This is a genomic window from Fulvimarina pelagi HTCC2506 (assembly GCF_000153705.1).
Taxonomy (GTDB): Bacteria; Pseudomonadota; Alphaproteobacteria; order Rhizobiales; family Rhizobiaceae; genus Fulvimarina; species Fulvimarina pelagi.
Map to the genome: position 1 here is coordinate 937,839 of NZ_DS022272.1, position 225,290 is coordinate 1,163,128.

General features: G+C 61.5%; 225 protein-coding genes, 7 tRNA genes, 1 other RNA gene, 1 pseudogene and 1 riboswitch (1 of these 235 only partly in view). Of the genes and pseudogenes, 153 read left to right on the forward strand and 81 right to left on the reverse strand.

All coding sequences use genetic code 11. The features are described from left to right. The 5 genes and pseudogenes from FP2506_RS04295 to FP2506_RS04315 all read right to left on the reverse strand — a co-directional run. A pseudogene (locus FP2506_RS04295) lies at positions 1-534 on the reverse strand (MFS transporter); the annotation flags it as partial. A gap of 173 nt (positions 535-707) precedes the next feature. Then, the gene (gene grxD / locus FP2506_RS04300) at positions 708-1,055 is read right to left on the reverse strand and encodes a Grx4 family monothiol glutaredoxin (RefSeq protein ID WP_007066173.1); all 348 of its coding nucleotides are present in this window, start codon (positions 1,053-1,055) and stop codon (positions 708-710) included. A 98-nt stretch (positions 1,056-1,153) separates the two neighbouring features. After that, a complete protein-coding gene (locus FP2506_RS04305; RefSeq protein ID WP_007066174.1) occupies positions 1,154-1,390 on the reverse strand; it encodes a BolA/IbaG family iron-sulfur metabolism protein in 237 nt (78 codons plus the stop codon). A gap of 85 nt (positions 1,391-1,475) precedes the next feature. After that, positions 1,476-3,698, reverse strand: a complete 2,223-nt coding sequence (purL, locus tag FP2506_RS04310; protein WP_007066175.1) for a phosphoribosylformylglycinamidine synthase subunit PurL — start codon at positions 3,696-3,698, stop codon at positions 1,476-1,478. Between the two features lie 123 nt (positions 3,699-3,821). Beyond that, a complete protein-coding gene (locus tag FP2506_RS04315) occupies positions 3,822-4,238 on the reverse strand; it encodes a hypothetical protein (protein ID WP_007066176.1) in 417 nt (138 codons plus the stop codon). A 175-nt stretch (positions 4,239-4,413) separates the two neighbouring features. On the opposite strand from FP2506_RS04315, the gene recJ reads away from it, so the two are divergent. Next, entirely contained in the window at positions 4,414-6,198 is a 1,785-nt protein-coding gene (recJ, locus tag FP2506_RS04320; protein WP_040489395.1) for a single-stranded-DNA-specific exonuclease RecJ, read from the forward strand. 3 nt (positions 6,199-6,201) lie between these two features. On the opposite strand, the gene FP2506_RS04325 is transcribed toward recJ, so the two are convergent. From FP2506_RS04325 to FP2506_RS04340, 4 genes are all read right to left on the reverse strand, one after another. Beyond that, complete coding sequence (locus tag FP2506_RS04325; protein ID WP_007066178.1) at positions 6,202-7,164, reverse strand: ABC transporter ATP-binding protein; 963 nt, start codon at positions 7,162-7,164, stop codon at positions 6,202-6,204. Then, complete coding sequence (locus FP2506_RS04330; RefSeq protein ID WP_007066179.1) at positions 7,161-9,107, reverse strand: dipeptide/oligopeptide/nickel ABC transporter permease/ATP-binding protein; 1,947 nt, start codon at positions 9,105-9,107, stop codon at positions 7,161-7,163. Before FP2506_RS04330 ends, FP2506_RS04325 begins: the two co-directional genes overlap by 4 nt. Next, entirely contained in the window at positions 9,104-10,048 is a 945-nt protein-coding gene (locus FP2506_RS04335; RefSeq protein ID WP_007066180.1) for an ABC transporter permease, read from the reverse strand. The genes FP2506_RS04330 and FP2506_RS04335 overlap by 4 nt, the downstream gene beginning before the upstream one ends. A 202-nt stretch (positions 10,049-10,250) precedes the next feature. After that, a complete protein-coding gene (locus FP2506_RS04340; RefSeq protein WP_007066181.1) occupies positions 10,251-11,807 on the reverse strand; it encodes an ABC transporter substrate-binding protein in 1,557 nt (518 codons plus the stop codon). Between the two features lie 367 nt (positions 11,808-12,174). Between FP2506_RS04340 and FP2506_RS04345 the strand changes: the two genes are divergently transcribed. Beyond that, positions 12,175-13,086 (forward strand): class I fructose-bisphosphate aldolase, encoded by a 912-nt coding sequence (locus FP2506_RS04345; RefSeq protein WP_007066182.1) that lies wholly within the window; start codon positions 12,175-12,177, stop codon positions 13,084-13,086. A 142-nt stretch (positions 13,087-13,228) separates the two neighbouring features. Next, positions 13,229-13,603: a thioredoxin family protein gene (locus FP2506_RS04350; RefSeq protein ID WP_007066183.1), complete on the forward strand. Its 375-nt coding sequence runs from the start codon at positions 13,229-13,231 to the stop codon at positions 13,601-13,603. A 116-nt stretch (positions 13,604-13,719) separates the two neighbouring features. Here the strand turns inward: FP2506_RS04350 and FP2506_RS04355 are convergent, their stop codons facing one another. The 3 genes from FP2506_RS04355 to FP2506_RS04365 all read right to left on the reverse strand — a co-directional run bounded on the left by FP2506_RS04355 (position 13,720) and on the right by FP2506_RS04365 (position 16,088). Continuing rightward, positions 13,720-14,124: a c-type cytochrome gene (locus FP2506_RS04355; RefSeq protein WP_007066184.1), complete on the reverse strand. Its 405-nt coding sequence runs from the start codon at positions 14,122-14,124 to the stop codon at positions 13,720-13,722. Positions 14,125-14,259: 135 nt separating this feature from the next. After that, a complete protein-coding gene (locus tag FP2506_RS04360) occupies positions 14,260-15,207 on the reverse strand; it encodes a carbohydrate kinase family protein (protein WP_007066185.1) in 948 nt (315 codons plus the stop codon). Positions 15,208-15,347: 140 nt separating this feature from the next. Continuing rightward, entirely contained in the window at positions 15,348-16,088 is a 741-nt protein-coding gene (locus FP2506_RS04365; RefSeq protein ID WP_007066186.1) for a DUF3750 domain-containing protein, read from the reverse strand. A 204-nt stretch (positions 16,089-16,292) separates the two neighbouring features. Between FP2506_RS04365 and FP2506_RS04370 the strand changes: the two genes are divergently transcribed. Both FP2506_RS04370 and hisN read left to right on the forward strand, forming a co-directional pair. Continuing rightward, positions 16,293-17,297 carry an asparaginase gene (locus tag FP2506_RS04370; protein ID WP_007066187.1) on the forward strand — a complete coding sequence of 335 codons (1,005 nt, stop codon included), beginning with the start codon at positions 16,293-16,295 and terminating at the stop codon, positions 17,295-17,297. Positions 17,298-17,366: 69 nt separating this feature from the next. After that, the gene (gene hisN, locus FP2506_RS04375; protein ID WP_007066188.1) at positions 17,367-18,143 is read left to right on the forward strand and encodes a histidinol-phosphatase; all 777 of its coding nucleotides are present in this window, start codon (positions 17,367-17,369) and stop codon (positions 18,141-18,143) included. 268 nt (positions 18,144-18,411) lie between these two features. Here hisN and secA read toward each other — a convergent pair whose 3' ends face one another. Further along, positions 18,412-21,150 carry a preprotein translocase subunit SecA gene (gene secA / locus FP2506_RS04380; protein WP_007066189.1) on the reverse strand — a complete coding sequence of 913 codons (2,739 nt, stop codon included), beginning with the start codon at positions 21,148-21,150 and terminating at the stop codon, positions 18,412-18,414. Between the two features lie 311 nt (positions 21,151-21,461). Here secA and FP2506_RS04385 point away from each other — a divergent pair, with 311 nt between their 5' ends. The 6 genes from FP2506_RS04385 (at position 21,462) to FP2506_RS04410 (ending at position 25,638) form a co-directional block, all read left to right on the forward strand. Next, positions 21,462-22,349: a peptidylprolyl isomerase gene (locus FP2506_RS04385; RefSeq protein ID WP_007066190.1), complete on the forward strand. Its 888-nt coding sequence runs from the start codon at positions 21,462-21,464 to the stop codon at positions 22,347-22,349. A 118-nt stretch (positions 22,350-22,467) separates the two neighbouring features. Continuing rightward, positions 22,468-23,733, forward strand: coding sequence for a bifunctional glutamate N-acetyltransferase/amino-acid acetyltransferase ArgJ (argJ, locus tag FP2506_RS04390; protein ID WP_007066191.1), 1,266 nt, complete (start codon positions 22,468-22,470; stop codon positions 23,731-23,733). Next, entirely contained in the window at positions 23,714-24,502 is a 789-nt protein-coding gene (locus tag FP2506_RS04395; protein ID WP_007066192.1) for a GNAT family N-acetyltransferase, read from the forward strand. Before argJ ends, FP2506_RS04395 begins: the two co-directional genes overlap by 20 nt. Then, a complete protein-coding gene (locus tag FP2506_RS04400; RefSeq protein ID WP_007066193.1) occupies positions 24,499-24,918 on the forward strand; it encodes a (deoxy)nucleoside triphosphate pyrophosphohydrolase in 420 nt (139 codons plus the stop codon). Before FP2506_RS04395 ends, FP2506_RS04400 begins: the two co-directional genes overlap by 4 nt. A 169-nt stretch (positions 24,919-25,087) precedes the next feature. Continuing rightward, positions 25,088-25,414 carry a hypothetical protein gene (locus FP2506_RS04405; protein WP_148227465.1) on the forward strand — a complete coding sequence of 109 codons (327 nt, stop codon included), beginning with the start codon at positions 25,088-25,090 and terminating at the stop codon, positions 25,412-25,414. Further along, positions 25,414-25,638, forward strand: a complete 225-nt coding sequence (locus FP2506_RS04410) for a Flp family type IVb pilin (protein WP_040488902.1) — start codon at positions 25,414-25,416, stop codon at positions 25,636-25,638. The genes FP2506_RS04405 and FP2506_RS04410 overlap by 1 nt, the downstream gene beginning before the upstream one ends. Positions 25,639-25,683: 45 nt before the next feature. On the opposite strand, the gene FP2506_RS04415 is transcribed toward FP2506_RS04410, so the two are convergent. Next, positions 25,684-26,583: a methyltransferase domain-containing protein gene (locus tag FP2506_RS04415; RefSeq protein WP_007066196.1), complete on the reverse strand. Its 900-nt coding sequence runs from the start codon at positions 26,581-26,583 to the stop codon at positions 25,684-25,686. A gap of 127 nt (positions 26,584-26,710) precedes the next feature. On the opposite strand from FP2506_RS04415, the gene FP2506_RS04420 reads away from it, so the two are divergent. From FP2506_RS04420 to FP2506_RS04435, 4 genes are read left to right on the forward strand one after another with little or no spacing between them, the layout of a single operon-like run. After that, entirely contained in the window at positions 26,711-27,460 is a 750-nt protein-coding gene (locus tag FP2506_RS04420) for a ComF family protein (protein ID WP_007066197.1), read from the forward strand. A gap of 48 nt (positions 27,461-27,508) precedes the next feature. Further along, entirely contained in the window at positions 27,509-27,766 is a 258-nt protein-coding gene (gene grxC / locus FP2506_RS04425) for a glutaredoxin 3 (RefSeq protein WP_007066198.1), read from the forward strand. Between the two features lie 34 nt (positions 27,767-27,800). Continuing rightward, on the forward strand, positions 27,801-28,721 hold the full coding sequence (locus tag FP2506_RS04430; protein ID WP_050764983.1) for a carbon-nitrogen hydrolase family protein: 921 nt from the start codon (positions 27,801-27,803) through the stop codon (positions 28,719-28,721). After that, positions 28,718-29,212, forward strand: a complete 495-nt coding sequence (locus tag FP2506_RS04435) for a DUF1178 family protein (RefSeq protein ID WP_040488903.1) — start codon at positions 28,718-28,720, stop codon at positions 29,210-29,212. Before FP2506_RS04430 ends, FP2506_RS04435 begins: the two co-directional genes overlap by 4 nt. A 41-nt stretch (positions 29,213-29,253) precedes the next feature. Here the strand turns inward: FP2506_RS04435 and FP2506_RS04440 are convergent, their stop codons facing one another. Further along, positions 29,254-29,598, reverse strand: a complete 345-nt coding sequence (locus FP2506_RS04440; protein ID WP_007066201.1) for a hypothetical protein — start codon at positions 29,596-29,598, stop codon at positions 29,254-29,256. Between the two features lie 245 nt (positions 29,599-29,843). Continuing rightward, positions 29,844-30,593: a bifunctional 2-polyprenyl-6-hydroxyphenol methylase/3-demethylubiquinol 3-O-methyltransferase UbiG gene (gene ubiG, locus FP2506_RS04445; protein ID WP_040488904.1), complete on the reverse strand. Its 750-nt coding sequence runs from the start codon at positions 30,591-30,593 to the stop codon at positions 29,844-29,846. 286 nt (positions 30,594-30,879) lie between these two features. Between ubiG and FP2506_RS04450 the strand changes: the two genes are divergently transcribed. The 7 genes from FP2506_RS04450 (at position 30,880) to clpB (ending at position 41,533) form a co-directional block, all read left to right on the forward strand. Next, positions 30,880-32,133, forward strand: a complete 1,254-nt coding sequence (locus FP2506_RS04450; protein ID WP_007066203.1) for an aspartate kinase — start codon at positions 30,880-30,882, stop codon at positions 32,131-32,133. A gap of 350 nt (positions 32,134-32,483) precedes the next feature. Next, on the forward strand, positions 32,484-34,691 hold the full coding sequence (gene ptsP / locus FP2506_RS04455; protein WP_244404122.1) for a phosphoenolpyruvate--protein phosphotransferase: 2,208 nt from the start codon (positions 32,484-32,486) through the stop codon (positions 34,689-34,691). Between the two features lie 165 nt (positions 34,692-34,856). After that, on the forward strand, positions 34,857-35,936 hold the full coding sequence (gene prfA / locus FP2506_RS04460) for a peptide chain release factor 1 (RefSeq protein ID WP_007066205.1): 1,080 nt from the start codon (positions 34,857-34,859) through the stop codon (positions 35,934-35,936). Then, positions 35,929-36,825, forward strand: coding sequence for a peptide chain release factor N(5)-glutamine methyltransferase (prmC, locus tag FP2506_RS04465; RefSeq protein ID WP_007066206.1), 897 nt, complete (start codon positions 35,929-35,931; stop codon positions 36,823-36,825). Before prfA ends, prmC begins: the two co-directional genes overlap by 8 nt. Before the next feature lie 366 nt (positions 36,826-37,191). Further along, entirely contained in the window at positions 37,192-38,082 is an 891-nt protein-coding gene (locus FP2506_RS04470) for a DUF4167 domain-containing protein (RefSeq protein ID WP_007066207.1), read from the forward strand. A 249-nt stretch (positions 38,083-38,331) separates the two neighbouring features. Next, positions 38,332-38,709 (forward strand): hypothetical protein, encoded by a 378-nt coding sequence (locus FP2506_RS04475; protein ID WP_148227466.1) that lies wholly within the window; start codon positions 38,332-38,334, stop codon positions 38,707-38,709. Between the two features lie 205 nt (positions 38,710-38,914). After that, on the forward strand, positions 38,915-41,533 hold the full coding sequence (clpB, locus tag FP2506_RS04480; protein WP_007066209.1) for an ATP-dependent chaperone ClpB: 2,619 nt from the start codon (positions 38,915-38,917) through the stop codon (positions 41,531-41,533). A gap of 271 nt (positions 41,534-41,804) precedes the next feature. Here clpB and FP2506_RS04485 read toward each other — a convergent pair whose 3' ends face one another. Beyond that, positions 41,805-42,368 carry a CBS domain-containing protein gene (locus FP2506_RS04485; RefSeq protein ID WP_050764986.1) on the reverse strand — a complete coding sequence of 188 codons (564 nt, stop codon included), beginning with the start codon at positions 42,366-42,368 and terminating at the stop codon, positions 41,805-41,807. A 525-nt stretch (positions 42,369-42,893) separates the two neighbouring features. Between FP2506_RS04485 and FP2506_RS18915 the strand changes: the two genes are divergently transcribed. The 9 genes from FP2506_RS18915 to bluB all read left to right on the forward strand — a co-directional run bounded on the left by FP2506_RS18915 (position 42,894) and on the right by bluB (position 49,310). Further along, on the forward strand, positions 42,894-43,403 hold the full coding sequence (locus FP2506_RS18915; protein ID WP_007066212.1) for a YbjN domain-containing protein: 510 nt from the start codon (positions 42,894-42,896) through the stop codon (positions 43,401-43,403). Between the two features lie 37 nt (positions 43,404-43,440). Continuing rightward, complete coding sequence (locus tag FP2506_RS04495; RefSeq protein ID WP_007066213.1) at positions 43,441-44,184, forward strand: AzlC family ABC transporter permease; 744 nt, start codon at positions 43,441-43,443, stop codon at positions 44,182-44,184. Then, positions 44,181-44,474 carry an AzlD family protein gene (locus FP2506_RS04500; protein WP_007066214.1) on the forward strand — a complete coding sequence of 98 codons (294 nt, stop codon included), beginning with the start codon at positions 44,181-44,183 and terminating at the stop codon, positions 44,472-44,474. Before FP2506_RS04495 ends, FP2506_RS04500 begins: the two co-directional genes overlap by 4 nt. A gap of 320 nt (positions 44,475-44,794) precedes the next feature. After that, a complete protein-coding gene (petA, locus tag FP2506_RS04505) occupies positions 44,795-45,379 on the forward strand; it encodes a ubiquinol-cytochrome c reductase iron-sulfur subunit (protein WP_007066215.1) in 585 nt (194 codons plus the stop codon). Positions 45,380-45,404: 25 nt separating this feature from the next. Continuing rightward, entirely contained in the window at positions 45,405-46,709 is a 1,305-nt protein-coding gene (locus FP2506_RS04510) for a cytochrome b (RefSeq protein ID WP_007066216.1), read from the forward strand. A 25-nt stretch (positions 46,710-46,734) separates the two neighbouring features. Then, a complete protein-coding gene (locus FP2506_RS04515; protein WP_007066217.1) occupies positions 46,735-47,667 on the forward strand; it encodes a cytochrome c1 in 933 nt (310 codons plus the stop codon). 96 nt (positions 47,668-47,763) lie between these two features. After that, positions 47,764-48,084 carry a heme-degrading protein HmuQ gene (gene hmuQ / locus FP2506_RS04520; RefSeq protein WP_007066218.1) on the forward strand — a complete coding sequence of 107 codons (321 nt, stop codon included), beginning with the start codon at positions 47,764-47,766 and terminating at the stop codon, positions 48,082-48,084. A gap of 46 nt (positions 48,085-48,130) precedes the next feature. Further along, the gene (locus FP2506_RS04525; RefSeq protein ID WP_007066219.1) at positions 48,131-48,661 is read left to right on the forward strand and encodes an adenine phosphoribosyltransferase; all 531 of its coding nucleotides are present in this window, start codon (positions 48,131-48,133) and stop codon (positions 48,659-48,661) included. 7 nt (positions 48,662-48,668) lie between these two features. After that, positions 48,669-49,310, forward strand: a complete 642-nt coding sequence (bluB, locus tag FP2506_RS04530) for a 5,6-dimethylbenzimidazole synthase (RefSeq protein WP_007066220.1) — start codon at positions 48,669-48,671, stop codon at positions 49,308-49,310. A 10-nt stretch (positions 49,311-49,320) separates the two neighbouring features. On the opposite strand, the gene FP2506_RS04535 is transcribed toward bluB, so the two are convergent. The 4 genes from FP2506_RS04535 to FP2506_RS04555 all read right to left on the reverse strand — a co-directional run bounded on the left by FP2506_RS04535 (position 49,321) and on the right by FP2506_RS04555 (position 51,988). Then, positions 49,321-49,794 carry a MaoC family dehydratase gene (locus FP2506_RS04535; RefSeq protein ID WP_007066221.1) on the reverse strand — a complete coding sequence of 158 codons (474 nt, stop codon included), beginning with the start codon at positions 49,792-49,794 and terminating at the stop codon, positions 49,321-49,323. After that, complete coding sequence (locus FP2506_RS04540; RefSeq protein ID WP_007066222.1) at positions 49,791-50,261, reverse strand: MaoC family dehydratase; 471 nt, start codon at positions 50,259-50,261, stop codon at positions 49,791-49,793. Before FP2506_RS04540 ends, FP2506_RS04535 begins: the two co-directional genes overlap by 4 nt. 92 nt (positions 50,262-50,353) lie before the next feature. Continuing rightward, positions 50,354-51,001, reverse strand: a complete 648-nt coding sequence (locus FP2506_RS04545; protein WP_007066223.1) for a pyridoxamine 5'-phosphate oxidase family protein — start codon at positions 50,999-51,001, stop codon at positions 50,354-50,356. Between the two features lie 393 nt (positions 51,002-51,394). After that, positions 51,395-51,988, reverse strand: coding sequence for a LysE family translocator (locus tag FP2506_RS04555; protein ID WP_040489401.1), 594 nt, complete (start codon positions 51,986-51,988; stop codon positions 51,395-51,397). 100 nt (positions 51,989-52,088) lie between these two features. Between FP2506_RS04555 and FP2506_RS04560 the strand changes: the two genes are divergently transcribed. From FP2506_RS04560 to FP2506_RS04585, 6 genes are all read left to right on the forward strand, one after another. Next, on the forward strand, positions 52,089-52,544 hold the full coding sequence (locus tag FP2506_RS04560) for an Lrp/AsnC family transcriptional regulator (protein WP_040488908.1): 456 nt from the start codon (positions 52,089-52,091) through the stop codon (positions 52,542-52,544). 70 nt (positions 52,545-52,614) lie between these two features. After that, a riboswitch (TPP riboswitch) is annotated at positions 52,615-52,727 on the forward strand. A gap of 99 nt (positions 52,728-52,826) precedes the next feature. Then, positions 52,827-54,650 carry a phosphomethylpyrimidine synthase ThiC gene (gene thiC, locus FP2506_RS04565; protein ID WP_007066226.1) on the forward strand — a complete coding sequence of 608 codons (1,824 nt, stop codon included), beginning with the start codon at positions 52,827-52,829 and terminating at the stop codon, positions 54,648-54,650. Positions 54,651-54,654: 4 nt separating this feature from the next. Next, positions 54,655-55,635, forward strand: coding sequence for a glycine oxidase ThiO (gene thiO / locus FP2506_RS04570; protein ID WP_007066227.1), 981 nt, complete (start codon positions 54,655-54,657; stop codon positions 55,633-55,635). Beyond that, on the forward strand, positions 55,632-55,829 hold the full coding sequence (thiS, locus tag FP2506_RS04575) for a sulfur carrier protein ThiS (protein WP_007066228.1): 198 nt from the start codon (positions 55,632-55,634) through the stop codon (positions 55,827-55,829). The genes thiO and thiS overlap by 4 nt, the downstream gene beginning before the upstream one ends. 4 nt (positions 55,830-55,833) lie before the next feature. Continuing rightward, positions 55,834-56,604, forward strand: coding sequence for a thiazole synthase (locus tag FP2506_RS04580; RefSeq protein ID WP_007066229.1), 771 nt, complete (start codon positions 55,834-55,836; stop codon positions 56,602-56,604). Then, positions 56,604-57,209 (forward strand): thiamine phosphate synthase, encoded by a 606-nt coding sequence (locus FP2506_RS04585; protein WP_007066230.1) that lies wholly within the window; start codon positions 56,604-56,606, stop codon positions 57,207-57,209. The genes FP2506_RS04580 and FP2506_RS04585 overlap by 1 nt, the downstream gene beginning before the upstream one ends. A gap of 42 nt (positions 57,210-57,251) precedes the next feature. Here FP2506_RS04585 and FP2506_RS04590 read toward each other — a convergent pair whose 3' ends face one another. The 4 genes from FP2506_RS04590 to FP2506_RS04605 all read right to left on the reverse strand — a co-directional run bounded on the left by FP2506_RS04590 (position 57,252) and on the right by FP2506_RS04605 (position 59,591). Next, a complete protein-coding gene (locus FP2506_RS04590) occupies positions 57,252-57,614 on the reverse strand; it encodes a PIN domain-containing protein (RefSeq protein ID WP_007066231.1) in 363 nt (120 codons plus the stop codon). Beyond that, a complete protein-coding gene (ychF, locus tag FP2506_RS04595) occupies positions 57,611-58,714 on the reverse strand; it encodes a redox-regulated ATPase YchF (RefSeq protein ID WP_007066232.1) in 1,104 nt (367 codons plus the stop codon). Before ychF ends, FP2506_RS04590 begins: the two co-directional genes overlap by 4 nt. 126 nt (positions 58,715-58,840) lie before the next feature. Further along, the gene (locus FP2506_RS04600; RefSeq protein ID WP_007066233.1) at positions 58,841-59,104 is read right to left on the reverse strand and encodes a DUF2312 domain-containing protein; all 264 of its coding nucleotides are present in this window, start codon (positions 59,102-59,104) and stop codon (positions 58,841-58,843) included. 175 nt (positions 59,105-59,279) lie between these two features. Next, positions 59,280-59,591 carry a DUF1244 domain-containing protein gene (locus tag FP2506_RS04605; RefSeq protein WP_007066234.1) on the reverse strand — a complete coding sequence of 104 codons (312 nt, stop codon included), beginning with the start codon at positions 59,589-59,591 and terminating at the stop codon, positions 59,280-59,282. Positions 59,592-59,833: 242 nt separating this feature from the next. Here FP2506_RS04605 and FP2506_RS04610 point away from each other — a divergent pair, with 242 nt between their 5' ends. After that, on the forward strand, positions 59,834-60,289 hold the full coding sequence (locus FP2506_RS04610) for a DUF1036 domain-containing protein (protein ID WP_040489403.1): 456 nt from the start codon (positions 59,834-59,836) through the stop codon (positions 60,287-60,289). Next, positions 60,286-61,722 carry a pyruvate kinase gene (pyk, locus tag FP2506_RS04615; protein WP_007066237.1) on the forward strand — a complete coding sequence of 479 codons (1,437 nt, stop codon included), beginning with the start codon at positions 60,286-60,288 and terminating at the stop codon, positions 61,720-61,722. The genes FP2506_RS04610 and pyk overlap by 4 nt, the downstream gene beginning before the upstream one ends. Before the next feature lie 73 nt (positions 61,723-61,795). Here the strand turns inward: pyk and FP2506_RS04620 are convergent, their stop codons facing one another. Beyond that, positions 61,796-62,356: a polysaccharide biosynthesis/export family protein gene (locus FP2506_RS04620; RefSeq protein WP_040488909.1), complete on the reverse strand. Its 561-nt coding sequence runs from the start codon at positions 62,354-62,356 to the stop codon at positions 61,796-61,798. Positions 62,357-62,705: 349 nt separating this feature from the next. Here FP2506_RS04620 and FP2506_RS04625 point away from each other — a divergent pair, with 349 nt between their 5' ends. From FP2506_RS04625 to FP2506_RS04655, 7 genes are all read left to right on the forward strand, one after another. Then, positions 62,706-63,497, forward strand: coding sequence for a hypothetical protein (locus FP2506_RS04625; protein ID WP_007066240.1), 792 nt, complete (start codon positions 62,706-62,708; stop codon positions 63,495-63,497). A gap of 154 nt (positions 63,498-63,651) precedes the next feature. Beyond that, positions 63,652-63,840, forward strand: coding sequence for a twin transmembrane helix small protein (locus FP2506_RS04630; RefSeq protein WP_007066241.1), 189 nt, complete (start codon positions 63,652-63,654; stop codon positions 63,838-63,840). 47 nt (positions 63,841-63,887) lie between these two features. Beyond that, a complete protein-coding gene (locus tag FP2506_RS04635) occupies positions 63,888-64,454 on the forward strand; it encodes a cob(I)yrinic acid a,c-diamide adenosyltransferase (protein WP_007066242.1) in 567 nt (188 codons plus the stop codon). Between the two features lie 158 nt (positions 64,455-64,612). Beyond that, positions 64,613-65,362 (forward strand): electron transfer flavoprotein subunit beta/FixA family protein, encoded by a 750-nt coding sequence (locus FP2506_RS04640; protein WP_007066243.1) that lies wholly within the window; start codon positions 64,613-64,615, stop codon positions 65,360-65,362. Positions 65,363-65,381: 19 nt separating this feature from the next. Next, positions 65,382-66,314 carry an electron transfer flavoprotein subunit alpha/FixB family protein gene (locus FP2506_RS04645; RefSeq protein WP_007066244.1) on the forward strand — a complete coding sequence of 311 codons (933 nt, stop codon included), beginning with the start codon at positions 65,382-65,384 and terminating at the stop codon, positions 66,312-66,314. Positions 66,315-66,440: 126 nt separating this feature from the next. Then, positions 66,441-67,319 (forward strand): 3-hydroxybutyryl-CoA dehydrogenase, encoded by an 879-nt coding sequence (locus FP2506_RS04650; protein ID WP_007066245.1) that lies wholly within the window; start codon positions 66,441-66,443, stop codon positions 67,317-67,319. A 43-nt stretch (positions 67,320-67,362) separates the two neighbouring features. Next, positions 67,363-67,989: a glutathione S-transferase family protein gene (locus FP2506_RS04655; protein ID WP_007066246.1), complete on the forward strand. Its 627-nt coding sequence runs from the start codon at positions 67,363-67,365 to the stop codon at positions 67,987-67,989. Between the two features lie 9 nt (positions 67,990-67,998). Here the strand turns inward: FP2506_RS04655 and FP2506_RS04660 are convergent, their stop codons facing one another. The 6 genes from FP2506_RS04660 to FP2506_RS04685 form a co-directional block, all read right to left on the reverse strand. Beyond that, positions 67,999-68,952, reverse strand: a complete 954-nt coding sequence (locus FP2506_RS04660; RefSeq protein WP_007066247.1) for a Gfo/Idh/MocA family protein — start codon at positions 68,950-68,952, stop codon at positions 67,999-68,001. Positions 68,953-69,023: 71 nt separating this feature from the next. Further along, positions 69,024-69,794, reverse strand: coding sequence for a HesA/MoeB/ThiF family protein (locus tag FP2506_RS04665; RefSeq protein ID WP_007066248.1), 771 nt, complete (start codon positions 69,792-69,794; stop codon positions 69,024-69,026). Positions 69,795-69,798: 4 nt separating this feature from the next. Continuing rightward, the gene (gene recF, locus FP2506_RS04670) at positions 69,799-70,941 is read right to left on the reverse strand and encodes a DNA replication/repair protein RecF (protein WP_040489404.1); all 1,143 of its coding nucleotides are present in this window, start codon (positions 70,939-70,941) and stop codon (positions 69,799-69,801) included. Between the two features lie 46 nt (positions 70,942-70,987). Continuing rightward, entirely contained in the window at positions 70,988-72,112 is a 1,125-nt protein-coding gene (gene dnaN / locus FP2506_RS04675) for a DNA polymerase III subunit beta (RefSeq protein WP_007066250.1), read from the reverse strand. A 164-nt stretch (positions 72,113-72,276) separates the two neighbouring features. Beyond that, on the reverse strand, positions 72,277-73,791 hold the full coding sequence (gene dnaA / locus FP2506_RS04680; protein ID WP_007066251.1) for a chromosomal replication initiator protein DnaA: 1,515 nt from the start codon (positions 73,789-73,791) through the stop codon (positions 72,277-72,279). Between the two features lie 91 nt (positions 73,792-73,882). After that, the gene (locus FP2506_RS04685; RefSeq protein ID WP_007066252.1) at positions 73,883-74,317 is read right to left on the reverse strand and encodes a rhodanese-like domain-containing protein; all 435 of its coding nucleotides are present in this window, start codon (positions 74,315-74,317) and stop codon (positions 73,883-73,885) included. Positions 74,318-75,495: 1,178 nt separating this feature from the next. On the opposite strand from FP2506_RS04685, the gene FP2506_RS19485 reads away from it, so the two are divergent. The 5 genes from FP2506_RS19485 to FP2506_RS04715 all read left to right on the forward strand — a co-directional run bounded on the left by FP2506_RS19485 (position 75,496) and on the right by FP2506_RS04715 (position 80,785). After that, on the forward strand, positions 75,496-77,052 hold the full coding sequence (locus FP2506_RS19485; RefSeq protein WP_007066254.1) for a glycoside hydrolase family 25 protein: 1,557 nt from the start codon (positions 75,496-75,498) through the stop codon (positions 77,050-77,052). 105 nt (positions 77,053-77,157) lie between these two features. Further along, positions 77,158-77,451 carry a hypothetical protein gene (locus FP2506_RS04700; RefSeq protein WP_007066255.1) on the forward strand — a complete coding sequence of 98 codons (294 nt, stop codon included), beginning with the start codon at positions 77,158-77,160 and terminating at the stop codon, positions 77,449-77,451. A gap of 99 nt (positions 77,452-77,550) precedes the next feature. Further along, the gene (locus FP2506_RS04705) at positions 77,551-78,531 is read left to right on the forward strand and encodes an L-threonylcarbamoyladenylate synthase (protein ID WP_081448290.1); all 981 of its coding nucleotides are present in this window, start codon (positions 77,551-77,553) and stop codon (positions 78,529-78,531) included. An 82-nt stretch (positions 78,532-78,613) separates the two neighbouring features. Next, positions 78,614-80,035, forward strand: coding sequence for an FAD-binding oxidoreductase (locus FP2506_RS04710; protein WP_007066257.1), 1,422 nt, complete (start codon positions 78,614-78,616; stop codon positions 80,033-80,035). Between the two features lie 162 nt (positions 80,036-80,197). Continuing rightward, entirely contained in the window at positions 80,198-80,785 is a 588-nt protein-coding gene (locus tag FP2506_RS04715; RefSeq protein WP_007066258.1) for a DUF6101 family protein, read from the forward strand. Between the two features lie 100 nt (positions 80,786-80,885). Here FP2506_RS04715 and radC read toward each other — a convergent pair whose 3' ends face one another. The 3 genes from radC to sfsA are packed head-to-tail and all read right to left on the reverse strand — an operon-like array spanning position 80,886 to position 83,261. After that, complete coding sequence (gene radC, locus FP2506_RS04720; RefSeq protein WP_007066259.1) at positions 80,886-81,644, reverse strand: RadC family protein; 759 nt, start codon at positions 81,642-81,644, stop codon at positions 80,886-80,888. Positions 81,645-81,662: 18 nt separating this feature from the next. After that, entirely contained in the window at positions 81,663-82,511 is an 849-nt protein-coding gene (gene map, locus FP2506_RS04725; protein ID WP_007066260.1) for a type I methionyl aminopeptidase, read from the reverse strand. Between the two features lie 27 nt (positions 82,512-82,538). Next, complete coding sequence (gene sfsA / locus FP2506_RS04730) at positions 82,539-83,261, reverse strand: DNA/RNA nuclease SfsA (RefSeq protein WP_040489409.1); 723 nt, start codon at positions 83,259-83,261, stop codon at positions 82,539-82,541. Between the two features lie 208 nt (positions 83,262-83,469). Here sfsA and FP2506_RS04735 point away from each other — a divergent pair, with 208 nt between their 5' ends. Continuing rightward, positions 83,470-84,285: a quinoprotein dehydrogenase-associated SoxYZ-like carrier gene (locus FP2506_RS04735; protein WP_007066262.1), complete on the forward strand. Its 816-nt coding sequence runs from the start codon at positions 83,470-83,472 to the stop codon at positions 84,283-84,285. Positions 84,286-84,451: 166 nt separating this feature from the next. Here FP2506_RS04735 and rpsA read toward each other — a convergent pair whose 3' ends face one another. The 4 genes from rpsA to aroA all read right to left on the reverse strand — a co-directional run bounded on the left by rpsA (position 84,452) and on the right by aroA (position 88,916). Then, a complete protein-coding gene (gene rpsA, locus FP2506_RS04740; protein ID WP_007066263.1) occupies positions 84,452-86,161 on the reverse strand; it encodes a 30S ribosomal protein S1 in 1,710 nt (569 codons plus the stop codon). Positions 86,162-86,479: 318 nt separating this feature from the next. Further along, complete coding sequence (gene cmk, locus FP2506_RS04745; protein WP_007066264.1) at positions 86,480-87,118, reverse strand: (d)CMP kinase; 639 nt, start codon at positions 87,116-87,118, stop codon at positions 86,480-86,482. Further along, positions 87,118-87,558: a hypothetical protein gene (locus FP2506_RS04750; RefSeq protein WP_007066265.1), complete on the reverse strand. Its 441-nt coding sequence runs from the start codon at positions 87,556-87,558 to the stop codon at positions 87,118-87,120. Before FP2506_RS04750 ends, cmk begins: the two co-directional genes overlap by 1 nt. Continuing rightward, on the reverse strand, positions 87,555-88,916 hold the full coding sequence (gene aroA / locus FP2506_RS04755; RefSeq protein ID WP_040488910.1) for a 3-phosphoshikimate 1-carboxyvinyltransferase: 1,362 nt from the start codon (positions 88,914-88,916) through the stop codon (positions 87,555-87,557). Before aroA ends, FP2506_RS04750 begins: the two co-directional genes overlap by 4 nt. A gap of 271 nt (positions 88,917-89,187) precedes the next feature. On the opposite strand from aroA, the gene FP2506_RS04760 reads away from it, so the two are divergent. The 4 genes from FP2506_RS04760 to FP2506_RS04775 all read left to right on the forward strand — a co-directional run bounded on the left by FP2506_RS04760 (position 89,188) and on the right by FP2506_RS04775 (position 91,924). Further along, positions 89,188-89,589: a TIGR02300 family protein gene (locus tag FP2506_RS04760; RefSeq protein ID WP_007066268.1), complete on the forward strand. Its 402-nt coding sequence runs from the start codon at positions 89,188-89,190 to the stop codon at positions 89,587-89,589. Positions 89,590-89,766: 177 nt separating this feature from the next. Beyond that, positions 89,767-89,842 (forward strand) — tRNA-Ala (locus FP2506_RS04765). A 165-nt stretch (positions 89,843-90,007) separates the two neighbouring features. Beyond that, complete coding sequence (locus tag FP2506_RS04770; RefSeq protein WP_007066270.1) at positions 90,008-91,213, forward strand: hypothetical protein; 1,206 nt, start codon at positions 90,008-90,010, stop codon at positions 91,211-91,213. A gap of 42 nt (positions 91,214-91,255) precedes the next feature. Continuing rightward, positions 91,256-91,924, forward strand: a complete 669-nt coding sequence (locus FP2506_RS04775) for an endonuclease III domain-containing protein (RefSeq protein WP_007066271.1) — start codon at positions 91,256-91,258, stop codon at positions 91,922-91,924. Positions 91,925-91,939: 15 nt separating this feature from the next. On the opposite strand, the gene FP2506_RS04780 is transcribed toward FP2506_RS04775, so the two are convergent. The 9 genes from FP2506_RS04780 to FP2506_RS18655 all read right to left on the reverse strand — a co-directional run bounded on the left by FP2506_RS04780 (position 91,940) and on the right by FP2506_RS18655 (position 103,568). Further along, positions 91,940-92,593 (reverse strand): NUDIX domain-containing protein, encoded by a 654-nt coding sequence (locus tag FP2506_RS04780; RefSeq protein WP_007066272.1) that lies wholly within the window; start codon positions 92,591-92,593, stop codon positions 91,940-91,942. Then, a complete protein-coding gene (locus FP2506_RS04785) occupies positions 92,590-94,245 on the reverse strand; it encodes an ABC transporter ATP-binding protein (protein WP_007066273.1) in 1,656 nt (551 codons plus the stop codon). The genes FP2506_RS04780 and FP2506_RS04785 overlap by 4 nt, the downstream gene beginning before the upstream one ends. 33 nt (positions 94,246-94,278) lie before the next feature. Then, a complete protein-coding gene (locus tag FP2506_RS04790; RefSeq protein WP_007066274.1) occupies positions 94,279-95,283 on the reverse strand; it encodes a cation diffusion facilitator family transporter in 1,005 nt (334 codons plus the stop codon). Beyond that, positions 95,280-95,453: a hypothetical protein gene (locus FP2506_RS18920; protein ID WP_007066275.1), complete on the reverse strand. Its 174-nt coding sequence runs from the start codon at positions 95,451-95,453 to the stop codon at positions 95,280-95,282. The genes FP2506_RS04790 and FP2506_RS18920 overlap by 4 nt, the downstream gene beginning before the upstream one ends. Before the next feature lie 16 nt (positions 95,454-95,469). Continuing rightward, on the reverse strand, positions 95,470-96,594 hold the full coding sequence (locus tag FP2506_RS04795) for an ABC transporter permease (protein ID WP_040489412.1): 1,125 nt from the start codon (positions 96,592-96,594) through the stop codon (positions 95,470-95,472). 114 nt (positions 96,595-96,708) lie between these two features. Next, complete coding sequence (locus FP2506_RS04800) at positions 96,709-97,842, reverse strand: microcin C ABC transporter permease YejB (protein WP_007066277.1); 1,134 nt, start codon at positions 97,840-97,842, stop codon at positions 96,709-96,711. 172 nt (positions 97,843-98,014) lie between these two features. After that, positions 98,015-99,880 (reverse strand): extracellular solute-binding protein, encoded by a 1,866-nt coding sequence (locus FP2506_RS04805; protein WP_040489413.1) that lies wholly within the window; start codon positions 99,878-99,880, stop codon positions 98,015-98,017. Continuing rightward, the gene (locus tag FP2506_RS04810; RefSeq protein WP_148227468.1) at positions 99,880-101,871 is read right to left on the reverse strand and encodes an extracellular solute-binding protein; all 1,992 of its coding nucleotides are present in this window, start codon (positions 101,869-101,871) and stop codon (positions 99,880-99,882) included. Before FP2506_RS04810 ends, FP2506_RS04805 begins: the two co-directional genes overlap by 1 nt. A 281-nt stretch (positions 101,872-102,152) precedes the next feature. After that, positions 102,153-103,568 carry a c-type cytochrome gene (locus tag FP2506_RS18655; protein ID WP_007066280.1) on the reverse strand — a complete coding sequence of 472 codons (1,416 nt, stop codon included), beginning with the start codon at positions 103,566-103,568 and terminating at the stop codon, positions 102,153-102,155. A 206-nt stretch (positions 103,569-103,774) separates the two neighbouring features. On the opposite strand from FP2506_RS18655, the gene FP2506_RS04820 reads away from it, so the two are divergent. Then, entirely contained in the window at positions 103,775-104,509 is a 735-nt protein-coding gene (locus FP2506_RS04820) for a 3-deoxy-manno-octulosonate cytidylyltransferase (protein WP_007066281.1), read from the forward strand. Further along, a complete protein-coding gene (locus tag FP2506_RS04825) occupies positions 104,506-105,444 on the forward strand; it encodes a prephenate dehydratase (protein WP_007066282.1) in 939 nt (312 codons plus the stop codon). Before FP2506_RS04820 ends, FP2506_RS04825 begins: the two co-directional genes overlap by 4 nt. Before the next feature lie 13 nt (positions 105,445-105,457). Here FP2506_RS04825 and nudC read toward each other — a convergent pair whose 3' ends face one another. Together nudC and FP2506_RS04835 are read right to left on the reverse strand one after the other, a co-directional pair. Beyond that, entirely contained in the window at positions 105,458-106,405 is a 948-nt protein-coding gene (gene nudC / locus FP2506_RS04830; RefSeq protein WP_007066283.1) for an NAD(+) diphosphatase, read from the reverse strand. Beyond that, the gene (locus FP2506_RS04835) at positions 106,402-106,824 is read right to left on the reverse strand and encodes an HIT domain-containing protein (RefSeq protein ID WP_007066284.1); all 423 of its coding nucleotides are present in this window, start codon (positions 106,822-106,824) and stop codon (positions 106,402-106,404) included. The genes nudC and FP2506_RS04835 overlap by 4 nt, the downstream gene beginning before the upstream one ends. 75 nt (positions 106,825-106,899) lie before the next feature. Here FP2506_RS04835 and ffs point away from each other — a divergent pair. The 5 genes from ffs to FP2506_RS04855 all read left to right on the forward strand — a co-directional run bounded on the left by ffs (position 106,900) and on the right by FP2506_RS04855 (position 110,912). Next, an RNA gene (ffs, locus tag FP2506_RS18310) (signal recognition particle sRNA small type) lies at positions 106,900-106,997 on the forward strand. Between the two features lie 247 nt (positions 106,998-107,244). Further along, entirely contained in the window at positions 107,245-109,251 is a 2,007-nt protein-coding gene (locus FP2506_RS04840) for a DNA polymerase III subunit gamma/tau (RefSeq protein WP_007066285.1), read from the forward strand. A 6-nt stretch (positions 109,252-109,257) separates the two neighbouring features. Further along, positions 109,258-109,581: a YbaB/EbfC family nucleoid-associated protein gene (locus FP2506_RS04845; protein ID WP_007066286.1), complete on the forward strand. Its 324-nt coding sequence runs from the start codon at positions 109,258-109,260 to the stop codon at positions 109,579-109,581. A gap of 51 nt (positions 109,582-109,632) precedes the next feature. Continuing rightward, positions 109,633-110,238 carry a recombination mediator RecR gene (gene recR, locus FP2506_RS04850; RefSeq protein WP_007066287.1) on the forward strand — a complete coding sequence of 202 codons (606 nt, stop codon included), beginning with the start codon at positions 109,633-109,635 and terminating at the stop codon, positions 110,236-110,238. Between the two features lie 17 nt (positions 110,239-110,255). Continuing rightward, positions 110,256-110,912, forward strand: coding sequence for a nucleoside/nucleotide kinase family protein (locus FP2506_RS04855; protein ID WP_007066288.1), 657 nt, complete (start codon positions 110,256-110,258; stop codon positions 110,910-110,912). A gap of 75 nt (positions 110,913-110,987) precedes the next feature. On the opposite strand, the gene FP2506_RS04860 is transcribed toward FP2506_RS04855, so the two are convergent. Next, entirely contained in the window at positions 110,988-111,743 is a 756-nt protein-coding gene (locus FP2506_RS04860; protein WP_007066289.1) for an SDR family NAD(P)-dependent oxidoreductase, read from the reverse strand. 238 nt (positions 111,744-111,981) lie between these two features. On the opposite strand from FP2506_RS04860, the gene FP2506_RS04865 reads away from it, so the two are divergent. The 13 genes from FP2506_RS04865 to FP2506_RS04920 all read left to right on the forward strand — a co-directional run bounded on the left by FP2506_RS04865 (position 111,982) and on the right by FP2506_RS04920 (position 126,335). Beyond that, positions 111,982-113,196, forward strand: coding sequence for an ABC transporter substrate-binding protein (locus tag FP2506_RS04865; protein ID WP_040489416.1), 1,215 nt, complete (start codon positions 111,982-111,984; stop codon positions 113,194-113,196). Between the two features lie 593 nt (positions 113,197-113,789). Further along, positions 113,790-115,514 carry an ABC transporter permease gene (locus FP2506_RS04870; protein WP_007066293.1) on the forward strand — a complete coding sequence of 575 codons (1,725 nt, stop codon included), beginning with the start codon at positions 113,790-113,792 and terminating at the stop codon, positions 115,512-115,514. Continuing rightward, positions 115,511-116,176, forward strand: a complete 666-nt coding sequence (locus FP2506_RS04875; RefSeq protein ID WP_007066294.1) for an ATP-binding cassette domain-containing protein — start codon at positions 115,511-115,513, stop codon at positions 116,174-116,176. Before FP2506_RS04870 ends, FP2506_RS04875 begins: the two co-directional genes overlap by 4 nt. Positions 116,177-116,180: 4 nt before the next feature. Beyond that, a complete protein-coding gene (gene hrpB, locus FP2506_RS04880) occupies positions 116,181-118,643 on the forward strand; it encodes an ATP-dependent helicase HrpB (RefSeq protein ID WP_007066295.1) in 2,463 nt (820 codons plus the stop codon). Positions 118,644-118,729: 86 nt separating this feature from the next. Next, a complete protein-coding gene (locus FP2506_RS04885; protein ID WP_007066296.1) occupies positions 118,730-119,410 on the forward strand; it encodes a phosphoribosylanthranilate isomerase in 681 nt (226 codons plus the stop codon). A gap of 2 nt (positions 119,411-119,412) precedes the next feature. Then, entirely contained in the window at positions 119,413-120,633 is a 1,221-nt protein-coding gene (trpB, locus tag FP2506_RS04890; protein ID WP_007066297.1) for a tryptophan synthase subunit beta, read from the forward strand. A 106-nt stretch (positions 120,634-120,739) separates the two neighbouring features. Next, a complete protein-coding gene (cutA, locus tag FP2506_RS04895) occupies positions 120,740-121,063 on the forward strand; it encodes a divalent-cation tolerance protein CutA (RefSeq protein WP_007066298.1) in 324 nt (107 codons plus the stop codon). 149 nt (positions 121,064-121,212) lie between these two features. After that, positions 121,213-122,037: a tryptophan synthase subunit alpha gene (trpA, locus tag FP2506_RS04900; RefSeq protein ID WP_040488911.1), complete on the forward strand. Its 825-nt coding sequence runs from the start codon at positions 121,213-121,215 to the stop codon at positions 122,035-122,037. 64 nt (positions 122,038-122,101) lie between these two features. Then, on the forward strand, positions 122,102-123,058 hold the full coding sequence (accD, locus tag FP2506_RS04905; RefSeq protein ID WP_007066300.1) for an acetyl-CoA carboxylase, carboxyltransferase subunit beta: 957 nt from the start codon (positions 122,102-122,104) through the stop codon (positions 123,056-123,058). 132 nt (positions 123,059-123,190) lie between these two features. After that, entirely contained in the window at positions 123,191-124,519 is a 1,329-nt protein-coding gene (locus FP2506_RS04910; RefSeq protein WP_040488912.1) for a bifunctional folylpolyglutamate synthase/dihydrofolate synthase, read from the forward strand. A 10-nt stretch (positions 124,520-124,529) separates the two neighbouring features. Continuing rightward, positions 124,530-124,685, forward strand: coding sequence for a hypothetical protein (locus tag FP2506_RS18925; RefSeq protein ID WP_007066302.1), 156 nt, complete (start codon positions 124,530-124,532; stop codon positions 124,683-124,685). A 96-nt stretch (positions 124,686-124,781) separates the two neighbouring features. Further along, positions 124,782-126,071, forward strand: coding sequence for a UDP-N-acetylglucosamine 1-carboxyvinyltransferase (gene murA, locus FP2506_RS04915; RefSeq protein ID WP_007066303.1), 1,290 nt, complete (start codon positions 124,782-124,784; stop codon positions 126,069-126,071). Positions 126,072-126,258: 187 nt separating this feature from the next. Further along, positions 126,259-126,335: transfer RNA gene (locus tag FP2506_RS04920), tRNA-Pro, on the forward strand. Positions 126,336-126,378: 43 nt separating this feature from the next. Here FP2506_RS04920 and FP2506_RS04925 read toward each other — a convergent pair. Next, positions 126,379-126,795 carry a GlcG/HbpS family heme-binding protein gene (locus FP2506_RS04925; RefSeq protein WP_007066304.1) on the reverse strand — a complete coding sequence of 139 codons (417 nt, stop codon included), beginning with the start codon at positions 126,793-126,795 and terminating at the stop codon, positions 126,379-126,381. A 192-nt stretch (positions 126,796-126,987) separates the two neighbouring features. On the opposite strand from FP2506_RS04925, the gene FP2506_RS04930 reads away from it, so the two are divergent. Beyond that, complete coding sequence (locus FP2506_RS04930) at positions 126,988-127,608, forward strand: protein-L-isoaspartate(D-aspartate) O-methyltransferase (protein WP_007066305.1); 621 nt, start codon at positions 126,988-126,990, stop codon at positions 127,606-127,608. A gap of 18 nt (positions 127,609-127,626) precedes the next feature. Here the strand turns inward: FP2506_RS04930 and FP2506_RS04935 are convergent, their stop codons facing one another. The 7 genes from FP2506_RS04935 to FP2506_RS04965 form a co-directional block, all read right to left on the reverse strand. Next, entirely contained in the window at positions 127,627-128,202 is a 576-nt protein-coding gene (locus FP2506_RS04935; protein WP_148227470.1) for a hypothetical protein, read from the reverse strand. A gap of 105 nt (positions 128,203-128,307) precedes the next feature. Further along, on the reverse strand, positions 128,308-131,826 hold the full coding sequence (mfd, locus tag FP2506_RS04940; RefSeq protein WP_007066307.1) for a transcription-repair coupling factor: 3,519 nt from the start codon (positions 131,824-131,826) through the stop codon (positions 128,308-128,310). A 133-nt stretch (positions 131,827-131,959) separates the two neighbouring features. Then, positions 131,960-132,280 (reverse strand): FAD assembly factor SdhE, encoded by a 321-nt coding sequence (locus tag FP2506_RS04945; RefSeq protein ID WP_040489420.1) that lies wholly within the window; start codon positions 132,278-132,280, stop codon positions 131,960-131,962. Positions 132,281-133,420: 1,140 nt separating this feature from the next. Next, positions 133,421-133,825: an endonuclease domain-containing protein gene (locus FP2506_RS04955; protein ID WP_007066311.1), complete on the reverse strand. Its 405-nt coding sequence runs from the start codon at positions 133,823-133,825 to the stop codon at positions 133,421-133,423. A gap of 374 nt (positions 133,826-134,199) precedes the next feature. Beyond that, complete coding sequence (locus FP2506_RS04960; protein WP_007066312.1) at positions 134,200-134,556, reverse strand: hypothetical protein; 357 nt, start codon at positions 134,554-134,556, stop codon at positions 134,200-134,202. A gap of 492 nt (positions 134,557-135,048) precedes the next feature. Next, positions 135,049-135,288, reverse strand: a complete 240-nt coding sequence (locus tag FP2506_RS18315) for a DUF2188 domain-containing protein (RefSeq protein WP_007066313.1) — start codon at positions 135,286-135,288, stop codon at positions 135,049-135,051. Positions 135,289-135,371: 83 nt separating this feature from the next. Further along, positions 135,372-139,361, reverse strand: coding sequence for a vitamin B12-dependent ribonucleotide reductase (locus tag FP2506_RS04965; protein WP_040489421.1), 3,990 nt, complete (start codon positions 139,359-139,361; stop codon positions 135,372-135,374). Positions 139,362-139,862: 501 nt separating this feature from the next. Between FP2506_RS04965 and FP2506_RS04970 the strand changes: the two genes are divergently transcribed. Then, positions 139,863-141,059, forward strand: coding sequence for a sensor histidine kinase (locus tag FP2506_RS04970; RefSeq protein ID WP_007066315.1), 1,197 nt, complete (start codon positions 139,863-139,865; stop codon positions 141,057-141,059). Here the strand turns inward: FP2506_RS04970 and gpt are convergent. Beyond that, on the reverse strand, positions 141,056-141,553 hold the full coding sequence (gene gpt / locus FP2506_RS04975) for a xanthine phosphoribosyltransferase (RefSeq protein ID WP_007066316.1): 498 nt from the start codon (positions 141,551-141,553) through the stop codon (positions 141,056-141,058). The genes FP2506_RS04970 and gpt overlap by 4 nt on opposite strands. Before the next feature lie 104 nt (positions 141,554-141,657). After that, positions 141,658-142,593, reverse strand: a complete 936-nt coding sequence (locus FP2506_RS04980; protein WP_007066317.1) for a LysR family transcriptional regulator — start codon at positions 142,591-142,593, stop codon at positions 141,658-141,660. A 123-nt stretch (positions 142,594-142,716) separates the two neighbouring features. Here FP2506_RS04980 and FP2506_RS04985 point away from each other — a divergent pair, with 123 nt between their 5' ends. Together FP2506_RS04985 and FP2506_RS04990 are read left to right on the forward strand one after the other, a co-directional pair. Then, positions 142,717-143,637, forward strand: coding sequence for an alpha/beta hydrolase (locus FP2506_RS04985; protein WP_040489424.1), 921 nt, complete (start codon positions 142,717-142,719; stop codon positions 143,635-143,637). A gap of 68 nt (positions 143,638-143,705) precedes the next feature. Then, complete coding sequence (locus FP2506_RS04990; protein WP_007066319.1) at positions 143,706-144,641, forward strand: alpha/beta hydrolase; 936 nt, start codon at positions 143,706-143,708, stop codon at positions 144,639-144,641. A 177-nt stretch (positions 144,642-144,818) separates the two neighbouring features. On the opposite strand, the gene FP2506_RS04995 is transcribed toward FP2506_RS04990, so the two are convergent. Then, positions 144,819-145,556, reverse strand: a complete 738-nt coding sequence (locus tag FP2506_RS04995) for a competence/damage-inducible protein A (RefSeq protein ID WP_007066320.1) — start codon at positions 145,554-145,556, stop codon at positions 144,819-144,821. A 186-nt stretch (positions 145,557-145,742) separates the two neighbouring features. Here FP2506_RS04995 and wrbA point away from each other — a divergent pair, with 186 nt between their 5' ends. The 3 genes from wrbA to FP2506_RS05010 all read left to right on the forward strand — a co-directional run bounded on the left by wrbA (position 145,743) and on the right by FP2506_RS05010 (position 148,739). Continuing rightward, the gene (wrbA, locus tag FP2506_RS05000) at positions 145,743-146,342 is read left to right on the forward strand and encodes an NAD(P)H:quinone oxidoreductase (protein WP_007066321.1); all 600 of its coding nucleotides are present in this window, start codon (positions 145,743-145,745) and stop codon (positions 146,340-146,342) included. 175 nt (positions 146,343-146,517) lie between these two features. Further along, complete coding sequence (locus tag FP2506_RS05005; RefSeq protein WP_007066322.1) at positions 146,518-147,687, forward strand: pyridoxal phosphate-dependent aminotransferase; 1,170 nt, start codon at positions 146,518-146,520, stop codon at positions 147,685-147,687. Next, entirely contained in the window at positions 147,684-148,739 is a 1,056-nt protein-coding gene (locus FP2506_RS05010; RefSeq protein WP_007066323.1) for an AbrB family transcriptional regulator, read from the forward strand. Before FP2506_RS05005 ends, FP2506_RS05010 begins: the two co-directional genes overlap by 4 nt. Here FP2506_RS05010 and hemA read toward each other — a convergent pair. The 3 genes from hemA to FP2506_RS05020 form a co-directional block, all read right to left on the reverse strand. Next, positions 148,736-150,025, reverse strand: a complete 1,290-nt coding sequence (gene hemA, locus FP2506_RS05015) for a 5-aminolevulinate synthase (protein ID WP_040489425.1) — start codon at positions 150,023-150,025, stop codon at positions 148,736-148,738. The genes FP2506_RS05010 and hemA overlap by 4 nt on opposite strands. A 144-nt stretch (positions 150,026-150,169) precedes the next feature. Continuing rightward, entirely contained in the window at positions 150,170-150,358 is a 189-nt protein-coding gene (locus FP2506_RS17895) for a hypothetical protein (RefSeq protein ID WP_007066326.1), read from the reverse strand. A gap of 58 nt (positions 150,359-150,416) precedes the next feature. Then, positions 150,417-151,343 carry an NAD-dependent epimerase/dehydratase family protein gene (locus tag FP2506_RS05020; protein ID WP_187289021.1) on the reverse strand — a complete coding sequence of 309 codons (927 nt, stop codon included), beginning with the start codon at positions 151,341-151,343 and terminating at the stop codon, positions 150,417-150,419. Positions 151,344-151,437: 94 nt separating this feature from the next. Between FP2506_RS05020 and FP2506_RS05025 the strand changes: the two genes are divergently transcribed. The 4 genes from FP2506_RS05025 to FP2506_RS05040 all read left to right on the forward strand — a co-directional run bounded on the left by FP2506_RS05025 (position 151,438) and on the right by FP2506_RS05040 (position 154,909). Next, positions 151,438-152,073, forward strand: a complete 636-nt coding sequence (locus FP2506_RS05025; RefSeq protein WP_007066328.1) for a sugar transferase — start codon at positions 151,438-151,440, stop codon at positions 152,071-152,073. 35 nt (positions 152,074-152,108) lie between these two features. Further along, positions 152,109-153,443 carry an NAD(P)H-dependent oxidoreductase gene (locus tag FP2506_RS05030; protein WP_007066329.1) on the forward strand — a complete coding sequence of 445 codons (1,335 nt, stop codon included), beginning with the start codon at positions 152,109-152,111 and terminating at the stop codon, positions 153,441-153,443. Continuing rightward, entirely contained in the window at positions 153,430-154,176 is a 747-nt protein-coding gene (locus tag FP2506_RS05035) for an endonuclease/exonuclease/phosphatase family protein (protein ID WP_007066330.1), read from the forward strand. The genes FP2506_RS05030 and FP2506_RS05035 overlap by 14 nt, the downstream gene beginning before the upstream one ends. A gap of 136 nt (positions 154,177-154,312) precedes the next feature. After that, on the forward strand, positions 154,313-154,909 hold the full coding sequence (locus FP2506_RS05040; protein ID WP_007066331.1) for a pyridoxamine 5'-phosphate oxidase family protein: 597 nt from the start codon (positions 154,313-154,315) through the stop codon (positions 154,907-154,909). A 178-nt stretch (positions 154,910-155,087) separates the two neighbouring features. Here the strand turns inward: FP2506_RS05040 and FP2506_RS05045 are convergent. Further along, positions 155,088-155,164: transfer RNA gene (locus FP2506_RS05045), tRNA-Met, on the reverse strand. A 136-nt stretch (positions 155,165-155,300) separates the two neighbouring features. Beyond that, positions 155,301-155,525 (reverse strand): hypothetical protein, encoded by a 225-nt coding sequence (locus FP2506_RS05050; protein ID WP_007066332.1) that lies wholly within the window; start codon positions 155,523-155,525, stop codon positions 155,301-155,303. Between the two features lie 135 nt (positions 155,526-155,660). On the opposite strand from FP2506_RS05050, the gene FP2506_RS05055 reads away from it, so the two are divergent. Next, a complete protein-coding gene (locus FP2506_RS05055; protein WP_007066333.1) occupies positions 155,661-156,560 on the forward strand; it encodes a LysR substrate-binding domain-containing protein in 900 nt (299 codons plus the stop codon). Between the two features lie 38 nt (positions 156,561-156,598). Here the strand turns inward: FP2506_RS05055 and FP2506_RS17900 are convergent, their stop codons facing one another. After that, complete coding sequence (locus FP2506_RS17900; protein WP_007066334.1) at positions 156,599-157,774, reverse strand: extensin family protein; 1,176 nt, start codon at positions 157,772-157,774, stop codon at positions 156,599-156,601. Positions 157,775-157,855: 81 nt separating this feature from the next. Beyond that, positions 157,856-158,464 (reverse strand): CDP-alcohol phosphatidyltransferase family protein, encoded by a 609-nt coding sequence (locus FP2506_RS05065; protein ID WP_007066335.1) that lies wholly within the window; start codon positions 158,462-158,464, stop codon positions 157,856-157,858. 180 nt (positions 158,465-158,644) lie between these two features. Here FP2506_RS05065 and apaG point away from each other — a divergent pair, with 180 nt between their 5' ends. Then, a complete protein-coding gene (apaG, locus tag FP2506_RS05070; protein ID WP_007066336.1) occupies positions 158,645-159,040 on the forward strand; it encodes a Co2+/Mg2+ efflux protein ApaG in 396 nt (131 codons plus the stop codon). A 45-nt stretch (positions 159,041-159,085) separates the two neighbouring features. Here apaG and FP2506_RS05075 read toward each other — a convergent pair whose 3' ends face one another. The 3 genes from FP2506_RS05075 to FP2506_RS05085 are packed head-to-tail and all read right to left on the reverse strand — an operon-like array spanning position 159,086 to position 162,278. Next, entirely contained in the window at positions 159,086-160,096 is a 1,011-nt protein-coding gene (locus FP2506_RS05075) for an Hsp33 family molecular chaperone (RefSeq protein ID WP_007066337.1), read from the reverse strand. Between the two features lie 13 nt (positions 160,097-160,109). Continuing rightward, positions 160,110-161,045 carry an ornithine carbamoyltransferase gene (gene argF, locus FP2506_RS05080; RefSeq protein ID WP_040488915.1) on the reverse strand — a complete coding sequence of 312 codons (936 nt, stop codon included), beginning with the start codon at positions 161,043-161,045 and terminating at the stop codon, positions 160,110-160,112. An 18-nt stretch (positions 161,046-161,063) separates the two neighbouring features. Next, a complete protein-coding gene (locus FP2506_RS05085; RefSeq protein ID WP_007066339.1) occupies positions 161,064-162,278 on the reverse strand; it encodes an aspartate aminotransferase family protein in 1,215 nt (404 codons plus the stop codon). Between the two features lie 201 nt (positions 162,279-162,479). Between FP2506_RS05085 and FP2506_RS05090 the strand changes: the two genes are divergently transcribed. Beyond that, on the forward strand, positions 162,480-162,902 hold the full coding sequence (locus FP2506_RS05090; RefSeq protein WP_007066340.1) for a VOC family protein: 423 nt from the start codon (positions 162,480-162,482) through the stop codon (positions 162,900-162,902). A gap of 273 nt (positions 162,903-163,175) precedes the next feature. Next, positions 163,176-163,763, forward strand: a complete 588-nt coding sequence (locus FP2506_RS05095; RefSeq protein ID WP_040489429.1) for a GcrA family cell cycle regulator — start codon at positions 163,176-163,178, stop codon at positions 163,761-163,763. 57 nt (positions 163,764-163,820) lie between these two features. On the opposite strand, the gene rlmB is transcribed toward FP2506_RS05095, so the two are convergent. Continuing rightward, positions 163,821-164,636 carry a 23S rRNA (guanosine(2251)-2'-O)-methyltransferase RlmB gene (gene rlmB, locus FP2506_RS05100; protein WP_040488917.1) on the reverse strand — a complete coding sequence of 272 codons (816 nt, stop codon included), beginning with the start codon at positions 164,634-164,636 and terminating at the stop codon, positions 163,821-163,823. 197 nt (positions 164,637-164,833) lie between these two features. On the opposite strand from rlmB, the gene FP2506_RS05105 reads away from it, so the two are divergent. The 4 genes from FP2506_RS05105 (at position 164,834) to FP2506_RS05120 (ending at position 167,578) form a co-directional block, all read left to right on the forward strand. Continuing rightward, positions 164,834-164,918: transfer RNA gene (locus FP2506_RS05105), tRNA-Tyr, on the forward strand. A gap of 22 nt (positions 164,919-164,940) precedes the next feature. Beyond that, positions 164,941-165,014 (forward strand) — tRNA-Gly (locus FP2506_RS05110). A 349-nt stretch (positions 165,015-165,363) separates the two neighbouring features. Beyond that, positions 165,364-166,539, forward strand: coding sequence for an elongation factor Tu (tuf, locus tag FP2506_RS05115; RefSeq protein ID WP_007066343.1), 1,176 nt, complete (start codon positions 165,364-165,366; stop codon positions 166,537-166,539). A 304-nt stretch (positions 166,540-166,843) separates the two neighbouring features. Then, complete coding sequence (locus FP2506_RS05120; protein WP_187289022.1) at positions 166,844-167,578, forward strand: phosphocholine cytidylyltransferase family protein; 735 nt, start codon at positions 166,844-166,846, stop codon at positions 167,576-167,578. Here FP2506_RS05120 and FP2506_RS05125 read toward each other — a convergent pair. Beyond that, positions 167,540-168,811, reverse strand: coding sequence for a CDP-glycerol glycerophosphotransferase family protein (locus tag FP2506_RS05125; protein WP_007066345.1), 1,272 nt, complete (start codon positions 168,809-168,811; stop codon positions 167,540-167,542). The genes FP2506_RS05120 and FP2506_RS05125 overlap by 39 nt on opposite strands. 185 nt (positions 168,812-168,996) lie before the next feature. Between FP2506_RS05125 and FP2506_RS05130 the strand changes: the two genes are divergently transcribed. Then, entirely contained in the window at positions 168,997-169,857 is an 861-nt protein-coding gene (locus FP2506_RS05130) for a hypothetical protein (protein WP_007066346.1), read from the forward strand. Then, complete coding sequence (locus tag FP2506_RS17905; RefSeq protein ID WP_007066347.1) at positions 169,844-170,671, forward strand: hypothetical protein; 828 nt, start codon at positions 169,844-169,846, stop codon at positions 170,669-170,671. Before FP2506_RS05130 ends, FP2506_RS17905 begins: the two co-directional genes overlap by 14 nt. A 154-nt stretch (positions 170,672-170,825) precedes the next feature. Here the strand turns inward: FP2506_RS17905 and kdsB are convergent, their stop codons facing one another. Next, complete coding sequence (kdsB, locus tag FP2506_RS05145; RefSeq protein WP_007066348.1) at positions 170,826-171,557, reverse strand: 3-deoxy-manno-octulosonate cytidylyltransferase; 732 nt, start codon at positions 171,555-171,557, stop codon at positions 170,826-170,828. Between the two features lie 8 nt (positions 171,558-171,565). After that, positions 171,566-172,201 carry an HAD family hydrolase gene (locus FP2506_RS05150; protein ID WP_007066349.1) on the reverse strand — a complete coding sequence of 212 codons (636 nt, stop codon included), beginning with the start codon at positions 172,199-172,201 and terminating at the stop codon, positions 171,566-171,568. Between the two features lie 209 nt (positions 172,202-172,410). Between FP2506_RS05150 and FP2506_RS05160 the strand changes: the two genes are divergently transcribed. The 44 genes from FP2506_RS05160 (at position 172,411) to FP2506_RS18930 (ending at position 207,841) form a co-directional block, all read left to right on the forward strand. After that, positions 172,411-172,486: transfer RNA gene (locus FP2506_RS05160), tRNA-Trp, on the forward strand. A 188-nt stretch (positions 172,487-172,674) separates the two neighbouring features. Beyond that, positions 172,675-172,872, forward strand: coding sequence for a preprotein translocase subunit SecE (gene secE / locus FP2506_RS05165; protein ID WP_007066350.1), 198 nt, complete (start codon positions 172,675-172,677; stop codon positions 172,870-172,872). Between the two features lie 61 nt (positions 172,873-172,933). After that, positions 172,934-173,464, forward strand: coding sequence for a transcription termination/antitermination protein NusG (gene nusG, locus FP2506_RS05170; RefSeq protein ID WP_007066351.1), 531 nt, complete (start codon positions 172,934-172,936; stop codon positions 173,462-173,464). Positions 173,465-173,601: 137 nt separating this feature from the next. Next, positions 173,602-174,030, forward strand: a complete 429-nt coding sequence (gene rplK, locus FP2506_RS05175; protein ID WP_007066352.1) for a 50S ribosomal protein L11 — start codon at positions 173,602-173,604, stop codon at positions 174,028-174,030. Positions 174,031-174,034: 4 nt separating this feature from the next. Beyond that, the gene (gene rplA / locus FP2506_RS05180; protein WP_007066353.1) at positions 174,035-174,748 is read left to right on the forward strand and encodes a 50S ribosomal protein L1; all 714 of its coding nucleotides are present in this window, start codon (positions 174,035-174,037) and stop codon (positions 174,746-174,748) included. A gap of 406 nt (positions 174,749-175,154) precedes the next feature. After that, a complete protein-coding gene (rplJ, locus tag FP2506_RS05185; RefSeq protein ID WP_007066354.1) occupies positions 175,155-175,673 on the forward strand; it encodes a 50S ribosomal protein L10 in 519 nt (172 codons plus the stop codon). Between the two features lie 54 nt (positions 175,674-175,727). Next, positions 175,728-176,108 (forward strand): 50S ribosomal protein L7/L12, encoded by a 381-nt coding sequence (gene rplL / locus FP2506_RS05190; protein WP_007066355.1) that lies wholly within the window; start codon positions 175,728-175,730, stop codon positions 176,106-176,108. A 321-nt stretch (positions 176,109-176,429) separates the two neighbouring features. Beyond that, positions 176,430-180,572, forward strand: a complete 4,143-nt coding sequence (rpoB, locus tag FP2506_RS05195) for a DNA-directed RNA polymerase subunit beta (RefSeq protein WP_007066356.1) — start codon at positions 176,430-176,432, stop codon at positions 180,570-180,572. Positions 180,573-180,722: 150 nt separating this feature from the next. Next, positions 180,723-184,919, forward strand: coding sequence for a DNA-directed RNA polymerase subunit beta' (rpoC, locus tag FP2506_RS05200; protein WP_007066357.1), 4,197 nt, complete (start codon positions 180,723-180,725; stop codon positions 184,917-184,919). A gap of 253 nt (positions 184,920-185,172) precedes the next feature. Continuing rightward, on the forward strand, positions 185,173-186,282 hold the full coding sequence (locus tag FP2506_RS05205) for a hypothetical protein (protein ID WP_148227472.1): 1,110 nt from the start codon (positions 185,173-185,175) through the stop codon (positions 186,280-186,282). 671 nt (positions 186,283-186,953) lie between these two features. Beyond that, on the forward strand, positions 186,954-187,325 hold the full coding sequence (gene rpsL, locus FP2506_RS05210; RefSeq protein ID WP_007066359.1) for a 30S ribosomal protein S12: 372 nt from the start codon (positions 186,954-186,956) through the stop codon (positions 187,323-187,325). Between the two features lie 34 nt (positions 187,326-187,359). After that, complete coding sequence (gene rpsG, locus FP2506_RS05215; protein WP_007066360.1) at positions 187,360-187,830, forward strand: 30S ribosomal protein S7; 471 nt, start codon at positions 187,360-187,362, stop codon at positions 187,828-187,830. Between the two features lie 30 nt (positions 187,831-187,860). After that, the gene (gene fusA / locus FP2506_RS05220; RefSeq protein WP_007066361.1) at positions 187,861-189,951 is read left to right on the forward strand and encodes an elongation factor G; all 2,091 of its coding nucleotides are present in this window, start codon (positions 187,861-187,863) and stop codon (positions 189,949-189,951) included. A gap of 60 nt (positions 189,952-190,011) precedes the next feature. Then, positions 190,012-191,187, forward strand: coding sequence for an elongation factor Tu (gene tuf, locus FP2506_RS05225; protein ID WP_007066343.1), 1,176 nt, complete (start codon positions 190,012-190,014; stop codon positions 191,185-191,187). 164 nt (positions 191,188-191,351) lie between these two features. After that, on the forward strand, positions 191,352-191,660 hold the full coding sequence (rpsJ, locus tag FP2506_RS05230) for a 30S ribosomal protein S10 (protein WP_007066362.1): 309 nt from the start codon (positions 191,352-191,354) through the stop codon (positions 191,658-191,660). A 25-nt stretch (positions 191,661-191,685) separates the two neighbouring features. Beyond that, on the forward strand, positions 191,686-192,411 hold the full coding sequence (gene rplC / locus FP2506_RS05235) for a 50S ribosomal protein L3 (protein WP_007066363.1): 726 nt from the start codon (positions 191,686-191,688) through the stop codon (positions 192,409-192,411). Continuing rightward, complete coding sequence (gene rplD / locus FP2506_RS05240; RefSeq protein WP_007066364.1) at positions 192,411-193,031, forward strand: 50S ribosomal protein L4; 621 nt, start codon at positions 192,411-192,413, stop codon at positions 193,029-193,031. Before rplC ends, rplD begins: the two co-directional genes overlap by 1 nt. Further along, positions 193,028-193,321: a 50S ribosomal protein L23 gene (locus FP2506_RS05245; protein ID WP_007066365.1), complete on the forward strand. Its 294-nt coding sequence runs from the start codon at positions 193,028-193,030 to the stop codon at positions 193,319-193,321. The genes rplD and FP2506_RS05245 overlap by 4 nt, the downstream gene beginning before the upstream one ends. A gap of 27 nt (positions 193,322-193,348) precedes the next feature. Next, positions 193,349-194,185: a 50S ribosomal protein L2 gene (gene rplB, locus FP2506_RS05250; RefSeq protein WP_007066366.1), complete on the forward strand. Its 837-nt coding sequence runs from the start codon at positions 193,349-193,351 to the stop codon at positions 194,183-194,185. 12 nt (positions 194,186-194,197) lie between these two features. Then, positions 194,198-194,476, forward strand: coding sequence for a 30S ribosomal protein S19 (gene rpsS, locus FP2506_RS05255; protein ID WP_007066367.1), 279 nt, complete (start codon positions 194,198-194,200; stop codon positions 194,474-194,476). A gap of 3 nt (positions 194,477-194,479) precedes the next feature. After that, a complete protein-coding gene (gene rplV / locus FP2506_RS05260; protein WP_007066368.1) occupies positions 194,480-194,869 on the forward strand; it encodes a 50S ribosomal protein L22 in 390 nt (129 codons plus the stop codon). After that, on the forward strand, positions 194,869-195,576 hold the full coding sequence (rpsC, locus tag FP2506_RS05265) for a 30S ribosomal protein S3 (protein WP_007066369.1): 708 nt from the start codon (positions 194,869-194,871) through the stop codon (positions 195,574-195,576). The genes rplV and rpsC overlap by 1 nt, the downstream gene beginning before the upstream one ends. A gap of 26 nt (positions 195,577-195,602) precedes the next feature. After that, complete coding sequence (rplP, locus tag FP2506_RS05270; RefSeq protein ID WP_007066370.1) at positions 195,603-196,016, forward strand: 50S ribosomal protein L16; 414 nt, start codon at positions 195,603-195,605, stop codon at positions 196,014-196,016. A 12-nt stretch (positions 196,017-196,028) separates the two neighbouring features. Then, a complete protein-coding gene (gene rpmC, locus FP2506_RS05275) occupies positions 196,029-196,223 on the forward strand; it encodes a 50S ribosomal protein L29 (RefSeq protein ID WP_007066371.1) in 195 nt (64 codons plus the stop codon). A 16-nt stretch (positions 196,224-196,239) separates the two neighbouring features. Continuing rightward, the gene (rpsQ, locus tag FP2506_RS05280; RefSeq protein WP_007066372.1) at positions 196,240-196,488 is read left to right on the forward strand and encodes a 30S ribosomal protein S17; all 249 of its coding nucleotides are present in this window, start codon (positions 196,240-196,242) and stop codon (positions 196,486-196,488) included. A gap of 63 nt (positions 196,489-196,551) precedes the next feature. Beyond that, positions 196,552-196,920: a 50S ribosomal protein L14 gene (gene rplN, locus FP2506_RS05285; protein ID WP_007066373.1), complete on the forward strand. Its 369-nt coding sequence runs from the start codon at positions 196,552-196,554 to the stop codon at positions 196,918-196,920. A 12-nt stretch (positions 196,921-196,932) separates the two neighbouring features. Further along, the gene (gene rplX / locus FP2506_RS05290) at positions 196,933-197,247 is read left to right on the forward strand and encodes a 50S ribosomal protein L24 (protein WP_007066374.1); all 315 of its coding nucleotides are present in this window, start codon (positions 196,933-196,935) and stop codon (positions 197,245-197,247) included. Then, the gene (gene rplE, locus FP2506_RS05295; protein WP_007066375.1) at positions 197,240-197,803 is read left to right on the forward strand and encodes a 50S ribosomal protein L5; all 564 of its coding nucleotides are present in this window, start codon (positions 197,240-197,242) and stop codon (positions 197,801-197,803) included. Before rplX ends, rplE begins: the two co-directional genes overlap by 8 nt. Positions 197,804-197,827: 24 nt before the next feature. Beyond that, entirely contained in the window at positions 197,828-198,133 is a 306-nt protein-coding gene (gene rpsN, locus FP2506_RS05300; RefSeq protein ID WP_007066376.1) for a 30S ribosomal protein S14, read from the forward strand. Between the two features lie 13 nt (positions 198,134-198,146). Then, positions 198,147-198,545, forward strand: a complete 399-nt coding sequence (gene rpsH / locus FP2506_RS05305) for a 30S ribosomal protein S8 (protein WP_007066377.1) — start codon at positions 198,147-198,149, stop codon at positions 198,543-198,545. A gap of 48 nt (positions 198,546-198,593) precedes the next feature. Beyond that, positions 198,594-199,127, forward strand: coding sequence for a 50S ribosomal protein L6 (gene rplF, locus FP2506_RS05310; protein ID WP_007066378.1), 534 nt, complete (start codon positions 198,594-198,596; stop codon positions 199,125-199,127). A 3-nt stretch (positions 199,128-199,130) separates the two neighbouring features. Continuing rightward, positions 199,131-199,493 carry a 50S ribosomal protein L18 gene (gene rplR / locus FP2506_RS05315; protein WP_007066379.1) on the forward strand — a complete coding sequence of 121 codons (363 nt, stop codon included), beginning with the start codon at positions 199,131-199,133 and terminating at the stop codon, positions 199,491-199,493. A 119-nt stretch (positions 199,494-199,612) separates the two neighbouring features. Continuing rightward, complete coding sequence (gene rpsE, locus FP2506_RS05320) at positions 199,613-200,200, forward strand: 30S ribosomal protein S5 (RefSeq protein WP_007066380.1); 588 nt, start codon at positions 199,613-199,615, stop codon at positions 200,198-200,200. 40 nt (positions 200,201-200,240) lie between these two features. Further along, a complete protein-coding gene (gene rpmD, locus FP2506_RS05325) occupies positions 200,241-200,432 on the forward strand; it encodes a 50S ribosomal protein L30 (RefSeq protein ID WP_040489432.1) in 192 nt (63 codons plus the stop codon). Between the two features lie 108 nt (positions 200,433-200,540). Continuing rightward, positions 200,541-200,996, forward strand: coding sequence for a 50S ribosomal protein L15 (rplO, locus tag FP2506_RS05330; protein ID WP_007066382.1), 456 nt, complete (start codon positions 200,541-200,543; stop codon positions 200,994-200,996). 252 nt (positions 200,997-201,248) lie between these two features. Beyond that, positions 201,249-202,589, forward strand: a complete 1,341-nt coding sequence (secY, locus tag FP2506_RS05335; protein WP_007066383.1) for a preprotein translocase subunit SecY — start codon at positions 201,249-201,251, stop codon at positions 202,587-202,589. Next, positions 202,586-203,233 (forward strand): adenylate kinase, encoded by a 648-nt coding sequence (locus tag FP2506_RS05340; protein WP_007066384.1) that lies wholly within the window; start codon positions 202,586-202,588, stop codon positions 203,231-203,233. Before secY ends, FP2506_RS05340 begins: the two co-directional genes overlap by 4 nt. Before the next feature lie 209 nt (positions 203,234-203,442). Beyond that, positions 203,443-203,811 (forward strand): 30S ribosomal protein S13, encoded by a 369-nt coding sequence (rpsM, locus tag FP2506_RS05345; protein ID WP_007066385.1) that lies wholly within the window; start codon positions 203,443-203,445, stop codon positions 203,809-203,811. An 84-nt stretch (positions 203,812-203,895) separates the two neighbouring features. Beyond that, on the forward strand, positions 203,896-204,282 hold the full coding sequence (rpsK, locus tag FP2506_RS05350; protein WP_007066386.1) for a 30S ribosomal protein S11: 387 nt from the start codon (positions 203,896-203,898) through the stop codon (positions 204,280-204,282). Positions 204,283-204,424: 142 nt separating this feature from the next. Next, positions 204,425-205,477 (forward strand): DNA-directed RNA polymerase subunit alpha, encoded by a 1,053-nt coding sequence (locus FP2506_RS05355; protein WP_007066387.1) that lies wholly within the window; start codon positions 204,425-204,427, stop codon positions 205,475-205,477. Positions 205,478-205,680: 203 nt separating this feature from the next. After that, the gene (gene rplQ / locus FP2506_RS05360) at positions 205,681-206,109 is read left to right on the forward strand and encodes a 50S ribosomal protein L17 (protein ID WP_040488928.1); all 429 of its coding nucleotides are present in this window, start codon (positions 205,681-205,683) and stop codon (positions 206,107-206,109) included. Between the two features lie 122 nt (positions 206,110-206,231). Further along, positions 206,232-207,251, forward strand: a complete 1,020-nt coding sequence (locus tag FP2506_RS05365; RefSeq protein ID WP_007066389.1) for an NAD-dependent epimerase/dehydratase family protein — start codon at positions 206,232-206,234, stop codon at positions 207,249-207,251. A gap of 178 nt (positions 207,252-207,429) precedes the next feature. Beyond that, positions 207,430-207,519: transfer RNA gene (locus FP2506_RS05370), tRNA-Ser, on the forward strand. 184 nt (positions 207,520-207,703) lie between these two features. Further along, entirely contained in the window at positions 207,704-207,841 is a 138-nt protein-coding gene (locus FP2506_RS18930; protein ID WP_007066390.1) for a hypothetical protein, read from the forward strand. A 125-nt stretch (positions 207,842-207,966) separates the two neighbouring features. Here the strand turns inward: FP2506_RS18930 and FP2506_RS05375 are convergent, their stop codons facing one another. Beyond that, positions 207,967-209,472, reverse strand: coding sequence for a sulfatase-like hydrolase/transferase (locus tag FP2506_RS05375; protein ID WP_192841583.1), 1,506 nt, complete (start codon positions 209,470-209,472; stop codon positions 207,967-207,969). 321 nt (positions 209,473-209,793) lie between these two features. Between FP2506_RS05375 and FP2506_RS05380 the strand changes: the two genes are divergently transcribed. Beyond that, the gene (locus FP2506_RS05380) at positions 209,794-210,798 is read left to right on the forward strand and encodes a lysylphosphatidylglycerol synthase transmembrane domain-containing protein (protein WP_148227474.1); all 1,005 of its coding nucleotides are present in this window, start codon (positions 209,794-209,796) and stop codon (positions 210,796-210,798) included. On the opposite strand, the gene FP2506_RS05385 is transcribed toward FP2506_RS05380, so the two are convergent. The 3 genes from FP2506_RS05385 to ribA form a co-directional block, all read right to left on the reverse strand. Beyond that, the gene (locus tag FP2506_RS05385) at positions 210,753-211,523 is read right to left on the reverse strand and encodes an FkbM family methyltransferase (RefSeq protein WP_007066393.1); all 771 of its coding nucleotides are present in this window, start codon (positions 211,521-211,523) and stop codon (positions 210,753-210,755) included. The genes FP2506_RS05380 and FP2506_RS05385 overlap by 46 nt on opposite strands. Then, a complete protein-coding gene (locus FP2506_RS05390) occupies positions 211,520-212,233 on the reverse strand; it encodes a CDP-alcohol phosphatidyltransferase family protein (protein ID WP_210160425.1) in 714 nt (237 codons plus the stop codon). Before FP2506_RS05390 ends, FP2506_RS05385 begins: the two co-directional genes overlap by 4 nt. Positions 212,234-212,328: 95 nt before the next feature. Beyond that, positions 212,329-213,465: a GTP cyclohydrolase II RibA gene (gene ribA / locus FP2506_RS05395; protein WP_007066395.1), complete on the reverse strand. Its 1,137-nt coding sequence runs from the start codon at positions 213,463-213,465 to the stop codon at positions 212,329-212,331. Positions 213,466-213,662: 197 nt separating this feature from the next. On the opposite strand from ribA, the gene FP2506_RS05400 reads away from it, so the two are divergent. From FP2506_RS05400 to FP2506_RS05415, 4 genes are read left to right on the forward strand one after another with little or no spacing between them, the layout of a single operon-like run. Further along, a complete protein-coding gene (locus FP2506_RS05400; RefSeq protein ID WP_040489436.1) occupies positions 213,663-214,637 on the forward strand; it encodes a zinc-dependent alcohol dehydrogenase in 975 nt (324 codons plus the stop codon). A gap of 15 nt (positions 214,638-214,652) precedes the next feature. After that, the gene (locus FP2506_RS05405) at positions 214,653-215,051 is read left to right on the forward strand and encodes a 6-pyruvoyl trahydropterin synthase family protein (protein ID WP_007066397.1); all 399 of its coding nucleotides are present in this window, start codon (positions 214,653-214,655) and stop codon (positions 215,049-215,051) included. Continuing rightward, positions 215,048-216,094 carry a glycosyltransferase family 4 protein gene (locus tag FP2506_RS05410; RefSeq protein WP_007066398.1) on the forward strand — a complete coding sequence of 349 codons (1,047 nt, stop codon included), beginning with the start codon at positions 215,048-215,050 and terminating at the stop codon, positions 216,092-216,094. Before FP2506_RS05405 ends, FP2506_RS05410 begins: the two co-directional genes overlap by 4 nt. Further along, positions 216,091-216,882 (forward strand): class I SAM-dependent methyltransferase, encoded by a 792-nt coding sequence (locus tag FP2506_RS05415; RefSeq protein WP_007066399.1) that lies wholly within the window; start codon positions 216,091-216,093, stop codon positions 216,880-216,882. The genes FP2506_RS05410 and FP2506_RS05415 overlap by 4 nt, the downstream gene beginning before the upstream one ends. An 11-nt stretch (positions 216,883-216,893) precedes the next feature. On the opposite strand, the gene FP2506_RS05420 is transcribed toward FP2506_RS05415, so the two are convergent. Next, positions 216,894-217,457 carry a cytochrome b gene (locus FP2506_RS05420; RefSeq protein ID WP_007066400.1) on the reverse strand — a complete coding sequence of 188 codons (564 nt, stop codon included), beginning with the start codon at positions 217,455-217,457 and terminating at the stop codon, positions 216,894-216,896. Between the two features lie 456 nt (positions 217,458-217,913). Between FP2506_RS05420 and FP2506_RS05425 the strand changes: the two genes are divergently transcribed. From FP2506_RS05425 to FP2506_RS05455, 7 genes are all read left to right on the forward strand, one after another. Continuing rightward, positions 217,914-219,245, forward strand: a complete 1,332-nt coding sequence (locus FP2506_RS05425) for an ABC transporter substrate-binding protein (RefSeq protein ID WP_007066401.1) — start codon at positions 217,914-217,916, stop codon at positions 219,243-219,245. A gap of 277 nt (positions 219,246-219,522) precedes the next feature. Then, positions 219,523-220,395: a carbohydrate ABC transporter permease gene (locus FP2506_RS05430; protein WP_007066402.1), complete on the forward strand. Its 873-nt coding sequence runs from the start codon at positions 219,523-219,525 to the stop codon at positions 220,393-220,395. 16 nt (positions 220,396-220,411) lie between these two features. Further along, entirely contained in the window at positions 220,412-221,242 is an 831-nt protein-coding gene (locus FP2506_RS05435) for a carbohydrate ABC transporter permease (RefSeq protein WP_007066403.1), read from the forward strand. A gap of 12 nt (positions 221,243-221,254) precedes the next feature. Next, the gene (locus FP2506_RS05440; protein ID WP_007066404.1) at positions 221,255-222,259 is read left to right on the forward strand and encodes an ABC transporter ATP-binding protein; all 1,005 of its coding nucleotides are present in this window, start codon (positions 221,255-221,257) and stop codon (positions 222,257-222,259) included. Positions 222,260-222,462: 203 nt separating this feature from the next. Then, a complete protein-coding gene (locus FP2506_RS05445) occupies positions 222,463-223,848 on the forward strand; it encodes an aminotransferase family protein (RefSeq protein WP_274533395.1) in 1,386 nt (461 codons plus the stop codon). 131 nt (positions 223,849-223,979) lie between these two features. Next, positions 223,980-224,303 (forward strand): hypothetical protein, encoded by a 324-nt coding sequence (locus FP2506_RS17910; RefSeq protein WP_007066407.1) that lies wholly within the window; start codon positions 223,980-223,982, stop codon positions 224,301-224,303. A gap of 265 nt (positions 224,304-224,568) precedes the next feature. Then, positions 224,569-225,290: the 5' end (the start) of an anthranilate synthase gene (locus FP2506_RS05455; protein WP_007066408.1), read on the forward strand. Its footprint extends 1,471 nt past the window's final position; 722 of the gene's 2,193 nt are visible here — the first part of the coding sequence; the start codon lies at positions 224,569-224,571; its stop codon lies off the right edge, out of view.

Consider the following 225,290-nt stretch of genomic DNA (forward strand, 5'->3'; position numbering starts at 1 on the left):
GCGCGATGACGATGAAGATCTCGCGCCAAGATCCGAACAACATGATCCCTGACCGATGTTCGGCGCCACTACGGGGATCGCCATGAATACCATCATGACGAGCGACATGACGCTCGCCATCTTCCGGCCATCGAACGTGTCGCGCACAACGGAGATCGCGATGACGCGCGTTGCAGCCGCGCCGACGCCTTGCAAAGCACGTAGGCTGAGGAGGACCTCGAAAGTCGGCGTTGCAATCGCGACGAGCGACGCTGTGATGTAGAGTACGATCCCACCCAGCAAGATGGGCCGACGCCCAAAACGATCCGAGAGAGGTCCGAATATCAGCTGAGCGGCACCGAACCCCAAAAGATAAGCGGTGATGACGAGTTGTCGCTGATTTTCGTCAGGGACGCCGAGGGCCGAGCCGATGTCCTGAAGGGCAGGGATAAAGATGTCGATCGCTGCGGAGTTGAGCGCCATCAAACAGGCGATGAGCACCACGAGTTCCCAATAGGGGAGAGCTCGCGTATCGGCGTTCGACACGGCGGACATGATCGGGCTTTCGGATATTTTTTGACGCTAGATACTTGTGCAGCGCAAAAGGGTCTGCAAGGCCGAAAGACAGTTCGTTTCACGAATGACGCCGATTCAGCCTGGGCTAGACCTAAACGATGAGGGCCCGCCAGCCGGCGAGCCCAGGGTATCTATTGTCGGCTTTTATAGCTTTAGCCTGCAGCTGGCTGGGGCGCAGTGGTCGCGATGCCATTGTCTTCGAAGAACTGCTTGAGTTCGCCCGCCTGAAACATTTCGCGGACGATGTCGCAGCCGCCAACGAATTCGCCTTTCACGTAGAGCTGCGGAATCGTCGGCCAGTCGCTGTATGCCTTGATGCCTTGGCGCAGGTCGTCCGAGGTCAGGACGTTCACGCCTTTATACTCGACACCCATGTAGTCCATGATCTGAACAACCTGTCCTGAGAACCCGCACTGCGGAAAAGATGGCGTACCCTTCATGAAGACGACGATGTCGTTCGATTTGACTTCGTTGTCGATCCACTCATTCATGCTGCTCATTTCATCGTCCTATCGTCTTCGGGTTCAAAGCCCGAGGTGGAAACTTGGTAGTCGGCAGACATGATGGAAGGTGGGTTCCACCCTGCCGGTCCGCTCGACTAATCCTTCGGCGCACTGGTTTGCAATGCGAGGGCGTGAAGCTCGTCCCCAAGCTTGCCCTTGAGCGCCCGGTTGACGGCCTGATGCTGCTGAACACGCGTCTTGCCGCGAAAGCTTTCCGAGACGATTTCCGCCGCATAGTGGTCGCCATCTCCAGCGAGATCGCGAATGGTGACGGTCGCGTCTGGGATCGCCTCCTTGATCATGCGTTCGATGTCACCGGCGTTCATCGGCATCGGCGGTTTCCTCGCTCATTTCGTCTCGTTGGAGCAAAGGTAAGCCTCAAGCGCCCGCCCTTCAATCGCTCCACGGTGTGATCGCTCAGGCGGCGGCCGGTTCGAAGATCTCGCCGGACATGAAGTCCGGGAACCAGCTTTCGTGGGCGACCGTCATCTCGCCGACGTCAAGCTCTAGCCGATCCTCGATCTTCAGGCGCGTCCCGCCGGCAACGCCCAGGCGGCGGACCGGCAAGCCGGCGATCTCGGCTTCCTTCGCGATCCGCTCGACCTCTTTCGGCTTCACGGCGATAACGTACCGCGCCTGATCCTCGCCGAAGAGCAGCGCATGGCCGAAGCCCTGTCCTGCATCGATCCGCATGCCGCGCGATGACTGCATGCACATCTCGGCAAGCGCGATCGCGAGCCCGCCGTCAGAGATATCGTGGCAGGCCTTGGCGATTCCGCCAATGATGAGCTTGCGCACGAAGTCGCCATGGCGGCGCTCGGCATCAAAATCGACCGGCGGCGGGGCGCCTTCCTCCCGGCCTTCGATCTCGCGCAGATAGATCGAGGCACCAAGATGGCTGCCGTCGCCGCCGATGAGGAAGAGGACGTCGTCGTCCTCCATCGCGCCGATGGCAGCCGTCTTCGTGCGGTCCTCGATCAGGCCGACGCCGCCGATCGTCGGGGTCGGCAGGATCGCCTGACCGAAGGTCTCGTTGTAGAGCGAGACATTGCCCGACACGATGGGGAAAGCCAGCGCCTCGCAGGCTGCGCCGATACCCTCGACGGCCTTGACGAAGACACCCATCAGCTCGGGCTTTTCCGGATTGCCGAAGTTGAGATTGTCCGTCGCGGCAAGCGGCGTCGCGCCGACCGCCGTAAGGTTGCGCCAGCATTCCGCGACCGCCTGCGCGCCGCCGCGATAGGGATCGGCTTCGCAATAGCGCGGAGTCACGTCGGAAGAGAAAGCGAGCGCCTTGGTCGGATGCTCGTCGACGCGCACGACGCCGGCATCACCGCCCGGTCGCTGCAGCGTGTTGCCCTGAATCAGCGTATCGTACTGCTCGTAGACCCAGCGGCGCGAGCAAAGATCCGACGAGCCGAGAAGCTTCAGCAGCACTGCCCCGTAATCGGCTGGCTCGGCGATATCGCCGGCCGAAATCTCCGCGCGCGGCTTCGGCTCCACCCACGGGCGGTCATATTCCGGTGCCTCGTCGCCCAGCTCCTTGATCGGGAGATCCGCCACTTCCTTGCCGTCGAACATGATGCGGAAGCGCTTGTCGTCCGTCGTCTTGCCGACGATGGCGAAATCGAGATCCCACTTCCTGAAGATCGCCTCGGCGACCTCTCGCTTCTCGGGCCGCAGCACCATGAGCATGCGCTCCTGGCTCTCCGAAAGCATCATCTCGTAGGGGCTCATCGAGGTTTCGCGCACCGGCACGGCGTTGAGGTCGAGCTCAATGCCAAGATCACCCTTCGCGCCCATCTCCACCGCCGAGCAGGTCAGCCCAGCCGCGCCCATATCCTGGATCGCGATGACGGCACCGGTCTGCATGAGTTCGAGGCAGGCTTCGAGCAGGCATTTCTCGGTGAACGGGTCGCCCACCTGAACAGTGGGACGCTTCTCCTCGATCGTTTCGTCAAACTCGGCCGAGGCCATGGTCGCGCCGCCGACGCCGTCTCGTCCGGTCTTCGCGCCAAGATAGACGACCGGAAGCCCGATGCCCTCCGCCTTGGAATAGAAGATCGCGTCCGTCTTCGCGAGGCCCGCCGCGAAGGCGTTGACGAGGCAGTTGCCGTTGTAGCGGGCGTGAAAATTCACCTCCCCGCCGACGGTCGGGACGCCGAAGGAATTGCCGTAGCCGCCGACACCTGCGACGACGCCGGCCACGAGATGGCGCGTCTTCGGATGGTTCGGTTCGCCGAAGCGGAGCGCATTCATCGCCGCGATCGGCCGCGCGCCCATGGTGAAGACATCGCGGAGAATGCCGCCGACACCGGTCGCCGCACCCTGATAGGGTTCAATGAAGGAGGGGTGATTGTGGCTTTCCATCTTGAAGACCACGCAGAGCCCGTCGCCGATATCGACCACGCCGGCATTTTCGCCCGGCCCTTGGATCACCCGCTCGCCCTTCGTCGGCAGCGTACGCAGCCATTTCTTTGAAGACTTGTAGGAACAGTGCTCGTTCCACATGGCCGAGAAGATCCCGAGCTCGGTGATCGTCGGATCGCGGCCGATGAGCCCGCGGGCGCGCTCGTATTCGTCGGGTTTCAGGCCGTGAGCTGCGACGAGTTCAGGCGTGATGGAGATGTCGGTGTCCATGGCGTCTTTCGTGGCGAAGGCATCGGAGTTCCTGCCCGCGCTGTTACAGCATCGTGCGTCGCACACAAAGTGCCGATCAGGCGTTCGGCAGCGTTCTCATGAACCTTTCTACCCGTTCCGCCGTCAGCCGCCGGAACCCGGCGCGCCGGGCGGCGGAACGAGACCGATCGTCTTGAGAACCAGCGCCATGATCAACATCGCTCCAAACCAGTGCGCGCAGTGAAGCGCTATCCGACCGGCCGGAACACCGCGATATCCGAGCGTGACGACGAGGGCGGGCACGACGAAGCCGATCCAGATCACGACCGCGCTGCCGAGCGCCATCGTCCATTCACCAGCTTCGGGTGGGGCGAGAATGAGCGCGCCGGCGAGGATCGAGCAGAGCCAGAATTCGGCGAGAAACACGGTCGCGATGAAGCCGATGGAGCGGCGTCCTGCGACGCCGGAGGAGGGCACCGCCTTCGAAACGGCGGCACCGAAGAAGAGGCTTGCTATGGTTGCCGCTAGGATCGGAACGATGTTTAAGACGATGTAAATCAATGCAATTCCGTCCTTCCATCGCTCTGACACGCAAAGGCTATTGCTCGACCCGTGTGATTCAAGGCTGTGCGGCAACCTGCTGTTTATCTGCGCTCCAACTCGATCGTGTTCACGCGGACGATTGCGCCGGGAAACGACCCTCCCGCTCGGCGTTTGCATCGTCTATGACGGCGCCATGGCGAGGACAGGACAAGCATTCCTAGGGGTCGAACGATCGCTGAGTGGGCGCAGATGGCGCGCGGCGCTGGACGCGCGTGGCGAGGGGTTGGCGCTCGCCATGAGCCAGAAGCAGGGGATTGACGAGATCGTCGCCCGCGTGCTCGCCGCGCGGGGCGTGCCGGGGGAGGAGGCCCATCGTTTCCTCGCGCCGCGGCTGCGCGATCTGATGCCCGACCCGTCCGTTCTGACCGATATGGACGCTGCGGCGGACCGTATCGCGAGCGCCATACAGAAGCGCGAGCGCGTCGCGATCTTCGGCGATTACGATGTCGACGGCGCCTCCTCGTCCGCGCTCATGTGGCGGTATCTCGATCATTTCGGCATCGGCGCGCGCATCTACATCCCGGACCGCGTGACCGAAGGGTACGGGCCGAGCGTTGTCGCCATGCGCGAGCTCGCTTCCGAGGCGAGCCTCATCATCACCGTCGACTGCGGCACGGCAAGCTTCGATCCGATCGAGGCCGCGAAGGCCGCTGGCGCGGATGTTGTCGTCCTCGACCATCATCAGACCGGGCCGGACATCCCCTCGGCAACCGCTCTCGTCAATCCGAACCGCCAGGACGACGTCGCCGGCCTTGGTCATCTCTGCGCGGCCGGCGTCGTCTTCATGACGCTCGTCGCAATCAACCGTGCTCTGAGAAAGCGCGGATATTCTGACCTTCCCGACATCCTCTGCTGGCTCGACATCGTCGCACTCGCCACCGTCTGCGACGTCGTTCCACTCACCGGGCTCAACCGCGCCTTCGTCGTCCAGGGCCTGAAGGTGATGCGGACGATGAAGAATGTCGGGCTCGCCGCGCTAACGCGCATCGCGCGGCTCTCCGGCCCGATCGAGCCGCATCATCTTGGTTTCCTGCTCGGCCCCCGGATCAATGCCGGCGGGCGGATCGGCGATGCGGCGCTCGGCAGCCGTCTCCTCTGCCTCACCGATGGGGCCGAGGCCGAAGCGCTCGCTGCACGCCTCGACGGCCTCAATCAGGAACGCCAGGCCATGGAGCAGGTCATGCTCCGCGATGCCGAAGAGGCTATCCTGCGCGAGATCGGCACAGGCGAGGGGCCGCCAGTCCTCGTCACTTCGTCGGGCGAATGGCACCTGGGCATCGTCGGCCTCATCGCCGCGCGCCTGAAGGAGCGCTTCCGCCGCCCGGCCTTCGCCATCGCCTTCGATGGGAGTGGCAAGGGAAGCGGCTCGGGCCGCTCGATTGCCGGCGTCGATCTCGGCCGGCTCGTTCGCGACGCGGTCTCCCACGAGGTCATCGAGAAGGGCGGCGGGCACGCCATGGCGGCGGGCATCACCATCCGCCGCGAGCGCCTGTCCGACTTCCGCGCCTTCATCGAAGAACGTGCGCTCGATGCCGTCGCGAGAACGCGGGCGAACGAGAGCCTCGACATCGACGGTGCGATCAGCGCATCCGGCCTCTTGCCCGATCTCTACCGCGCCATCGAGGCCGCCGGTCCGTTCGGACAGGGCCATGAGACGCCGGTCTTCGCGCTCGGGAATCTGCGCGTCCTTAACGCGGACATCGTCGGACACGCCCATGTACGCGCCACAGTCGGCGGGCCGTCTGGCGGGAGGGCAGATGTCATCGCTTTCAAGCAGGCCGAGACGCCGATCGGCGAGCGTCTGCTCAAGCGCTCCGACCGGCCGGTCCATATTGCCGGCTCCCTGTCGCTCGACCGGTTTCGCGGCCAGGAACAGGTGCGCCTGCGCGTCATCGACGTCGCCGATGCGCCGGATTGAGCGCTATGACAATGGATGGTAGCAGGCGGTCCGCCGCTTCGAACCCGCGACTTTCGTCTCCAATGCTGGATCGACCTCTCTGCAATCCCCCTCCGCTCTCGGGCATCGCTCCGCAAAGGCGCAGCCCTTGGGCGGATCGTAGGGATCGGGCAGTTCGCCGGCGTCCCCGCCAGCCTTGACGCGCTTCTGACCCGGCACCGGGGCGGAGCGCAGGAGCAGGTCCGTATAGGGATGGAGGGGGTGCTCGAAAGCGCTGCGATCGGGCGCTTCCTCGACGATCCGCCCGAAATACATCACCGCCAGCCGTGTCGCGACGCTTTCCACCACCGCCAGATCGTGGCTGATGAAGATGTAGGTCAGATCGCGCTCGCGTTTCAGCCGACCGAGAAGATTCAGCACCTGCGCCTGCACCGAAACATCGAGCGCTGAGACGGGTTCGTCGAGCACGATGATTTCCGGATCGGCCGCGAGCGCCCGCGCGATCCCGATCCGTTGGGCCTGACCACCTGAAAACTCGTGCGGGTAGCGCTCGAGAAAGCCCGGATCGAGATTGACGGCCTCGCAGAGCTCTTCGAGCTTCGCCTTTCGCTCTGGCGAACCGAGCGCCCGCAAGTGCTTCATCGGCGCTTCAAGGATCGTCCGAATGCGATGGCGCGGATTGAGGGACGAGACCGGGTCCTGGAAGACGTATTGCACGGTTTTTGCGAGCGTCTGTGCGCCGCCTTCGGTCAAGTCCTTGCCGTTCAGGCGAATCGCGCCTTCGCTGGGCGTATCGAGCCCCACCAGCATCCGGGCGAGCGTCGATTTCCCGCAGCCCGATTCGCCGACGATGCCGAGCGTGTCGCCTCGCTCTATCGAAAAATCGACGCCGCGCACGGCGGTCAGTTCGGGCTTCTTTTGCCCGAAGATCGAGCGCCCGCCGCCGAACCGGCGCGTCAGGTTCGTCACGTCCAGAAGCGGGCTCATGCGCCCGTCTCCAGCGCTTCGCCGGGTGCGAGCGGATGGATGCAGCGCGCTTCGATGCGGCCGCGTTTCACCTCCATCGGAATCGTGCCCCGCCTACAGTCGGCCTCGGCGCGCGGGCATCGCGGTGCGAAGGCGCAGCCCTTGGGAAGTTTGTCGACGGCGGGTGGGCGGCCACGGATCGCGGAAAGCCGCCGGTCCGGCTCGCCCATCACCGGCACGCAGTCGACCAGCATGCGGGTATAAGGATGCGCCGGATTTGCCATCACTTCACCGGTCGGGCCCGTCTCCACGATCCGGCCCGCATACATCACAGCCACCCGGTCGGCGATTTCCGAGACGACGCCGAAGTCGTGAGTAATGAAGAGCACCGCCGTCCCACGCTCTTTCCGCAGGTCGTCGAGCAGCTTTAATACCTGCGCCTGAACCGTCACGTCGAGCGCGGTCGTCGGCTCGTCGGCGATGATCAGCTTCGGATCGTTGGCGAGGGCCATGGCGATGGAGACACGCTGGCGAAGCCCGCCGGAGAGTTTGTGCGGATAGGCATCCATCCGCGCCTCGGCATTCGGAATGCGGACCTGCCTCATCAGCGTCAGCGCTCTTTCACGGGCCTCCGCTCGGTCGACATCCTGATGCGCGCGGATCGCCTCAATCAGCTGCTCGCCGGCCGTGAACAGCGGATGCAGGGTCGCCAGCGGGTCCTGAAAAACATAGGCGATGTCGCCGCCGCGCAGGTTGCGAAGCCGCTTGTCGGAGACGTCAAGCAGGTCTTCTCCCAAAAAACCGATCCGGCCGCCAGCGATGAGGCCGGGCGGGGAGGGGACGAGCCCGGTGAGGCTCATGGCGGTGACGGATTTGCCGGAGCCCGACTCGCCGAGAAGCCCGAGGCATTCGCCGGGCGCGATCGCGAGATCGACGCCGCCGACAGCCTTGTGGATGCTTCGGCCGATGCGGAATTCGGTCCGGAGGTCCTTAACATCGAGAACTTGGTCGTCTCTGGCGCTGCTTTGTCCTGCAACTCGATCCTCGGCGATGTCCGTCCGCGCGGAAGGCCTTGCCAGCGCACCCGATCTCAGACGCGGGTCGAGCACGTCGCGAATGCCGTCGCCGAGAAGATTGATCGACAGGACGATGAAAAAGATCATCAAACCCGGCACAAGCGACACGAAGGGCGTGGTGAAGAGCACCTTCCGGCCCTCGCCCAGCATCGAGCCGAGATCGGCCTGCGGCGGCTGCGCGCCGAGCCCGAGGAAGGAGAGGCCGGCCGTTTCGAGGATCATCCAGCCGATCGTGGTCGATAGCGTGATGACGATGGTGGGCAGCACGTTCGGCAGAACTTCGGTGCCGATGATCGCGAGACTCGATTTGCCGGAAAGCCGTGCCGCATCGATGAATTCCCGGCGCGCAAGGCCGACCGTCAGCCCGCGAATGTTTCGGGCGAAGAACGGCACGTTGACGATGGCGATGGCGTAAAGCGCGTTGATGAGCCCAGGCCCCAGAATGGCGACGATAGCGAGCGCCAGCAGGATATACGGAAACGCCATCATCAGATCGATGAAGCGCATAAGCGCCTGATCCGTGCGCCCGCCCGCATAACCTGCGACGAGCCCGATCGTCGAGCCTGCGAACGCCGCGATCAGCGAGGCCGAGAAGCCGACGGCGAGCGAGACTCGCGTGCCCCAGATGAGCCGCGAAAGCATGTCGCGGCCGAGCGCGTCCGTACCGAGAATGTGGCCGTCCGCAAATGGCGGGGTCAGACGGCTTGCGGGATCCGTCGCGTTCGGATCGGCGAGCGGAAGGATCGGCGCAAGGAGGGCGGTGAGCACCACCAGCACCAGAACACTAAGCCCGAAAGTCGCGAGCCTGTTGTTGAAGAGGAGAGTGATCGAGGAGGGCCGGCCACTCCCCGCCTTCGCTTCGCGCCCTTCGGCCGCCACGGCGCTCATTTCAACCTCGGATCAAGCGCGACCTGAAGGATGTCGGCGAGGAGATTGAAGAGCACGTAGGAAGCAGCGACCACTAGAACCCCGCCCTGGACCAGCAGGATATCGCGCTGCGAGATCGCGTTCACCAGCATCGCGCCGATGCCAGGCCACTGGAACACGGTCTCGATATAGACCGCCCCGCCGAGCACGAAGCCGGCCTGGATGCCGATCACCGGGATCACCGAGACGAGCGCGGCCTTAAAGGCGTGGACATAGATCACCCGGCGCTCGGACAGGCCCTTGGCACGCGCCGTGCGGATATAGTCCTGCCGAAGGACTTCGAGCATCGCCGTTCGCGTCAGCCGCGCTATGACGCCAGTCGCGACGACCGCGAGCGTCACGGCGGGCAGGACGAGATGGTGGAGCACGTCCAGCGGCCCGCCGCCGCCATAGACCGCTTCCATGCCGCTCGCCGGAAACAGCCGGATTTTCACCGCGAAGTACAGGATGAGGATGAGGCCCAGCCAAAACGACGGGACTGAAATGCCGATCAGGACTAGAAGCGTGATCGCCTTGTCGGCGAGCCCGAACTGACGAACCGCCGAGACGATGCCGGCGAGAAGTCCGAAGAGCGAGGCGAGAACGAGCGACGCCCCGGCCAATATCAGCGTCGCCTGGAAACGCTCTAGCACCTCGTCGATCACCGGTCGGTTCAGTGCATAGGAGCGGCCGAAATCGCCTTGCAGCACGCCGGACAGCCAAGCGAGATATTGCTGCGGCAGCGACTTATCGAGGCCGAGGTCCTCGTTCAGTTCCTGAACGTTCTCCGGCGTCGCATAGGAGCCGAGGATCGCCGTCGCCGGATCGCCCGGGATCAGCGCGATCATCAGGAAGACGATGATCGACAGGCCAAACAGGACGGGGATCGCCGCAACGAGCCGCTTAGCGATGATCGCGGTCATGCCGCCGCCGGTCCGCTCGCGTAGTCGTCATTTCCGGACCCCGACCCGAGGATCCAGTCCGCTCGGCATTCAATATTGGAGCTTCGGCCTGCCGCATCGCCGGGCGCACACGCCGGGCGGAGATCGCCGTCATCGCGTGCGCCACCGCTGGAACCTCGGGACGGAGCCCCAGGGTGACGGCTGCGATTGTTCTCGGTCGAAATCAACCCTTGGACACGTCCTTCAGGATCAACAGGAAGCTCGGCTCAAGCGAGAAGTTCTGGACTTCGGCGCGGGTCACGGCGTTCTGCTTCCAGTTCGCGACGAAGGCCCAGGGCGCGTCGTCGTGAACGATCTGCTGCACCTGATTGTAGTACTCGGCGCGTTCGGCTTGATCGGTCGTCTGGCGCGCTTTGGTCAAAAGCTCGTCGACCTCAGGGTTGGAATAGTAGCCCGAGTTGAACCCCCCTTCGGACGGCAGCGCGTCGGACCGGAGCGCGAGGAAGGGCAGGGTGTCCGGGTCGTTTGTCATCCAGGCCATCTCGGCCATATCCGCTTTGCCCTCGAGTCCGGGATTCACGTTGGAGAGGAACGTGTTCCACTCATAGGTCTCGATGTTCGCGTTTAGGCCAACCTCGGCGAGATCGGCCTGGATCGCCGTCGCCATCGCCACCGGATCGAGCATGCCCGAGCCGCCTTCGGCGACGTAGAAGGTAAGATCGGCGCCCTCGACGCCCGCTTCGGCGATCAGCTCCTTCGCCCTCTCCGGATTGTGCGGGTAAGGCTCGACCGAGCCATCATTCGCCCATTCGAAGGCTGGCGGGATCGGCCCCGCCGCAACCTCGGCCGTTCCCTGCAGCACGTTTTCGACGATCGCCTGCTTGTCGATCGCGTAGTTCACTGCCTGCCGCACCTTCTTGTCGGCGAACGGCCCTTCTTTAGTGTTGAGGATCAGGAACCAGAGATGCGGCCCGGCCTCCTCGTAGACCTTGAAATTGGCGTCGTCATCGAAGGTCTGGAGGCTGTCCGGCGGAACCTCTACCATCATGTCGAGCCCGCCCGACAGCATTTCCGCGACTCGCGTATTTGCGTCTCCTACCGGTCTAAAGACAACGGCTTCGAGCTTCGGCGCGCCTTCCCAATGGTCGGCGAAGCCGCTGACGACGACGCGCTGATTGGCCTGCCACTCCTCAAACTTGAAGGCGCCCGTTCCGGTCGGATTGCGTCCGAAGTCGGCGCCGTGCTCCTCTACTGCGGCCGGTGAAACAATAAGGCCGGTGGGATAGGCGAGGTTTGAGAGAAACGGCGCGAAAGGTTCCTTCAGCTTGAACTCAACCGCCATCTCGTCGACGGCGGTGATCGTGTCGACAGAGGAGAAGAAGAAGGCGAGCGGGAAGGGACCGGTGTCGTGAAAGGGGTGATCGTCGTTCAGCATCCGCTCGAATGTGAATTTCACCGCCTCGGCGTTGAACGGTGTGCCGTCCTGAAAAGTGACGTCGTCGCGGAGATTGAAGGTGTAGGTGAGACCATCCTCGGAGATAGTCCAATCCGTCGCCAACGCGGGCTCTACCTCCAAAGTGCCCTTCCTGAAGCGAACGAGCCCGTCATAGACATTGACGAGAATGCGGAAGTCGTTCGTGGCCGTAACGGCCTGCGGATCGAGGGATTTCGGCTCGGCGATCTGGCCGACGAGAAGCACATTCGGATCCCCCTGTGCGCTCGCGGGTGCGCTCGCCATCAGTCCGAATGCCGCGATCGCGGCAGCCAGAATCCGTTTCATGGTCGCTCCTCTCAATTCACGCCGCTCAGTAGACAGGGTGAACTCTCCGACTGACAACCGGGCGATCGCTAAAACTTTTCCGTTTTGCGCCTGTGTCGATTGTCGGTCGGGATGAGGGCAGGGACGTGACATCCGCCTCGAATGCCTGGTCTTCTCATACTGCCGGAGTGATGTGAGCCACTCCGGACGCCATCGCGCGGCGACCTTAACGATGTCGGATGTTTTTCCAGTCCACGGTCGAGTCTAACCGATTTTTATCTGGTCGCGAGCCGACCGATCTCTGGACCTCGCCGCCTTTGAGCGGCATGTAGGCGACCACTGCCGGTCAACGGCCCGCGACATTCAACCGCTTGGAGGAGAGCATTCCATGTTGAGAACGGATACCGTCCGCAACATCCTGTCCTGGTACGAGGGCGAGACGCCCGGGCTAAAAGCCAATCTTTCGCGCCTTCTCATGCATGGACGGCTCGCCGGCACCGGCCGCCTCGTAATCCTTCCGGTCGACCAGGGCTTCGAGCACGGCCCCGCGCGCAGCTTCGCACCGAATCCGGTCGCATACGATCCTCACTATCTTTACGAACTCGCAATCGAATCGAAGGTCTCCGGCTATGCCGCGCCGCTCGGACTGCTGGAACAGGGCGCCGACACCTTCGCCGGCGAGGTGCCGCTGATCCTCAAGCTGAACTCGGGCAACTCTCTCGTTTCGGGCAACGACCAGGCGCTGACGGGCAAGGTGGAAGACGCCATGCGCCTCGGCTGCGTCGGCGTCGGCTTCACGATCTATCCGGGCTCGGAATCGTCCTACGAAATGCTCGAGGAATTGCGCGAGCTCAGCCTGCAGGCGAAGTCGCGCGGCCTGATGACCGTCGTTTGGTCCTATCCGCGCGGTGGCAAGGTGACGAAGGATGGAGAGACCGGCCTCGACATCATCGCCTATGCCGCGCACATGGCCGCCCTGATGGGCGCCACCATTATCAAGGTTAAGCTGCCGTCGGACCACATCGATCTCGATGCTGCGAAATCGACATACGAGAAGTATCCGCTCGAGACGAGCAATCCGGCCGAGCGGGTCAAGCACATCATGCAGTCGGCCTTCAACGGCAAGCGCCTAGTCGTCTTCTCAGGCGGCGGCCACAAGAACGAGACCGAGCTTCTGGACGAGGTTCGCGCGATCCGCAACGGTGGCGGCAACGGCTCGATCATCGGCCGCAACTCTTTCCAGCGCTCGAAGAGCGAGGCGATCAAGCTGCTCAACGACGTGATGGACGTCTACGCCTGATCTTCCGAAACGAAATCGGCGCAACGATCGATGGTCGGCCTTCGGGCTGGCCGTTTTCTATGACGACCCACAGCAGCAATTGGTCAACTGAAACCGCCGATCGATCCATGCTAACCTGAACGCCGATCGAGGAGGAGCCGGTATGGGTTTGATCGTAACAGTTTCGCGATTTGCCAAGATTGCTGTGATCTGTGCTGTCGGGCCGATCTCGCTTTCGCCGGCGGCCGAGTTACTGATGTTCGAGCAGGACGGCTGCCCTTATTGCGCGAAATTCGACGCCGAGATCGCCCCGGAGTATCCGCAGAGCGAGGCGGGGAAGATCGCCCCACTCAAGCGGGTCGACATCGCCGACGATCGCAGGGGCGGATACGAGGACATCGCGCCGGCGGTTTTCACGCCGACATTCGTGATGATGAACGATGCAGGCGAGGAGGTGGGGCGCCTCAAAGGCTATCCCGGTCGCAGATACTTCTACAGCGAGATCGAACCGATGCTCGATAAGCTGAAGCCGAAATAGAGAGAGATCGAGGACGAGTGCACCGATAGCGAAAGCATCGGCCTCGCCTAGCCGCATAGGAAAAGACGTGAGCTAGGAGCCCACGTCTTTAGAAAGTCCAAAGATCGAGGAAGTAATTACTGAGAGGTCGTACCGTCCTCATTGAAGGTCTTCAGGTATGCGATGACGTTCGCTAACTCATCTTCTTTCTTGAGGCCGGCGAATGCCATCTTCGTGCCCTGGACCGTGCCGCGCGGATCAGCGAGCCAAGTGCTCATCAGTTCGTCGTCCCACTGCTCTTTATCGGCCGCCCATTCGTTGAAATTGTTCGAATAGCTGTAACCCTCGATGCTCGCTGGAGCGCGATTCATGATCCCGTTCAGCTGCGGCCCGATGCCGTTCGCAGCGCCTTCGCCGACCTTGTGGCAGGCCTGGCAACGCTTGAAGACCTGCTCACCGGCTTCGGCGTCCTGTGCCTTTGCCGGTGCGCCGAGCGCTAATGCAAGCCCAGCGCTTGCGGCGAAGAGAGTGAGATAACGCATATTGTCCTCCCGATAGTGGTGGCTTGGTACCCGCCAAGGCCAGTCATATGTGAAAAAGCGGCCGCTTTACAATTGTTCCAGAGTAGAAATCAGGAAAAGCTGCCGAGGCTCATAATATTGCAACGCTTCTAGCCTTCAGAGAGGCGATAGGCCGAGATCGGCTCGGCGCGGCAAATCGGCACCCTGCCGTGAACAGGTCACAGCGGCTGCCTTCATAGCGAAGCTGAGCATCGCGTGAAGGTCAGTTTCGGAGCACTCCGCGAGTCCGGTCCTCGATAGACGGTGGTTTTCCATAAGCCAGACGATCAGCCCGGCCTGGAAGGTGTCACCGGCCCCGACGGTATCGACGACCGTGATTCGCTGGCTTTCCTCGAACGCCCTGAGCCCCGAGCGTGAAGCTGCCTTCGCACCCTTTCCGCCAAGGGTGATGACGACCAGCTCAGGGCCAAGAGCCAGCCAGTCGGCCTGAACGTCCTCTATAGAACGGCCGGGATAGAGCAATTCGAGGTCTTCCTCGCTCGCCTTGACGAGCGTTGACTGGGCAACGAGCTGGGCGACCTTTGCGCGCCAGACCTCCACGTCGGGCTCGATCGAGAGCCGGATGTTCGGATCATAGGAGATGAACTTTTTGGCGCTCTCGCGTTTCGCGAGCGCGGACAGCGCCGAAGCGGTCGGCTCCGTGACGGTCGCATAGGAGGCGAGATGGATGCCGACGACGTCGTCGAGGGTTCTGGGGAGTTCGCTGGTTTCGATCGATCGGTCCGCTGTCCCTTCGATGTAGAAGTCGTAGACCGCGGTGCCGGTCTCGTCGAGCGAGACGATGGCGAGCGTCGTGTGGCGCTCGGTCGGAATTGAGTAGCGTCGGTCGATCTTCTCCTGGTCCATGAACCGCGCAAGCCGTCTGCCAAAGACGTCGCTGGAAATTTTTGTAAAGAATCCGGTGGGGTGGCCGAGGCGCGCAATGCCGAGGGCGACATTGAGTGGTGATCCACCCACACGTCCCGCCAGATCGATCGCGGCGACGTCATCGCCCTCTTTTTCGCCGAACAGGTCGAACAGCGCGTCGCCACAAGACAGATACATCAAGCACATCCTTCCCCGGTTTGCGGCACCGTACCGCACCTCGGTCGATAGGACAGACGCAATGTCGAATAAAGGTGCGGTTGCCGAAACGCCAATTGTCGGACAGGCTCGCCCGATCGCTGAACAGGTCGATGCGATACTCAGGTAAGCGAATACGTCCCGAACGCGGGTATCTTCACAGAGAGGTCGAATGGATCGATGCCGGCGACGAGACCAAAGAGGTTGATCTCGAAGCCAGCTTCCGGTCCGAGGACAAGCCCGGCATAGCCGAAGAGCGAGATCCGCAATTCAGATCGCTCCGCATCGAAGGTGGCGAGCGATCCATCCGCTGGAAAGTCCCGTCCGACAGCCACTGGTGGAAGCATAGCCCGAAACGACGGCACATCGCGCAGTACGGTAGCGACGAAGGTATTCGAGTTCGGACCGGGAAAGATTGTGTAGTCGCCTCGGTTGGAAAACCGGTACTCGCTGATCGCCGCGCGAAGCTTCGGAATCAATTGGGACGCTTCCTCGCCATGCACCTCTGCCACGATGCGCGGCACATTGGAGTACCACCGTCCGTCCGCATCATAGGCGTTCTGGCGCACCGGATTGCCCCAACCGACGACGTCCCAGCGCTCGTAGCGGGATGCGCCGGCATCCTTCAAAACCAGCCAAGAGTGCTCGGACACCGCCCCCTTCAGTCCGCCCGTGCGCGCGGCCATGACGTAGACTGCGGGCTCGGGGCTCTCGCTCGCCACCGGCAGAACACGGGCCGAAGACCAGTCCGCCTCACGCCAAGATCGCGGATTGTCTCCCACCCACCAAAGTGCAGCCGACAGCGTAGACGGCAGTGCGAAGACAAGGAGAACGAGCACGAGCAGAGTTTTCAGGAATCTCATTGCGGCTTAAATGGTGACGAATGCAAGCGGACCTGGTTCACAGACCCCTCAACGTAGAGATCGGCGGCATATCCGCTAGCTGCGGACTGAGTTGCAAATGCGACGCGCAAACGGGTAACGCAGTGCGAGAAAGCGTCGAACAGCGCTTGCCTCTGTCGGATCTCGCATCGGCAGGTTCCATCTCTAGGAAAGACGAAAAGTCTCGTGACAAACCCCGTTCTCGTCGAAGCCACACGTGGCAATTTTGCAGAATGCCTCTATCGCGGTGCTTTCGCAATTGTCGATGCAAACGGGCGTGTCGTCTCCAATCAGGGCGATATCGAACGCCCCATCTTCCCCCGCTCCGCTATAAAAGTTTTCCAGTCGATCCCACTCGTCGAGACAGGGGCGGCTGACCAGTTCGGCCTCAGCGATGCAGACCTCTCGCTCGCTTGCGCCTCCCATTCCGGCGAATCGGGACATGCGGTCCGGGCTGAGGCAATGTTGGCGAGCGCCGGTCTCGACGACTCGCATCTCGAATGCGGATGCCACTGGCCGCTCGATTTTCCGGTGGCGATTGATCTTGCCAAGACTGGGAAGAACCCGACCCCGCTCCACAACAACTGCTCGGGCAAGCACGCCGGGTTTCTCTGTACTGCCGTTCACGAGAAGGACGTGCTCAAGGGTTATGTAGGGTCCGACCATCCGGTGCAGGTGAGGGCCCGGCAGGTGATCGAAGATCTCACCGCCACTCAGCTTGGAGCCGATGTCTGTGGGACCGACGGATGCTCGATACCAACTTATGCTGCGCCGTTGCGCGCCTTCGCCTACGGTTTCGCCAAGCTCGTCACCGGGAAAGATGTCGACGCTGATCGGGCGAGAGCGGGCCAGCGGCTGATCGCCGCCTGCATGGCGCATCCTTGGGAGATGTCCGGCACGAAGCGCGCCTGCCTTCGGCTCATGGAGGCCGCCCCTGGCCGCGTCTTCGCGAAAACAGGTGCCGACGGTGTCTATTGCGGCGTGATCCCCGAACTCGGTCTCGGATTTGCGCTGAAGATTGACGATGGCGCGACCCGTGCCGCCGAAGCGCTTGCCGCCGCCGTGATAGCCCGAGCTTTGCGGGAAAGCGATCCGGCAATCGCCGAAACCTATGACCGTCTTTCGACGACAGTTCTTAAGAACTGGGAAAAGGTCGAGACCGGGATCGTCCGCCCGCTTCTGTCACAATGAGAGGCTGCATTCTCGCGGTCTTCGTATTAGCTCTTCCGCCTCAGCATCGAAACAAGGACGCCCGGCCCAATGACTGCCGTCTCCGATCGCGAATTTCTGCTGTCACTCGCCGATGCCGCCGATGAAGTGACGCTGCCGCTCTTTCGCCGCCAGATCGGCGTCGACAACAAGCTTGATGCCGATTTCGATCCGGTGACGGAGGCCGACCGTGGTGCCGAACGCGCCATTCGAGACCTGATCCGAAAGTCCTATCCAGAGGATGCAATACTCGGCGAGGAATACGGCGAGGACCGCGGTGGATCGCGCAAATGGGTGATTGATCCGATCGACGGAACGCGTCTCTTTATAACCGGCGTGCCGCTCTGGGGCACGCTGATCGGGCTAATGGAAAACGGCCGGGCGACCGCCGGCATCATGTCCCAGCCATACACCGGCGAGCGTTTCCTTGCCGGTCCATGGGGTGCGGAGCATCTGCGACAAGGTATGGTGACGCCGCTGAAGATAAGATCCACAAAGCGCATCGAGGACGCCATAATGTTTTCGACCACCCCACGGCATTTCGAGGGGGATGTTCGATCGCGATACGAGGCGCTCGAGGCAAAAACCAAACTTACTCGCTTCGGCACGGACTGCTACGGTTTTTGCATGCTTGCCGCAGGCCATGCCGACCTCGTCGTGGAGCGCGATCTGAAGCCCTATGACATTGTCGCGCTCATACCCATTATCGAGCAGGCCGGAGGTATCGTGTCCAACTGGAGCGGCGGGCGGATGGAAGACGGTGGAGATCTCATCGCTGCTGCGACGCCGCAACTGCATGCGGCGGCGATGGAGATGCTGAACGGGTAGCCGCGTTTAGCTGCGCCGGCGAATAGCGACCTGGGATTGCGTCGAGGCTTGGCGGCGGCGTCTTGGGTTGCTTGTGCCTTAAGGCAGTTCCAACCCATCCCCAAACTCCGTCACCCTCGGCCGTCAAGCCGAGAGTCCAGAAGCCAAAAATGCGAACCGTGTTTATCGAGCCGCGGATCGCCGAGCACGTTCTACATGAAATAGGCCAACGGCACTCAGCATCCTTGGGAGGGCGTCCAAGGATGACGGTCAGCCGCCGGAGTATGGCTCAGACGTAAGCTCCGTGGCAATGCTTGAACTTCCTGCCAGAACCGCAGGGACAGAGCTCGTTGCGACCAACCTTGCCCCACTGATCCGGATCGTCCGCGTCGACCCTAAGGCCGTCCGCTGCCGTAGGCGTGAAGTTCGCCGTCATCCTGTTCGATCCGTCGCCCATCGTATCTTCGCCGGTCGTTGCATCGAAGTGGTGCGCTTCCATCTCTTCAGGCGGCGCCAGATCGTGTTGCGGCCCATTCTGCTGAACGATCTCGACCTGCATGACCTGCGTCGTAACCCGCTCTCGCATGTTGGCCAGCATCTTCTGGAAGAGTTCGAAGGCTTCCGACTTGTATTCGATCAGCGGATCGCGCTGAGCGTAACCGCGGAAACCGACGACATTGCGCAGGTGATCGAGATTGACGAGATGCTCACGCCAAAGACCGTCGATAGTCTGAAGCACGAGCGAGCGCTGCACATAAGCCATCATGTCTTCACCGAAGCGCTCGGTCTTGTCTGAGACGTGCTTGTCTGCCGCTTCCGTCATGCGCTCTCGGATGTCGTCCTCCGCGACGCCCTCTTCCTGCGCCCATTCGATGACGGGAAGGTCGAGATTGAGGATTTCGCGCGTCTCGTCACGCAGCTCGGTCGTCGTCCACTGCTCCGGATAGCTTCTCTCTGGGATGTGCCGCTTTACGAGGCTCTCGACGGTTTCATGACGCATGTCGGTGGTCGTTTCGGCCACCTCTTCCGGGCTCGCTTCCATGAGTTCGACGCGCTGCTCGAAAACGACACGGCGCTGATCGTTCATGACGTCGTCGTACTTCAGGAGGTTCTTGCGGATATCGAAGTTGCGGGCCTCGACCTTCTTCTGGGCCCGTTCTAGGGCTTTGTTGATCCATGGATGGACGATCGCCTCGCCTTCCTTCAGACCAAGCTTCTGCAGCATCCCATCCATACGGTCGGAACCGAAGATGCGCATCAGGTCGTCCTGAAGCGACAAATAGAATTTCGAGCGGCCTGGATCGCCCTGACGGCCGGAGCGGCCACGCAACTGATTGTCGATACGGCGTGATTCATGGCGCTCGGTCGCTAGAACGTAGAGCCCGCCGTTCTCGATCGCCTGCTTCTTCAGGAGACCGACTTCGGCGCGGATCGCGGCTTCCGCCTTCTGGCGCTCGGGGCCTTCCGGCATGTCGCCGAGCTCGGTGTCGATCCGCATCTGCGGATTACCGCCGAGCTGAATGTCTGTGCCGCGGCCGGCCATATTGGTCGCGATGGTCACCGCGCCCGGCACGCCGGCCTGTGCGACGATGCCGGCTTCTTCCTCGTGATGGCGGGCGTTGAGCACCTTGAAATTCTTCAGCCCATCGCGCTTCAGAATCTCTGCGAGGTGCTCTGACTTCTCGATCGAGACCGTGCCGACGAGAATGGGCTGACCGCGCGAATGGGCGTCTCTAATTTCCTGACTGATCGCCCGGAACTTCTCCTCGAAGGTCCGGTACACCTCATCGTCCTCGTCGATACGTGCGATCGGGAGGTTCGTCGGTACCTCGATGACGTCGAGCCCGTAAATGTCACCGAACTCCGCCGCTTCCGTCTGCGCCGTGCCTGTCATGCCGGCCAGCTTCTCGTACATCCGGAAGTAATTCTGGAAGGTGATCGAGGCCAGCGTCTGGTTTTCGGGCTGAATCGTAACGTTCTCTTTGGCCTCTAGCGCCTGATGGAGACCTTCGGAAAAGCGCCTTCCCGGCATCATGCGGCCGGTGAATTCGTCGATGATGACGACCTCGTCGCCGCGGACGATGTAGTCCTTGTCGCGCTGGAAGAGCTGATGGGCCTTCAGCGCGTTGTTGACGTGATGGACAATCGCGACGTTCTCAATATCGTAGAGGGAGGCGCCCTGAAGATGGCCGGCTTCTTCCAGCAGGCGTTCCAGCTTCTCGGTGCCGTCTTCAGTGAAGGTCGCGGTCCGCTGCTTCTCGTCGAGGTCGTAGTCTTCCTTCGAAAGCTGCGGGATGAAACCGTCGATGGTTTTGTAAAGCTCGGATCGATCGTCGAGCGGACCGGAAATGATCAGCGGCGTACGTGCTTCGTCGATAAGGATCGAATCAACCTCGTCGACGATCGCATAATGATGACCGCGCTGCACCATCTGCGCGCGCTCGTATTTCATGTTGTCGCGAAGGTAATCGAAACCGAGTTCGTTATTGGTTCCGTAGGTGACATCGCAGGCATAAGCAGCCCGGCGCTGCGCATCGCTCATGCCATGCACGATGACGCCAGTCGTGAGACCGAGGAAACCGTAAAGCCGGCCCATATCCGTGGCATCGCGGCTGGCGAGGTAATCGTTCACCGTGACAACGTGAACGCCTTCGTCTTTCAGCGCATTAAGATAAACGGCGAGCGTCGCAACGAGCGTCTTTCCCTCACCGGTTTTCATCTCCGCAATGTTGCCGTGGTGAAGGACGATGCCGCCGATCAGCTGAACGTCGAAATGGCGGAGACCCAGAGTGCGTTTCGAGGCTTCCCTGACGACCGCAAAGGCCGGAACCAGAATAGTATCGACCGACTTGCCTTCGGCTAGCTGCTTCTTGAATTCATCGGTCTTGCCGCGCAGTTCCGCGTCGCTCAGCTGTGAAAACTCGTCTTCCAGAGCGTTGATCGCATCGATCTGGTGTCGGTATTTTTTGACGAGCCTGTCGTTCGACGAACCAAGCAGTTTGCGGGCGATTCCGCCGAAACCCAGCATGAACCAGTCCTTCTCGACCTGTTGCGATTGACCGGCATGTCGCGCCGGACCGAGCCCGGCCGCCGCGCTCTCGTATCGACCCGCGTACGGCCACGGGGAGCCTTGGCAAAACTTAATCCGAAGGCGGCTGGACTTTCGGGACGGGCGAGAGATAAGAGGGGGCCAAACCGTTGTCAACGGCGGTCAGGCCCCCACTTCCGGGCCGTGTGGGCATCGAAAGGCCATGTTTTTCACCATCTTCGCACCCGGTAAGACGAAGCTGGTCGCTTAAGTCTTATCGCACGATCACATCCGCAAGGACGCACCTCACCATGCTCCATCGCAAACGTCTCGGCTTGTTCTCCGCAACTGCTGCTCTCGCACTCATGACGGCAGCACAGGTCTTTGCACAGTCTCCCGTCGTTGCGACCGTAGGAGAAGAGGAGATCACCGAGGCTGATCTTACGGCCGCTCAGGCCGAGATCGGTGGCGATTTCGAGCGGGTTCCCGAGGACCAGCGCCGGATCGCGGTTCTCGCTGCCCTGATCGACATCAAGGTACTCGCACAGGCGGCCGAGGAAGCTACCCTGCAGGACGACGCGCAGATCGCCGCGACGATCGATTTCCTGCGCGACAGGACGCTGCACAACGCCTACTTCGCCCGAGAAGGCGTCGACACGGTCACCGACGAGGAATTACGCGCCCGCTACGAGCAGGAAATCGCAGCTATGGAGCCGCCGCAGGAGGTCCGTGCCCGGCACATCCTTCTCGAAACCGAGGACCAAGCTCGGACGGTGATCGAGGAGTTGCAGAACGGCGCGGATTTCGCCGAACTCGCCACGGAAAAATCAACCGGCCCCACGGCGCAAAACGGCGGCGATCTCGGCTTCTTCGCCGACGGTCAGATGGTCCCGCCCTTCTCCGAAGCGGCCTTTGCGCTGGAACCCGGAGCGATTACCGAAGAGCCGGTACAGACCCAGTTCGGCTGGCACGTCATCAAGGTCGAGGAGAAGCGGCAGGCCGAGCCGCCGGCCTACGAGCAGGTGCAGGAGCAGATCCGGCGTGCCGTGCTTCAGGAGAAATATGTGGGTCTCGTCGGCGAAGCGCGTGAGGAACTCGGCGTCACCTATGTCGATCCAGCGGTCAAGCAGCAGATGGACGATCTAAAAGCGAAGGCTGATGCCGCCGCCGCTGAGATGCGGGGCGGTTCCTCGAACTGAGCCGGACGCCGCCGAGGCGCCAAAACTGCGATCCGCCAGCTGGCCGTCTTCGTTGAAGGCGGCCGGTTTGGTATAGGAATCGAAAGACCGTTCCCGGCAACTCACGAGACGCAAGACAATGCCGCAGACGCCCAAGGCGGGTACGCCGCCGCATGTATCGCCGCTGGCTCCCGGCGTAATTCCGGACGTCCCGCCTATTGAGGGAGTGAGGATCGCGACAGCCGCTGCGGGCATCAAATATCCGGGCCGGACCGATCTTCTCCTGATGGTCTTCGACGAACCGGCCGCCGTTGCTGGTGTCTTCACGACATCGCGTTGCGCTTCGGCTCCGGTCGATGTTTGCAGACGCAATCTCTCGGTCGGGCGGGCGAGGGCGCTTGTCGTCAACTCCGGCAATGCCAACGCTTTCACCGGCAAACGCGGTAAGGAGTCGACGCGTCTGACGGCCGAGGCTGCTGCCAAGGCGGTGGATTGCTCGCCGGAGGAGGTGTTTCTCGCATCGACCGGCGTCATCGGCGAGCCGCTCGATCAGAGCAAGTTCGTCGGTTTGCTGGATGATCTCGCCGGCGAAGCTAAGGCCGATCGTTGGCGTTCGGCGGCCGATGCGATCATGACCACCGACACCTTTCCAAAACTCTTGTCGCGCACGGTGTCGATCGACGGAGTGCCAGTGACACTCAACGGCATCGCAAAGGGCGCCGGCATGATCGCTCCCGACATGGCGACGATGCTCTCCTTCATCGCAACCGATGCACCGATCGCGGCGCCAGCCCTGCAGTCGATGCTTGTCGAAGCGGTCGCGCCGAGCTTCAACTCGACGACTGTCGATGGTGATACCTCGACTTCCGACACGCTTCTCTTCTTTGCGACCGGGAGGGCTCAGGCCCGAGGGTGTGCGCCGGCCGTCGACGCGAGCGATCCGCGGCTCGCCGAATTCAGATCTGCCCTCAATGGGCTTTGTCTCGATCTTGCACGGCAGATTGCGCGCGATGGCGAGGGCGCTCGTAAGGAGATCGTCGTGACGGTGGCGGGTGCGGTGAGCGACTATTCCGCCAAGCGTATCGCCATGTCGATCGCCAATTCACCGCTCGTGAAGACCGCCGTCGCCGGTGAGGATGCAAACTGGGGCCGCGTCGTCATGGCGGTCGGCAAGGCCGGGGAGGAAGCCGACCGCGACCGGCTGAAGATTTTCTTCGGCGATGTGCGCGTCGCGGTCGACGGCGAGCGCGATCCCGACTACGCAGAGAGCGTCGCGGCCGCCGCCATGAAGCGCGACACAATTGAAATCCGCGTCGACATCGGTCTGGGTGACGGACGTTGGACGGTCTACACCTGTGATCTGACAAAGGACTATGTCGCAATCAATGGCGACTACAGAAGCTGACAAGACGGGCCGGCTCGCGAATATCCGGCGTCTCGAGGCGCTGGGTTTCCGCGCGTTTCCCGCGTCCACCACCGAATTCGATGGTACCTGGGCGATCCGGTTGACCCCGGCCTACCCGGCCAAGCGGCTCAATTCCGTCAACCCCCTCGATCCTGGAGACAACGCGCGCATTGCCGAGCGCATCGAACAGGCGTCGCGGCGTTTCCGCGATGCCGGGCGTGCACTCACCTTTCGCCTTTCGCCGCTGGCGCCGCAGGAACTGGTGAATCACCTTGATGTCGAGGGATGGAAACGTTTCGACGAGACTTGTGTCCTTACGGCAGATCTCTCCGCCATCGACTTGTCCGGTTCGATCGACAGGCTACCGTTCAAGGACGTCGAGCGCTACGTGGAAGCAAGTCTCTCAGTACATGAACGATCTCAGAAACTAGCAAACGGCTTGAAACGTGTGATCGAGGATATTGCACCGGTAAAGACGATGTACATCCGCGAGGCGCCGGACGGAAAGCCGCTCGGCGTTGCTATGGCGATTCACGAACGAGATATTTCCGGCGTACTCGACGTTGCGGTCGCGAAGGAGCGGCGACGCGAAGGAATCGGTCGAGATCTCGTCAGTTCCGCGCTTGCTCAGGTTCGTAATCGCGGCGCGAAGTCTGCGTGGGTGCAGGTGGAAGCCTCGAACGCACCGGGTCTCGCTCTTTATCAGACGTTCGGCTTTCGCGAAGCCTATCGTTACGTGTACCGTGCGAGGCGCACGCCACAGCTATGACAGACCGATCGAGCAAGACACTTCTTCTCGTTTCGGCATGTGCACTGGTCGATACGGACGGCAGGGTGCTGCTCGCGCAGCGTCCGACAGGTAAACCACTCGCCGGTATGTGGGAATTTCCGGGCGGCAAGGTCGAGCCGGACGAGACACCAGAGCAGACACTCATTCGCGAACTTCGTGAGGAGCTTGGCATAGAGACGCAGGCGGCTTGCCTCGCACCGCTGACCTTCGCCAGCCATACCTACGAGCGATTTCATCTGCTGATGCCGCTATATGTGTGCAGGCGTTACGAGGGGATTGCGCGCGGCCACGAAGGACAGGCAATCAAGTGGGTTTGGGCGAGAGATCTGAGAACCTTCCCAATGCCGCCCGCCGACGAGCCGCTGATCGCGCCGCTGGTCGAGCTTCTAGGATAGCCTTCGAGTATAATATTCGGAACGAGCTGATCTCACCTGATAAGATCAATCAGCCAACTGGCTCGGAAATCGATCGTCGTGGTGTGGTCCTCGCAGCGCCCTTAAGCGAAAGTTCATCTGTTTTGGACGATTGTATCCGCGGACGCTTAACGCCGGAAACGAGAAATCGATGACCGAATTCGAAATCAGAAGCAAGGACATCGACGATTACGATCTGGCATCGCCACTGAGCCATCTCAGGTCGGTGCTGATTCGAGGCTCAGTTCTGTTCGGGCTAGGTGTCGCTGCGATGACCTTGGTGGTCGTGCCCGCGATGCAGCAGGGCTCCATGGGCACGTTGGCAGCGTTTGGCGGCCCTGACATAGACCGGATGACGACGGGATCGATCACCGGAGGGGGCCAATCGACGACGTACCGCGTCCATCGCAGCATTCTGCAGTCGGGTTCAGGCCCCTGCCTGATGTGGCCCGATGGGCGTCAGCAGGGAGCCTGCTGATGCGACGTCGGTTCAAACAGGCCATGGGTCTGCAGAATGGGAACGCCAAAGGTTTGAGGCGCCTCGCGACAGCGCTTAATGACGACAGTGGCGCGACCGCGATAGAATACTGTCTCATCGCCGGGATCATCGCGACCGCGATTGTCACGGGCCTCGAAGCGCTCGACATCGAGACCGGCTTCGGTACCATCGCCACAGCTCTTGCGACCGCTGCTGCCGGTTGAGCGGATCGCAAAAGAAGGCAACGGCGGGTCGAGTTCGCGCCGCCGCTATCGATCGCGCCCCTCCAAGGCATCTTTCATGCTGACATTCGCGCTGCCGCGCCGCGCTGGCAACTGCTGGCTCTCGTGCGGCGCCCATCCGGACAGATAGACATAATCGAAGGTCGCTCTGATGCGTCCGTCGCGGTCGGAATAGCGTTCGGCATAGATTTCCGCCGCCCGAAGGAAAAGGCTCCGCTTCGAAGGATGTCGCGATCGCTGGAAGAGGCTGTTCGCGAGCCCCATCAGCCGGAGATCACGCATGAGGTCGAACATCGTGTCGTATCGCACGGTGAGGCGATCCTGATCCGTTACAGGAAGCGCGAAGCCGGCCCTCTGCAGAAGGCTGCCGAGATCGCGGATATCTGGAAAAGGCAGAACCCGCGGGGAAACGCCGCCAGCGGCCTCGGCCTCAGCCGCGAGCAGCGACTGGCGCAACTCCGTCAGCGTCTCGCTCCCAAAGAGAGAGGCGGAAAAGAGCCCGTCCGGTTTTAGCGCCCTTCGGATCTGGATGAGAGTGCCGGGTGTGTCGTTGGTCAGATGCAGTGTCAAATTGGACAGCACAAGATCGAGTGATTCCGGCGCGAAGGGCAGAACCTCCTCGTCCGCCACGACTCCTCCCGTGCTCGTTTCGAGGAGCGCCCGATGCGGCGCACTCGAGATCACATCGCCAATGTTCGCGAGCCTGTTGATCCTTGTTCGCAACGCAGAGTATGCATCGTCGATAACGAGACAGCAGCCGAACTCGCGTTTGGTCACGGCGAGCCGATCGGTTAGCTCTTCCGCCGAGACGTCGTGCAGAAAAGTGGGTCGTGCTCCACTTTCGGCAGATGCCTGCCTGACACGGCGGCGTGTCGTCAGATCGCGGTCGACGACAGCCCCGATCTGTCCATTGGACGCAGCGCTCATGTTTGAGCCTTTCGATTTCGCTGTTTTCTTTTGCGGATGCAGATATAGTCCTCAGGTAGCGGTCGATGGTCGGGCTGAGACGGCAGCATCGTGATCGTATCGGAGGCCCTTTGTAAGGTGCGTTGCGGTGCTGACCCAGAAGCAGCGAACTCTCACCCTTCTAAGGCTTATCGGCGATCTTCTGTTTCCTCCGATCTGTACCAGCTGCGGCATCGGCATTGGGAAGCCGGCAGGTCTGTGTTCAAGCTGCTGGTCGGAACTGCGTTTCATCGAGCGGCCCTTCTGCGACATCCTCTGCCTGCCGTTTTCGTACGATCCCGGTGAGGGCGTCGTCTCGGCTAAGGCAATCGCGCACCCGCCACCCTTCGAGAAGCTGCGCTCCGTGGTCCTCTACGACGACCGAGCGCGACGCCTTGTTTCCGCGTTGAAATATCGCGATCGGCTCGATCTGGTTCCGCTGATGGCGGCTTGGATGGTCCGGGCTGGGCGCGACATCATCGCCGAAAGCGATGTCGTGATCCCTGTGCCACTCCACAAGCGACATTTGTGGCAGAGGCAATTCAATCAGTCCGCCGAGATCGCGAGGGTGATTGCGCGAAATAGCGGCTTGAATTTTGATCCAGGCACGCTCGACCGGGTTAAGCCGACAAAGAAGCAGGTCGGGCTCGGACGCAATCAACGTCGCGAGAATGTTCGTGGCGCCTTCAGGGTCGCGCCCGAGCGATACGACAGGGTGATGGCAAAGACTGTTCTCCTCATCGACGACGTCTTTACGACCGGCTCGACGGTAGCGAGCGCCACCAAAGCCTTGAAGCGCGCCGGTGCAAAGTCCGTGAATGTACTGACATTCGCGCGGGTTGCGGCTTTTGAGATGTGAGGCCATATCGTCGGTACGATCGCGCTTTTTAAGTCTCAGGAAGTCATTATGCCCGACATCACAATCTATACGCGCCAGCTCTGCGGTTTCTGCGCGCGGGCGAAAAGACTGCTCGATGAAAAGGGCGTGGTCTACGACGAAAAGGACGCAACCGGATCGCCGGTTCTTCGGCAGGAAATGCGCGAACGGGCGAAGGGTGGTGCCACGTTTCCGCAGATTTTCATCGGCGAGACTCACGTCGGCGGGTGTGACGATCTTTTCGCACTCGATCGCGCTGGCAAACTAGACCAGTTGCTCAGCGCATGAGCACGGGCCAGAGCCTGGATAGGAACTTTCTGGGATGACCGTTTTTCGCGCCGCTGTCTTACAGATGCGATCTGGGATCGATCCGGCGAAAAACGCCGAGGACTTCGCCGCTCTCGTCGAAGAGGCGGTGGCCGCAGGCGCTGACTTCGTCCAGTCGCCCGAAATGACCAACATGGTCCAGCGTGACCGCGCGACGCTGATGCGGTTTATCGCCGGCGAGGGAGACGATCCCGTGGCTATCGCCGCGTCTCGGCTGGCAAAAGCGCATGCGATTCACATTCATGTCGGGTCGATCGCAGTTGCGCTTGATGATGGCGAAAAGGTCGCCAACCGCGCTCTCGTTTTTGGCCCGGACGGACTCAAGCGTGCCTCGTACGACAAGATTCACATGTTCGATGTCGATCTTGACGGCGGCGAAAGCTGGCGTGAGTCGCGGACCTATCGGCCGGGAGATGACGCCACCATCGTTACGATCGAACCGAACGGTGGCACTGCGCAACTGGGTCTCGCGATCTGCTACGATATGCGTTTCCCGCATCTTTTCCGCGAAGAGTCGCTTCAGGGCGCTGAGATCCTCAGCGCGCCGGCGGCCTTCACGCGCCAGACCGGCGAAGCCCACTGGCATGTCCTCCTGAGGGCGCGCGCGATCGAGAACGGCGCCTTCGTCATCGCCGCCGCGCAGGGCGGCACGCACGAGGACGGGCGAGAGACTTACGGCCATTCGCTGATTGTCGATCCCTGGGGCAAGATCCTTGCGGAAAAGCATGGTAACGAACCGGGGATCGCGGTGGCCGACATCGATCTCTCTCTCGTCGCTGCGAGCCGGGCGAAGATCCCCAATCTCGCCAACGCCCGTGTCTTTAGGTCCGGAGGACGCGAAATCGTCGTTTCGAATGCGATTGGATCCGACACCTCCGTCGGTATGGCGCGGAACACGGCAAAGGGCGCAGCATGATCCGCTTTGCCCTCAGGTGCGGTGCGGGCCATCGGTTCGACGGTTGGTTCAGGTCCAGTGAGGACTTTGAAGGGCAAGCGAGGCGAGGGCTCGTAGCCTGTGCAGTGTGCGGGAACACGGCTGTCGAAAAGGCCCTCATGCGGCCCGCGATCGGCTCGAAAGCGAAGGCGGAAGCAGTATCGGCAATCGTGAACGAAGCGCCTGGCCGTGAGTTGGAGCAGAAGACGCGCGTTGCCGCGGAGGCGCCATCCGACCGGAGTGTCGAGCGAGTGAAAGAGCTTTGGACCGCGCTGCAAAACGAAGTGCGCGCAATGCGAAAGAAATCGGATTATGTGGGTCCGCGTTTCGCGGAGGAGGCAAGGCGCGTCCATTACGGCGAAAGCGAGAAGAAGGGTGTCTATGGCGAAGCCAGCCGCGAGGAGGTGAAGGCTCTTCACGAGGAGGGCATCATGGCAGTGCCGATGCCCGCTTTGCCAGAGGATCAGAACTAAGCAGGTTCTGCTGAACCAACGCTATAGATGCCGACCTGTCTTCAAGCAACGGCGCGCCTCGCCAAAGTGATCCGGCGGCTTCCGATGCTCTTCGATCCGGCTTCCTTCCTGAAATCGAGGGCTTGCTGGCGGAGAAGGTCGCCCTTTGCACCGGCATACTGGCGGAGATCTTTCATCTCGCACTGAAGAACCACATCGAAGGCGAGACTTCTGAGGTGGACCCGGCTGTAGCAGAAAAAGCCGAGCGCAGCCCGTTTTTCACCGGGGATCTCCCGAATCAGTTCTTCGCGTACCTCGCCCTCGGTGCGAATAAGATGCGCCAGAAGGTCGAGCGCGATCGGACAGGACTGTTCGCGGATCGCGTTTTCCGAATGCTGTGCGCTCATTGTCGTCCTCACTTGCTAATGCCGAGAGACCAAGCGCAGTTGGTCGTAAGGGCGTGGCCGAAAGGCGCTTCATGCGCGATACGTCGATTCTAAAAGCCTCGTGGTTACGCAAAGCTTAACTGTCGGTTTAAACCGGCAAAACTCTTCTCAGTATTCGGTTCACGTTGCTGTGAAGCCGGCACATGTGCTCAAACTGCAACGATCGGGTGATCTCGCTCGAACTCGAGTGGTAGCGAACCCGTCGATCAAACGGTCGGACGACGCGCGATTGTCATGTAGTTCACCGACGTATCGGTCGAACGCTTCCAAGCATCTTCGAGTGGGTGGTAAACCACACCCAATTCTTCGATCACCGTCATGCCGGCGGCACTCACCGGCCCCTCAACTTCCTCCGGACGCACCAGCTTGGAATATTGATGCGTGCCCCTGGGCAGCCAGCCGAGCACGTATTCGGCGCCGACGATCGCAAAAGCGAGGGCTTTCGCCGTTCGGTTGATAGTCGCGACAAAGAGGAGTCCGCCTGGTTTTACCATGTCGGCGCAGGTCGTCAGGAAGAACGGCACATCGGCGACATGTTCGACGATCTCCAATGCCAAAACCACATCGAACATACTGCCTTCGGCGGCGATCGCCTCGGCTGTCGTGGCACGATAATCGATCGAGAGGCCGGCTTCCTCGGCGTGCAGTTTCGCTACCTCGATATTGGTCTTTGACGCATCCGCCGCCGTGACCTCGAAACCAAGCCGGCGCATAGGTTCTGCGATCAGTCCGCCGCCGCAACCGATGTCGAGGAGTGTGAGACCTTCAAAGGGCTTCGATTGTCCAAGCTGCCTGTCGAAGTTCAGCGCCACCTGTTCGCGGATTTCCTCGAGACGGACGGGGTTGAACTTGTGGAGCGGCTTGAACTTGCCCTTCGGGTTCCACCATTCCGCGGCAAGACGTGAGAACCGTTCGATCTCGTCCTGGTCGACTGTATTGCTGTGCATTTGCGTCATGAACTGGTTCCGAATGATGTGAGTGTCTGCCACCTGCCGAGTTTTGGCGAGTAAGGGCGAAGTCAAGGCGAAGTCGCGGACGATGCGCCGCGATGCCGCGCAACGCCGTCGGCTACATTCGTTTCTGGCCCGCGGGTGACTCATGCACCGTTGTCAAAGCGGCCTGCCTCCGCTAGGGAACACGCGCCTTTCGGTGTGACAGCGCCGCGCAGGTATTCAATACGCAAATCGAAGGACTTCGCGGCGGGCATCTCACCTGTCTGGCTGCCGCCCCGATCATTATTGCATGGCCCGTCTGGTTCTTAAATTCGGTGGCACTTCAGTCGCCGACATCGATCGCATCCGCAATGTGGCTCGCCACGTCAAACGCGAGGTCGATGCCGGTCATGACGTGGCCGTGGTCGTGTCGGCGATGGCTGGCAAGACGAACGAACTCGTCGGCTGGTGCCGCGAGGCGAGTCCGTTGCATGACGCCCGCGAATACGACGCGGTCGTGGCGAGCGGCGAGCAGGTCACGGCCGGCCTGCTGGCGATCGTGCTTCAGGCGATGGGCGTCAATGCACGTTCCTGGCTCGGCTGGCAAATTCCGCTGAAGACCGATGATGCGCACGGCGTCGCTCGGATCGGCGACATCGACGGATCAGACATCATCCGCCGTTTCGAAGAAAAACAGGTAGCCGTAGTCGCGGGCTTTCAGGGGATCGCACCGGACAACAGGATCGCGACGCTCGGCCGTGGCGGTTCGGACACCTCGGCGGTCGCGCTGGCCGCGGCGCTCCAGGCGGATCGCTGCGATATCTATACGGATGTCGACGGGGTCTATACGACGGACCCGCGCATTGCGCCGAAGGCGCGGCGCATGAACAAGATCGCCTTCGAGGAAATGCTCGAAATGGCCTCTCTGGGCGCCAAGGTCCTGCAGGTGCGTTCCGTCGAACTGGCGATGGTGCACAAGGTCCGCACCTTTGTACGGTCCTCGTTCGACGATCCCGACGCGCCTGAGATGAGTGATTTCGACAATCCCCCGGGAACGTTGATTTGTGACGAGGAAGAGATCGTGGAACAGGAAGTCGTCTCCGGTATCGCCTATTCGAAGGACGAAGCGCAGATTTCGTTAAGGCGCGTCGCCGACCGTCCGGGCGTCGCCGCCGCGATTTTCGGCCCTCTGGCCGATGCCGGCGTCAACGTTGACATGATCGTGCAGAACATCTCCGAATCCGGCGAAGCCACGGACATGACCTTCACGGTGCCTTCGGCGGACCTCGCCAAGGCCGTCGACGTTCTGGAAAAGACCAAAGCCGAGACAGGATATGATGCGATCCAAAGCGAGGCAGGGCTGACAAAGGTCTCGGTCATCGGCATCGGCATGCGCAGCCATACCGGCGTTGCCGCGACGGCGTTTAAAGAACTCGCGAAGATCCCGGTGAACATCCGCGCGATCACAACCTCGGAGATCAAGATCTCGATCCTGATCGACAGCGACTTCACCGAGCTTGCCGTCCGCCGTCTTCATTCGGTCTACGGATTGGACAAGGTTTGACCGCTTCGTCCCGACATGGGACAAGTTTTATCGGTCGGACCCGGCCTGAGAAATGGTTGGCGCCTCAGATTAGAGTGAGTTTGCCTTGCATCTCTGGATAGCTGGTGCCGAACGTACCGATGAGACTTGAAGCTGCTGGAGAGCCTCGGTAAAGACACGCCGGATCGATGTGTAGGGACCACATCATGCGTGCGATTGGTTGGTCTGTCGCAAATTGAAACGATTGATGGTCCGTTGCTGGCGTTCGAGCCGCGCATTCCGGATCGTCCACGGTTTGGAAACGGGCGAAACGCGTGATCGGAAGCGACATATCAGGTCCGCGCGTGCTCATGCGCAGCATCCGAGCGCTCATGGCCGAATCGCTGGACCGTCAGACGCGCCTCGACCGAATCGTTGAGCTCATCGCAGCCAATATGGTTGCCGAGGTCTGCTCACTCTACGTGTTGCGTTCGGACTCGGTGTTGGAACTCTACGCGACGCAGGGTCTGAATCCGGGTTCTGTTCACCTTGCTCAACTGCGGCTCGGCGAAGGTCTCGTCGGAACGATCGCCGCGACCGCGCGGCCACTGAACCTCAAGCAGGCCCAGCACCATCCGGCTTTCACCTATCTTCCGGAGACCGGCGAGGAGATCTACACCTCCTTCCTCGGGGTCCCGATCCTGAGAGCCGGCCGGACCCTCGGCGTGCTGACGGTCCAGAACAAGGCCGAACGGCTCTATCGCGAGGAAGAATCCGAGGCGCTGGAAACGGTCGCCATGGTGGTGGCTGAGATGATCGCCGCCGGTGGGTTGGAGGGGCTCTCACGCCCCGGCGTCACGCTCGATCTGTCGAGACCGGTGACGTTTAACGGCGATGCCCTGTCTGACGGAATCGGGCTCGGGCACATCGTGCTGCACGAGCCGCGCGTCGTCGTCACCAATCTTTTTAATGAGCACGTCGAAGAGGAGGTCGAACGGCTCAACGAGGCGCTCGCACAGTTGCGCAGCTCGATCGAGGATATGATCTCGCGCCGCGACATCCCGGGCGAGGGCGACCATAAGGCCGTTCTCGAGGCCTATCGCATGTTCGCCTATGATCGCGGCTGGGTGCGGAGGCTTGAGGAGGCGGTCCGCAACGGTCTTACTGCAGAAGGTGCGGTCGAGAAGGTTCAGTCTGACATGCGCGCGCGCATGATGCACCTCTCGGACGCCTACATCCGCGAGCGGCTCCACGACTTCGACGATCTGGCGAACAGGCTTCTGCGGCAGTTGATCGGCCACTCCTCGTCCGCGATCGACGAGATCGACGACGCCATCCTCGTTGCGCGCAACATGGGTGCGGCACAGCTGCTGGATTACAGGCGCAATCGGATCAAGGCGCTCGTTCTCGAAGAAGGCGCCGCGACGAGCCATGTCGTCATCGTGGCGCGAGCGCTTGGGATTCCTGTCGTCGGGCAGGCGGCCGGCATCGTCTCGATGGCTGAGAACGGCGACGTCGTCATCGTCGACGGAGAAGATGGCTCGGTTCACCTCCGCCCGATGCAGGATGTCATCGAGAACTATGCCGACAAGATAGCTTTCCGCTCCAAGCGGAAGGAACGCTTCGCGGAAATGCGCGACCGGCCCGCAGTGACGCGCGATGGGGTCCAAATCGACCTTCAGATGAATGCCGGGCTGTTGGTCGACCTGCCGCAGCTTGACGAAGCGGGTGCCGCTGGCATCGGGCTCTTCCGTACCGAGTTGCAGTTCATGATCGCTTCGACCATGCCGAGGGCCGACGATCAGCAGAAGCTTTACCAGGCGGTTCTCGATACCGCGGCCGGTCGGCCAGTGACCTTCCGAACCCTCGATGTCGGCGGCGACAAGGTGTTGCCCTATCTTGCGAAGATCTCGGAGGAAAACCCGGCGCTCGGCTATAGGGCGGTGCGTCTATCTCTGGATAGGCCGGGGCTGCTCAGAACTCAGTTGCGGGCGCTTTTAAAAGCGGCGTCCGGCCGCGAATTGCGGTTCATGGTCCCCATGGTGTCGGACTGCTACGAGATCCACGCGGTCCGCGATCTGGTCGAGCGGGAACTCGCCCATTTGAAACGGTTCGGCTACACGCCGCCGAGCAACCTTAAATTCGGCGCAATGCTGGAAGTGCCGAGCCTCCTCTTTCAGCTTGATCAGATCATGCCACATCTCGACTTCATGTCAGTGGGCTCGAACGATCTGTTCCAATTCTTCAATGCTGTCGATCGAGGCAATCCGCGAGTGGCTGCCCGTTTTTCCGACTTGTCTCCCGGATTCTTAAGAGCGCTGAAGATGATCGTAGACGCAGGGCATCGACACGATGTTCCTGTCACGCTTTGCGGTGAAATGGCAGGAAGATCGGTCGCGGCGCTCGCGTTGATCGCCATAGGTTTCAGGTCAATTTCGATGGCACCGCCCTCGATCGGTGCGGTCAAGGCGATGATTCTTGATCTCGACGTCGCGAAGGCGACCGCCTTCATTGAGGAGCAACTGGCGAACCCGGACCCGGCCGCAGATCTTCTGCCGATGCTGGTCGAATTTGCGAATGCGAACGGCGTGCCATTGTAGCGCGAAGCGTTCTATCCGCATCACAAGGTCTTTTCCCGTGACGTTCGACGCATTAGGAACGCCATCGAACATCAGGCTTCCCCTCCTCTGTGAAGGCGTCGTGAGATGCGACGGCGACGCGGGGCGCCCGCCGGCAGGAAGCTTTATCGAAAGTCCGTTCACCTCATGGCCAATTTGCCGACAGCTGCACTTGACGAAATTCTCGCTCGCTTCACGCGTCTCGAAATGGACATGGCGAAAGGGCCTGATCACGAGGTCTATTCCAAGCTGGCAGCAGAGTACGCGTCGTTGGAGGAAGTGGTCGCGGCGATTCGGGAGTTTCGAGCTCTCGAGACCGAGCTAGCGGATGCCGAATCCTTGCTTGATGATCCCGAGTCCGATCGCGAGATGCGGAACCTCGCAGGAGTTGAGGTCGACGACCTCAGGAGCAGGCGCGAAGGCTTGCGCGGCCGCATCCAGATCCTTCTTCTTCCGAAGGATAGCGCTGACGAGAAAGGCGCAATACTCGAGATACGTGCCGGGACTGGAGGGTCGGAGGCAGGACTGTTCGCGGGTGACCTTTACCGTATGTACCAGCGCTATGCCGAACTGAACCGTTGGAAGGTCGAACTCCTCTCTGCGAGCGAGGGCGAAGTTGGCGGTTTCAAAGAGGTGATTGCTGCGATCAAAGGGAACGGCGTCTTCTCGCGCCTGAAATTCGAGTCCGGCGTCCACCGCGTGCAGCGCGTGCCCGAAACCGAGTCCGGCGGACGCATCCATACGTCGGCGGCGACCGTCGCTGTCCTGCCGGAGGCCGAGGATATCGATATCGACGTGCGCAACGAAGATATACGGATCGATACGATGCGTGCCTCCGGCGCGGGTGGACAGCACGTCAATACCACTGACTCGGCCGTTCGCATCACTCATCTGCCGACTGGCATCGTCGTTACCTCATCGGAAAAGTCCCAACACCAGAACCGCGCCCAGGCCATGCAGGTTCTGAAGGCGAAACTCTACGATATGGAGCGCCAGAAATACGACGATGAACGCTCCGCCGCTCGCAAAAGCCAGGTTGGGTCCGGCGATCGGTCCGAGCGCATCCGCACCTATAATTTCCCACAGGGGCGGGTCACCGATCACCGCATCAATCTCACTTTATACAAGCTCGATAAGGTGATTGAGGGTGAGATGGAGGAACTCGTCGACGCTCTCGTCGCCGATCATCAGGCGAAATTGCTCGCCGCAGTCGGTGCTGATGACTGACGCCGACCGCGGGTCGACAATCGGCGATGCGATGCGCCGGGCCGTCCGTAATCTGGCGGAGGCCGGGGTCGGAGGAGCGGACTTCGATACGAGGGTGCTGATGGCCGATGTTCTCGGGATCGAGACATCCTCCCTGCTCGCTCGCCGCGAGCGCCCGATCGAGCCTGACGCGGAAGAACGCTTTACTGCCTATATCTCTCGGCGACGGTCCGGCGAGCCGGTCCACCGCATCTTGGGAAAGCGGGGCTTTTACGGCCACGACTTCGAACTTTCGGCTGGCACGCTCGAGCCGAGGCCGGATACGGAAATCGTCGTCGAAATGGGAATCGCTTTCCTACGAACCGTCGATAGGGATCGCCCCCTGCGCGTTCTCGACATTGGGACAGGATCCGGCGTTATCGCTCTCTCGATTCTCGTTGCGCTTCCTCACACCCATGCTTTCGGAACTGACATCAGCGAGGACGCGCTTGCGACCGCGCGGCGCAACGCGAAACGCCTGAAGGTGGATGCACGCTTCGAAACGAGCGTAACGGATTATGCGGCTGGCATTACCGGCCCCCTTGATCTTGCGATATCCAATCCTCCATATATTGCGACGAGGGACATCGCAGGTCTGTCGTCGGAAGTCCGAGATTTCGATCCAAAATCGGCTCTCGACGGTGGCGAAGATGGATTGAAGGCCTACAGGGCGATTGCTGCGCAGGTGCGTAGCGTACTCGCCGACGACGGTTCCGTTGTCGTCGAGATCGGCATCGATCAAAAAGACCCGGTCACCCGTATTTTCGAAGCATGCGGATTTACTTTGTCCGACTGGAGAAAGGACTACGGCGGGATCGTTCGCGCTCTCCGCTTCTCTCGAGAAGAGGCTCCGTGCGACCGATTTCGGTGAATTTGCAACATCCGGCTAATCATCGGCCCCGAAATCCATGGAATAGGGCTTGTAGGACGTAGAATTCCCTATTACGGTCATTCGGACAGCGAACATGATTGGCGAGGATTTCCTTGGTTCACCGAAATGATTTTTCGGGTCCGGGAGTGACTAAGCGCTAAGCAACCGCGTTCCTCGAGTGCCGAATTACCGTTTGGACGATCGGCGTATCGAAACCATCAGATTGTCTTATTCTGCGGCGCAAAGATGCGACCGCACGCTCGGGCAAGGTGCGCCCCTTCCACGTTGAAAGGACAGAAGACCGATTTAAGTCCGGTCTTCGAGTAGAATAGGAAAAGCATGAGGCCAGGACAGCAGAAGAATCGGATGCGTGGTCGCGGACGCAAAGGACCCAATCCGCTTTCGCGGAGCTACGAGTCGAACGGTCCCGACGTGAAAATTCGTGGCAACGCACAGCACATCGCTGACAAATATGCCCAGCTTGCGCGCGATGCTTCAGCCTCCGGGGACAGAGTCGTCGCCGAAAATTACCTGCAGCATGCCGAGCATTATTATCGGATCATCGCGCAGGCTCAGCCGCAGAACCAGAACCAGCGCGACGAGCGTGATCAGCGGGACGACGACGACGACGATCAGCATTCCGGTAATGATCGCTTCGATCGACGCGAGTTCGGCAACAACGATCGACAAGATCGATCTGACCGAAACGGCAACTACGATGGCGATCGTCAGGAACGCTCGGAGCGCCGCGACCGTGACGGCGGGGACTGGAACGAAAGGCGCAACCGGGACAATCGCGACCGTAATGGACGTAATGACCGTCCGAGGCGCGATCGTGACCGTTCTTCCGAGAATGAGCCCGCCGGGTCAGGTCCACAGCCGGTCATCGCGGATCATGCGGCATCGGCAGATGGTTCGTTCAAGAACACGCGAGAGCGCAGCGATGCCGAAAGCGGTAAGCAGGAGCGGTTCGACCATCGCGATAGCGCAAACGTTGAGGCAAACCAAGGCACGGCCGCTAGCGGGAACGAAGACCAGGCGGAAAAGCCGCGCAAGCGCGGACGTCCACGTAAGTTGAAGGCTGAAGATACCGACAAATCGCCCGCCGAAGGTGAGAATGGCGAGGGCGAAGCCAAGCCGAAGCGCAAACCAGGTCGCCCACGGAAAGTGAAAGCCGACAAGGACGAATCACAGAACGCCAAGTCGTCCGACGAGCAGAGTGAGTTGCCTGACTTCTTACTTGCTTCCAACGGATGATGAACAATCGTTCGCTTGGCTTCTTATCTTGATTCCTAAAGTGAATTTCGTTGGTTAGCCACGCGAAAGTCGCAAAATGGCGCTCTCTGGTAGCTTGAAGAGACGATGGGGCGAACGCCGTTATTGCTCCGCCCATTGTCAATTCTTGACTTCCACCAGGCCGTGAGTAGTTGATGTCACCCGTTAGGGGGTCGGCGAACGCTGGGTCCTTCCAAGCCAATTGTTTGTTTCGGTGCTTAGGAGGTTTGATTGACGCTTCGCATAATTCTGGGAATTGTCATTGGTGGAATTTTAGGCTGTGTAGCAACAGCTGCGGCTGTCGCTTTTCTCGCTGGAGGTGACTTCACCGCATTCGTCACCGATCCAGGTAAGCATGGAGTGTCTATCGCGATTGCGCTGCTCCTTCCTGCTTTCTTCGCAAGCATGTCGATCGGCTGGGCGATTTTCGTCGGCATTATCTGGTGCGACGTCGTTGCTGCGGTGTTGACTAAATTTGTCTTCGGCGGCGCGGATGCTCCGTGGAGCATGCTTCTCGGCTTCAATTTGGTCTATGCGGTCGTTGCCGTCCTCGTCTTCGCGGCATTCGCCGCAGATCCTCTACAGGCTAAGCGAGCGGTACGAGCCTGAACGATCATTCTGCATAGCCGATCCATTGGGGCCCCGCGATAACCGGGGCCCTTTTTGCTTTCGCAGCGTTGGTTTCCAGTCTTTTTTGAACGCAGCGTAGTATCCATATTCATCGTGGACGGCCCGCCTGATGGTTAGGGGGCCATGCTCCGGATTCTGTTCGAACGATGCCGAAAGCGGGTCGAGTCGATAGTTGGAGACAAATATGAATATCGAAAAATACACCGAACGCGTCCGCGGTTTCATCCAAGCTGCACAGACGATGGCCGTATCCCGTGACCATCAGCAGTTCACCCCCGAACATCTCCTGAAGGTCCTCGTCGATGACGAGGAGGGAATGGCGGCGCGCCTCATGGAGAAGGCCGGCGGGCGTGTGAAAGATTTGCGCCTTGCCGTCGAAGCGGCGCTCGACGCCATGCCGAAAGTGACCGGTGGCGGTCAGATGTATCTCGCTCAACCCCTCGCCAAGGTGTTCGCGACAGCCGAGGAAATAGCCAAGAAAGCCGGCGACAGCTTCGTTTCCGTCGAACGGCTTCTTCTCGCCATGACGGTTGAGAAGTCAGCGAAAACGGCGGATATCCTGAAGAGGGCGGGCGTAACGGCGAACGGTCTCAACGCCGCGATCAACGATCTGCGAAAGGGCCGTACCGCGGATACGGCTTCGGCGGAGAGCGGCTATGACGCGCTAAAGAAATATGCCCGCGATCTAACCGCTGTCGCCCGCGATGGCAAGCTCGATCCAGTCATCGGACGTGACGATGAAATTCGCCGCACTGTGCAGGTTCTCTCTCGTCGCACGAAAAACAACCCAGTTCTCATCGGTGAGCCAGGAGTCGGCAAGACAGCGATCGCGGAGGGCCTTGCGCTGCGCATCGTCAACGGCGACGTCCCAGAATCTCTTCGCGACAAGCAATTGATGGCGCTCGACATGGGTGCGTTGATCGCCGGCGCGAAGTATCGCGGTGAGTTCGAAGAACGACTGAAGGCGGTATTGTCGGAGATCGCTTCTGCTGCCGGCGGCGTCATACTATTCATCGACGAGATGCACACGCTCGTCGGGGCGGGCAAGGCGGACGGGGCGATGGACGCGTCCAACTTGTTGAAACCGGCTCTGGCGCGTGGTGAACTGCATTGCGTTGGTGCGACGACGCTCGACGAGTTTCGCAAGCATGTGGAGAAGGATGCGGCGCTGGCACGCCGGTTCCAACCGGTCTTCGTCTCGGAGCCGACGGTGGAGGACACAATCTCGATCCTCCGCGGTCTGAAGGAGAAGTACGAGCAGCACCATCAGGTGCGCATATCGGACTCCGCCCTCGTCGCGGCAGCTCAGCTCTCGAACCGCTACATCACCGACCGCTTCCTGCCGGATAAAGCCATCGATTTGGTGGACGAAGGCGCGGCGCGCCTCAGGATGCAGGTCGATTCCAAGCCCGAGGCTCTCGACGAGATCGACCGGCGCGTCATGCAGCTGAAGATCGAGCGCGAGGCCCTTCGCAAGGAGACCGACGATGCTTCGAAAGATCGGCTTGGACGTCTCGATGCGGAACTTGCCAATCTCGAGGAAGAATCCGGCCGCCTGACGCAAAGTTGGCAGGCCGAGAAAACAAAGCTCGGTAGGGCCGCCGAACTTAAACGGCAGCTCGACCAGGCCCGAAATGCTCTTGCGGCGGCCCAACGGGTCGGCGAGTTCCAGCGAGCGGGTGAGCTGGCCTACGGCGAAATCCCGAGGCTCGAAGCGGAGCTGAAGGAGGCTGAAAGCCGGGATCAATCGGCGGGTACTTCGATGGTCGAAGAGACGGTTACCGCCGACCACGTAGCACAGGTGGTCTCCCGCTGGACGGGGATCCCCGTCGACCGCATGCTCGAAGGAGAACGCGAAAAGCTTTTGCGCATGGAGGACGCGCTCGCCAAACGCGTCGTCGGGCAGGGTGAAGCGGTTCAGTCCGTCAGCCGCGCCGTGCGCCGGGCGCGGGCGGGTCTACAGGACCCCAACCGCCCGATCGGCTCGTTCATTTTCCTCGGCCCCACGGGCGTAGGAAAGACGGAGCTGACAAAGGCGCTCGCACACTTCCTCTTCGATGACGAGGCCGCGATGGTACGCCTCGACATGTCGGAGTTTATGGAGAAGCATTCCGTCGCGCGTCTGATCGGCGCGCCTCCCGGCTATGTCGGTTACGAAGAAGGCGGCGCGCTGACCGAAGCGGTGCGCCGGCGGCCGTACCAGGTGATCCTCTTCGACGAAATCGAAAAGGCACATCCGGATGTCTTCAACGTCCTTCTCCAGGTGTTGGACGACGGACGCCTGACGGACGGGCAGGGCCGGACGGTCGATTTCCGAAATACGATGATCATCATGACCTCCAACCTTGGGGCCGAATTCCTCACGGCGCTCGGCGAGGACGAGGATGCGGAAGCCGCGCGCGAACGGGTGATGGAGGTGGTTCAGGCGACCTTCCGCCCTGAATTCCTCAACCGCGTCGACGAGACGATCCTCTTCCATCGCCTTCACCGCTCGGAAATGGGCGCAATCGTCGACATCCAGATGGAGCGCCTCGAAAAGCTTCTCGCCGAGCGGAAGATCGGAATCGAGCTCGACGGGGAGGGCCGCGAATGGCTTGCCAAGAAGGGCTACGATCCCGCCTACGGCGCGCGCCCCTTGAAGCGCGTCATTCAGCGTGAGGTTCAGGACCCGCTCGCTGAGGAGATCCTCCTCGGTAAGGTGAAGGACGAAGACACCGTCAAGATCACGGCAGGCTCCGACCGGCTGATCTTCCACGTTGTTGGTTCAAAGCGTGGAAGCGAAGGCGACCGCGTCGCAGCCTAAGTGCGGCGCTCCAAAGCTAACACGCGAGCCGGGCCGCTTGTGCGGCTCGGCTCGTATTCGTCTTACACACCGCGCATCCGAACAGGCATACGTAAGCGAAACATACGATGCGGATCGTCCTGCTCGTTGCCATCACTGACGATCATCCATGCGACGTCAACGAGGTTATTGAGTTTCAGACGTCAAATCGCTGCATTGACGATAAGGGGTCAGGGCGCCCAATCGAAGTGATGCTAACGGGAAAGCTCTAACACGGAAACCCGATGCAAACTCATCCCGAGTAGCCCGAGCCCCAGGCTGTGAGAATTGCGATGAGAATGAGGGAATACAGAAGAATGCCGGCGACAATCAGCAGGATCGGATAATTGCTCGAGACCGTCGCCTTGGTAACCTGCGTGGCCTGATAGATGAGATCCGGCCAGGTGTAAGAAACGAAATCGCCTTGGGTCATGATTGCGACGATGCGGTTGTCCGCATCGATCACCGGCAATCGACGGAACCGTTCGTTCGACATGATCCGCAGCCAATCGAGAAGATCGTCATCGGCGCGCGCCATCCGGAGTTCACGCGTCATGATGTCGGCAAGCTGTGTTGTCTTCGGGTCCTTGCCCTGATTGACCAGCCGCTTCATGACGTCTCTCTCGGTGACCAGACCCTCGACCTTCTCGTCTGGCCCAACGACGACGACCGACCCGATGTCCCGTTTGGACATCTCGGCGACGGCTTCCGCAACGCTTGTATCAGCTGAGAATGTCACCGGTTTCGGCTTACTTGAAAATTCAGGACGATCCTTGATTTTCATGGTGCGGCCCACTCCTCGACGGATGATCAACATTCGGAGCCTACGACATCGTCGGTGCCGACCGAATAAGCCAGCTTGTCGCATCGTCATGGGATCTGTGAGTGGCTCATGCACCTCTTGTTCTCGGATGAAATATTCGGCCCCCGGGGAAGCAAAGGCACATTCTATGTCTCGGGGAGGAAGGCGAGGTGTCCTAAGCTAAGTTCTCGTGGCAGCTTCGAGAACGGACACGCTGGTTGAGCAAGATCTACAGCCATGAAGGTCGCGCCAGCATTGCTCGCGAGCCAATCAGTAGTTCAGAACGACGTGAGCAATCGATCAACACAGCGAAATTTGCATGCTGGGCAAGCGAGCTATTCAAAGGTAACCGCCACCGCAAAGCCCTGCCGGCTCGCGTGTTTGATCTCGGAGGCAGCAAATGCGATTGCCACCCAATCGTTTGCGAGATTGCACGGCTGCAACATCCCGAGAGTTCACTTCCCCGTAACTGGACCGTCTTCGCTTGCGCATCGGAGGTACAGTTTGACAAATAGCTCGCGAATCAATGAGGGGCGTATCATGCCAGCTTCGAGCCAGTCGTTTGTTTTCGCACTGCTCTTTCTGTTCGCCGGAGTGCCCCAAGCGCTCGCCGTCGGCGAAGCGGCGGAGTCGCCTTCGGGACCGTCGATCGTCTCGACCAACGAGGTCGACGCAATTCGCGAACTGGCCGAGGGCTATGGCGATGCGCGTGTCGTAGAGCTCGACAACGGAGATCCGGCGATCGTCGGCGACATCAATGGCACTGCGTATCAGCTGTTCTTTCTCGAATGCGAGGACGGGAAGGACTGCGGCGCGCTGAATTTCTACGCGATCTGGGACGTTCCCACGGTGTCGGTCGGTGCACTCAACGTTTGGAACCGCACGGCACCGTTCAACAAGGCTTATCTGACCGAGGAAAACCGCCCGGTCATCGAGATGAATCTCCCAGCCGAAGGGGGCTTCGTGCGCGAGCAGCTCGACTACATCTTCAGCCAGTGGACCATCGCGCTCGCCGAATTCTCTCGCGATGTGATTGCCGAGGCGCCCTGAGCGCCGCACTGCCCGCTTCCCCGAAAGACCTCCCGCCATGCTCTCCGCCCGCAAGGCCGATCCTGCCGTTGTGTCGGCACTTCGCGACGTGTTTCCGATCATTCTCGCTGTCGTTCCTTTCGGCATGGTCTACGGCACCGTTGCGGCCGGCGAAGGGCTGACCCTGCTTCAGACCGTCGGTTTCTCCGCTTCGGTCTTTGCAGGAGCCTCCCAGCTGGCGGCCCTTCAGCTCGTCGGCATCGGCGCCCCGGTCTGGTCCGTGCTGCTGGCGGTATTCGCGCTCAACTTCCGCCACATTCTCTATTCGGCATCCGTCGGTCGTCACATCAAGCATTTTCCGAAAGCGGCGAAGGCGCTGGCATTCTTCCTCCTGGCCGATCCAACATTTGCAGCTGCGGAAGCTCGCGCAGGCCGTAGGGCGCTTTCGACTGGCTATTACTTCGCCTACGGTCTTTCGCTCTATGTCTGCTGGCTCATCTCATCGCTGGTCGGCGCGCTGGCCGGTGCCCTGATCGAGGATCCGGCGGTCTTCGGCATCGACTTCGTCCTGCCGGTCTATTTCCTCGCCCTCGTCATGACCTTTCGCCAGCGTGCGAGCTTTTGGCCTGTGGCCAGCACCAGCGCAGCGGCGTCGATCGTTATCTATGCAGTGATCGGCCCGCCGTGGCATGTCACCCTTGGGGCGCTCGCGGGAATTCTTGTCGCAGCTGTGATGCCAATCGAAAACAGGTCAGTCGGCAGCCCTATGGCAGATGAGCAGTCAGCGGAGAAGGCGACTTGAGCGACATCTGGCTGATCGTCCTCCTCGCGGGAATACTCACCTATCTGACTCGGATCGGCGGGCACCTTCTCATTAAAATCGTCGGCACGCTCCCGCCGCGCCTCGAAGCAGCGCTCGACGCGGTTCCGGCCGCTGTACTCACGACTATTTTCGCGCCGGTTATGGTCAGCGGTGACTGGCCGGAGCGAGGCGCGCTCGTCCTGTGCGGCATCCTCGCCTTTCGTTTTCCTCTGATAGGGACCGTGGCGATCGGAGCAGGCTTCGTCGCAATCGCGCGGGCAATTCTTTAGCCACGTCGACCCGATTTGGAACAGCTACACCGAGCGACGAATCGTAACGTTCGATTTCTTATGTAGCACACCGATCAGGGACCTTGAGAGAGGCGTCGTCCCGTCATTTTTGTACACCCCCGTATGCGGCGACAAACCTAATCGAAAATTGGTGATTTGAGGCGCATTCGCGCCGCTCTGCGAACTGGACATCGCCGGCTTGATTGGCTTAGAAGCCCTCCAAAGGCTCCGGTTATTGCAGCTCAATATGACTGCTGGCGACAGTTCGTCCTCTTGCCGGGATCGTGAAAATTTCGCAGAAACCCGTTCAAAACGGGCAGATGAGTGACAGGAAAGGCTACGCAGTGAGCGTAAACGAGAGCGCCGACCCAAACCGCCGCGACTTTCTCTACATTGCAACCGGCGCTTTCGGCGCTGTCGGAGCCGCTGCCGTCGCATGGCCGTTCATCGACCAGATGAACCCGGATGCGGCGACGCTCGCGCTCGCCTCGATCGATGTCGATGTCAGCCAGGTCGCCGAAGGCCAGTCGATTACCGCCAAATGGCGCGGCAAGCCCATCTTCATCCGCCAACGCACCCAGCAGGAAATCGACGAGGCACGCTCCGTCGATCTTTCGGAGCTCAAGGATCCGATGGCGCGCAATGCGAACCTGCCCGGCGACGCGGATGCGACCGACGTGAACCGCGCGGCCACCGATAAGGAAGCCTGGCTCGTGATGGTCGGCGTCTGCACCCATCTCGGCTGCATCCCACTTGGCCAGGCCGGCGATTACGACGGCTATTTCTGTCCCTGCCACGGTTCGCACTACGATACGGCCGGCCGCATCCGCACGGGCCCGGCGCCGGAGAACATGGCGATCCCACCGTTCTCCTTCTCTGACGACACGACCATCACCATCGGTTGATCGGAACGCAAGGAAATCCCAAGATATGAGTGGTCATTCATCCTACGTCCCGTCGAACGGCATCATGCGCTGGCTCGACGCCCGCCTGCCGCTTCCCCGAATGGTCTACGATTCGTTCGTCGCCTATCCGGTGCCGCGTAACCTGAACTACGCTTACACCTTCGGTGGCATTCTCGCGATCTTTCTGACCATCCAGATCCTGACCGGGATCGTTCTCGCGATGCATTATGCCGCCGCGTCGTCTCTCGCCTTCGAATCGGTCGAGAAGATCATGCGCGACGTTAACTGGGGTTGGCTTCTGCGCTACATGCACGCCAACGGCGCATCCTTCTTCTTCGTCGCCGTTTACCTGCATATTGCTCGTGGCCTGTATTACGGCTCCTACAAGGCACCGCGTGAGGTTCTGTGGATCCTCGGCGTCGTGATCTTCCTCCTCATGATGGCGACTGCCTTCATGGGCTATGTCCTTCCGTGGGGCCAGATGTCCTTCTGGGGCGCGACGGTGATCACCGGCTTCTTCACGGCTTTCCCGCTGATCGGCGAGCCGATCCAGACGCTCCTTCTCGGCGGCTTCTCGGTGGACAATCCGACGCTGAACCGGTTCTTCTCGCTGCATTATCTGCTGCCGTTCATGATCGCCGGCGTCGTCATTCTCCACGTCTGGGCGCTGCACGTGACCGGTCAGACCAACCCGACCGGCGTCGAGGTGAAGTCGTCGAAGGACACCGTGCCGTTCACGCCCCATGCGACCGTCAAGGACGGCCTCGCCATGATCGTGTTCCTCGCGGTCTTCGCCTATTTCGTCTTCTACCTGCCGAACTACCTCGGCCACCCGGACAACTACATCGAGGCGAACCCGCTGGCGACACCGTCTCACATCGTGCCGGAATGGTACTTCCTGCCGTTCTACGCGATGCTTCGCGCGATAACCTTCAACATTGGCCCGATCGACTCCAAGCTCGGCGGTGTTCTGGTGATGTTCGGTTCGATCATCATCCTGTTCTTCCTGCCTTGGCTCGACACCAGCCGCGTGCGTTCTACGGCCTTCCGGCCCCTCTACAAGGTCTTTTTCTGGATCTTCGTGGCAGACTGCATCTTCCTCGGCTGGCTTGGCGCGAAGCCCGCAGAGGGGATCTACCCGACGCTCGCTCTTCTCGGGACGATCTACTACTTTGCCCACTTCTTGATCGTCCTGCCGGTTCTCGGCCTGGTCGAGACTCCAAAGAAGCTGCCGAATTCCATTACCGAAGCGGTGCTTGGCAAACAAAAGAGTGAAAGCGGCGCAGGTTCGCCAGCGGGCGCTGCCGCTTCGCCGGAAACCAAAGGCTGACGGAAGGCTTCGGAGAAAAAGACTGATGAAAAAGACGCTATCCGCCATCCTCGCAGCCGGCATTGCATTCGCGCCATTGGCGGCCTTCGCCCAGGATGGGCAGGGCCCGAACGAGAACACCGCTCAGGAAGAAGAAGTCGCGGCGGAGAATGCCGACGCGCCTGAGGAGGAAGCAGAGGAAGGCCACGCGGAGACGCCGCACTATCCCCTGCGACGCCCCGAAGAGATGAACTGGTCCTTTGCCGGTCCATTCGGTCACTGGGACGTTGGGCAGTTGCAGCGCGGATACAAAGTCTATCGCGAGGTCTGCGCCGCCTGCCATTCCATGAATTTCGTGGCGTTCCGCAATCTTGAGGACCTCGGCTACAGTGAAGAGCAGGTCTCGACGCTCGCTGCCGAATTCACGGTTCAGGACGGCCCGGATTCCTCCGGCGAGATGTTCGACCGGCCGGCGACGGGCTCGGACTACTTCCCGGCGCCCTATCCGAACCCGGAAGCTGCTGCCGCGGCCAACAACGGCGCCGTCCCGCCTGACCTTTCGCTGATTGCCAAGGCGCGGGCTGTCGAACGCGGGTTCCCGACTTTCGTCTTCGACATCTTCACCCAGTACAGCGAAGCGGGACCGGACTACCTCCATGCGCTCCTGACCGGTTATGGCGAAGAGCCGCCCGAGGGTACGGAGCTGATGAGCGGGACCTATTACAACCCGTACTTCATCTCCTCGTCGGCGCTCGCGATGCCGCAGCCGATCTACGAGGATCAGGTGGAATATCCGGACGGGGCGCCGCAGACCGTCGAGCAATATTCGCGCGACGTGACGGCCTTCCTGATGTGGGCCGCTGAGCCGCATTTGACCGAGCGCAAGGCGACCGGCTTCGTCACGATGATTTTCCTCATCGCCTTCGCGGTGCTGATGTTCTTCGTCAAGCGCCGGGTCTGGGCGGGAACGCCGCACTGACACGGATCACTTCACGCCTCGACGTTTGAAAAGGGAGCTCCGGCTCCCTTTTTGTTTGACACCGACCAATCGATGCCGAGCCGAAAGGACCCAGCCATGTATATCGCAATGAACCGCTTTAAGGTCTTGCCAAATGCCGAGAAGGATTTCGAGGAACTCTGGCTCAACCGCGAATCTCAGCTTCAGTCCGTACCCGGCTTTGTCGAGTTCCACATGCTACGCGGACCGAAACGGGATGACCACCAACTCTATTCCTCTCACACAGTCTGGAAAGACCATGCGGCCTTCGAAGCCTGGACCAAGTCGGAAGCGTTCCGACGGTCACACGGCGGTGCGGGATCGACGAAGCCGCTCTATCAGGGCCATCCGGAGTTTGAGGGCTTCGAGGTGATTCAGACGATCGGCCAGAACAGCTGATCGATCGGTCCACGCCCTCATCTCAACTCACGATGGAGACCGATGCTTGATTGATTTCAAAGCTGCGATCCGAACGATCCCGGACTACCCGAAGCCAGGGATCCAGTTCCGCGATATCACCACGCTCCTGAGTGATCCCACTGCATTCCGGGCATCCGTCGACGCCCTTGTTGCACCCTATGCCGATGGCAAGATCCGCCATGTCGTCGGCATCGAGGCGAGGGGGTTTATCCTTGGCGGCGCGCTTGCTCACCAACTCACCGCCGGGTTCATCCCGATCCGCAAGAGAGGGAAGCTGCCGCGCGAGACTGTATCCGTCACCTACGAGCTCGAATACGGTGAGGACGAGATGGAGCTCCACCGAGACGCCATACTGCCTGGCGAACGTATCCTCCTGACCGACGACCTGATCGCCACCGGCGGTACGGCGATCGGTGGCGTGAAACTCCTGCGGGACCTCGGTGCCGAGATCGTCGCGGCCTGCTTCCTCGTCGATCTGCCAGACCTCGGCGGCTCGAAGAAGCTTCGCGAGATGGGCGTCGACGTCCGGTGCCTCTGCGAATTCGAGGGCGATTGACCGGAGAGTGAGCAGCGAAACGCCTGACTTCGGCCCAGAATTCCGTGAAACCCTCGATCAGCTTCTCGTTTGGCGTCGTGATGTGCGGCGTTTTCGGACGGATCCGATCGACGCAGAAGCTCTTGAGGCCGCGCTGCGTGCCTTCGATCTCGCTCCCTCTGTCGGCAACAGCCAACCCTGGCGTCTTGTGCTCGTTGAAAGTCGAAAAGTGCGCGCCGTGGTTCGAGAAAGTTTCACACGGTGCAACGCCGAAGCCTTCGCGGCGACCACGCCCGACAAGCGCGATCTCTATGCGCGGCTGAAACTCGCCGGCCTCGACGACGCGCCGATCCATCTTGCCGTCTACTGCGATGTCCGACCCGAGCAAGGCCACGGGCTCGGCTGGCGGACGATGCCGGAAACGCTAGCCTATTCGACGGCCGGCGCGGTCGCCATGTTTTCGCTGACAGCGCGAGCCCACGACATCGGCGTCGGCTGGGTCTCGATCCTTGAACCTGACGTTCTCGCCGAAGCGCTCGATCTGCCGCGGCATTGGCGCCTTATCGCCTATCTCTGCGTCGGCTATCCCGAGAAGGAAGACGACGTGCCGGAGCTGGAACGCGCCGGCTGGCAGTCGCGCTGCGGCGACCGGCCGATCCTGCAGCGCTGACGACGCCGACCTATTCGCTGGTCGCGATGAAGGCCGCCCCGTCGAACGTCATGACCGGCGCACCGTCCTGATTGGTCGCTTCGACGGCAAAGCCGATGATGCCCCAGCCGGGCTTCGACTTCGATTCGCGCTTTTCGCTGATGCGGTGCCGGTATGCAATCGTATCCCCGGCATAGACGGGCCTCGTCCAGCGGATGTTCTTGACGCCAGGCGAGGGGCCGAAATTCGGCATCGGTTTGCCGTCCGCGAGCCAAGCCTTCAGCATCTCCCGACGCCAGGCGACGTTGAGCTTCATGTAGGCCGCCGTCGTATGCCAGCCGGATGCGCAGTGGCCGCCGAACAGCGTCTTCTTCGCAAGGTCCGGATCGAGGTGGAATCGCTGGGGATCGTACTTCGCGGCAAAGTCCAGAATCTCGCGCGCAGAGAAATGATGGCTGCCGAGCTCGTAATCGACACCCAGTTCGATCGTGTCCCAGAAGCTCATGCCGCCGCTCCCTCGTTATAACCCTTGCGCGTGAGGCAGAGCAGCAGATGCTCGCAGACCGCCGCCGGCTCGCCGCGCTGATTGGCTACCTCGGTCCGGATCGTCACGATCCCGAGATGCGGCTTCTTAGTCGAGGCGCGCGAGGAGACGACGGTAGAGGTACCGGTCAGTCTGTCTCCCGGCCGAACGGGCGACTTCCAGTCCATGTAGTTCACGCCGCCCGAGCCCTGCGACGTCGAATCGAGCAGATAGGCGTCGCAGATCATCCGCATCATCATGCCACAGAGATGCCAGCCCGATGCCGAGAGGCCACCCAGCATCGAGCCCTTCCCGGCCTCCTCGTCAAGATGGAAAGGCTGTGGATCCCATTCCTTCGCAAACTCGACGATCTCCTCCTTCGTCACCTCGTAGGGGTCGAGATCGAAGACTCGGCCTTCAGTGAAGTCTTCCAGAACGTATTTCGACATTGGCTCCTCGTCCCGTCGGGTCTGTCCGACCCTATTATCGGAGCGAACGCGGGAAAGCGAAATTGGGCCGGGGCCTTCCGCGCCTCTTGATCTCAGGCCCGCCCTGCCTCGAAATCTTCCTGAAGCTCTTCGAGGCCAAGCATCCCCGCCTCTTCGACCTTCGCTTTGTCGCTTTTCGAAATCACGTCGTTCACCGCATCGAGACGTTTCCAGCGCGCGAGGGGTGCCTCTCCGTTCTCATCGGGCACGTGCTTTGCCGTTTCCACCCTCTGAAACTTGTGAATATAACGCGGGCAATTGACGAAAATCGCGTTCGGCTCGACTTCAGCAAGAAGCTTCGCGCCGGGATAGCCGTCTTCCTCGGTCGACGGCCGCAGGCGCGCGGTGCCGTTGATCCGCAGGCGACGCGGTGTTTCCAGATCGATGAAAAGCATGCCGACCTTGCCAGATCCGTCGATATTGCCGGCCGACAGGAACATGCCGTTTCCATCATAGAAGGGGAACGTCAGCAGGCCCTGCTTCTCCCGAACGAAACCTTTCGGCCCTGCCTTGTAGGATACGGTCGGCTGGCCGGTTGGATCGACCGTGGAGAGGAAGAAGTAGTCGAGCGATCGGATGAAGGCGATATCGTCCTCGGTGAGCGTGTCGTGGACGATCATCTCGTCGAGTCGGGTGGCGAGCGGCTGAGTGCCTTGAGCTTCCTGAACGCGGCGGTGGCATTCCTGATAGAGATCCGACAAGTCTTGTTCCTCCCAATTGACGCTGTTCTGCTGCCTTCGGCAAAGCGTCGGCCTCGTGCTTATCGTTCGCGGAGAGCATCAGCAATCGCGCATCCTCTTCGCTTGTCCGGGTGAACAAGAGACCGGCAAATTGACAATGAGGCCGACACCGCAAGTCTTCAGCCCCAAGGTTCATGCTTCGAGATGCTGGCCCGCCAATGCATCGGCGGGACACCGCAAACAGAAATTGAAGCCGGACCAGAACTTGATGAACATCGACAGATAAATGCGCACAGATGTCCCTTATGACTGGTCGCTGGATGAACGGTCAGGCTAGGGACTTCGGCCGCAAGGCTCACGGGCTGAAATACCCGTGTGTCTCGGGCCAGAATACCGCTTCTCACGTCATCAGGGTCAGAGCCTGAGGACCGGATAGAGCGAAGCGACGAGCATTAGCGCCATCGTCACGTTGAAGAGCCGCAGCCGCCGCGAATTCGACAGCCAACGCCGAACCACTGTTCCGATCCACGCCCAGAGCGAGATCGCCGGAAAGCAGACGAAGGCGAAGGCAGCCGCAACCATCAGAACGGATGCGAGCGAGCGATCCGGCGCGTAGAGCGTGATCGCCGACAGCCCCATTGCCCAGGCCTTCGGATTGACCCATTGGAATGCCGCCGCTTGCAGGAAGGTGAGGGGGCGGCCTTCGACGTCGGCACGATCCGGCGGCGGCGCGCTGGCGACCTTCCAGGCCAGCCAAAGGAGATAGGCGACCGAGGCGAGTTTCAGCACGGTGTGAAGCATGGGCGCAGCGTCGAACAACGCCATCAGGCCCATCCCGACAAGCAGAATCATCAACGAGAACCCGACCAAGATACCCAACATGTGCGGTAGGGTGCGGCGGAACCCAAAATTCGCCCCGGACGCCATCAGCATCAGGTTGTTCGGTCCCGGCGTGATCGTCGCGACAAGCGTGAAGCTCAGAAGGGCCAGAAGAACTGGAGGGGATATCATTGAGTGCTTGCCTCGAAGCGTTTCCGGCGCAATGCTAAGAAGAAGAGTTCGCAATGTGGCGTCAATCGAGCCTGCCTGGCTTCGAGAGGTGCAATCAATGACGGCCTTGGACCCTATCAGCGAGAGAATATTGCGCGAACTCATACGCGACGGGCGGCTGAGCAACGTTCAGCTCGCACAACGCGTCGGCCTTTCCGCATCGGCCTGCCTGCGCCGCGTGCAGGAACTCGAGCGTTCCGGCGTCATCCGTGGCTATCGTGCGGTCCTTAATGCCGAATGCATGGGACGGGGCTTTATCGCATATGTCATGGTCGGCTTGTCGCTTCACACCAAGGCGGCGCAGGAAGGGTTCGAGAGGGCCATGGCCGGTGCGCGCGACGTCGTCGAATGCCACAACGTCGCTGGCGCCTTCGAATATCTTCTGCGGGTCGAGAGCGCGGACCTCTCGAGTTACAAGCGCTTCCACACCGAAGTCCTCGGGACACAGGCACATGTCAACGCGATTACCTCCTACGTCGTCATGGGATCGCCGAAAGACGAACGCGCCGCGTGAGAGCTTTCTCGGGACGTGAACGGGCACGGTCTCGGGCGCTTGAATCGGTCACATCCGGCTGATATCTCTTTCTTCGTCCAAGGGGAGTTCCGGCAAGGAACTGAGAGGCTGCTATACACTGCGCGGCGACCCGTAGAACCTGATCCAGTTCGTACTGGCGTAGGGATGGAAGAACGCTGCGGATCAAGTTTCCACCTGGTCGTCCGAGGCATTTCGCGGCAGCTTTTCGATCACCGATGACAGCACTGGATCTCCAACGCTTCGACGAGGGAGAGCCAACCCATGAATGCCATCACACCGACGGTCACCGCGGGCCCGCTCCAGGCATCGCGCAAGATCTATCTGTCCGGCAAGGCCCATCCGAACATCGCCGTCCCGCTTCGCGAGATTTCCGTCCACCCGACAGCCGGCGAACCGCCTGTGACGGTCTATGATTCGTCCGGCCCCTATACCGATCCGAATGTCGAGATCGACATCGCAGAAGGCCTGCCGCGCAGCCGTGCTGAATGGGCAAAAGCTCGCGGCGATACGGAGAAATACGAGGGCAGGGCCCTCAGGCCAGAAGACAACGGCAATCTGCCCGAGGACAAGGTCACGCCGGCCTTTCCTGTCCATCACAAGCCACTCCGCGCCAAGGACGGCAAGGCCGTGACCCAGCTTGCCTATGCGCGCGCTGGGATCGTGACGCCGGAGATGGAGTTCGTCGCGATCCGCGAGAATCTCGGTCGCGCCTCCATGGAAGAGGCGCTGATCCGCGACGGTGAGCCCTTCGAGGCCGACATTCCGGATTTCATCACGCCCGAATGGGTGCGCGACGAGGTCGCCTCCGGCCGCGCGATCATCCCAGCCAACATCAATCATCCGGAACTCGAGCCGATGGCGATCGGCCGGAATTTCCTGACAAAGATCAACGCCAATATCGGCAATTCGGCCGTCACCTCCTCGATGGCCGAAGAGGTCGAAAAGATGGTCTGGGCGATCCGCTGGGGCGCCGACACGGTGATGGACCTGTCGACGGGCCGCAACATCCACAACATTCGCGACTGGATCATCCGCAATGCGCCGGTGCCGGTCGGCACCGTGCCGATCTATCAGGCGCTGGAGAAGGTCGACGGCATTGCCGAAAACCTCACCTGGGAGGTGTTCCGCGACACGTTGATCGAACAGGCCGAGCAGGGCGTCGACTACTTCACCATTCATGCCGGCGTTCGCCTGCACCACATTCCGCTGACCGTCGACCGGGTGACCGGGATCGTCAGCCGGGGCGGTTCGATCATGGCGAAGTGGTGCCTGCACCATCACCGCGAATCGTTTCTCTACGAACATTTCGACGCAATCTGCGACATCTGCCGCGTCTATGACGTCTCGTTCTCGCTCGGCGACGGTTTGCGTCCCGGTTCAATTGCGGATGCCAACGATCGCGCCCAGTTCGCCGAACTTGAGACGCTTGGCGAACTGACGAAGATCGCCCGGGCGAAAGACTGTCAGGTGATGATCGAGGGCCCCGGACACGTGCCGATGCACAAGATCAAGGTGAACGTCGAAAAGCAGCAGAAGCTCTGCGGCGATGCCCCGTTCTACACGCTCGGGCCGCTCGTTACCGACATCGCGCCGGGCTACGATCACATCACCTCCGGCATTGGTGCGGCGATGATCGGCTGGTTCGGTACGGCGATGCTTTGCTACGTCACGCCAAAAGAGCATCTGGGATTGCCGGACCGCGACGATGTGAAGACCGGCGTCATCACCTACAAGATCGCGGCCCACGCTTCCGACCTCGCCAAGGGCCATCCGGCCGCGAAGGTGAGGGACGACGCCCTGTCCCGCGCCCGCTTCGAGTTCCGCTGGGAGGACCAGTTCAACCTGTCGCTCGATCCCGAAACGGCGCGGCTCTATCACGACAAGACCCTGCCGAAGGAAGCGCACAAGACAGCGCATTTCTGCTCGATGTGCGGCCCGAAATTCTGCTCCATGCGGATTTCCCACGACATCCGGTCCGAGGCCCAAAAGGAGGGCATGGAGAAGATGGCGCAGAAATATCGCGAGGGCGGAGACCTCTACATGCCGGCGGACGCGGCGGCGGCCAACACGGAACCTGCGGAGTAGGCTCATGCAGATATCCGTCATCGGGGCAGGGGTCGCGGGGCTGTGCGCCGCCGTGACCCTCGCCGAGCGTGGCGCTTCGGTCACCGTTCACGAGAGAGCCGGCGGTTTAGGTCCACAGGCTGCATCCTGGCTCGCCGGCGGTATGCTGGCGCCCTGGTGCGAGACCGAAAGCGCCGACCGCGCCATCGTCGAACCCGGCTTGGCCGCCATCGACTGGTGGGCCGAACGGGTGCCGGATGTGAGGCGGGAGGGAACGCTCGTCATCGCCCCGGCTCGCGATTCCGGCGAACTCTCGCGCTTTGCCCGACGGATCGGCAATCAGGCCGAGCGACTGGACGAGGCGGGTCTCGCAGCACTCGAACCCGTGCTGGCCGGTCGCTTCCGGCAAAGTCTTCACTATCCGCAGGAAGCTCATCTCGATCCTCGCAAGGCGCTTGAGGCCCTTGCCGGCCGGTTGTCCGATCTTGATGGCTCTGTCTGTTTCGGGTCGTCCGCAGAACCGGCGGGCGCGAAAGGCGATATCGTCGTCGACTGCCGTGGCATCGCCGGAGATCAATCGGAGCTTCGCCCGGTTCGCGGCGAAATGCTGATCCTCCGCACGTCTGAAGTCACTCTGTCGCGACCGGTCCGTCTCCTCCATCCGCGCATGCCGGTCTACGTCGTTCCGCGCGAGGCCGGCCGCTTCATGGTCGGCGCGACGATGCTGGAAAGTGGCTCGACTGGCGGTGTGACGCTCCGCTCGGCGGTGGAACTGATGAACGCGGCCTATGCGATCCATCCTGCCTTCGCAGAGGCGGAGGTCGAAGAAATGAGCGCGGGGCTTCGTCCGTCCTTTTCCGACAACCTGCCTCGGGTCACGCAGTCCGGACGCGTCGTCTCGGTAAACGGCCTCTATCGTCACGGCTTTCTCCTGGCACCCTCTTGCGCGCGGGAGGCTGCGGACCTCATCTTTGGTCAAACCGATCAGAAGGAGAACGCGGCATGAGGGTCGTTCTCAATGGCGAACCTGCCGAAATCGACGCCGACACGCTGGACCGGGCGCTCGCCGAGCTCGGCTATGGGGATGCGGTCGTGGCGACCGCACTCAACAGTGAATTTGTCCCCGCACCGATGCGCGGCGAAGCTCGCATAGCGGAAGACGACCGCATCGAGATCATCGCCCCGATGAAGGGAGGGTGATCCAATGGACATCTACGGTGAGACCTTCACCAGCCGGCTGATGCTCGGCACCGCGCGCTATCCTTCGCCCGACATCCTGAAGCAGTCGATCGAGGCTTCCGGTGCGGAGATCGTCACGGTTTCCCTTCGCCGTGAATCCGCCAACGAGCGGGCAGGGCAGGCCTTCTGGAACCTGATCCGCGAGACCGGCGTCCGAGTGCTTCCGAACACGGCCGGTTGCCACTCGGTGCGAGAGGCCGTGACGACCGCGCAGATGGCGCGCGAGGTCTTCGGGACGAACTGGGTAAAGCTCGAAGTCATCGGCGATGCCGACACGCTCCAGCCCGATCTCTTCGGCCTCGTCGAGGCAGCGCGGATCCTCACCAAAGACGGTTTTCAGGTGTTCGCCTATACGACGGAGGACCTCGTCGCCGCCGATCGTCTCGTCGAAGCCGGTTGCCGTGTGCTGATGCCTTGGGGCTCGCCGATCGGCTCGGCCCGGGGGCTCAACAATGTCTATGGGCTGAGAGCGATGCGCGCGCGTTTTCCGGAGGCGACGCTTCTCGTTGATGCCGGCATCGGCGTCCCGTCACATGCGGCGCAGGCGATGGAGCTCGGCTATGACGGCGTGCTTCTGTCCTCGGCCGTCGCGCTCGCAGGCGATCCGGTCTCGATGGCCCGCGCCTTCCGTCTTTCCGTCGAAGCCGGCCGGCTCGCTTTCGAAGCCGATCCGCTGCAGCCGCGCGATATGGCCGAACCCTCGACGCCCGTTCTCGGCCTTGCTAGCTTTGCCTGATGCGGCTCGATCCCTTCTATCTCATCGTCGACAGCGCCGATTGGATCGAGCGTCTGGTCCCGCTGGGGGTGAGACTGGTGCAGTTGCGTGTGAAAGATGCGTCGCGCGAGGCGCTGCTTGAGCATATTCGCCGTTCTCGCGAAGTCTGCAACGCCCATGGGTGCCAGTTGGTCGTTAACGACTACTGGAAGCTGGCGATCGAAGAAGGCTGCGATTTCGTCCATCTTGGGCAGGAGGATCTTCTTCGGGCGGATGTGCCGGCCATTCGAAAGGCTGGCCTCAAGCTGGGCGTCTCGACCCACGATGAAGCCGAACTCGCCGCTGCGCTCGCCGCTGATCCGGATTACGTCGCCCTCGGTCCGATCTGGCCAACGATCCTCAAGGCCATGAAATGGGCGCCGCAGACGCCCGAAAAGCTCAACACATGGCGCAGAGCGGTAGGCGATATTCCGCTCGTTGCCATCGGCGGGATTACAGTTGAGCGGCTTCCGCAGGTCTTCGCGAGTGGCGCCGATATCGCAGCCGTCGTCACCGACATCACCCGGAACGAGGACCCGGAGGCGAGAACAGCGGAATGGATCGCAGCGACGAGGCGCACGCCGTAAGACGACTGGGGTGCCGCGAATGGGTCCTTTGGTCTGGAGCGTTCAAACCGCTCCTTCGCTCCATGGATCGATGATTTCGACACCGAGCGCTTGGAAATCAGAGATGTTTCTTATGGGGACGGGCATCCCGTGGACGATTCCCGTGGCGGGGATCATCGCGTCCGGCGTAATGCTCCGATATGGTGTCGGAAGGCATCCGCAAAGGTCCGCTGCATCTTGCCCGAATGGGCGCACGCGTCCCGTGAATTCGATCATGAGTTTCGCCAGCCCGCTTTCCAGGCTCTCGGCGAAGTCAGGATCACGGATTTGCCTGACGATTCCGAACCGGATTTCCGCAATGTAGATGTTTGCGAGTTCGACGCTGTAGCTGTCCTGATTGGCGAGCTGGACCCCGACAGTCCTCACACGTTGAACTTGAACAGCATCACATCGCCGTCCGCGACGACATATTCCTTGCCTTCGTCCCGGGCCTTGCCGGCGTCCTTCGCGGGAACTTCGCCGCCGAGGGTGACGTAGTCGTCGTAGGCGATTGTCTGGGCGCGGATGAAGCCTTTTTCGAAGTCGGTATGGATGACGCCGGCGGCCTGCGGTGCCTTCGCGCCATTATGGACGGTCCAGGCTCGGGTCTCTTTTGGGCCGGCGGTGAAATAGGTGATCAGATCCAGGAGGTCGTAGCCGGCGCGGATCAGGCGGTCTAGGCCGGGCTCAGTGAGGCCCATGGTTTCCAGGAACTCGCTGGTTTCGGCCTCGTCTAGCTGGGCGATTTCGGCCTCGATGGCGGCGGAGATGACCACCGCACCAGCACCTTGAGATTCCGCCATCTTGGCGACGTCGGCAGCGTGGTGATTGCCGGTAGCGGCGTCGTTCTCCGCAACGTTGCAGACGTAGAGGACGGGCTTGGAGGTAAGGAGGTTGAGGGCGCGCAGGGTCCGCCGGTCTTCCGGATCGAGGTCTTCGACGATCGTGCGGACGGGCTTGCCATCGTTCAGCGCTTCCAGCGCCTTTTCCATCACGGGCAATTGGGCGAGCGCCTCTTTGTCCTTGCCGGTCGCTTTCTTGCGGGTATTCACGACGCGCCGCTCCAAGCTTTCGAGATCGGCGATCATCAGCTCGGTCTCGACCGTTTCGGCGTCGGCGACGGGGTCGATCTTGCCTTCCACGTGAGCGATGTCCTCGTCCTCGAAGCAGCGCAGCACGTGGACGATGGCATCGACCTCGCGGATATTGGCGAGGAACTGGTTCCCGAGCCCTTCACCCTTCGAAGCGCCGCGCACCAGGCCGGCGATGTCGACAAAGGTGATGCGCGTCGGGATGACGTTGGCGGATTTCGCGATGCCGGCAATGTTCTTGAGCCGCGAATCGGGGACGGCGACGTCGCCCGTGTTCGGCTCGATGGTGCAGAACGGGTAGTTCGCGGCCTGGGCGGCAGCGGTTTTGGTGAGGGCGTTGAAAAGCGTCGACTTGCCGACGTTCGGCAGGCCGACGATGCCGCATCTGAAACCCATGGGGGCAATCCTTCGCAATGGTTCGCCGGGCGCGGGGAGGACGCGCCGAGGCTGATTGGGCGCTCAATGCAGCGCAATCAGCGACGGGTCAACATTGCGGCGGTCTGCAGAAGAAGCGTGCCCGTCCTATTCGTCCGAATCGCCCGGAGTCATGCCGAGGGCTTGGAGATAGAGATCCAGAATTGCCTCTTGCTCCTGACGTTCGTTCTGGTCCTGTTTGCGGATGGAGATGATCTTCTTCAGCACCTTCGTGTCGAAGCCATTGCCCTTAGCCTCCGCGTAGACGTCCTTTATATCATCGGCGATCGTCTTCTTTTCTTCCTCCAGCCGCTCAATGCGCTCGACGAAAGAGCGGAGGTGATCGCCAGCAACGGCAGTGACGTCGGACATCTAATATCTCTCCCGAACGAGATGGGTTTTTGAACACAGCCGGCCGCACCCGGCCGCGCGAAGACATTCGCTGCGAGGCCTGGCCGTGCATCCTGCGTAGGCCAACTGGTCGCATCGCAGGGTTAACAGGCGGTTAGCGTCAGGCCGCGCGGAGTTGAATCCGCGCGACGGCTGTTCAGTGTTGCGGCTTGTTAGCTTCGAAAGCCGCCTGACTCTCCGCCGCCGCTTCCCGTTGATGCTTCGCGCGCCACTCGTCGTAGGGCATGCCGTAGACGATTTCGCGGGCTTCTTCCTTGGTAAGATGCTCCCCGCGAGCGTTCGCGGCTTCCTGGTACCACCGCGAGAGGCAATTGCGGCAGAAGCCGGCAAGGTTCATGAGATCGATGTTCTGGACGTCCGTGCGTTCGCGCAGGTGATCGCGCAGAGCACGAAAGGCGGCTGCCTCCAATTCGATCCGGCGTGTCTCTTCTGATTGATTTTCAGTCACTGACAATTGCTCCGGCCCCTTGCATGCGAAGTCTCTATCAAGCCATATCGCTGTCGGACGCCATGGCTTCAAGCCTTCGAAGTATGTTGCCCTGTTTTGCGGCGTCAGGCTTCGGCTAAGAAAAGAGAAGATTCATTCGCCCTGCGATGGCTTTGTCAGGATTGCACCCTATGCCCCTGCCACACGACACCCGACCGGATGAAGGCGGAGACCCTGTGGAAGAAAATTCCGCTACCCGCGAGATGCGGCCGCCATTTCGTCGACAACGTTCGCTTCTTCTCGCCGCTTTGACGCTCGCCGGTTTGGCCTTCTTCGGCGCCGATGATGCGAGGGCAGACTTCCGTGTCTGTAACGGCACCGCGAACCTCGTCGGTGTTGCAATCGGATATCGTGCCGAGGCCGGATGGACCAGCGAGGGCTGGTGGCGTATCCCGGCTGAGACCTGCAAGCCGCTGATCACCGGACAGCTCAAATCGCGCTACTATTATCTCTACGCTGAAGATGCCAACGGCGAGGCTCGCTGGGCCGGCGAGATCGATCTTTGCGTGGCGGAAAACGAATTCAGGATCGCCGGGGTCAGCGAGTGCCTCAAGCGCGGCTACCAGCGCATGGGCTTTCGTGAGTTCGACACGGGAGAACAGGAAAGCTGGATGGTTCAGCTGACCGAACCACCACGCAGTAATACGGAGACCGAATGAGACGGAACCGAAGCGTAAAGATTCTCGCGACCCTGGGGCCGGCTTCGTCGGAGGAGCGTCAGATCGCCGAACTGCACAAGGCCGGCGCCGACGTCTTCAGAATCAACATGAGCCATGCCGATCACGATCTAATGCGCGAACTGGTCGCCCGGATCCGCAAGGTCGAGGCCGAACTTGGTCGGCCGATTGGCATTCTCGCCGATATTCAGGGTCCGAAGCTGCGCGTCGGAAAATTCAAGGAGGGCTCGGTCGATCTGGAGATCGGACAGGAGTTCACCCTCGATAACAACGAAGAACCGGGTGGTGCGACGCGGGTTTATCTACCCCATCCAGAGATTTTGGAAGCGGTGGAAGTCGGGCATAGGCTCCTGATCGACGACGGCCGCCTTTTCCTCGAATGCATCGAGACCGACGGCCTCATGGTGAAGACCCGGGTCGTTGCCGGCACGAAGATCTCCGATCGCAAGGGCGTCTCCCTTCCCGACACCACGCTGAAGACGGGCGCGCTGACCGAGAAAGACCGGTCGGATCTCGATGCGGTGCTTGAGGCCGATGTCGACTGGGTAGCGCTTTCCTTCATTCAGCGACCGAGCGATCTCGCCGAAGCGCGCAAGATCGCCAAGGGCCGGGCTCTCTTGATGGCAAAGATCGAGAAGCCGCAAGCGGTCGAGCGGCTCGACGAGATTATCGAACTCTCCGACGCGATCATGGTCGCGCGCGGCGATCTAGGGGTGGAACTGCCGCTCGAAGAGGTGCCGGGTATCCAGAAGCGCATCACGCGCGCCTGCCGCCGTGCCGGCAAGCCGGTGGTCGTCGCGACCCAGATGCTGGAGTCGATGATCTCGGCACCTGTGCCGACGCGAGCCGAGGTCTCCGACGTGTCCATCGCCGTCTTCGAAGGAGCGGACGCAGTGATGTTGTCGGCTGAGTCCGCGGCCGGCAAATACCCGGTCGATGCCGTCGCGACCATGGACCGGATTGCGATCCAGGTCGAGAAGGATCCGCTCTATCCGGGCATCATCTTCGCCCAAAGACCCGAGCCCGAAGCGACCGGTGCGGATGCCGTCTCGCTGGCTGCTCGCCAGATGGCCGAAACCCTCGATGTCGCCGTCATCGTTACCTATACCGCTACGGGTACGACGGGCTTGCGCGCGGCCCGCGAGAGGCCGCGCATCCCTCTGCTGGCGCTCTCGCCGATCACCCGGACCGCGCGTCGCCTGTCACTCGCATGGGGGCTGCATTGCGTCGTGACGGAAGATGCCCAGGATCTCGACGACATGGTCGATAAGGCTTGTCGGATCGCCGTCGAGCAAGGCTACGCAGTGGCGGGTCAGAAGTTGATCGTCACTGCCGGCGTGCCGTTACGACAGCCCGGAGCAACGAACATGTTGCGCATTGCCTATATCGGCTCGGACGGATTGTCGGCCGTCTGATTGACTACCGGTCGAATAATCGGGGAAATTGCGCGTGACATCCGATTCGGTCGGCTGCCGCGCGCGTCTACCGCTAAAACCAGCGTTCGCGAACGTATATCGTGTCACCCGGCAAGAGGGGATCGGACGTCAAGACACGGCCGGTCACGACTTCTTTGCCGATCTGGCGGGTAACGTCGACCGTGCCCTGCTCGGCGCGCGGGGTGAATCCGCCTGACACGGCAATCGCTTTCTGCACGGTCATGCCGGGCACATAGGTGTACTGGCCGCCCTGATTGACTTCGCCCATGATGAAGAACGGCCGGTAGCGGTCAACCGAAACCGTCACGTCCGGGTCCTGCAAATAGCCGTCGCGCAGCCGTTGCGCGATCTCGTGCTGAAGTTGGCCAGAGGTGCGACCGCGTGCAGCCACATCGCCGATGAGTGGCATCGACAAATAGCCGGCTTTGTCGATCGGATAGGCCCTGGTCAGCTCGGCCTGCTCGAAGACGGATATCCGGGCGATGTCGCCGCTGTCGAAATGGTATGGTTGGTTGAGCACAGCGTGGAAAGCAGGTGGCGTCGGCTTGTAGGATGAACAGGCGGCGATCGGGGCCAGCGCGAGGAAAAGCGCGAGCTTTGCAATCGTTTTCATGAATAAGCTCCGTCCGTTCGTGGTCTTCACCGGAGGACGTTGAAAGCCCCAAGCACGATGATGCCGCTCGAAGCAGGAATAGCGTTGTTAGGGTTAATCAATCGTGAAACCCCTGCGGCGACAAGGATTTCGACGCGTTCCGTGCGGCGATTCTCCCGCCATTCCATATCGTCGATACGAAGAAACGGCGCCGCTTAAGCCGCTCTTTACCAGACGGAGCGACCGTTCCTCTAAGAAATCCGGGGTAGGACTTCGCCATCGTAGATTCGCGAATGAGCTCCGGAATAAACAAGCTTCGACAGCTGGCCACTCTACGGGCGACCGGGAGCTAGGATCGAACGGTGGCGACATGAGCAGCAAGACGAGCCCGCACGACGAAAGGATCCAGAACGGACAATCTCGTTCAGAAGACGGGCTTTTGGACAAGACCGCTCGGCTTGCGATCGAGGTCGGGCCAGGACACGGTTTTCAGAAGGTGATCTCCGACATGACGAATGTATGCCCGAACAGCGTGGAACACAGCCCGAGCGATACAGGCGAGCCCCGGGAGCCAGAAGCAGCCATCGAGCAGGTCGGCGTCGACGATCTCGCCTTTGCGGCGAAGGAAATGGAAATCAAACGGCTTGTCCTCGTGACGCCCTTCGCGGACGCCGCTTCGACGGAGACGGTGCTGACGCTCTCGCGGCTCCTGACCGAGGATAACCATCCCGTCGCGCTGATCCAGCTAGACCGCACGGCTGCCTCGCCGATCGCCTCCCCAGAAGAGGAGGCGGCAGGTTGGATTGATCTTCTTGGTGGCGGTCGGCCCGTGGGCGAGATCATCCATCGTGATCCGAAGTCGCGGCTTCACGTTGCACCGTCCGGTAATGTTGATGTTGCCGCGCTGGAAGAGGAGCAGTTCGAGGATCTCGCGGTTTATCTCGCAGCCTTTTGTCGTAGCTATTCGATGACGGTAGTCCATTTACCGGCCGATAGTTTGGGCCGAATCGAAGGGCTGGGGGACGTCGAGACGGCGGTGATTGTCGTCGCCAGCGAAGACAGAGCCGACGATGTGGAACGGATGGCCCGCGAGCTCAATCCTGCTGGGAGCTACGATGTTCTTCATCTAATTTCGGAGAACGAGACGCCGATCCTGCACTGACCTGAGCCGACCTCGACCCGATTGAACTAGCCGGGTCTCTGCTGTGTCTTCCACTGCGACATTGCCGCGCCTGTTGACGGATCGGCCTCGGCACTAGGTTTGGAGCATCCTCGATCCAGCGGCTCGCGGCCGCGATCTCTGCCTCAAGGTCTTTATGTCCGGCTTCCTCACGTTTCTTGCGCTTGCCGCGATGATCGCAACAGCGATCGTCCTTCTCATGGGGCTTCGCAACCTGATGAAGGGTGGGCCGAGCAATAAATCGCAGAAATTCATGCGCTATCGCATCATGTTTCAGGCGATTGCCGTCGTGCTCATCGTCGCCTTTCTCGTCTTCGGACGTTGACCGGACCCATTAGCGTCCAACCTTCTGGCGAGATTTGAGGAGGATGCATGGTCAAGCTGAACAAGATCTACACCCGGACGGGCGACAAGGGCGACACAATGCTCGGGAACGGCGAGCGGCGTCCCAAGCACGATCTGCGAGTCGAGACCTATGGAACTGTGGACGAACTCAATGCCGTCATCGGGCTTGCCCGGCTGCACTCGTTGGGCGATCTCGACGACATGCTGGCGCGCATCCAGAATGAGCTCTTCGATCTCGGCGCGGAACTCGCAACCCCCCACACTGGCGAGGATCTCGGCTTCGAGCCACTGAAAGTCGTCGATAGTCAGGTGGACAGGCTGGAAGCTGAGATCGACCGGATGAACGAGAAGCTCGAGCCACTAAAGAGTTTCGTGCTGCCCGCCGGCACCCCGGTGGCGGCGCATCTTCACCACGCTCGTACGGTCGCGCGACGCGTCGAACGGCTGATGGTGGCGCTTTCAAAGAAGGAGCCGGTTGCCGACACAGCTCTGCGCTACGTAAATCGGCTTTCGGACCACCTCTTTGTATGCGGGCGGATTGCCAACGATGAAGGCAAGGCCGACGTCCTCTGGGTCCCAGGAAAAAGCCGCTAGGCTTAGCGCCCGCTTTGAAAGAATAGTTCGCTCCGCGGCGACATCGCATGGGAGCGCTCCTTGAAAAGCGCTTCTTCCGAGACCAAAACCTTCGCCAACAGCCTGGGCGTTGCCGACAAGGCGTTCCTGCCCGCAAACCTCTCCGGGAGCAGAGCACCATGAAAATCCTCGTCGCCGTAAAGCGCGTGGTCGACTACAATGTGAAGATCCGGGTGAAACCGGACGGCTCCGGCGTGGAACTCGCCAACGTCAAGATGAGCATGAATCCATTCGACGAGATCGCCGTCGAGGAGGCCGTCCGGCTGAAGGAGGCCGGAACGGCGGAGGAGGTCGTGGCGGTCTCGATCGGGCCGAAACAGGCTGCCGATACGATCCGGACTGCCCTTGCCATGGGCGCCGATCGCGGAATTCATGTCGCGACAGACGAGATTGTCGAGCCACTCGCCGTCGCGAAGATCCTGAAGGGCATCTGCGATGGTGAATCGCCAGACCTTGTGTTTCTCGGCAAGCAGGCAATTGACGACGACTGCAACCAGACCGGCCAAATGTTGGCAGCCCTTATGAACTGGGGGCAGGGTACCTTCGCCTATAGGGTCGAGCCGTCGGACGGTAGCGTGAAGGTGACGCGTGAGGTCGACGGCGGCCTCCAGACTGTCGACCTGAAACTGCCCGCCGTCGTTTCCGTCGACCTGCGCCTCAACGAGCCGCGCTATGCCTCGCTGCCCAATATCATGAAGGCCAAGAAGAAGCCGATCGAAGCGAAGACGCCCGACGACTTCGGCGTCGACATCGCACGGCGGCTGGAGATCCTTAAGACAGAAGAGCCCGAAAGCCGTCAGGCCGGCGTCAAGGTCGCCTCGGTCGACGAACTCGTTGACAAGCTCAAGAACGAAGCCGGCGTCCTTTGAGGCGCGAAGGAACAACGACATGACCACTCTCCTCCTAGCCGAACACGACAACAAGGCGCTGTCCTCCGAGACCGCGAAGGCCCTGACGGCCGCCAAGGCGCTTGGCGCGGACGTCCATCTTCTCGTCGCCGGTAAAGACGCCGGCGCGGTCGCCGACGCGGGCGCCAAGCTCGACGGGGTCGCCAAGGTGCTGACCGCAGACGATGCCGTCTTCGCGAACCGCCTCGCCGAACCGGTCGCCGCGCTCCTGGTCGAGATGGCCGGCACCTACGACGCGATCGTTGCCCCGGCGACGACCATGGGCAAGAACGTCCTTCCCCGCGCCGCCGCCCTTCTCGATGTGATGCAGATTTCCGACGTGATGAGCGTCGAGGGGCCGGACACATTCAAGCGGCCGACCTATGCCGGCAACGCGGTGCAGACGGTCCGCTCTAAGGACTCGATGAAGGTGATGACCATCCGTACGTCGAGCTTCGAAGCCGCCGGCGAGGGCGGTTCGGCGCCAATCGAGGCCATCTCGATTTCCGTGAACGATCCCGGCCTCTCGAGCTTCGTGTCAGAAGAACTGGCGCATTCTGAACGCCCTGAACTGTCGAGCGCGAAGGTTGTCGTTTCGGGCGGCCGGGCACTCGGCTCGGATGAAAAATTCCGCGAGATAATGATGCCTCTTGCCGACAAGCTCGGCGCAGCCGTCGGCGCCTCGCGTGCGGCAGTCGATGCGGGCTATGCTCCGAACGACTGGCAGGTCGGCCAGACCGGCAAGGTCGTCGCGCCCGAACTCTACATCGCTTGCGGTATCTCCGGCGCGATCCAGCACCTTGCCGGTATGAAGGATTCAAAGGTAATCGTCGCGATCAACAAGGACGAAGAGGCACCGATTTTCCAGGTTGCCGACTACGGCTTGGTCGGCGATCTCTTCGAACTGGTGCCGGAACTGACGGAGAAGCTCTAGCGACCATCCGAAGGAGTCTGCCACCCCTTGGAACGCAAGGCTTCACGGTCTATGCTGCACTGCATATAAAGCAGGCCCCGCTTCCCATGCGAAGCTGCGGCTCAAGAAAAGGATCCGGAGGCAGACATGGCCGAAATCAAGAGCGTGGGAATCATCGGGGCCGGGCAGATGGGCTCGGGTATTGCGCACGTCGTGGCGCTGGCGGGCATGAAAACTCGGCTCTACGATGTCGGCGAAGAGCAGACGAAGAAGGGCCTCTCCGTAATCGAGAAAGGCCTCGACCGGCAGGTGACTTCCGAAAAGATCAGCCAGGCGGACCGTGAGGCTGCGCTGAAGCTGATCGAAACCTCAACCGATCTGACGACCCTCGGCGATCTCGACCTCGTTATCGAGGCAGCGACCGAAAATGAGGACGTCAAGCGGAAGATCTTCCGCGAGATCTGTCCAAATCTCTCCAAGGACACAATCCTCGCTTCGAACACGTCGTCGATCTCCATCACGCGTCTGGCATCGGCCTCCGATCGGCCGGAACAGTTCATGGGCATTCACTTCATGAACCCAGTGCCGGTGATGAAGCTCGTCGAGCTCGTGCGCGGCATCGCGACGGCCGAAACGACGTTCGAGGCCTCCAAAGGCTTCGTCGATAAGCTCGGCAAGACCGTCACGGTGTCGGAGGATTTCCCTGCCTTCATCGTCAACCGCATTTTGCTGCCGATGATCAACGAGGCGATCTACACGCTCTACGAGGGCGTCGGTTCGGTCACCTCGATCGACACGGCGATGAAGTTCGGCGCGAACCATCCCATGGGCCCGCTGCAACTCGCCGACTTTATTGGCCTCGATACCTGCCTTTCGATCATGCAGGTGCTGCATGATGGGTTATCGGACTCCAAATATCGGCCATGTCCGCTGCTGGTGAAATACGTCGAGGCCGGCTGGATCGGTCGCAAGGTCGGCCGCGGCTTCTACGACTATCGCGGCGAGGAGCCTGTTCCGACCCGTTGACGCAGCCAAGCTGGCAACACGCGATGCGTTTCGGACAGTTCGTATGATCCTGATCGGGCAATATGACTCGCCCTTCGTGCGCCGGGTCGGGATCGCGCTGACTCTTTACGGAATAGACTTCGAACACCGCGCTTGGTCGGTGTTCGGCGACGGCGAGAAGATCGCCGAATACAACCCGCTGCGCCGGGTGCCGACGCTCGTGCTGGACGACGGCACGGCGCTTCTCGATTCGACGACGATCCTTCTGGAACTCGACGAGCGCGTGAGCCCGGACGCGGCACTCATCCCTGCCTCCGGCGCCGCCCGCCGCCACCAGCTACGATTGTGCGCGCTTGCGGCCGGTGCATGCGAAAAGATGGTCGCGCTGATCTACGAACGCGCGCTGCACGAAACACTGTCCGAGGTCTGGATCGACCGCTGCACGACGCAAATCGAAGATGTCCTCGATATGCTTGAGGCAGAAGTGGGCCTTCTCGGCGGAAACTACGTCTTCGGGTCGACGCCCGGCCATGCCGATATCGCGATGGCGGTTGCTTTCCGCTTTCTGACGGACGCCCATCCGATGCTGCGGTCCGCGAAGCCCTACGAATCACTCGCAGTGCATATGGCCCGATGCGAAGCCTTGCCCGCATTTCAGGTGATACGACAAGAGTTCGTCCCGCCGGCTTGATGGCCTGCTTCAACCAGCCTTCAGCGGCGAAGCCTCTGCCAGTATCCGCACCGTCTCCACGGCCTCGTCCGCGCCGGTCTCGGGCGTCGCTCGTGTCTCGAGGCAGTCAATGAAATGGAGAAGCTCGTTCGTCAGCGGCAGGCCGGCCTCGTAATGGACGTGCTCGACTGGCGCGTTGGCGAAGTCGAAGCCTTTTTCGGTCGGCCAGACCTTATGGCCGTAGAAGGCGAGCTTCTCGTTCTCGGGTGCGAGATCGTCGAAGACCAGCATCCCCTCAGTGCCGATCGCGACGAACCGGCGGTCGCGATAGGGCGAGACGCGTGAGACATGGACGTCCGCCGTGACGCCGTTCTCGAAGGTGAAGGACATGTCGCCGATATCGGCCTCGTCGCTGAGAACGGTTCGCCGTTTGCATCGGATCGTCGCGGGGTGGTCGCCCGCAAGGTGCAGGATCAGCGAGAGATCGTGCGGGGCGAGGTCCCAGATCGCGTCCATGCCAAGAAAGCGGCCGAGGCCGAGCCGGTTGGCAATAAGGTGCTTCACAGTCCCGATCTTTCCAGAGGAGACAAGTTCGCTGAGCCGCCGGAACACCGGGTGAAAGCGCAGGACGTGGCCGACCATCAGGAGCCGGCCGTGCTTCTCGGCGGCTTTCGCGGTCAGTCTGGCATCCTCGTACTCGAGCGCGATTGGCTTTTCGATGAGAACGTCCTTGCCCGCTGCAAAGGCACGCCGTGCCGTCGGTCCGTGGAGATGCGCGGGCAGGGCAAGCACGAGGGCGTCGATGTCCTCGCTCTCGATCGCCTCGTCTACCGCGAGAGCCGGCACATCGTGCTTCGCTGCGAAACCTTCGGCCCGTGCTGTGTCCTGATCGGCGACACCGCCAAGGCACCTCAGTTCGGCGAGCGTGCGGACATGGTTCTGGCCCCACTGGCCACAGCCGATGACGGCGATGTTCGGTGCCATTCCGGCTCCTTGAATGCGTCCCTATCGTCGCATGCCGGGTTAGGCGGTGGCGAACCGGCGCGCAAGTGCGGTCATTCGGCTTTCGGCCGCAGGCGCCTGTAGCGGATCGTCTCGAATCGCATGGCGAGGAGGTCGACCATCAGGAAGCGGCCGACGAGCGGTTCGCCGGTGCCGCAGATCACCTTGATCGCCTCGGACGCGGCAAGCGTGCCGAGAACGCCGGTCGTCGTGCCGAGGATACCGGCTTCGGCGCAGCTTGGCACGGTGCCGGCCGCCGGTGCTTCTGGAAAAAGATCACGATAGCGCGGCAGAAGGATGCCGTCGGGGCCTTCGCGGTAAGGGGTCAGCACGGTCAGCGAACCAGAAAAGCGTTGCACGGCGGCGGTCACCAGCGGAATCTCGGCATCTTCGCAGAGATCGGCCATGGCGTAGCGGGTCGCGAAATTGTCCGAACCGTCGATGGCAAGATCGCAGGATGCGACGAGATCGGCACCGTTCTCCGCTGTCAGGCGAATCGGATGCGCCTCGAAGGCGGCATGCGGATTGACCCGGCGCACCGCGTCTGCAGCGCTGTCCAGTTTGGGACGCCCGACATCCTCCGTGCCGTGCAGGACCTGGCGCTGTAGGTTCGAGAGCGAGACCGTGTCGTCGTCGCAGCAGACGATGGTCCCAACGCCGGCGGCGGCGAGATAGAGCGCGACGGGCGAGCCGATCCCGCCTGCGCCGATCACCAGGACCCGCGCGGCCTTCAGCTTCTGCTGACCCGTACCGCCGATCTCCGGCAGGACGATATGGCGGGCATAGCGTTCGAGTTCGTCTGCGTTCAGTCGAGGCTCGGTCATGATGTCATTCCTCGCGTGGCTCTCGGACGGCTCCGTCGGCGATGGTGATGATCTGGGCGCGATCGCCGAGCGCTTCAAACAGGCTCTCGTCGGTTCCCGTCATGAAGGTCTGCCCACCGAGATCTCCGACCAGGTCGAAGAGGCTCGCTCGACGTCTGGCATCGAGATGGGCTGCGATCTCGTCGAGGAGAAGGATCGGCGCCATGCCCGACAGCACCGATGTCAGCCGCGCATGGGCAATGATCAGCCCGACGAGCAGCGCCTTCTGTTCGCCGGTCGAGGAGAGACCCGCCGGCATATGCTTGGCGAGATGGGTGACTTCGAGATCGGCGCGGTGCGGACCTTCCAGCGTCCGGCCCGCGCCCGCATCGCGATACCGGTCCCGCGCGAGGCGCTCGCGATAGCGATCCTCGACCTGAACGGCGGGGCCGTCCAAGCCGCCCTCCTCGAAACCGGGCGAGAGCACGAGCCCGGCCTTAGGAAAGGGCAGGTCCGGGTCGGCGAGCGCGATCGCGTTGGTCAGATTGGCGACCAGTTCGTTCCGCGCGACCGCCATCGCGACGCCGAGCTCGGCCATCTGCATCTCGATGCCCGCCAGCCAGCGATCGTCGATCCGGTTGTCCGAAAGCAGCTTATTGCGCGAACGCATGGCGCGCTCGAAATCGGATGCGCGGCGGCCATGGGTGGGGTCGATCGAGAGCACCATGCGGTCGAGAAACCGGCGGCGGTCGCCGGCCGGTCCCGTGAAGAGCCCGTCCATCGCCGGCGTCAGCCAGACGATGCGCGCGATGTCGAGAAGCTCTTCTGCGGATTTCGCCTGCGTCTCATCGATCCGTACCAGACGTGAGTTCGGGCCTTCACCGTCGAGCCGCACGCTGGTGACAACGGTCGTCTCCTCGCTGGCGATGCGAACGCTAGCTTTCACGGAAAAGCCGGACTGCGTGCCCTGCCGGGCCATCTCGCCATAGGGAGCCCGACGCAGGCCCCGGCCGGGCGAGAGTAGCGAGAGGGCTTCGAGCAAATTGGTCTTGCCCGCCCCGTTTGGCCCGGCGAACACGACGAAACGCTTCTGAAAGCTGAGATCAAGGAGCTCGTAATTGCGGAAGTCGAAGAGTCTGAGATGGCCGATTTCGCTCTGCCGGCCCATCGCCGCGTAGCTCATAGCTCGCTGTGCCGCTTCGAAGCTTCCGCACTCACACCCGCATCGGCATTAGGACGTAGAGGGTCGACGTGTCACCACCGTCCTTGATCAGCGTCGGAGAGCCGGGATCGGCCAGCACGAACATCGCTTCCTCGCCGGAGAGCTGGCTCGTCACATCGAGGAGGTAGCGGGCGTTGAAACCGATCTCGAGATCTTCCGACTCGTAGCCAACGGCCAGCTCTTCTGTTGCGGTGCCCGCATCGGGCGAATTCACCGTCAGCGTCAGTTGCGAGTCGGCGAGCGTCAGCTTCACCGCCCGACCGCGTTCGGAGGAAATAGTCGACACGCGATCGACTGCCGAGGAGAAGGAGGCGCGGTCCAGCGTCAGCTCCTTGTCGTTGTTCTGAGGAATGACGCGCTGATAGTCCGGGAAGGTCCCATCGATCAGCTTGGAGGTCATGACTACGCGGCCGATCTTGAAGCGGATCTTGGACTCCGAGAGATCGACGGCGATTTCGTCGTCGTCTTCGCAATCCGCGAGAAGCTTCTGTATCTCACCAACCGTCTTCCGCGGCACGATGATGCCTGGCATGCCTTCAGAGCCGCTGGGCGCCGTCATCTCTGCGCGGGCGAGACGATGGCCGTCAGTCGCGACGGCCCGCAGCATCAGTGTGCCGTCGGCGTCGATGGTATGGAGGTAGATCCCGTTTAGATAGTAGCGTGTCTCTTCCGTCGAGATCGCGAATTGGGTGCGCTCGATCAGCCGGGCGAGGGCGCCGGCTTCCATTGTAAAACCGTGGCTCAACTCTCCGGCAGTGATGTCTGGAAAATCGGTTTCGGGCAGGCATTGCAGGCGAAAATTGGATCGCCCCGCCGAAACCGTCATCTGAGTGCCTTCGCTGTTGAGGACCAGCTTCACTTCGGCCCCGTCCGGAAGCTTCCGTACGATGTCATAAAGGAGGTGGGCGGGGACCGTGGTGGCGCCCTCCTGCTCCCCCTGGGCGGCCACCTCCTCGGTGATCTCGATATCGAGGTCGGTCGCCTTCAGGCCGAGTGTTTCTGCCTTCGCGCGCAAAAGCACGTTCGACAGGATCGGAATTGTATTGCGCCGTTCGACCACCCGATGGACGTGCGCCAGAGACTTCAGAAGATTCGATCTCTCGATGATGATACGCATGGGACTGGACCGTTCGCGAGCAAGGCGGGCGAGGACGGGCGCAGGCATCGCCCAACCATCGGAATGCCGGTCTTAAACAAAGAGTGGCGGGTTTGGAAGCGCCGTGGCAGTCGAAGGGTGTGGAAGAGCGAAGCGTTGCGGCGGCGTTCCACCGCCGCCCCGTCCTATTCCTCGATCATGCGGCGGATGACGTCCAACTCCTCCGAAAAGGCATCGTCCTTGCCGCGTTCCGCTTCGATCTTGCGCACGGCGTGAAGCACGGTCGTATGGTCGCGTCCTCCGAAGCGCCGGCCGATCTCCGGCAGCGAGCGTGGCGTCATCGTCTTGGCGAGATACATCGCAATCTGCCGGGGCCGTACGATCGTGCGCGTACGGCGGGCGGAGAGAATGTCAGTGCGTGAGATGTTGTAGTGACGCGAGACGAATTTGAGGATGTCCTCGATCCTCACGCGCCGCTCGGCGCTCGTGCGCGAAAACTGTGCGAGGATCTCGACGATGGCCTCGGGGTTCAGCGGCTGGCCGAGCGAGTGACGAAAGGCGATCTGATTGAAGGCGCCTTCCAGATCGCGACCGGTTCCGTCGACCCGTCTTGCAATGGCGTCGATCGTTTCCTCGGATAGAACGAAAGTCGGGTCTTCAGCGGCGAGCGCCCTGATCCGCATCTCGATGATCTCGCGGCGCATGGCGTAGTCAGGTGTCGCGAGTTCGAGCGTTATACCGTTCGAAAGGCGCGAACGCACGCGTGGATCGAGGCTTTCAAGTTCCTTCGCTGGCCGATCTGCCGCGCAAATGACGTGCTTGGCGGAATCAATCAATGCGTTGAGGAGATGGCAGAACTCCTGCTGGATTGACTTGCCCTGAAGGAACTGGACGTCATCGATGATGAGGACGTCGGTGCCGCGCAGGGTCTCCTTGAGATCGAGCGCCTTATTGTCGCGAATCGCAGATGCAAATCGCCACATGAAATATTCGGCGGTCAGATATACGACGCGCGGCGCGTCATCGCGCCCAGCGGCCGCGTTGGCAATTGCTTGGAGAAGATGAGTCTTGCCGAGGCCGACGCCAGCGTGAATGAAAAGCGGATTGAAACGGAAGGATTGTGGACCGTTCTCGGCGATTGCACGACCGGCGGCCATGGCGACACGATTGGCCGTCCCCTCGACAAACGTGTCGAAGACATAGCGGGGGTCGAGAGGTGAGCCGATCTCGCAGCCGTTTGCGACACCCACGGTTTTGGATCTGGTGGGTCGTGCCTCTCCCGATGCCACGTCGCGGGCGGCGAATTCGACTACGTTCGCGGGCTGACCTGACTTTGCGAGCCCAGAGGGGCTGCCGGCCTCGAGATCCCGGCCATGCTTTCGGATGTTGACGCCGCCGCCGCGGACGGCGCTTCTGACAACGATATCGACGCGCAGAGTGCCGGGCACTTCCGCTTTGAAGGCCTCAGTCAGCATCTCTTGGTAATGGCCGCGGATCCACGAACGTAGAAACGCGGTCGGTACCGAGACCTGACAGATCCCCTTGCCCGCGTGATCGAGATGCATGCGCTGAAACCAGCTGGCGAAAATCTCGGGGCCTAACTGTGCCTTGAGCCGGGCGTTCACACGATCCATGATCATTTCGTTTTCGCGCGGCTCCGCCTTGCCGGCGTGCTCGTCCGTCGTTTTCGCCATCATCATGTCCCGCCCTTTTTTCATTCAATGGAATATCCGACCTGCTTGCGGCCGGCTTCCACTCTTTCATGCGCTCTCAAAAGTTCGAGCCGCTTCGTCAGCCCTGCTGCCAGGGCAGAGCTTCAGCCTTCCAACCAGCTCGATTGCCGCGGTGGCCGTTTTCGTCGGGCGGACCTTCGAACCCGCCGGCGATGTTGAAGCAATTTGGAAAGCCGTGAGCGGTCATCGTCGCGGCAGCCGAGGCCGATCGCTGGCCAGACCGGCAAAGGAAATAGATCTCCGCGTCATGGTCGCCGCCGGCCTTCTCGACTGCATCCGTTACGAAGATTGGGAAATTCGGATCGATCGACATCGTCGGGTAGCTCTGCCATTCGGCGAGGACCGGCGTCTTGCCCGCTTCGTCTAGTCTTGGAATGCCGACAAAAGTCCATTCGGGACGCGTTCTGACGTCGACGAGAAATGCGTTTGGGCTTTCCTTGAGACGCGTCCAGCATTCCGACGGTGACACGTCGGCTTTATAGTCACCTTGCATGTCGTACTTTCCCTATTCCCCCGTAGCCAGGCAGCGGAGGTTGCGCGCGTTCCGATCGCGTGCACGAAATTTCAAATTAAGAAGAAGGGAGCTTCCTCTACTAGGTCACCCGTGGCCTGGACTCGTCCCAAACTTGAATTGCGAGAAGTTCTCGGTGTTCAATCTTGGGTCAGTCGGCATATCGGCCACGTCGCTCTGCTCCAACCTTCTTCTTGGCGGCGAAGTTACGGCGCACCGCAGATGCTGGCAAGGCGAATCGGAGAAGATTCTAGGTCAGCTTCTCGCCAGTGTGGCGTTCTTGGCAAAGCATCGCTCCAAGGCGCGGTCAGGAATCCTTTCGGAGCAAGGCTTCCACAGGAATGATCTGTTGATAGATGACTTACGGATATTTTTTTTTGCCCTCTGCGAGAGTGTCCGCTTGACTCAGGGGATGCACGATATGCGCCTCTTCAAGAAAACATATACGTTCAGTGACCTTTTATAAGATACTGATAATTATGAACTTTTCAGATTGTTCATCCGACCGGCTAGATTCGTTTCGAACTTTCGTCCTCTAAGAAGACGAATCGATGACGGTTTGAGCAGGCTGCATCCTTAATCATCGCTGGCTTCGCAACAACGCCTGCCGTCTCCTCGGCACGGGGAGTGTCTCACTACATAAACGGAACGCCGAAGCCGACCGGGCTGATCGAGTAACGCACTTGCAGGTGCGCAGAACCGCGGAGTTATCGAGAGCGAAATCACCGTCGTAGCGTGTCGAAGCCTCAAGCAGACGGAACGCTTTCGTTTTTCTTCAATGTTTGCTGTCGGCTACCGCCGAGGTTTTGTGCGTGTCGCTTCTTCAATGTCGGGGTCCGGCTCTCAACAGCGGCGTTCGGCGCGTTAACCACTCCTTAAGGAATGACTTCGGAACACGCGCGCTTTTCGGCACTATAGTGTCTCGTTCCGGCACAGCGCCGATCCATCCGGCTGATGTAAACGCGATTTTAACATTTCGTGATCGCTGCTGCCCGGAACCCGACAGATTTTGCGTTCACAGAGGATTGCAAGCCACAGGAGGCGAGGCGTCGGCCAGCGTGCTTGGGGAAGCTTAACAGTTCGGTCGGCACAATACGCCCGATCCGGGAATGGCAGATACATCGAAGGTCGATCGACCTCATCGAGGGGAACCATACACTATGATCAAGACGCACGCCGCTTTCGCGACGAGCCTGAAGCGAGGATTGGTTCTCTCGCTTTGCCTTATCGGTTTGGCGGTGCAACCCGCCACTGCGGACTGGAAGGCGCCCTGGAAGGACAGCGACCGGGCCCTCGTCATCGATGCGTACGAGTTCAATCCCATCGATTGGGAGAAAATGACGTCGGACGAGCGGATCGCCGGCTTCATCAACAAAGCCTCGGACGGCATGCCCCCTAAATACCGTTGCGGGTCCGGGCGGGATGATGTTTGGAAGCTCTGCAAGAACCGGTGGTGGAAGTATTCCGTCACTAAGGAACTGTACATGACGCGCCGCCAGATCGCCGATTCACTGGGCCTGCTTTGGGGCGCCTATCATCTGGCCCGTCCGGGCAATCCGCGCGCACAGGCTGACCACTTCATCGATTTCGCTGAGCCTCGCGAAAACGATCTCATTGCACTCGACATCGAGGATCTGAGCGACGAATTCATGAGCCTGGAAGATGCTGAGATTTTCGCTGAACAGGTGAAAATTCGAACGGGTCGCTATCCGGTACTTTATACCAATGGCAATACGGCCAAGCACATATCGAAGCATCGAGAGGACTATCCGCTCCTGTCCCGTCTGCCGCTCTGGTATGCCCGCTATACCGGTGACATTACCGGCAAGTTTCCCGAAGAGACCTGGCCACGGTACGCACTTTGGCAGTTCTCCTCCATGCACAACTGCAACAACCGCTCCTGCCCCTACCGGGTCGATGGAACGAAGAACGACATAGACGTCAATGTCTCGCATCTCGACATCGCGGGCTTGAAGGCGGCTTGGCCGTTCAACGATCTTCTTCCCGAACACAAGCCGGAAACCGACCCGGCCATGCTGATTGCATCGGTGGACGAGGAGACTGAGGAGCAGGTAGCGGACGCGCTCAGCAGACCGGCTGCTGACGGCGGAGAAGAAGACGCTATGGTCGCCGCTTATGGGCCGATGGGTGATCGACCGAAGCGCGTCGATCCGTTGAAGCTTCTCAACAAAGCCGCGACCAAGGGTGAAAAGCACGCCGAGAGCCGAGTCGAAGCCCATCTCGACGAAGTCGAGGACATCAAGGAGGCCGCAAAGCCTAAGGAAGCCCTACAGACTGCCGTCGAAATCTCGGGTGACCTTGCTCCCGGAATGCCTGTACCGACGCCCAACCCGCTGCGTGCCGAAGCTCCTCAGGAGGCAAGTGGAGAAGCGATCGAAACGGACGCGGTCTCGCAGAACGAAGCGGGCGATGCGGCCTCAGACGAACAGGCGTTGCTCGATGAGAAGGATAACAGCGCCGATGAGGTCGTCGCAGTCGTCGACGAAACTGTAGTCGCGCCCCTGCCTCTTACGGCTAAGCCGAAGGTGTCGAAGGCTGCCAAAGCCCTGGCATCTCTCGCTAAAGCCTCGAATTCAGCCGAAATGGTTTCGGCCTCGGAAGAGGAAAGCGACGACCCGTCAAAGGCGTTAGCGCCCTTCACCGTTCTTACGCGGGCCGACGGCCGTATCGCCTCTGCCTTCAGCCTGACCAACTGATCGAGCCTGCCATTCCCGACCGAATTTTTCTGGCCTAGAACGGAACAACCCCCGCACCGCGACATTGGGCTCACATAACGTAAAACGAGTGTTGGAGTTTGATGTATGGGTAGGGCAATCGGTGCGATCATCGCAGTCATTGTCGTCGTTGTGATCGCGTATTTCCTGTTCTTCTTCGTCGATGTCGATCAGACGCAGGAAGGCGAGCTTCCGGAAGTTTCCGTTGAAGGCGGTCAGATGCCGGAAGCGGACGTCGAGACCGGTGATGTTGATGTTGGATCAGAGGAAGTAACGGTCGACGTGCCTACGGTCGACGTCGAGCCCGCACCGGAAGCTGATGCCGAAGAGCCAGCTGCGGATGCCACGAGCGAAGAGCAGGAACCGGCGACCGCTAACTGATAGCGTGGTATCGTTGCTCACAGTCTGACGACGACCGAGGGTGCCTCCGGATGGGAGGCGCCCTTTTTCGTGTCGTAAAGGCGGACCACGGAAGATTCGATGTCTGAGGAACCTAAGAGGGTGCTAATTCAGCCTGCGGATAATGCGGCGGCGATTGCGCTTGCGAGCCGACTGCTCTGCGAGGGTGAATGTGTCGTGGTCCCCACGGAAACTGTTTACGGCCTCGCCGCAGACGCGACGAACGGCGAGGCGGTGGCGAAGATCTTTGCCGTCAAGGAACGCCCATCATTCAATCCGCTGATCAGCCATGTCTATGGCAGAGAACTTGCGGCACTGCTTGCCCATTTCGGCGAAATCGAACACCGGCTCACGGAGGCTTTCTGGCCGGGCCCACTGACGATCGTCGCGCCGCTTCGCAGCGATGGCGGCGTCCATCCGCTGGCGACGGCAGGCCTCGACACTATCGCCCTTCGTCAGCCCGTAGGCGTGATGGCCGAACTCTCCGCAAGGCTCGACCGGCCGCTCGCAGCGCCGAGCGCCAACCTCTCCGGTCGCGTCAGCCCGACCTCGGCGGGCCATGTCGCGGCAAGCCTCGGGGATCGCGTTTCCCTCATCCTTGACGGCGGCACGACCAGCGTCGGTGTGGAGTCGACGATTGTTCGAGCGGAGTCGGATCGGATCGTGCTGCTTCGCCCTGGGGGCGTTCCGCGTGAAGCGATCGTAGAAGCCACAGGCTTGCCGGTCGAGACGATCTTGCAGACCACGAAGATAAGCGCGCCCGGGCAGATGAGTTCGCATTATGCCCCGTTCGGAAGAGTGCGCCTCGATGCGGCGTCAGTCGAGCCCGGCGAGTGGCTGATCGCTTTTGGACCAGAGCCGGTGCGCGGCGAAAGCTCGGCGTCGGGGGTGGTCAATCTGAGTCCGTCCGGAAACCTTGAGGAAGCGGCGGCGAACCTCTTTGGGCTTCTCGCCCGCCTCGACCGGCCGGATGTTCCCGCGATCGCCGTTGTCCCGATTCCGAACGAGGGGATCGGTGAGGCGATCAACGATCGGTTGAAACGCGCAGCCGCGCCACGTTGAGACTTTTGGAATTGAGGTGCCTGCCGTGCGTGATGTTCACCTGCGTTCTGGACGGCATCCCGGTACGCGATAGGTCTGCCCAATGGATGAAATTGATAGTGACGTGCTGACGCGCTTTTCGGCGATCGTTGGCCGTGCCAATGCGTTGAAACCGGACGAAGCAGGGGAGGGTTACTTCTCCGAACCGCGAGATCTCTTTCACGGAAAGGCGGCGCTTGTACTCCGCCCGGGTTCCGTTGACGAGGTGGCCCAGATCGTCAAGCTCGCAGCCGAGACTGGGACGCCGGTAGTGCCGCAAGGCGGTAATACCGGCCTTGTCGGCGGTCAGCAGCCGCGCTCCAGGCGCGAGATCCTCGTCAATCTCTCACGTCTCAATACTATCCACGAGATCGATACGGTCGGTCGCACGATGACGGTCGGTGCAGGCGTAATCCTCCAAACGATTCAGGAGAAAGCCGATGCGGCCGATCTTTTCTTTCCTCTTTCTCTCGGTGCCAAAGGCTCTTGCCAGATTGGCGGCAATCTCTCTTCCAATGCAGGTGGTACGGGTGCGCTGGCCTACGGCGTCGCGCGCGATCTTTGTCTCGGCATCGAGGCTGTCCTGCCGAACGGCGAGATCGTGCACGGTATGCGCCGGCTGAAGAAGGACAATCGCGGTTATGATCTGCGGCATCTCCTGATCGGGGCCGAGGGCACGCTTGGCATCATCACAGGCGCTGTCCTGAAGCTGTTTCCGAAGCCGAAGGGGCGAGAAGTCGCCTATGCAGGTCTGAAGACGCCCGAAGACATGCTGAAACTGCTTGGTTTGGCCGAGCGGCACGCCGGCGCAAACCTGACTGCCTTCGAATTTCTGCCGCGCATCGGTGTGGAAATGTCGCTGCGCCACACAGAAGGCGCGCGGGAACCGCTTGCAGAACCCCAACCGTGGTACGTTCTTGTCGAGATCGTCTCACAACGATCGCCGGATGAGGCGTCAGAGACACTGGAAGCGCTGCTGAGCGAAGCCTTCGAGGCCGGTCTCGTTACAGATGCGGCGATCGCACAGTCGCAAGCCCAAGCTGACGCGTTCTGGACCTTGCGCGAGGAGATGAGCTGGGCTCAGAAACCGGAGGGTGGCTCGATCAAGCACGACGTGTCGGTGCCGGTCGCCGCGATCCCGACTTTCCTGCGAACAGCCGACGCGGCTGTCCTTTCGGCGATCCCTGACGCGCGGATCGTCGCCTTCGGCCATCTCGGCGACGGCAATGTTCACTACAACATTTCGCAGCCGGTAGGGGCGGACAAGGAAGCATTCCTTGCGCGTTGGGACGAGATCAGTCGTCTCGTTCACGCAGTCGTCCGGGATCTGGACGGCAGCTTTTCTGCCGAACATGGTATCGGAGCAATGAAGGCCCAGGAGCTTGCCGCGACCAAGGCTGGCGCCGAATACGGGGCGATGGTTGCCATCAAGCAGGCACTAGACCCCAAGAACATCATGAATCCGGGCAAGGTGATTCAGAATTGATTCAAGTTTTCTTCTCGCTAACCCTTTGATCCGTCAAATTTGCTTAACCCCGTTTCTTAGCAGGAGCGCAAGAGGCGGCGTCTAGGTTGGTCTCATCAAAAGGCCGGGACACACCGACCACAAGAGAAGCCAAAAAAGGCTCTCAGGAGAGGCAAAGGCGTCATGACTACCAATGTTGCACATTCGCTCGATGCACCGAAGCCGAATTGGGCGAACGAGCCTGTTCGCATCGACCCGACGGTTCCGGTTGCTTCGCAGTCTATCGAGATACTGGCCGCCGACGGCGAGATGGTTCGCTATCAGGTAAGCCCGCGCGGCGCCGTCATTCACCGCAAGCTGCAGCGGGCCGGCCTTCCGGTCTCGATCGCGCTGTCGGCACGGGCCTTCAAGGGCATTGCGGCCCGCGCGATGGAGCATGCGGATGGGTCGGTCACGGTCACCCTCGAGCTCCACCATCATTCCGATCCGGCGCTCTGCGTTCCGCTGCTTGTCGCATCAGATCTCTACGACGTTGCCGCCGACTGGCGCTCCTGGGCTGACTTCTTCGGTTTGCCTATGCTGATGGTTGAAGCGGACGGCTCGGTCGTTGCGCTCGAGGAGACGGTCGGCACCGTCAAGACCGGCGAGCCTGCGCCGCGCCGCCGTTCATCGAACCGCACCCGCCGCCCCCGCTTCCTCGCTCGCCGCAAGCCGGGTGGCCTCGGTATGCGCATGGTCGTTGCCGGCGAAGAGATCATCGCCCGGCGCTGACATCCTCTTCTTCTTCGTCAGAAATTCGCGCGGGCCTGATTTGATCGGGCCGCGCGGTTTGCTTTGATCGTTGGAAAGGACATCGCGAGTTGCGATCAGCTCAGATCAGCTTCAGGCCGCGCAGGCTGGCATGTCCGTTCTTTCCGACGATGACGTGATCGTGGAGTGAGATTCCAAGCGGCTTCGCTGTTGTCTCGATCATTCGTGTCATCTCGATATCTGCACGCGAGGGAGTCGGATCGCCGGAAGGGTGATTGTGCACCAGGATCAACGCAGTCGCGTTCAACTCGAGAGCTCGCCGCACGACCTCGCGAGGATAGACCGGTGTGTGGTCCACCGTTCCCCGACCCTGCACTTCGTCGGCGATGAGGGCGTTCTTCTTGTCGAGGAAGAGAATACGGAACTGCTCCCGCGGTTCGTGCGCCATGGCTGCCGTGCAATAGTCGATGACAGCTGACCACGAGGAGAGCACTTCGCGCTTTTTGACTGCTGAGCGCATCGCCCGCTGGTTTACTGCGGCGACGATCGAAAGATCGAGGGCGACTGCATCCTTCACACCTTCGATTTCCGTCAGTAGCCGGCGCGGTGCATTGAGGACCTCGCCGAGTGAACCAAAGCGGGCGAGCAGCGCCTTCGCGATTGGTTTGACGTCCTTGCGCGGAATCGAGCGAAAGAGAACGAGTTCAAGAAGTTCGTAATCGGCGAGCGAATCCGGCCCCTGTTCCGCGAACCGGCCTTTCAGCCGCTCTCGATGTCCGTCGTAATGCTTCGTGCCAGACGCTTCGGTCCGCGCCTTCCGCTCGGGGTGCTCTTCTGAAGCCGGCGCATCTTCTTCCGAGGTGGCGCGCTTTTCCCTCACTGCCACCGGTGCCCTGCCTCAGGCTGCTTCAACGAGGGGCGGTACCGTAATTCCTGGCGTATCCAGCCCCTTCGGTGAAAATGTGAAGACTTCGCATCCCTCCTCGGTCACACCGAGCGAATGCTCGTACTGGGCTGAGAGGGTACGGTCGCGCGTAACGGCGGTCCAGCCGTCCGCAAGGATCTTCACGTGCGGGCGACCGATGTTGATCATCGGCTCGATCGTGAAGATCATGCCGGGCTTCATCTCCGGGCCTTCGCCGCGCGAACCATAGTGCAGAATGTTCGGCGCATCGTGGAACAGGCGTCCGACGCCGTGGCCGCAAAAGTCGCGCACGACTGAGCAGCGCTCCGATTGGGCATATTCCTGGATCGCGGCGCCGATATCGCCGATATGGCCGCCGGGCTTCACCGCCTCGATGCCCTTCAGCAGCGCCCGATAGGTCACCTCGCAAAGACGCTCGCTTGCTCGCTTCACCTGACCAACTGGATACATGCGCGAAGAATCGCCATGCCAGCCGTCGACCACATAGGTGACGTCGATATTGACGATGTCGCCTTCTTTGAGGGGCTTGTTGTTCGGTATGCCGTGGCAGACAACGTGGTTGATCGATGTGCAGACGCTCTTTGTGTAACCGCGGTAATGCAACGTCGCCGGCGCGACGTTCCGCTCGGCACCAAAATCCCAGACGAAGTCGTCGATCGCCTGTGTCGTGACGCCCGGTTTCACGATGTCGGCGAGAGCGTCGAGGCATTCTGCCGTGATGCGCGAGGCACACCGCATACCCTCGAAGCCATCGGGCCCGTAGAGGCGAATGACGCCCGTGTTGCGCTGCGGATTGGCTTCAGCTTCGAGATAAGTGGTCATGACTCGTCAGACGGGTTCTTCGATAAGCTAGCGGGACTGCGGTGGATCGAGAACCGGGATCTCGACATGCGGGTCTATGCCATTCACGGTGATGTCGCATCGAACGCCATAAGCTTCAACCCCTCTCCGCCGGGCCGCGGCGAAAGCTGTCGCATAGGCGGGATCGAGATCTTCGGCCAGGGCGATCCTGTCGCAATCGGTTCGCTGAACCACGTAGAGCATTACCGAACGGTGCCCGGCCTCCACTTGGTCGGCCAGCTCGCGAAGATGTTTCGCCCCGCGCGCAGTTACGCAATCGGGAAATTCGGCGAGGCTCGCTTTGCGCATGAGATGAACGTTCTTCACCTCGATATAGACAGTCCTTCCGTCCGTTTGCGTCCCTGTAAGATCGATCCGCGAGTTTATGCCGTATTTCACCTCGCGTCTCAGCGTACCGATATCCGTAAGCGCGGACACCAGACCGGCGCCGATTGCATCCTCGGCCAGTCGGTTCGGAAGCCCGGTATTGATGCCGACGAGGGTGCCGTCCGCTTCGACGAGTTCGAGCGTCAGCGGCAGCTTTCGGGCTCTGTTGGCCGAGCGTGAGAGCCAGACGCGCGAGCCGGGCTCCTTCAGCCCCATCATCGCGCCGGGGTTAGGGCAGTGCACCGTCGTCTCCTCGCCGCTCGCTTCGATCACGACGTCGGCAAGGAAGCGCTTATAGCGTCTGAGGAGTCGGGCTGGCAGGAGAGGTGAGGCGAAGTCGACCATGCCGGTCGGGTAGCGACGCGCAGCTGGATCGTCAATCTTCGATGGCTCGAGCACCCAGTCGTCAATGACGCTGGTTCGCCGGCAAAAGCCGGGTGTCTGCCTCACATTGCGCTTCTGGCCAACCGCGAGGTTTCTGTCTATACGTCACGCGTGCGCTGGATGGACGATGCACCGTCGAGCCGTTCGTCGCGCAGGTTGGGAGGACTGAATGATCCGAACTTCATGGAAAACGGCTGTCGCGGCTCTTGCCGTATTGGCGGCAAGCCCCGCGATTGCCGCGAGCGATGCCGTTCCGCAGGACGCCTGGTCCGATATCAAGGCCGAGGTCTACGGCGAGCGCGTGATTGTCGAGCAGAGTCCGCTGATCAACCTTGTAACCCCTTACCGGTCCGAAAACGATCTGCGCATACCGATCCGGGCAAATATCGATCTGCCCGAGGGCGAGCACATCAAGCGGCTGACGCTGATCGTCGACGAGAATCCGATGCCGGTCTCGGCTGATTTCGAGATCGAAGAGGAAACGGACGATCTTTCGGTTGAAGTCGCCATGCGTTTCAATGGACCCACCAAGGTTCGCGCGATTGTCGAAACGAATGCGGGCGCCCTTCTGATGCAGGAGGCGATGGTCAAGACCTCTGGTACTGGAGCCTGCGCTGCACCGCCGACGACCGGCGTCGAGGAAGCGCTTGCGACTCTCGGACAGATGGATTTGGCGGTGCCGAGCGCGCTCGAACGAGCCGCGAGCGATCATCCGGAGGTGACGCTTGCGATCAGCCATCCGCAGCATTCCGGAATGCAGATGGATCAGGTGACCTTGCACTACATCCTGGCACGCTACGTCCAGACTCTAGAGACCTGGGCTGACGACGAGAAGCTCTTCACCATGACCGGCAGCATCTCGCTGAGCGAGAACCCCGAGGTTAGGTTCGATATTCCGAAGAAGGACGTTTCCGAACTGCGCGTGCGGATGACGGACACGGAAGGTGCCGTCTTCCAGAAAGCTTTCGGTCTCGGCGGCAGCTGACTCTCCTGCGAGGTCCTATCGGCCGCACATAGCGCCGTTCCACTCGGCAAGATCCCCGCGCTGCCAAAGGGACCGATTCCATCAGACGCAATAAAGCCCCGACGATCTCTCGCCGGGGCTTTTTGTTGCAAGGTCGGGACCGATAGGCCCCGACCAATACCGATCTTTATTCCTCGTCGCTCTTGCTGCCGCTCTTGAGAGCCGCGCCAAGGATGTCGCCGAGCGAGGCGCCTGAGTCCTGGGAACCGTACTGCGCGACGGCTTCCTTTTCCTCGGCGATCTGCAGCGCTTTGATCGACAGGCCGACCTTGCGGGCCTTCTTGTCGAACTGGGTGACGCGTGCATCAATCGTCTGACCGACCGAGAAGCGCTCGGGCCGCTGCTCGTCGCGATCGCGCGCGAGATCGGAGCGGCGGATGAAGGAGGTCAGATCGGTCTCCACGATCTTGACCTCGATCCCGCCGTCGGTGACCTGCGTCACCTCGCAGGAAACCACCGAACCACGGCGCACGTCGCCGGCTTCCGCCGCCTCGACGAACGGATCGCCGCCGACCTGCTTCATGCCGAGCGAGATACGCTCCTTCTCGACGTCGACGTCGAGAACCTGCGCCTTGACGAGATCACCCTTGTTGAACTCTTCGATGACCTGCTCGCCCGGACGGTTCCAGTCGAGGTCGGAGAGGTGGACCATGCCGTCCACATCGCCTTCGAGGCCGATGAAGAGACCGAACTCGGTCTTGTTCTTGACCTCGCCCTCGACGATCGCACCCGTCGGGAATTTCTCGGCGAAAGCGTCCCACGGGTTCTGAAGCGTCTGCTTCAAGCCGAGCGAGATGCGGCGCTTGTTCGGGTCGACTTCGAGAACCACGACCTCGACCTCCTGGGAGGTGGCGAGGATCTTGCCCGGATGGACGTTCTTCTTCGTCCAGGACATCTCGGAAACGTGGATGAGGCCTTCGATGCCGGGCTCCAGTTCGACGAACGCACCGTAGTCGGTGATGTTCGTGACGCGGCCGGTGACCTTGACGCCCATCGGATACTTGACGCCGATGCCGTCCCACGGATCGGCCTCGAGCTGCTTCATGCCGAGCGAGATGCGGTGGGTTTCTTGGTTGATCCGGATGATCTGGACCTTCACGGTCTGACCGATCTGCAGGATCTCCGTCGGATGGTTCACGCGGCGCCACGCCATGTCGGTGACGTGCAGGAGGCCATCGATTCCGCCAAGGTCCACGAATGCACCATAATCGGTGATGTTCTTGACGATGCCGTCGACGACCTGACCCTCTTCGAGATTCTGCACGATTTCCGAACGCTGTTCGGCGCGGCTCTCTTCAAGCACGGTACGGCGCGAGACGACGATGTTGCCGCGACGCTTATCCATCTTGAGGATCTGGAAGGGCTGGGGCGTGTTCATTAGCGGCGTCACGTCGCGGATCGGACGAATGTCGACCTGCGAGCGTGGGAGGAACGCGACGGCCCCGTCGAGATCGACCGTGAAGCCACCCTTGACCTGGTTGAAGATCTGGCCTTCGACCTTCTCGTTCTCGTTGAACTTTGCTTCGAGGCGGATCCAGCTTTCCTCGCGGCGCGCCTTATCGCGCGACAGAACAGCTTCGCCGAGAGCGTTTTCGATGCGCTCGACATAGACCTCGACTTCGTCGCCCACGCTGAGGTCGCCGTCTCGACCTTTAGCGCCGAATTCCTTGAGGGCAACTCGGCCCTCGACCTTCAGGCCGACGTCGACGACGGCCATATCCTTCTCGATCGCGACGACGGTCCCCTTGACCACCGTTCCTTCGGCAACGTCCTGCTCGTGGAACGATGCCTCGAGCATCGAGGCGAAATCGTCGCGAGAGGGATTGAGATTTGACATTCGTTCTCCTTAGAACCTCTCCGGCCGCTTTGCCGAGCCCTGGAGAGGGTATGCGCCATCTGCCGCGTGATGCGGCCTCGTTCGAGTTTCGATGATCCAAAATCGGGTTCCGCCCGCTCAAAACGCTTGAACACGCGTCTGAGCAAGCTTGGCGGTGTCCGATCGACTAACGCAATCGGTTTTCCGCCGTCTGGCGCAAGGGAACGCCGGTCCGGACCGGTTGATCGAAGCCGCCGGTACATAAGCGAAACCAGTCCGCATACGACCGAAAAGGGCGTACCCTCTCAACGAAGGCCGCCCCGACAAACTCCATCCCGCCTATCTAGAAATTTGCGCGTCTATAAGACTACAAGCCTTGCGGAACACGCCGTCTATACTCAATTCGCTGGTGTCCAGCAAGTGGGCGTCGTCGGCCGCTTTCAGCGGCGAGACGGCGCGGTTGCTGTCGCGATCGTCCCGCTGGCGCACTTCTTCCAGGATGCGCTCGTAGACGACCGTCCGGCCTTTGGCGTTAAGTTCGTCGGTTCGACGGCGGGCGCGCACCTCTGCGCTGGCGGTGACGAATATTTTGACGTCCGCATCCGGGCAGATCACGGTCCCGATGTCCCGCCCGTCAAGCAGAGCTCCGCCCGGCTGCGCAGCGAATTCGCGCTGGAATGCGTTGAGCGCTTGGCGCACGCCGGAATGGGCTGCAACGCGCGAGGCGAGTTCGCCGGCTTCGCGGCCCCGCAAAGAGGGTTCGTCGATATCGTGAAAGTTCAGATCGCGGGCGATCGGCGTCATCTCTTCGGGATTGTCGAGATCGAGACCCGCCGCTTGCGCCTTCCGCCCAACGGCCCTGTAGAGAAGGCCTGTGTCGAGATAGTGCAGGCGGTAATGGATTGCGAGACGCTTGGCGAGAGTGCCTTTTCCCGCCGCGGCCGGGCCGTCTATGGCGATAACAAGCGTTTTAGCCATCAGATTCCTCCTTCGTCCGAATGCGGATCGTTCGGTTCCGCGGCGACCGCCAGCTCGATCCGACCCCTGGAGTCGAGAAGGAGCAGGATTACGGCAATGACCGCCCCCATTAGATAGGGAATCGCGATCATGAATAGGATAAGCTCGAGTTGGCCGAACCAACGCGCGACGGTAAGAAGTCCGTCCAGGACGCCATTGCCCGTGTCGAGTGCGCTGCCAGCCTCCCGCCCCGTGAGATCGGCAATCCGCCTGCTGGAGGCTTCGTTCTGCCAGATCACGGCGACCGTCGCGCAGACCGCGAAGAAAAGTGGCATTGGAAGGAGAGCGAAGAGGCGGGTTCGCAGCGTGCTATGGCTTCTCTTCAGCCCTCGCGCGCGCCAGCGCCCGTAGATGAAGGAGATCGGGAGAAAGAAGACGAGAACGAAGAGTCCACCGATCATGCCTCCTCCCGAATGGGCTCAATCATGCCGCCGAGGCCCTTCATAAGGTCTTCGAATTCGGGGAAGCTCGTCGCTATCATTCGACCGTCGTCGATCGTCACGGGCTTTCCCGAGGCTAGGCCTAAGACGAGGAAGCTCATCGCGATCCGATGGTCCAGATGAGTTACGACGGAGCCCCCGCCATAGCCTCTGCCTTCCGGATCGCCTTCGACGACCAGCCAGTCGGCGCCTTCCTCATGCCGGACATTGTTCGCCGCAAGGCCGGCGGCGACAGCCGAGAGGCGGTCGGATTCCTTAACACGAAGCTCGTCGAGGCCGCGCATCACGGTCCTGCCTTTCGCGAAGGCCGCGGCGACAGCGAGTACTGGATACTCGTCGATCATCGAAGGCGCACGCTCCGCCGTGACCTCGACGCTGGTAAGCTCTGAATGCCGGATACGCAGGTCTGCGACGTCCTCACCGCCTTCGGTGCGCGCGTCGAGAATTTCGATCGATCCGCCCATTTCCCGTAGCGTCTCGATCAGCCCGATGCGCGTCGGGTTCATCAGCACGTTCTCGATCGTCACGTCCGAGCCCGGCACGACAAGACCGGCGACGATCGGGAAAGCGGCGGAGGAGGGGTCTCCCGGCACCTGGAAGTCGGAAAGGCCCCTCAGCTCTCCCTGACCCTGGAGATGGATATGGCGCGAGCCGTCCGGCTTCGTCTCCACCTCGATGTTGGCGCCGAATCCTTCGAGCATCTTTTCGGTGTGGTCGCGGGTCATCACCGGCTCGATGACGGTCGTGACGCCCGGCGTATTGAGGCCGGCGAAGAGGACTGCGCTCTTCACCTGCGCCGAAGCCATCGGAACCCTATACTCGATTGGCGCTGTCGCTTTCGGGCCGTGGATCGAGAGCGGGAGCCGGTCCTTCGAGCGCGCGACCACCTGAACGCCCATCTCGCGCAGCGGGTCGAGAACTCGTCCCATAGGACGCTTGGATAGGGAGGCGTCGCCAACGAAGGTTGAGCCGAAATGGTAGGCTCCTACGAGGCCCATTGTAAGCCTCGCGCCCGTGCCAGCATTCCCGAAATCGAGTGGTTCCTCGGGTTCGAGCAGGCATCCGTTGCCGACGCCGTCGACGACGAAAGTCTGACCCTCTTTGCGGATCAATGCCCCCATCGCGATCATAGCCCGCCCGGTCGCCAGAACGTCCTCGCCTTCGAGCAATCCGGTGACCCTGGTCGTGCCGCTGGCGAGCCCGCCGAACAGAAAGGCCCGGTGCGAAATCGACTTATCACCCGGCACGCGCGCTGTACCTGTCAGACTGTGTCCTGCGATGGCCCGCAAGGGCCGTGGGGCCTGTTTCTGGCTCTGCATTGACGTCTTCTCTTAGATCCGCTCGACGAATGCGAGATGCCGCGTTCGCCGCGCCTTATTGCCTTCTCGCCGGATGCTTTGACAAGGAGGGGACCAGCACGTAAGGCCAAGTCCGTTTTACGATTTGCCGCGACCCTCCCGAACTGGGCCGTGGCACAGCCGCCCGAGACCGGTGTGCAGGACGACGCGTCGCAGGATCTGAAACCCTCCGCGCTCGAAATGCGTACCGCAGGAACGAAGCAGACCGACGACGTCTTCAAACGAGGCAGACATGGCCAAACCCGAACTTGGAACCAAACGGATCGACCCGGAAACCGGCCGGAAGTTTTACGATCTGAACAAGGATCCGATCGTTTCTCCCTATACCGGCAAGAGCTATCCGCTGTCCTTCTTCGAGGGCGAGCCGGAGAATAAGGCGCCAGAAGAGGATGAGGAGGAAGAGACGGAAACCGAAGTCGAAAGCGACGAGAAGACCGTCTCGATCAACGAGGTGGAGGACGAAGAGAGCGAGAAGACGGACACCAAGTCACCTGACATCGACGAGTCTGACGACGAAGACGTCTCCGTCGACGACGATGACGACGACACCTTCCTTGCCGATGACGACGATGATGACGACGACGATGTATCCGACATTCTCGGTGGTGGACGGGACGACGACGAGGAGTCCTGATCGACCTCTCTGCATTGATGCGCGGGGCGGGTTAAACGCCGCCGCGACGCGAGCGAGAGACCTTGGGACGGGAGCGCGGAAAACCGCTTGACCCGTCCTCACCTCTCGACTAAACCGCCGCAATCACGACGCGGTGCTGCTCAGGGCGCTGCGGCGAACCGCGTGAAAACGCGGCGTGGGGCTATAGCTCAGCTGGGAGAGCGCTACAATGGCATTGTAGAGGTCAGCGGTTCGATCCCGCTTAGCTCCACCAAATCCCTTCAGTCACGCCAGGTCTTCGCCCGTCAGTTGTTCCAATGCTACGGCCTCGTTCGGCGAAATCTTTGCGTTTAGAAACAGTTGCGTCGTAAGGCTTCCTTCATCCCGCTCCCGCATGCTGCCAGAATTGGCACGAACGCGTGCGAGGCCGGATCGATACATGCCCATCCAGCGGACTGAGCCGAAACAATTCGAATTCGCAGGTTCGACCGGCACCTACCGGATCGCCGTTCGAATTTCGAACGATATGTTCCGAGTCGAGGCTACGCATGACGGGACGATCGTCGCACTCGATGATGCCATGACCGCATGCCCGCCGGAATTCGTGGACCGGATGACGCTTCTTCGGATGGTCGATCGATGCTGGAGCGACGGGACGCCCGTCGAAGGGGCGCCCTGCGAATCTATCCATCGTATCGACAGCGAAGCTGCTTTCAGAGCAAGGCTGATCGACGATCTCATGACCGGCGCTTCGCCCGAAGTGGTGTCTGCTCTCCTAAGGGGCGCCTGCTCTCGCAAGACTCTTTCCACGGCGCGGGTTCAGATCGAGACGAGTATCGCTGCACTTGCGAAGTCGGACTGGCGCGAGGCCGCGATCACCGAACTGGAAGACCTCGCAGATGCTGCCCAAGCTGCGTCTGATGCCTTGCAGTCTCATTTCTCTCTGACGGAGGGTGGCAAGGTCAGGCGCATGAAGGCGGCGATCGGCCGTCTGGCACGGACCATCGGGCCTGATTTCGAACTCTACGGCTTTCCACAGATCGATATCTCACAAGGCGGCAACAAGTCTGCGTTCGCCGGCAAGTGCCAGCAGGTGGCGGACAATGCCATCTTCCTTCGGGCCGGTCTCAGGATCGGCTCGCTTCCCGCGAGCAAACTGAGAAAGCAGATCGCCGAGGCTGCCGCCAACCGGCAATGGGACACGGTCCTCCTCGACGAGGTTCTGCCGGTCTGGAGGCAGCGTGCCGCCGAAGCAATTGCGCTCTACGATCGCCTGGACGCGCAAACGACCGCGTCGGAGAACATCGAAGTAGGCAGGACCGCGAACGAACGACGCGGCGCTTCGGCCTCCACTACCTCTGGTGCGCAGCCAATTGTCGACGCCGTCGTGCTACGGGAAAACGCACTTCTTCGTGGCTATGTGACGCGCTTCGTATCGGAGATGACTTCCGCGACAGTCGAGATTCTGCTCGACGACCGAAACGAGCCGCAGGTTTCGCCCGATGCACTTGAGGGTGCGGTGCGGGAGCTTGAAGACCTGGCGCTTATGGGCGGATGCCTTATCGATGATATCCGAGCCCTGCGCGATTGGGTCGAGCGACAGGCCGGCAAGCGCAATGCGAACGGCCTGCCATTCGCCGCGTAGAACCATCGCGCTAGTTCGCGTCCCTTGAGCAGGGAATCGGCGATGGCGCAGGGCAGGATACTGGCGAAGAAGGATATCGAGACGGTCTTCCGCCGTCTGTCCGAGGCGATGCCCGGCCGCACGAAGACTGCAAAGGGCCCGAAGGACCAGCCCGATCCGTTTCGCTCCGTTGTCTCCTGCATCCTGTCGGCCCAGAGCCGCGACACGAACACGAAGGCTGCGACAGACAATCTCTTCGCGCTTGCTACAACCCCGGATGCGATCCTCGCTCTGGACGACGAAGCCGTCGCGAAAGCGATCAAACCCTGCGGTCTTTACAACAACAAAACCAAGTCACTGAAAAAGCTCTGCACGGCGTTGATCGAGGAGTACGATCGGACCGTGCCGCAAACCCGCGAAGGGTTGATGAGCTTGCCGGGCGTGGGGCGCAAATGCGCTGACATCGTCATGAGCTTCACCTTCGGGGCGGATGTCATCGCGGTCGACACCCATGTCCACCGGGTCTCGAACCGCATCGGCCTTACCGATGCGAAGACAGCCGACCAGACCGCGGCGCAGCTCGAGGAGAATGCACCGGCTTGGGCCTTCCACGACGGGCACTTCTGGCTGATCCAGTTCGGCAAGGCGATCTGCGTGTCCCGCAAGCCGAAATGCGAAACCTGTCCGGTCAACGACCTTTGCCGCTACTACACCGCTACGGGTGCGGCTTGAACGGTCACAGGCCCGTCAGTCTCGGCTGATAGTGCCGAGAAGTGCCTGCGCCCGGGCCCGGCCTTTTCGGGCGAACCAGTGGGCGCAGCAGATGAGAAAACCGTTCTCCACCCAGCCGTCGTCGACGGCTCTCATAAGCTCCTCGACCGTGGCGAGGATCGGGTGGATGTCCTCGTCTTCGTCGGCCTTGCCGGCGCTCGCCACCATCTCGGAAGCGTCGACGACCGCAAGATAGACGGTCACGTGTTCCGTCGTCAGCCCCGGCGTGCTCAGCATCGAGAAGCACCGCTCTATCGCTTTCGCCTCGAGACCCGTCTCCTCCAACAGTTCGCGCGTGGCCGCCACCTCAATCTCCTCGCCGTCGTCGACGAGCCCCGCGGGCAATTCGATCGCTGCCGCCTTGTTGATAGCAAGGGCCGAGCCGATTCGGAACTGGCGGATCACGACGATCGAGTCCGTCTTCGGATCGTAGGGAATGATCACTACGACTTCGCCAGTTTCGAGAAAATCGCGGTGCACACCGTTGACCCGCGTCTCACCGTCGAACCGGTCATGATCGAGTATCGCGCGGGTATAGGGCCAAAAGCCTTCCGCAAGTGGCTCCTTCGACGTGACCGTAAAGTCGATCGGCTGATCGGCGAGGTGGTCGCGGTAAGAGTGGCGGCTCACTGCGAGACGGCCCCCATATGTCGGGTTTCGATGTCGAAGGCGGCCGCCATAAGGGCCTCGGTATAATCGGTCTTCGGCGCATCGAAAATCTCGTCGGCGGAGCCTCTCTCGACGACCTTGCCGTTGCGCATCACGATCACCTCGTTGGCGAGTGCCCGCACCACCTTGAGGTCGTGGCTGATGAAGAGAAACGCCAGATTATGTTTCTTCTGGAGATCGCGCAGCAGGTCGACCACCTGCGCCTGGACACTCATGTCAAGCGCACTGGTCGGCTCGTCGAGCATCACAAAACGCGGCTTCAGCACCATCGCGCGGGCGATGGCGATACGCTGGCGCTGGCCGCCGGAGAACTCGTGCGGAAAGCGGAAGCGCGTCGCGGGGTCGAGCCCGGTTTCCTTCAGCGCCTGCACCACGCGTTCGTCCCGCTCGTCGGCCGAGAGCTTCGGCGCGTGTATCCGCAGCCCCTCGGAGATGATGTCCGCCACCGGCATGCGCGGCGAGAGCGAGCCGAACGGATCCTGGAAGACGATCTGTATCTTCTCGCGCAGCGGCTTCATCTCTTTGAAAGACCGCTCGTCGATCCGCTGGCCGTCGAAGACGATTTCGCCCTTCGACGAAATCATACGCGTCAGGGCTAGGCCCAGCGTCGTCTTGCCGGAACCGGATTCTCCGACGACCCCGACAGTCTGCCCGGCCCGCACCGTCAGGTCGATGCCGTCAACCGCTTTCACATGGTCGGTGACGCGCCGGAAAAGCCCCGTCTTGATCGGAAACCAGACCTTCACGTCTCTGGCTTCCATCACCTTTTCCGCATTGGCGTTCGCGGCCGGCGGATGACCCTTCGGTTCGGCCGCGAGGAGATGACGCGTATAGGCGTGCTGCGGGTTCTCGAAGATCGCTTGGGTTTTGCCTTCCTCGACGATCTTGCCCTTCGTCATCACGCAGACCCGGTCGGCGATCTTCCGCACGATGCCAAGATCGTGGGTGATGAACAGCATCGCCATGCCGTTCTCGACCTGCAGACGATGGAGAAGTTCGAGGATCTGCGCCTGGACCGTGACGTCGAGCGCCGTGGTCGGTTCGTCGGCGATGAGGAGGTCCGGTTCGTTGGCAAGCGCCATCGCAATCATCACGCGTTGGCGCTGCCCGCCGGAGAGCTGGTGCGGATAGGCATCCAGGCGTTTCTCGGGATCGCGGATGCCCACTTGATGAAGAAGTTCGAGGGTACGCTTCTTGGCCTGCTCGTCGCGCATGCCGCGATGAATGCGCAGGACTTCGGTCACCTGCTTTTCGATCGTGTGCAGCGGATTGAGCGAGCTCATCGGCTCCTGGAAGATCACCGAGATCCGGTTGCCGCGCGTCTTGCGTAGATTCTCGTCAGACGCAGTCAGGAGATCCTGCCCGTCGAAATGAATCGTGCCGCCCGGATGGCTGGCGGCAGGGTAGGGCAAGAGCTTCAGGATCGACATCGCCGAGACCGACTTGCCCGATCCGGATTCGCCGACGAGCGCCAGCGTCTCGCCGGGCGCAATCGCGAAGGAGACGCCACCGACCGCGATCTGCGTATTGCCGCCCTGGGTGAAGGCAACCTGCAGGTCCTCGACCTTCAGGATCGGCTTGTCGCTCTTGATCTTCGTCTGGATCTGACTCACGGCGGCATGTCCTCGGGACGTTGGGTCTCAGCCTCAGGCGGGCTGGTGATCGGATGAGACTTCGTGCGTCTCAGCGTCTTTTTGGTCGCGCGATCCGTGGCCGTGCTGGGCATGATGCACCGCTTCGTCGGCACAACTGCCATATTCGACTTCGACCGTCGCATGCTCGATCGAAAAGCGCTGTTTCAGTTCGGCCTTGATCGCGCGGGTGATATCGGGTCCGTCCGCCTGCTCGTCGATACAGGCATGCAGCGTCGCCATGGGACGCTCGGGCGTCAGCGACCAGATGTGGATGTGATGGACGTCTTTCAGGCCATCGACCGACGAAACAAGGACGGTCTTCAGCGTCTTCACATCGATGTCCTGTGGCGTGCCTTCGAGCAGCACATGGCCGGCATCGCGCACCAACCTGTAGGCCGAGACAAGGATGATGATCGAGACAAGCACAGAAAGAATCGGATCGATCGGTGTCCACCCTGTCCAGATGATGACACCAGCGGCAAGGATCGCGGCGATTGAACCCAAAAGGTCCCCGAGCACGTGCAGGACGGCGCCCCGGATATTCAGATTGGCGCGATCAGCACCATGAAGGATCGTGAAGACGAGGATATTCACCACGAGCCCAGCGACCGCGATGACCATCATCATGCCGCCCAGCACCTCGGTCGGGCTCATTAGCCGGTGGATGGCCTCATAGGTGATGAAGCCGGCTATGACGAAGAGGGTCAGCCCGTTCACGAACGCGACGAGCACCTCGAACCGGTCGTAACCATAGGTTCGCTCTTGGTCGCTCGGCTTGCGCGACAAGCGGAAGGCAAACCAGCCGAGCGCCAGCGCCGCAAAATCGGTCAGCATGTGACCGGCATCGGCGAGCAGAGCGAGAGAGCCAGAAATCAGCCCACCGACGACCTCCGCCAGCATGAAGCCGCCTGTCAGGACGGCTGCGATGGCAATCCGCCGCTCGTTGGCGCCATGAGAATGGCCTTTGAAGCCATGCGAATGGCTATGGCCCGCGTGATCGTATTCTGTATGGGTCATTGCGCGAACCCAATCTCGATTTCCTGCTTGGTGGGCTTGTTCCCGTCCCATATCGAAGGTTCACCATGGACAGCGGCGCAGACCTCGCGCCCGGCAAACAAACGACCGCGAAGCTTTTCCGCCAGGCCCTCCACCTTCATGGCGCGCACGATCTTGCCGATTTCGCCCATGGCACGAACTTTTCGCTCATCCGAAGCTCTTGCGCGGATCGAAGGCGTCGCGCACTGCCTCACCGATGAAGACCAGCAAGGATAACATCAGGCTGATCACGATGAAGCCGGAGAAGCCGAGCCACGGGGCCTGAAGGTTGTTCTTACCCTGAGCGAGGAGCTCGCCGAGCGAGGGCGAGCCGGGCGGCAGGCCGAAGCCAAGGAAATCGAGCGAGGTGAGCGTCGTGATCGAGCCGTTCAGGATGAAGGGCAAGAAGGTGAGCGTCGCCACCATCGCGTTCGGCAACAGGTGCCGCCACATGATGGTCAGATCGCCGACGCCGAGCGCCCGCGCCGCGCTGACATACTCGAAATTGCGCGCCCTGAGGAACTCGGCGCGCACCACGCCTACGAAAGCGACCCACGAGAAGAGCAGCATGATGCCGAGCAGGATCCAGAAGCCGGGCGGAAGGATCGCCGCGATGATGAGCAGGAGATAGAGAACCGGGATCGACGACCAGATCTCGATGAAGCGCTGGAAGATCAGGTCCGTCCAGCCGCCAAAATAGCCCTGAATCGCGCCAGCCGCGACGCCGATGACGGCGGAAGCCGCAGTCAAGATCAGCCCGAACAGAACGGAGATGCGAAAGCCGTAGATCAGCCGTGCGACGACGTCCCGGCCCTGATCGTCGGTGCCGAGCCAGTTCATGTTGCCGAATGTACAGTTCTTGTCGCCAACCCCATCCGGATAACGCGCGCAGGCTTCCTCGTCGGTCATGGTCCATGTCGGCGGGGAGGGAGCCGGCGACGGAATCTCGTTGTTGACGGTCTGATAGGAGTATCGGATCGGCGGCCAGATCGCCCAGCCGTTGGCGTCGATCTCATCCTGCACGAAGGGATCGCGATAGTTCGTCACCGGCAGGAAGCCGCCAAACACCTCTTCGGGATAGTCGACGGCGATCGGATAGTAGAGCTCGTTATTGTAGGAGACGAGCAGCGGCTTGTCGTTGGCGATCAGTTCGGCAAAGCCGGTGACGACGAACAGGATGAGAAAAATCCAGAGCGACCAGAACCCTCGCCGGTTGCTCCTGAAGTTCTGCCAGCGTCGCTTGTTGAGCGGAGAGAGCTTCGGCCGCTTCACCTGCTGGGATTCCGGCGCCATCTGCGCGATACCGCTGGTCTCTTCGCGCGCGATCGCCGCCGCCCGTTCGTCGGCATGCTCCTCTTTGTGAGATGGATCGCTCTTCAGTCGGTTTTTGAGGGCGTCGTCCATCGCTCAGACCTCCCGGCTCTCGAAGTCGATGCGGGGATCGATCCAGGTATAGGTGAGATCGGAGATCAGCGTCGTCACGAGGCCGATCAGCGAGAAGATGTAGAGGGTCCCGAACACCACAGGATAGTCGCGCTGATAGATCGACTGGAAGCCGAGATAGCCAAGCCCATCGAGCGAAAAGATGGTCTCGATCAGTAGAGAGCCCGAGAAGAAGGCCGCGATGAACGCGCCCGGGAAGCCCGCGACGATGATCAACATCGCATTGCGGAAGACGTGCCCGTAGAGCACGCGCCGCTCGGTCAGCCCCTTGGCCCGCGCGGTGGTCACGTACTGCTTGCGGATCTCGTCGAGGAACGAATTCTTGGTCAGCAGCGTCGTCGTCGCGAAAGCGGAGAGGGCGAGAGCGATCAGCGGCAACGTCAGATGCCAGAAATAGTCGGGCACCACTCGGGTCACGCAACTCGGCAGGTCGAAGACCGGTGACCAGGGCGCACACCATCGTCCGTCGATGCCGTCTGAAAGCAGTCCGCGCAACGGGAACCAGTCGAAGAACGAGCCGCCGGCAAAGAGCACGATCAAAAGCACGGCGAAGAGAAAACCTGGAATCGCATAGGCCACGATGACGATACCCGACGTCCAGATGTCGAAGGTCGAGCCATCGTGAAGCGCCTTGCGGATGCCGAGCGGGATCGAGATCAGGTAAGAGAGAAGTGTGATCCAGATGCCGAGGGAGATCGAGACCGGCATCTTCTCCAAGATCAGGTCCCAGACCGAGATCGAGCGGAAATAGCTCTCGCCGAAATCGAAGCGGGAATAGTCCCACAGCATCATGCCAAAGCGTTCGAGTGGAGGTCTGTCGAAGCCGAACTGCTCTTCGAGGCGCTGGATAAATTCCGGATCAAGCCCTTGCGCACCGCGATAGCTGGAGCTCTCGCTGCCCTGTCCACCACCGCCGAAATCGCCGCCGCCGCCACCGGATACCCGATCGGTCGCACTGCCGGCATCGCCTTGAAGCGTCGCGATGACCTGCTCGACCGGCCCGCCTGGCGCGAACTGTATGACGATGAAGGAGATCGCCATGATGCCGACCAGCGTCGGCACCATCAGGAGCAGTCGGCGGAGTATATAGGCGCCCATTCGGGGGGTCGGTCTCCTGAAACTGGTTATTGTGGCCGCTGGATCCCCGTCAGCCGGGCTGTCTTTAGCTGTTCAACCTATCTAACAGCCTCGTTCGCGCGGGCAAAACCGGTATCGCCGCAGCGAACAGCCTCGCGCAAGAGGCGAAGTGGGCTGTCCTCTGCTCAAGCCTTCACGACTTGGTTTCGTCGATCCACCAGAGCCGCTCGACCGGCCAACCATAATCCGGTTTCGGGGTGTCGAAACCGAAGATGTCCCAATAGGCCGCGCGATGAGCGTTCGAGTGGATGTTGGGGATCCAGTCGAGACGGGCCCGCAATACTCTGTCGAGCGCCCGCATCGCGGTCACGAGGTCTTCGCGGCCGTTCACTTCGCCGACATTCTCGATCAGCCTGTCCACCGCAGCGCTTGCCATGCCCGGATAGTTCGAAGACCCTTGACGGTCGGCTGTCTCGCTGCCGAAAAGCGAACGAAGGCCGTTGGTCGTCGGTGTCGGCGAAATGCCGGCCGCATGGCCGATCATGTCGAAGTCGAAGCGGTTGGTCCGATCGGTATACTGCGCCGCATCGACCACGCGCACCGAGGCATCGATGCCGATTGCCTGACAGGTCTGAACGAACTTGCCGTAGACTCTGGCGAAGCCCGGATCGTCGACGAGATATTCGAGCTGGAAGGGCTGTCCGTTCTTGTCGCGCACCCGCCCGCCTTGGCGCTCGTAACCGGCTTCCTGAAGAAGGTCGAGCGCCTCGCGCAGCCGGTCGCGGTCGCGACCGGACCCGTCCGAGACGGGCTGCGTCCAGACTTCGCCGAAGACTTCCTCAGGGATCTCGCCGCGCAGTGGTTCGAGAAGCGCAAGTTCAGCTTCGGACGGCGCGCCTTCGGCCATGAACTCGGAGTTTTCGAAGCAGGATTGCGAATGGTCGTAAAGACCGTAGAACATGTTGGCGTTCGTCCACTCGAAATCAAAGCATAGATTGATTGCGCGCCGAACCCGAACGTCCGCAAACCGCTCGCGGCGCTGATTCAGCGCCCAGCACTGGAATCGGGGAAAAAGTTCGGCCGGAAACTCTCGCTTGACGACTTCACCGGACTGGATTGCCGGGAAGTTGTACTCAGTCGCCCAGCTCTTCGAGGTGAACTCCTCACGAAACTTGACGAGCCCCTTTTTGAAGGCCTCCAGAGCCGTCTGCCGCTCGCGGAAGAAATCGATCCGCAGAGTCTGGAAATGGTCGAGTCCTTTCGCGAAGCCCTGTTCCTCGCCCCAGTAGTCTTCCCGCTTCTCGTACTCGATGAAACGACCGAACTCGTACCGGCCGACAGTATAACGTCCTGAACCGGGAATGATCTCGTCCGTCGGCTCGTCTAGCGAACGGCCCTCGAAGAAGGTCCTGGGCAGGATCGGCAGAGACAGGACGCCGATGGCATCCTGATAGCTCTGGTTTGCGTCGAAGGTGATCTGCGCCGTCCGCTCGTCCACGACCTCTGCTGATTTGAAGTCGCGGAGCGCGATCTGGATCGAAGGATGGCCGAATTCTGCCAGCGTCTCGTAGGAAAAGACCACGTCTTCCGGCGTGACCGCATCGCCGGTCGAGAACTTCGCTTCCGGCCGCAGCATGAAGTCGAACTGGAGGCGATCCTCCGAGACCGTCACCGTTTCGGCAAGTGCGCCGTAGATGGCGTCCGGCTCGTCGAGGCTGCTCGTCATCAAGCCTTCGTAGAGAAAAGTCATGCGCGGCGGCGCATTACCCTTGAGCACGAAGGTGTTGAGCGTATCGAAGGTCAGAGCGGACTGGTTGAAGGCCCAGTTCGGCGGCGAGAAGGCAAAGGTCCCGCCTTCTGGCGCATCCGGGTTTGCATAATCGAAATGATCGAACCCTTCGGCGTATTTCAATTCGCCGAAGGCCGACAGGCCGTGCAGTGGAACGCCTGTCTCGACATTCGCGAGCGCCTCACGCAACGGCAGACCCAAGCTTGCCGCCGACCCGAATGCCAGTTGCCCGAACCGGCGTCGCGTCAGATACGTCGATGCGCTCGCCATCAGTTCGCCGTCGCGCCTTCCGCCGAACCGGCATTCGCCGCCTGCTTCTCCGCCGCCGATTTCGTCCACCAGGAGAAGGGGTCGATCCCTGCGTAGTCCGGCCCGTCTTCCGGAATGCCGAACTTGTCCCAGTAGGCAAGCCAAATCTCGGCCTTGTTCCACTGCGGAATGACGTAATACTCCCAAAGCATGACGCGATCCATCGCGCGCACCGCGGCAACAAGATCCTCACGGTTCTCGGCATAGACAATGTCGTTGATCAACGCATCGACGGCTTCGTTCTTGATGCCTGCATAGTTGCGGCTTCCCGGCGAGTCTGCGGCCTGGGCCGAGAAATAGTCGCGCTGCTCGTTGCCGGGCGAGAGCGACTGGGGATAATAGCGCATGCCGACCATTTCGAAGTCGAAATTGCGCATCCGCTCGACATATTGGTTGGAGTCGACGATGCGGATGGTCGCATCGATGCCGAGCCGGCGTAAGTCGCGGGCATAGGGCTCCAGAGTGCGGCTGTCGCGTGGATCGCTGCCCAGCATCTCGATCGAAACCTGTTGACCTGTCTCACCATCGATCAACCGGTTGCCCTGAAGCTCGTATCCGGCCTCCTGGAATAGGCTCAACGCCTCTCGGAGATAGGTCCGCGCGTCCGTTTCGGAATAATCGGGGAGAATGAATTCCTCGGTGAAGACCTCCTCCGGAATGTCGCCGCGCAGGGGTTCCAGGAACTTCAGCTCGCGCTCGCTCGGCAGGCCGGTTGCCGCGAGTTCGCTGTTGTCGAAATAGCTGTCCTGGCGCTGATAGAGGCCATAGAACAGTGTCCGGTTCATTTCCTGAAAATTGTAGATCAGGGTCAGCGCTTTGCGAACGCGACGATCCTGGAACTTCTCAAGCCGATTGTTAAGCACATAGGCCTGCATCGAAGAAACGCTGCCGTCGAGGATCGTCGCCTTGGTGACATTCCCATTTTCGGCGGCCGGGAAGTTGTAGCCCTCGGCCCAGCGCTGGGAGGAGTTCTCGATCCGGTAGTCTTCGAGCCCACCCTTCTTGAACGCTTCCCAGGCAGCGTTCTGATCGCGGAAATAGGTGTAGTCGATCCGGTCGAAATTGTACCGGCCGACCCGGGTCGGCTTGTCCCATCCCCAATAGTCCGGGACGCGCTCCCAGTCGACGGACTGGCCGATCTGGTAGCCTCCGATCCGGTAGGGCCCCGAGCCTAGGGGCGGTTCGGTGGTCGGCTGGGTGATGTCGCGCTGGTTGCCATTTTCGTCAGCGCTCTCCCAGTAATGCTTCGGAAGCACCGTCAGATCGCCGACAATCTGAGGCAGTTCACGGTTTCCGGTTTCGTCGAAGGTGAAGGTCACCTCACGCTCGCCCGTCACCTCGGCATTCTCGATATTGCGGTAATAGGCGTTCCACTGAGGATGAAGTTCCTTCAGTGTCTCGAAGCTCCAGATCACGTCGTCGGTGGTGATCGGCGTGCCGTCATGCCATTTTGCATCAGGATCGAGCCGGTAGGTCACCGACGAATAATCCGGCGGATAGCGCATCGCTTCGGCAATCATCGCGTGGGACGTCGAGGCCTCGTCAGGCGACTGCTCGAAGAGCGTATCGTAGAGAAAACCGCCGCCGAAGTTCGGTAGGCCGGCCGCCGAAGTGCCTCGCACGATGAAGGGGTTGAAGCTGTCGTAGAAGCCGATTGCGATCTCGTTCAGTGTGCCGCCTACCGGCGCATCCGGATTGACGTAATCGTAGTGCTCGAAGTCGTCCGAATACTTATATTCGCCGATCAGTGAGACTGTGGTGCGCCATTCTCCCGCTCCTTCGTCCGCAATTGCGGAAGCGTCCTCCGAACTGGCGCTTTCGCCGCCCGCCGAACCGTCTCCATTTGATGGTGGTGCCTGTTCCGTATTCGCTTCACGATCGTGCGCCGTGTCGTTGGCGGACTCGCCGTTGACCGTCGGACTGTCTGCATCCTGCGCATGGGCCGATGGCATCAAAGCAAGAGCGAGGACCGAGACTGCGGAAAGAAGCAAAGTTCGGGAAAAATGACGAGACGGGTGCGTCAGGAGCAATTCAAGAACCCTCAACTGAATGCGGATGGCAGATAGCATCGGCGTTGTTAGAACACTTTATGCCCTCGATGCGGCAGGAATGTCACGTGACGAAACGGTCATGTCACTGTTCGCACAGCGCCGCTCGTAAAAAGACCACAAACAAAAAACCCCGGCGCCACGGCCGGGGTCTCGTAGGTCTGCCTATTAGGCGCTGAGGCGGATCAGTTGCCGCTTTGCGAGCCATCCTCGCCGAAGCTGGCGAGATAAGCGATGACGTTGTTCAGATCGTCTTCGTTCTTGAGGCCGGCAAATGCCATCTTCGTGCCCTGAACCGTTCCGCGGGGATCACTAAGCCAACCCTTCATCAGTTCGGCCGTCCATTCCTCTTTGTCTGCGGCCCAGTCCTGATAATTCGATGAGAAGCTATAGCCCTCGACGGCGCCGGGCTTATCGCCCATCACGCCATTCAATTCGGGGCCGATGCCGTTGGATGCGCCTTCGCCCACCTTGTGGCAGGCCTGACAGCGACGGAAGACGCTCTCGCCGGCTGCCGGATCGCCTGCGACCTCGACCACTTCGCCGCCAGATGCGCCTTCCGAAGGGGCCGCGCCAGCCGCTTCCTCGCTGTCAGCGTCCGAAGAGGCTGCCTCTTCGCCGGACGCTGCATCCTCGCCACCACCGGCGTTCGTCTCGGCTTCTTCGCCAGCGCTCTCATCCGCGCCTGAGGCGGCATCGTTCGCGGTCGCATTCTGATCATCGCCGGCGCTCGGTTCTGAGGCAGTCTCTTCCTCACTCGCCGCCGCTTCCCCGTTCTCCGATCCGTAGGTGCTCTCTTGAACTTCGTTCGCCCGAGTCTCCGGCTGCGTCTCATCGCTCATGACGGGCGCTTGATCCTGGCCGGGCATCGATGAGCCGGTATCGGGATCGGTCGTGCCCGGTGCCTGCGTATTGGTGTCCGTATCGGAGGGGCTCGTCTGGGTTGCGGCTCCAGCCGCTTCGACCTCTTCGCCCTCTTCGCCGGTTTCGGCCTCTGCGACTTCCTCGCCCTCAGCAGCTTCGCCCTCGGCCATCTCACCTTCGGCAGGGGGCTCCGGCAGCGGTGCCGGCTCGCTGGCCAGCGAGCGGAGATACGCGATCAGGTCGGCTCGGTCCGCCGGATCGCGAATTCCCTGATAACCCATCGCCGTGCCTTCGATGTAAGCCGATGGGTTTTCAAGAAAGCCGTCGAGGTGTTCGTAATCCCAGTTGACGGATCCGCCTTCGGAGAACCCGCTCATGGCTTGGGAGTACGTAAAGCCCTCATGTGACGCGATTGGACGGTTTACGACATTCCACAGCCCAGGCCCAATTCCGTTTGCACCGTCGTCGCTGACGGAGTGGCATGCCTGACAGGCTCGGAAACGTCCCTCGCCATCCTCTGCACTGGCTTCCTGCATGCGAACAGCGATCGGAGCGATTGTCGCCTCTTCACCACCTGATTCGCCGCCTTCGTCCCCTTCGGCGACTATGATTTCGTAGCCCGGGGTCTCGGGCGCCTCCGAATGGAAGATGCCTTCCGCGATAAGGCTTCCGCCGAACATCAGGAAGATTGTGCCGAGCACGGCGCCGGCGATCTTATTGAACTGCCACGAATCCATTGGCGGGACGATCCCTCCTCAGTCTGCCGGTCGTCTCCGGCAAAGCCCACGAAATTTTCGCGGAACCTATGGGTTTTGCTAACTCCAGGCAACAGCGCTATGTGGCGCTGCAGCCCGGACCTTTTGTCACCACGCTTCGGTTTCATCAAGCTTGGAAGCGTTCGACTTTTGCACTTGTTGGGTATTTTTCTAGCGTCTCACCGATCATGACCACACTCGTTCTCATACCCGCCCGCATCGGCTCGACCCGGCTGACGCGAAAGGCACTCGCGAACATCGCCGGGAAACCGATGATCGTGCATGTGGCAACGCGCGCCGAGGCGGCCGATATAGGCCGCGTCGCTGTCGCGACGGACGACGTCGAGATCGAAAACGCCGTTCGCGCCGCCGGTTTCGAGGCTGTCATGACCAGCCCAGATCATCCGTCCGGATCGGATCGCATCCACGAAGCGCTGCGCTCGCTCGATCCGAGGGGTGATGTCGAAACGATCGTCAACCTGCAGGGTGACCTCCCGACGATCGAGCCGGAGACTGTGAAGGTTGTCGTCGCGCCCTTCGAGGATCCAAGCTGCGACATCGCGACGATCGGCGTCGAGATCACGAACGAGCGCGAGAAGGTCGATCCGAACGTCGTGAAGGTCGTTGGGACACCGATCCTCCAGAACCGGCTGCGCGCACTTTACTTCACGCGCGCAACTGCACCCTGGGGCGAGGGACCACTCTACCATCATGTCGGGATCTACGCCTATCGTCGATCGAGCCTGGAGCGCTTCGTTGCACTCGGCGCCTCGACTTTGGAGCGCCGCGAGAAGCTCGAACAACTGCGCGCTCTAGAAGCCGGAATGCGGATCGACGTGGAGATCGCGCAGACCGTGCCGCTCGGGGTCGACACAGAAGAGCATCTCCAAACGGCGCGCGCCCTATTGGAAGGCAGAACATGACTGACACCAAACCGCCCATCGCCTTCCAAGGCGAGCCCGGCGCCAATTCCGACATGGCATGCCGAAGCGTCTATGGTGACGCGATGATCCCGCTTCCCTGTCCGTCCTTCGACGACGCCTTTGCCGCGGTGCGGAACGGCGAGGCCAAGCTCGCCATGATTCCCATCGAGAACACGCTCGCCGGACGCGTTGCCGACATCCACCTTCTGATGCCGGATTCGGAGCTGCAGATCGTCGGCGAATACTTCATGCCGATCCATTTTCAATTGATGGCTCTGCCGGGCGTCGCGCGCGAGGAAATCACGGAGGTCAAGAGCCACATCCACGCACTCGGCCAGTGCCGCAAATACCTGCGGCGCAACGGCTGGAGGCCGCTGGTCGCCGGCGACACCGCAGGGGCGGCGCGCGAGGTCTCGGAGTCGGGCAATCGGCATCAGGCTGCGCTCGCGCCAATCCTGGCGGCGGAGTATTACGGCCTCGACATCATCGAGAAGAACGTCGAGGACGAGGCGAGCAACGTCACCCGCTTCGTCATCCTCGCCAATCCTGCGAACCAGGGCTTCGCTGACATCGAAGAAAGCCGCCTCGGCCTTTGGGCGCCGCGCGACGCAACGCTCGACGCTGGCGGGCGCAACTATATCAGCCGCAACGTGGTCACCACCTTCGTCTTCCGCGTGAAGAACATCCCGGCCGCGCTCTACAAGGCGCTCGGCGGCTTTGCGACGAACGGCATCAACATGACGAAGTTGGAGTCCTACCAGCTTGGCGGCACCTTCTCGGCGACGCTCTTCTATGCCGACGTGGAAGGCCACCCGCACGATCCCGCTCTTGCGCGGGCGCTGGAGGAACTGCGTTTCTTCACAGCCGAATACCGCAATCTCGGCGTCTATCCGGCCGCGAAGGGACGCGAGTCTCTCGTCGCGAACGGCGGGTAGGGCGCGTTGCGTTCTACGCAGTTTCGTCCACGAACGTCCGAACCAGGTGATGAGCGATGGCAAGCGGCGGCGGGACAACGAGGCCGTCGGGGTGGCGACCCTCGAGCATTCGGGCGACTTCATCCCGTTCGAACCAGCGGCAGGCCTCGAGTTCGTTCGAGTCGTATCGGATGTTCCGGGTGACGGCCTTGGCCGTGAAGCCGAGCATGAGATTGCCCGAAAAGGGCCAAGGCTGGCTGAAACGATAGCGCACCTCGCCCACCTCGATTCCCGCTTCCTCCAACGTTTCCCGTCGCACGGCTGACTCGAGCGTTTCTCCAGCCTCGACGAAGCCTGCTAAGCAGGACCATGAGTTCGCTGGAAAATGCGGCTGTCGCCCGAGGATGCAGCGCCCGGCATCATCGTGGATCAGCATGATCGAGACCGGATTGACCCGCGGGAAGACCACCGTCTCGCATGCCAGGCATTGCCGGTTCGCACCAGCGCCACGGCTTTCCGTCTTGCCGCCGCACCTCGCACAGAATTGGTTGTCCCGATGCCAGAGCAGGAGATGCTGCGCCTGCGCAAGGCGACCCTCTGTTTCGGCCGGTAACACGCGCTGAGCTGCGAGCGAGCGCAGGTCGATCCGCTTGATGCCGTTTGGAAGGAGAGACGCGTCGGATACGGGAACGGCGATCACGGGACTATTCGCGTCGTCATATCCGAGGAGGACGGCGTCGGGATGCAACAGATCGGCATGAAGCGACGCTTCGGCGCTAGAAAAGACGGGATCAGGGGTTCCGCCATCGACATCGGCAAGAAAACCCGAGGGCGAATGCAGGTGAAAGCTTGCTGCCGGGTGAGAGCGTGCCGCCTCCAGTTCGCGCGGCTTTCGCTCTTCCATCCGGCGGTCGAGGGTGTTGCCAGTAAATCCGATCTCGGTCTTGATGGATCCCGATCGTTCGTCTCGATGCCGGCTCATGCGGGGAGAATGGCTTTCACGATATCGGAGATGAAGGCGTCCGCTACCTTGCGCTCGTAGGGAACACGGTCACCATGGCCCCAAACGGGTCCCGGCCAATTCGTATCGCCTTCGGAGCGTGCGACTATGTGAGAATGAAACTGCGGAACGACGTTTCCGAGATTGCCAATATTAAGTTTGGTGCAACCGGTCAGCTTCTTGAACGGCTCAGCCACCAGTCCGTGCTCGAAGCTGAGCATGGTCTGATCCAAATTCGTCATGTCGAAGAATTCGACGACATCGGGGCGTCTCGGAATGAGAAGTAGCCAAGGCCAGCGGCTGTCGTCCATCAGCCTCAGTTCGCAAAGCCCCAGTTTCTTTATCGGAAAGCTGTCTGCTTTCAGCCGAGGATGAAGTTCGAATCGATTTTTCATCGCCATGTCCTCGCCGCTAACGCTCCTGCCGATGTTCGACCCGGCTTGCAATTAGGGCACGCATTGGCGATATGGAGACCGGGAGGTTGGTGGTGGACGCGCCACTCGCCAACCGGGTCAGGTCCGGAAGGAAGCAGCCCCAACGAGATCCGGCACGGGTCACCGTGCCAGCCTCCCACCCTCACAAAAAAGTCTTGTTACGCTTTGCGCTCCCGTCTCCCTTGTCTGGCAGACGGTCGCGCTGTGTGGGGATGATCGCAGCGCTCCTGAAGGGTTGCGCGCAGGCCCAAGACGCCGCAAAACGAAGCGGTCTTTCAGGTGCCCCGGCAGGCCCTTCGGAGTTCGAATGCAGAGTGCCCGGCAAACTGTCCCGATTCTTGAAATGGGCCGCGCCCCGACCGCGCAGCCGGTGAGCGCGGTGCGAGCATGAGCGAAACTTCCGGAACGAAGTCTGCTGAAGCCGATGCCGCCTATCGCGTACTCGCGCGGAAATACCGGCCGCATTCCTTCGATGATCTCATCGGCCAGGAGCCGATGGTCCGAACCCTCACCAACGCGTTCGAAACCGGACGCATTGCCCAGGCCTGGATGCTGACCGGCGTTCGCGGTGTGGGCAAGACGACGACGGCCCGCATCCTCGCCCGTGCGCTCAATTACGAGACCGGGGAAATCGATCAGCCGACGATCCACATGGCGGAGCCCGGCATTCACTGTCAGGCGATCATGGAAGGGAGGCATGTCGATGTCGTTGAGATGGACGCCGCCTCCCACACCGGCATCGACGACATTCGCGAGATCATCGCGCAGGTGCGCTATCGCCCGGTCTCGGCGCGCTACAAGGTCTACATCATCGACGAGGTCCACATGCTGTCGACGCAGGCCTTCAACGGCCTGCTTAAGACGCTCGAAGAGCCTCCGGAGCATGTGAAGTTCGTCTTCGCAACGACCGAGATCCGAAAAGTCCCGATCACGGTCCTCTCACGCTGCCAGCGCTTCGATCTCCGCCGTGTCGAATCGGCGACGCTGATCGGACATCTCAAGCAGATAGCGGAAAAGGAAAAGGTCGAGATCGAGGACGATGCTCTGCGGCTGATCGCCCGCGCGGCCGAGGGCTCGGTCCGCGACTCGCTTTCGCTGACCGATCAGGCGATCGCGCACGGGGCAGGCGCCGTCACGGCCGGCGCGGTACGCGACATGCTGGGCCTCGCTGACCGAGTTCGCGTCATTGACCTCTTCGAATACATCATGAAGGGCGACGCCGCTTCTGCGCTTGTGGAATTGCGCGACCAGTACACGGTTGGCGCCGATCCGGCGATTGTCCTCGGCGATCTTGCCGACTTTACCCATCTGGTGACGACCCTTCGCTACGCACCGGAAGCGGCGGAAGATGCCGTCCTCTCGCCGGACGAGGCTGAGCGGGGTCTTGCTTATTCGAAAACACTCTCGATCCGTACGCTAGGCCAAGTCTGGCAGATGCTGTTGAAGGCGCTCGAGGAAACACGCAATGCTGATTCCCCGCGCCAAGCCGCGGAGATGGCGCTGATCCGCATAGCTCACGCCGCCGACCTGCCTTCGCCGGACGATCTCCTCAAACTGCTTAAAGATGGCGGATCGGAGGGCTTGCCCGCTCCAAAGTCGGATCAAGGCGAGGGCACTTCCTTGACGCCAGCAGCCAGTCCGACCAACGAAAGACAGCAAGCCGCACCACCGACTGAGAATCGGCCGGGAAGGCAGCCTCCAGCGCCCCCTACCGGAAACGTTTCTCAGCCGCCGCAGGACGGCAACGCCAGTGCCCACGCTACTGCCTCTCGTCCTGCCCGCACGCCACTCTCTCTCGCAACCAGCGCTGCACCTGAAGTGGTCCCGCAAAGAGTGCTTGCGCAGCAGCCTGTTAAGCCCGCCGTCGAGATCGCCGATCTCGTCGCCCTCGCCGAACTTGCAAAGCACAATCGCGATTCGCGGCTCGAAGCATGGATTCGCCGCTATGTCCGGCTGAAATCCATCGGCCCGCGACGCCTCGAGATCGGCGTCACGGACGAGGCTCCCGAAAGGCTCGCCGGCGAACTCACCCGGAAACTGCATGACTGGACGGGCGCGCGATGGTCGGTCACAGTCACCAGTGGCGTTACTGGCCAGACGCTCGAAGAGACAAAAAAAGAAAAGCGCCTGGCGCTCCTGCGCGATGCCGAGCAGGACCCGGCGGTTGCAGCCGTCCTCAAGGCGTTTCCCGGCGCGCGGATCGCCGATGTTCGCCTGCGCGGCGAGATGGTTGCCGAAGAGGCAGAAGCCGAATTCGCGGCCGGTTTCGACCAGGCGGACGGCGATCTCAGCTCGACCGAATTAGATCCGGGTCTGGACTATGAGGGCGATCGCGACGATATCGGCGAGAACGATTTCGCATCTTCCGAAGACGATCATAGCGAAGACAGGTGATCCCCGATGAAAGACGTGATGAACATCATGAAGCAGGCGAAAGCCATGCAGGAGAAGATGGCCGGTCTTCAAGAGGAGATGGCCGGGATGACAGTCTCCGGCCAGTCCGGCGGCGGGGTCGTCACGGTGACACTGACCGGCAAGGGCGACATGACGGGCCTATCGATCGACCGCTCGCTCCTGAAGGAAGACGAGGGCGACATCGTCGAGGATCTCGTCATCGCAGCGCATGCTGACGCCAAGACCAAGCTCGAAGCGGCGATCCAGGAAAAGACTCAAGCGATGACTGCCGGCCTCGGCCTGCCACCCGGCATGAAGCTACCTTTCTAACTTGTTGTTATACCTGTTGAAACCTTCGACTGTGTTACGAGTCCTGAAGTGATGGCGAAGTCGATCGCCGGGCCTGAGATCGAGCGGCTCATTCAGCTGCTCGCAAAGCTTCCCGGCCTCGGTCCGCGATCCGCGCGCCGGGCCGCCCTCCATCTTGTGAAGAAACGCGAACCGATCCTCAGACCTCTCACCGCCGCCATGGCGGACGCGCTCGAGAAAGTCGGCGAGTGCTCGGTCTGCGGCAATATCGACACCAGCGACCCCTGCACGATCTGTCGCGATCCAGCCCGCGATCAGTCCGTCGTCGTCGTCGTGGAAGATGTCTCCGATCTTTGGGCGCTCGAACGTGCGAAAGCCTTGAACGCTGCCTACCACGTGCTTGGCGGCGTTCTTTCTCCTCTCGAAGGGATCGGCCCGGAGGACCTTACCATTCGCCAGCTCGTCGAGCGCGTCTCAAAGGGCGAGGTGAAGGAACTCGTGATCGCCGTCAACGCAACCGTCGAAGGCCAGACCACGGCTCACTACCTGATGGACCAGCTCGAAGGGCTGGACGTTCGCGCGACCCGCCTCGCCCATGGCGTCCCGGTCGGCGGCGAACTCGACTACCTCGATGAAGGTACGCTATCCGCTGCCATGCGGTCGCGGACGGCGCTTTGACGGGATTCTTAAAACTCATGGAAACGATCGCCCCCGACGAATTTCTCGAGAAGCTTCGCGCCGTCGACAAGACCCGTCGGACAATCGTCGCGATCGCAGGGGCTCCGGGCTCGGGTAAGAGTACTTTCGCCGAGATGCTCGTGGACACCCTCAACCACGAGTCAGCCGGCAGTGCCGCAGTCCTGCCGATGGATGGCTTTCATTTCGACGACATCGTCCTCGAGAAGCGCGGCCATCGTCCCCGCAAGGGAGCGCCTCACACTTTCGACATCGGCGGCCTGCTTTCCGCCTTGGCACGTCTCAAGCGAAACGACGAGCCATTCGTCGCGTCCCCTGTCTTCGACCGTTCGATCGAGATTGCCCGTGCCGGCGCGAGGATTATCGATAAGAGCACGCCGATTGTCGTCGTCGAGGGGAACTATCTGCTGCTCGACGATCCTAAATGGAAACCATTGCGCGAGTTCTTCGACATCGCGGCCTATCTCGACGAGCCGGAGAGCATTCTGGAAGAACGCCTTACGGCGCGCTGGGTCGGGCTTGGGCTTGAGGGCGAGGCATTCCGGGCGAAGATGGAAGACAACGATATGCCGAATGTGCGGCTCGTTCTCGAAAAGGGCCGGGGAGGTGAGGGCACATTCAATATTCGATCGACATCTGCATTTCCAAACAGCTGATTCGCATTGGATTTTTTGGCACCAACGGCCTATCGAAAAACCCGCCAGCCTTCGCGGCTCTGCCGCGCAAGATACTCAGACGTGCTGGCCGCCGTTGATGTGCAGTTCAGACCCCGTGACATAGGACGACTGGTTCGAACACAGGAAATAGATCACGTCGGCAACCTCGGCCGTCTGCCCGAGCCGGCGCAGCGGGATGTCGTCGATCATCTCTTCGGTGCCGGGTGACAGGATCGCGGTTTCGATCTCGCCTGGGGCGATCGCATTGACACGAATGCCGGCGGGGCCGAAATCGGCGGCCATTTCGCGAGTGAGTGAGTTGAGCGCCGCCTTTGACGTCGCATAGGCCGTTCCAGCGAAGGGATGCACCCGGCTGCCGACGATTGAGGTCACGTTGACGATCGAGCCCTTCCCATTCTGGAGTTCCTTGAACAGCCCGCGCGCCAGCATGATCGGCGCGAAGAAGTTCACTTGGAAAACGTCGCGCCAGATGTGCATGGGTGTCTTGAAGGAATCCATGCGCGCGCCGCCCTCTGTCTTCGGCGAGATCGCCGCATTGTTGACGAGGGCGTTCAGCGTATTGCCGTTGGCCGAAAGCCGCTGGCGAATTTCCGACACGGCAAACCCGACGTCCTCTGGATCGGACAGGTCGACACGAATGTGATCCTCTGGTCCCGCCGGCCAGGGACAGTTGTCGGCGAATTCCTGGCGCGAACAGGTGATGACCCGCCAACCCTCGCGGGAAAATCGCTTGACCGTCGCGTGGCCGATCCCCCGTGAAGCGCCAGTGAGGACGAGCGTCTTGCGTTCGTCACGCGTCGTCTCCGACATAGCCGATCTCCTGAAGTGTCTCGGATATCGATACTCGTCCGGCTCGACCGAGGTTCCGCAGCCGTAAGTACACCTCAGCGCACCATGGGGCGATTGGAGGAGCAGCGCATCTTATGGTGACACTGCGTCTGGCCGCCCGTGGCGAGCGTATGTAATGTCGCGGGCCGAAAATACGAAGAATTCGGCATCGTAGGCCGAAGGGCGTATGCAGAATCGAGAGGGACGGAATTCGATGACGATCTTGAAACAGGCGCTGCTCGGCGCCGCGGCGCTGAGCCTGTCCGCCATCGGCGCCTTCGCCCAGAGCGAAGAGGGTACTGCCTGGGAAGAAACGCTGGAGGCGGCGAAGGGTCAGACGGTCTACTTCAATGCCTGGGGCGGTTCCCAAAACATCAACGACTACATCCGCTGGGTCGGCGATCAGGTCGAGGAGCGCTATGACGTTACCCTCGAACACGTGAAGCTAGACGATACAGCTAACGCCGTTGCCCAGGTCGTCGCGGAAAAAGCGGCCGGTCAGGACGAAGACGGCGGCATCGACCTCATCTGGATCAACGGCGAGAACTTCGCTTCCATGAAGGAACAGGATCTCCTTGCCGACGGCTTCGCAACCGACCTGCCGAACTGGTCGCTCGTCGATCAGGAGAATCCGAGCGTCACGACCGATTTCACGGTACCTACGGACGGGCAGGAAAGCCCGTGGGGCGGCGCCAAATTCGTCTTCTTTACCGATCCCGCTCGTTTTGGCGAACTCGATAGCATGCCGGATTCGTCGGCCGAACTGCTCGAATGGGCAAAGGCTAACCCAGGTCGCTTCTCCTACCCCGCACCCCCCGATTTCATGGGCTCGAGCTTCCTGAAGCAGGTTCTGGCCGAGACCATCGAAGATCCGAGCCTGCTCGAGGCGCCGGAGGCCGAGGTAAACTTCGAAGAGGTCTCTCAGCCGCTATGGGCTTATCTCGACGAACTTCAGCCAGCACTTTGGCGCTCAGGCAGGGATTATCCGGAAAACTATCCGGCCATGAAGCAGCTTCTGGCAGACGGCGAACTCGGCATCATCTTCGCCTTCAATCCGGCGGAAGCGTCGAACGCCATTGCCAACAACGAACTACCAGAGACGGTGCGCTCCTTCGTGTTCTCGGGCGGTACGCTCGGCAACACCCACTTCGTTACGATCCCGTACAATTCAGGTTCGAAAGAGGGCGCGAAAGTCGTCGCGAACTTCTTGATGTCCCCGGAAGCGCAAATCCGCAAGGAACGTCCCGAAATTTGGGGTGACCCGACGATCCTGGACGTCGAGAAACTTTCTCCGGAGCAACGAACGGAATTCGAAGAGATCGATCGCGGCGCTGCCACGCTCGGCCCAGATGAGCTCGGCCCGGTCCTCCCCGAACCACACCCGTCCTGGATGACCCGTATCGAAGACCAATGGCTGCAGCGCTACGGGAGTTGAGGCTCTATCCGCCGAAGAGAAGTTTCTTCGAATGTATGATTACCCGCTGGAGCTTGCTTGGACGTCCGTATCTGTCGCCGCTTACCGGGCCGATCTCGGCAAGCATTGAGACGATATCGACGAGGTGGTGGCGGAACATGATGTACCCCCGTTGCTACGATGATTTGTCGTCATCGCAGCTTGTGAATGTATGTTGGTGCAGGAAACGCCGTTACTTCTGAGTGATCCGACGAATCACGCTACCGCGCGTCGACCTGTCAGTTCGAACACGGCAAGCTCTCGGAACAAAATCTCATCCAATTGTGGGGGTCCCGTTCACCCTCGGTAGCTGGAACCACCGCGTCTGGGCCGTCGAATAGAAACGCGATGAACTCGGGCGGGTGAACGCGAACATCGATGACATAGTGGCTATTTATCCGTCGGCACCGAGAAGGCGGAACCGCTGAACGATGGATTCAGCGGTTTCTGTTTTCTGCGGTCCATGAAGAAGCAGCGAATGGCCTTCCGGATTGAGGGCAGGGGCGAAGAACAATCGTTTATTTATATTGCACGCCCAAATGCCTACATCCGCTGAACGAACAAGCGATAGCGCGATGATGGCAGATCGCAGCCTTTCGGGCGCGGTTCGCCTACTCCCGTGGGCCGTCGCAGCCTGTCTAGCCGCGCCCGTCGGCATCGGCATCGCTGGCGTCGTCCTGCCGGCATTCGGCTATTTGCCGGCTCTCGGCGGTACCGAATTCACGCTCGCCCCATTTCGCGATCTTGCGTCACAGCCAGGCCTCGTGGGCTCAAGTGCTCTCTCGCTCGCTACCGGACTTGTCACGACATTAGTCTCCGTCGTCTCGGTGGCGATCTTTCTTGCAGCCTTCGCCGGTACTCGCCCGATGCGGGTTGCGCGGCGTAGCCTGGGTCCTCTTCTCGCAATTCCCCACGCTGCAGCGGCCTTCGGGCTCGTCTTTCTCATCGCGCCCTCAGGCCTGATCGCGCGCTTGCTAGCCCTGCCACTCGGGCTGACGAGCCCGCCGGACCTCCTCATCGTCGGCGATCCGCTGGGCCTGTCCCTGATGGCCGGGCTGATCGCCAAGGAAGTGCCGTTTCTCCTTCTCGTCGCCCTCGCCGCTCTGCCTCAGGCCGATCCCGAACGCCGGACGATCCTTGCTCGCTCGCTCGGTTATGGTCAGATGGCTGCATTCCTGCTGACCGTCTGGCCGGCGATCTATCACCAGATCAGGTTGCCGGTTCTGGCGGTCGTGGCATTCGCTTCGTCCGTCGTCGATGTGGCGCTGATCCTCGGGCCATCGGTTCCGCCGACACTCGCGGTCCGACTGTTGCAATGGATGGGCGACCCCGATCTTTCAACGCGCTTCCTGGCCTCGGCCGGTGCCCTTCTGCAGCTCGCCGTCACAGCCGTCACGCTTCTCGTCTGGCTCGGACTTGAACGCATTGGCTGCCGCCTTCGCGAAAGACTTGCAGCAGGCGGTCATAGATATTCAGGCGATCGGGGGCTTCGCGCAGTCGCCTCGATTCCCATAGTCCTTGCCGGGCTATCCCTTGTTCTTGGGCTCATGATGCTCGGTCTCTGGTCGTTTGCCGGTTTCTGGGGGTTTCCGGATCCGCTGCCGCCCTCCTTTTCGCTGAACAGCTGGCAAAGAGCGCTCCCGCGTGCCGAAGATCCACTTGTCGTCACCGCGCTCGTCGCCGGTTTCTCGGGTGTCATTGCGCTTGTCGCCGTCGTGGTCATGCTCGAAGCGCATCGCCGGGCCGTGCCGCGCCTTGCAGGCGAGCGGCCGGTCCTGCCGTCGCTGATCGCCGGACTTCTCTATCTGCCGCTCATCGTGCCGCAGATTGCCTTCGTTTTCGGGCTGCAGATCCTCGTCGTCGCGTCTGGGATTCAACCTTCGCTCGGTCTTCTCGTCGCAGTCCATCTCATCTTCGTTGCGCCCTATGTCGCGCTTGCGCTGGTCGGCCCTTGGTATGCGCTCGACCCGCGCTACGAGGTCGTCGCCACCAGCCTCGGCCACGGCATATTCAGTGCGCTTTTCCGGGTCCGTATGCCGCTACTCCTCGCACCCATCCTTACATCATTCGCCATCGGCTTCGCCGTTTCCGTCGGCCAGTACCTCCCGACAGTCCTCATCGGCGCCGGGCGGCTGACGACGATCACCACCGAGGCCGTTGCACTTGCTTCGGGCGGCAATCGCCGCATCATCGGGGTCTATGCGCTTCTCCAGACGATCATCCCGGCGCTCGTCTTTCTCCTCGCTAGCCTGATGCCGGGCCTGGTCTTTCGTGGCCGACGCGGCATGGAGGCCGCATGAGCGTTCGCGCCGTGAATGAGAGAGGGTTAAGGCTGGAGCATGTCGCGATCCATCTCGGCGGTCGCACGCTGCTCGACATCGATCGCCTCATCCAACCTGGCGAGGTCCTCACCGTCATGGGCCCGTCCGGCTCCGGCAAATCGTCCCTCTTTGCCTATATCGCCGGGTTCCTCGATCCGGCGTTCAACGCCAACGGACATATTTATCTCGACGGCGAACCGATCGACGACAAGCGGCCGGAGAAGCGATCGGTTGGTCTCCTCTTCCAGGACGCGCTGCTCTATCCGCACATGTCGGTTGGGACGAACCTTCTCTTCGCCTTGCCGGGCGGTCTGACCGGTCGCACGAAGCGGGTGAAGAGAGCGTTGGAAATGCTGTCCCGCGTCGGGCTCGACGGCCTCTTCGACCGCGACCCAGCGACGCTGTCCGGCGGTCAAGCTGCCCGCGTCGCACTCGCCCGTACGCTACTAGCCGAACCGAAGGCACTGCTGCTCGACGAACCGTTCTCTCGGCTCGACGCGCCGCTCAGGAAGTCCATGCGTCAGCTCGTTTTCGGTCTCGTCCGCGAGCGCCAGATTCCGGCGCTCCTTGTCACCCATGACCGTGAGGACGCCGAAGCGGCCGGAGGCCCGCTGGTCGAGATCGCCCCGGCCAGGAGCTAGCACCGTGGAGGCCCTGCCGAACCTACCCGTCACCGAAGTGCTGCCCGCACTGGCCGATGCCCTCGTCGACACGGCCGCCGCTGTTCTCGTTGCCCCGCCCGGCGCCGGTAAAACCACGCTCGTGCCGCTCTTCCTGCTCGAGAAGATCACCGCGCCAGAGACAAGGATCATCCTCGTCGAACCCCGCCGCCTTGCGGCCCGCGCCGCAGCAAGGCACATGGCGGAGATTCTCGGCGAGGAGGTCGGCGAAACCGTCGGCTGGCGCATGCGCCTCGACACAAAAATCTCTTACAAGACGCGCATCGAAGTCGTCACGGAAGGTGTCTTCACGCGCATGATCCTCGCCGATCCGGAGCTCTCCGGTATCGGTTGCGTCATCTTCGACGAGTTCCACGAACGCTCCCTCGACGGCGATTTCGGCCTCGCCCTGGCGCTCGACGTCCAGGGCGCCTTGCGCGAAGATCTCAAGCTCCTTGTCATGTCTGCCACCCTCGACGGCGCCCGCGTCGCAAACCTCCTCGGCAACGCGCCGGTGATCGAGAGCGTGGGAAGGGCCTTTTCAGTCGATATCCGCTACCGCGAGCATCCCGGTACCGAGCGGATCGAGGATGCCGTCGCCGCCGCCGTTCAGGAGGCGCTCGCGTCCGAGACCGGCAGCATCCTTGCCTTCCTGCCCGGACAGCGCGAGATCGAACGCGTCGCTGAGCGCCTCGAAGGCCGCATGCCCGATGACGTCGTCCTCGCCCCACTCTTCGGCGCGATGGACGGTGCCGCCCAAGACCGCGCGGTTCGACCTGCCTCTGTGGGAGCGCGAAAGGTCGTCCTCGCCACGTCGATCGCCGAGACCTCTCTGACGATCGAAGGCGTCCGCGTTGTCGTCGATTCTGGGCTCGCCCGCCGGCCGCGATACGAGCCCGCGACTGGCCTGTCGCGCCTCGAAACCGTGCGGGTCTCGAAGGCCGCCGCCGACCAGCGGGCCGGTCGCGCCGGGCGCACGGAATCGGGCGTTGCGATCCGCCTCTGGCGCGCCGAGCAGACGGCTGCGCTCGAAGGCTACGATCCACCTGAAATCCTCGGCACGGATCTCGCCGGCCTCGTCCTCGATTGTGCGGCCTGGGGCGTCGCCGATCCTTTGGAGCTTGCCTTTCTCGACCCGCCGCCGGCGTCGGCCCTTGCCGAGGCGAAGAAGCTTCTCGCAGCGCTCGGCGCGCTCGACGAAGACGGCCGTCTGACCAAAACCGGCGAGGCGATGCGAGGTCTGCCGCTGCCGCCTCGTCTCGCGCGCATGGTGTCCGCGGCTCCGAGAAAGGGGCGTATGACTGCCGCGCGGCTCGCAGTGCTCCTCACCGAACGCGGCCTTGGCGGCAACGACGCAGATCTTTCGGAGCGGCTGCGCCGGTTTGCGCACGAGAAAGGTCCTCGCGCGAAGGGCGCCGATAGTCTCGCGCGTCGCATCGCCGAGACCGCGACCGGTACCGACATGGTCGACGAGGATGCGTCGGACGAACCCGGCGCGCTGCTGGCGCTGGCCTATCCGGATCGGGTGGCGGTCCGGCGCGGCGCGCCCGGTTCCTATGTCCTCGCTAATGGTCGCGGCGGTCAGCTCGATCCGATCGACGCGTTGAGCCGTCATCGCGCGCTCGTCGTCGCGGAGCTCCAAGGGGCAGCAGGGGCAGGGCGCATCCTCTCCGCTGCCCCGCTTTCGGAGGATGCGCTGGCGGCGCTCTTCGCTGCACGCGGATCGACCGAGGACATCCTCGTCTTCGAAAGAGAGGCGAGGGCGGTGCGCGCCCGCCGCGTCGAGCGGCTCGACAGGATCGTCCTTTCAGAGACGCCGCTTCCGCACCCCAGCGGACCCGATGCGACCGCCGCTCTCATGGAAGGTCTGAAGTCGCTGCCGTTCCACGCTCTCGGCATTGGCAAGGAAAGTGAGCGGCTGCTGCGCCGGTTGCGGTTCCTTGCGAGGGCCGATCCCGATGGTTGGCCCGATCTTTCGGACACCGCACTTCACAACTCGCTCGAAGCATGGCTGGCTCCCTTCGTTCCGGGTGCCACCCAATTGGCGGACATCAAGAAAGGTCAACTTAGAGAGGCGTTAATCGGCTTGGTTCCGCTGCACCTTCAAAGCCGCCTAGACGAACTCGCGCCTTCCCAATTCGATGCTCCCACAGGCAACCGCCACCCGATCCGCTACGACGAGGACGCGCCCGTCCTAGCAATCCGCGTCCAGGAGCTTTTCGGCTTGACGCACCATCCTGCCATCGCGGAGGGCCGCCTTCCGCTGACAATCGAACTCCTCTCGCCAGCGCACCGTCCCATCCAGATAACCCGCGATCTGCCCGGCTTCTGGGCGGGCTCGTGGTCCGACGTCCGCGCCGATCTACGCGGCCGCTATCCGAAGCATGAATGGCCGAAAAACCCGGCGAACGCATCGCCGACCGCAAGGGCGAAGCGGAGATCGGGCTGACTTGCGTTCCCGTGCATCCGCACCATGCGAAGCATATTTTGCAAATATTACAGCTGAGGTGTTACCGCTTGCGTCAGCATGATGGGATGAACAGGATGACAGAACTCGACATCAAGATCTGCGGCCTCTCGACGCGCGAAACGGTCGATGTCTCGATTGCCCGCGGCGCGAGCCATATCGGTTTCGTGTCCTTCGAAAAGAGCCCGCGTCATGTCGAAATCGAACAGATGGCCGAGCTGGCACGTCACGTCGACGGCAGGGCAAAGACCGTCGTCGTCACCGTCGATCCCGAGGATGGTGAGATTGATCGTCTGGTCACCGAGGTCGCGCCAGACTGGCTGCAGTTGCATGGCCGCGAGAGTCCGGAACGTGTGCTGGCGATCAAGAGCGCGACCGGTCTGTCCGTCATGAAAGCGCTTCCTGTCGCAGATGTCGACGATCTGGACCGGATCGCGCCCTATCTCGGGATCGCCGACCGCATCCTCCTTGATTCCAAGCGGCCGAAGGGATCGAACCTTCCGGGCGGCAACGGCGTCTCTTTCGACTGGCGGCTACTGGCCGCGCTTGACCGAACTGTCCCCTTCATGCTCTCCGGCGGCCTCGACGCCGATAATGTTGAGGACGCGGTTCGCATTGCGCGCCCTTCGGGTCTCGACATATCTTCGGGCGTGGAAAGTGCGCCGGGGATCAAGGATGTCGGCCGCCTTCAGCGATTCTTCGACGCGCTCGATCGGATCGGAGAAGACGAGTTGCAGGGAGATTTGTGACGATGAACCAGCCGTTGACGCCAAATTCCTTCCGAGCGGGACCGGATGAAGAGGGACGGTTCGGTATATTCGGCGGCCGCTTCGTCGCCGAAACCCTGATGCCGTTGATCCTCGATCTGCAGGACCACTGGAACGCAGCGAAGGCCGATCCGGAGTTCAAGCGCGAACTCGATGGGCTCAATGCTACCTATACAGGCCGCCCGTCGCCGCTCTATTTCGCAGAGCGCCTCACCGAAAAGCTCGGCGGCGCGAAGGTCTACTTCAAGCGCGACGAGCTGAATCACACCGGCTCGCACAAGATCAACAACTGCCTTGGCCAGATCCTACTCGCCCGCAAGATGAGCAAGACGCGGATCATCGCTGAAACCGGCGCTGGCCAGCACGGCGTTGCGACGGCCACCGTCTGTGCACGTTTCGGCTTGCCATGTGTCGTCTATATGGGCGCGACGGACGTCGAGCGGCAGGCACCGAACGTCTTCCGCATGAAGCTGCTCGGCGCGGAAGTCATCCCGGTCACTGCCGGCCACGGCACTTTGAAGGACGCCATGAACGAGGCGTTGCGCGACTGGGTGACCAATGTCGATTCCACTTATTACCTGATCGGCACGGCCGCAGGCCCGCATCCCTATCCGGAACTCGTTCGCGAGTTACAGTCGGTCATAGGCAAGGAAGCCAAGGAGCAGATGCAGGCTGCTGAAGGCCGTCTGCCGGACATGCTGGTCGCCGCCGTGGGCGGCGGTTCGAACGCGATCGGTCTCTTTCACCCTTTCCTCGACGACAGGGAGGTTTCGATCGTCGGCGTCGAAGCTGGCGGCAAGGGGCTCGACGGCGAGGAACACTGCGCTTCGTTGACCGCAGGCTCGCCGGGCGTCCTACACGGCAACCGCACCTATCTCCTGCAGAACTCGGACGGCCAAATCAAGGAAGGTCATTCGATCTCGGCCGGTCTCGACTATCCCGGTATCGGGCCGGAACACTCCTGGCTGAAGGAGTCTGGGAGGGTTGAATATGTTCCGATCATGGACACCGAAGCGCTCGAAGCCTTCCAGCTCCTGACCCGCACCGAAGGCATCATCCCGGCGCTAGAGCCCGCCCATGCGTTGGCCGAAGTGGTCAAGCGCGCGCCGAAGATGGGGAAAGATCAGATCATTCTGATGAACCTCTGCGGCCGCGGCGACAAGGACGTGCACACGGCGGCGAAGCATCTCGGGGTGGAGATGTAGAGCCACGTCGACTCGGAGCGTTTGGAAGATAGTCAGCTCTCGTCGCGGGCGGCGACAAACCCATTTGTCTGACTTCATCCGATGAATAGCCTGGGGAGCGGCCTCCATGACCGACATCATCGAAATCCAGACCACCTGCCCGACGCTTGAGGATGCGCGCCAACTCGCGCATATTCTCCTCGATGAGAAGCTATCGGCCTGCTGTCAGATTGGCCGGGAGATCGATAGCCGTTACTGGTACGACGACAAGCAACATCGCGGCGACGAGACACCGTTGATCGTCAAGACAAGGGCTGATCTCTTCGATAGGATCGCCAAGCTCATTCGTGAGCATCACCCCTACGAGACGCCGGCAATTTTCGGCTTTGCGGTTCCGTTCGTCGATCAGGCAACCCGCGATTGGATCGACGAGACCTGCACCGGAGGCTGATCGGCAGAGGCGCGGTTTCAAAGCTTGATGACCGCTTGGCAGCGGCGGGTTCGATCGCGTATGGATGCGCGAATTCGAACCAGGCCGTGGATGCGCCGCTTGCGCGATCGTCCCACGGAACGACGCCCAGACTTTGCCGAAAGCGCATCATGACGACACGCATCGAGGACCGTTTCGCCAGACTGAGGGACGAGGGCCGTCCTGCGCTGGTTAGCTTCATCATGGGCGGCGATCCCGATCACGAGACTTCGCTCGGAATCATGAAGGCGCTTCCCGAGGCTGGTGCCGACATCATCGAGCTCGGTATGCCGTTCTCTGATCCGATGGCTGACGGACCCGCGATCCAGAAAGCTGGACTTCGGGCACTCAAGGGTGGGGCGAGCCTTCAGAAGACAATCGATATCGTAAAGGCGTTCCGCGAGACGGACACTGAAACGCCGGTTATCCTGATGGGCTATTTCAACCCGATCTACATCTACGGTGTCGAACGCTTCATTCCCGCCGCACTCGAAGCCGGCGTCGACGGACTGATCGTCGTCGATTTGCCCCCCGAGATGGACGGCGAACTCTGCCTGCCCGCGTTGGCCGCCGGGTTGAACTTCATCAGGCTCGCGACCCCGACCACCGACGACAAGCGTTTACCCGCGGTACTCAAGAACACCTCCGGATTTGTCTACTACGTCTCGATCACCGGCATCACCGGCGCCGCGGCACCCGACGCGAACAAGGTCGCGGCGGCGGTCGGGCGCATCAAAAACCACACCGATCTGCCGGTGTGCGTCGGCTTTGGCGTCAGAACTGCGGAACAGGCGGCCGAGATCGGCAAGGGCGCGAACGGCGTCGTCGTCGGCTCGGCGATCGTCTCGGCCATCGAAACTTCTCTAGAAAACGGCGCCGCAAGCGGTACGACCGTCGAGGCTGCTGCCGGCGTCGTCCGCGAGCTTGCGGGCGGCGTGCGCGGCCTCAAAGCTTGAGAAGTCGCGCCATCTGGCCCACATCCTGCTGCGGACCATCAGAAACGAGCTCAAAGCTTAAGCTATGAACTGGATCACCAACTACGTTCGCCCGAAGTTCTCGAGCCTGCTCGGGCCGCGAACCGTGCCGGACAATCTCTGGATCAAATGTCCCGAGACCGGCGAAATGGTCTTCCACAAGGATCTCGAGGCCAATCAATGGGTCGTTCCATCCTCTGGCTTCCACATGAAGATCCGGGCTTATGACCGGCTCAAGGCTTTTTTCGACGAAGGCCTCTACGAGACGGTCGATCTTCCGGAAGTCGCGACTGATCCGCTGAAGTTCCGAGACTCAAAACGCTACACGGAGCGTCTGAAGGAGTACCGATCGAAGACTTCGATGGAGGATGCCGTTGTCGTCGCTCGCGGCGACATCGAGGATCTTCCCATCGTCGCGACCGTGCAGGATTTCGCCTTCATGGGCGGCTCGCTCGGCATGGCGGCGGGTGAGGCGATCATCAGGGGATTCGAGACGGCGCTCGCCGAACGAAAGCCCATGGTCCTCTTCTCCGCGTCCGGTGGCGCTCGCATGCAGGAGGGAATTCTTTCACTCATGCAATTGCCGCGGACGACGGCTGCCCTCGAAATGCTAAAGGAAGCTGGGCTTCCCTATGTCGTGGTCCTCACGAACCCGACTGCGGGTGGCGTTTCGGCCTCTTACGCCATGCTGGGCGATGTCCACATCGCCGAGCCAGGTGCCGTCATTGGCTTCGCAGGCGCACGCGTCATCGAACAGACCATCCGCGAAAAGCTTCCGGACGGATTCCAGCGCGCCGAATACCTTCTTGAGCACGGCATGGTCGACATGGTCGTTCATCGCCATGAGTTGAAGCCGACAATTTCGTCACTCCTCAAGGTCTGGTTGAAGAAGCCGGCCTCTGTGAAAAGTCAGGCTCGCGCGTTGAACGGTTCAGGCCGTTCACTTCAAAGCGAGACGGCTTCTGCGGATTCGCCTGGGCCGACCGCATCCGATGCGGCCTGACTTGGTCTCTCCCGTCGTCATTCACCGATCCCGTACGAGACAGGCGATCGATCGGCCCGTTTGCTTGACTGATGCGGGCGCGGCGATTTCTTTGCATTTCGTCGGGGCCCGTCGTAGGGCAACGAAATGACCATGACCTCATTGGCCCATGCGGAGATCGAGGCGCTGCTGGCTCGACTTCCGAGGGGGTACGACCTGTCCCTCGATCGCGTCAGGGCACTCGCTGCTTCTCTCGGCAACCCGCATCTCAATCTGCCTCCGACCATCCACATCGCCGGAACGAACGGCAAAGGCTCTACTTCAGCCTTCTGCCGCGCGATTTTGGAGGCGGACGAAAAAAGCGTTCACGTCCATACCTCGCCGCATCTTGTCTCTTGGCACGAGCGTTATCGGCTTGGCCAGAAAGGCGAGCCTGGGCGACTCGTGCCGGACGACGTGCTTGCCGAAGCGGTCGCTCGCGCCGGCCAAGCCGTCGGCGACATGCCGATTACGGTGTTCGAGATCCTTACGGCCGTCACCTTCCTCCTGTTTTCCGAGCATCCGGCTGACGCGGCCGTCGTCGAAGTCGGTCTCGGAGGCCGTTTCGATGCAACGAACATTCTGGAAAGTCCGTCAGTCAGCGTGATAACGCCGGTCTCTCTTGATCACCAATCCTATCTCGGCGACAGCGTAGAGCTGATTGCAGCCGAGAAGGCTGGCATCATCAAACCTGGGGTTCCGCTTGTCGTCGGTCCGCAGCCCGAGTCGATCGCCGTTGACGTCATCACGAAGATCGCCGCGCGTAAAAGTGCGCCGATCGCCCGCTACGGCCAGGACTTCTTCGCATTCGAAGAGCACGGACGCCTTGTCTATCAGGACGACGATGGCCTCCTCGACCTGCCGCTCCCGCGCCTCTATGGCCGCCACCAGATCGCGAACGCGGCGACTGCGATTGCGGCGCTACGAAAGGGCGGCTTCAAGCCAAAAGAACGCGCCATCGAAGCTGGCATGACCAAGGTCGAATGGCCGGGACGCCTGCACAAGATCACGACCGGTCCACTCTACGAGGCTGTCGTAGAAGGTGGCGAGCTCTGGCTCGACGGCGGCCACAATCCGGGGGCCGGGGTGGCGATTGCTGAAGTCTTTGCGGATCTCGAGGACAAAGTCTCGCGGCCGCTCTTCCTCATCTGCGGCATGCTGAACACCAAGGATCCGACCGGCTTTTTCGAAGCCTTTCATGGCATAGCCCGCCGGGTCATCACCGTTCCGCTCAACTCAACTGATGCCGGGATCGATCCGAACGAACTCGTCGACTTCGCTCTCGACACCGGGCTTGACGCGGAGGCCGCAGATAGCATCGAGGCTGCAATCCGGCTCGTCTCGGCGCACTGGGCGGTCCAGCCGGCTCCGCGCTTCCTAATTTGCGGATCGCTTTACCTCGTTGGAGAGGCCCTCGAGAAGAGCGGTCTCGCACCGCGCTGAGGTTCCCAAAGTGAGCAAGGTCTTCTCGATCCTCTTCATTATCTTGATGGGTATACAGCTGATCCGCCCGCTCGGGTTGCCGGGATTGAAACGCCGCGGCGACTTCTGGAAGATTGCGCTCGTCGGCTTCGTCATATTCAGCCTCACCATCATGGTTCGCCCTTGAAACCATGACTTGATCGAATGTTTGTGATCGCATCGGTGCTGGTGTAGGAACCGCTGGATTTGATCATTCATCGACATCAGTGGGCAGAACCGACACATGGACCGAATTCGCATACGCGGCGGAAATCCGCTCAACGGGACGATTCCGATCTCTGGCGCCAAGAACGCGGCGCTTCCGCTGATGATCTCCTCGCTGCTCACTGATGATCAACTGACGCTTGAGAACGTGCCGCATCTAGCCGATGTCGAGCAATTGATCCGCATCCTCACCAATCATGGCGTCGACTACACGGTCGCCGGCAAACGCGCCGGGCAGAGCACGGCGAGCGGGCGGACAATCCATTTCAGCGCCCGCAATATCGTCGACACCGTCGCACCCTACGAGTTGGTTTCGAAGATGCGTGCGAGCTTTTGGGTGATTGGACCGCTCCTTGCCCGAATGGGACGCGCGAAGGTCTCGCTCCCAGGAGGCTGCGCCATCGGGACGCGCCCTGTCGACCTCTTCATCGACGGCCTGCGCAAGCTCGGCGCGACTATCGAAATCGAAGGCGGCTATGCGATCGCTGACGCCAAGGGTGGCCTCGTCGGCGACCGGTTCGTTTTCCCCAAGGTCTCGGTCGGAGCGACCCACGTCCTCATGATGGCGGCGAGCCTCGCAAAGGGCGAAACGGTACTGGAGAATGCTGCTCGCGAACCGGAAGTCGTTGATCTCGCGAATTGCCTCAACGCCATGGGCGCGCGTATCGAGGGAGCAGGCACGGCGACTATCACAATCACAGGCGTCTCCCAGTTGTCCGGCGCCCGGCACGCCGTGCTGCCTGATCGGATCGAGACCGGTACCTATGCGATGGCTGTTGCAATGGCCGGTGGCGCAGTGACGCTGACGAACACGCGCTCAGCTCTGCTCGATACCGCGCTTGGCGCTCTCAAAGATGCCGGTGCGAGCATCCGGGATACACCAGAGGGTATCCATGTGACGCGCAATGGCGGCGGCATTCAGCCTGTCGACGTCGTCACCGACCCGTTTCCCGGCTTTCCAACCGATCTGCAGGCCCAGTTCATGGGATTGATGACGCGCGCCAATGGCACCTCGCACATCACGGAAACGATCTTTGAGAACCGGTTCATGCATGTGCAGGAGCTCGCGCGGCTCGGCGCAAAAATCTCTCTGTCAGGCCAGACGGCGAAGGTCGAGGGCGTGCCGGTATTGAAAGGGGCGCCAGTGATGGCCACGGACCTGCGCGCCTCCGTTTCACTCGTCATCGCGGGCCTCGTAGCCGAAGGCGAGACTGAAGTGCATCGGGTTTATCATCTCGACCGCGGCTTCGAACGTCTGGAAGAAAAGTTGACTGCCTGCGGCGCCGACATCGATCGCATCTCCAGTTGACTTCTTCGCCAGCTGATCCGGCTTAAAGAAACCTGGCGGTGAGCAGGCGCTTTCCCTGTGGCGTGGCCGCGGGATGGCGTTGTCGTCGACGAACTTTTATAGCGTTCGAAACCAAACAGGCGCAGTGAGTGTCAAACGCCAATGCGTACTTGCGTCTGAGCGCACAACGGATTACCTGTCGCCGCGACGGAGCGTAGCGCAGTCTGGTAGCGCACTTGGATGGGGTCCAAGGGGTCGGAGGTTCGAATCCTCTCGCTCCGACCATTTTCTGAGAAAATTGGGATGTTCGGAACGCGGTCGACGTCGCTCAGAACTCGTCCGCACCGATCGCCGCGAGACCCGCCCGGCCGACCTGCAGATCCTGTTCACCGGTACCCGAACCGACACCGATGCCGCCGATGACGTCGCCGCCGAATGCGATCGGCAGGCCGCCTGGAAGGCCGGTGACGCCGAGCTGGGTCGCGAGCTCCAGATGGGGGCGCATATGATCCGGCACATTGCCGGAGGGCGCGCGGTTCGAGGCGGCGGTCCGAGCTTTGGTTAGCGCGCTCTTCCGGCTCAGGAACTTCGCACCGGTCATACGCACCTCGGCGATCGTCTCGCCGGAAGCGTCCACCACGACGATGCATTGCGGCTGACCGATCTCGTCGGCCTTCTCGATTCCCGCCTTCAGCATGGCGAGCGCGGCCTGATGTGTGAGAGTCTTGGTATCGCGCGTGTTCATTTTTCTGCTTCCTCCAACCGATGATCAGTGTACATCTGACAAACCTGTCGCTTCCGCCGCTAAGTCAATGATGGAAGTGCTGAGAGACGCAAATTCGACGATTCTGACAAGAAACGCCAGGTAGGTCGAGTGGCTGGTTCGAAAGGGAGAAGCGACAGGATCATTTCGATGCCGCCTACCGATCAAGCGAGAATGGAATCAAAACGCCGGGCGATGGTCGAGACCCAGCTCGCTGCCCGCGCGATCCGCGATGAGGCGGTGCTCGATGCCCTTGGCAAAGTCCCGCGCGAGTGCTTCGTTCCGGCAGCGCTCCGCGATCTCGCTTACGAAGACCAGCCGCTCGCCATCGGCAACGGTCAGACGATTTCGCAGCCCTACATGGTCGCGGTCATGTTGCAAGCCGCCAATTTGAAGTCCGGTCAGCGCGTGCTCGATGTCGGTACCGGCTCGGGCTATGCCGCAGCCGTTGCCGCAGAAATGGGGACGAAGGTCTTCTCGATCGAACGGGACGCGGACCTCGCGTTCCGGGCTCGACACCGTTTCGACGATCTCGGTCTCGATATCACGACATGCGTCGGGGACGGCAGCGCGGGATGGCAGGAGCACGCGCCCTACGATGTCATTCTTGTCGCTGCAGCGGCCGGAGAGGTCCCGGATGCGCTTACCAGTCAGCTTGCCGAAGGTGGACGGCTGTTGATTCCCGTCGGCTCGATCCTGATGGGTCAGCATCTCCTGCGCCTCACCCGGAGCGTTTCGGGGATCGAGAAGGAAAGCCTTGCAATGGTAAGCTTTGTTCCCTTGGTCTCCGACTGAGATATACTCGCAGGGCCTTTACTGAGGCGTCTCGCCCGCCGCAGGGATTTCGGTCGTCAGCCCGCGTTCGACGCGCCCTTCCAGATCGATGGTCTTGGCCACGTATGGTACGATACGGCCTTCGATCGTGCAGTCGTTGCCGACCAGTTCGCCGGTTTCGCCGAACGCCCCGGCGCAGAGCGCACGGCCTGGAAGCCGCAGCTTGTCGGCGGTGAGGCCCAGGAATTCGAGGATCACGCCGTTGGACGAGGGCTGGCACCCAATATTAATCGTCGCTTCAAACGAGCCTTCGTTCGCGACGAAGTTCTCGACGCTGTGTGCGTTCTGATCCCAGCGAAGATTGGGATCGATCGGCAGAATGCTCGGGATCGCCACGCCGAAGAGGCTGGTAATGTCGTTGATGTTGAGTGTCAGCGGTGTGCAGATGTCGGAGGCGTTGAGTCGCTCGGTAAGGATTGCGGGCGTCAACGGTGTGGCGGCTGTCATCGCCTCGGCGGCCGGTGCGGCAGCAGCCGGCGCGTTCGTTGTCTGGGCTGGCGCTTGCGTTGCTGCCAAACCGATCGAGACAGTCGAGATCGCCAGTACCGTTTTCATTCGCATCGCTTCTTCCTCTTCGCCGTAAGACGCGCGTTTGGGGCCGGTCTAATCGACCGAAGCTGAGGCGTGTCTGAACGTGTCAGGATCGACTCAGCCCGTTGATTACGCCGCCTGCTTCTGGCCCTCGTCCACCATCTTCGCCAACTGGCTGGCGATCGTGGCGGTTCCATTCAGTCGCTTCTGAGGCGTCGGCCAGTCGCGGATGAGCACGATGGATTGATCGGGCCGGATCTTCGCGCTCGACCCCTGCTCGGAGATATAACGGATGAGCGCCGCCGGATTGGCGAAGGTCTTTTCGCGGAACTGCACGACGAGCCCCTTCGGACCCGCATCGAGCTTCTCGATATTCGCCTTCCGGCACATCGCCTTGATGACCATCACCTTGAGGAGATGCTCGACTTCGTCCGGCATTGGCCCGAACCGGTCGATGAGCTCGGCTCCGAAGGCGTCGATCTCGCGGATTTCGGTGAGTTCGGCAAGACGGCGATAGAGCGTCATGCGCAACTGGAGATCGGGAACGTAGCTTTCCGGGATCATCACCGCCGTGCCGATGGCGATCTGCGGCGACCACTGGCCCGCCGTCTCCGGCTCTGCGCCCTTCATTTCGGCGACCGCCTCTTCCAGCATTTGCTGATAGAGCTCGTAGCCGACCTCCTTTACATGACCGGACTGCTCGTCGCCGAGAAGATTGCCGGCGCCGCGCTGATCGAGATCGTGGGTCGCGAGCTGGAAGCCCGCGCCGAGGGTGTCGAGCGACTGAAGCACCTTGAGCCGCCGATCCGCACCCTTGGTCGGCGTCTTGTTCGCCGGGATCGTCATCAGGGCGTAGGCGCGCTGTTTCGAGCGACCCACGCGGCCCCGGATTTGATAGAGCTGCGACAGGCCGAACATGTCCGCGCGGTGGACGATCATCGTGTTCGCCGTCGGCACGTCGAGGCCGGATTCGACGATGGTCGTCGAGAGCAGCACGTCGTACTGGCCCTCGTAGAATGCGTTCATGATGTCGTCGAGTTCGCTCGCCGCCATCTGACCGTGGGCAACGGCGACCTTCAGCTCGGGCACCTGATCGTCGAGGAATTCCTTCACCCCGGCAATGTCCGAGACACGCGGGCAGACATAGAAGCTCTGACCGCCGCGATAGCGTTCGCGCAGCAGCGTCTCGCGCACCACCAGTGGATCGAAGGGCGCGATGAAGGTTCGCACGGCCATGCGATCCACTGGCGGCGTGGTGATGAGCGAAAGTTCGCGCACGCCGGTGAGGGCCAACTGCAAGGTCCGCGGGATCGGAGTAGCCGACAACGTGAGCACGTGGACGTCCGACTTCAACTCCTTCAGCCGTTCCTTGTGCTTGACGCCGAAATGCTGCTCCTCGTCGATGATGAGAAGGCCGAGGCTCTTGAACTCGACGCCCTTGCCGAGAAGCGCGTGGGTGCCGACCACAATGTCGACGGTGCCGTCCTTCACACCTTTCTTCGTCGCTGCCAGCTCTTTGCCAGAAACAAGGCGCGAGGCCTGGGCGACGTTGAGCGGCAGGCCGCGGAAGCGCTCGGCGAAGGTCTTGAAGTGCTGACGGGCGAGCAGCGTCGTCGGCACCACGATCGCAACCTGCAAGCCATTCATTGCCGCGACGAAGGCTGCACGCAGGGCGACCTCGGTCTTGCCGAAGCCGACGTCACCGCAGATCAGCCGGTCCATCGGCCTGCCGGCGGCAAGATCGTCCACCACCGCATCGATGGCGTTGGCCTGATCGTCGGTCTCCTCATAGGGGAAGCGCGCTGCAAATTCGTCGAACAATCCCTCGGGCGGGTTCAGCTGCGGCGCGCCGCGCATCGCGCGTTCGGCCGCGACGCGAATTAGCCCGTCCGCCATGTCGAGAAGGCGCTTCTTCAGCTTCGCCTTGCGCGCTTGCCAAGCTCCGCCGCCCAGCCGGTCGAGGGTCGCCTCGGTGCCTTCGCCGCCATAGCGCGAGAGAAGCTCGATGTTCTCGACGGGCAGGAACAGCCGGTCGTCGCCGGCATAGCGAAGTTCCAGGCAGTCGTGCGGCGCGCCCGCCGCCTCGATCTGTTTCAGGCCGACGAAGCGCCCGATGCCATGATCCACGTGAACCACGATATCGCCTTCGTCGAGCCCCGAGACCTCCGAGATGAAGTCCGAACCGCGCCGCTTCCGCTTGGAGCGGCGCACCAACCGGTCGCCGAGGATGTCCTGCTCGCCGACCACCACAATGTCCGGCGTCTTGAACCCGGCTTCGATGCCGAGGATCGCGGTCACGACGAAATTCTTCGGGGCCTCGCGGACCTGTTTCAGGTTCTGCACCGGCTTGATCTGGCCGAGCCCGTGCTCTTCGAGCACCTGGGTCAGCCGATCACGCGAGCCTTCCGTCCATGCCGCGAGCACGACGCGCTTGCCGTTCGCCCGTTCGTTCGAGATGTGATCGACCGCCGCCTGGAAGACGTTGGTGTTCTCCGCCTGTCGCTCTGCGGAGAAGTTGCGGCCGCGCGAGACGTCGAGATTGAAGACTTCCCGCGTGCCCGTCTCGGCCGAGCCGTAGGCCGAGAAGCGGATCGGATCGGCGATCGCCAGTGCGCCGTTCAGCTCGTCGTTGGTCAGGTAAAGCTCTGCCGGCTCGACCGGGTTGTAGACTACACCCTCGGCGCTCTTCGCGGCGTTCTCGCCGCTGGTCCGCTTCCGCGCCTCGTAATGGTCCTCGATTACCGCGCGCCGTTCGGCGACGCTTTCCATCGTCAAATGGTCGAGGACGATCGGGAAGCCGTCGCAGTAGTCGAACAGCGTATCGACGCTCTCGTAGAAGAACGGGAGCCAGTGCTCCATGCCGGCGAAGCGCTTGCCTTCGGAGATCGACGCATAGAGCGCATCGCCCGGTTGGGCAGCGCCGAAGCGCTTCACATAGTTCGACCGGAACCGGCTGATCGTTTCTTTCGTCAGCGACACTTCCGAGACGGGCGCGAGTTCGAAGCTCTTTCTCTGCTCGGTCGTTCGCTGGCTCGCCGGATCGAAGGCGCGAATCGTTTCCAGCGTGTCGCCGAAGAAATCGAGGCGCACGGGCTCTTCGGAGCCCGGCGCGAAGAGATCGAGGATGCCGCCGCGCACCGCGAATTCACCGCGTTCGCGCACCGTCGCCACCCGCTCGAACCCGCCGCGCGATAGGGCCTCGACGATGTCGTCCATCCGCGCCGAACCGCCGGCTTCCGCCTTGATCGCCTCGCGGGCCAGAACGTCGGCGGGCGGCATCTTCTGGAGTAGTGCGTTCGCCGTCGTGAGGATGACCGCCCGGTGCGGGTTCTGCCGCAGCGCGTTGAGCGAGGCCATCGCCGACAAGCGGCGCGCGGCGGCTTCGCCTGAGGGGCCGACGCGGTCGTAGGGCAGGCAGTCCCAGGCCGGCAGGGTCAGGACGGGAAGTTCCGGCTGCACGAAGCGCAGCGCGTCCTCCAACTCGCTCATGCGCGTGCCGTCGCGCATCACGAAGACGATCGGCTTCTTGCCCCCACGATCGCGTGCGATTTCGGCGAGCAGAAAGGCTTCGGTGCCGTCGAGCACATTGCCGATTTCGAGCCCGCCCCCCTTTTTCAGGGCGCGCTTCAAGGGTTCGGGAAGGTTCATCGGCTGGCGTCTTCGTCGCGGATCGAAAGGGGAATATCTTTGCGTGCCGCTTCAATGGCCCTTTGCGCCGCGCGGTTCAAGGGCGGATGCCGTGCGGTGCGTCATTGCTGCCGGGCAGTCTCCCGCCCGAGCGTCATGCTCCCTTTTCTGCAAGCGACAGGTTCTCGACGTCGAACCGCGTGTAGAATTCCTTGATGCGGCGAAACACCGGCGTGTCGTAATTGCCGGGGACGGCTTTTTCGCCCGAAACCCATTTGAAGATTTCCGGATCGGGCGCGAGCATCAGCGCCTCGTAATGATCCATGTCCTCGTCCGAGAGGGTCGCGATCTCGGCATCGGCGAAGCGACCGAAGACGAGATCCATCTCCCGCGTACCGCGGTGCCAGGAGCGGAACAGCGCCTTCTTGCGGCGCGTATCGAGATCTTCCGATGATCGTTCGGAACCGGTTCTCATGGCGTTACGGCCTCGTCGCTTGCTGATCTGCGTGCCCAGATAAGGGTGATCCGCGACGAGGACAAATGGCTCGGCAATGGTTGCCTGCGAGAGGGGGCCAGATTCGAGCCCGGGTCCGACACTCATGTCCGGTGCGCACCGGCAGCGCCTTGCAGCTTTTGCGAACGATCGAAAAAGGGCGTGCGGAGGCGTTCCCGCGCTCGTTTCGAGCCGAGGCGTTGGCGATGTCGCATTCCCGTCCGCCCCTGTCGAAAAGGGCGGCGAAGCGCCGGAGGCGGGCCCTCCAGGCAGTTTCCTGATAATCGGCTCGCCTCCGGCGCTCCGCGCGGGATTTGTCGCACTCGCTGCGCCGTTCGCCGGTCCCGGTTCTGCGGTAAAGCCCGGTCCGTCGGCGGTTCGCACCGGTCGTCGGGTGCGAAGGCGGACGGCAGGCTTGCCGCAGACCTGATGGTCCGACGATCGGCGGCTGTTGGCGTTTCACCCTTGTGAAAAGGGTTCAAGTGGACCGATCCACGCCCGTCCCATAGTGAACGAGGAGCCAACGGGGCCGCGAGACGTCCGGAACGCGCGCCCCTCCGGAAGGGACGATGCCGCAGACACCGCACCAACCGCTTCGAGAGCGATCCCGGCGATCACCCGTGCCCCTCGGAAGCGATTGGCGAGGGTGAGTATGCGCGGGGGTTTGGCGGGTGGGGATAAGATTTCTATTGGGTCGCGACGGCTTTGCTGTGGCGTAAGGCTTAGAGACGGTCGTCATCCCGGGCTTGACCCGGGATCCATTCCTCTTCGCTTTCGGCACAGATGATCGTGGCATCGCCACCCACCGTGGGGATGCGGGGCCTCAGGAATGGGCGCCATGCGCGCTCGGAGGCCGGGATGATGAAGGAGGAGACAGCGATCGTCCCTCTTCGGCATCTTGCCGAGGCAGTGCTGCAAGTTCCCTCTCTCCCCTTGAGGGAGAGAAAGCGATTTCTTCGGCTTAGCGCCACCGGCGCTAAACGTTAGAAATCGCAAGAGAGGGGTTTGCGGGGGTCCGCTTGGTTTCGGTGGTGAGGAGAGATCGCGGACCCCCCTCTTGTCTTTTCTGAAGTTTAGCCCGCGCTTCGCACGGTCTAAGCCTTCGAAAAGACTTTCTCCCCCTCAAGGGGGGAGAGGGGTGCGCGGCGCTCCTTGTGCGATCCTCTCTCTAGCGATCGCGGCGATGATTTTCGCTACTGCGTCCACATCTTCGATCACGTCGTCATTTTCGATGCGAAGCGTCAAATAGCCGGCTTTGACGAAGGCGGCGTCGCGCTTGCGGTCAAGGGCGGCGTTGGCGGAAAGGCCGGTGTGCTGCCAGCCATCGAGTTCAACGATCAGCCGGGCTTCGTGGCAGACGAAATCGGCGATGTAGCCCAGCATCGGGACCTGCCGGCGAAATCTGAGGTTCGGCAGGCGGCCCGCCCGGATGCGATGCCAGAGCATGCGCTCCGCATCGGTCGGCATCTTGCGCATGCGCCGCGCATAGCCGCGATGCTCCGGCTCGATGTCGCGATGGGACGGCATGGGACCATCTTCCGAGTGTCGATCTTGCGATCGTAGATGATGGCATGGAGCGCGTGAAGCGGGATCGAGGCAGCAAGCGAAAATCGAGTTTGGATGCCGAGAACGTGCGACGTGCGCCCTCTCTCCCCTTGAGGGAGAGAAAGCAATTTCTTCGGCTTAGCGCCGCAGGCGCTAAACGCTAGAAATTGCAAGAGAGGGGTTCTCGGGGGTTCGGCTGGGTTTCGTAGGGAGGGGAGATCGCAGACCCCCCTCTTGCCATTCTCAAGGTTTGGTCCGTGCTGCGCACGGCCCAATTCCTTGGAATGGCTTTCTCCCCCTCAAGGGGGGAGAGGGTGCCTGACCCCAATTTCGCTTCAAGGGTTAGGCCCGTTCACTTAAAGAAGCAGATGCTCCCAACTGAGTGTGAGAGAATTTCCTGCGTTTGATATCTCGATGCCGGGAAATTCAACTTTCAGCTGCTTGATGATCGCCTCGCGAGCCTCATCACCGCATCGCGGCAGATGCAACTCGTGTTTCATTTTCCGCTCTTCCGCTTTGCGTTTCAAAATCTGAAAAAGTGCGGATGAATGAGTGAAAATTAAATCTCGACCCGCATCGGAGCCGTATATCGAACCCGGCCCGTTCAGGAGCCAGTTTTCTCCGCCAAAGCGCTGCCTAACGGATGTGGATTTCAGTGCGGCCTTCGTCACTTGGACGATTTCGCCGACCTGTGTCGCCTGGGTTCCCGTCATAGGTTAACCTTCCGAAAATCTATTCGAGCGATTTCTGTGTTGTTAGAGGCCAACAGGCGGGGAAAACTCCCGCCAGTCGACATTCTATGAATTGACTTGCTTGGGAGAATCGAACTACCTGTCCGAAGTCACGTGAAAGCGTGAATTTGCGTCGGTCGACTTCCAGGCACGAGGAAATCTTGGACGGTCCCGTCGTTAAAGATGCGCATTGAGATCAGCTCTCCCGTGGTCGAGCGACCGACGTGGAGGTATGCGACAGTGAATTTTGCGCGAGGAGTAGGCGAAAAGCCATTCCGTAATCGTTCGTTAGAGTTCTTTCGACGATAATCGTCGAGAGCTACAACATTTGTCATAAGTTGATCCTGGGTGGGTTGATTTGTGATAAGAGCGTCGTGCCGGTTGCCGCCGGCACGACGCATTGTTTCTATGTCGTGCACATCTCTTCCTTACACGTCTATTTTTGACGGTCTGTCTTTGACCTGTGAATAATTGTCACCGAACGCGATCCCGTGGTGGACATGGGTCATTTCCGTAGCTGTCCGAATCTCGGATCTTACCATCGCGCTTATGTTCGACCCTTTCTACGCCAGCTTTTTGGGCTAACTCTCGAGCCCGCGACATCGCGGGGGTCTTCGTGTCGAAGTGTCCGCTTGCTCGCTGTGAGCCCCCTCGCTTTACATCCCATCCACCTTTGCTGGACGGTACTACGTGGTAGTTTTTCTTATCACGCATCTTTCTTGTTCCTAAAATTTCAGTTTCTATTTTGTTCCCCTAAGTATTCACGGGCGGACTCCGCCCGTGAATTTGTTTTGACCTCAGCTGCACCCACTTGTGCTGCCGCACGTGTCGCACTTCAAGCACGTCCCGTTCCGCACCATCGAGTAGTTGCCGCATTCGGTGCAGGAGTCGCCCGTATAGCCCTTCATCATCGCGACGGCGCGGCGTTCGCCGGCCGACGCGTTGGCGCCGGGGGCGACGGTGCTGGCGGTGGCGGCCGTTTCTCCGCTCGTGTCGCGGGCCTCAGGTGCGCGCTCGGGGGCGAGGTTGCCGCGGTCGCGGTCCGAGGCCGGGTAGGCGACCGGCTGGTCGAACAGGCCCTGTGCCGGCGAGGCGTCGGCGACCGGAGCAGGTTCCGCAAGCGGCGCCTGCTCGTAGTCGCGCTTGAAGGCGGTCGCCTGGTTGCCCTGCGAGGCGATCGACCGCGGCGCGGACGAGGCGACGGCGACGGGGCCGGCGGACTTCGCCGCTGCGACCGCGCCGGGCCTGGTGCCGATCTGGGCGACGGTACCGCCGGTCTCGGAGCCCGCTGCCTTCGCCGTCGGTGCGACGGCTGCCTTGCCGGGAGCGCCATCCTTCGCGCCGCCATCCTTCAGCGATCCTTGTGCCTCGTTGGAGGAGACGAGACGGAACTTTGACGTCTGGCCACGCACCATGCCGGACGAGATCGGCAGCGGGGTCGGCTTGTCGCCCTCGACGCCGCGCCCGACGGTGGAGGCTGAGAACTCCTCCGGTTGGACGTGGGCGAGATCGTGCCGGCCGAGATAGGAGACTGCGAGCTCGCGGAAGACGTAGTCGAGGATGGAGGTGGCGTTCTTGATCGCCTCGTTGCCCTGCACCATGCCAGCCGGCTCGAACCGGGTGAAGGTGAAGGCCTCGACATATTCCTCCAACGGCACGCCGAACTGCAGGCCGAGCGAGATGGCGATGGCGAAGTTGTTCATCATCGCGCGGAAGGCGGCGCCCTCCTTGTGCATGTCGATGAAGATCTCGCCGATACGGCCATCGTCGAATTCGCCGGTTCTGAGATAGACCTTGTGGCCGCCGACGATCGCCTTCTGGGTGTAGCCCTTGCGGCGGTTCGGCAGCTTCTCGCGGTCCCGGACCACCTTTTCGACGGTGCGTTCGACCACCCGCTCAACGATGCGCTCGGCGATCTGGGTCGCCTGCTCGGTTGCCGGGGCGGAGGCAAGAGCCGCCGCGACCTCCTCGACCGTGTCGTCCTCGTCGTCCTCGTCCGCAATGAGGGAGGCGTTGAGGGGCTGCGAGAGCTTCGAGCCGTCGCGATAGAGGGCGTTGGCCTTCAGAGCGAGCTTCCAGGACAGCATGTAGGCGGCGTTGCAATCCTCGACCGTCGCCTCGTTCGGCATGTTGATGGTCTTGGAGATGGCCCCCGAGATGAAGGGCTGGGCGGCCGCCATCATGCGGATATGGCTCTCGACGGAGAGATAGCGCTTGCCGATGCGCCCGCACGGGGTGGCGCAGTCGAAGACCGGCAGATGCTCGGCTTTCAGATGCGGTGCGCCTTCGAGGGTCATCGCGCCGCAGACATGGATGTTGGCGGCCTCGATGTCCTTCTTCGAGAAGCCAAGATGCGGCAGGAGCTCGAAGGTGAAGTCGGCGAGCTGCTCGTCCGAAACGCCGAGTTGGCGCATGAAATCATCGCCGAGCGTATAGCGGTTGAAGACGAACTTGATGTCGAAGGCCGAGGTGAGGGCGTCGTTGATCTTGCCGATCAGCTCGTCCGTGAAGCCTTTGGCCTTGAGGGAGCCGGGGTTGATCGCCGGGGCCTGGTTGAGATTGCCGTGGCCGACTGCATAGGCCTCGATCTCGGCGATTTGCGCCTCGGAATAGCCGAGGGTGCGCAGGGCTTCGGGTACGGCGCGGTTGATGATCTTGAAGTAGCCGCCGCCGGCGAGCTTCTTGAACTTCACGAGAGCGAAGTCGGGCTCGATGCCGGTGGTGTCGCAATCCATGACGAGGCCGATCGTGCCGGTGGGCGCGATGACCGAGACCTGGGCGTTGCGATAGCCGAACTTCTCGCCGAGCTCGACGGCTTCGGTCCAGGCCGCCTTGGCGCGAGTGGAGAGGCGCTTGTCGGCGAGCGAGGCGTGGTCGAGCGGGACCGGATCGACGGCAAGCTTCTCGTAGCCGTTGGCGATGCCGTGAGCCGCGCGGGCGTGGTTGCGGATGACGCGGCTCATGTGCTCGGCGTTGCGTTCGTAATCCGGGAAGGTGCCGAGCTCGCCGGCCATTTCGGCGGACGTCTTGTAGGCGATGCCGGTCATCAGCGCCGAGATGGCGCCGCAGATCGCGCGGCCATGGCGGGAATCGTAGGGGATGCCGCCGGACATGAGCAGGCCGCCGATATTGGCGAAGCCGAGGCCGAGGGTGCGGTAGTCGTAGGAGAGGCGGGCGATCTCGCGGCTCGGGAACTGCGCCATGAGGACGGAGATCTCGAGGACGATGGTCCAGAGGCGCGTCGCGTGCTCGAACGAGGCGGTGTCGAAACGCTTGGCCTCGCTGGTGGCATCGACGAACTGCAGAAGGTTCAGCGAGGCGAGGTTACAGGCCGTGTCGTCGAGGAACATGTATTCCGAGCACGGATTGGAGGCCCGGATCTTTCCCGCCGCCGGGCAGGTGTGCCAGTCGTTCATCGTCGTGTTGAAGTGGAGGCCCGGATCGGCCGAGGCCCAGGCGGCATAGCCGATCTGGTCCCAGAGCTCGCGCGCCTTCACGGTCTTGTGGACCTTGCCGTCGGTGCGGCGGATGAGCTTCCATTCCTCGTCGTTCTCGACGGCGCGCAGGAAGTCGTCCGTGAGCGACACGGAGTTGTTCGAGTTCTGGCCGGAGACGGTGAGATAGGCTTCGGAGTCCCAGTCGGTGTCGTAGACGGGGAATTCGATATCGGTGAAGCCCTGCCGCGCGAACTGGATGACGCGCTTGACGTAATTCTCCGGAACCTGCGCCTTCTTGGCGTCCTTGACGGCGCGCTTGAGAGCCGGGTTCTTGTTCGGATCGAAGCAGTCGCCTTCCGGGCCCTCGCAGTTCACGCAGGCCGACAGGATGAGCTTGAGGTTCTTGGCGACGGTCTTCGAGCCGGTGACGAGGGCTGCGACCTTCTCCTCCTCGCGGACCTTCCAGTTGATGTAGTTCTCGATGTCCGGGTGATCGATGTCGACGACCACCATCTTGGCCGCGCGGCGCGTGGTGCCGCCCGACTTGATGGCGCCGGCCGCGCGGTCGCCGATCTTCAGGAAGGACATGAGGCCGGAGGACTTGCCGCCGCCGGACAGCTTTTCGCCTTCACCGCGCAGGAAGGAGAAGTTCGAGCCCGTGCCGGAGCCGTACTTGAAGAGGCGCGCTTCACGGACCCAGAGATCCATGATGCCGCCCTCGTTGACGAGGTCGTCGCCGACGGACTGGATGAAGCAGGCATGGGGCTGCGGGTGCTCGTAGGCGGAATCCGAGGCGCGGAGCTCGCCGGTCTGAAAGTCGACATAGTGGTGGCCCTGGCCGGGGCCGTCGATGCCATAGGCCCAGTGGAGGCCGGTGTTGAACCATTGCGGAGAGTTCGGGGCGACCTTCTGGGTGGCGAGCATGTAGGCGAGTTCGTCGCGGAAGGCCGAGGCGTCGTCCTCGCTCTCGAAATAGCCGCCCTTCCAGCCCCAGTAGGTCCAGGTGCCGGCGAGGCGATCGAAGACCTGGCGCGCGTCCATCTCGGAGCCGGTGCGCTCATCTTCCGGGAGCAAGGCGAGCGCGTCCTGGTCGGGAACCGAGCGCCAGAGGAAGGAGGGGACGTCGTTCTCCTCGACCTTCTTCAGGCGGGCCGGGACGCCGGCCTTCCGGAAATATTTCTGGGCGAGGATATCCGAGGCGACCTGGCTGAACTGGGCCGGCACGTCGATATCGGCGAGTCGGAAGACGATCGACCCGTCGGGGTTCTTGATCTCGCTCGTCGCCTTGCGGAATTCGATGCTTTCGTATGCGCTCTCGCCAGCCTTGGTGTAGCGGCGTTCGATCTTCATGCCCATGGCAGCCCGTCCCCGTAGAGTCTTCCTCGTGTGATCGCGGTTCGCTACAGGCGGGCTGAAAAGAGCCCCGAAGCCAGCCCGTCGGATAAGTCAGGTCCGACGGCTGCTACAAGATTTGCCTGATCGCGAGATCGCGAGCACCATATATAGTGTATGGAGAAAGCTTAAGCGAGTCTGAAATCAGGCGCCGGCCATCGAGTGAGGCGCTTTTACACCGCTTGTTCAGGCGGTCCGATTTCGGCTCCAGCGACGCGTCGTCAGGCAGAAGCTATGGAAGGCAAGCGATTCGGGCAATTCACGAAAATCGGCTCTCCACGGTAATCGGCATTTGAAGAAAACCCTGTGGACAATCGCGGCGCTTCGCTTCGCTGTTGCAACCGGGCCGCCTTGAAGGTTTTACCGGCAAGATGCGGAATAGCTTGCAGGACCGGGATGGGTCGCAAAGCCGCCATCAAGGCCGGTGCCTAGTCTCCTCACTGTTTTTGAAGTTTCCAAATGGTTGCGGTGCGTCTTTACTGGGACGGCAGGGCCTCTCGCGGGGCCGAGCAGAGACGAGGCTCAGAGGGAAGGAGTGGCAGGCTGATCGACTGGAGCGTCCTCGGGCTGGAACCGGAGGTGGAATTCGATCGCATCACGCGTCTCGCGGCGCGGTTTCTCAGCGTGCCGGTCGCATACATCTCGTTCGTCGAGCCGGCCCGACAGGTGTTCAAGAGCGCGGTCGGACTTCCCGAACCGCTGGCCACCGATCGGCAGACACCCATCAGCCATTCGCTGTGCCGGCATGTGGTCGCCGACGGCAGGCCACTGGTCGTTTCCGATGTCCGCTCCAACGACCGGCTGAAGGACAATCCGTCGGTCGAAGCTCTCGACATCGTCGCCTATATCGGGACGCCCATCCGCCTGCCGACAGGGGGGGTGATCGGTTCGCTCTGCGGTATCGACCATGTGAGACGGGAGTGGACCGAGAGCGAGATCGCGACAGCCGCGGATCTCGCCGAACTCGTCTCGCAACAGATCGAGCTGCATTTCGAGGTCGCGAAGCGGCAGGCGGCGGAAAAGGAGATCACGTTGGTCGCGCGCGAACTTCAGCATCGCACGCGCAATGCCTTTTCCATCGTCCAGGCCGTCATCTCGCTATCGATGCGCGAGGAGGGGCTGATTCCGCTCAAGCTCGAGATCATCGACAAGATCTCGACCGTCGCCTCGACGCAGGAACTGATCGCGCAGCAGTCCGGCGGAAGCGTCGACTTCGCCGACATGCTGGACAAGGAATTGTCGCCGTTCTCGGCGTCCGGACAGTACGAAAAGGCGGGACCGAAAGTCGCCATCGCGCCGAACGAAGCGGTCTTCGTCAGCATGATCGTTCACGAACTGACGACCAATGCGGTCAAGCACGGCGCTTTGCGGGCAGAAGACGGCGACGGGCATCTCGTCGTCGAATGGCGGTGCGAGACCGTGGACGACGGGCGGATGTTCACACTCACCTGGAAAGAGAGCGGGCTTTCGGCGCTCGATGGCGTATCCCCCGACGCAGACGCCGACAATCGGACGGGCTTCGGTTCGGAACTCCTGAAGATCCTCGTCTCGAACCAGCTCCGCGGGACGATGGAGCGGACGCTGACCGAGGATGCACTGACGATCGAGATGCGCTTCCGGCTGATGCCGCCAATGCTGGAGACGCGTTTCGTCTAGCCTCGCGTTTCGCGGCCGATCGGCGCCTGGAAGGTGAGGCCGAGATCCCAGGGAAAGTAGATCCAGGTGTCCTGGCTGACCTCTGTGATGAAGGTGTCGACCAGCGGGCGGCCCATGGGCTTGGCGTAGACGGCGGCGAAATGGGCTTCGGGGAGCATTTCGCGCACAATGCGGGCGGTCTTGCCGGTGTCGGTCAGATCGTCGACGATGAGGACGTCCTTGCCGCCGTCGGCGGTCAGCTCGGCCGAAACCTCCTTCAGCACCTTGAGCTGCCCCTGCTCGGAATACTCGTGATAGGAGGCGACGCAGACGGTCTCGATCAGCCGCACGCCGAGTTCGCGCGCGATGATCGCCGCCGGCACGAGCCCGCCGCGGGTGATGCAGACGATCGCCTTCCAGTCGCCATTGATGCCGGAGAGCCGCCAGGCAAGGGCGCGCGCATCGCGATGGAATTGGTCCCACGAGACGGGGAAGGATTTTTCGGTGGCGGACATGGCGATGGTTCCGGCTGGGATTGTCGGAGAAGCGAATAGGTCACTCCGGTGCTACGGGGCAAGCCGGATTAGTGGAAGTAGCCGCATCCGACCCAGCGCGCCCACTAATCAGTTTGCGCCGAAGTCCTGAAAGCGGACTTTTTCACCTTTCTTGGGTAGCGCAGCGTTTCGACGAAGAGCCGGAAGCCGGCGGATGCATGTCGGCGGCTCGGATAATAAAGGTGATAGCCAGGCAGGTCTGTCGTGAACGAATCGAGGACGCTGATCAGCCGGCGGGTGCGGAGCGGTTCGTCCACCATGTCGCGTGGGACGTAGGCGAGACCGAGGCCATCGAGTGCTGCATCGACGATGGGTGCGAGCGCGCCGAACTGAAGTTGCCCCTCTACCCGCACCCGGCTCTCCCGACCGCTTTCCATCATACGCCAGGGATTGACCGTGCCGCTGGTCGGAAGGCGCAGATTGATCGCGCGATGATGGCGGAGATCAAAGGGCTCGAGCGGCTGCGGATGTCGATCGAAGTAGGCGGGGGAGCCGACGATCGCCATGGGGATATCGGGGCCGACGCGGACGGCGACCATGTCCTTTTCCACCTCGCCGCCGAGGCGGATGCCTGCATCGAAGCGATCGGCGACGACGTCGGCGATGCCGTAGTCGAGGGTTACTTCAACGTTGAGGTTCGGATGATCGGAAAGAATCGTGGCAAGCGCGGGTCTCAGGATGGTCCAGACGGCATGCTCGACTGCCGTGACCCGGATCGTGCCCGACGGGTTGTCGCGCAGGTCTCGAAGAGACGCCACCACTGCGTCCAGATCGTCCAGCACTGGGCCAAGCGCCGCGATAAGCCGTTCGCCAGCTTCGGTAGGCGCGACGCTGCGGGTGGTTCGGGTCAAGAGCCGCAGTTCGAACCTGGCCTCGGCCCGCGAAACGATCTGGCTGAGCGCCGACTGCGACAGGCCAAGCGTTCGGGCCGCCTTCGTGAAGCTGCCGGCTCTAGCCACAGCCACGACCGCTGCGAGGTCGGCTAGGTCGTCCCGTCGCATTCATCACCCAGCTTATAGGCCCATACAGTATTATCCATCTAATCAAACGATCTCTTCACGTCTACCTTTGCTTCATCGCTGCAAAATGGTTGCGGCATCGAGACCGAGATGGAGGATCCGATCATGACGAAGGTCACTTTCAGCAACAGCAACAACGCCACGATCACAATGTCAGCGATCATGGAGATGCCGGAGGGCTTCGACGAAACGAAGAGATATCCGGCCATCGTCGTCTCCCATCCCGGCGGCGGCGTGAAGGAACAGACGGCGGGAACCTACGCGAGGAAGCTCGCTGAGCATGGCTTCGTCACAATCGCCTTTGACCGCTCCTATCAGGGCGAGAGCGGCGGTGCACCGCGCCAGCTTGAGAACCCGCATATTAGCACGGAGGATGTCAGCGCCGTCGTCGACCATCTGACGACGCTGCCCTTCATCGACGCCGATAGCATCGGTGCGATGGGTATCTGCGCGGGCGCCGGCTACACAGCGAACGCCGCCATCAACGATCCCCGCATCAAGGCTGTCGGCACGGTCAGCGCCGTGAACATTGGCCAGATGTTCCGGAACGGCTGGTCGAACGAGATCGCCGACAAGGACGCGCGCGACGTGATCCAAATAGGCGCAGATGCACGCACGGCCGATGCGCAGGGCGGCGAACCGGCCCGCTTCCCGCTGGCGCCGATGAACGAGGCCGACGCTCCCAACGAGGAATTGCGTCAGGCGTGGGAGTACTACCACACGCCTCGTGCCGAACAGCCCACCGCACCCGGTTATATGACGGCGCGCAGCCTTGAGCAGATCATCCCCTACGATGCCTATCACAAGGCCGAGGCCTATCTGACCCAGCCGTTGCTGGTGATTGCGGGTTCGGATGCCGGCAGCAAATGGATGAGCGATGACCTGTTCAAACGCGCCGCCAGCACCGACAAGCGGTTCCACGTGGTCGAGGGCTCGAACCACATGCAGCTCTACGACGGCGAGGGACAGGTCGCCGAGGCAGTGGGTGAACTCGCGCCATTCTTCAAGGACAAGCTCGGCGCGTGAGCGCCCGCAACCTGACCGGTGGTGCGGCCGGGAACGCGCCACCGCCCCTCGTTCAAAGGAATGTTCTCATGGAAAGTATCCGATTTCGCAACGACGATATGGCGTGGGAGATTGCCGCGCTGATCCTCACCCCGCCCGGCTTCGATCCCGGGAAGCGGTACCCGACCATCGTCAGCGTCCATCCGTTCGGCAGCTGCAAGGAGCAGACATCGAGCGCGGTCTACGGCAGGCGGCTCGCCGACCAGGGTTTCGTCGTCATCGCCTACGACGCTAGCTATCAGGGCGAGTCCGGCGGCGAACCGCGCTGGGTCGAGGACCCGACCCAGCGAGTAGAGGACGTCAGCCACGTTATCGATTACGCCGTCACGCTGCCTTACGTCGATGCCGACAGGATTGGGGCGATCGGCATCTGCGGCGGCGGGGGATATATCCTGAATGCGACGCTGACCGAGAAGCGGATCAAGGCAGTGGTCGGCATTACGCCGGTGGACATCGGCCGTTTGTTCCGCGAAGGCTTCAGCGACTACGACCCGATCGGCGCGCTAGAAGCCATGGCCGAGCAGCGCACAAAAGAGGCGCGCGGCGGCGAACTCCAGGTGAACGAACTCCTGCCCGCAAGTCCAGAGGCGGCGACCGAGGCCGGCATGACGGAGCGGGACGTCTCCGAGGCGACGGACTACTACAAGACGCCCCGCGGCCAAGAACCCGGAGGAGCGACCCGCATGCTCTTCAGCCATGCGCAGAACACCCTTGGCTGGACCGCCTTCGGCTTCATCGAGATGCTCATGACGCAGCCGATGATGGTAGTCGTCGGACAGAAAGTAGGCGCCTTCGGGGCCTATAGAGACGGCATGGAGGCCTATGGCCGCGCCACAGCGTCTCGGGACCGTCAGCTCGTATCGCTCGAAGGCTGGTCGCACTATGACCTCTACGATAAGGACGAGCCGGTGGGTTTGGCGATGGACCGAATGGTGCCATTCCTTCAGAAGCATGTCGCCGGATAGCCCGACCGGCGAAAGCGGCGCGATAGCTTCTGCTGGAACAGTCGTTTGAAACTCTCCTGCTCATTAAAAAGCACTCGGTCAGCCTTCAGCAAGAAACCGCTTTCCCTAAAGGCAACCGACGTTTCTCCTCTGAGATCAGCATCCGAAAGCGGACTGGAGGCTTCTCGCCCCGGGCGTTCAGGACACCTCGCCAATCAACGCCTTCACCGCCGCCTCCGCTTCGTCGAGCAGCGTCTCGTCGCGTGACCGGATGACGATCTCGGTGGTGTAGCGGCCTTCGGCGAAGCGGGGATAGGAGCCGATGGAGACGCCGTCGCGTTCCCTGGCGAGTTTGGCGAGCGGACCGCCGATGTCGCCTTCGCCCAAGGGGCAGGGCACCGAGCGGCTCATGACCGGCATGCCGTTTGGCAGTGTTTCGACGAGATTGCCGAGCATTGCCTGGAAGACATGGGGCACGCCGGCGAGGACGTGGACGTTCTCGACCGAGAAGCCGGGCGCGACCGAGACCGGATTGTCGATGAGGCTGGCGCCTTCGGGTGTCCGCGTCATGCGGCGGCGGGCCTGGGTGAAGGGAAGGCCGCGGCCTTCGTAATAGGCTTCGAGGCGGGCGACCGCTTCCGGGTGCTCGCCGACCAGACGCCCGAAAGCAGCGCCGATCGCGTCGGCCGTGATGTCGTCGTGGGTCGGGCCGATGCCGCCGGAGGTGACGACGATGTCGTAGCGTTCGCGAAGGGCGTTCACAGCGGTGACGATCGCGGGCTCTTCGTCGGGCACGATGCGGACCTCCTTAAGATCGATCCCGGCGAGGCTCATCGTATCTGCGAAGTGGCCGATGTTCTTGTCCTTGGTGCGGCCCGACAGGATCTCGTCGCCGATGGCGAGCATGGCGGCGGTGGCAGGCTTCTCTTGGGTCATGGGCCTTCGCATCTTCTCTTCTGATCGGGCAGGGAGATCGACAATTCCCCGCGAAGGTCAACCAGCGACGGGACACCGCAGCGTCAACGCAGACGCAACGTTCCGTCGCGGCTTGCGGCCCTCGCTCGGAGCGAAGACCGCGCCTAGGTGCCGGGGACTTCAATCCCAACCGAAAAGGTGGACCGCATGGCGAAAGTACTGGTGCTTTATTATTCGAGTTATGGGCATATCGAAGAGATGGCAGGTGCCGTCGCCGATGGTGCGCGCGAGGGCGGCGCCGAGGTGGACGTCAAGCGCGTGCCGGAGACCGCTCCGCAGGAGGTGGTCGAAGCGGCCGGCTTCAAGACGGATGCGCCCTATCCGGTGGCGGAGGTCGAGGACCTCGTGAACTACGACGCGATCATCGTCGGTGCGCCGACCCGCTTCGGCAACATGTCCTCGCAGATGCAGGCGTTCTGGGATCGGACGGGTGGCCTCTGGGCCGGTGGCAAGCTGATCGACAAGCTCGGCGGCGGCTTCACCTCGACGGCTTCGCAGCATGGCGGACAGGAGACAACACTCATCTCGATCCAGAAGACGCTGCAGCACCATGGCATGATCATCGCCGGTCTTCCCTATTCCTACGACAAGCTGAGCGAACTCGGCGAGATCATCGGCGGCACGCCCTATGGCGCCTCGACGATCGCGGGCGGCGACGGTTCACGGCAGCCGACCGAGATCGAACTCGGAGGCGCGCGCTTTCAGGGCAAGCGGATCGCGCAGCTTGCGGCGAAGCTTTCAGCCTGATTCTTTGATCCCTTTCGAAGGATATTCTCTCGCGGCGGTCGTCGGGTCGCCGCGGTTACGTTTGTGTGAAGCATCGAGGGGTTGGACAGTTTGATGCTTCAGGGTAGCGGGAGCCGGATCGCGGTTCGTCAGGTTCCGCAATCGAACGCATCGCCGGACCGACGGACCCCTCCTCATGCTGCATCTTTCCCGCCTTCGCGCCGAAGCCCGCAACGCGCCGCCGAGCGGTATCGTCGCGGTCATGCAGCACGCCTTCGGCCGCGAGGGCGTGCTGCCCATGTGGGCCGGGGAGGGCGATCTTTCGACGCCGGACTTCATCGCCCGCGCCGCTTCGGAGAGCCTGGCGAAGGGCGAGACATTCTACACCCATCAGCGCGGCCTGCCCGAGTTGCGGCAGGCGCTCGCCGGCTATGTCGAACGACTCTATGGCCGGCCGCAATCGGCGGATCGGTTCTTCGTGACGGGTTCGGGGATGCAGGCGATCCAGATTTCGATCGCCGCTCTCGCGGGAGCGGGCGACGAGGTGGTCTATTTCGGCCCGGCCTGGCCGAACTTCGCGGCTGCCGCGGGGCTGATCGGGGCGAAGCCAGTAGAGGTCGCGCTGAGGCCGGAAGACGGGGCCTGGCATCTCGATCTCGACAAGGTGCGCGATGCGGTGAGCGCCATGACGCGGGCGATCTTCGTCAACACACCGGCCAACCCGACCGGCTGGACGGCGAGCGAAGACGAACTGAGGGCAATTCTTCATATCGCGCGGGAGACGAACACGGCGATCATCGCCGACGAGATCTACAGCCGATTCTTCTATGCAGGTACGCGGGCGCCGTCATTTCACGACGTGATGGCGGAGGACGACACCATCCTTTTCGTCAACTCCTTCTCCAAGAACTGGGCGATGACGGGCTGGCGGGTCGGCTGGATCGAGGCTCCGGCGGAACTCGACGAGGTTCTGGCCAATCTCATCCAGTATTCGACCTCCGGGGTCGCGGTGTTCATGCAGCGCGCTGCACTCGCAGCACTTCAGGAGGGCGAGAGCTTCGTCGAAGAGCAGATCGCGCGGGCGCATCGGGCGCGCAACATCTTCGCCGATCGGCTTCTGGCGACCAACCGGGTCGCACTGACGCCGCCGGCGGGTGCGTTCTACGCCTTCTTTTCGATCGACGGAGTGGAGGACACGCGCGCGGCCGCCTTCCGGATCGTCGACGAGGCCGGTGTCGGGCTCGCGCCGGGGACGGCGTTCGGGCCGGTGGGGACACAATTCCTGCGCGCCTGCTTCCACCGCAGGCTCGACGAGGTGGAGATGGCAGCAGACCGGATCGCCGGCTGGATCGGCCGAACGCTTTGAGAACGCTCGACTTTCGCCGCATCCGCGTGGTCGCACTGACGCTTGGCGTCGCAGGGGGCGGGGGTGCGTTTGCCGCGTTCCTCGATCTGCCTGTCGCCTGGCTGCTCGGGCCCATGGTGGCGGTCGCGCTGGCGAGCGCCTTCGGTCTCGATACGACGCTGCCGACGTCGCTCCGGCGTCTCGCCTTCTTCGTTCTTGGCGTTCAGGCGGGCTCGGGCGTGACGCCCGATGTGATCGGTCAGCTGGCGATCTGGCCGTTCTCCTTCGCGATCCAGCTGGTGGGCGTCGTGGCGATCACGATGGGAACATATCTCTATCTTCACCGGCTTCTCGGCTGGAACCACGAGACCTCGCTGTTCGCGAGCCTGCCCGGCGCGCTCGCCTTCGTGGTGGTGGCTGCGGAGGACACCGACACCGACATGCAGAGCATGATCATCGTACAGACGGCGCGGCTGCTCCTTCTGATCGGGGCGCTGACGCCGTTCCTCGCCTGGATCGAGGGCGGCGATGGTGCGATCGCCGTCGCACGGGGAGAGACCGGTTCGGCCTTCGAATACGGGTTACTATTGGCGGTTTGTCTCGGGGCCGCGCTTCTCGGTCGAGCCATTGGGCTGCCCGGCGGCATGATGCTGGGTGCACTGTTCGGCAGTGCCGTCCTGCACGGAACGGAGTTGTCTTCGGTCTCGGTGCCCAGCGTCATCGCCGTGCCGTCGCTGGTGCTGCTCGGAACGGTGATTGGCTCACGGCTGTACGGGATCGAGCCGAGGGCACTTTTGAAGCTGCTGCCGGTCTCGGTGGTGTGCTTTGCGATCGGGATCGGGATGTCGGCGCTGGCCGGACTCGTCGCGGTGCTGACGCTGCCTCTGGAGGCTGGAAAGGTGGCGCTCGCCTATGCGCCCGGCGCGCTCGAAGCGCTGACGGTGCTCGCGTTCCAGTTCGACGTGGATCCGGCTTATGTCGCCTCGCACCACGTAATCCGCTTCCTGTTCATCGCATTGACGGTACCGTTCCTGGCACGGCGCTTTACTCGTCGCGAGAAAGAAGTCGACTAGCCGCCAGCCTTCGAAACGACGAGCGACGTGACCTCCACGGTGCGCGCGGTCGTCTCGCCGAGTTCGGAAGCGAACGGAATTCCGATGGCGTTCCAGGTCTCGACGAGGGCATCCTTGAGGTGTTCGATGCGGGTGTCGTCGTGGAGCGGGGTCGGCGTGATCCTGAGGCGCTCGGTGCCGCGCGGGACGGTCGGATAGTTGATCGGCTGGATGTAGATGCCGTGCCTGGCGAGGAGATGGTCCGAGGCGCGCTTGCAAAGGTCCGGGTCGCCGACGAGGACCGGCACGATGTGGGTGTCGGATGGCATCACGGGTAGATCGGCACCGCCGAGAACGTCCTTGGTGCGCGTCGCCTGGCGCTGCTGGCCGTCGCGCTCGACCTGGCTCTCCTTCAGGTGCCGGATCGAGGCGGTGGCCGCCGCGGCGAGGGCCGGGGGCAGTGCGGTGGTGAAGATGAAGCCCGGCGCGTAGGAGCGGACCGCGTCGATCACGTCCTTGGTGCCGGTGATGTAGCCGCCGAGCGTGCCGAAGGCTTTCGCGAGCGTGCCCTCGATGACGTCGATCCGGTGGGCCTCGCCGTCGCGTTCGGAGATGCCGCCGCCGCGTGTCCCATACATGCCGACGGCATGGACCTCGTCGATATAGGTCATGGCGTTGTACTTTTCGGCAAGATCGCAGATCGCGCCGATCGGCGCGATGTCGCCGTCCATCGAATAGACGCTCTCAAAGACGATCAGCTTGGGCTGGTCGATCGGTGCGGCCTTCAGCAGCTCTTCGAGATGGGCGACATCGTTGTGCCGGAAGATCTGCTTCTTCGTGCCTGCCTTGCGCACGCCTTCGATCATCGAGGCATGGTTGAGCTCGTCCGACAGGATGAGGCAGCCGGGCAGGAGCTTCGCGATGGTCGAGATCGAGGCCTCGTTGGAGACGAAGCCCGAGGTGAAGACGAGGGCGGCTTCCTTGCCGTGGAGATCGGCGAGTTCGCGCTCGAGTTCGACCAGCGGATGATTGGTGCCGGAGATGTTACGCGTGCCGCCGGCGCCGGACCCCATGGCCGAGACGGTGTTCTTCATGGCGGTGACGACGGTCTCGTGCTGGCCCATGCCGAGATAGTCGTTCGAGCACCAGACGGTGATCTCGCGCGCCTCGCCCCCATGCTCGCTTCCCGGCCGCCAGATCGCCTGCGGAAAGCGGCCCGCAATCCGCTCCAGATCGGCGAACACCCGGTAGCGCTTCTCGGCATGCAGAGCCTCGATCGCTTCCGAAAAATGACGCCCGTAGTCGATCATACAAAACTCCCTTTTAAGAACATTTCTAAGTCCAGGTTTTCACGAAGTCCATGCCGCGAAACGCGAAACCCTTCGCGGTGACCGGGGCTTTGAAGTCGAGCGATCCGCGCCGTCTGAAGGCAGCGGGGCTAGAACGCGGCATCAACCACGGTCTTCATCCTTGTCTGCGATCTTTTCGCCCGACTGCGGTTCGGGCACGACGTCCTGCATCAAGGTCGCCCGATCTCGCCGCGCTTTTGCCTGTTCCCGGCGTCGCTTCAGGTTGGTTCTGAGTTCCCGCTGGAGACGCTGCTGGCGCTCCGAATTGCCGCTTCCGGCGGACCTGACCATGGTCGCTCCATCTCTCGTTGACGATCGAAAGGACGAGGGCCACGAAGAGTCGTGGAGCTCACAGGGCCGGAGAGCGGCGGAGGAGCGCCGCGATCGTATCGGGCTCAGGGGACCATGTGGTCTGGCTGGCCAGCTTGCTCCAGTCGATTGCGAAGGTTTTTTGGAGATTTTGCAGGGTTTGCCCGCCGCCGAGCGGTTTTGCCGCAACCGCCAGGAGGCTGGTAGGGAGCGGCAGGATGCCAGGTCTGCGGCCTTCCGCACGCCTCAGTCCGGCAATGATCTCTTCCGGTGTCATGGGCGCTTCGTCGGCGACCCCGTAGGTCTCGGAGGCTTCGGCTTCGCGCGCGATGACGGCAACGATCGCCTGGACGAGCGACACGCGGGACACGAAGCTGCGCCGGGCGAGGCCAGTAGGCAGCGGGACGGGGAGGCGGCTTGCGGCAAGGCGCTGCAGGGCGGCGATCATGCCACGCCCGCCCGGTCCATAGACGGGCGCCGGCCGGAGAACGGTGAGCCGGATCCCGGTCGCAGCCGCGACATCTGCAAGCGCTTGCTCGGCGGCGGCTTTCGAGCGCGCATAGGGCGTCGTCGGCCGAAGCGGGCTCGTCTCGACGATCGGCGCATTTCCGGGACCATGGACATTGGCAGTACTCAGGAAGACGAAATGCGGGATCTTCGCCGTGGCAGCAGCCTTGGCAAGGGCCACCGTTCCGTCCCGGTTGGCACGAAGAAGGGCGGTCTCGTCGCGGGAGGTGCGTTCGCTTCGATCGGGATTGAGCGCCGCGAGGTGGATGGCGGCGTCGAACGGGCCATGGCCCGAGAGGGCGTCGGCGGGCAGCGTCGCCAGATCGGTTGGCGCGGCGACTTTGCCCGGTAACGAAGTTCCCGAGCGCACGAGCGCGATGACCTGATGGCCGGCGAGCGCGAGCTCTGGAACGAGGAGGCGACCGACGAAACCGGATGCGCCGCTGACGAGTATTTTCAAGACGGGCACTCCTTCCGCGAACATTCGTCTGTCGGCTCGGGTTTGCGGGGCGGATAACCGAATGCAAACGGTGCAAAGCCGTGCTAGCACGCCCATGATGAAACGTGCGTTCGATATTCTTGCAAGCGGTGCCGGGCTCTTCCTCACCGGATGGCTGATTGGACTGCTTGTCTTCCTCGTCAGGCGGGAGAGCGGGGGCGGCGGCCTGTTCCGCCAGACCCGCATCGGGCGTTACCGTAAGCCTTTCACCTGCTACAAGCTGCGTACGATGAAGCGGGAGACACCTGCCGGAGCATCACACGATACGCCGGCGACCTTCGTCACGCCGCTCGGTGCGAAGCTTCGCCGCTACAAGCTCGACGAACTTCCCCAACTCTGGAACGTTCTGAAAGGTGAGATGAGCCTCGTAGGCCCGCGCCCCTGCCTGCCAATGCAGACAATGCTGATCATGGCGCGCGAGACCCATGGCGCCTTCGATGTGCGCCCTGGTATCACGGGCCGGGCCCAAGTGGCCGGGATCGACATGTCGGAGCCCGAGCGTTTGGCGGCGATAGACGGCGCATATGCGCGCGAGCAGAGTTTCAGCGAGGATATGAAATTGATCCTCGCCACAGTCTTCGGATCGGGCCGCGGCGACCGGGTCGCGCTGGAAGCGATGCCGACGCAGGATACGAACGAAAATCAGAACGCCGAGAAGCGCACGAACGAAACGCCCGGGGAGGCACCCTAGACAATGCTGATTTTCAAGACCGAAGGACGCAGTTCATGATCGATCGAGTCGGCTTTGCCGCCGAACTTGCCGCCTATGCCGATGCGAACGGTCCGATCACGATCGGGCTCGCCGGCGCCGGCCAGATGGGGACCGATATCGTCGTCCAAACGGCCCTGATGGTAGGCTGCCGGGTCGGTGCGATCGCAGCGAACTCGCCGAAGCGTCCAATGGAGGCGATTGCCGTAGCCGGGTTCGACGACGGGCACGGGATCGTCGCCGAGACACCGGACAGGATCGACGCCGCGATCGAGCGGGGCAGGATCGCAGTGACCGGCGACATCGAAAGCCTCTGCGCGGCAGGGCGCGTCGATGTGATCGTCGATGCGACTGGAAGTCCGGAAGTAGGGACGCGGCTCGCGCTCGCCGCGATCCGCAACGGCAAGCATATCGTCATGCTGAACGTAGAGGCGGATATCACCGTCGGGCGCCTCTTAGCGCGGAAGGCCAAGGCGGCAGGCGTCGTCTATACCGGATCGGCCGGCGACGAGCCGGCTTCGACGCTCGAACTGATCTCCTTTGCTCAGACGTTGGGCATGGAGGTGATTGCCGCCGGCAAGGGCAAGAACAATCCGCTGCGCCACGACGCGGTGCCTGAGCAGTATGAAGACGAGGCGCGCGAACGGGACATGAATGCGCGCATGCTGGTGGAATTCATCGACGGCTCGAAGACCATGGTCGAGATGACGGCGATCGCCAACTGCACCGGCCTCGTACCTGACGTACCCGGCATGCACGGACCGGAGGCGACCGCCGATTCGCTGGGTCAGGTGCTGGCGACGAAGGAAGACGGCGGCATCCTCTCCAAGTCCGGCTGCGTCGACTACACCATCGGCAAGGGTGTGGCGCCGGGCGTCTTCTGCATCGTAAAGCCGCGCCATCCGCGTGCGATCGAGCGCATGGCGGACCTGAAGGTCGGGCCGGGCCCGTGTTTCAGTCTCATCCGCCCGTTCCATCTGACGAGCCTCGAAACGCCGCTGTCTGCCATTCGCGCAGTCTTGCGGGGCGAGCCGGACATGATCCCTGTCGACCGCCCGGTCGCCGAATGCGGCGCCGTCGCCAAACGCGATCTCCAGCCCGGCGAGACCCTGGGCAAAATCGGCGAGACGCAGTATCGCGGCTTCGCGATGACCTGGGAGGACGGCCGGGACAAGTGCGCGCTGCCGCTGGGGCTGGCCGAGCATTCGAAGGTGCTGAAGCCGGTGCGGCGCGGCGAGTTGCTGACCCGCGACAATTGCGAAGCAGATGCCGGCCTAACGGTGACGCGGATGCGCGACGAACTCGACAAGGCTGACGGCTTTGCCGGAACGCGGGTGCATGAGCCTGCCTAGCGTTAGGCCGCCCGGCACGCTCCGTATCGTTTCCTGGAACATTCACGGCGCGATCGGACGGCGGCGACGGCCCAATCCGGAACGGACCATCGCCGAGATCGAGCGGATGGCGCCGGATATCCTCATCCTCCAGGAGGTGGACGGGCGGACGATGTTCGGGCGCGCGGCGGGGGCGTTCGAATACGTCACCGGCGCACTGTGGGAGCGCTTGCCACGAGAGACGGAGGAACGGGCGAGCCACATCGTAGAGGCACGGACGGCGGACTGGCCAAGCGACGATATTGGTAATCTTCTCTGGTCGAGATTTCCAGTTTCGAGCTCGCGGATCATCGACCTGCCGGGCCCGGATATCGAGAACCGCAAGGTGATCGAAGCTATCGTCGAGCTCGGCGGGCGGCGGTTGCGGGTGCTCGGCACCCATCTCGCGCTGCTGCCGACGACGCGGCTGAAGCAGGCACGGACGATCGTGGATCACCTGACGGGGATCGACCACTTGCCGACGGTTCTCGGCGGCGATCTCAATGAATGGTTTCCGAATGGCTGGGTACATTCGACACTGTCATGCCGCCTGCCGAAGGTCCATGCGCCGCGCACCTGGCCAGAGCGCGTTCCGATCGCGCCGCTCGACCGGTTCTACGCCTCGCAGGATGTCGAGATTGTCGCTCGCGGGACCGACGCGCGCGCCGGAGTGGCATCGGACCATCGCGCGATCTCCATCGACGTTCGCGTGTGAGGTGCATAGCGAGGCGGGTGCGACAGGGCAGTTTTGTTTTTTAACCCGAGAAGTCCCGTCCCGTGCGTATCGACGATACGTGACAAACCCTCCACCACGGCAGCGGAAGCGGTCTTCATCGGCAAGGAGCTATCAAATGACCCCTGACCAACTGCGCGCACTCTACGGCGACATCTCACCGCGTGCTGCAACCAAGGTCATCAAGGCTTTCGACAGGCACTGCCGAAGCTTCGTTGAGCGGGCGACCTTTCTGGTGCTTGCCACATCGGACGGGACGAACCTCGACGTCTCGCCCAAGGGCGATCCGGCAGGATTCGTCGAGATCGAATCGGACAAGACGATGCTGATTCCCGATCGTCCGGGAAACAACCGTATTGACGGTCTCATGAATATTCTCGCCCATCCGAAGGTCGCCGTGGTGCTGATGATCCCGACCGTCGCGGAGACGATGCGCGTGAACGGGACGGCGGAAATCCTCGACGATCCGGACATCTGTGGACGGTTCGCCGTGCGCGGGCGATACCCGAAGACCGTGCTGCGGATCGCGGCGGACGAGGTGTTCATCCATTGCGGCAAGGCGCCGGTGAGGGCCGGTCTATGGGACCCCGAGACCTGGCCGTCGGCCCGGCCGGTTGCGACGCTGAACGAGATGATTCGCGACCACGCGCGCCTCGACGTCGACAGCATCGAGCAGGCGGATGTCGAGGATCGATATCGCGAAACGCTTTATTGAGGCGCGTGTCGACTCTACGGCTGCGAAACGTCTGGCGACGCCGCATCGTCCATGGGCCGGGGTCGACTGGGAAGAATTCGTAGAACAGCTCAGCAGAGAGCGTCGAGGTCGCGACACTTCTGTCCGGCAGCGGACCGCGCGGACGAACATTAGATGATGACTGAACTGAGAGGAAAACTGGTTGCGGGGAGAGGATTTGAACCTCTGACCTTCAGGTTATGAGCCTGACGAGCTACCGGACTGCTCCACCCCGCGCCAATTCCGAAAGGCGGCGCATTCGCCGCGTTCGGTGAGCCCTATCTATGCGAGGGTTCGACGAATGTGAACCCCTCATGACAGGAAATTTCCGGGCCGATGGCTTTTCGGCGCAAGGGCCCGGAGAACGGTCTTCTCAGGCGACGATTTCGCCGCGATAGCCGGTGAACCGCGTCTCGTGGATGAACTTGCTCATCACGGCCGAGAGACGCGACTCTTGAGTCTCCGATTCGATCCCGACATCGGCAAGCTGCTCCTTGTCGAGATCGCTTGTCTGGCGAGGACGGCTGCCAGATTTTGCCTGTTTTTTAGCGGTGGCTGCGGAGCCACCGAAGATGACTGTCTTATGATTGAACCACATCGCCCAAATCCTTAGCTGTGTGCCTGCTGGACGCGCATGTAGGCGTCGCAATTCGTTGAAGCCAACGAAAAGATTGCATAGGTCCTATGCATGAAATTCAATCATCAGGAGCTCTGGCGTTAACCGGAAGTTAATATGGTTCATCCCAGCTTCGTCATCGAGACCGAGGTCGCACAGACCCTCGTCGCGATCTACGAGACCCACAGCTTCACACGGGCCGCCGACCGGATAGGGCGAACGCCCTCGGCGGTCAGCGTGCAGGTGAAAAAGCTCGAGACCGTACTCGAACGCGAACTCTTTACACGCCACGGACGTTCGGTGACGCCGACGCCCGATGGCGACGTGCTCTGCGGCTATGCGCGGCGTATGCTCGCGCTCAACGCCGAGGCAATCGCGCATTTCGCCACCAGTTCGATGGAGGGCCGGATCGTGTTCGGCGCGCCGGACGATATCGGCCATATCGCGATCCCGCAGATCCTTCAGCGCTTTGCCGCCACCCATCCGCAGGTCGAGATCGACGTGCGCCTGCGCACCAGCGACGAACTGCGCCGGCTGCTCGATGATGGGCGGCTCGATCTCGCGGTGGTCTCGTGCGAGCACTATGGCGCGCGCGACTACAAGGTGATCCATACCGAGGAACTGGTCTGGGCCGGGCTGAAGCACGGTTATGCCGTCGAGCGCGAACCGCTGCCGTTGGCACTTGCCCGCACCGGCTGCGCCTGGCGCGAGCGTGCCCTGAAGGCTCTCGAAAAGGCCGGACGGAGCTTCCGGATCGCCTATTCCAGCGAACATACCCAGCCGCAGATCGCGGCCGTCCTCGCCGACCTCGCCATCGCTGTCCTGCCGGAAAGCCACGTGGCGCCGCCGCTGCGCCGGCTGGGTGTGGACGAAGGGCTGCCGCCGCTCGCGCGCTATGAGGTGGCGCTCCTGAAGCGAGAAGATCCGAGCGAGGCGGTCGAGGCGCTGGCCGAGGTCGTTGCCAATAGTTTTGCGGATGGGACCTGGTCGGATACGAGCCCGCTGACCGCGGCCTGACATCGACCTTCGACTTTCGAAGCCGACCGGGCGGAGCTTCAGCGGCAATAGGGGCCGCTGGATCGGGCGGCGAGATCGAAGTGGAAGTGGTTGGCGTGGTCGGCGTCCGTGCCGGGCCCGAGCACCGTCGTGAACGGCCCACATGCGGCGGCGCGAACCGCATCTAGGAAACGGCCTTCAGGCGAATTCGGGTCGGCGGCGGAGACAGCGACTTCACCGTCCTCGAAAACGAAGGCGCCGATGTCGATCGCGGCGCCGCGAGCGTGTTCGGAGATCTTTTCGCCCGATCCGCGATTGCGGCAGACATAGGTCGATACGCGCGCGATACCGGTGAGTGTGCGATCGGGAAGGTACTCGCTCGCTGCGGGGGCGACGGCGTCGGTGATCCAATCTTCCAGGGCATCGACAACCGGACACCACATGCGGTTCTGGGTTCGTACCTCGACACCGTTCGAGAGCGCCGAGACGGAGACCGGGCGCAGGACTCCGCAGCTGCCAGAGTTGATTGAAGTGCCAGTTTCGAAGGTGACACCGAGCTCTGTCAGTCGCGCCTCGCAAGCTTCGGACGCAAGGAGCGCTTTGGCGGCGCGAACGGCGGCGGCGGGAGAGACCGGCTGGAGCTTTGATTCGGATGGGCTGGGCAGGGCGTCGCGCGGCGACGGCGCTGCGGATGCGTCCGACACTGTCGGCGAGGGAGTTGGTCCAGAAGCCGGTTCGTCGGGACGGGCTTCCGGCAGCGGCACGGCGTCCGAATCGACTGAGGTTGCCTCTGGCGTTTCGACCGGCGTCGCAGCGTCGTCGCCCGAGGTCTCGGACTGTGGTGTCGTTGGTGAGTCGGTGGTGTCGCGTTCGGTCGCTTCAGTTTCTGCGGAGCTGGCCGGGTCGATTGCCGGAAGCGCGGCTGCAGGCGATGTGGATGGCGTTTCTGGATCTGGATCTGCCGGTGCGCTTGTGGGATCGGCCGCAGTCGTTGCCGGGCTCGCCGGGGCACCGTCAACCTCGATCTCCGTGCCGTTCGCGGCGCGGCTGTTTGCCTCGTTGACCGATCGCGGATCGGCAGCGGCAGGAGTGGAGGTGGTCTCCTCGGTGTTTGCGAGGTCAGCCGCCTCGTCGGGGCGCGCCTCGGGGCGCGGGACGGTCTCGCCTGCGTCTTGAGCGAAGCTTCCTCCGGCGAGTGCGAAGCAGAGCATGAGAGACGGCAGGATGAGGCGCATGATGGGATCGGTCCCGTTGATCGATGACTGAAAGCTCCGATCAATTGATGTTGGTTTTGCGGCACTTAGCTGAGCAGAAGCTCAGTCGAGCACCCGCCGGGCCCTGAAAAGGCGGGCGAGGAAGGTGACAGCGGTGAGCAGCGCGAACAGGGCGGCGAGCTGTGGGAAAAAGCCCGGAAACAGGCAGAAAAGCGCGAAGAAGAGGAAGGTTTCGGAACCTTCCATCAGCCCTTCGGTGAAGGCGAGCGCCTTGCCGCCGCGGGCGGCTTCGTCGGCCTTTCCCTGCTTTTCGAGCATTAAGGCGAGCGCGAGGACGCTGCCTCCATTGGCGTAAAAGGTGAGGAGCAGCACTGCACCGGCGACCGCGTTCTGCCCCGGATCGGCGACGACGAAAGCGAGCGGGATCGCGCCGTAGAAGACGAAGTCGAGGACGATGTCGAGCATGCCGCCGAAATCGGTCTTGCGGGTCAGCCGTGCGACGGCGCCGTCCAGACCGTCGCAGAGGCGCGAAATGCCGCCAACGACGAGACCGGCGATGTAATGTTCCGAAGCGATGAGCACTGCGGCAACGAGGCCGACCGCCAGCCCAACCAGCGTGACCGCGTTCGCAGTCGCGCCGAACGCAACGAGCCGAGTAGCGAGGCTGTCGATGACCGGGTCGATTCGTTTGCGCAGAGTAGCGTCGAGCATGGGTCTTCGAGATCCGCGTGTCGTGGTGGCGTTGATCCTAGCCCGAGCCGCGCACCGGCGTCATCCGCCCTGTCCAGAACCGGTGGCTTGAGCAGGAGACGACGGGTCGCCAGTGCTGCCAAAGCCTCTATCTGCGAGAACCAAACGAACAGGCTCACACGCGCCCGCACGAACGGACCAATGTATCAGCTCAGAACCGACGACATTCTTGTATCTGTGACACCGCATTACCTGGCCGAACAATCCGAGCCTAGCGAGGGGCGCTATGTCTGGGCCTATACGATCTCGATCGAGAACCTTGGCGAAGAGACGGTGCAACTGATCGATCGCTTTTGGCGGATCACCGATGCGAACGGAAACGTACAGGAGGTTGCTGGGCCCGGCGTCGTCGGCGATCAGCCAGTCATAGCACCGGGCGACAGTTACACCTATACCTCCGGCTGCCCGCTGCCGACGCCTTCCGGCATCATGCAGGGTCATTACGGTATGCGTGACAGCGAGGGGCAGCGCTTCAAGGTCGACGTGCCGGCCTTTTCGCTGGACCTGCCGCAAAAGGGTCGGCGGACGCTGAACTGAAAGAGCACGAATGCGATGTGGTCCGTGCCCTGCAGTTTACCTGGGTTATGCAGATTTGGACTGATTCTCGAATTCCGCTGGATCGAAAACGTATTCCGAGGAGCAGAACTCACAGGTGACCTCGATCTTTCCGTGTTCGATGCTCTCTTTGAACTCCTCTTCAGAGAAGCTTTCGAGTACCGTGCGGATACGTTCGCGCGAGCAGGAACAGTCGTCGACCACGTCGTTGGCGGGGAATACACGCACGCCGCGCTCGTGGAACAAACGATAGAGTAGCCGCTCGACGCCGATCTCCGGATCCGTGAGTTCCGACGCATCGACCGTGTCGACGAGGGCGCGGGTTTCGAGCCATGTATCGTCGAACTCGATGGTGCCGCCGATCTCGTCGCTGCCTTCAGGTGCATCACCGCCCGGCAGATCGGGCATACGCATCCGCTCCGGCGCTTCCGGGAGGAACTGGACGACCATGCCGCCAGCGCGCCAGGTTTCGGTGAAACCGTTCTCGCCGCGCCGTGCGATGCGCGCGACGGCGAGCTTCACCGTAGTCGGGATCTGCTCGGACTGGCGGAAATAGGATTCGGCCACCTCTTCCATCGACGCGCCGTTCAATTCGACGATGCCCTGATAGCGCTGAGTATATTCGCCCTGATCGACGGTGAGCGCGAGGATACCCTGGCCAAGCAGTGCCTCAGGTGACGTCGCGCCGCTCTCGATCGCCGCTGCGAACTTATCCTCGTTGTAACGGGCGTATGCGCGCACGGAGGAGGGCGTCGTGAAGTCGACCACGAGGAGGTCGACCGCGCCGTCCGTCTGGGTCTGGGCAATGAACTTGCCGTCGAATTTCAACGAGGTGCCGAGAAGAACCGTGAGCACAATCGCCTCGGCGAGCAAACGCGCGACCGGCTCGGGATAGTCGTGCCGCTCGAGGATGCTGTCGAGCATAGGACCGAGCTGTACGGCGCGGCCGCGTGCATCGAGCGGCTCGACGTGGAACGGCACGACGGCGTCGTCGCCAGCGAATGTAATCTCGGAGAGCGTGGTTTCCTGATCTGCCATAAGGTCAGGCCTCCTATGCGAGCCCCAATTTGCCGTCCTGAAGCGATCCGAATACCCATGCGATGATAGACTTCTGCGCATGTAGACGGTTTTCAGCCTCATCGAAGACCACCGATTGCGGCCCATCCATGACGCCATCGGTGACCTCCTCGCCGCGATGCGCCGGGAGGCAATGCATGAAAAGAGCTTCGGATTTCGCATGACGCATCAGGTTCTCGTTGACCTGATAGGGCATGAACACGTTATGGCCGCGCGCCTGAGCTTCGCGGCCCATGGATACCCAGGTATCGGTGATCACGCAGTCCGCACCGTTCACCGCTTCGACCGGGTCGGTCGTAGTTAGGATTTCGGCGCCCTCGTTTCGAGCCCAGGTGACGAAGCGTGCATCAGCTTCCGAGCCTTCCGGGGTTGCGATGGTCATCTTGAACTCGAACCGGGCAGCCGCTTCGATCCACGATGCGGTGACGTTGTTCCCGTCACCGACCCAAGCGAAGGTCTTGCCTTTTACAGGGCCGCGCTTCTCCTCGAAAGTGAGGATGTCGGCCATGATCTGGCAGGGATGCGTATCGTCGGTGAGGCCGTTGATGACGGGCACCGTCGCGCTTTCGGCAAGCTCCAGAAGCCGCGCATGTTCGGTGGTTCTGATCATGATCGCGTCGACATAACGTGACATGACCTTGGCCGTGTCGGCGATCGTCTCGGAGCGGCCAAGTTGCATCTCGGTGCCCGAGAGAAACAGCGTCTCTCCGCCGAGCTGACGCATACCGACGTCGAAAGAGACACGGGTTCGGGTCGAAGGCTTGTCGAAGATCATCGCCAGGACCTTGCCTTCGAGCGGTTTGGCTTGCCGCCCGTCGAGCGTCTTGCGATGCATCGCGTCGGCGATGATGGTCCGAAGGTCGCTGCTATCGACGGCAGCGATATCGAGGAAGTGCTTCACTGGGCTCATTTTCGAATCGTGCGGCGCTCAGGCGCTCTTCTTGTTCTCGGAAAGGGCGGCGAAGGCGTTTTCGAGACGCTGCACGGCCTCGCGAATTTCCTCCGACGTAATGGTCAGCGGCGGCAACAAGCGCACGACGTTGTCGCCGGCGGGAACCGTGAGGAGACCCTCGGTTCGTAGAGCCGCAACGGCCTCTGTGTTCGGGCATACAGTCTTGAGGCCGATGAGAAGGCCTGTGCCGCGCACCTCTTCGAGGACATCCGGAAAGCGGTCCTTCAACGATTCGAGCGACTGCTTGAACAGGATCGCCTTGTCGCGGACGCCTTCGAGAAAGCCTTCGTCGAGAACAATGTCGAGAACCGCATTTCCGACCGCCATGGCCAGCGGATTGCCGCCATAGGTCGTGCCGTGGGTGCCGGGCGTCATTGCCGAACCAGCAGCCTCCGTCGCAAGGCAAGCCCCGAGCGGGAAACCGCCGCCGATGCCCTTCGCTGTCGCAAGGATGTCAGGCTCGGCGCCGCCGGCGTTCTGGTGGGCGAAGAAGCGCCCCGTGCGACCGATGCCGGTCTGCACTTCGTCATAGATAAGTAGAATGCCGCGTTCGTCGCAGAGTTCGCGCAAACCGGTGAGGCAGGGCAGAGGAAGTTTGCGGACTCCGCCTTCTCCCTGCACAGGCTCGACCAGGATCGCCGCGACGTCCGGCTCTGCGGCCGCCATCCGCAGAGCGTCGTGATCGCCGAAGGGCAGCGACATGAAGCCGGGCGCTTTCGGCCCAAAACCTTCGAGATATTTCGCCTGCCCACCGGCAGCGATGGTTGCCAGGGTTCGGCCGTGGAAGGCGCCTTCGAAGGTGAGGATGTTCACCCGTTCTGGCGCGCCGTTGACATGATGAAAGCGCCGCGCTGTCTTGATCGCGCATTCGAGCGCCTCGGCGCCGGAATTCGTAAAGAACACCCGATCGGCGAAGGTCGCCTGACAAAGCCGGTCTGCCAGCCGCTTCTGGCCAGGGATCTCGAAAAGGTTGGAGACGTGCCAGAGCTTCTCCGCCTGACTCTTCAGCGCGTCGACGAGATGCGGATGGGCATGGCCGAGAGCGTTCACCGCGATGCCGCCTGCGCAGTCGAGATATCGTTTGCCGTCGTTCGCCTTCAGCCAGACGCCTTCGCCGGACTCGAAAGAGATCGGCGCGCGGTTGTAGGTCGGATAGATCGAAGACGAAGTCTCTGCGGGTGAAGACGGCATGATGTCGACAGGGTCTCGATGAAAGATGTCGGGCGAACCGGTCCTCCAAAAGCGATAAGCCCGCCGCGAAGGGCAGGCTTTAGAGAACCAGGTCGCACCCGGTGATGCATTTGGCCTATACCACGTGAACGGTCGTTTTTGTCAACGAGAGGCGTTCCTGACGGGCAATCGAAGGGACTTCGCGAGCGCCGGGAGAGCAGCATGCAGCAGGTCGCGGTCATCACGCTGGGAATTGGCGACCTCGAAGCATCGGCACGGTTCTACGGTGAAGGCTTCGGCTGGGCGCCGGTTTTCCGCAATCCTGAGATCATCTTCTACCAAATGAACGGCTTCGTTCTGGCAACTTGGCTTGTCCAGAATCTTCAGGAGGATGTAGGCGTTGCCGTCACCTCCCGGCCGGGTTCGATGGCGCTGGCGCACAACGTCCGCGCTGAGACCGAGGTCGCGCCGCTGATGGAACGGCTGGTGGCTGCCGGCGGGCAGTTGTTGCGGCCGGCCGATGCACCGCCGCATGGCGGGCTCCGCGGCTATGTCGCCGATCCCGACGGTCATATCTGGGAGATTGCATTCAATCCGGTCTGGCCAATCGGCGCCGACGGCTCCGTGACATTCGCGGCCAAATAGAGCGGCAAGCGCCGCCAACGGCTTGATCGGACTGCACATGAAGCTGGTGCGAAGGTGTTGCCGGGATGCAAAGGTTGGGGAAAAGCATCGCAGGCGAGCCTCAGAACAGCCGTTTCCCTTGTCACCCGATTCGTCAGCATTATAGATTGTACGCAACGACACTAGATTTCGTAGTGAAGCTCGGCTGAACTTCCAGATGCTGTATGCGTGGTGCATGTCCCAATGCGCCGGCCTGTCTGGAATGCGGTCGAAAGCGGCGAAAGGACGAATTTCATGAGCTGGACCGACGAGCGCGTCAGCACCCTCAAGCAACTCTGGACCGAAGGACTGAGCGCGAGCCAGATTGCCGATAAGCTCGGTGGCGTGACCCGCAATGCCGTCATCGGCAAGGTGCATCGGCTGAAGCTGGAATCCCGGGGCAAGACGGCAATGCCCGCCGAGGCAGCTCCTGTCGAGGCCGAACCGGTGGGAACGCCGGTAGAGACGGTCGCACAGCCGCAGATGGAGGTGCGCGAGGAGACCGTCGTCGCCGGCCGTTTCGCCGCAGCTGCGACCGCCGCCTCTTCCGCGCCGCGCCCGCAATCCTTCGGCGCGACCGCGCTCAAGCTGGAGCCGGACGAGGAAGAAGACTACGAGGCCGCTCTCGAAACCCGCACCGATGCGAAGACCGGTGAGGTCGTTCCGATCGCGCGCAAGCTGACTCTGGTGCAGTTGACCGAGCGGACCTGCAAATGGCCAGTCGGCGACCCGATGCACGACGACTTCCACTTTTGCGGCAATTCTTCGCGCGATTCCTCGCCTTATTGTGAATTCCACGCCAAGCTGGCTTTCCAGGCCGTCGACCGGCGCCGGGTCCGCTGATCTGGATCGTGAAGCCGGACTCCGGGATGCTGCGGTCGGCAGGGTGGGACCGGGTCTTCAGCCGCCGCCGGGCAGCCGTCGGCGGATCGCATAGAGCGCAACAGCGGCCGCGTTCGAGACGTTGAGCGAGTGGATGGCGCCCGGCATTTCGAGCCGGGCAAGGACGTCGCAGGTGGCGCGCGTCTTCTGTCGCAGACCCTTGCCTTCCGCGCCAAGGACGACGGCGATTTTCTCGCCTTCGATCGCCTGTTCGAAGTCGCTCTCGCCTTCTGAGTCCAGGCCGATCGTCCGGAAGCCGAGCTTCGAGAGCCTTTCCAAGGTCTCGGCGAGGTTTCGGACCTCGATCTGCCTGACGTGCTCCAGAGCGCCCGAGGCTGCCTTAGCGAGGACGCCGCTCTCGCGAGGCGAATGGCGCGACGTGGTGATGAGGCCGTCGGCGGCAAATGCGGTCGCCGAGCGAAGGATCGCGCCGACATTGTGCGGATCGGTGACCTGATCGAGCACAAGGAGCAACGTGGCATCGCCCAACGCATCGAGCCGCAGTGGCTCGAGCGGTTCGGTTTCGAGACAGGCTCCCTGATGAACGGCCTCGCCGCCGAGCAACCTATCGAGATCTTTCGGTTCGACCTGCTCGATGGGGCAGTCGATTTCGGCGTCGTCGAGTTCCAGACGTGCGCGTGCGTTGCGGGTTATGAGGAGCCGGTGACGGATGCGATCGGGGTTTTGGAGCGCCGCCGCCACCGTGTGCAGACCATAGAGCAGCAGTGGCTCCGGCGCATTCGGCTTGAGCTCGCGCTTGCGGTCGCGATGCGCCCTGCGCAGATTGGCGTAATGGGTGTCCCGGGGCGTGTGGGAAGGCTGATCGCTCGTCATGGGGCCTGCCTTATCTGAGCGGGTGGCGGGCGACAACTCGCGGGGCCGGGAAGCGCATCTGAAATCCGTCCGGTTTTGACGCGCATGGCCGTTGACAGAGAGGCGGTGTCCGACCATAACGCCATCCGAATGCGGACGGCGCTGCTGTTCGCATTACCGGTTCGATGTCTGGCCGTCAGAGATCGAAACGGCGGCTCGGAGGGGTGTCCGAGTGGTTAAAGGAGACGGACTGTAAATCCGTTCGCTATGCGTACGCTGGTTCGAATCCAGCCCCCTCCACCACCGCCGCCAAACGACCGGTTCCGCGGGTATAGCTCAATGGTAGAGCAGCAGCCTTCCAAGCTGAATACGCGGGTTCGATTCCCGCTACCCGCTCCAAAAACTCTCGATACTACAATGCGATCGTTTTCGATCCGAGTGACGTTAGGTCCCAAGCCTTCGCGCGTCTGTTGCGGTCCGACTGTCCTAAGGTGGATCGCGCCGCAACATTCCAAACTCCGCCAAGATGAAGATCAGGCTCTCGTGCCTTGTCACTGTCGTGTTCGAGCACGTCATGAGCGATCCCCGTGCGCTTTGTTTCGTATTCGCTACCACGCTCAAAGGTTTATCGCCGGCATTCGATTAAGCGCTTACGAGAACCGTTCCTCTTGCCCTTTCGTCGTCGTGGCTTTACATCGCGCCCGGACTTTGAGCCCGCCAATCAAGAAAGAAGGCAGCGGAGAGCCCCATGGCCAAGAGCAAATTCGAGCGCAACAAGCCGCATGTAAACATCGGGACGATTGGTCATGTTGACCATGGCAAGACGACTTTGACGGCTGCGATCACGAAGTATTTCGGCGATTTCCGCGCCTATGACCAGATCGACGCTGCGCCGGAGGAGAAGGCGCGCGGCATCACGATCTCGACGGCGCATGTGGAATACGAGACATCGGCCCGTCACTATGCCCATGTCGACTGCCCGGGCCATGCCGACTACGTGAAGAACATGATCACGGGCGCGGCCCAGATGGACGGCGCGATCCTCGTCTGCTCGGCGGCCGACGGCCCGATGCCGCAGACCCGCGAGCACATCCTGCTCGCCCGCCAGGTCGGCGTTCCGGCGATCGTGGTGTTCCTCAACAAGGTCGATCAGGTCGACGACGAGGAGCTTCTGGAACTGGTCGAACTGGAGGTCCGCGAGCTTCTGAGTTCTTACGAGTTCCCGGGCGACGACATTCCGATCGTCAAGGGCTCGGCTCTTGCGGCTCTGGAAGGCAACAACCCGGAGATCGGCGAAGAGGCGATCAAGGCGCTGATGGCTCAGGTCGACGAGTACATTCCGACGCCTGCGCGTCCGGTCGACCAGCCGTTCCTGATGCCGATCGAGGACGTGTTCTCGATCTCGGGCCGCGGTACGGTCGTCACGGGCCGCGTCGAGCGCGGTGTTGTGAAGGTCGGCGAGGAAGTCGAGATCGTCGGCATCAAGGACACCAAGAAGACGACGGTGACCGGCGTCGAGATGTTCCGCAAGCTTCTGGACCAGGGCCAGGCGGGCGACAACATCGGCGCGCTGATCCGCGGCATCGACCGCGAGGGCGTCGAGCGCGGTCAGGTTCTGTGCAAGCCGGGTTCGGTGAAGCCGCACACGAAGTTCAAGGCCGAGGCCTACATCCTGACCAAGGACGAGGGCGGCCGTCATACGCCGTTCTTCACGAACTACCGCCCGCAGTTCTACTTCCGCACGACGGACGTGACGGGTGTCTGCACGCTGCCCGAGGGCACCGAGATGGTGATGCCGGGCGACAACGTGACGATGGACGTGACGCTGATCGTTCCGATCGCGATGGAGGAAAAGCTCCGCTTCGCGATCCGCGAAGGCGGCCGCACCGTCGGCGCCGGTATCGTCGCGAGCATCGTCGAGTAAGGCCTTACGGCCGGCGCACGCCGGACAAACGGTTCGAAATCAGGAGCGGGGCCATTGAGGTTCCGCTCTTATTTGTTTTGAGCCTTGCCTTCTTTTCGACGCGCCGATCCCTGATGCGGTATTTTACGACATCCGAGTGACATCGCAGGCAGTTGTCGCCGCCGCACGTTCTGCTCGATCTGTCAGCCGTTTGAGAGCGCATGCGCCACCCGGATTTCAGGATGCGCATGTTATTCGATAATTGCGAATGCGGGGGCCGAATGCCTGCCATGGAAGGGAAATCGCCGGGCGAGCGGAGAGCCTGATGCGTGTCATCATTCTCGCTGCAGGGCAGGGCAAGCGGCTGCTTCCTCACACCGAGACAATCCCGAAAGCCATGGTCGGCATCGGTGGCGTTCCGCTTGTCATGAGGACGATCCAGCATTTCGCGCTTCACCCATTAGTCTCGCAAATCCGTGTCGTCGGCGGATATCGGGTGGAGGCCCTGCGTCGGGGGCTCGACGCTTACGAACCGAAAGCGGAGGTTGTGTTCAACGAAATCTTCGCTTCCTCAGGACCGCAAGCTTCCGTGCTGACCGGAATGCGAGGGGACTGGTCCGGGGGCGTGATGATCGTCAACGGCGACACGTTCCTGGAGCCTCGTTTGATCGCTTCGGTCCTCGATCGCTGCGCCATGCGCTCGCACACTATGGCACTCTTTGGATCCCCGGTCCGAAAGGCATTCCCCGACGACGTTCAAATTATTCTCAAGCCTGAAGGCGAGAACATCTCATCGGTGGGAAAGAACCAGGCTCCTATCGCCGGGCATCGCTCGAGTGGGATCTTCCATGCCGCGACACCAGAGTCGACAGACAGAGTTGCAGAAGCGATGCGAGCTAGCCTTCAAGCTGGCGAGCCGACATGGCATGGCGCGCTCAACCGCCTGATCGCAGCCGGCCACGCCATCCGTTTCTGCCCAGTCGACGAATACGATTGGGAAGAGATCGACTGCCCCGAGGATCTAAGCCGCTGTAATGCGCGTGTCATGGCGTACAGCTAGCGTCTCCGAGCCACTACGGGACGGCACGAGGCCGAGCATGCTCTCGACGTCCGAGACGAAGCGGGCCGTATTGAGACCGTCCTTAAATTCGTGAAACTCTGCTGTCTGGGTGAACGATATCTTCTTATGCTTCAGAAGCGCGTCTTCAATGGCGTCGTAGAGACGGTCATGGTCCAAGCAGCGATCACCCATAAAACGGTCCAGTTCGGACGGTGAGAACCGATCTTCCGCAATAAGGCTTCCAAGATCTGGCAAGTAGAGAATGATCGGACGCGAGAGCAACGCGAAATCCGGTATAAGGGACGAGAAGTCCGAGATCATCAGATCGAAGGCGCCGAGCAATGGGTAGATGTCGCCATGGCGGTCGTACTCGACGATATTCGAAAAGGCCGCGAGATCAAAATGATCACGCATGGTCGGATGAAGCTTGATTACGAGCGTCGACGATAGCGTCTCCATCAGCTTGTTCAGTCGAGCAAAATCGAACGGGATCCGTTCGCCGACGTCATACCGATCCATCGTCCGCCACGTTGGGGCAAATATCACGAGACGTCGCCCCGCAGCTTTGTCTTTCCCGATGCGTTCGCCGCACTTCAGATCCGTTCCAATAAGCGCAGTGGCGGGCCTCACCGACGTGTCGGTGAGGAGGTCGTTGCGCAACAGGCCGTTGAGCGCGGCTCTGCGATAGCGGAACGTGTTCTTGCGCTTTTCGAAATTTATTCGCGACGGAAAATAGAAGAGGTCGAAGACGGGGAATTTGCGCTTGAATTCGAGCCGCAACCGGCCGATGCGGCGATGACGAAGATGAGCGACATTCGGGGAGTCTACGGAGACGTTCTTGATGCCGCTACCATGCCAGAGCTGAATCCGTTTGGCACCGCCAAGGAGGTTTCCGGACAGTCCGCGAAAAGCTTCGTAGTCACAGCCGACAGCGATGGCACAGCGCATCAGAAGCCAGATCGCGCGAGGCGAGGGCATGCGGACGCCATCGAGTTGTGCGGCCTTTAATTCGGTGGCTACGGCTCTCTTCGGTGTAACGTAGCAGACCTCGATCTCAGGGCTCTCGGCCAGTGCAAGATAGGCGTATTTCGCGTTGTCCACGAAGGCGCCGTTTTTCGGCGCGAGCACGATAACGAGGTTCCGCTTCTTCGGGATTCGGGCCAAGACGTGCATGAGGGCGTAGCCCGGTAGGGCGGCCGCGATCTTGAGGATGTCGGAAACGGTCTGGAACAAGTGATGGGTTTCGCGGCCGGTGAGGAGATCAAGCAGTGCAAACCTGGCGATCGGTTTGCGACAGCGGCTCCCTTATGGTCGCCAACGCCAACATCCGCAACATGTTGCATCCCGTGAATGGCCTCGCCATAAGGCGGAGAGGGCGCCGACGCTCAGCAAACGATTGTCGAAAGAGGAGCTTCTCGATGGCGCAGCGGATGGTGCGGGACGATGCGCCCGGACCGGAGGAATGGCGAAAAGCTCTCGCACTCTTCTCGGGCTACAAACGTATCGCGCTCGTTGCGAACAGCGAAGCGCTGAACATCGGAGACGTCGAAGCGGCCAATTCGGCTGATACGCTATTCGTGTTCTTCACGCGTTGCCCACGGGTGCTGAAGCGGCCGTTTTCGCGTGCTTCTGTTCTCTGCCACCGGATGAAAGATCCGGAACGTTTCAACGAAGGCGAAAAGCATGTCGAGCGGGCAAGGGCGCTGTTTGCACCCGGTGCTCTGAAGGGCGAGGTGGGGATCATCGCGCATGATGTGCCAAAGAGTGGGGCAAAACCGTACTCGCCAGTCGGTCAGAGCAACAGTGTCGGCCATCTCCTGGATCTCGATTCAGTTTTCTTTCCTTTCTATACGCCAGATATGACGCCAACGACCGGCTTTGCGATGGCGATCTGGCTCGTCGAGAACCTGCCCGATGCGAAGGTGATTCTGTGCGGGTTCACCGGCGTGCGGGGACCGGACTTTCGGATGCGCACGATGCACGACTGGACGCTGGAGCAGACGGTTCTTCGGCTTCTTTCCAGAAGCGGGCGGCTCGAGCAGGCTTTCGGAGGGCGATCGACCAACAGCACACTCGATCGGCTCGACCGGCGTTTCCCGAAGCTTTCTGAAGCAGATATCGCATTGGTCGCCGCCGATGTGCTGAGCGACAGGATCAATGCGATCGACAGACTAGTCTCAATGCTGTGGTCAGTATCGAGGGCGCCGCGAGCGATTCATCGCGCACTCGCGGGGCTGAAGCCGGGTGCGAAGCGGATGGGTCGCGATGACGATCGCTGATACCGACACGAATTCGGTGCCGGGGGCGAGTGCAGTCGAGGCGATCTTTCGCAGCCATTCGACGGTCGCCATCATGGCAAACAGTCCAGCGCTCGATCTTGGCGCTGTGATGAGGGAACTGCCGGAGGATACGCTGTTCGTATTCTTCACCCATTGCGAGAAGGTGCTTCATTCGCCATTCGAACGGAGCGCGCTTCTCGTGCACCGCATGCGGACCGAGCGGATCTCGATGAACGACGACGACCGGCTCGAGACGTCGCGGTCTTTCTTCGCACCGGGTGCGCTCGAGGGCGAAGTCGGGGTGTTCGTTTCGCTCGACACCCAGTCGATCGAAGGGCCGCGGGAGAACCGCACGCCCGTCGAATTTCCGGTGATCGACTGCGACGTTCTCTTCGCGCCGTTTTACACCGCCGGCCATCGACCGAGCAGCGGGTTCGCACTGGCGCTCTGGCTGATCGACCGTGTGCCGGAAACGACCGTAGTGCTATGCGGGTTCACCGGTGTGCGCGACGGCGTCTTCCGCATGTCCGACAATCATGACTGGACGCTGGAGCAGACTCTGCTGCGTGTTTTCTATCGATCGGAACAACTGATCCGCTTCGAGGGGCGCGATGGGGCGCTTGGTTCCGTGACGCGGATAGCGAAAGCGTTTCCTGAGTTTCGGCCGGCGGAGATTGCGCTCGTGGCGATGGAAGTGCTGAACGAGCGCACGAGCGCGCTTGACAGAATGGTCGCGCATCTCCTCAGCGTTTGGCGCGGTGCCTTCACAATCCAGAACTGGATTCGACCCCGGCGGCGCACCAACAAGTTTTGATCTTGAGCTGCCTGCAAGTCTCGGAGTGTTTCCGCCTTGAAGGTCGTACATTCCGTAAGATAAAGCGGTCTCTGGATGGCCTACGAAAGCGTCTATGAGTCAGACTGTTTCTCGTTGAAGAAGGCTACAGCAAGCCTGTTTAGCATGAAGGTACTCACCCTCTCGCCATCATGGCGCGGACACGTTCGAGATCGCTCGGCGTATCGACGGGAATACCCCTGTCGTTGGGGACCTGAACCATGTTGACGTCGTAGCCGTGCTCGAGGAAGCGGAACATCTCGACGCCCTCGGCCATCTCCAGCGGGCCCGGCTTCGAGGCAACGAAGCGTTCCAGGCCATGCTTTCTAAAAGCGTAGAGGCCGAGCTGGCGGAAATACTGCACCTTGCCACCTTTCGGGAACGGAATCGGCATGCGCGAATAGGCGAGCGCCCGACCGTCCTGACGCATGACGACCTTCACGACATTGGTGTCGATGACGTCGGAGGGATCGCACATCTCGTTGAAGCCATTCGAGGCGACGATGTTCTCGTCAGTCGACTCAAGAATCGCCTTGGCGACCCGCTCGATCGCTTCGGGCTCGATCATGGGCTCGTCGCCCTGGACGTTCACGAAGACCTCACCGTCGAGCCGCGATGCGCACTCGGCGACGCGATCAGTGCCGGAGACATGGTCGCCGCGGGTCATCATGACTTCGAGGCCTAAAATCTCGCACTTTTGGTAGATGCGGTCGTCGTCGGTGGCGATGATGACGCGATCGATGCTCGGGGCCTTTGTCGCCTGATGATAGACGTGCCAAAGCATGGGCTTGCCGTGGATATCGGAGAGCGGTTTTCCGGGAAAACGGGATGCGCCGTACCGGCAGGGGATGATCGCAATCGTTGCCATTTTTGATGTCATCCTAGGAGATAGTGTTGGAGGTCGGCAGGCGTTTGGGCTGTGAACGCGCAATCGGGGGGCGGGTCACCGTAGCCCCAGAGGACATGGGCGTAGTCGATACGGGCGCGGCGGGCGGCGTCTGCATCGGAGTCCATATCGCCGATGAAGATCGTGGCTGCGGGATCGGTGTTGCAGCGAGCCATCGCCTGGAGGAGGTGATCTGGGGCGGGCTTGCCTCGCAGCCTGTCGTTCGGCGTCATGACGATGGAGAATTCGACGGGCAACCGATCGAGGATCAATTGGGTCCGCGCAAAATCCTTGGACGTGACGATGCCGAGTTTGATGCGATATGCGGCCACGTTAGAGAGCAGCGTCTCCATACCCTCGAAGATCGGCGTGTCGAAAAGATGCCGGGCTGATGCGCGGCGAAAGACCTGCTCGATCCGTTTGCCCTGATCGGCAAGACCGAGTCGGGTCATGATGTCTTGGAAGGGGCGGCCTATCTCGGCGAAGTAACTCTCGAACGGAATTTCAATCCCGAACTCGGCTGCTACCGCCGACCAGGCAGCCTCCATATTGGCCCGTGAGTCGAGAATGACGCCGTCGAGGTCGAAAAGGACAAGGCCTCGCATGCGCCAGCTTTCCGTTGTCATCGCTCCCCCTTGCAGATCGATGCAGCATGTGGATCGCGTCAACGATCAAGTTGGGTTCACGCGAGACGCGACCATTTGCCTTCGCTCGCACGCATTTATGGCGCCGCACTATATCGCACTCGTCAAAACGGCAAGCGCAGGGCGCGGTGCGGAGAAGCGGAAAAACCCTTGATGCGGTTCGAGGCTTGGCGTATGGAACGCGGCCATACAGGGGTATAGCTCAGTTGGTAGAGCGGCGGTCTCCAAAACCGCAGGTCGGGGGTTCGAGCCCCTCTGCCCCTGCCATTGGGCGATCTTGATCGTCATGGACCGGCGGCCCTGTCGGCGGCGCTCAGGGTGGACCTCAGATACCCCCTTGTGAATCAGCGTCGAGGGGTTTAAATGATTTCGAAACTGATTGCGCGTGGGGCGATGTTGGCCTGCACGCGCTTTGTTCGTGACCAAATGTCGGACGAACACCAAGTCGAGTGAGCATGGCCAAAACCAATCCTTTCACGTTCCTTCAGCAGGTGCGCAGCGAAACCTCGAAGGTGACCTGGCCGTCGCGCCGCGAGACGACGATCTCGACCATCATGGTCTTTATCATGGTAGCGCTCGCCTCGATTTTCCTGTTCGCGGCCGACCAGGTCCTCGGCTATGTCGTCGGCCTTATCATGAACGCGGGCGCTTAGAGTTCATCTTCTTCAAGCGCGCGCTTTTCAAGAAAGCGACATCGGGAGTTTTGGGAATTTAATGGCCGCTCGCTGGTACATCGTCCACGCCTATTCGAACTTCGAGAAGAAGGTTGCCGAATCGATCGAGGAGCAGGCCCGGCAGAAGGGTCTGTCCGACAAGTTCGAAAAGATTCTGGTGCCGACCGAGAACGTCGTCGAGGTGCGGCGCGGGCGGAAGGTTAACGCCGAGCGCAAGTTTTTCCCCGGCTATGTTCTGGTGAAGGCCGAGCTCACCGACAAGGTGTTCTCGATGATCAAGAACACGCCGAAGGTGACCGGCTTCCTGGGCCCGGACAACCGGCCGGTACCGATCACCGACAAGGAAGCCGACCAGATCCTGAACCACATCCAGGAAGGTGTCGATCGGCCGAAGCCAACGATCATGTTCGATATCGGCGAACAGGTGCGAGTTTCCGACGGCCCGTTCGCTTCGTTCAACGGGATCGTCCAGGAGATCGATGGCGAGCGTTCCCGGCTCAAGGTTGAAGTGTCGATCTTCGGGCGTGCGACGCCCGTCGATCTCGAATTCGGTCAGGTCGAGAAAGTCTGATCGAGGTGCTGGAGCCCAGGGCTTCGGCGAAGCGCGGGAGGCGAGACGGGCCAGCAAGCCAGGCTCTTCAGACCGGACCGCGAACTGCGAACGCCCACCTCTTCGAGCCGTGGGCATGATGAAAAAAGGCAGATAGAATGGCTAAGAAAGTTGCAGGCCAGCTGAAGCTGCAGGTTCCGGCCGGATCGGCGACGCCGTCGCCTCCGATCGGCCCGGCGCTCGGTCAGCGTGGCATCAACATCATGGAGTTCTGCAAGGCGTTTAACGCCCAGACCCAGGAGCAGGAAAAGGGCTCCCCGATCCCGGTAGTCATCACCTACTATCAGGACAAGTCCTTCACCTTCGCGATGAAGACCCCTCCGGTAAGCTACTTCCTGAAGAAGGCAGCGAACCTGAAAAGCGGCTCCAAGGAGCCGGGCAAGGAAGTAGCCGGCAAGATCACCCGCGACCAGGTGCGCGAGATCGCCGAGAAGAAGATGCCTGACCTCAACGCCGCCGACGTCGAAGCGGCGATGGCGATGGTCGAGGGTTCGGCACGTTCCATGGGTCTTGAGGTGACGGGTTAATACGATGGCCAAGAAGCAAGGAAAGCGTATCCGCGCAGCCCGCGAGGGCATCGACCGCACCAAACTCTATGGTCTCGAAGAGGCCGTCGAGATGATCAAGACCCGTGCGGCGAACACCAAGTTCGACGAGACGGTCGAGATCGCGATCAATCTCGGCGTCGACCCACGCCATGCGGACCAGATGGTTCGCGGCGTCGTCAATTTGCCGAACGGGACAGGCCGCGACGTTCGAGTCGCTGTTTTCGCCCGTGGTGACAAGGCTGAAGAGGCGAAGGCTGCCGGCGCTGATATCGTCGGTGCTGAAGACCTCGTCGAGCAGGTTCAGGGCGGTCAGATCGACTTCGACCGCGCGATCGCAACGCCGGATATGATGGCCCTTGTTGGCCGCCTCGGTAAGGTTCTCGGTCCCCGCGGACTCATGCCGAATCCGCGCGTCGGTACCGTGACTCCGGACGTCACGGCCGCGGTTAAGGCATCGAAGGGCGGTGCCGTCGAGTTCCGCGTCGAGAAGGCGGGTATCGTTCACGCCGGTGTCGGCAAGGCCAGCTTCGGTGCAGACAAGATCACCGAGAACATCCGTGCCTTCGCGGACGCGGTGAACAAAGCGAAACCATCGGGCGCCAAGGGCAATTACGTGAAGCGTATCGCTCTGACCTCAACCATGGGCCCCGGCGTCAAGGTCGATCCGTCGACCATGTCGGCGGCGGCGAGCGCCTGAGGCGACGTCTTTCAGCGAGCGGGCTCCGCGCCTATATGCGGCGCTCGCTTGTTAAAGGGAATTCCGGGGCGACCCGGATGACAAGGGGAGGTGGTTTCGATCGCCTCCTTAATGCCTGTCCGAGACTGTAAGGCGGGCTCCCGCAGGGGTGCCCATAATCGTCAGATAGCCTTCATGAGACGGGGTGATGTCCGAAAACTCTCAGAGCCTTGGCTCTGTCACTTCGGTTCGAACCTCTGAATGCCTTGTGCCGGCTGTCGGTTCCATTCGGAACTCAGGCGCAGTCCGAACCAAGGGGACAGGATCTCCGAGCGTCGCTCAGAAGGTCCAACCTTTCGGCGGCGCGTATGTCAACCGGCTTTCGGGATCTTCGCACGAAGACCTGAAGCCAAACAGGAGAGAGGCAGTGGAAAGAGCGGAAAAGCGCGAATTCGTCACGCAGCTCAACCAGTCGTTCCAGGACGCTGGCGTCGTTGTCGTGGCCCACTATGCCGGTCTCACGGTCGCGAACATGAACGATCTTCGTTCACAGATGCGCGCGGCCGGAGGCACCGTCAAAGTCGCGAAGAACCGCCTTGCCAAGATCGCTCTTCAGGGCACGGACGCCGAAGGCATCTCGAATCTGTTCGAGGGCCAGACGTTGATCGCTTATTCGAGCGATCCGGTCGCGGCGGCCAAGGTTTCCAACGACTTCTCCAAGAAGAACGACAAGCTCGTGATTCTCGGCGGTGCGTTGGGTGCCACCACGCTCGATGCGGACGGTGTGAAGGCTTTGGCCGACCTACCGTCGCTGGACGAACTGCGCGGCAAGCTTGTGGGTATGATCCAGACCCCGGCTACCCGTATCGCAGGCGTCGTTCAGGCCCCGGCGGGCCAGCTCGCCCGGGTTCTCAATGCGTATGCCACGAAGGACGAAGCGGCGTGAGGTTCAGGTTCCTCGCTGCTCAAACTCAAGTTCGAATCGTAAAGGAAAAGAAACATGGCTGATCTCGCCAAGATCGTTGAAGACCTTTCGGCACTGACCGTCCTCGAGGCGGCTGAGCTGTCGAAGATGCTCGAAGAGAAGTGGGGCGTCTCCGCCGCCGCTCCGGTTGCCGTTGCAGGCGCTGCGGGTGCTGCTGGTGGTGCCGCCGAGGCTGAAGAAGAGCAGACCGAGTTCACGGTCGTTCTCGCCGAAGCCGGCTCTTCGAAGATCAACGTCATCAAGGAAGTCCGCGGCCTTACCGGTCTCGGCCTCAAGGAGGCGAAGGATCTCGTCGACAATGCGCCGAAGCCGATCAAGGAAGGCGTCGACAAGGACGAGGCCAACAAGATCAAGGAACAGCTCGAAAAGGCAGGCGCCAAGGTCGAGCTTAAGTAAGTGCGGCTCATGCCGCGCTGAAACAATCGCGTTTCAACGTGGGCGGGACGGCGAAATGCCGTTCCGCCTTCCGTGCTGAAAAGAGGTTTCGCGAACAGCGCGCACCTCGAACGTGGATGAAAGTCCGGCGACACAGGGCTTCAAGCGCGTTTCCTGACGCCTCCCGACTGAGGCGTGAGGAAACGCGGGAACCTCGGGCGCATTGAGGTTCGCCTTGCCGTTTGCCCCGCGCGGATTGCCGACGCGCGGGTCTCTCCCTTCGACGGGAGATGCAATTGAAAGCCCTCTGGTCAAGGGCGACACATTACGAGAGGAGCGACGATGTCACAGACGACGACGTTCAGCGGTCGCAGGCGCGTACGCAAGGTTTTCGGTCACATCCCCGAAGTTGCCGAGATGCCGAATCTGATCGAGGTCCAGAAGGCCTCCTACGATCAGTTTCTGATGATCGAAGAGCCGGAAGGCGGGCGCACGGACGACGGTCTCCAGGCCGTCTTCAAATCGGTCTTCCCGATCCAGGATTTCTCCGGACAGGCGATGCTCGAATTCGTGAAATACGAGTTCGAACCGCCGAAGTTCGACGTGGAAGAATGCCGCCAGCGCGACCTTACCTATGCGGTTCCGCTGAAGGTCACGCTGCGCCTCATCGTATTCGATGTCGACGAGGACACCGGCTCCAAGTCCATCAAGGACATCAAGGAGCAGGACGTCTACATGGGCGACATGCCGGTCATGACCGGCAACGGCACGTTCATCGTGAACGGCACCGAGCGCGTCATCGTCTCGCAGATGCACCGCTCGCCGGGCGTCTTCTTCGATCATGACAAGGGCAAGACCCACTCCTCCGGCAAGCTGCTCTTCGCCGGTCGCGTGATTCCCTACCGCGGCTCCTGGCTCGACATCGAGTTCGACGCCAAGGACGTCGTCCATGCGCGTATCGACCGTCGCCGCAAGATTCCTGCGACGAGCCTCCTGATGGCGCTCGGCATGGATGGTGAGGAGATCCTGTCGACCTTCTACAACTTCGTCGAGTTCAAAAAGGACAAGAAGGGTTGGCGCGCGCCGTTTTCGGTCGAGCGCGTGCGCAATCAGGGCATGATCACCGACCTCGTCGACGCCGATTCCGGCGAAGTGCTGGTCGAGGCCGGCAAGAAGGTCACGGCGCGTCAGGCCCGTAAGCTTGCCGAGCAGGGCGTCAAGGCGTTCCGCGTCTCGGAAGAGGATATCTACGGCAACTATCTCGCCGAGGACATCGTCAACTTCGAGACGGGCGAGGTTTATCTCGAAGCCGGCGACGAGCTCGACGAAAAGACGCTGCAGGTTCTGATCGACGCCGGTTACGAGAGCTTCCAGGTTCTCGACGTCGACCACGTCAACATCGGCTCCTATATCCGCAACACGCTGGCAGTGGACAAGAACGAGAGCCGTCAGGACGCGCTCTTCGACATCTACCGCGTGATGCGCCCGGGCGAGCCTCCGACGATGGAAACGGCGGAGGCCATGTTCCAGTCGCTGTTCTTCGACGCCGAGCGTTACGACCTTTCGGCCGTCGGCCGCGTGAAGATGAACATGCGTCTCGACGTTCAGGCCGAGGACACGGTCCGCACGCTACGCAAGGAAGACATCATCGCCGTCGTCAAGACGCTGGTGGACCTTCGCGATGGCCGCGGCGAGATCGACGACATCGACAATCTCGGCAACCGCCGTGTGCGTTCGGTCGGCGAGCTGATGGAGAATCAGTACCGCGTCGGCCTTCTCCGCATGGAGCGCGCGATCAAGGAGCGTATGTCCTCTGTCGAGATCGACACGGTCATGCCGCAGGACCTGATCAACGCGAAACCTGCGGCTGCTGCCGTGCGCGAGTTCTTCGGTTCCTCTCAGCTCTCGCAGTTCATGGACCAAACGAATCCGCTCTCGGAGATCACCCACAAGCGCCGCCTCTCAGCGCTTGGACCGGGCGGTCTGACACGGGAACGCGCAGGCTTCGAGGTGCGCGACGTTCACCCGACCCACTACGGCCGCATCTGCCCAATCGAGACGCCGGAAGGCCCGAATATCGGTCTCATCAACTCGCTCGCGACTTTCGCGCGCGTCAACAAGTACGGCTTCATCGAGAGCCCGTACCGGCGCGTCGTCGAGGGCAAGGTGACGAACGAGGTCGTCTATCTGTCGGCGATGGAGGAGTCCAAGCATCACGTCGCCCAGGCGAACGCGATCTTGACGGACGACAACACGTTCCAGAACGAGTTCGTCGTCTGCCGTCACGCCGGCGACGTTTTCATGACGCCGCGCGAAAACGTGGACCTGATGGACGTGTCGCCGAAGCAGCTTGTTTCGGTGGCCGCGGCGCTGATCCCGTTCCTGGAAAACGACGATGCGAACCGCGCTCTCATGGGCTCGAACATGCAGCGTCAGGCCGTGCCGCTGGTGCGCGCCGAGGCGCCGTTCGTCGGCACCGGCATGGAGCCGATAGTTGCTCGTGACTCGGGCGCTGCAATCGGTGCCCGCCGGACGGGTATCGTCGACCAGGTCGACGCGACGCGTATCGTCATCCGCGCGACGGAAGATCTCGAAGCCGGCAAGTCGGGCGTCGACATCTACCGGCTGATGAAGTTCCAGCGCTCGAACCAGAACACCTGTATCAACCAGCGTCCGCTGGTCGCCGTGGGTGACCGGGTCGAGAAGGGCGACATCCTCGCCGACGGTCCGTCGACCGATCTCGGCGATCTCGCGCTCGGCCGGAACGTGCTCGTCGCGTTCATGCCATGGAACGGCTACAACTACGAGGACTCGATCCTCCTGTCCGAGCGTATCGTCTCCGATGACGTCTTCACCTCGATCCATATCGAGGAGTTCGAGGTCATGGCGCGTGATACCAAGCTTGGGCCGGAAGAGATCACGCGGGATATTCCGAACGTTTCGGAAGAGGCCCTGCGCAATCTCGACGAGGCTGGCATCGTCTATATCGGTGCCGAGGTTCAGCCGGGTGACATTCTCGTCGGCAAGATCACGCCGAAGGGCGAGAGCCCGATGACGCCGGAGGAGAAGCTCCTGCGCGCCATCTTCGGCGAGAAGGCCTCGGATGTCCGCGATACGTCGAGCCGCATGCCTCCGGGCACATACGGCACGGTCGTCGAGGTGCGCGTCTTCAATCGGCACGGCGTCGAGAAGGACGAGCGTGCCATGGCGATCGAGCGCGAGGAGATCGAGCGTCTCGCCAAGGACCGCGACGACGAGCAGGCGATCCTAGACCGCAACGTCTATGGCCGTCTGGTCGAAATGCTGTCCGGCAAGCAAGGCATCGCAGGTCCCAAGGGCTTCAAGCGCGGTACCGAGATCAACCAGGAGGTGATGGAGGAATATCCCCGCTCGCAGTGGTGGATGTTCGCCGTTGAGGACGAGAAGCTTCAGGGCGAGCTCGAGGATCTTCGCAAGGTCTATGACGAAGCGAAGAAGACCCTCGAAGCCCGCTTCATGGACAAGGTCGAGAAGGTGCAGCGCGGCGACGAACTGCCGCCCGGCGTCATGAAGCAGGTCAAGGTCTTCGTCGCGGTCAAGCGCAAGATCCAGCCAGGCGACAAGATGGCCGGCCGTCACGGCAACAAGGGCGTCGTCTCGCGCATTGTGCCGGTGGAGGACATGCCCTTCACCGAGGACGGTACGCATGCCGACATCGTCCTGAACCCGCTCGGCGTTCCTTCGCGTATGAACGTCGGACAGATCCTCGAAACCCACCTCGGCTGGGCCTGTTCGGGCATGGGCAAGAAGATCGGTGCGATGTTGGAGGCCTATCAGGAGAACAACGACGTAGCCCCGCTGCGTCAGGAGATCTCTGGGTTGCTCGGCGACAACGACCGCAACGAGAAGGTCAAGGACTACGACGACGACAGCGTCATCACGCTCGCCAAGCAGATGTCGAAGGGTGTCTCGATCGCGACCCCGGTCTTCGACGGTGCGAACGAGAAGGACATCGTGGAATGGCTCGAAGGGGCGGGGCTCAACGGCTCCGGTCAGGTCACGCTCTATGACGGGCGGACAGGCGAACCCTTCGACCGTCAGGTGACCGTCGGCTACATCTACATGCTGAAGCTGCACCACCTGGTGGACGATAAGATCCACGCCCGTTCGATCGGTCCCTACTCGCTCGTCACCCAGCAGCCGCTGGGCGGTAAGGCGCAGTTCGGTGGACAGCGCTTCGGCGAGATGGAGGTGTGGGCACTCGAAGCATACGGTGCGGCCTACACGCTGCAGGAGATGCTGACGGTGAAGTCGGACGACGTTGCCGGTCGTACCAAGGTCTACGAGGCGATCGTGCGCGGCGACGACGCGTTCGAGTCCGGTATTCCGGAGAGCTTCAACGTTCTCGTCAAGGAGATGCGTTCGCTCGGTCTCGACGTGGATCTGGCGAACAATCCGGAGAACGCCGGAGGCGGCGTCGAAGAATTGCCCGACGCGGCCGAGTAAGGCCGCGCGATACGAAAGGCCGAGCCATCTCGGCCAAGCCGCTGGCGTTTTCAGAAGGACCGGAAACGCCAGCGTTCGAGTATCGACGAATTTCAGCGGTCTCGGATGCGAACCGCTATCAAAAGGCGAAAGCCTTGAAGGAGACAGCGCATGAACCAAGAGGTCATGAACATCTTCAACCCGCAGGTCGCCGCCCAGACCTTCGATACGATCCGTATCTCGCTGGCGAGCCCTGAAAAGATCCTGTCCTGGTCGTTCGGCGAGATCAAGAAGCCCGAGACAATCAACTACCGCACTTTCAAGCCCGAGCGCGACGGCCTGTTCTGCGCGCGCATCTTCGGTCCGATCAAGGACTACGAATGCCTGTGCGGCAAGTACAAGCGCATGAAGTACAAGGGCATCATCTGCGAAAAATGCGGCGTCGAGGTCACCCTCAGCCGCGTTCGCCGCGAGCGCATGGGCCATATCGAGCTCGCCGCGCCCGTCGCCCATATCTGGTTTCTGAAATCTCTGCCGAGCCGCATCGCGACGCTGCTCGACATGACGCTGAAGGACATCGAGCGGGTTCTCTATTTCGAGAACTACATCGTCACCGAGCCTGGCCTGACGACGCTTCAGGAGAACCAACTTCTCTCCGAAGAAGAGTACATGATCGCCGTCGACGAGTTCGGCGAGGATCAGTTCACGGCCCATATCGGGGCCGAAGCGATTCAAGAACTCCTGCGCTCCATGGATCTTGAGGAGATCGCCTCGCAGCTTCGCGAGGAGCTGGCCGCGACGTCTTCGGAGTTGAAGACGAAAAAGCTGATGAAGCGCCTAAAGATTGTCGAGAACTTCATCGAGTCGGGAAACCGGCCCGAATGGATGATCATGACGATCGTTCCGGTGATCCCGCCTGATCTGCGCCCGCTCGTGCCGCTGGACGGCGGCCGCTTCGCGACGTCGGACCTCAACGATCTCTATCGCCGCGTCATCAACCGTAACAACCGCCTGAAGCGGCTTATCGAACTTCGTGCGCCCGGCATCATCGTGCGCAACGAGAAGCGCATGCTGCAGGAAGCCGTCGACGCGCTCTTCGACAACGGCCGCCGCGGCCGCGTTATCACGGGTGCCAACAAGCGTCCGCTGAAGTCGCTTTCGGACATGCTGAAGGGCAAGCAGGGTCGCTTCCGTCAGAACCTCCTCGGCAAGCGCGTCGACTATTCGGGTCGTTCGGTCATCGTAACCGGTCCGAACCTGAAGCTGCACCAGTGCGGCCTGCCGAAGAAGATGGCGCTCGAGCTCTTCAAGCCGTTCATCTACGCGCGTCTTGACGCCAAGGGTTACTCGTCCACTGTGAAGCAGGCGAAGAAGCTGGTCGAGAAGGAGCGTCCGGAAGTCTGGGATATCCTCGACGAGGTCATCCGCGAACATCCGGTTCTCCTGAACCGCGCGCCGACGCTGCACCGTCTCGGCATCCAGGCTTTCGAGCCGGTCCTCATTGAGGGCAAGGCGATCCAGCTACACCCGCTCGTCTGCACGGCGTTCAACGCCGACTTCGACGGCGACCAGATGGCGGTTCACGTGCCGCTTTCCATCGAGGCGCAGCTCGAAGCCCGCGTGCTGATGATGTCGACCAACAACATCCTGCATCCGGCGAACGGCGCACCGATCATCGTGCCGTCGCAGGACATGGTTCTGGGGCTCTACTACCTCTCGATCATGAACGAGAACGAGCCGGGCGAGGGCATGGCCTTCTCCGACATCGGTGAGATGGAGCATGCACTGAACGCCGGTTCGGTAACGCTGCACTCGAAGATCAAGGGCCGGTTCAAGACGATCGATTCCGACGGTAATCCGGTCTCCAAGATCTACGAGACGACACCGGGCCGTATGCTCATCGGTGCGCTTCTGCCGAAGAACGCCTCGGTGCCCTTCGAGACCTGCAACCAGTTGATGACCAAGAAGATGATCTCGAAGATGATCGACACGGTCTATCGCCACTGCGGGCAGAAGGAGACGGTGATCTTCTGCGACCAGATCATGCAGCTCGGCTTTAAGCATGCCTGCCTCGCCGGCATCTCGTTCGGCAAGGACGACATGCTGATTCCGGACACCAAGAAGAACATGATCGGCGAGACCCAGGCGCTCGCGAAGGAATACGAGCAGCAGTACAATGACGGCCTAATTACCCAGGGCGAGAAGTACAACAAGGTGGTCGATGCCTGGGCCAAGTGCACGGACAAGATCGCCGACGAGATGATGGGCCGCATCAAGGCGATCGAGTTCGACGAGAACAAACGGCAGAAGCCGATGAACTCGATCTACATGATGTCGCACTCCGGCGCCCGTGGTTCACCAACCCAGATGCGCCAGCTTGCGGCGATGCGCGGCCTGATGACCAAGCCTTCGGGCGAGATCATCGAGACGCCAATCATCTCGAACTTCAAGGAAGGCCTCACGGTTCTCGAATACTTCAACTCCACCCACGGTGCCCGTAAGGGCCTCGCGGATACGGCGCTGAAGACCGCGAACTCGGGTTACCTGACCCGCCGTCTCGTCGACGTCGCGCAGGACTGCATCATCACGCAGACCGATTGCGGCACGGAGAACGGTCTCACCATGCAGCCGATCGTCGATGCCGGTCAGGTGGTCGCTTCGATCGGCCAGCGAATTCTCGGCCGTACGGCGCTTGTCGATGTGAACCACCCGGTAACGGGCGAGGTGATCGTCGAAGGCGGCCGGATGATCGAAGAGGCCGATGTCGAGCAGATCGAGAAAGCCGGCATCCAGTCGGTTCAGATCCGCTCGGCGCTGACCTGCGAAATACGCACCGGTATCTGCGGCGTCTGCTACGGCCGTGATCTGGCACGCGGGACGCCGGTCAACATGGGCGAGGCTGTCGGCGTCATCGCGGCGCAGTCGATCGGCGAGCCTGGCACCCAGCTCACCATGCGCACCTTCCACATGGGCGGTACGGCGCAGGTGGTCGATAGCTCGTTCCTCGAAGCCTCCTACGAGGGAAAGGTCGCGATCCGTAACCGGAACGTCGTCCGCAACTCGGAAGGCAATCTCGTCGCGATGGGCCGCAACATGGCGATCCTCATCCTCGACGAGAAAGGCATGGAGCGCGCCGCGCACCGCGTCACTTACGGCTCGCGCGTCTATGTGGACGATGGCGACTCCGTCCGTCGCGGCCAGCGTATCGCCGAGTGGGACCCGTATACCCGCCCGGTTCTGACCGAGCTCGACGGTGTGGTGGAATTCGAGGATCTGGTCGACGGCGTTTCCGTCACCGAGCAGACCGACGAATCGACCGGTATCACCAAGCGTGCGGTCATCGACTGGCGGGCTTCCCCGCGCGGTACCGATCTCAAGCCCGCGATCGTCATCAAGGGCAAGGACGGCGAAGTACAGAAGCTGGCGCGCGGCAACGACGCCCGTTACTTCCAGTCGGTCGACGCGATTCTATCCGTGGAGCCGGGCCAGAAGGTTACGGCGGGCGATGTGCTCTCGCGTATTCCGATGGAAAGCGCCAAGACGAAGGACATCACGGGCGGCCTGCCGCGCGTGGCCGAACTCTTCGAGGCGCGCAAGCCGAAGGACAACGCGATCATCGCCGAGATCGACGGTACGGTGAAGTTCGGACGCGACTACAAGAACAAGCGCCGCATCATCGTCGAGCCCGCAGAGGAGGGCGTCGAGCCAGCCGAATACCTGATCCCGAAGGGCAAGCCGTTCCATCTCCAGGAAGGCGACATCGTGGAGAAGGGCGACTACATCCTCGACGGCAATCCGGCACCGCACGACATCCTGGCGATCAAGGGCGTGGAGGCTCTCGCGAGCTATCTCGTCAACGAGATCCAGGAGGTCTACCGGCTGCAGGGCGTGTTGATCAACGACAAGCACATCGAGGTCATCGTCCGGCAGATGCTGCAGAAAGTGGAGATCACCGAGTCCGGCGATTCCACCTACATCCCGGGCGACCATGTCGACCGGATCGAGCTGGCGGAACTGAACGAGAAACTGGAAGCCGACGGCCGTAAGCCGGCATCGGGCGTTCCGGTTCTTCTGGGTATCACCAAGGCTTCCCTGCAGACGCCGTCCTTCATCTCGGCGGCCTCCTTCCAGGAGACCACCCGCGTCCTCACGGAGGCGGCAGTGGCCGGCAAGATGGATACATTGCAGGGTCTGAAGGAAAACGTCATCGTCGGCCGCCTCATCCCGGCGGGCACCGGCGGAATGATGACGCAGATCCGGCGTATCGCGAGTTCACGAGACGACCTCATCCTCGAGGATCGCCGCAAGGCCGCGAACCAGGCGGAAAGCGACAATCTCCTGACCTCGATCGATAACGCGGCCGAATAAGCCGCGCTCTGGTCAGGCATACCGCGACATTGAAAAGGCCGCCTTTCGAGGCGGCCTTTTTTGCGTTCAATCGCGAGAAGTCCGCGGAACTCCGACCAACGACAGCTTCCGACGATTGCATCCAACTGGGCTTGATATGCTCGGCCACTGCATCCTCGGCTCCAAGAATCGAAAGCGCGATATTGCGCTTACCAATCTTAATCACTCTTCGTTTAACGTTCGCCGGACCGTTTCCAGAATGTGCGACCCGTTTATGGCCGAGAGAAACATACTTCGACTTAGCTTCGAGGAAGGCGATCTTTACACTCCTCGCCTTATTGCGTTGTCCTACGGACTGCTCCTATCGGTCACGCTCGTCATATTTTCGAGTATCTCTTTGGATCGAGGCGTACTGGAAAAAATATCGCCCATTCTCCCGATGGACTTCGGTCTACTGGAAACGTCCGTTTCCTCTTTATGTGCATTGGCGGCGTTCTTTCTTGCGCTTGCGCTCACTCCAAACAGCCAACTCGAAGAGATCAGACCCGCACACTTCCGTTGTTATGCGGCATATGCGGCGGTCATGAGCTCAATTGTCGTTGCGACATTGACACTCACTGTCTTCTTTCCATCCTTCTTTCTCTATCACGTGAAAGAACTGCGAATTATATCGTTGTCTCAGGAATTGCTCCTGTTGGCCTCCGGAATCATACTTACCAAGATTGCAATAGACGCACTGAAGAGAAGGCCTCCCTCCTTATTCGGCGTACCCGGATACTGCTTGATATTAATAATGTCGTTTGCTGTTTGGATCTTGTTCCTGGAGGAAATATCCTACGGACAACACATAATTGGTTGGTCAACACCGGCTATCTTCGACGGGAACATTCAATTTGAAACGAATATCCACAATTTTCATACAAACAAGTTCGAGTTCATATATTACAACGTCGCAATGGCTGTATTCATCATTCTGCCATTTATTCGTCAGGAAATTGGACGATATTTCCTGAAGAAAACCCTGTTTTATATACCGTCTGTTCGCTTTGGCGTTTATAGTCTGCCGATGTTGTGCCTTTTCTACGAAAGTTGGACCATCATCCCGTATAGGATTGAGTGGATCTTCGGCATGTTCGTCCTGATTCTGTGTTTGTACAAACTTCCTTCAGGTGAACGGTTCATCGCTCAGGGAATGAGTGCTGTCTATGTCATCGGTTCCTGTTTGATCCTCGTTCTTGGTGCCAATCTCATTGACGGATACGAGGTCGAGGAGATGAGGGAATTAGCGATATGCGTTTCTCTATTTGCTTATTCCCTCTGGCTGGCGAACGGGGTGAAAGCGCGGAGCGAACGACCAGAACCTGATGAAGCTCTGAGGTCTTGAAAGCCGAACACCTGTCGGTTCAGTTGGATGCCCGTGAGGGCAGCGTCAGCCCCAAAGAGTGGAGATCTCAGGCGAGGCACGACAGGTCGAGGAGTTAGCGAGGCGGACGAGTTCCGAAACCCGGATCGGATGCTGACCGTAGATTCGGTCAGCTGCCCAGCGCGCTAAATCTATAGCGCTCCTTTCAGGCGTTGCGAGGCCGCGCGGCGGCAAGATGTTGGCGTCTTTCTCGCGCGATCGCACTACTGAAGGAGCTCTGGAAAACGAGGAACTCCACAGTCGAGCCTTCAATGGGAACTCGACACGAAGCTTCGTTTCATGGTCGGGAAAACCCCATGCTTCGGAGGGTTGACGCGATGCAGCCAAGTCGTTAAGTAGCCCGCAACCAAGCCGATGTGAGGCCGAATCTTTCCCTGGACGCCACGTCCGGGAGCCTTGGTTGCCTCAAACAAGGTTTGATCAACGAGACGAAAATCTCTGGTGCACGATCGTTTCAATCGAAGCGATCCTCTGGTTTTCGACCGAGCGCCTTTCCCAACCTTTCGGGAATTGGGCTGCTCGGTTTCGCGCATGACGATGGAGCGGCCATTCGGATCGTATCTCGTCGGCCGCACAGGATTTGGTTCGTTCCGGTCACGGGAACGAGGGAAAGAGTTAAGGGGAAGGCCCAAATGCCGACCATCAACCAGCTGATCCGCAAGCCGCGTATTCGGCCTGCCGAGCGAAACACGGTGCCGGCGCTCGAAGCCAACCCGCAGAAGCGGGGCGTCTGCACCCGCGTCTACACGACGACCCCGAAGAAGCCGAACTCGGCGCTGCGTAAGGTCGCCAAGGTCCGTCTCGTAAACGGCTACGAAGTCATCGGCTACATTCCGGGCGAGGGGCATAACCTTCAGGAGCACTCGGTGGTCATGATCCGCGGCGGACGCGTGAAGGACTTGCCGGGCGTTCGCTATCATATCATCCGCGGTGTTCTGGATACCCAGGGCGTCAAGAACCGCAAGCAGCGCCGTTCGAAGTACGGCGCGAAGCGTCCGAAGTAATCCCGCGCAACCATTGAAGACGAAGAGCAACTGAATGTCCCGTCGCCATAGCGCCGAAAAGAGAGAGATCAATCCGGACCCGAAGTTCGGCGATCTCGTCGTGTCGAAGTTCATGAACGCCGTGATGTACGACGGCAAAAAGTCCGTCGCAGAGCGCATCGTCTACGGCGCGTTCGATACGGTTCAGGAAAAGACTCGCCAGGAGCCTGTCGCGATTTTCCACCAAGCGCTTGAGAACATCGCGCCGCACGTGGAGGTTCGCTCACGCCGCGTCGGCGGTGCCACCTATCAGGTCCCGGTCGATGTCCGTCCCGAACGCCGTCAGGCTCTCGCAATCCGCTGGCTGATAACGGCCGCGCGTAATCGCAACGAGACGACCATGGTCGATCGTCTGTCGGGTGAACTGATGGACGCTGCCAACAACCGCGGTACTGCCGTGAAGAAGCGCGAAGACACGCATCGCATGGCCGATGCCAACCGCGCCTTCTCGCACTACCGCTGGTAAATTTCGCTTCGAATTCGAGAGACGAGCCCTATGGCACGCGATTATAAAATCGAAGACTACCGTAACTTCGGCATCATGGCCCACATCGATGCCGGCAAGACGACCACGACCGAACGCATCCTCTTCTATACCGGCAAGTCCCATAAGATCGGTGAAGTCCACGACGGCGCCGCAACCATGGACTGGATGGAGCAGGAGCAGGAGCGCGGCATCACGATCACGTCGGCCGCGACGACGACGTTCTGGGAAGGCCGTGACGGCAAGAAGCGCCGCTTTAATATCATCGACACTCCTGGCCACGTCGACTTCACGATCGAGGTCGAGCGTTCGCTGCGCGTGCTTGACGGCGCGATCGCGCTCCTCGACGCCAATGCCGGTGTCGAGCCGCAGACCGAGACGGTCTGGCGTCAGGCCGACAAGTACGAAGTTCCGCGGATGATCTTCGTCAACAAGATGGACAAGATCGGCGCAGACTTCTTCCGCTGCGTCGAGATGATCAAGTCGCGTCTTGGTGCGCGTCCGATCGTCATTCAGCTGCCGATCGGTGCAGAGAGCGAGCTCAAGGGCGTCGTCGACCTCATCGAGATGAAAGCGTACATCTGGCGCGACGAGACGCTCGGCGCTCAGTGGGACATCCTCGATATCCCAGCGGACATGCAGGCCCAGGCTGAGGAATATCGCGAAGCGATGATCGAGGCTGCCGTCGAACTCGACGAAGGCGCGATGGAGCGTTACCTCGAGGGCGAGATGCCGTCGAACGACGAGATCCGCAAACTGATCCGCAAGGGTACCTGCGACGTCTGGTTCACGCCGATCCTCTGCGGCTCTGCCTTCAAGAACAAGGGCGTTCAGCCGTTGCTTGACGCCGTCGTCGACTTCCTGCCGTCGCCGGTCGAGGTGAAGGCGATCCGCGGTATCGACCCGAAGAACGAAGAAGAGATCATCCGCAAGTCGTCGGACGATGAGCCGCTCTCGATGCTGGCCTTCAAGATCATGAACGACCCATTCGTCGGCTCGCTCACCTTTGCTCGCGTCTATTCCGGTGTTCTGACCAAGGGCTCGTCCCTGATGAACACCGTGAAGGAGAAGAAAGAGCGCATCGGCCGCATGCTGCAGATGCACTCAAACTCGCGCTCCGATATCGAAGAGGCCTATGCGGGCGACATCGTCGCTCTTGCCGGTCTCAAGGACACGACCACGGGCGACACGCTTTGCGATCCGCTGAAGCCTGTCATTCTGGAGCGTATGGAGTTCCCCGATCCGGTCATCGAGATCGCGATCGAGCCGAAGACGAAGGCCGACCAGGAGAAGATGGGCCTCGCGCTCAACCGTCTCGCGGCCGAGGATCCCTCCTTCCGCGTCAAGACCGATGAAGAGTCCGGTCAGACGATCATCGCCGGTATGGGCGAGCTTCACCTCGACATTCTCGTCGATCGCATGAAGCGCGAATTCAAGGTCGAGGCGAATGTGGGTGCGCCGCAGGTCGCTTATCGTGAGACGATCTCGCGTCCGGCCGATGTGGACTACACCCACAAGAAGCAGACCGGTGGCACGGGTCAGTTCGCTCGCGTCAAGCTCTCTTTCGCTCCGGCGGAACTAGGCGAAGGCTTCTCTTTCGAGTCCAAGATCGTTGGCGGTTCTGTTCCGAAGGAATACATCCCGGGCGTCGAAAAGGGTATCGCTTCGGTGATGACCTCGGGTCCGATTGCCGGATTCCCAATGGTCGACATCAAGGCCGAACTGACGGACGGCGCCTTCCACGACGTCGACTCCTCGGTTCTCGCCTTCGAAATCGCGTCCCGTGCGGCATTCCGTGAGGCCATTCAGAAGGCGGGTCCTCGTCTTCTCGAGCCGATCATGAAGGTCGAGGTCGTCACCCCTGAGGAATACATGGGCGACGTCATTGGTGATCTGAATTCGCGGCGTGGCCAGATCCAGGGCACCGAAAATCGCGGGATCGTTCAGGGCGTCAATGCCTTCGTTCCGCTGGCCAACATGTTCGGTTACGTGAACACGCTGCGTTCGATGTCTCAGGGCCGTGCCCAATACACGATGCAGTTCGATCACTACGAGCAGGTGCCGAACCAGGTCGCCGACGAGATCCAGAAGAAGTTCGCCTGATCTTTCGTGAAACCAATCCGGCTCTGATGAGCCAACTCATTAAGTGAATGGAGTGCCAGGATGGCCAAGAGCAAATTCGAGCGCAACAAGCCGCATGTGAACATCGGGACGATTGGTCATGTTGACCATGGCAAGACGACGCTGACGGCTGCGATCACGAAGTATTTCGGCGATTTCCGCGCCTATGACCAGATCGACGCGGCGCCGGAGGAGAAGGCGCGCGGCATCACGATCTCGACGGCGCATGTGGAGTACGAGACATCGGCCCGTCACTATGCCCATGTCGACTGCCCGGGCCATGCCGACTACGTGAAGAACATGATCACGGGCGCGGCTCAGATGGACGGCGCGATCCTCGTCTGCTCGGCGGCCGACGGCCCGATGCCGCAGACCCGCGAGCACATCCTGCTCGCCCGCCAGGTCGGCGTTCCGGCGATCGTCGTGTTCCTCAACAAGGTCGATCAGGTCGACGACGAGGAACTTCTGGAACTGGTCGAACTGGAGGTCCGCGAGCTCCTGAGTTCTTATGAGTTCCCGGGCGACGACATTCCGATCGTCAAGGGTTCGGCCCTTGCGGCTCTGGAAGGCAACAACCCGGAGATCGGCGAAGAGGCGATCAAGGCGCTGATGGCTCAGGTCGACGAGTACATTCCGACGCCTGCGCGTCCGGTCGACCAGCCGTTCCTGATGCCGATCGAGGACGTGTTCTCGATCTCGGGCCGCGGTACGGTCGTCACGGGCCGCGTCGAGCGCGGTGTTGTGAAGGTCGGCGAGGAAGTCGAGATCGTCGGCATCAAGGACACCAAGAAGACGACGGTGACCGGCGTCGAGATGTTCCGCAAGCTTCTGGACCAGGGCCAGGCGGGCGACAACATCGGCGCGCTGATCCGCGGCATCGACCGCGAGGGCGTCGAGCGCGGTCAGGTTCTGTGCAAGCCGGGTTCGGTGAAGCCGCACACGAAGTTCAAGGCCGAGGCCTACATCCTGACCAAGGACGAGGGCGGCCGTCATACGCCGTTCTTCACGAACTACCGTCCGCAGTTCTACTTCCGCACGACGGACGTGACGGGCGTCTGCACGCTGCCCGAGGGCACCGAGATGGTGATGCCGGGCGACAACGTGACGATGGATGTGACGCTGATCGTTCCGATCGCGATGGAGGAAAAGCTCCGCTTCGCGATCCGCGAAGGCGGCCGCACCGTCGGCGCCGGCATCGTCGCGAGCATCGTCGAGTAAGCGACAATTGAAGGTGGGCGCGCCCCGGCCATAGCGGGGCGCGTTTTTTCTTGGCCTTCGTCGACGAAGGCAGGCGGCCCGGCCGCCATTCGAATGGCTGACAAGAAGACAAAACGTTCGGAAAGCGCCGGTGGACCGGAAGGCTCCGACAGAGGACGAATGAAATGAACGGCCAGAATATCCGCATCCGCCTCAAGGCGTTCGACCACCGGGTTCTCGACGCTTCGACGCGCGAGATCGTCTCGACCGCCAAGCGGACTGGTGCGAACGTTCGCGGACCGATCCCGCTCCCGACGCGGATCGAGAAGTTTACCGTGAACCGGTCGCCGCACATCGATAAGAAGTCGCGCGAACAGTTCGAGATGCGCACCCACAAGCGTCTGCTCGACATCGTCGACCCGACGCCGCAGACGGTCGATGCGCTGATGAAGCTCGACCTCGCCGCCGGCGTCGATGTCGAGATCAAGCTCTGATTCGAGCGGGGAAGGAATGAGACCCATGCGTTCAGGAGTGATCGCTCAGAAGGTCGGGATGACCCGCATCTACACGGATGCCGGAGAACACGTCCCGGTCACCGTCCTGAAGGTCGAGAACCTGCAGGTCGTCGGTCAGCGGACCCAGGACAAGAACGGCTACACCGCCGTTCAGGTCGGGGCTGGCCTCGCCAAGGTGAAGAACACCTCCAAGGCTATGCGCGGCGTCTTCGCGCAGGCCAAGGTCGAGCCGAAGCGCAAACTCGTCGAGTTCCGCGTCACGGAAGACAACATGATCGACATCGGTGCCGAAATCACCGCCGATCACTTCGTCGAAGGCCAGATGGTCGACGTGACGGGCACCTCAATCGGCAAGGGCTTCGCCGGTGCCATGAAGCGTCACAATTTCGGCGGCATGCGCGCCACCCACGGTGTTTCGATCTCGCACCGTGCTCACGGTTCGACCGGTCAGAACCAGGACCCCGGCAAGGTGTTCAAGGGCAAGAAGATGGCCGGCCATATGGGTCAGGAGCGCGTGACCACGCAGAACCTGCAGATCGTGCGCACCGACGCCGAGAAGGGTCTGATCCTGGTTCGCGGCGCGGTTCCGGGCGCCAAGGGCGGCTGGATCGAAATCCGCGACGCCGTGAAGGCCTCGCTGCCTGACAACGCGCCGAAGCCCGCCGCCCTGCGCGGTGCCGGCTCGCACGGCGCCAACGAAGAAGCGGCCGCCGCCGAGGGAGCGGAATAATGGACGTCACGATCAAGAAACTCGACGGCGCCGACGCCGGCACCGTAACCTTGTCCGAGGCGATCTTCGGTCTCGACCCGCGTCAGGACATCCTGCATCGCATGGTGCGCTACCAGCTCGCCAAGCGCCAGCAGGGCACCCATTCGACCCTCGGTCGCTCGGATGTCGCCCGTACCGGCGCTAAGATGTACCGCCAGAAGGGTACGGGCCGCGCCCGTCACTCGACGGCCAAGGCTCCGCAGTTCCGCGGCGGTGGTATCGCGCACGGCCCAACGCCGCGCAGCCATGCGATCGACCTGCCGAAGAAGCTCCGCGCCCTCGCGCTGAAGCATGCGCTTTCGGCCAAGGCGAAGTCCGGCGGTCTGATCGTCATCGATGAGCTCAAGGCCGACGAGGGCAAGACCAAGTCGATGGTGAAGAGCTTTGCCGGTCTTGGCATCGAGAACGCCCTGATCATCGGCGGCAGCGAGCTCGACCAGAACTTCGCACGCGCCTCGCGCAACATCGCGAAGATCGACGTCCTGCCGGTTCAGGGCATCAATGTTTACGACATCCTTCGTCGCCAGACGCTCGTTCTGTCGAAGTCGGCCGTCGAAGCTCTCGAGGAGCGTTTCAAATGAGCGACGTTCGCCACTACGACGTCATCACCGCGCCGGTGATCACCGAGAAGTCGACGCTTCTGTCCGAAAAGAACCAGGTCGTCTTCAACGTTCCGAAGACCGCGACCAAGCCGCAGATCAAGGCTGCGGTCGAGGCCCTGTTCGAGGTGAAGGTCGAGGACGTGAACACCCTGATCCGCAAGGGCAAGGTGAAGCGCTTCCGCGGCCGCATCGGCAAGCAGAGCGATCAGAAGAAAGCCATCGTGACCCTGGCCGAAGGTCAGTCGATCGATGTCTCGACCGGTCTTTGATCGCGTAAGGACCGGAGGAACAGCATCATGGCACTGAAGAATTTCAAACCGACAACGTCGAGCCAGCGTACGCTGGTCATCGTCGATCGCTCGGGCCTGTGGAAGGGCAAGCCGGTCAAGCATCTGACCGAAGGCCTTACCGGAAGCGGCGGTCGCAACAACACCGGCCGCATCACGGCCCGCTATCAGGGCGGCGGTCATAAGCGGACCTATCGCAAGATCGACTTCAAACGTCGCAAGCTCGACATGACAGCGACAGTGGAGCGGCTCGAATACGATCCGAACCGCACCGCCTTCATCGCGTTGATCCGCTACGAGGACGGAGAGGTCTCCTACATCCTCGCCCCGCAGCGCCTCGGCGTCGGTGATCACGTCGTTTCCGGCAAGTCCGGGGTCGACGTGAAGCCCGGCAATGCGATGCCGCTCTCGGCAATGCCGGTTGGCACGATCGTCCACAATGTCGAGATGAAGCCGGAAAAGGGCGGTCAGATCGCCCGCTCGGCTGGCGCCTATGCGCAGCTCGTCGGCCGCGATCCGTCGATGGCGATCTTGCGGCTCAATTCCGGTGAGCAGCGCCTCGTTCCGTCGTCCTGTTTTGCGACGGTCGGCGCGGTCTCCAATCCGGACCATGCGAATATTAGCCTCGGCAAGGCTGGCCGTAAGCGTTGGCTCGGCAAGCGCCCGCATGTTCGCGGCGTCGTCATGAACCCGGTCGACCATCCGCACGGCGGTGGTGAAGGCCGCACCTCGGGCGGCCGTCATCCGGTCTCGCCCTGGGGCAAGCCGACCAAGGGCAAGCGGACGCGTTCGAACAAGGCGACCGACAAGTTCATCATGCGCTCGCGCCACCAGCGGAAGAAATAAGGGAATTTTCGAATGACACGTTCCGTCTGGAAAGGCCCGTTCGTCGACGGATACCTTCTCAAGAAGGCCGAGAAGTCGCGCGAGAGCGGCCGCAACGACGTTATCAAGATCTGGAGCCGTCGCTCCACCATCCTGCCGCAGTTCGTCGGTCTTACCTTCGGCGTCTACAACGGCAACAAGCACATTCCGGTTTCGGTCAGCGAGGACATGGTCGGGCACAAGTTCGGCGAGTTCTCCCCGACACGGACCTATTACGGCCACGGCGCCGACAAGAAGGCGAAGAGGAAGTAAATCATGGGCAAGGCGAAAGCCGAGCGTCGGCTCAAGGACAACGAAGCGAAAGCCGTTGCCCGTACGATCCGGGTCAGTCCGCAGAAGCTCAACCTCGTCGCCGCGATGATCCGCGGCAAGAAGGTGGACCGGGCTCTCGCCGATCTGACCTTCTCGCGCAAGCGTATTTCCGAGACGGTCAAAAAGACCCTTGAAAGCGCGATCGCGAACGCAGAAAACAACCACGACCTCGACGTCGATTCGCTGTTCGTCGCCGAGGCTTACGTCGGCAAATCGATCACGATGAAGCGCTTCCACGCCCGTGGCCGCGGTCGCGCGAGCCGGGTGGAGAAGCCGTTCTCGCATCTGACGATAGTCGTGCGTGAGGTCGAAGAACTCGAGGAGGCCGCGTAATGGGTCAGAAAATTAACCCGACCGGCTTTCGGCTCGGGATCAACCGCACCTGGGATAGCCGCTGGTTCGCAGATGGCCGCGAATACGGCTCGTTGCTCCACGAGGATCTGAAGATCCGCAATTTCCTGCTCGACGAACTGAAGCAGGCCGCGGTCTCCAAGATCGTCATCGAGCGCCCGCACAAGAAGTGCCGCATCTCGATCCACTCGGCCCGTCCGGGAATCGTCATCGGCAAGAAGGGCGCGGACATCGAAAAGCTTCGCAAGAAGCTGTCGACGATGACCGACGCCGAGACACACATCAACATCGTCGAGGTGCGCAAGCCCGAGACGGATGCGGCTCTCGTCGCCCAGTCGATCGCCCAGCAGCTGGAGCGCCGCGTCGCGTTCCGCCGCGCTATGAAGCGTGCCGTCCAGTCGGCGATGCGCCTCGGCGCCGAAGGCATCCGCATCAACTGCGGTGGCCGTCTCGGCGGCGCGGAGATCGCCCGCACCGAGTGGTACCGCGAAGGCCGCGTCCCGCTGCACACCCTGCGCGCCGATGTCGACTACGGCACGGCCGAGGCCGAGACGGCCTACGGGATCTGCGGCGTCAAGGTCTGGATCTTCAAGGGCGAGATCCTCGAGCACGATCCGATGGCCTCCGAGCGCCGTCAGGTCGAGGGCGAGGGCCAGGGTGGTGGCGGTCGTCGCCGCGAACACGCCTAAGCGATTAGCATTCGGAGTTTGAGAAGATGCTGCAGCCAAAGCGCACGAAATACCGGAAGGCGTTCAAGGGCCGCATTCACGGAAACGCCAAGGGCGGAACCGCGCTGAATTTCGGCGCGTACGGCCTGAAGGCGGTGGACCCCGAGCGCGTCACGGCGCGCCAGATCGAAGCGGCCCGCCGCGCGATCACCCGTCACATGAAGCGTCAGGGCCGCGTGTGGATCCGGATCTTCCCGGATCTGCCTGTGACTTCCAAGCCCACCGAAGTTCGGATGGGTAAGGGCAAGGGCTCCGTCGACTACTGGGCGGCCCGCGTTCACCCGGGTCGTATCATGTTTGAAATCGACGGCGTCGACGAACTGGTCGCGCGTGAAGCCCTGCGTCTCGGAGCCGCCAAGCTCCCGGTTCGCACGCGCTTCATCCAGCGTATCGCCGAGTAAGGAGAGTTTGACGTGAAAGCTTCCGACGTCAGATCGATGACCCAGGACGAACTCACCGACGAGCTCGTAAAGCTGAAGAAGGAGCAGTTCAATCTGCGCTTCCAGCGTGCCACGGGTCAGCTCGAAAACACCGCCCGCGTGCGTCAGATCCGTCGCGACATCGCGCGGATCAAGACCATCTCCGCTCAGAAGGCGGCAGGGGCTTAAGGCCTGAGGAACGAATATGCCGAAACGAATTCTGCAGGGGACCGTGGTCTCCGACAAGAACGACAAGACCGTCGTCGTCCTGGTGGAGCGTCGCTTCACCCACCCGCTCTTCAAGAAGACGGTGCGCCGGACGAAGCGCTATAAGGCGCACGACGAAACCAACCAGTTCAAGGTTGGCGACCGCGTCTCGATCGAGGAAACGCGTCCCATTTCCAGGGACAAGAACTGGATCGTCGTAACAGAAGACTCCGCAGTCGCGGGTTGAGTAATTTTCCGGGAGCGGCGTTCGTATGAGCGTTCCCGGCAGTAGCTTATAAGGCGAGCTGACATGATTCAGATGCAAACAAACTTGGACGTGGCCGATAATTCGGGCGCCCGCCGCGTTATGTGCATCAAGGTTCTGGGCGGTTCCAAGCGCAAGTACGCTTCCGTAGGCGACGTCATCGTCGTCTCGATTAAGGAAGCGATCCCGCGCGGACGCGTCAAGAAGGGCGATGTGGCAAAGGCGGTCGTGGTTCGCACGGCCAAGGACATCCGTCGTCCAGACGGTTCCGTCATTCGTTTCGACACGAATGCCGCCGTCCTGATCAACAACAACAAAGAGCCCATCGGCACGCGCATCTTCGGCCCGGTTCCCCGTGAACTGCGCGCCAAGAATCACATGCGCATCGTGTCGCTGGCACCTGAAGTTCTTTAAGGGGAGCGGACGATGAACAGACTCCGTAAAGGCGACAAGGTCGTCGTGCTCGCCGGCAAGGACAAGGGCCGCTCTGGCGAGATCACCAAGATGATGCCGAAGGACGAGAAGGCTCTCGTCGGCGGGATCAACATGGTCAAGCGCCACCAGCGCCAGACCCAGAACACCGAGGCCGGTATCGTTTCGAAGGAAGCGCCGATCCATCTGTCGAACCTCGCGCTCGCCGATCCGAAGGACGGCAAGCCGACCCGCGTGGGTATCAAGGTGACCGACGAAGGAAAACGTGTTCGCTTCGCCAAGCGTTCGGGAGAAGAGATCAATGGCTGAAGCCGCTTCCAGCTACGAGCCGCGCCTCAAGGGCGTCTATCGCGAGGAAATCCGCGGGAAGATGCAGGAGCAGTTCTCCTACAAGAACCCGATGGAAGTCCCGAAGATCGAAAAGATCGTGATCAACATGGGTGTCGGCGAAGCGACCGGCGACTCCAAGAAGCCGTCGAATGCGGCGGAGTCGCTCGCTTTGATCGCCGGCCAGAAACCTGTTATCACCCGCGCGAAGAAATCGATCGCCGGTTTCAAGGTGCGTGAAGGTATGCCGATCGGCACCAAGGTCACGCTCCGCAAGGACCGGATGTATGAATTCCTGGATCGCCTCGTGCAGATCGCTCTGCCGCGCGTCCGGGACTTCCGTGGACTGAACCCGAAAAGCTTCGATGGTCGTGGCAACTACGCCATGGGCATTAAGGAACACATCGTTTTCCCCGAGATCAACTACGACAAGGTCGATCAGATGTGGGGAATGGACATCATCGTCTGTACGACGGCGAAAACCGACGAGGAAGCGCGCGCCCTGTTGAAAGCGTTCAACTTCCCCTTCCGCCAGTAACGGCAGACGAGAAAGGATAATATCATGGCCAAGAAAGGCATGATCGAGCAGAACAAGCACCGTCGTGAGATGGTCGCAAAGTATGCCGCCAAGCGCGCTGCGCTGAAGGCGATCACCAAGAATGCCGAAGCTTCGATGGAAGAGCGCTTCAAGGCACAACTCGAGTTGGCCGATTTGCCGCGCAACTCCTCGAAGACTCGCATTCGCAATCGCTGCGAGGTTTCCGGCCGTCCGCGCGCCTACTATCGCAAGCTCAAGATGAGCCGTATCGCGCTTCGCGAACTCGGCAACAACGGCCAGATTCCCGGCCTCGTCAAGTCAAGCTGGTAAGGGAGCGTAGACCATGCAGTTGTCCGATCCTCTTGGCGATATGCTGACCCGCATCCGCAATGCGCTCTTGCGCAACAAGACGAGTGTCACCACGCCGGCCTCCAAGCTGCGCGGCCGCGTGCTCGATGTCCTGAAGGCCGAGGGTTACATCCGTGGCTACACGATCACGGAACACGGCACCGGCAAGACCGAGTTCGATATCGAGCTGAAGTACTACGAAGGGGCTCCGGTCATCCGCGAGATCGCCCGCGTCTCCAAGCCTGGCCGCCGCGTTTACGTGTCGGCCAAGACCATCCCGCAGGTCGCGAACGGCCTCGGCGTCACGGTCCTTTCGACCCCGAAGGGCGTCATGGCCGACCACTCCGCTCGCGAGCAGAACGTGGGCGGCGAGGTTCTCTGCCAGGTCCTCTAAGGTCGCTTGGCAAGAGACGTCGCAGAGCAAACGGACAAGGTTTCGAATATGTCTCGTATTGGTAAGAAGCCGGTCGCTGTGCCCAAGGGCGTGACTGCCTCGGTTGAGGGGCAGACGGTCAAGGCGAAGGGACCGAAGGGCGAACTGCAGTTCGTCGTCAACGACGAAGTCCTCGTTAAGATGGAAGACGGCGCGATCCAGGTCGATCCAAAGGATCAGTCCAAGGAAGCGCGGTCGAAGTGGGGCATGTCCCGCACGATGATCCAGAACATCATGACGGGCGTCGTTTCGGGCTTCGAGAAGAAGCTCGAGATCTCGGGTGTCGGTTATCGCGCGGCGAAGCAGGGCAACAACCTGCAGCTGTCGCTCGGCTTCTCCCACGAGGTCGTCTACAAGACGCCGGAGGGCATCGACATTGCAGTGCCGAAGCCGACCGAGATAACGGTCACCGGCATCGACAAGCAGCGCGTTGGCCAGGTCGCCGCGGAAATCCGCGAATACCGTCCGCCGGAGCCCTACAAGGGCAAGGGCGTGAAATATGCCGGCGAGAAGATCGTCCGCAAGGAAGGCAAGAAGAAGTAAGTCATGGCAACGAAAACAGAATCTCTGCGTCGCCGGGCTCTGCGGATTCGCCGTTCGGTCAAGAAGGTTGCGAACGGTCGTCCGCGTCTTTCGGTGCATCGCTCCTCCAAGCATATCTATGCGCAAATCATCGACGACAGCGTTGGTCGGACTTTGGCCGCCGCGTCATCGCTCGACCCTAAGCTGAAGGGCGATCTTAAGACGGGCGCCGACGTCGAAGCGGCAACTGCTGTCGGCAAGCTTGTCGCCGAACGCGCTAAAGAAGCCGGCATTTCCGATGTCGTTTTCGATCGCGGCGCTTTCATCTATCACGGCAGGGTCAAGGCCGTGGCCGAGGGTGCTCGTGAGGGCGGTCTCAACTTTTAATGTTTCCTTCGTCCGGTACTTTGCTGTATCGGACGGCTGAAAAACCCAATGGAACGGGCCGCCTATCGGCGCCCGTTCTTTTCGCAATGACGCCTCCGGAAAAGAACAAGGACTAGGATATGGCGCCTCGTGACAATCGCAGAGACAGAGAAGAGCAGGACGACGGCTTCGTCGACAAGCTCGTTCACATCAACCGCGTCGCCAAGGTGGTGAAGGGTGGCCGTCGCTTCGGCTTCGCAGCCCTCGTCGTCGTCGGCGATCTCAAGGGCCGCGTCGGCTTCGGCCACGGCAAGGCACGCGAAGTGCCGGAAGCGATCCGCAAGGCGACGGAAGCGGCCAAGCGCGATCTGATTTTCGTGCCGCTGCGCGACGGCCGCACGCTTCACCACGACGTTCATGGCCGTCACGGTGCCGGCAAGGTTCTCCTGCGCGCTGCCGAGGCCGGTACGGGCATCATCGCCGGTGGCCCGATGCGCGCGGTTTTCGAAGCTGTCGGCATGCACGACGTTGTCGCGAAGTCGCTGGGCTCGTCGAACCCCTACAACATGGTTCGCGCGACCTTCGAGGGCCTCAAACAGGCCACCCATCCGAAGGACATCGCTGCCAAGCGTGGGATCAAGTATTCCGAGCTGCAGGCGCGCCGTCAGGCCGCCACGGGTCACCACCCGCAGGCCGAACCGTCCGAAGAAGCTGCCGACGCCGCCTGAGTGCGCGTCCAGTTCGATCTGATTGAAGGAGATGACTTCGATGGCAAAGAAGAAGAACGTCACGGTCGTTCAGACGGGTAGCCCGATCCGCCGTGCCAAGGACCAGCGCCAGACCCTCGTAGGTCTCGGCCTGAACAAAATGCACCGACAGCGCACTCTAGAAGATACGCCCGCTATCCGCGGCATGATCGCCAAAGTTTCGCACCTTGTGAAGGTGGTCGAAAAGGCATGATGCGCCGGTGGGCGGGAAAAGCCGCCCACCTCAAACAGGCTTTCAATGCGGTCTCAGGCCCCCGTCGCGAATATCGCCTGACGCGCCATGGATCGCTGGAGATGAGAAATGAAACTCAACGAAATCACCGACAACGAAGGCGCGACTCATTCGCGCAAGCGCGTCGGTCGCGGCATCGGCTCGGGTAAGGGCAAAACCGGCGGACGCGGCGTTAAGGGTCAGAAATCGCGTTCTGGCGTTGCGATCAACGGCTATGAAGGCGGCCAGATGCCGCTTTATCGGCGTCTGCCGAAGCGCGGCTTTACCAATGTGTTCGCTAAAGATTACTCGATCGTCTCGGTCGGTCGCCTCCAGCAGGCCATCGACGCGGGCAAGCTCGACGCATCGAGCGAAGTCGACATCGCGGCGCTTATCGCTGCCGGCGTAGTCCGGCGTGCGAAGGACGGCGTCCGCGTTCTTGGTGACGGTGAGGTCACCGCGTCGCTCAAGCTGAACGTTGCGGGCGCATCGAAGTCAGCAGTCGAGAAAATCGAAAAGGCCGGCGGGTCGGTCAAGACTGCTTGAACGTTCCGCTTGACCATTCCGCCTGCGCGGGCGCTGTGGCTTTGAGGCGGGTTAGTTGATCGCCCGTCTCGCCCATCGATTTGGGCGAGGCGGGCTTTTCGTTTGGGATAGCGGCAGCGGTCGACCGCTTTGCTTGCGTCAATTGCGACACCGGCTTATGTGTCCCGGAAGGCGGCGCGGCCAATACGCGACAGCTTTCGCGTGCTCCGACCGTTCGGTCCTCGAGGAGCGCGACACTCTGGAGATTTCCCTATGGCATCGGCTGCAGAACAACTTGCTGCCAATCTGAATTTCTCGGCTTTTTCGAAGGCTGAGGATCTCAAGAAACGCATCTGGTTTACGCTCGGCGCGCTGATCGTCTATCGGCTCGGAACCTACATTCCGATGCCGGGCATCAATCCGGACGCGCTGGCGCAAGCGTTCCAGCAGCAGTCGACCGGTATTCTCGGTCTTTTCAACATGTTCTCCGGTGGTGCGGTCGGCCGAATGGCGATCTTCGCTCTCGGAATCATGCCTTACATCTCGGCCTCGATCATCATTCAGCTGATGACGTCGGTGATCCCGTCGCTCGAACAGTTGAAAAAGGAGGGCGAGCAGGGCCGGAAGGTCATCAACCAGTATACCCGCTACGGCACCGTGCTGCTGTCGATCGTGCAGGCATACGGTATTGCGGCAGGGCTCCAGACCCAGGCGAATATCGTCGTCAATCCGGGCTGGTTCTTTACGATGTCCGCGGTCATCACGCTTGTCGGCGGCACGATGTTCCTGATGTGGCTCGGAGAACAAATCACAGCGCGCGGAATCGGCAACGGCATCTCGTTAATCATTTTCGCCGGTATCGTGGCTAACCTGCCGTCAGCGCTCGCGAACCTCCTCGAACTCGGTCGCACGGGTGCTCTTTCGACAGCCGTCATTCTGATCATCATCGTGCTCGCGGTCGTCACCATCGCGACCATCGTGTTCTTCGAGCGTGCCCAGCGGCGACTTCTGATCCAGTATCCGAAGCGGCAGGTCGGAAACCGCATGTTCCAGGGCGACACCTCGCACCTGCCACTGAAGCTCAATACTTCCGGCGTTATTCCGCCGATTTTCGCTTCCTCGCTCCTGCTTCTGCCGGTGACCGTCGCGAACTTCTCGAACACCGAAGAGTTGCCGGACTGGGCAACGGCGGTTGTCGCTTCGCTGGGCCATGGGCAGCCGCTCTACATGCTATTTTATGCCGGACTGATCGCGTTCTTTGCGTTCTTCTATACGGCAGTCGTCTTCAATCCGAAGGACACGGCCGACAATCTCAAGAAGCATGGTGGCTTTATTCCGGGCATTCGCCCGGGCGAGCGGACGGCAGAGTACATCGATTTTGTGCTAACCCGCATCACGGTCGTCGGCGCGATCTATCTGGTCGTCGTCTGTCTATTGCCCGAATTCCTAATTTCCGCAGCCGGCGTTCCGTTCTATCTGGGTGGCACTTCACTGCTGATCGTCGTCAGCGTGACGATGGATACGGTAGCGCAGGTCCAAGGGCACCTTTTGGCTCATCAGTATGAGGGCCTGATCAAGAAGTCGAAACTGAGAGGGGGGAAACGAGGCCGATGAGACTGATACTGCTAGGCCCGCCGGGAGCGGGGAAGGGAACGCAGGCCAAACGGCTGGTTGAAAAGCACGGTGTTCCCCAACTTTCGACCGGCGATATGCTGCGCGCCGCCGTCGCCAATCAGACGGAGGTGGGCAAGAAGGCCAAGCAGATCATGGATTCGGGTGGGCTGGTTTCCGACGACATCGTCAACCAAATCGTATCCGACCGAATCGAGGAGCCGGATTGCGCGAATGGGTTTATTCTCGACGGCTACCCCCGGACGCTCAATCAGGCAGACGCGCTGGATGAAATCCTGACCGCTAAGGACAGGCAACTTGACCGAGTTGTAGAAATGAAGGTCGACGACGATGCGCTCGTCCATCGCATCACCGGGCGATACACCTGCAGCAATTGCGGTGCGCTCTACCACGATGCCGACAAAAAGCCGGCTAAGGACGGCATTTGCGACAAATGCGGCTCGACGGAGTTCAAGCGCCGCGAGGACGACAACGAAACGACGGTACGTCAGCGGCTGCGCGCCTACTACAAGGATACCTCGCCGCTCGTCGGCTACTATCACTGCAAGGGCTCGCTGGCCCGTGTGGACGGTATGGCGGAGATCGACGCGGTGACGACCTCGATCGAGAACGCGATCAAGGGATGATCGGAGCGCGATTTTGATTTAGAAGGCGGAAGCGTTGGCCTTCGGTTGACTTGTCAAGCGGTGTTTTTTATAGGCTATCGCTATCCGCGAATCCATTGCGATCGACGTGGGGTCCTCCCAACTCCGGGGGAGCCACTTCGGTCGCTTTTGGCCGTAACGTTTCGGGCATCGAAAAGCGGCCGACAACCATCAAGTTTAGGAGTGACGACGTGGCACGTATCGCTGGCGTCAATATCCCGACGGGCAAACGCGCGGTTATCGCGCTACAGTACATTCACGGGATCGGACCGTCTCTCGCCAAGCAGATCATGGCGAAGGCAAACCTTACCGAAGACCGCCGGGTCAACGATCTTTCGGACGCAGAAGTGCTGCAGATCCGGGAAATCATCGACCGTGAACATCAGGTTGAGGGCGATCTTCGCCGCGAGACCTCGATGAATATCAAGCGCCTCATGGACCTCGGCTGCTATCGTGGCCTGCGTCATCGCCGGTCGCTGCCCGTACGCGGTCAGCGCACGCACACCAATGCACGCACCCGCAAGGGTCCGGCCAAGGCGATCGCCGGCAAGAAGAAGTAATTTCGGTCGGGCGTCGATGAACGCCCGGTCAGGTGGAGCCGCCGGAATTACGGCGGTGTCGAGATCGAACGAAAGACATCACCCATGGCAAAAGAGCAGCGCGTTCGCCGCCGCGAGCGCAAGAACATCTCCGCGGGCGTCGCCCACGTCAATTCGACTTTCAACAATACGCTGATCACGATCACGGATGCGCAGGGCAATGCGATCTCCTGGTCGTCTGCAGGTGCACAGGGGTTCAAGGGTTCGCGCAAATCGACCCCATTCGCTGCGCAGATCGCTGCCGAAGACTGTGCCAAGAAAGCCCAGGAGCACGGCATGCGGACGTTGGAAGTCGAGGTCTGCGGTCCGGGTTCGGGCCGTGAGTCGGCGCTGCGGGCGCTGCAGGCCGCCGGCTTCACGATCACGTCTATCCGCGACGTGACGCCGATCCCGCACAACGGTGTTCGGCCGCGCAAGAAGCGCCGCGTCTAGAAGCCTCGACCGCCCGGAAGACAAATCTTCCGGGTAACGCTGTTTCGTCCCCGCGCCGCGGTCCGATACGGGCTGTGGCGCGTCGGCGTGTCAGAACCATCGCCACGAATGGATGGTGGCGAGGAAACTGAAAGGCATCCACATGATTGCTAGCAACTGGCAAGATCTCTCGAAGCCCAACCAGGTGGTCTTCAAGGGGAGCGGGCGGACCAAGGCGTCACTGACCGCAGAGCCGCTGGAGCGAGGCTTCGGCCTGACGCTCGGCAACGCGCTTCGCCGCGTGCTCCTCTCCTCGCTTCAGGGCGCGGCCGTGACCGCCGTTCAGATCGATGGCGTTCTCCACGAGTTCTCGTCGATCCCGGGCGTGCGCGAGGACGTGACGGACATCGTCCTCAACATCAAGGAAATCAACATCGGCATGCAGGGCGAAGGCCCGAAGCGGATGGTGGTTCGCAAGCAAGGGCCGGGCGTGGTGCGCGCCGGCGACATTCAGACCGTCGGCGACATCGAGGTCCTCAACCCCGATCACGAGATCTGCACCCTCGACGAGGGCGCCGAAATTCGCATGGAGTTCACGGTCAACACCGGCAAGGGTTACATCCCGGCCGACCAGAACCGCGCCGAAGATGCGCCGATCGGCCTGATCCCGATCGACGCGCTGTTCTCGCCGGTCAAGAAGGTGTCCTACAAGGTCGAGAACACCCGTGAGGGGCAGGATCTCAACAAAGACAAGCTCACGATGCAGATCGAGACCGACGGCTCGATTTCGGGTGAGGATGCCGTGGCCTACGCCGCGCGCATTATCCAGGATCAGCTCTCGGTCTTCGTCAACTTCGAGGAGCCGCAGCGCGACCAGCGCGGCATGGCGATCGGAGCTGGCGTCGGCGGCGGTGCCGCGGCCGAAGAGCCGATGCAGGAGCTCGCCTTCAACCCGGCTCTCCTCAAGAAGGTCGACGAGCTGGAGCTTTCGGTCCGCTCGGCGAACTGCCTGAAGAACGACAACATTGTCTATATCGGCGACCTCATCCAGAAGACCGAAGCGGAAATGCTGCGCACTCCGAACTTCGGCCGCAAGTCGCTGAACGAGATCAAGGAAGTTCTCGCTTCCATGGGTCTCCATCTCGGTATGGAAGTCCAGGCCTGGCCGCCGGAGAACATCGACGATCTGGCCAAGCGTTACGAGGACCAGTACTGAACCGATCATCATCGGCATGTAGGCTCTTGTGAGAGGCTGATAGAGACTTCGGGCCGGCGCCAGCGGCGGACCGACAACCATTCAAAGGAACGGCGACACGTCCCGATGCTTTTCGAAGTGGGCGGGCGTGGACGCAAAGATCCCGACCTTCAGCCGAAGCACCTTTAGGGCCGGCTGACTTCTAGACCCAAGGAAACCAAACCATGCGTCACGGAAATCGCGGCCGCAAACTCAATCGCACTTCGAGCCACCGGAAGGCGATGTTCAAGAACATGTCGGTCTCGCTCATCACCCATGAGCAGATCGTCACGACCTTGCCGAAGGCCAAGGAACTGCGCCCGATCGTCGAGAAGCTGATCACGCTCGGTAAGCGCGGCGATCTCCATGCCCGCCGTCAGGCCGCGTCCCGCCTGCAGGACGACGCCTCCGTCGTGAAGCTCTTTGATACGCTCGCGACCCGCTACGCCGACCGCCAGGGCGGCTATTGCCGCGTCCTCAAGGCCGGCTTCCGCTATGGTGACAATGCGCCGATGGCAGTGATCGAACTCGTCGACCGCGATCCGGACGCCCGTGGCGCCGCCGACCGCGCGCGCCTCGAAGCCGAAGAGAACGAGGAAAACGAAGCCGCGTAATCTTGCGCACTTCGCGATCTTCGAACGAAGGGGCCCGAGCGGCCCCTTTTTCGTTCCAGCCGGCAGCGCGGCATGATCGACGGCTCGCCACGGCTTTCCCTGAACGATAACGGATGAACCCCATGACGCATGATCGCGTGCTTCTGACCGGTGCGTCCGGCTTCATCGCCAAGCACATCCTCAAGCGTCTCCTGGAAGAGGGCTATGCCGTTCGCGGCACGGTGCGCTCGCCCGCCAAGGCCGAGGAGGTGCGCAAGGCGATGGCGCAGGCTCGGGTTTCCACGGATCGATTGGAAATCGTCGGCGCCGATCTCGCCACCGATGCGGGATGGAGCGAGATCGCCCGCGATTGCCGCCATGCGATCCACTGCGCCTCGCCGTTTCCCTCGCTCCAGCCCAAGGACAAATTCGCGCTCGTGCCGATCGCGCGGGACGGAACCCTGCGCGTCCTCGAGGCCGCGAGAGCTGCGGGTATCCAGCGCGTCGTCATGACGTCTTCGGTGGTCTCGGTCTATGTCGGCCACGCGAGAAGAACCGACCGGGTTTTCACCGAAGCCGACTGGAGCGACGTCGAGGGGGAGGGTGCCTATCCCTACGCCGTCTCCAAGACGCTTGCGGAGAAGGCGGCCTGGGAGTTTGCCGGGGAGACTGGCCTCGAACTGACGGCCGTCAATCCCGCCTTCGTGCTCGGTCCGACGATCGACGGAACGACGGGCACATCCCTCGATGTCCTGCGCACCATGATGCGCGGCCGCATGCCCGCCGTGCCGGACGCCGCCTTCGGCGTCGTCGATGTCCGCGACGTCGCCGAGGCGCATTTGAGGGCGATGACGGTGAGGGAAGCCGCAGGCCGTCGCTTCCTCCTTTCCGGCGGGACGCGCTCACTGGTGGAGATGGGGTCCGCGATCGCTCGCGAATTGCCGGAGGTCAAACGCCGGGTGCCGTGGGTGACGCTGCCCGATTGGCCAGTCAAGGCTGCGGGGGCCCTGTCGCGCCAGGTTGCTCCGATCGTACCGGAACTCGGCAAGCGCAAGACCTTCGATTGCAGGCCGGCCAGGGAGGTTCTCGGCCTGCAATTGAAAGACGCGGACGAAGCGATCGCCGCTGCCGCCCGGTCCCTGCGTGAGAAAGGGCTGGCCTGACGGCGACAGGTTCCGGAAATCCGCGCCCATCGGGACCGGACTAAAGCGACCATCAGCGTTTTCGACCATTCCGCACCGCTTTATCGCTCTTGCCTCCTCGCCTGGCGCAGAGACACTGCCGCTATCGGCACCGCACCACTTGCGGCGCGCTTCGTTTCACGGTTATGGGTTCGCCACCGGATGGGTGGCCGAGCGGTTTAAGGCACCGGTCTTGAAAACCGGCGTGCGGGAGACCGTACCGTGGGTTCGAATCCCACCCCATCCGCCACGATTTCTGATCCAGCCGAGTCAGGCCTCAGCTCTGAGCGCAACGCAGCGTTTGCGCGGTATCACGATTGCCCAGTTCGATAGGGATCTACAGTCGGTCGGGTCTTTCATGGGCCGCCGGATTGAATCCCGCTGCCAATATTATCATATCCTTATAATCGAGCTGACTTTAAGGAAGCGTTCTCATGCTCAAGGATCCATTTGACAGCCGCGATATCCGCCAGGGAAATCAAAGACTCAACGTTCTCTACGTGTTGGCGGCCGGGCTTGTACTCGCGGTGGTTGCCATGACCGTGGTCAATCTGTTCGGCGACATCTTCTAATCGAGAGCCGAACGGCGGTTGCGCGTGCCGGCGGCGTTTGGCGTCGCGGCTAATTTCGAGTTCGCCTGAACCTCGCGAACGTTGCGTCGCGAGCAGCAGTTTTTTGGTTTCGTGTAGACGACGATCTACCCACTCCGGCCCGTCATTGCTTCCTTTATTTCGTGTTCGGGTACCAACCTCTCGCGCATATCGCGGACGAGAAACTCTCGCATGTCCCACATCGGGATCGGGTCCGCGCCCGGGGTCGGAATCATGCCCTCAGCAAAGCCGAGAGGATCGAAACGCGTCAAAACGTCCGGATCGTTTGTGATGATATGCACCGGCACATCGCGGGTCGCGCCGTCGCCGGTCAACATCCGCGCGGGCTGATGGTCCCCAAGAACGATGAAGACGGCATCGTCGCCGAGCGTTTCGACAAAAGAACCGATCGTCTCCAACGCGTAATCGATTGAACGCACGAAATGATCGCGCACGCTATCCGGCTCCGACCAGACGACGGAGGGTGGTTCCCCCGCTCGCGCCTGATCGTTGAAAATGCTGCCGTCGCCAACTGCCTCCCACGGCACGAGTTCTGCGATCGGCGTCCACGGCGCGTGGCTCGAAATGAGCGCGATCTCTGCCATCACGGGCTCATCTGATGCCTCGACGATCCGTCGGGCGGCCGTGAGTGTGAATTGATCCGGCATGGTCACCCAGTTGAAGGGCAAACCTTCATAGTCGAGATCCCCTGCGGCATAGATCTCGTCGTAGCCGTAATAGCCGCCCTCGGGCCAATCCATCGTGATCGCCGGCATGACCGCGATCGTCCGCCAACCGTGTTCGCGAAAGAGCGCGTTTAGCGACTTGCGCTCGCTCGCGATCATCAGGTCGTATCGGTTTTGGTCCGTCGTCGGGAGGCCCGATAGGAGGGCGCCGTGGGCAAGCCAACTCTGGCCACCGACCGTCGGCGAGGTAAGCCAGCCGGACCGTGCCCGGTATCCGTTCGAGGCGAGGGCAGTCTGGATAGATTGCAACCGCGGCTCTATGAGAGTGCGAAAGGCGGGATTGGCAAGAACCGTGCGGCCGTAGGATTCGACGAAGAGGACGTAGACATCTCGCCCTTCGAGCGCGGCAAACAGAGGCTCTCCCGCAAGATCGTCGATGGGATCGGTCTCGAGCGCATCTCGGAAAGCAAGGAGGTCTGCCGAAGCACGCTGGATCAATGCTACCCGCTCGATCGCGAAGCGAATATTGTTCGCGGCGAACCGGCTGTCGTTTCTGTTTTGCGGTTCGTTGACGATCTCGATCAAGATGCCAGCGGCAGCAAAGCCGAGCGCTACCGCTCCTGCGATCCGGGCCGGTCGGGCAACAGCCCTTCCCGCGCCGGCAAGACAGTATGCAAGCAGCACGACCACAGCAGCCCAGCCCGCGAGTACAGCGACGATAATTGCAACGGCTTCGGTGAGGCCGACCGTTCCGGTGAGGAGGTTCCACCCATCGCGCAGAATGATCATGTCGAGCACCGGATTGAACGGCCGATCGAACGCCGTGTAGGTGCCAAGGTCGGCGAGCTTGAGAAAGAGCAGCGAGCCAGCCGTCGCAGCGATCAGAGCAAGTGTGATCCTGAACGGCAAGCCTCTGAAAAGAAGCAACGATCCGGCCGCGACCAGGAGCTCGACCGGGAACACGAGTGGCAACGGGATAGGCAACTGCGACGGACGGTCCGGTAACAGCAGGACAACTGCCAGGAGCAAGATCCCAGCAACGAAACGGATCGTCGCGGATATTTCCCGGCTCGTCCTGGAGATCCCACTTGATTCGCTGGCAGCCTGCATCCTCACGCCGTTTTCCTCCCTTCGCGACCAGAGCGGCCTTGTGATCGCCGCCATTCGTGGCGATCTCTCGACATTACCGCCATCAAACTTACACGGCGGTCGGTCTTGCCGTCCTCTCGATCCGAAAGACATGTCCGTTTGCGCCCCCGCACCCTTATGTTCCTGCGCGTCCTCGTCCCAGTCGTATTATTCACGGGGTTGTTGGCGGTCGTCGATCTTGGCAAAGCGCTTACGCTGATCGCTGGCGCTTCACCGGTGCCGCTTATCGCCGCGCTTGTCCTCGTTCAGGTGCAGATCATTCTAGCGGCGGTGCGCTGGCGCGTGACTGCGCGGAGCCTGGGTCAGAGATTGTCCATGAGTCGGGCAATCAAAGAATATTACGGTGCTTCGCTCCTCAACCTAATCCTGCCGGGCGGCGTCTCGGGCGATGTGGTTCGGGTTGCGCGCAATCGCAGTGACCAAAACGGTGTGGCCAACATGGAGCGCTCCGCACATGCAGTAATCCTAGAACGAGCCTCCGGGCAGTTCGCATTCGTCGCCGTCGCTGCTGCTGGTCTCGGAATTTGGGCCGTCAACGGCGGCGAAGGTGCACCGGACGAAGCCGTTCTCGGCGTCAAGACGCTCGGGGTGATCATTGCTGCCGTCATCGGCGCGCTGGCCGTTACTGCGATATTCGCGCGTGGCCCCATCGCGGCGGCTCTCAAACGTTTCGTTACGGCAGCGCGGCTCGCTTTCCTTCAGCCCCGACAGGCGCTTTATCAGTTGGTGCTTTCGCTGGCACTCGTCGCCGCCTATCTCGCGGTCTTCGCGCTCGCCAGCCTTGCAGTCAGCGCGCCGCTCGATCTTCGTCAGGTTCTCCTTTTCGTGCCTCCCGTTCTTCTCACGATGGTGCTGCCGATATCTATAGGCGGCTGGGGTCTTCGGGAAACCGCCGCCGCGGCGCTATGGCCACTCGCCGGCTACGCTCCAAGCATTGGAATTGCCGCGAGCGTTCTTTACGGGCTGGTTTCGACTGTCGGCGCGCTGCCGGGGCTCTTTGCCTTCGACTTTCCGCTGCCGCACTTTTTCCGGCGCAGAAGATCGAGAGGCGAGGGGGATTATAATGCATCTCCCAGTGTCACCGAAGAGGATAGGCGGGCGTAGGCGTCGCCAGATGCGCCGGAGCGGATGGCTTCATTCAAGATTTTGCGGAAATCAGCAAGCGGAACCCAATCGGCTCGCGCGAAATGTTGCGTTTCGCCAATGACGAAATTGTATTCGTAAGTACCGAGCTCCGCGAGGCGTTTCAGGCAGCGTTCTGCTATATCCAAAGCCGCAGGGAGATATTCGAAGGCAACAAGTGGGAGAGGATGCGACAAGCCTTCGAGAATGTCCGCCTCGCTCCCTTCGACATCGATCTTTGTGAAACTGGGGACGCCGTATTCCGCAATCAGCATGTCGAGGGTAACGACAGGCACCTCGATCACCTCGTCCCAGGCAACCTGTTCGAAGCCGGCGACAGTGCCGAGTCGCTCTGGCCATCCGGCGACCGTGCTCGACAGCGTCGGATGCCGCCGCGAGATGCTAAGTTGCGCCGAGCCCGGCACCTTCCCTACGGCTTCCCGGCGTACCGTGATATCGCGCCCACGTGCGATCCAATCGAGGACGCCACCGAAAGCTGGCTGGGGCTCTAGGGCGACAACACGGGCGCCAGCTTTCGAAAGAGCCAACGAGCGATTGCCGGCATGAGCCCCGATATCGAAGGCTAGCGAACCCGGCCCGACAAGGTCACGCATGAAACGGCGAAGCGGAATAACGCGCCAGGGTTGACCGTGATAGATCGCCAAGGATCGGAAGAGCCCAAGTCCCGCGGCGAGATGCGGGATCACCGTTTGATACCCTTGCGGCTCGGATATCCGCTGAACTGCACGACGAGATCGCGGCCAAAGGAAGCGCCGAGCAATATGAGTGCGCCGAGCGCGATGACACTGGAAGTCGGCGGGTTCACCAGCGGCGTGACGATAAGGCACAGCGCGGATACCTGAATAACGCAAACGGCCTTGCGCACCAGGCTTGGTGAGAGGTCACTCGGCAAACGCGGGAGGAGTGCGTGGATCGCAAGGTAAGCGTAGCGCATGGCGCCTAGCAAGATGACGAATGCGCCGGCTTTGCCCGACACGAATGCAAGCAGTGAAAGAAGGAGGATTAGCAGCGCGTCAACTTCCATGTCGAAGCGCTCGCCGAATGACGACTGCGTGCCGTTTCTCCTCGCTGCGTATCCGTCGACCCCATCGAGTAGAAGGGCTAATACAACGAGTCCCGCGACTGCCCAGGAGAATGCAGTATCGCCTTCATAGCGAAGTTGCCCCGCTTCGATCAGAGAGGCAGCAACGATCGCGGTCAAAGCGGCACGAAAGACCGTGATTACGTTCGCCGCCCCGAACCGGCCATGGGGATGATTCCGCAAGCCAGCGGCGGCAAGCCCCACTATCGCAAGGTAGACGGTGATCGAGATCATGACGAACCGCCAATCGGAACCGGCAATCTCCATCACAAAAGGAGCAGCCGCGGCAAGGACCAGGCCGATCAGCGAGAACACCGCGATTGCTTCCAGAAGAACCGGCCGCACTCCGAAAGGTAAACGTCTGCGCTCCGCGCGCGCGACGACCGGTCTGTCTTCGAGACGGGAATCGTTCACTTATTTACCAAGGCCGACGCGATCAACGCGATATCGAGGGAATGCCCCGCGCGTTCCGCCTTCGTCGTCAGATAGTAGCGGTTCTCGTTCGTCACTTCGCCAAGAACTGCGGTACGGCGGCTGACGGTGATGCCGGCCTTCTGAAGGAAGGCAGCCTTGTTTGGGTTGTTGGTAAGGAGTTCGACAGAGGTTACGCCGAGCGCCGAGAGCATGGCGACTGCTGCCCCATAGCGACGGGTGTCAGCCCCGAAACCGAGTGCGGCATCGGCATCGATCGTGTCGAGACCATGCGACTGGTAGCCGTAGGCGCGCATCTTGGCACCAATGCCGGTACCGCGGCCCTCTTGATCGAGATAGAGCAATACGCCACCGCCGCGCGCCTCGATCAGGCGAAGCCCCTCACGCAACTGATCGCCGCAATCGCATTTGAGCGAACCGAACAGATCGCCGGTAAGACATGAGGAATGGATACGGATCGGAACGGGACGCTCGAAGTCCGGTTCGCCGACGACGATCGCCACCTGATCGCGCTGCGAAAGCCCGCCGCGGAAAACAACGAACTCTGCCTTTTCGACATCGCGGAGGGGAACGACCGTGCGGGCAACGATCTCGTATCGGGTCTCGGCATCGCCGGCCGCCTCGATGTCTTCGACAGCGATTTCCGCGACGCCGGCGAAGGCGGGATCGGATTGGTCGATCTGAGCGACAACGAGGGCTGGTAGGAGGAGGGCAAGCCGCGACAGTTCGTTCAGTGCCGAAAGCGATGCCGGTGCATCGAACCATGTTTCCGGCACAGGGCTTTCCAACTGGTAGCCGAGTTCGCAGGCGCGCTCGTAGGAAAGGTCTTTCAAAGGAACCAGGGCGCCATTTGGAGCGGAAAGTTCGAGCGCATCGGCTCGTTCGGTGGTGATAAAGAGAGCATGGCTCCCGCGCGTTGCCACCGCAAAACGTTCGAAATCACGCGCCGTCGCAGTGTCGAGAGCGATCGCGACGTAAGTTTCATCGGCATGAAGAACGACCGGGCGACCAAACCGCAGTTCCGCAGCCGCAACCTCGCAGTCACGCCGTGCGGCATCGGACGGGTCGAGAAAGCTCGGTGTTTCTCCGGTCTCGGTCTCGACTGTCTTCAGCATTCAGGCTTCGTCCGCGGTTGTTGAACTGTCACAATCATTACGAGACGTAGGCGTGTCCGGGCGTTTTGACAAATGCGACACTGTGAGACATGTGCGATGGATAACAGCCCGTGAAAAGCACCAAGGGCTTATCGGCTCAGCCGCACGAGGCAGAATGCTTCGATCTCGAAACACCACAACCGTCGAAAGATCGTTCCTTGCCCGATCACACCTCGTCGAACGCTCTCTGGCTCGAAGCACGGGACAAACCCCGCATCCGAACGAATGAGCTGCCGCCGATCTCAGGTGAAAACGCCCGCGTTGCGGCGCGCTACGGTGCGATCAGCCGCGGGACGGAGCGGCTGGTCAGCGCCGGAGAAGTGCCGCCGAGCGAGTTCGACCGTATGCGTGCGCCTTTTCAGTCCGGCGATTTTCCTTTCCCAGTCAGTTATGGCTACAGCGTCGCAGGTGTCGTCGAGGACGGACCGGAGGGTTGGATCGGATCTCGGGTTTTCTGCCTTCATCCGCATCAGGATCACTTTGTCGTGCCCGTAGAGGCCTTGCGCCCCGTGCCCGAAACGGTCCCCCTGGAGCGGGCCGTACTGGCCGCGAACATGGAGACAGCCGTCAACGTTGTGTGGGATGGTCAGATCCAGCCAGGCGACCGGGTTGCGATCGTCGGGGCGGGCGTGGTCGGGCTGCTCGCAGCGTTTGTTGCCGCGGCGATCCCCGGTACGCTCACCTATCTGATCGATCATGACCCCAGCAAAGCCGATGTCGCCGCGGCCCTCGGCCTGATCTTCTCCGGCCCCGAAAGCGCGCCGGAGGACTGCGACGTCGTGATCCACGCTACGGGTTCGGAAGGCGGTCTTGTCACGGCGATCGACGCCGCCGGTTTTGAGGGACGGATCGTCGAGGCAAGCTGGTACGGCACCCGCGCGGCGACGGTGCCGCTTGGGGCAGCATTCCATTCGCGTCGGCTGCAGATCGTCAGCAGCCAAGTCGGGCAGGTTTCCCCCTCGAGGCGGGCGCGGTGGAGCCGCTCGCGCCGGCTAGACCTGGCACTGTCGCTCCTGGAAGATCCGCGACTCGATGTGTTGATTTCAGGAGAGACGCCTTTCGCCGCACTCGCAGACACCTATCTCGACATCCTGATGGATCCCAAGGTTCTCTGCCACCGCATCAAATATTGAGGAAGACGAAGTTCCATGTTCGCAGTCGAAGTGACCGACCACATCATGATTGCCCATTCCTTGCCGCGCCCGGTGTTCGGTCCCGCGCAGGGTATGCATGGTGCAACTTTTACAGTGGATGCGGCCTTCTTCACCGAGGATCTCGACGACGACGGGCTCGCGGTCGATATCGGCGCGGCGAGCGAAATCCTTAGTGGCGTTCTCAAACCGCTCAATTACCAGAACCTCGACGAGATCACCGAATTCAACGGCAAGGTGACGACGACAGAATTTCTCGCCCGGCATATCTTTTCGAAGATCGCGAAGGAGATCGCTGCCGGTCGAATGGGCGAGGCCGGTGGGCGTGTTATGAAATTGCGAGTTCGGCTGCATGAATCTCAGGTCGCGCGGGCTTGGTACGAGGCGGCTCTTTGAGCCGACCGGTCGTCTTCGCGATCCCGGGCGATCTTCAGACTCGAACCGGCGGCTACGGTTACGATCGGAGAATGATAGAGGAGCTAACCGCTCTCGACTGCCGGGTGCAGCACATTCCCTTGCCGTCAGGTTTCCCCGATCCCTCCAAGAGCGAGATTGCCGCGACCACCCGCCTTTTTGCTGCGATCGAAGGCGGGTCGACGGTGCTGGTGGACGGCCTGGCCTTCGGCGCGCTGCCTGATCTTGCCGAGGCCGAGGCTGTTCGATTGGACCTCATTGCGCTCGTGCATCACCCGCTGTCGCTGGAAACTGGCCTTACCGCAGATCGGGTTGCCAAGTTGAAGGAGGACGAGACCCATGCGCTTCGTTTCGCCCGTTGCGTCGTCGTCACGAGTTCCGAGACGGGCCGTATTCTCACGCGCGACTTCGACGTGCCACGCGATCGCATCGCCGTCGTGCCGCCGGGGACCGACAGACGGCCTGTGCGCTCACGGCAGGAGCATATTCCTCTCATTCTCGCGGTTGGTTCTCTGATTCCGCGCAAGGGCTACGACATTCTGATCGAAGCGCTCGGCACATTGCAGGATCTCGTCTGGACATGTCGGATCGTCGGCAGTGCGGATATGGACCCCTCTCATGCTGCCGAGCTCGAAGCGCTTGTCACGCAGGTCGGGCTTGCGGAGCGTGTCCTCTTCGCCGGCTCCGTGGATGGGCTCGCGGCCGAATACGACGCGGCGGATATCTTCGCACTCGCCACTCGCTACGAGGGTTATGGCATGGTCTTCGGTGAGGCCCTAGCGCACGGACTACCCATCGTGGGGACGACTGGGGGAGCCGTATCCGATGTCGTCCCGGACTCAGCAGGAATACTCGTCGAGCCGGCCGACGCATGCATGTTTGCCGATGCCTTGCGGCGTATGATTTCGGACAGCGACTTGCGTTCGCGTTACGCAGAGGGCGCACGGCAGGCCGCCCAAAGGCTGCCGAGTTGGCGCGACTCGGCGATTGCCCTCAAAGATGTACTGCGGAGGTCGAAACAATGAGCGGTTTCGAAGCCGACTGGCTCACTCTACGCGAGCCTGCTGATCGCCGTGCCCGGAATCCGATCCTTCTGGAGGCTGCGGCGGCCTATGCGCTAGAGAAGATCGGCCCGATCGTTGATCTCGGCTGCGGGACGGGTTCGACCTTCCGCGCCCTCGATCCGCTGACAGCAAACGGGCGGTCCTGGATATTCGTCGACGACGATCCGCGTCTGCTCGACCGCGCACTGGAGGCGTTGCCGGCTACGGCCAACGAACGTGTGACGTTGCAGCGCGCCGACCTTGCTCAGCCGACTGAAACCCTGTTTGCCGGCGCGGCACTCGTGACGGCATCAGCGCTCTTCGATCTCGTATCATCGGCATACATCGTCGAGCTCGCGCAAGCGCTCCGTAGAGAGAATGTCGGCCTTTATACCGCGCTGACCGTCGACGGTCGGGTCGAATGGGAGAAGCCGCACGCGCTGGACGAGATCATTGTCGAGGCGTTCGCGCGGGACCAGAAGACCGATAAAGGATTTGGCGAAGGTCTGGGAGGTGATGCGGCGGCGGTCCTGGACGATGCTTTTCGGGCAGAAGGTTTTTCGATCCGTTCTTCGACCAGCGACTGGCTACTCGGCGCCGACGACGCCGAACTCCAAGATGCATTCCATAAGGGTTTCGCCCAAACGGCACGTGCTCGCCTCGATGCCGAAGATCTCGAAGAGTGGCTGGCATTCCGGGCATCGGCCGCACGCGAAGGCGCAATGGTCCGAGTCGGTCACCGCGATTGTCTCGCGTTCCCGCCGGGGTGAGCGCCAAGGGCTCATGTCATCCGATAGAGCGTCGCATCGCGTTTGAGGACGTGGTGCTGCAGAACGCCGGCCATATGCAGGAGAAAAAGGACGAGGATCGTGTAACCGAGCGTGACATGGACGGTCATGAAGATGCCGGCGAGCGCATCGTTTTTCCCTACCGGGCTCGGGATCGGGATGAGGCCGAATAGGCTCAAGGGAAAGCCGAATGCATTCGTCGCAAGGAAACCGAAAATCGGCATGGCGATCAATGCGACATAGAGAAGAACATGGACAGTGTCGGCAAGTCTCCTCTGCCATTCCGGCATTGGCGGATGTGCGGGGGCGCCCCGGACGAGCCGAACCGCCACCCGGGCCAGCATGATCCAGAGGATGAGAAAGCCGAAAGACTCGTGCAGCAGATAAAAGATTGGTTTGCTATCTTCGGCGATAAATTTGATGACCATGCCGAAGGGCCAGACCACCAAGACCATCACCGCGACTATCCAATGGAAAACTCTCGCGGTCGGGGCATATCGTGCTTCCTGTGGAAGACCTTCGGCGATGCCGTTCTTGTTATAAATCGCCTGGTCCATGCGAACGGGCCCATTCTGAAACTATCTTCATTTCGGTAAGTGTCGTTTCTGGCGTCGCAACCGTCAACCTGCGTGAAGACGTGGCACTTTTGCGCTAGGACGCGAGGGCGCCAAATGCCGGCACAGCATTTCTCGTGCACGTGATTCAGCGGAAGCAGCGCACAATTGAAATCCGTAAGGGTCGACGAACGGCTGACCGCGAGAACGAACTCCAACAAAGCACCGAGCACCGAAGTGTCCCGATAACCTCGGTCCAACGAACGATAAATAAATTTTATTGACTTAATCATCAGGGTCTATCAAAAAGGGACTTGTCTATGAGGATTTCCGGTGGGAAATTCTTATCGAATGCCGGACTGGGGCTCGGGAGGCTCGACTTTCCGGTGCGGCTCGTTAGGCTCTACTGGTGACTGAAGACCGGAGGGCTTCGGAACTCACGATCGAATGGGAGGAAACATGTCGATCAAGGTTTGTCTAAGAGCAGGCGCGGCGCTGGGCGCGCTCGTCGCAGTAACGGTATCGGCCACCGCACAAGAGTCGACCACGATCACCGTCGGGACCGTGAACAACTCGGACATGGTCCGCATGCAGGGCCTGACGAGCGACTTCGAGGAGAAGAACCCCGGGATCACGGTGAACTGGGTGACGCTCGAGGAGAACATTCTGCGCCAGCGCGTCACCACGGACATCGCGACCAATGGTGGCCAGTTCGACGTGATGACGATCGGTACCTACGAAGTTCCGATCTGGGCGAAGCAGGACTGGCTGGCCCCGCTCGATCAACTCGGCGACAGCTACGATATGGACGACCTGATCCCGTCGATCCGCAATGCGCTCTCGGTCGAGGACAATCTCTACGCCGCTCCGTTCTATGCCGAAAGCGTGCTGACGCTCTACCGCAAGGACCTGTTCGAGGAAGCCGGGCTCGAAATGCCCGAGCAACCGACCTGGGATTTTATCGCGGAAGCCGCCGAGAAGACCGCCGACAAGGACAACGGCGTCTACGGCATCTGCCTGCGCGGCAAGCCCGGCTGGGGTGAGAACATGGGCTTCCTCGGCAATATGGCCCGCGAATTCGGCGCGAACTATTTCGACGCCGACTGGCAGCCGCAGTTCGAGTCGGAAGGCTGGAAGAACGCGATCACCCTCTATGTCGACCTGATGACCAAATACGGTCCTCCGGGTGCGGCATCGAACGGCTTCAACGAGAACCTCTCGCTGTTCGGTCAGGGCAAATGCGCGATGTGGATCGACGCTTCTGTCGCAGCTTCCTTCGTGACCGACCCCGAGCAGAGCCAAGTTCCCGATCAGGTTGGTTTCGGAGCGGCTCCATGCGGGACCTCCGATTGTCCGAACTCCGGCTACAATTGGCTGTGGGCGTGGTCGCTAGCCGTTCCGAACGGTTCGCAGAAGCAGGAAGCGGCTCAGAAATTCATCAGTTGGGCGACTTCGAAGGAATACACCCAGCTCGTTGCCGAGCAGGAAGGCTGGGCCAACGTTCCTCCGGGCACGCGCCAGTCGCTCTATGAGAACCAGGAATATCTCGACGCGGCCCCGTTCGCGCAGGCAACGATCGACGCGATCAATTCGGCCGATCCTGAACCGACCGACGACAAGCCGTATTACGGCCTGCAATTTGCTGCGATCCCCGAGTTCCAGGGTATCGGCACGGCCGTCGGCCAGCAGATGGCGTCGGCGCTCTCCGGTTCGACCTCGGTCGATCAGGCACTGAGCCAAGCCCAGGCGATTGCGACCCGCGAAATGACCCGCGGCGGCTATATCGAATAGACCGCGAGGATCATAAGAGCACGACCCGGGCGGCCTTTTACCGCCCGGGACTTCGGCCACCGGGAGGACAAAGCCGAAGCAGTTGGAACAGGGTTCGGGTTGTACTCGGATCCCTTTGACAGGCCCGTTGCGCAGCTAGTCGCGCGCGGGCCACCGAAGATTACCGTGCGCCCCAGGATCGGGACGGGCGGGAACCGTTCCAACTCTCTTTCCTGCACTCCCGGCGAAATCATTGGACCCAGCGGTAACCTCGCGTTGCCGCCGCGCGGGGGATGTCATGGCGACACAGAACACGACCAAGGTAGCGCGGGCGATGATGGCGCCCTCGGTAATTGCGCTCCTCATCTGGATGATCGTCCCGCTGGCGATGACGCTGTACTACTCCACGCTCGGGTACAGCCTCTACAACCCGATTTCGACGCCCTTCGTCGGACTGGACAACTATACCTACTTTCTCACTGATCCAACCTTCATCGCAGCGCTGACCAACACGCTTGTCCTCGTAGTCGGGGTGCTGATCATCACCGTCGGCGGCGGCATTCTCATCGCGCTGCTGCTCGATCAGGACGTTTACGGCGTCAATGTCGTCCGACTCCTGGTGATCGCACCCTTCTTCGTCATGCCCACCGTCGCGGCGCTCGTCTGGAAGAACATGATGATGAACCCGGTCTATGGGGTAATCGGGCAGGCGATGTCCGGCCTCGGTCTTGCACCGATCGACTGGATGACGGATGTGCCTTTGACGTCGATCATCATCATCGTCGCCTGGCAATGGCTGCCCTTCGCGACGCTCATCCTTCTCACATCGTTGCAATCGCTTTCGGCCGATCAGAAGGAAGCCGCCGAAATGGATGGGGCGGGGGCTCTCTCGATCTTCTGGTATATCACGCTCCCGCATATGAGCCGCGCGATCACCGTCGTCGTCCTGATCCAGACGATCTTCCTGCTCTCGATCTTCGCCGAAATTCTCGTCACGACGAATGGCGGACCTGGATCGCAGTCAACCAATATCACCTATCTCGTCTACCAGCAGGCGATCTCGTTCGGCGACATCGGCGCCGCGTCCGCCGGCGGTATCGTAGCCGTTATCCTCGCCAACATTGTCGCGATCTTCCTGATCAAGGCGATCGGCAAGAACCTCGACGCGTAAAGGGAGGGGCATCGCCATGGCGCGCCAAGTCACCAAGCAACGCAAGATCGGCATGACAGTGCTCGCATGGGCTGTCGGCCTGCTGATCTTCTTCCCCATCCTCTGGACGTTCCTGACATCGTTCAAGACCGAACTGACGGCAATCTCGATCCCGCCTCAGTTCATGTTCTTCGACTGGACGACTGAGAACTATTCGACGATCAACAGTCAGGCGAACTATTTCCACTTCATGGCGAATTCGATCTATCTCGCCCTTGGATCGACGCTTCTCGGGCTGCTCTTCGCCATCCCGGCCGCCTGGGCGATGGCCTTCTCTCCGACGCCGCGCACCAAGGATATCCTTCTGTGGATGCTGTCGACCAAGATGCTCCCAGCCGTCGGCGTCTACATCCCGATCTATCTCCTCTTCATCAATCTCGGCCTGCTCGACTCTCGCTTCGGTCTGATCGTCGTTCTCTTTCTGATCAACCTGCCGATCATGGTTTGGATGCTCTACACCTACTTCAAGGAGATCCCAGTCGACATCCTGGAGGCGGCGCGCATGGATGGTGCTTCGTTGCGGCAGGAGATCACTCAGGTGCTGACGCCGATGGCTGTGCCGGGTATCGCCTCGACGGTTCTCCTCAACGTCATTCTCGCCTGGAATGAGGCCTTCTGGACGCTCAACCTGACGACGACGGACGCGGCTCCGCTGACCGCGTTCATCGCTTCCTACTCGTCGCCCCAGGGCAATTTCTACGCCAAGCTCTCCGCCGCCTCGATGCTGGCGATCGCGCCGATCCTCGTGGTCGGCTGGTTCAGCCAGAAACAGCTCGTACGCGGTCTCACCTTCGGCGCCGTCAAGTAAAGGATCAGGATCATGGGCAAAATCCAACTGCAAAGCGTGACCAAGGCGTTTGGCGGCGTGAAGGTCATTCCCGATCTCGATCTCGACATCGAGAATGGCGAATTTGTCGTCTTCGTCGGCCCGTCAGGATGCGGAAAATCCACCCTGCTGCGGCTTATCGCCGGGCTGGAGGATACGACGTCGGGCACCATCTCGATCGACGGGAAGGATGCGACGCACCTGCCGCCGGCGCAGCGCCGCCTTGCGATGGTGTTTCAATCCTACGCCCTCTACCCGCATATGAGCGTGAGGAAGAACATCGCCTTCCCCCTGAAGATGGCGGGCAGGAACAAGCAGGAGATCGACAAGCGCGTCGACAACGCTGCCAAGATCCTCAACCTCGCCGACTATATCGATCGTCGGCCCGGCCAGCTTTCCGGCGGCCAAAGGCAGCGCGTGGCGATCGGCCGGGCCATCGTGCGCGAGCCCGCGGCCTTCCTCTTCGACGAGCCGCTCTCGAACCTCGACGCGGCGCTACGCGTCGGTATGCGCCTCGAGATCTCCGAGCTTCATCAGCGCCTCAAGACGACGATGATCTACGTGACCCACGATCAGGTCGAAGCAATGACCATGGCCGACAAGATCGTTGTGCTGAGAGCAGGCAACATCGAGCAGGTGGGCTCACCGCTGGAACTCTACACCAAGCCGAGAAACACTTTCGTCGCCGGCTTCATCGGTTCGCCGAAGATGAACCTGATGGGCGGCTCGGACGCCAAGAGTCACAACGCCGACATGATTGGCGTGCGCCCCGAGCATATCGATCTCTCCCAGTCGGAAGGCCAGTGGAAGGGTGAAGTGAAGGTCTCCGAGCATCTCGGCTCCGACACCTTCCTGCACGTCCAGACCTCCGATCATTCCGAACCGCTGACGGTTCGGGCAGGCGGCGAATTCCCCGTGCATGCTGGGGACACGGTTTACATGACGCCCCAGCAGGACAAGATTCACCGCTTCGATGGAAAGGGTCTCGCGCTCCGCTGACGCCTTGGTGCTAAAGCAAATCCTCAAGTTCCGTTTCCGGAGCCTTGGGGCTTTGATGTCGAGTGAAGCCTGCCTTTCGACCGAACGACGGCGCCGGAGTAGAGATGTGCGCCGGAACAACAGATTGATTCTGCTGTGACGGTCACGCCGAATGATAGTACCGTTGACCGCATGAAAGCGGCTGGCGGACCAGGAGATTCGACGTGAACCAGCAAGCCAATTTGAACGACATGTCCGGCGTGATCGAGGCAGATCGCAGGCACGTCTGGCATCATCTGACCCAGCACAAACCCTACGAGACCATCGATCCGCGCGTGATGATCGAGGGCATAGGCATGCGGGTCTGGGATGCGACAGGCAAAGAGCATCTCGATGCTGTCTCGGGCGGCGTCTGGACCGTGAATATCGGCTACGGCCGCGAGACGATGGCGGATGTCATCCGCGATCAGCTGCTGAAGCTGAACTATTTCGCCGGAGCCAGCGGGTCTGTGCCCGGGGCGCTGTTCGCCCAACGTCTGATCGAGAAGATGCCGGGAATGAGCCGGGTTTACTATTCCAATTCCGGCTCGGAGGCGAACGAGAAAGTCTGGAAGATGGTCCGCCAGATTTCACATCGCCATCACGGCGGGAAGAAATCGAAAATCCTCTATCGCGAGCGCGACTATCACGGGACGACCTTCGGCGCGCTTTCGGCTGGAGGTCAGGCGCAACGGAACGCGCAATACGGGCCATTTATGCCTGGCTTCGTCGAGGTGCCGCATTGCCTGGAATATCGCAGCCAGTGGGGACCGGTCGACGACTACGGTGAGCGCGCCGCCAATGCGATCGAGGATGTGATCTTGCGCGAAGGACCGGACACCGTCGGCTGCCTCTGTCTCGAACCGATCACTGCCGGTGGCGGCATCATCACGCCGCCGGAAGGCTATTGGGAGCGGGTGCAGGACATCTGCCGAAAATACGATATCCTGCTCCACATCGACGAGGTGGTTTGCGGAATGGGGCGGACCGGCACATGGTTCGGCTACCAGCACTACGATGTCGAGCCCGATTTCGTGACATTGGCTAAAGGCGTCGCCTCGGGCTATGCGGCGATCTCCTGCACCGTGACGACCGAGGCGGTGTTCGATTATTTCAGGGACGATGCGGACGACCCGCTCAGCTTCTTCCGGGACATCTCCACCTTCGGCGGCTGCACCTCCGGCCCGGCTGCTGCGCTTGAAAACATGAGGATTCTCGAGGAGGAGAAGCTGGTCGACAACAGCGCGCGCATGGGCGAGCGGCTGATCGGCAATCTTCAAGCGCTGATGGAAAAGCACGCGGTGATCGGCGAAGCCCGGGGGCAGGGGCTTTTCGCGGGTGCCGAGCTCGTCTCCGATCGGGAGAGCCGCGAACCGGCGCCGGAGGCGCTGGTGAAGGCGGTCGTCGCAGACTGCATGTCGAACGGCGTCATTATCGGCGCGCAGAACAGGTCGCTTTCCGCCGGGCTGAACAACACGCTTCTCTTCGCACCCGCTCTCATCGCTACCGAAAACGATATCGACGAGATCACGGAGACCGTTGATGCGGCGCTGATGCGGATTTTCGGATAGGTCAGAGACGGCGACGGATGCTTGCCGCACCGATCGCAACGCTTACGAGGTTCGAGTCGGAAAATTTCTTCAGCCCGGCTTTTCAAGCCGTTCCGGATCGCTCAAGCTAGGCAGTGTTAGGGAGGATCGCCATGGCAACTCACGACACGGGCGGCTGGAGCCCGATGACCAAGGCGGACCGTAGCGGCGCGCGAATACTCGTGACGGTTCGCGGCGGCGAGCAGGGCGCACCCGAGGTGGATACCGTCCGCTGGGGTTTGCCGCGCGCTGGCCACGACAAGTGCTGGATTGCGACCGACAGCGGTCCGGAAGCGCAAGTCACCTATGAGGACGACGACCTGGTCGCATGGATGCCGCTTCCGACGCCTACGTCTGACCATGGGGTGACGAGCGCCGATGCAGTGCAACCGGCTCGAGAGAGCGATTTCCTCGAAGAGTCCGGCTCGGGAATCTGAGGTATCGGGAGCGGATGCTCCACGTGGCAACTTGGGTTACAGCGAAACTGCGACTTCGGATGCTGTCTTGCCGATCCGAATGAGCTCGGCTATCGATACGCCATGTACACGATCGCGCCCATCATGAAGGTCTGGTGGCGTCCGCTCTAAGGCGGCCGATCGACCTCGTGCGGGATCATTGTCGAAGGCTGCTGCGGAAACGCAAGCGGCCTTTTTCTTATGGCGCCGCTGCCGGCCAAGAACGCGATACGAAGGACAAGAGGCTATGGCGACCACGACGACGGATGACGAGCAAACCTTCTCGACCGAGGGCGGCGTCGAGATCACGCGGCGCTCGTGTGCGGTTCCTTATGCCGATGCGATCGAACCCTATTTCGACAAGCTCGATACGCGACGCGGCGCTGTTCTCTTCTCGAATTACGAGTATCCCGGTCGCTACACCAAACAGGACATCGCTTTCGTCGATCCTCCCCTGGTGCTCACTTCGGCGGGACGCCGCATGGTGATCGAGGCCCTGAACGGCAAAGGCGAAATCCTTCTGTCGATGATTGCCGGAGCCCTGGAGGGTCACGCCGATATCGCCAAGTTCGGGATGTCTGACGATGGCCGATCGGTTGAGCTAATGATCAAGGAACCGTCGGGCGCGGTCACTGAGGAGGAGCGTTCGCGGATACCGACGGTGTTCTCCGTCCTCCGCGCGATCGTTGCTCTCTTCAAAACCAGTGAGGACGCGCGCTGCGGGCTCTACGGCGCCTTCGGCTACGACCTCGCCTTCCAGTTCGATCCGATCGAGCAGAGCCTCGAACGGCCTGCCGACCAGCGCGATCTCGTTCTCTACATGCCGGACGAGGTGCTGGAGGTCGATCACTACTCGGCTTCTGCGGTTCTCTCGACATACGACTTCGCCAAGGGCTCGCTGTCGACGGCTTCTGTGAAGGGCGGCGGGAGCGACGACGGTTTCGAGCCGGCGAAGCGAATCCCGGGCCG

What these genes read in the sequence shown, in the direction of transcription:
- FP2506_RS04700 (WP_007066255.1), top strand. Translation starts at nt 77,158, where the DNA reads ATGGGTAGGGCAATCGGTGCGATCATCGCAGTCATTGTCGTCGTTGTG.
- FP2506_RS04400 (WP_007066193.1), top strand. Translation starts at nt 24,499, where the DNA reads ATGACAGACCGATCGAGCAAGACACTTCTTCTCGTTTCGGCATGTGCA.
- secE (WP_007066350.1), top strand. Translation starts at nt 172,675, where the DNA reads ATGGCCAAAACCAATCCTTTCACGTTCCTTCAGCAGGTGCGCAGCGAA.
- FP2506_RS04935 (WP_148227470.1), bottom strand. Translation starts at nt 128,202, where the DNA reads ATGAAAACGGTACTGGCGATCTCGACTGTCTCGATCGGTTTGGCAGCA.
- argJ (WP_007066191.1), top strand. Translation starts at nt 22,468, where the DNA reads ATGCCGCAGACGCCCAAGGCGGGTACGCCGCCGCATGTATCGCCGCTG.
- FP2506_RS04805 (WP_040489413.1), bottom strand. Translation starts at nt 99,880, where the DNA reads ATGGCGAGCGCATCGACGTATCTGACGCGACGCCGGTTCGGGCAACTG.
- FP2506_RS04330 (WP_007066179.1), bottom strand. Translation starts at nt 9,107, where the DNA reads ATGAGCGCCGTGGCGGCCGAAGGGCGCGAAGCGAAGGCGGGGAGTGGC.
- rpsG (WP_007066360.1), top strand. Translation starts at nt 187,360, where the DNA reads ATGTCCCGTCGCCATAGCGCCGAAAAGAGAGAGATCAATCCGGACCCG.
- rplB (WP_007066366.1), top strand. Translation starts at nt 193,349, where the DNA reads ATGGCACTGAAGAATTTCAAACCGACAACGTCGAGCCAGCGTACGCTG.
- FP2506_RS04650 (WP_007066245.1), top strand. Translation starts at nt 66,441, where the DNA reads ATGGCCGAAATCAAGAGCGTGGGAATCATCGGGGCCGGGCAGATGGGC.
- FP2506_RS18915 (WP_007066212.1), top strand. Translation starts at nt 42,894, where the DNA reads ATGCCAGCTTCGAGCCAGTCGTTTGTTTTCGCACTGCTCTTTCTGTTC.
- rplQ (WP_040488928.1), top strand. Translation starts at nt 205,681, where the DNA reads ATGCGTCACGGAAATCGCGGCCGCAAACTCAATCGCACTTCGAGCCAC.
- FP2506_RS04995 (WP_007066320.1), bottom strand. Translation starts at nt 145,556, where the DNA reads ATGACCCAAGAGAAGCCTGCCACCGCCGCCATGCTCGCCATCGGCGAC.
- prmC (WP_007066206.1), top strand. Translation starts at nt 35,929, where the DNA reads ATGACTGACGCCGACCGCGGGTCGACAATCGGCGATGCGATGCGCCGG.
- rplK (WP_007066352.1), top strand. Translation starts at nt 173,602, where the DNA reads ATGGCTAAGAAAGTTGCAGGCCAGCTGAAGCTGCAGGTTCCGGCCGGA.
- FP2506_RS18315 (WP_007066313.1), bottom strand. Translation starts at nt 135,288, where the DNA reads ATGCGTGATAAGAAAAACTACCACGTAGTACCGTCCAGCAAAGGTGGA.
- rpsH (WP_007066377.1), top strand. Translation starts at nt 198,147, where the DNA reads ATGCAGTTGTCCGATCCTCTTGGCGATATGCTGACCCGCATCCGCAAT.
- FP2506_RS04845 (WP_007066286.1), top strand. Translation starts at nt 109,258, where the DNA reads ATGAAAGACGTGATGAACATCATGAAGCAGGCGAAAGCCATGCAGGAG.
- FP2506_RS04960 (WP_007066312.1), bottom strand. Translation starts at nt 134,556, where the DNA reads ATGACGGGAACCCAGGCGACACAGGTCGGCGAAATCGTCCAAGTGACG.
- FP2506_RS05035 (WP_007066330.1), top strand. Translation starts at nt 153,430, where the DNA reads ATGAGCCTGCCTAGCGTTAGGCCGCCCGGCACGCTCCGTATCGTTTCC.
- rplX (WP_007066374.1), top strand. Translation starts at nt 196,933, where the DNA reads ATGAACAGACTCCGTAAAGGCGACAAGGTCGTCGTGCTCGCCGGCAAG.
- rpsN (WP_007066376.1), top strand. Translation starts at nt 197,828, where the DNA reads ATGGCCAAGAAAGGCATGATCGAGCAGAACAAGCACCGTCGTGAGATG.
- FP2506_RS05075 (WP_007066337.1), bottom strand. Translation starts at nt 160,096, where the DNA reads ATGGCAGATCAGGAAACCACGCTCTCCGAGATTACATTCGCTGGCGAC.
- FP2506_RS17910 (WP_007066407.1), top strand. Translation starts at nt 223,980, where the DNA reads ATGGCAACTCACGACACGGGCGGCTGGAGCCCGATGACCAAGGCGGAC.
- petA (WP_007066215.1), top strand. Translation starts at nt 44,795, where the DNA reads ATGAGTGACAGGAAAGGCTACGCAGTGAGCGTAAACGAGAGCGCCGAC.
- FP2506_RS05205 (WP_148227472.1), top strand. Translation starts at nt 185,173, where the DNA reads ATGGCCGAGAGAAACATACTTCGACTTAGCTTCGAGGAAGGCGATCTT.
- FP2506_RS18930 (WP_007066390.1), top strand. Translation starts at nt 207,704, where the DNA reads ATGCTCAAGGATCCATTTGACAGCCGCGATATCCGCCAGGGAAATCAA.
- rlmB (WP_040488917.1), bottom strand. Translation starts at nt 164,636, where the DNA reads ATGACGAGCGATCAGCCTTCCCACACGCCCCGGGACACCCATTACGCC.
- FP2506_RS05340 (WP_007066384.1), top strand. Translation starts at nt 202,586, where the DNA reads ATGAGACTGATACTGCTAGGCCCGCCGGGAGCGGGGAAGGGAACGCAG.
- FP2506_RS05420 (WP_007066400.1), bottom strand. Translation starts at nt 217,457, where the DNA reads ATGGACCAGGCGATTTATAACAAGAACGGCATCGCCGAAGGTCTTCCA.
- FP2506_RS04665 (WP_007066248.1), bottom strand. Translation starts at nt 69,794, where the DNA reads ATGACCGAGCCTCGACTGAACGCAGACGAACTCGAACGCTATGCCCGC.
- FP2506_RS05065 (WP_007066335.1), bottom strand. Translation starts at nt 158,464, where the DNA reads ATGCTCGACGCTACTCTGCGCAAACGAATCGACCCGGTCATCGACAGC.
- tuf (WP_007066343.1), top strand. Translation starts at nt 190,012, where the DNA reads ATGGCCAAGAGCAAATTCGAGCGCAACAAGCCGCATGTGAACATCGGG.
- FP2506_RS17900 (WP_007066334.1), bottom strand. Translation starts at nt 157,774, where the DNA reads ATGCGCCTCATCCTGCCGTCTCTCATGCTCTGCTTCGCACTCGCCGGA.
- FP2506_RS04350 (WP_007066183.1), top strand. Translation starts at nt 13,229, where the DNA reads ATGGGTTTGATCGTAACAGTTTCGCGATTTGCCAAGATTGCTGTGATC.
- rpoC (WP_007066357.1), top strand. Translation starts at nt 180,723, where the DNA reads ATGAACCAAGAGGTCATGAACATCTTCAACCCGCAGGTCGCCGCCCAG.
- FP2506_RS04625 (WP_007066240.1), top strand. Translation starts at nt 62,706, where the DNA reads ATGAGCAGCAAGACGAGCCCGCACGACGAAAGGATCCAGAACGGACAA.
- trpA (WP_040488911.1), top strand. Translation starts at nt 121,213, where the DNA reads ATGACGACACGCATCGAGGACCGTTTCGCCAGACTGAGGGACGAGGGC.
- FP2506_RS04835 (WP_007066284.1), bottom strand. Translation starts at nt 106,824, where the DNA reads ATGGCGATGAAAAATCGATTCGAACTTCATCCTCGGCTGAAAGCAGAC.
- rpsJ (WP_007066362.1), top strand. Translation starts at nt 191,352, where the DNA reads ATGAACGGCCAGAATATCCGCATCCGCCTCAAGGCGTTCGACCACCGG.
- FP2506_RS17905 (WP_007066347.1), top strand. Translation starts at nt 169,844, where the DNA reads ATGACGATCGCTGATACCGACACGAATTCGGTGCCGGGGGCGAGTGCA.
- FP2506_RS04640 (WP_007066243.1), top strand. Translation starts at nt 64,613, where the DNA reads ATGAAAATCCTCGTCGCCGTAAAGCGCGTGGTCGACTACAATGTGAAG.
- FP2506_RS19485 (WP_007066254.1), top strand. Translation starts at nt 75,496, where the DNA reads ATGATCAAGACGCACGCCGCTTTCGCGACGAGCCTGAAGCGAGGATTG.
- FP2506_RS05425 (WP_007066401.1), top strand. Translation starts at nt 217,914, where the DNA reads ATGTCGATCAAGGTTTGTCTAAGAGCAGGCGCGGCGCTGGGCGCGCTC.
- FP2506_RS04955 (WP_007066311.1), bottom strand. Translation starts at nt 133,825, where the DNA reads ATGCCGTCCCATCGCGACATCGAGCCGGAGCATCGCGGCTATGCGCGG.
- cutA (WP_007066298.1), top strand. Translation starts at nt 120,740, where the DNA reads ATGACCGACATCATCGAAATCCAGACCACCTGCCCGACGCTTGAGGAT.
- FP2506_RS05245 (WP_007066365.1), top strand. Translation starts at nt 193,028, where the DNA reads ATGAGCGACGTTCGCCACTACGACGTCATCACCGCGCCGGTGATCACC.
- FP2506_RS04985 (WP_040489424.1), top strand. Translation starts at nt 142,717, where the DNA reads ATGACGAAGGTCACTTTCAGCAACAGCAACAACGCCACGATCACAATG.
- FP2506_RS04760 (WP_007066268.1), top strand. Translation starts at nt 89,188, where the DNA reads ATGGCCAAACCCGAACTTGGAACCAAACGGATCGACCCGGAAACCGGC.
- FP2506_RS05095 (WP_040489429.1), top strand. Translation starts at nt 163,176, where the DNA reads ATGAGCTGGACCGACGAGCGCGTCAGCACCCTCAAGCAACTCTGGACC.
- FP2506_RS04535 (WP_007066221.1), bottom strand. Translation starts at nt 49,794, where the DNA reads ATGAGCTTCTGGGACACGATCGAACTGGGTGTCGATTACGAGCTCGGC.
- FP2506_RS04925 (WP_007066304.1), bottom strand. Translation starts at nt 126,795, where the DNA reads ATGAACACGCGCGATACCAAGACTCTCACACATCAGGCCGCGCTCGCC.
- grxC (WP_007066198.1), top strand. Translation starts at nt 27,509, where the DNA reads ATGCCCGACATCACAATCTATACGCGCCAGCTCTGCGGTTTCTGCGCG.
- gpt (WP_007066316.1), bottom strand. Translation starts at nt 141,553, where the DNA reads ATGTCCGCCACCGAAAAATCCTTCCCCGTCTCGTGGGACCAATTCCAT.
- FP2506_RS04560 (WP_040488908.1), top strand. Translation starts at nt 52,089, where the DNA reads ATGACGGCCTTGGACCCTATCAGCGAGAGAATATTGCGCGAACTCATA.
- secA (WP_007066189.1), bottom strand. Translation starts at nt 21,150, where the DNA reads ATGCTGGGTTTCGGCGGAATCGCCCGCAAACTGCTTGGTTCGTCGAAC.
- FP2506_RS04825 (WP_007066282.1), top strand. Translation starts at nt 104,506, where the DNA reads ATGACTGACACCAAACCGCCCATCGCCTTCCAAGGCGAGCCCGGCGCC.
- FP2506_RS04710 (WP_007066257.1), top strand. Translation starts at nt 78,614, where the DNA reads ATGGATGAAATTGATAGTGACGTGCTGACGCGCTTTTCGGCGATCGTT.
- FP2506_RS05030 (WP_007066329.1), top strand. Translation starts at nt 152,109, where the DNA reads ATGATCGATCGAGTCGGCTTTGCCGCCGAACTTGCCGCCTATGCCGAT.
- clpB (WP_007066209.1), top strand. Translation starts at nt 38,915, where the DNA reads ATGAATATCGAAAAATACACCGAACGCGTCCGCGGTTTCATCCAAGCT.
- FP2506_RS17895 (WP_007066326.1), bottom strand. Translation starts at nt 150,358, where the DNA reads ATGGTCAGGTCCGCCGGAAGCGGCAATTCGGAGCGCCAGCAGCGTCTC.
- dnaA (WP_007066251.1), bottom strand. Translation starts at nt 73,791, where the DNA reads ATGATGATGGCGAAAACGACGGACGAGCACGCCGGCAAGGCGGAGCCG.
- rpsC (WP_007066369.1), top strand. Translation starts at nt 194,869, where the DNA reads ATGGGTCAGAAAATTAACCCGACCGGCTTTCGGCTCGGGATCAACCGC.
- secY (WP_007066383.1), top strand. Translation starts at nt 201,249, where the DNA reads ATGGCATCGGCTGCAGAACAACTTGCTGCCAATCTGAATTTCTCGGCT.
- FP2506_RS04345 (WP_007066182.1), top strand. Translation starts at nt 12,175, where the DNA reads ATGTTGAGAACGGATACCGTCCGCAACATCCTGTCCTGGTACGAGGGC.
- apaG (WP_007066336.1), top strand. Translation starts at nt 158,645, where the DNA reads ATGTATCAGCTCAGAACCGACGACATTCTTGTATCTGTGACACCGCAT.
- FP2506_RS04945 (WP_040489420.1), bottom strand. Translation starts at nt 132,280, where the DNA reads ATGAGAACCGGTTCCGAACGATCATCGGAAGATCTCGATACGCGCCGC.
- map (WP_007066260.1), bottom strand. Translation starts at nt 82,511, where the DNA reads ATGACCACTTATCTCGAAGCTGAAGCCAATCCGCAGCGCAACACGGGC.
- FP2506_RS04510 (WP_007066216.1), top strand. Translation starts at nt 45,405, where the DNA reads ATGAGTGGTCATTCATCCTACGTCCCGTCGAACGGCATCATGCGCTGG.
- FP2506_RS05120 (WP_187289022.1), top strand. Translation starts at nt 166,844, where the DNA reads ATGCGTGTCATCATTCTCGCTGCAGGGCAGGGCAAGCGGCTGCTTCCT.
- FP2506_RS04645 (WP_007066244.1), top strand. Translation starts at nt 65,382, where the DNA reads ATGACCACTCTCCTCCTAGCCGAACACGACAACAAGGCGCTGTCCTCC.
- FP2506_RS04325 (WP_007066178.1), bottom strand. Translation starts at nt 7,164, where the DNA reads ATGAGCCCGCTTCTGGACGTGACGAACCTGACGCGCCGGTTCGGCGGC.
- FP2506_RS04750 (WP_007066265.1), bottom strand. Translation starts at nt 87,558, where the DNA reads ATGATCGGTGGACTCTTCGTTCTCGTCTTCTTTCTCCCGATCTCCTTC.
- FP2506_RS04415 (WP_007066196.1), bottom strand. Translation starts at nt 26,583, where the DNA reads ATGAGCGCTGCGTCCAATGGACAGATCGGGGCTGTCGTCGACCGCGAT.
- FP2506_RS18920 (WP_007066275.1), bottom strand. Translation starts at nt 95,453, where the DNA reads ATGGGCGAAATCGGCAAGATCGTGCGCGCCATGAAGGTGGAGGGCCTG.
- FP2506_RS04660 (WP_007066247.1), bottom strand. Translation starts at nt 68,952, where the DNA reads ATGGCACCGAACATCGCCGTCATCGGCTGTGGCCAGTGGGGCCAGAAC.
- FP2506_RS04715 (WP_007066258.1), top strand. Translation starts at nt 80,198, where the DNA reads ATGACTACCAATGTTGCACATTCGCTCGATGCACCGAAGCCGAATTGG.
- rplF (WP_007066378.1), top strand. Translation starts at nt 198,594, where the DNA reads ATGTCTCGTATTGGTAAGAAGCCGGTCGCTGTGCCCAAGGGCGTGACT.
- FP2506_RS04540 (WP_007066222.1), bottom strand. Translation starts at nt 50,261, where the DNA reads ATGTCGAAATACGTTCTGGAAGACTTCACTGAAGGCCGAGTCTTCGAT.
- FP2506_RS04410 (WP_040488902.1), top strand. Translation starts at nt 25,414, where the DNA reads ATGCGACGTCGGTTCAAACAGGCCATGGGTCTGCAGAATGGGAACGCC.
- rpmD (WP_040489432.1), top strand. Translation starts at nt 200,241, where the DNA reads ATGGCAAAGAAGAAGAACGTCACGGTCGTTCAGACGGGTAGCCCGATC.
- trpB (WP_007066297.1), top strand. Translation starts at nt 119,413, where the DNA reads ATGAACCAGCCGTTGACGCCAAATTCCTTCCGAGCGGGACCGGATGAA.
- FP2506_RS04775 (WP_007066271.1), top strand. Translation starts at nt 91,256, where the DNA reads ATGGCGCAGGGCAGGATACTGGCGAAGAAGGATATCGAGACGGTCTTC.
- FP2506_RS04820 (WP_007066281.1), top strand. Translation starts at nt 103,775, where the DNA reads ATGACCACACTCGTTCTCATACCCGCCCGCATCGGCTCGACCCGGCTG.
- FP2506_RS04435 (WP_040488903.1), top strand. Translation starts at nt 28,718, where the DNA reads ATGATCCGCTTTGCCCTCAGGTGCGGTGCGGGCCATCGGTTCGACGGT.
- rplE (WP_007066375.1), top strand. Translation starts at nt 197,240, where the DNA reads ATGGCTGAAGCCGCTTCCAGCTACGAGCCGCGCCTCAAGGGCGTCTAT.
- accD (WP_007066300.1), top strand. Translation starts at nt 122,102, where the DNA reads ATGAACTGGATCACCAACTACGTTCGCCCGAAGTTCTCGAGCCTGCTC.
- FP2506_RS04840 (WP_007066285.1), top strand. Translation starts at nt 107,245, where the DNA reads ATGAGCGAAACTTCCGGAACGAAGTCTGCTGAAGCCGATGCCGCCTAT.
- thiS (WP_007066228.1), top strand. Translation starts at nt 55,632, where the DNA reads ATGAGGGTCGTTCTCAATGGCGAACCTGCCGAAATCGACGCCGACACG.
- dnaN (WP_007066250.1), bottom strand. Translation starts at nt 72,112, where the DNA reads ATGCGTATCATCATCGAGAGATCGAATCTTCTGAAGTCTCTGGCGCAC.
- FP2506_RS04495 (WP_007066213.1), top strand. Translation starts at nt 43,441, where the DNA reads ATGCTCTCCGCCCGCAAGGCCGATCCTGCCGTTGTGTCGGCACTTCGC.
- kdsB (WP_007066348.1), bottom strand. Translation starts at nt 171,557, where the DNA reads ATGGCAACGATTGCGATCATCCCCTGCCGGTACGGCGCATCCCGTTTT.
- rplP (WP_007066370.1), top strand. Translation starts at nt 195,603, where the DNA reads ATGCTGCAGCCAAAGCGCACGAAATACCGGAAGGCGTTCAAGGGCCGC.
- sfsA (WP_040489409.1), bottom strand. Translation starts at nt 83,261, where the DNA reads ATGGTCGACTTCGCCTCACCTCTCCTGCCAGCCCGACTCCTCAGACGC.
- FP2506_RS04970 (WP_007066315.1), top strand. Translation starts at nt 139,863, where the DNA reads ATGGTTGCGGTGCGTCTTTACTGGGACGGCAGGGCCTCTCGCGGGGCC.
- rplO (WP_007066382.1), top strand. Translation starts at nt 200,541, where the DNA reads ATGAAACTCAACGAAATCACCGACAACGAAGGCGCGACTCATTCGCGC.
- rplL (WP_007066355.1), top strand. Translation starts at nt 175,728, where the DNA reads ATGGCTGATCTCGCCAAGATCGTTGAAGACCTTTCGGCACTGACCGTC.
- FP2506_RS04810 (WP_148227468.1), bottom strand. Translation starts at nt 101,871, where the DNA reads ATGCCATCGGCCCATGCGCAGGATGCAGACAGTCCGACGGTCAACGGC.
- FP2506_RS04790 (WP_007066274.1), bottom strand. Translation starts at nt 95,283, where the DNA reads ATGACCCATACAGAATACGATCACGCGGGCCATAGCCATTCGCATGGC.
- FP2506_RS04450 (WP_007066203.1), top strand. Translation starts at nt 30,880, where the DNA reads ATGGCCCGTCTGGTTCTTAAATTCGGTGGCACTTCAGTCGCCGACATC.
- rplC (WP_007066363.1), top strand. Translation starts at nt 191,686, where the DNA reads ATGCGTTCAGGAGTGATCGCTCAGAAGGTCGGGATGACCCGCATCTAC.
- rpsS (WP_007066367.1), top strand. Translation starts at nt 194,198, where the DNA reads ATGACACGTTCCGTCTGGAAAGGCCCGTTCGTCGACGGATACCTTCTC.
- rpsE (WP_007066380.1), top strand. Translation starts at nt 199,613, where the DNA reads ATGGCGCCTCGTGACAATCGCAGAGACAGAGAAGAGCAGGACGACGGC.
- FP2506_RS04385 (WP_007066190.1), top strand. Translation starts at nt 21,462, where the DNA reads ATGCTCCATCGCAAACGTCTCGGCTTGTTCTCCGCAACTGCTGCTCTC.
- tuf (WP_007066343.1), top strand. Translation starts at nt 165,364, where the DNA reads ATGGCCAAGAGCAAATTCGAGCGCAACAAGCCGCATGTAAACATCGGG.
- rpoB (WP_007066356.1), top strand. Translation starts at nt 176,430, where the DNA reads ATGTCACAGACGACGACGTTCAGCGGTCGCAGGCGCGTACGCAAGGTT.
- rpsL (WP_007066359.1), top strand. Translation starts at nt 186,954, where the DNA reads ATGCCGACCATCAACCAGCTGATCCGCAAGCCGCGTATTCGGCCTGCC.
- FP2506_RS05055 (WP_007066333.1), top strand. Translation starts at nt 155,661, where the DNA reads ATGGTTCATCCCAGCTTCGTCATCGAGACCGAGGTCGCACAGACCCTC.
- FP2506_RS04585 (WP_007066230.1), top strand. Translation starts at nt 56,604, where the DNA reads ATGCGGCTCGATCCCTTCTATCTCATCGTCGACAGCGCCGATTGGATC.
- rpsK (WP_007066386.1), top strand. Translation starts at nt 203,896, where the DNA reads ATGGCAAAAGAGCAGCGCGTTCGCCGCCGCGAGCGCAAGAACATCTCC.
- FP2506_RS04635 (WP_007066242.1), top strand. Translation starts at nt 63,888, where the DNA reads ATGGTCAAGCTGAACAAGATCTACACCCGGACGGGCGACAAGGGCGAC.
- FP2506_RS04360 (WP_007066185.1), bottom strand. Translation starts at nt 15,207, where the DNA reads ATGTATCTGTCTTGTGGCGACGCGCTGTTCGACCTGTTCGGCGAAAAA.
- FP2506_RS04305 (WP_007066174.1), bottom strand. Translation starts at nt 1,390, where the DNA reads ATGCCGATGAACGCCGGTGACATCGAACGCATGATCAAGGAGGCGATC.
- FP2506_RS05005 (WP_007066322.1), top strand. Translation starts at nt 146,518, where the DNA reads ATGCTGCATCTTTCCCGCCTTCGCGCCGAAGCCCGCAACGCGCCGCCG.
- FP2506_RS04875 (WP_007066294.1), top strand. Translation starts at nt 115,511, where the DNA reads ATGAGCGTTCGCGCCGTGAATGAGAGAGGGTTAAGGCTGGAGCATGTC.
- FP2506_RS04405 (WP_148227465.1), top strand. Translation starts at nt 25,088, where the DNA reads ATGACCGAATTCGAAATCAGAAGCAAGGACATCGACGATTACGATCTG.
- FP2506_RS04340 (WP_007066181.1), bottom strand. Translation starts at nt 11,807, where the DNA reads ATGAAACGGATTCTGGCTGCCGCGATCGCGGCATTCGGACTGATGGCG.
- hmuQ (WP_007066218.1), top strand. Translation starts at nt 47,764, where the DNA reads ATGTATATCGCAATGAACCGCTTTAAGGTCTTGCCAAATGCCGAGAAG.
- FP2506_RS05025 (WP_007066328.1), top strand. Translation starts at nt 151,438, where the DNA reads ATGATGAAACGTGCGTTCGATATTCTTGCAAGCGGTGCCGGGCTCTTC.
- FP2506_RS04485 (WP_050764986.1), bottom strand. Translation starts at nt 42,368, where the DNA reads ATGTTGATCATCCGTCGAGGAGTGGGCCGCACCATGAAAATCAAGGAT.
- FP2506_RS04610 (WP_040489403.1), top strand. Translation starts at nt 59,834, where the DNA reads ATGCGGCCGCCATTTCGTCGACAACGTTCGCTTCTTCTCGCCGCTTTG.
- FP2506_RS18655 (WP_007066280.1), bottom strand. Translation starts at nt 103,568, where the DNA reads ATGGATTCGTGGCAGTTCAATAAGATCGCCGGCGCCGTGCTCGGCACA.
- mfd (WP_007066307.1), bottom strand. Translation starts at nt 131,826, where the DNA reads ATGAACCTTCCCGAACCCTTGAAGCGCGCCCTGAAAAAGGGGGGCGGG.
- FP2506_RS04990 (WP_007066319.1), top strand. Translation starts at nt 143,706, where the DNA reads ATGGAAAGTATCCGATTTCGCAACGACGATATGGCGTGGGAGATTGCC.
- FP2506_RS04395 (WP_007066192.1), top strand. Translation starts at nt 23,714, where the DNA reads ATGGCGACTACAGAAGCTGACAAGACGGGCCGGCTCGCGAATATCCGG.
- FP2506_RS04705 (WP_081448290.1), top strand. Translation starts at nt 77,551, where the DNA reads ATGTCTGAGGAACCTAAGAGGGTGCTAATTCAGCCTGCGGATAATGCG.
- grxD (WP_007066173.1), bottom strand. Translation starts at nt 1,055, where the DNA reads ATGAGCAGCATGAATGAGTGGATCGACAACGAAGTCAAATCGAACGAC.
- wrbA (WP_007066321.1), top strand. Translation starts at nt 145,743, where the DNA reads ATGGCGAAAGTACTGGTGCTTTATTATTCGAGTTATGGGCATATCGAA.
- FP2506_RS05130 (WP_007066346.1), top strand. Translation starts at nt 168,997, where the DNA reads ATGGCGCAGCGGATGGTGCGGGACGATGCGCCCGGACCGGAGGAATGG.
- rplR (WP_007066379.1), top strand. Translation starts at nt 199,131, where the DNA reads ATGGCAACGAAAACAGAATCTCTGCGTCGCCGGGCTCTGCGGATTCGC.
- rplN (WP_007066373.1), top strand. Translation starts at nt 196,552, where the DNA reads ATGATTCAGATGCAAACAAACTTGGACGTGGCCGATAATTCGGGCGCC.
- aroA (WP_040488910.1), bottom strand. Translation starts at nt 88,916, where the DNA reads ATGCAGAGCCAGAAACAGGCCCCACGGCCCTTGCGGGCCATCGCAGGA.
- rplV (WP_007066368.1), top strand. Translation starts at nt 194,480, where the DNA reads ATGGGCAAGGCGAAAGCCGAGCGTCGGCTCAAGGACAACGAAGCGAAA.
- prfA (WP_007066205.1), top strand. Translation starts at nt 34,857, where the DNA reads ATGGCCAATTTGCCGACAGCTGCACTTGACGAAATTCTCGCTCGCTTC.
- rplA (WP_007066353.1), top strand. Translation starts at nt 174,035, where the DNA reads ATGGCCAAGAAGCAAGGAAAGCGTATCCGCGCAGCCCGCGAGGGCATC.
- argF (WP_040488915.1), bottom strand. Translation starts at nt 161,045, where the DNA reads ATGAGCCCAGTGAAGCACTTCCTCGATATCGCTGCCGTCGATAGCAGC.
- FP2506_RS05090 (WP_007066340.1), top strand. Translation starts at nt 162,480, where the DNA reads ATGCAGCAGGTCGCGGTCATCACGCTGGGAATTGGCGACCTCGAAGCA.
- rpsA (WP_007066263.1), bottom strand. Translation starts at nt 86,161, where the DNA reads ATGTCAAATCTCAATCCCTCTCGCGACGATTTCGCCTCGATGCTCGAG.
- FP2506_RS05415 (WP_007066399.1), top strand. Translation starts at nt 216,091, where the DNA reads ATGAGCGGTTTCGAAGCCGACTGGCTCACTCTACGCGAGCCTGCTGAT.
- FP2506_RS04620 (WP_040488909.1), bottom strand. Translation starts at nt 62,356, where the DNA reads ATGAAAACGATTGCAAAGCTCGCGCTTTTCCTCGCGCTGGCCCCGATC.
- FP2506_RS04965 (WP_040489421.1), bottom strand. Translation starts at nt 139,361, where the DNA reads ATGAAGATCGAACGCCGCTACACCAAGGCTGGCGAGAGCGCATACGAA.
- FP2506_RS05355 (WP_007066387.1), top strand. Translation starts at nt 204,425, where the DNA reads ATGATTGCTAGCAACTGGCAAGATCTCTCGAAGCCCAACCAGGTGGTC.
- FP2506_RS04600 (WP_007066233.1), bottom strand. Translation starts at nt 59,104, where the DNA reads ATGTCCGACGTCACTGCCGTTGCTGGCGATCACCTCCGCTCTTTCGTC.
- FP2506_RS05405 (WP_007066397.1), top strand. Translation starts at nt 214,653, where the DNA reads ATGTTCGCAGTCGAAGTGACCGACCACATCATGATTGCCCATTCCTTG.
- purL (WP_007066175.1), bottom strand. Translation starts at nt 3,698, where the DNA reads ATGGACACCGACATCTCCATCACGCCTGAACTCGTCGCAGCTCACGGC.
- rpsQ (WP_007066372.1), top strand. Translation starts at nt 196,240, where the DNA reads ATGCCGAAACGAATTCTGCAGGGGACCGTGGTCTCCGACAAGAACGAC.
- nudC (WP_007066283.1), bottom strand. Translation starts at nt 106,405, where the DNA reads ATGAGCCGGCATCGAGACGAACGATCGGGATCCATCAAGACCGAGATC.
- murA (WP_007066303.1), top strand. Translation starts at nt 124,782, where the DNA reads ATGGACCGAATTCGCATACGCGGCGGAAATCCGCTCAACGGGACGATT.
- FP2506_RS04355 (WP_007066184.1), bottom strand. Translation starts at nt 14,124, where the DNA reads ATGCGTTATCTCACTCTCTTCGCCGCAAGCGCTGGGCTTGCATTAGCG.
- FP2506_RS04885 (WP_007066296.1), top strand. Translation starts at nt 118,730, where the DNA reads ATGAACAGGATGACAGAACTCGACATCAAGATCTGCGGCCTCTCGACG.
- FP2506_RS05435 (WP_007066403.1), top strand. Translation starts at nt 220,412, where the DNA reads ATGGCGCGCCAAGTCACCAAGCAACGCAAGATCGGCATGACAGTGCTC.
- pyk (WP_007066237.1), top strand. Translation starts at nt 60,286, where the DNA reads ATGAGACGGAACCGAAGCGTAAAGATTCTCGCGACCCTGGGGCCGGCT.
- FP2506_RS05085 (WP_007066339.1), bottom strand. Translation starts at nt 162,278, where the DNA reads ATGCCGTCTTCACCCGCAGAGACTTCGTCTTCGATCTATCCGACCTAC.
- ribA (WP_007066395.1), bottom strand. Translation starts at nt 213,465, where the DNA reads ATGCTGAAGACAGTCGAGACCGAGACCGGAGAAACACCGAGCTTTCTC.
- FP2506_RS04335 (WP_007066180.1), bottom strand. Translation starts at nt 10,048, where the DNA reads ATGACCGCGATCATCGCTAAGCGGCTCGTTGCGGCGATCCCCGTCCTG.
- FP2506_RS04685 (WP_007066252.1), bottom strand. Translation starts at nt 74,317, where the DNA reads ATGCAAGGTGACTATAAAGCCGACGTGTCACCGTCGGAATGCTGGACG.
- FP2506_RS04515 (WP_007066217.1), top strand. Translation starts at nt 46,735, where the DNA reads ATGAAAAAGACGCTATCCGCCATCCTCGCAGCCGGCATTGCATTCGCG.
- recF (WP_040489404.1), bottom strand. Translation starts at nt 70,941, where the DNA reads ATGGGCCGGCAGAGCGAAATCGGCCATCTCAGACTCTTCGACTTCCGC.
- FP2506_RS05440 (WP_007066404.1), top strand. Translation starts at nt 221,255, where the DNA reads ATGGGCAAAATCCAACTGCAAAGCGTGACCAAGGCGTTTGGCGGCGTG.
- FP2506_RS04770 (WP_007066270.1), top strand. Translation starts at nt 90,008, where the DNA reads ATGCCCATCCAGCGGACTGAGCCGAAACAATTCGAATTCGCAGGTTCG.
- ubiG (WP_040488904.1), bottom strand. Translation starts at nt 30,593, where the DNA reads ATGACGCAAATGCACAGCAATACAGTCGACCAGGACGAGATCGAACGG.
- thiO (WP_007066227.1), top strand. Translation starts at nt 54,655, where the DNA reads ATGCAGATATCCGTCATCGGGGCAGGGGTCGCGGGGCTGTGCGCCGCC.
- FP2506_RS04870 (WP_007066293.1), top strand. Translation starts at nt 113,790, where the DNA reads ATGATGGCAGATCGCAGCCTTTCGGGCGCGGTTCGCCTACTCCCGTGG.
- FP2506_RS04430 (WP_050764983.1), top strand. Translation starts at nt 27,801, where the DNA reads ATGACCGTTTTTCGCGCCGCTGTCTTACAGATGCGATCTGGGATCGAT.
- recJ (WP_040489395.1), top strand. Translation starts at nt 4,414, where the DNA reads ATGGCGAGGACAGGACAAGCATTCCTAGGGGTCGAACGATCGCTGAGT.
- FP2506_RS05150 (WP_007066349.1), bottom strand. Translation starts at nt 172,201, where the DNA reads ATGACAACGGAAAGCTGGCGCATGCGAGGCCTTGTCCTTTTCGACCTC.
- hisN (WP_007066188.1), top strand. Translation starts at nt 17,367, where the DNA reads ATGACTGCCGTCTCCGATCGCGAATTTCTGCTGTCACTCGCCGATGCC.
- nusG (WP_007066351.1), top strand. Translation starts at nt 172,934, where the DNA reads ATGGCCGCTCGCTGGTACATCGTCCACGCCTATTCGAACTTCGAGAAG.
- FP2506_RS04930 (WP_007066305.1), top strand. Translation starts at nt 126,988, where the DNA reads ATGGAATCAAAACGCCGGGCGATGGTCGAGACCCAGCTCGCTGCCCGC.
- FP2506_RS04735 (WP_007066262.1), top strand. Translation starts at nt 83,470, where the DNA reads ATGATCCGAACTTCATGGAAAACGGCTGTCGCGGCTCTTGCCGTATTG.
- FP2506_RS04365 (WP_007066186.1), bottom strand. Translation starts at nt 16,088, where the DNA reads ATGAGATTCCTGAAAACTCTGCTCGTGCTCGTTCTCCTTGTCTTCGCA.
- FP2506_RS04910 (WP_040488912.1), top strand. Translation starts at nt 123,191, where the DNA reads ATGACCTCATTGGCCCATGCGGAGATCGAGGCGCTGCTGGCTCGACTT.
- recR (WP_007066287.1), top strand. Translation starts at nt 109,633, where the DNA reads ATGGCGAAGTCGATCGCCGGGCCTGAGATCGAGCGGCTCATTCAGCTG.
- FP2506_RS04795 (WP_040489412.1), bottom strand. Translation starts at nt 96,594, where the DNA reads ATGGCGCCGGAATCCCAGCAGGTGAAGCGGCCGAAGCTCTCTCCGCTC.
- FP2506_RS04655 (WP_007066246.1), top strand. Translation starts at nt 67,363, where the DNA reads ATGATCCTGATCGGGCAATATGACTCGCCCTTCGTGCGCCGGGTCGGG.
- FP2506_RS04980 (WP_007066317.1), bottom strand. Translation starts at nt 142,593, where the DNA reads ATGCGACGGGACGACCTAGCCGACCTCGCAGCGGTCGTGGCTGTGGCT.
- FP2506_RS05365 (WP_007066389.1), top strand. Translation starts at nt 206,232, where the DNA reads ATGACGCATGATCGCGTGCTTCTGACCGGTGCGTCCGGCTTCATCGCC.
- FP2506_RS05040 (WP_007066331.1), top strand. Translation starts at nt 154,313, where the DNA reads ATGACCCCTGACCAACTGCGCGCACTCTACGGCGACATCTCACCGCGT.
- cmk (WP_007066264.1), bottom strand. Translation starts at nt 87,118, where the DNA reads ATGGCTAAAACGCTTGTTATCGCCATAGACGGCCCGGCCGCGGCGGGA.
- FP2506_RS04860 (WP_007066289.1), bottom strand. Translation starts at nt 111,743, where the DNA reads ATGTCGGAGACGACGCGTGACGAACGCAAGACGCTCGTCCTCACTGGC.
- FP2506_RS04580 (WP_007066229.1), top strand. Translation starts at nt 55,834, where the DNA reads ATGGACATCTACGGTGAGACCTTCACCAGCCGGCTGATGCTCGGCACC.
- ychF (WP_007066232.1), bottom strand. Translation starts at nt 58,714, where the DNA reads ATGGGTTTCAGATGCGGCATCGTCGGCCTGCCGAACGTCGGCAAGTCG.
- thiC (WP_007066226.1), top strand. Translation starts at nt 52,827, where the DNA reads ATGAATGCCATCACACCGACGGTCACCGCGGGCCCGCTCCAGGCATCG.
- fusA (WP_007066361.1), top strand. Translation starts at nt 187,861, where the DNA reads ATGGCACGCGATTATAAAATCGAAGACTACCGTAACTTCGGCATCATG.
- ptsP (WP_244404122.1), top strand. Translation starts at nt 32,484, where the DNA reads ATGGCCGAATCGCTGGACCGTCAGACGCGCCTCGACCGAATCGTTGAG.
- FP2506_RS04470 (WP_007066207.1), top strand. Translation starts at nt 37,192, where the DNA reads ATGCGTGGTCGCGGACGCAAAGGACCCAATCCGCTTTCGCGGAGCTAC.
- FP2506_RS04855 (WP_007066288.1), top strand. Translation starts at nt 110,256, where the DNA reads ATGGAAACGATCGCCCCCGACGAATTTCTCGAGAAGCTTCGCGCCGTC.
- FP2506_RS04800 (WP_007066277.1), bottom strand. Translation starts at nt 97,842, where the DNA reads ATGGGCGCCTATATACTCCGCCGACTGCTCCTGATGGTGCCGACGCTG.
- FP2506_RS04440 (WP_007066201.1), bottom strand. Translation starts at nt 29,598, where the DNA reads ATGAGCGCACAGCATTCGGAAAACGCGATCCGCGAACAGTCCTGTCCG.
- FP2506_RS05430 (WP_007066402.1), top strand. Translation starts at nt 219,523, where the DNA reads ATGGCGACACAGAACACGACCAAGGTAGCGCGGGCGATGATGGCGCCC.
- rplD (WP_007066364.1), top strand. Translation starts at nt 192,411, where the DNA reads ATGGACGTCACGATCAAGAAACTCGACGGCGCCGACGCCGGCACCGTA.
- FP2506_RS05050 (WP_007066332.1), bottom strand. Translation starts at nt 155,525, where the DNA reads ATGTGGTTCAATCATAAGACAGTCATCTTCGGTGGCTCCGCAGCCACC.
- FP2506_RS04630 (WP_007066241.1), top strand. Translation starts at nt 63,652, where the DNA reads ATGTCCGGCTTCCTCACGTTTCTTGCGCTTGCCGCGATGATCGCAACA.